At 54.4% G+C, this 226,995-nt stretch carries 223 protein-coding genes (1 of these 223 cut by a window edge); 109 read left to right on the forward strand and 114 right to left on the reverse strand.

The annotated features are described in order from the left end of the window. Positions 1-34: 34 nt before the first annotated feature. Positions 35-343: a hypothetical protein gene (locus O5O45_RS00345; RefSeq protein WP_305903324.1), complete on the reverse strand. Its 309-nt coding sequence runs from the start codon at positions 341-343 to the stop codon at positions 35-37. Between the two features lie 243 nt (positions 344-586). Here O5O45_RS00345 and O5O45_RS00350 point away from each other — a divergent pair, with 243 nt between their 5' ends. Then, positions 587-886, forward strand: a complete 300-nt coding sequence (locus O5O45_RS00350) for a tyrosine-type recombinase/integrase (protein WP_305903325.1) — start codon at positions 587-589, stop codon at positions 884-886. A gap of 395 nt (positions 887-1,281) precedes the next feature. Here O5O45_RS00350 and O5O45_RS00355 read toward each other — a convergent pair whose 3' ends face one another. The 26 genes from O5O45_RS00355 to O5O45_RS00475 form a co-directional block, all read right to left on the reverse strand. Then, on the reverse strand, positions 1,282-1,623 hold the full coding sequence (locus O5O45_RS00355) for a DUF5615 family PIN-like protein (RefSeq protein WP_305903326.1): 342 nt from the start codon (positions 1,621-1,623) through the stop codon (positions 1,282-1,284). Then, positions 1,623-1,847 (reverse strand): DUF433 domain-containing protein, encoded by a 225-nt coding sequence (locus O5O45_RS00360; RefSeq protein WP_305903327.1) that lies wholly within the window; start codon positions 1,845-1,847, stop codon positions 1,623-1,625. The genes O5O45_RS00355 and O5O45_RS00360 overlap by 1 nt, the downstream gene beginning before the upstream one ends. 299 nt (positions 1,848-2,146) lie before the next feature. After that, positions 2,147-3,238: a hypothetical protein gene (locus O5O45_RS00365; RefSeq protein ID WP_305903328.1), complete on the reverse strand. Its 1,092-nt coding sequence runs from the start codon at positions 3,236-3,238 to the stop codon at positions 2,147-2,149. Next, positions 3,214-3,927: a hypothetical protein gene (locus O5O45_RS00370; RefSeq protein WP_305903329.1), complete on the reverse strand. Its 714-nt coding sequence runs from the start codon at positions 3,925-3,927 to the stop codon at positions 3,214-3,216. Before O5O45_RS00370 ends, O5O45_RS00365 begins: the two co-directional genes overlap by 25 nt. Then, positions 3,924-4,445 (reverse strand): baseplate complex protein, encoded by a 522-nt coding sequence (locus tag O5O45_RS00375; RefSeq protein WP_305903330.1) that lies wholly within the window; start codon positions 4,443-4,445, stop codon positions 3,924-3,926. Before O5O45_RS00375 ends, O5O45_RS00370 begins: the two co-directional genes overlap by 4 nt. After that, entirely contained in the window at positions 4,442-5,344 is a 903-nt protein-coding gene (locus tag O5O45_RS00380) for a hypothetical protein (RefSeq protein ID WP_305903331.1), read from the reverse strand. The genes O5O45_RS00375 and O5O45_RS00380 overlap by 4 nt, the downstream gene beginning before the upstream one ends. After that, positions 5,344-5,685, reverse strand: a complete 342-nt coding sequence (locus tag O5O45_RS00385) for a phage tail assembly chaperone (protein ID WP_305903332.1) — start codon at positions 5,683-5,685, stop codon at positions 5,344-5,346. Before O5O45_RS00385 ends, O5O45_RS00380 begins: the two co-directional genes overlap by 1 nt. 16 nt (positions 5,686-5,701) lie before the next feature. Further along, positions 5,702-7,516: a phage tail protein gene (locus O5O45_RS00390; RefSeq protein WP_305903333.1), complete on the reverse strand. Its 1,815-nt coding sequence runs from the start codon at positions 7,514-7,516 to the stop codon at positions 5,702-5,704. A gap of 13 nt (positions 7,517-7,529) precedes the next feature. Then, positions 7,530-8,126, reverse strand: a complete 597-nt coding sequence (locus O5O45_RS00395; RefSeq protein ID WP_305903334.1) for a phage tail protein — start codon at positions 8,124-8,126, stop codon at positions 7,530-7,532. Next, positions 8,123-9,292, reverse strand: coding sequence for a baseplate J/gp47 family protein (locus tag O5O45_RS00400; protein WP_305903335.1), 1,170 nt, complete (start codon positions 9,290-9,292; stop codon positions 8,123-8,125). The genes O5O45_RS00395 and O5O45_RS00400 overlap by 4 nt, the downstream gene beginning before the upstream one ends. Beyond that, positions 9,289-9,606, reverse strand: coding sequence for a DUF2590 family protein (locus O5O45_RS00405; RefSeq protein ID WP_305903336.1), 318 nt, complete (start codon positions 9,604-9,606; stop codon positions 9,289-9,291). Before O5O45_RS00405 ends, O5O45_RS00400 begins: the two co-directional genes overlap by 4 nt. 3 nt (positions 9,607-9,609) lie before the next feature. After that, a complete protein-coding gene (locus O5O45_RS00410) occupies positions 9,610-11,634 on the reverse strand; it encodes a phage tail tape measure protein (protein WP_305903337.1) in 2,025 nt (674 codons plus the stop codon). A 7-nt stretch (positions 11,635-11,641) separates the two neighbouring features. Then, entirely contained in the window at positions 11,642-11,761 is a 120-nt protein-coding gene (locus O5O45_RS31895; RefSeq protein WP_371747913.1) for a DUF6890 family protein, read from the reverse strand. A 56-nt stretch (positions 11,762-11,817) separates the two neighbouring features. Next, positions 11,818-12,096 carry a putative phage tail assembly chaperone gene (locus tag O5O45_RS00415; RefSeq protein WP_305903338.1) on the reverse strand — a complete coding sequence of 93 codons (279 nt, stop codon included), beginning with the start codon at positions 12,094-12,096 and terminating at the stop codon, positions 11,818-11,820. After that, complete coding sequence (locus O5O45_RS00420) at positions 12,086-12,292, reverse strand: phage holin (protein WP_305903339.1); 207 nt, start codon at positions 12,290-12,292, stop codon at positions 12,086-12,088. The genes O5O45_RS00415 and O5O45_RS00420 overlap by 11 nt, the downstream gene beginning before the upstream one ends. Position 12,293: 1 nt before the next feature. Then, complete coding sequence (locus O5O45_RS00425; RefSeq protein ID WP_305903340.1) at positions 12,294-12,773, reverse strand: hypothetical protein; 480 nt, start codon at positions 12,771-12,773, stop codon at positions 12,294-12,296. Then, positions 12,770-13,363: a hypothetical protein gene (locus O5O45_RS00430; protein ID WP_305903341.1), complete on the reverse strand. Its 594-nt coding sequence runs from the start codon at positions 13,361-13,363 to the stop codon at positions 12,770-12,772. The genes O5O45_RS00425 and O5O45_RS00430 overlap by 4 nt, the downstream gene beginning before the upstream one ends. Continuing rightward, positions 13,360-13,596 (reverse strand): TraR/DksA C4-type zinc finger protein, encoded by a 237-nt coding sequence (locus O5O45_RS00435; protein ID WP_305903342.1) that lies wholly within the window; start codon positions 13,594-13,596, stop codon positions 13,360-13,362. The genes O5O45_RS00430 and O5O45_RS00435 overlap by 4 nt, the downstream gene beginning before the upstream one ends. Positions 13,597-13,599: 3 nt before the next feature. After that, positions 13,600-14,055 carry a DUF2597 family protein gene (locus O5O45_RS00440; protein WP_305903343.1) on the reverse strand — a complete coding sequence of 152 codons (456 nt, stop codon included), beginning with the start codon at positions 14,053-14,055 and terminating at the stop codon, positions 13,600-13,602. An 18-nt stretch (positions 14,056-14,073) separates the two neighbouring features. Then, positions 14,074-15,177, reverse strand: a complete 1,104-nt coding sequence (locus tag O5O45_RS00445; protein WP_305903344.1) for a DUF2586 domain-containing protein — start codon at positions 15,175-15,177, stop codon at positions 14,074-14,076. A gap of 2 nt (positions 15,178-15,179) precedes the next feature. After that, positions 15,180-15,833: a phage virion morphogenesis protein gene (locus O5O45_RS00450; protein WP_305903345.1), complete on the reverse strand. Its 654-nt coding sequence runs from the start codon at positions 15,831-15,833 to the stop codon at positions 15,180-15,182. Next, positions 15,817-16,305, reverse strand: coding sequence for a phage tail protein (locus O5O45_RS00455; protein WP_305903346.1), 489 nt, complete (start codon positions 16,303-16,305; stop codon positions 15,817-15,819). The genes O5O45_RS00450 and O5O45_RS00455 overlap by 17 nt, the downstream gene beginning before the upstream one ends. Continuing rightward, entirely contained in the window at positions 16,305-16,769 is a 465-nt protein-coding gene (locus O5O45_RS00460) for a head completion/stabilization protein (protein WP_305903347.1), read from the reverse strand. Before O5O45_RS00460 ends, O5O45_RS00455 begins: the two co-directional genes overlap by 1 nt. Positions 16,770-16,868: 99 nt before the next feature. Continuing rightward, on the reverse strand, positions 16,869-17,570 hold the full coding sequence (locus O5O45_RS00465) for a phage terminase small subunit (protein ID WP_305903348.1): 702 nt from the start codon (positions 17,568-17,570) through the stop codon (positions 16,869-16,871). Positions 17,571-17,574: 4 nt separating this feature from the next. Continuing rightward, entirely contained in the window at positions 17,575-18,612 is a 1,038-nt protein-coding gene (locus O5O45_RS00470) for a phage major capsid protein, P2 family (RefSeq protein WP_305903349.1), read from the reverse strand. Positions 18,613-18,637: 25 nt separating this feature from the next. Further along, positions 18,638-19,453, reverse strand: a complete 816-nt coding sequence (locus O5O45_RS00475; protein WP_305903350.1) for a GPO family capsid scaffolding protein — start codon at positions 19,451-19,453, stop codon at positions 18,638-18,640. A 159-nt stretch (positions 19,454-19,612) separates the two neighbouring features. On the opposite strand from O5O45_RS00475, the gene O5O45_RS00480 reads away from it, so the two are divergent. Together O5O45_RS00480 and O5O45_RS00485 are read left to right on the forward strand one after the other, a co-directional pair. Then, complete coding sequence (locus tag O5O45_RS00480; protein WP_305903351.1) at positions 19,613-21,361, forward strand: terminase large subunit domain-containing protein; 1,749 nt, start codon at positions 19,613-19,615, stop codon at positions 21,359-21,361. Between the two features lie 14 nt (positions 21,362-21,375). After that, entirely contained in the window at positions 21,376-22,359 is a 984-nt protein-coding gene (locus O5O45_RS00485; RefSeq protein ID WP_305903352.1) for a phage portal protein, read from the forward strand. Between the two features lie 128 nt (positions 22,360-22,487). Here O5O45_RS00485 and O5O45_RS00490 read toward each other — a convergent pair whose 3' ends face one another. Then, positions 22,488-22,802 (reverse strand): hypothetical protein, encoded by a 315-nt coding sequence (locus tag O5O45_RS00490; RefSeq protein WP_305903353.1) that lies wholly within the window; start codon positions 22,800-22,802, stop codon positions 22,488-22,490. Positions 22,803-23,130: 328 nt separating this feature from the next. Between O5O45_RS00490 and O5O45_RS00495 the strand changes: the two genes are divergently transcribed. Beyond that, positions 23,131-23,385 (forward strand): Ogr/Delta-like zinc finger protein, encoded by a 255-nt coding sequence (locus tag O5O45_RS00495; protein ID WP_305903354.1) that lies wholly within the window; start codon positions 23,131-23,133, stop codon positions 23,383-23,385. A gap of 2 nt (positions 23,386-23,387) precedes the next feature. Here the strand turns inward: O5O45_RS00495 and O5O45_RS00500 are convergent, their stop codons facing one another. From O5O45_RS00500 to O5O45_RS00535, 8 genes are all read right to left on the reverse strand, one after another. Next, positions 23,388-23,594, reverse strand: a complete 207-nt coding sequence (locus O5O45_RS00500) for a hypothetical protein (RefSeq protein WP_305903355.1) — start codon at positions 23,592-23,594, stop codon at positions 23,388-23,390. 413 nt (positions 23,595-24,007) lie between these two features. After that, positions 24,008-24,802 carry a hypothetical protein gene (locus O5O45_RS00505; RefSeq protein ID WP_305903356.1) on the reverse strand — a complete coding sequence of 265 codons (795 nt, stop codon included), beginning with the start codon at positions 24,800-24,802 and terminating at the stop codon, positions 24,008-24,010. Further along, a complete protein-coding gene (locus O5O45_RS00510; protein WP_305903357.1) occupies positions 24,796-26,169 on the reverse strand; it encodes a hypothetical protein in 1,374 nt (457 codons plus the stop codon). Before O5O45_RS00510 ends, O5O45_RS00505 begins: the two co-directional genes overlap by 7 nt. Positions 26,170-26,346: 177 nt before the next feature. Next, complete coding sequence (locus tag O5O45_RS00515) at positions 26,347-26,955, reverse strand: 3'-5' exonuclease (RefSeq protein ID WP_305903358.1); 609 nt, start codon at positions 26,953-26,955, stop codon at positions 26,347-26,349. Positions 26,956-27,049: 94 nt separating this feature from the next. Next, on the reverse strand, positions 27,050-27,220 hold the full coding sequence (locus O5O45_RS00520) for a hypothetical protein (RefSeq protein ID WP_305903359.1): 171 nt from the start codon (positions 27,218-27,220) through the stop codon (positions 27,050-27,052). A 168-nt stretch (positions 27,221-27,388) separates the two neighbouring features. Continuing rightward, positions 27,389-27,943, reverse strand: a complete 555-nt coding sequence (locus tag O5O45_RS00525; RefSeq protein WP_305903360.1) for a hypothetical protein — start codon at positions 27,941-27,943, stop codon at positions 27,389-27,391. Between the two features lie 457 nt (positions 27,944-28,400). Beyond that, the gene (locus tag O5O45_RS00530; RefSeq protein WP_305903361.1) at positions 28,401-31,055 is read right to left on the reverse strand and encodes a toprim domain-containing protein; all 2,655 of its coding nucleotides are present in this window, start codon (positions 31,053-31,055) and stop codon (positions 28,401-28,403) included. 14 nt (positions 31,056-31,069) lie between these two features. After that, positions 31,070-31,267, reverse strand: a complete 198-nt coding sequence (locus tag O5O45_RS00535; RefSeq protein ID WP_305903362.1) for a DNA-binding protein — start codon at positions 31,265-31,267, stop codon at positions 31,070-31,072. Between the two features lie 273 nt (positions 31,268-31,540). Between O5O45_RS00535 and O5O45_RS00540 the strand changes: the two genes are divergently transcribed. From O5O45_RS00540 to O5O45_RS00555, 4 genes are all read left to right on the forward strand, one after another. Beyond that, a complete protein-coding gene (locus tag O5O45_RS00540) occupies positions 31,541-31,858 on the forward strand; it encodes a helix-turn-helix domain-containing protein (RefSeq protein ID WP_305903363.1) in 318 nt (105 codons plus the stop codon). Further along, complete coding sequence (locus tag O5O45_RS00545) at positions 31,858-32,868, forward strand: phage integrase (protein ID WP_305903364.1); 1,011 nt, start codon at positions 31,858-31,860, stop codon at positions 32,866-32,868. Before O5O45_RS00540 ends, O5O45_RS00545 begins: the two co-directional genes overlap by 1 nt. An 869-nt stretch (positions 32,869-33,737) precedes the next feature. Then, positions 33,738-35,372, forward strand: coding sequence for an RNA repair transcriptional activator RtcR (gene rtcR, locus O5O45_RS00550; protein ID WP_305903365.1), 1,635 nt, complete (start codon positions 33,738-33,740; stop codon positions 35,370-35,372). A 143-nt stretch (positions 35,373-35,515) separates the two neighbouring features. Next, positions 35,516-37,996, forward strand: a complete 2,481-nt coding sequence (locus tag O5O45_RS00555) for an acylase (protein WP_305903366.1) — start codon at positions 35,516-35,518, stop codon at positions 37,994-37,996. Positions 37,997-38,008: 12 nt separating this feature from the next. Here the strand turns inward: O5O45_RS00555 and O5O45_RS00560 are convergent, their stop codons facing one another. Genes O5O45_RS00560 through O5O45_RS00570 form a run of 3 tightly spaced genes read right to left on the reverse strand, consistent with a single transcriptional unit; the run spans position 38,009 to position 46,861 of the window. Then, the gene (locus tag O5O45_RS00560) at positions 38,009-40,273 is read right to left on the reverse strand and encodes an AAA family ATPase (protein WP_305903367.1); all 2,265 of its coding nucleotides are present in this window, start codon (positions 40,271-40,273) and stop codon (positions 38,009-38,011) included. A gap of 4 nt (positions 40,274-40,277) precedes the next feature. After that, complete coding sequence (locus O5O45_RS00565) at positions 40,278-43,559, reverse strand: AAA family ATPase (RefSeq protein WP_305903368.1); 3,282 nt, start codon at positions 43,557-43,559, stop codon at positions 40,278-40,280. Continuing rightward, entirely contained in the window at positions 43,556-46,861 is a 3,306-nt protein-coding gene (locus O5O45_RS00570; protein WP_305903369.1) for an AAA family ATPase, read from the reverse strand. Before O5O45_RS00570 ends, O5O45_RS00565 begins: the two co-directional genes overlap by 4 nt. A gap of 355 nt (positions 46,862-47,216) precedes the next feature. On the opposite strand from O5O45_RS00570, the gene O5O45_RS00575 reads away from it, so the two are divergent. From O5O45_RS00575 to arcC, 9 genes are all read left to right on the forward strand, one after another. Beyond that, complete coding sequence (locus O5O45_RS00575) at positions 47,217-47,711, forward strand: hypothetical protein (RefSeq protein WP_305903370.1); 495 nt, start codon at positions 47,217-47,219, stop codon at positions 47,709-47,711. Positions 47,712-47,729: 18 nt separating this feature from the next. Further along, positions 47,730-48,221, forward strand: coding sequence for a hypothetical protein (locus tag O5O45_RS00580; protein WP_305903371.1), 492 nt, complete (start codon positions 47,730-47,732; stop codon positions 48,219-48,221). Positions 48,222-48,242: 21 nt separating this feature from the next. Beyond that, positions 48,243-48,590, forward strand: a complete 348-nt coding sequence (locus O5O45_RS00585; RefSeq protein WP_305903372.1) for a hypothetical protein — start codon at positions 48,243-48,245, stop codon at positions 48,588-48,590. Beyond that, positions 48,577-48,747, forward strand: coding sequence for a hypothetical protein (locus tag O5O45_RS00590; RefSeq protein WP_305903373.1), 171 nt, complete (start codon positions 48,577-48,579; stop codon positions 48,745-48,747). Before O5O45_RS00585 ends, O5O45_RS00590 begins: the two co-directional genes overlap by 14 nt. A 220-nt stretch (positions 48,748-48,967) precedes the next feature. Next, positions 48,968-49,165 (forward strand): CsbD family protein, encoded by a 198-nt coding sequence (locus O5O45_RS00595; RefSeq protein WP_305903374.1) that lies wholly within the window; start codon positions 48,968-48,970, stop codon positions 49,163-49,165. A 249-nt stretch (positions 49,166-49,414) separates the two neighbouring features. Continuing rightward, positions 49,415-50,851, forward strand: a complete 1,437-nt coding sequence (gene arcD / locus O5O45_RS00600; protein ID WP_305903375.1) for an arginine-ornithine antiporter — start codon at positions 49,415-49,417, stop codon at positions 50,849-50,851. A gap of 60 nt (positions 50,852-50,911) precedes the next feature. Then, positions 50,912-52,162, forward strand: a complete 1,251-nt coding sequence (gene arcA / locus O5O45_RS00605; protein ID WP_305903376.1) for an arginine deiminase — start codon at positions 50,912-50,914, stop codon at positions 52,160-52,162. 33 nt (positions 52,163-52,195) lie between these two features. Beyond that, a complete protein-coding gene (locus tag O5O45_RS00610; protein ID WP_305903377.1) occupies positions 52,196-53,203 on the forward strand; it encodes an ornithine carbamoyltransferase in 1,008 nt (335 codons plus the stop codon). A 15-nt stretch (positions 53,204-53,218) separates the two neighbouring features. Further along, positions 53,219-54,154 (forward strand): carbamate kinase, encoded by a 936-nt coding sequence (gene arcC / locus O5O45_RS00615; protein ID WP_305903378.1) that lies wholly within the window; start codon positions 53,219-53,221, stop codon positions 54,152-54,154. Positions 54,155-54,182: 28 nt separating this feature from the next. Here arcC and O5O45_RS00620 read toward each other — a convergent pair whose 3' ends face one another. Beyond that, a complete protein-coding gene (locus O5O45_RS00620; RefSeq protein WP_305903379.1) occupies positions 54,183-54,938 on the reverse strand; it encodes a substrate-binding periplasmic protein in 756 nt (251 codons plus the stop codon). 359 nt (positions 54,939-55,297) lie between these two features. On the opposite strand from O5O45_RS00620, the gene O5O45_RS00625 reads away from it, so the two are divergent. The 9 genes from O5O45_RS00625 to O5O45_RS00665 all read left to right on the forward strand — a co-directional run bounded on the left by O5O45_RS00625 (position 55,298) and on the right by O5O45_RS00665 (position 64,522). Next, a complete protein-coding gene (locus O5O45_RS00625) occupies positions 55,298-55,867 on the forward strand; it encodes a DUF4875 domain-containing protein (RefSeq protein ID WP_305903380.1) in 570 nt (189 codons plus the stop codon). Positions 55,868-55,935: 68 nt separating this feature from the next. Next, positions 55,936-56,433 (forward strand): hypothetical protein, encoded by a 498-nt coding sequence (locus tag O5O45_RS00630; RefSeq protein ID WP_305903381.1) that lies wholly within the window; start codon positions 55,936-55,938, stop codon positions 56,431-56,433. Positions 56,434-56,538: 105 nt separating this feature from the next. Then, positions 56,539-56,847: a putative quinol monooxygenase gene (locus tag O5O45_RS00635; RefSeq protein WP_305903382.1), complete on the forward strand. Its 309-nt coding sequence runs from the start codon at positions 56,539-56,541 to the stop codon at positions 56,845-56,847. A 46-nt stretch (positions 56,848-56,893) separates the two neighbouring features. Further along, the gene (locus O5O45_RS00640; protein WP_305903383.1) at positions 56,894-57,265 is read left to right on the forward strand and encodes a DUF6559 family protein; all 372 of its coding nucleotides are present in this window, start codon (positions 56,894-56,896) and stop codon (positions 57,263-57,265) included. 468 nt (positions 57,266-57,733) lie between these two features. Further along, positions 57,734-58,462 carry a TetR/AcrR family transcriptional regulator gene (locus O5O45_RS00645; RefSeq protein ID WP_305903384.1) on the forward strand — a complete coding sequence of 243 codons (729 nt, stop codon included), beginning with the start codon at positions 57,734-57,736 and terminating at the stop codon, positions 58,460-58,462. A 2-nt stretch (positions 58,463-58,464) separates the two neighbouring features. Further along, positions 58,465-59,856 (forward strand): efflux RND transporter periplasmic adaptor subunit, encoded by a 1,392-nt coding sequence (locus tag O5O45_RS00650; RefSeq protein ID WP_305903385.1) that lies wholly within the window; start codon positions 58,465-58,467, stop codon positions 59,854-59,856. Beyond that, positions 59,853-62,996 carry an efflux RND transporter permease subunit gene (locus O5O45_RS00655; protein WP_305903386.1) on the forward strand — a complete coding sequence of 1,048 codons (3,144 nt, stop codon included), beginning with the start codon at positions 59,853-59,855 and terminating at the stop codon, positions 62,994-62,996. The genes O5O45_RS00650 and O5O45_RS00655 overlap by 4 nt, the downstream gene beginning before the upstream one ends. Before the next feature lie 13 nt (positions 62,997-63,009). After that, a complete protein-coding gene (locus O5O45_RS00660; RefSeq protein WP_305903387.1) occupies positions 63,010-63,489 on the forward strand; it encodes a nuclear transport factor 2 family protein in 480 nt (159 codons plus the stop codon). Between the two features lie 283 nt (positions 63,490-63,772). Then, positions 63,773-64,522 carry a M35 family metallo-endopeptidase gene (locus O5O45_RS00665; protein WP_305903388.1) on the forward strand — a complete coding sequence of 250 codons (750 nt, stop codon included), beginning with the start codon at positions 63,773-63,775 and terminating at the stop codon, positions 64,520-64,522. Between the two features lie 231 nt (positions 64,523-64,753). Here O5O45_RS00665 and O5O45_RS00670 read toward each other — a convergent pair whose 3' ends face one another. From O5O45_RS00670 to O5O45_RS00680, 3 genes are read right to left on the reverse strand one after another with little or no spacing between them, the layout of a single operon-like run. After that, a complete protein-coding gene (locus O5O45_RS00670; RefSeq protein WP_305903389.1) occupies positions 64,754-65,191 on the reverse strand; it encodes a GFA family protein in 438 nt (145 codons plus the stop codon). A 59-nt stretch (positions 65,192-65,250) separates the two neighbouring features. Then, complete coding sequence (locus tag O5O45_RS00675; protein WP_305903390.1) at positions 65,251-65,670, reverse strand: hypothetical protein; 420 nt, start codon at positions 65,668-65,670, stop codon at positions 65,251-65,253. 2 nt (positions 65,671-65,672) lie between these two features. Next, positions 65,673-65,897, reverse strand: coding sequence for an SMI1/KNR4 family protein (locus O5O45_RS00680; protein ID WP_305903391.1), 225 nt, complete (start codon positions 65,895-65,897; stop codon positions 65,673-65,675). Positions 65,898-66,226: 329 nt separating this feature from the next. Here O5O45_RS00680 and O5O45_RS00685 point away from each other — a divergent pair, with 329 nt between their 5' ends. After that, the gene (locus O5O45_RS00685; RefSeq protein WP_305903392.1) at positions 66,227-66,862 is read left to right on the forward strand and encodes a LysE family translocator; all 636 of its coding nucleotides are present in this window, start codon (positions 66,227-66,229) and stop codon (positions 66,860-66,862) included. A 15-nt stretch (positions 66,863-66,877) separates the two neighbouring features. Here the strand turns inward: O5O45_RS00685 and O5O45_RS00690 are convergent, their stop codons facing one another. Genes O5O45_RS00690 through O5O45_RS00710 form a run of 5 tightly spaced genes read right to left on the reverse strand, consistent with a single transcriptional unit; the run spans position 66,878 to position 70,908 of the window. Continuing rightward, the gene (locus tag O5O45_RS00690; RefSeq protein WP_305903393.1) at positions 66,878-67,330 is read right to left on the reverse strand and encodes a GNAT family N-acetyltransferase; all 453 of its coding nucleotides are present in this window, start codon (positions 67,328-67,330) and stop codon (positions 66,878-66,880) included. Between the two features lie 4 nt (positions 67,331-67,334). Then, the gene (locus O5O45_RS00695; RefSeq protein ID WP_305903394.1) at positions 67,335-69,014 is read right to left on the reverse strand and encodes a hypothetical protein; all 1,680 of its coding nucleotides are present in this window, start codon (positions 69,012-69,014) and stop codon (positions 67,335-67,337) included. 29 nt (positions 69,015-69,043) lie between these two features. Continuing rightward, entirely contained in the window at positions 69,044-70,168 is a 1,125-nt protein-coding gene (locus tag O5O45_RS00700; RefSeq protein WP_305903395.1) for a hypothetical protein, read from the reverse strand. Beyond that, positions 70,168-70,431 (reverse strand): hypothetical protein, encoded by a 264-nt coding sequence (locus O5O45_RS00705; protein WP_305903396.1) that lies wholly within the window; start codon positions 70,429-70,431, stop codon positions 70,168-70,170. The genes O5O45_RS00700 and O5O45_RS00705 overlap by 1 nt, the downstream gene beginning before the upstream one ends. 9 nt (positions 70,432-70,440) lie before the next feature. Then, on the reverse strand, positions 70,441-70,908 hold the full coding sequence (locus O5O45_RS00710; RefSeq protein WP_305903397.1) for a hypothetical protein: 468 nt from the start codon (positions 70,906-70,908) through the stop codon (positions 70,441-70,443). Positions 70,909-71,140: 232 nt separating this feature from the next. Here O5O45_RS00710 and O5O45_RS00715 point away from each other — a divergent pair, with 232 nt between their 5' ends. Continuing rightward, positions 71,141-71,905: a substrate-binding periplasmic protein gene (locus O5O45_RS00715; protein ID WP_305903398.1), complete on the forward strand. Its 765-nt coding sequence runs from the start codon at positions 71,141-71,143 to the stop codon at positions 71,903-71,905. Positions 71,906-71,941: 36 nt separating this feature from the next. On the opposite strand, the gene O5O45_RS00720 is transcribed toward O5O45_RS00715, so the two are convergent. From O5O45_RS00720 to O5O45_RS00755, 8 genes are all read right to left on the reverse strand, one after another. Beyond that, positions 71,942-72,712, reverse strand: coding sequence for a heme ABC transporter ATP-binding protein (locus O5O45_RS00720; RefSeq protein ID WP_305903399.1), 771 nt, complete (start codon positions 72,710-72,712; stop codon positions 71,942-71,944). A gap of 88 nt (positions 72,713-72,800) precedes the next feature. After that, positions 72,801-73,820: a FecCD family ABC transporter permease gene (locus O5O45_RS00725; RefSeq protein ID WP_305903400.1), complete on the reverse strand. Its 1,020-nt coding sequence runs from the start codon at positions 73,818-73,820 to the stop codon at positions 72,801-72,803. Positions 73,821-73,826: 6 nt separating this feature from the next. Further along, positions 73,827-74,714, reverse strand: a complete 888-nt coding sequence (locus O5O45_RS00730) for a heme/hemin ABC transporter substrate-binding protein (RefSeq protein WP_305903401.1) — start codon at positions 74,712-74,714, stop codon at positions 73,827-73,829. Beyond that, positions 74,711-75,790, reverse strand: coding sequence for a hemin-degrading factor (locus tag O5O45_RS00735; protein WP_305903402.1), 1,080 nt, complete (start codon positions 75,788-75,790; stop codon positions 74,711-74,713). The genes O5O45_RS00730 and O5O45_RS00735 overlap by 4 nt, the downstream gene beginning before the upstream one ends. A gap of 46 nt (positions 75,791-75,836) precedes the next feature. Beyond that, positions 75,837-77,054, reverse strand: coding sequence for an HmuY family protein (locus tag O5O45_RS00740; protein WP_305903403.1), 1,218 nt, complete (start codon positions 77,052-77,054; stop codon positions 75,837-75,839). A gap of 89 nt (positions 77,055-77,143) precedes the next feature. Then, on the reverse strand, positions 77,144-79,150 hold the full coding sequence (locus tag O5O45_RS00745) for a TonB-dependent receptor plug domain-containing protein (RefSeq protein WP_305903404.1): 2,007 nt from the start codon (positions 79,148-79,150) through the stop codon (positions 77,144-77,146). Positions 79,151-79,318: 168 nt separating this feature from the next. Beyond that, positions 79,319-80,206: an ATP-binding response regulator gene (locus O5O45_RS00750; RefSeq protein ID WP_305903405.1), complete on the reverse strand. Its 888-nt coding sequence runs from the start codon at positions 80,204-80,206 to the stop codon at positions 79,319-79,321. Between the two features lie 23 nt (positions 80,207-80,229). Beyond that, the gene (locus O5O45_RS00755) at positions 80,230-82,779 is read right to left on the reverse strand and encodes an ATP-binding protein (protein ID WP_305903406.1); all 2,550 of its coding nucleotides are present in this window, start codon (positions 82,777-82,779) and stop codon (positions 80,230-80,232) included. A 423-nt stretch (positions 82,780-83,202) separates the two neighbouring features. On the opposite strand from O5O45_RS00755, the gene O5O45_RS00760 reads away from it, so the two are divergent. From O5O45_RS00760 to O5O45_RS00785, 6 genes are all read left to right on the forward strand, one after another. Further along, entirely contained in the window at positions 83,203-85,815 is a 2,613-nt protein-coding gene (locus O5O45_RS00760; RefSeq protein ID WP_305903407.1) for a glycosyl hydrolase family 18 protein, read from the forward strand. 74 nt (positions 85,816-85,889) lie between these two features. Continuing rightward, positions 85,890-86,471 carry a demethoxyubiquinone hydroxylase family protein gene (locus O5O45_RS00765; RefSeq protein ID WP_305903408.1) on the forward strand — a complete coding sequence of 194 codons (582 nt, stop codon included), beginning with the start codon at positions 85,890-85,892 and terminating at the stop codon, positions 86,469-86,471. Positions 86,472-86,528: 57 nt separating this feature from the next. Beyond that, complete coding sequence (locus O5O45_RS00770) at positions 86,529-86,987, forward strand: hypothetical protein (RefSeq protein ID WP_305903409.1); 459 nt, start codon at positions 86,529-86,531, stop codon at positions 86,985-86,987. A 53-nt stretch (positions 86,988-87,040) separates the two neighbouring features. After that, complete coding sequence (locus O5O45_RS00775; RefSeq protein ID WP_305903410.1) at positions 87,041-87,304, forward strand: hypothetical protein; 264 nt, start codon at positions 87,041-87,043, stop codon at positions 87,302-87,304. Between the two features lie 43 nt (positions 87,305-87,347). Next, positions 87,348-88,487, forward strand: coding sequence for an ISAs1 family transposase (locus O5O45_RS00780; RefSeq protein WP_305902572.1), 1,140 nt, complete (start codon positions 87,348-87,350; stop codon positions 88,485-88,487). A gap of 105 nt (positions 88,488-88,592) precedes the next feature. Then, positions 88,593-89,801, forward strand: a complete 1,209-nt coding sequence (locus O5O45_RS00785; RefSeq protein ID WP_305900391.1) for an IS256 family transposase — start codon at positions 88,593-88,595, stop codon at positions 89,799-89,801. Between the two features lie 56 nt (positions 89,802-89,857). On the opposite strand, the gene O5O45_RS00790 is transcribed toward O5O45_RS00785, so the two are convergent. The 5 genes from O5O45_RS00790 to O5O45_RS00810 all read right to left on the reverse strand — a co-directional run bounded on the left by O5O45_RS00790 (position 89,858) and on the right by O5O45_RS00810 (position 93,557). Then, positions 89,858-90,283, reverse strand: coding sequence for an SMI1/KNR4 family protein (locus O5O45_RS00790; RefSeq protein WP_305903411.1), 426 nt, complete (start codon positions 90,281-90,283; stop codon positions 89,858-89,860). Continuing rightward, complete coding sequence (locus tag O5O45_RS00795) at positions 90,280-90,885, reverse strand: hypothetical protein (RefSeq protein WP_305903412.1); 606 nt, start codon at positions 90,883-90,885, stop codon at positions 90,280-90,282. The genes O5O45_RS00790 and O5O45_RS00795 overlap by 4 nt, the downstream gene beginning before the upstream one ends. 14 nt (positions 90,886-90,899) lie before the next feature. Then, positions 90,900-92,072, reverse strand: coding sequence for a hypothetical protein (locus tag O5O45_RS00800; protein ID WP_305903413.1), 1,173 nt, complete (start codon positions 92,070-92,072; stop codon positions 90,900-90,902). Then, positions 92,069-93,031, reverse strand: a complete 963-nt coding sequence (locus tag O5O45_RS00805; protein ID WP_305903414.1) for a DUF4123 domain-containing protein — start codon at positions 93,029-93,031, stop codon at positions 92,069-92,071. Before O5O45_RS00805 ends, O5O45_RS00800 begins: the two co-directional genes overlap by 4 nt. A 202-nt stretch (positions 93,032-93,233) precedes the next feature. Further along, on the reverse strand, positions 93,234-93,557 hold the full coding sequence (locus O5O45_RS00810) for a hypothetical protein (protein WP_305903415.1): 324 nt from the start codon (positions 93,555-93,557) through the stop codon (positions 93,234-93,236). Between the two features lie 237 nt (positions 93,558-93,794). Between O5O45_RS00810 and O5O45_RS00815 the strand changes: the two genes are divergently transcribed. Then, positions 93,795-94,376 carry a PhnA domain-containing protein gene (locus tag O5O45_RS00815; protein WP_305903416.1) on the forward strand — a complete coding sequence of 194 codons (582 nt, stop codon included), beginning with the start codon at positions 93,795-93,797 and terminating at the stop codon, positions 94,374-94,376. 87 nt (positions 94,377-94,463) lie between these two features. Here O5O45_RS00815 and pspC read toward each other — a convergent pair whose 3' ends face one another. Genes pspC through pspA form a run of 3 tightly spaced genes read right to left on the reverse strand, consistent with a single transcriptional unit; the run spans position 94,464 to position 95,804 of the window. Beyond that, positions 94,464-94,853, reverse strand: a complete 390-nt coding sequence (gene pspC / locus O5O45_RS00820) for an envelope stress response membrane protein PspC (RefSeq protein ID WP_305903417.1) — start codon at positions 94,851-94,853, stop codon at positions 94,464-94,466. 10 nt (positions 94,854-94,863) lie between these two features. Continuing rightward, a complete protein-coding gene (pspB, locus tag O5O45_RS00825) occupies positions 94,864-95,127 on the reverse strand; it encodes an envelope stress response membrane protein PspB (RefSeq protein WP_011399173.1) in 264 nt (87 codons plus the stop codon). Beyond that, entirely contained in the window at positions 95,127-95,804 is a 678-nt protein-coding gene (gene pspA, locus O5O45_RS00830) for a phage shock protein PspA (RefSeq protein WP_305903418.1), read from the reverse strand. The genes pspB and pspA overlap by 1 nt, the downstream gene beginning before the upstream one ends. A gap of 226 nt (positions 95,805-96,030) precedes the next feature. On the opposite strand from pspA, the gene pspF reads away from it, so the two are divergent. Next, the gene (gene pspF, locus O5O45_RS00835) at positions 96,031-97,083 is read left to right on the forward strand and encodes a phage shock protein operon transcriptional activator (RefSeq protein ID WP_305903419.1); all 1,053 of its coding nucleotides are present in this window, start codon (positions 96,031-96,033) and stop codon (positions 97,081-97,083) included. Here the strand turns inward: pspF and O5O45_RS00840 are convergent. From O5O45_RS00840 to O5O45_RS00860, 5 genes are all read right to left on the reverse strand, one after another. After that, positions 97,047-97,835: a substrate-binding periplasmic protein gene (locus O5O45_RS00840; protein ID WP_305903420.1), complete on the reverse strand. Its 789-nt coding sequence runs from the start codon at positions 97,833-97,835 to the stop codon at positions 97,047-97,049. The genes pspF and O5O45_RS00840 overlap by 37 nt on opposite strands. A gap of 93 nt (positions 97,836-97,928) precedes the next feature. Then, entirely contained in the window at positions 97,929-98,423 is a 495-nt protein-coding gene (locus tag O5O45_RS00845) for a DUF2165 family protein (RefSeq protein ID WP_305903421.1), read from the reverse strand. Positions 98,424-98,529: 106 nt separating this feature from the next. Next, entirely contained in the window at positions 98,530-99,240 is a 711-nt protein-coding gene (locus O5O45_RS00850) for a DNA alkylation repair protein (RefSeq protein ID WP_305903422.1), read from the reverse strand. 15 nt (positions 99,241-99,255) lie between these two features. Then, positions 99,256-99,738, reverse strand: a complete 483-nt coding sequence (locus O5O45_RS00855; RefSeq protein ID WP_305903423.1) for a GNAT family N-acetyltransferase — start codon at positions 99,736-99,738, stop codon at positions 99,256-99,258. A 47-nt stretch (positions 99,739-99,785) separates the two neighbouring features. Further along, the gene (locus O5O45_RS00860; protein WP_279507260.1) at positions 99,786-100,097 is read right to left on the reverse strand and encodes a cupin domain-containing protein; all 312 of its coding nucleotides are present in this window, start codon (positions 100,095-100,097) and stop codon (positions 99,786-99,788) included. 176 nt (positions 100,098-100,273) lie between these two features. Here O5O45_RS00860 and O5O45_RS00865 point away from each other — a divergent pair, with 176 nt between their 5' ends. Next, on the forward strand, positions 100,274-100,828 hold the full coding sequence (locus tag O5O45_RS00865) for a GNAT family N-acetyltransferase (RefSeq protein ID WP_305903424.1): 555 nt from the start codon (positions 100,274-100,276) through the stop codon (positions 100,826-100,828). On the opposite strand, the gene O5O45_RS00870 is transcribed toward O5O45_RS00865, so the two are convergent. Beyond that, the gene (locus O5O45_RS00870; RefSeq protein WP_305903425.1) at positions 100,752-101,399 is read right to left on the reverse strand and encodes a TetR/AcrR family transcriptional regulator; all 648 of its coding nucleotides are present in this window, start codon (positions 101,397-101,399) and stop codon (positions 100,752-100,754) included. The genes O5O45_RS00865 and O5O45_RS00870 overlap by 77 nt on opposite strands. Before the next feature lie 219 nt (positions 101,400-101,618). On the opposite strand from O5O45_RS00870, the gene O5O45_RS00875 reads away from it, so the two are divergent. After that, positions 101,619-102,737, forward strand: coding sequence for an HlyD family secretion protein (locus tag O5O45_RS00875; protein WP_305903426.1), 1,119 nt, complete (start codon positions 101,619-101,621; stop codon positions 102,735-102,737). Between the two features lie 66 nt (positions 102,738-102,803). Continuing rightward, on the forward strand, positions 102,804-104,327 hold the full coding sequence (locus O5O45_RS00880) for a DHA2 family efflux MFS transporter permease subunit (protein ID WP_305903427.1): 1,524 nt from the start codon (positions 102,804-102,806) through the stop codon (positions 104,325-104,327). Positions 104,328-104,347: 20 nt separating this feature from the next. Here O5O45_RS00880 and O5O45_RS00885 read toward each other — a convergent pair whose 3' ends face one another. Further along, entirely contained in the window at positions 104,348-104,656 is a 309-nt protein-coding gene (locus O5O45_RS00885) for an ArsR/SmtB family transcription factor (RefSeq protein ID WP_305903428.1), read from the reverse strand. Positions 104,657-104,788: 132 nt separating this feature from the next. On the opposite strand from O5O45_RS00885, the gene O5O45_RS00890 reads away from it, so the two are divergent. The 6 genes from O5O45_RS00890 to O5O45_RS00915 all read left to right on the forward strand — a co-directional run bounded on the left by O5O45_RS00890 (position 104,789) and on the right by O5O45_RS00915 (position 113,210). Continuing rightward, positions 104,789-104,992, forward strand: a complete 204-nt coding sequence (locus tag O5O45_RS00890) for a YgaP family membrane protein (protein ID WP_216735141.1) — start codon at positions 104,789-104,791, stop codon at positions 104,990-104,992. Between the two features lie 9 nt (positions 104,993-105,001). Further along, positions 105,002-107,635: an MMPL family transporter gene (locus O5O45_RS00895; RefSeq protein ID WP_305903429.1), complete on the forward strand. Its 2,634-nt coding sequence runs from the start codon at positions 105,002-105,004 to the stop codon at positions 107,633-107,635. Beyond that, complete coding sequence (locus O5O45_RS00900; RefSeq protein WP_305903430.1) at positions 107,632-108,444, forward strand: outer membrane lipoprotein-sorting protein; 813 nt, start codon at positions 107,632-107,634, stop codon at positions 108,442-108,444. The genes O5O45_RS00895 and O5O45_RS00900 overlap by 4 nt, the downstream gene beginning before the upstream one ends. 18 nt (positions 108,445-108,462) lie before the next feature. Then, positions 108,463-109,902: a DUF1302 family protein gene (locus O5O45_RS00905; RefSeq protein WP_305903431.1), complete on the forward strand. Its 1,440-nt coding sequence runs from the start codon at positions 108,463-108,465 to the stop codon at positions 109,900-109,902. Positions 109,903-110,207: 305 nt separating this feature from the next. Next, positions 110,208-112,529: a glycoside hydrolase gene (locus O5O45_RS00910; protein WP_305903432.1), complete on the forward strand. Its 2,322-nt coding sequence runs from the start codon at positions 110,208-110,210 to the stop codon at positions 112,527-112,529. 15 nt (positions 112,530-112,544) lie between these two features. Next, complete coding sequence (locus tag O5O45_RS00915; RefSeq protein WP_305903433.1) at positions 112,545-113,210, forward strand: SIMPL domain-containing protein; 666 nt, start codon at positions 112,545-112,547, stop codon at positions 113,208-113,210. Positions 113,211-113,222: 12 nt separating this feature from the next. Here O5O45_RS00915 and O5O45_RS00920 read toward each other — a convergent pair whose 3' ends face one another. Then, the gene (locus O5O45_RS00920) at positions 113,223-114,023 is read right to left on the reverse strand and encodes a substrate-binding periplasmic protein (RefSeq protein WP_305903434.1); all 801 of its coding nucleotides are present in this window, start codon (positions 114,021-114,023) and stop codon (positions 113,223-113,225) included. A gap of 211 nt (positions 114,024-114,234) precedes the next feature. On the opposite strand from O5O45_RS00920, the gene O5O45_RS00925 reads away from it, so the two are divergent. The 11 genes from O5O45_RS00925 to O5O45_RS00975 all read left to right on the forward strand — a co-directional run bounded on the left by O5O45_RS00925 (position 114,235) and on the right by O5O45_RS00975 (position 125,606). Further along, positions 114,235-114,762, forward strand: coding sequence for a dihydrofolate reductase family protein (locus O5O45_RS00925; RefSeq protein WP_305903435.1), 528 nt, complete (start codon positions 114,235-114,237; stop codon positions 114,760-114,762). Positions 114,763-114,900: 138 nt separating this feature from the next. Then, positions 114,901-115,473: a hypothetical protein gene (locus O5O45_RS00930; protein WP_305903436.1), complete on the forward strand. Its 573-nt coding sequence runs from the start codon at positions 114,901-114,903 to the stop codon at positions 115,471-115,473. Between the two features lie 50 nt (positions 115,474-115,523). Beyond that, complete coding sequence (locus tag O5O45_RS00935; protein WP_305903437.1) at positions 115,524-116,345, forward strand: ABC transporter permease; 822 nt, start codon at positions 115,524-115,526, stop codon at positions 116,343-116,345. A gap of 106 nt (positions 116,346-116,451) precedes the next feature. Further along, on the forward strand, positions 116,452-117,336 hold the full coding sequence (locus tag O5O45_RS00940) for an ABC transporter ATP-binding protein (RefSeq protein WP_305903438.1): 885 nt from the start codon (positions 116,452-116,454) through the stop codon (positions 117,334-117,336). A gap of 17 nt (positions 117,337-117,353) precedes the next feature. After that, positions 117,354-119,072: an ABC transporter substrate-binding protein gene (locus tag O5O45_RS00945; RefSeq protein WP_305903439.1), complete on the forward strand. Its 1,719-nt coding sequence runs from the start codon at positions 117,354-117,356 to the stop codon at positions 119,070-119,072. Positions 119,073-119,080: 8 nt separating this feature from the next. Continuing rightward, on the forward strand, positions 119,081-119,869 hold the full coding sequence (locus O5O45_RS00950) for a vWA domain-containing protein (protein ID WP_305903440.1): 789 nt from the start codon (positions 119,081-119,083) through the stop codon (positions 119,867-119,869). Positions 119,870-119,905: 36 nt separating this feature from the next. Continuing rightward, complete coding sequence (locus O5O45_RS00955; protein ID WP_305903441.1) at positions 119,906-121,447, forward strand: phosphate ABC transporter substrate-binding/OmpA family protein; 1,542 nt, start codon at positions 119,906-119,908, stop codon at positions 121,445-121,447. A gap of 2 nt (positions 121,448-121,449) precedes the next feature. Next, complete coding sequence (locus O5O45_RS00960; RefSeq protein ID WP_305903442.1) at positions 121,450-122,256, forward strand: hypothetical protein; 807 nt, start codon at positions 121,450-121,452, stop codon at positions 122,254-122,256. Positions 122,257-122,269: 13 nt separating this feature from the next. Further along, positions 122,270-123,454 (forward strand): toxic anion resistance protein, encoded by a 1,185-nt coding sequence (locus O5O45_RS00965; protein WP_305903443.1) that lies wholly within the window; start codon positions 122,270-122,272, stop codon positions 123,452-123,454. Between the two features lie 54 nt (positions 123,455-123,508). Then, positions 123,509-124,543 carry a putative urea ABC transporter substrate-binding protein gene (locus tag O5O45_RS00970; protein WP_305903444.1) on the forward strand — a complete coding sequence of 345 codons (1,035 nt, stop codon included), beginning with the start codon at positions 123,509-123,511 and terminating at the stop codon, positions 124,541-124,543. A gap of 274 nt (positions 124,544-124,817) precedes the next feature. After that, the gene (locus O5O45_RS00975) at positions 124,818-125,606 is read left to right on the forward strand and encodes an acyl-CoA thioesterase (RefSeq protein WP_305903445.1); all 789 of its coding nucleotides are present in this window, start codon (positions 124,818-124,820) and stop codon (positions 125,604-125,606) included. Positions 125,607-125,635: 29 nt separating this feature from the next. Here O5O45_RS00975 and O5O45_RS00980 read toward each other — a convergent pair whose 3' ends face one another. Next, positions 125,636-126,727, reverse strand: a complete 1,092-nt coding sequence (locus O5O45_RS00980) for a PA0069 family radical SAM protein (protein WP_305903446.1) — start codon at positions 126,725-126,727, stop codon at positions 125,636-125,638. A 174-nt stretch (positions 126,728-126,901) separates the two neighbouring features. Here O5O45_RS00980 and O5O45_RS00985 point away from each other — a divergent pair, with 174 nt between their 5' ends. Both O5O45_RS00985 and O5O45_RS00990 read left to right on the forward strand, forming a co-directional pair. After that, positions 126,902-127,921, forward strand: coding sequence for a phospholipase A (locus tag O5O45_RS00985; RefSeq protein WP_305903447.1), 1,020 nt, complete (start codon positions 126,902-126,904; stop codon positions 127,919-127,921). Between the two features lie 162 nt (positions 127,922-128,083). Then, positions 128,084-128,842 carry a transglycosylase SLT domain-containing protein gene (locus tag O5O45_RS00990; RefSeq protein ID WP_305903448.1) on the forward strand — a complete coding sequence of 253 codons (759 nt, stop codon included), beginning with the start codon at positions 128,084-128,086 and terminating at the stop codon, positions 128,840-128,842. A gap of 110 nt (positions 128,843-128,952) precedes the next feature. On the opposite strand, the gene O5O45_RS00995 is transcribed toward O5O45_RS00990, so the two are convergent. Further along, the gene (locus O5O45_RS00995) at positions 128,953-129,216 is read right to left on the reverse strand and encodes a hypothetical protein (RefSeq protein WP_305903449.1); all 264 of its coding nucleotides are present in this window, start codon (positions 129,214-129,216) and stop codon (positions 128,953-128,955) included. Positions 129,217-129,391: 175 nt separating this feature from the next. Here O5O45_RS00995 and parC point away from each other — a divergent pair, with 175 nt between their 5' ends. After that, on the forward strand, positions 129,392-131,671 hold the full coding sequence (gene parC / locus O5O45_RS01000; protein WP_305903450.1) for a DNA topoisomerase IV subunit A: 2,280 nt from the start codon (positions 129,392-129,394) through the stop codon (positions 131,669-131,671). An 82-nt stretch (positions 131,672-131,753) separates the two neighbouring features. After that, positions 131,754-132,983 (forward strand): phosphoserine phosphatase SerB, encoded by a 1,230-nt coding sequence (gene serB, locus O5O45_RS01005; RefSeq protein ID WP_305903451.1) that lies wholly within the window; start codon positions 131,754-131,756, stop codon positions 132,981-132,983. A gap of 126 nt (positions 132,984-133,109) precedes the next feature. Here the strand turns inward: serB and O5O45_RS01010 are convergent, their stop codons facing one another. The 3 genes from O5O45_RS01010 to epmB all read right to left on the reverse strand — a co-directional run bounded on the left by O5O45_RS01010 (position 133,110) and on the right by epmB (position 138,491). After that, complete coding sequence (locus O5O45_RS01010) at positions 133,110-135,206, reverse strand: EAL domain-containing response regulator (protein WP_305903452.1); 2,097 nt, start codon at positions 135,204-135,206, stop codon at positions 133,110-133,112. 167 nt (positions 135,207-135,373) lie between these two features. Further along, positions 135,374-137,176 carry a GTPase gene (locus O5O45_RS01015; RefSeq protein WP_305903453.1) on the reverse strand — a complete coding sequence of 601 codons (1,803 nt, stop codon included), beginning with the start codon at positions 137,174-137,176 and terminating at the stop codon, positions 135,374-135,376. 268 nt (positions 137,177-137,444) lie between these two features. Further along, positions 137,445-138,491 (reverse strand): EF-P beta-lysylation protein EpmB, encoded by a 1,047-nt coding sequence (gene epmB, locus O5O45_RS01020; protein WP_305903454.1) that lies wholly within the window; start codon positions 138,489-138,491, stop codon positions 137,445-137,447. 84 nt (positions 138,492-138,575) lie between these two features. Between epmB and efp the strand changes: the two genes are divergently transcribed. Next, on the forward strand, positions 138,576-139,148 hold the full coding sequence (efp, locus tag O5O45_RS01025; protein WP_011399132.1) for an elongation factor P: 573 nt from the start codon (positions 138,576-138,578) through the stop codon (positions 139,146-139,148). A 106-nt stretch (positions 139,149-139,254) separates the two neighbouring features. Further along, positions 139,255-140,211 (forward strand): EF-P lysine aminoacylase EpmA, encoded by a 957-nt coding sequence (epmA, locus tag O5O45_RS01030; protein ID WP_305903455.1) that lies wholly within the window; start codon positions 139,255-139,257, stop codon positions 140,209-140,211. Between the two features lie 48 nt (positions 140,212-140,259). Here the strand turns inward: epmA and asd are convergent, their stop codons facing one another. The 3 genes from asd to O5O45_RS01045 form a co-directional block, all read right to left on the reverse strand. Next, on the reverse strand, positions 140,260-141,150 hold the full coding sequence (gene asd / locus O5O45_RS01035; RefSeq protein WP_305903456.1) for an archaetidylserine decarboxylase: 891 nt from the start codon (positions 141,148-141,150) through the stop codon (positions 140,260-140,262). 39 nt (positions 141,151-141,189) lie between these two features. Then, a complete protein-coding gene (locus O5O45_RS01040) occupies positions 141,190-142,014 on the reverse strand; it encodes a sulfurtransferase (protein ID WP_305903457.1) in 825 nt (274 codons plus the stop codon). 124 nt (positions 142,015-142,138) lie between these two features. Next, entirely contained in the window at positions 142,139-143,869 is a 1,731-nt protein-coding gene (locus O5O45_RS01045) for an HDOD domain-containing protein (RefSeq protein ID WP_305903458.1), read from the reverse strand. 95 nt (positions 143,870-143,964) lie between these two features. On the opposite strand from O5O45_RS01045, the gene motA reads away from it, so the two are divergent. After that, positions 143,965-144,816, forward strand: coding sequence for a flagellar motor stator protein MotA (gene motA / locus O5O45_RS01050; protein ID WP_305903459.1), 852 nt, complete (start codon positions 143,965-143,967; stop codon positions 144,814-144,816). A 53-nt stretch (positions 144,817-144,869) separates the two neighbouring features. After that, positions 144,870-145,856: a flagellar motor protein MotB gene (gene motB, locus O5O45_RS01055; protein WP_305903460.1), complete on the forward strand. Its 987-nt coding sequence runs from the start codon at positions 144,870-144,872 to the stop codon at positions 145,854-145,856. A 6-nt stretch (positions 145,857-145,862) separates the two neighbouring features. On the opposite strand, the gene rsgA is transcribed toward motB, so the two are convergent. Continuing rightward, complete coding sequence (gene rsgA, locus O5O45_RS01060; RefSeq protein ID WP_305903461.1) at positions 145,863-146,909, reverse strand: small ribosomal subunit biogenesis GTPase RsgA; 1,047 nt, start codon at positions 146,907-146,909, stop codon at positions 145,863-145,865. 178 nt (positions 146,910-147,087) lie between these two features. Between rsgA and orn the strand changes: the two genes are divergently transcribed. Continuing rightward, positions 147,088-147,636 carry an oligoribonuclease gene (gene orn / locus O5O45_RS01065; protein ID WP_305903462.1) on the forward strand — a complete coding sequence of 183 codons (549 nt, stop codon included), beginning with the start codon at positions 147,088-147,090 and terminating at the stop codon, positions 147,634-147,636. Here orn and queG read toward each other — a convergent pair. Then, positions 147,625-148,749: a tRNA epoxyqueuosine(34) reductase QueG gene (gene queG, locus O5O45_RS01070; RefSeq protein WP_305903463.1), complete on the reverse strand. Its 1,125-nt coding sequence runs from the start codon at positions 148,747-148,749 to the stop codon at positions 147,625-147,627. The two genes, orn and queG, sit on opposite strands and share 12 nt — an antisense overlap. Before the next feature lie 156 nt (positions 148,750-148,905). On the opposite strand from queG, the gene O5O45_RS01075 reads away from it, so the two are divergent. The 12 genes from O5O45_RS01075 to O5O45_RS01130 all read left to right on the forward strand — a co-directional run bounded on the left by O5O45_RS01075 (position 148,906) and on the right by O5O45_RS01130 (position 162,055). Continuing rightward, positions 148,906-150,396: an NAD(P)H-hydrate dehydratase gene (locus tag O5O45_RS01075; protein WP_305903464.1), complete on the forward strand. Its 1,491-nt coding sequence runs from the start codon at positions 148,906-148,908 to the stop codon at positions 150,394-150,396. 5 nt (positions 150,397-150,401) lie between these two features. Then, positions 150,402-150,884 carry a tRNA (adenosine(37)-N6)-threonylcarbamoyltransferase complex ATPase subunit type 1 TsaE gene (gene tsaE / locus O5O45_RS01080; protein ID WP_305906177.1) on the forward strand — a complete coding sequence of 161 codons (483 nt, stop codon included), beginning with the start codon at positions 150,402-150,404 and terminating at the stop codon, positions 150,882-150,884. A gap of 29 nt (positions 150,885-150,913) precedes the next feature. Continuing rightward, a complete protein-coding gene (locus O5O45_RS01085; RefSeq protein WP_305903465.1) occupies positions 150,914-152,236 on the forward strand; it encodes an N-acetylmuramoyl-L-alanine amidase in 1,323 nt (440 codons plus the stop codon). 152 nt (positions 152,237-152,388) lie between these two features. Next, positions 152,389-154,233, forward strand: a complete 1,845-nt coding sequence (gene mutL, locus O5O45_RS01090; protein ID WP_305903466.1) for a DNA mismatch repair endonuclease MutL — start codon at positions 152,389-152,391, stop codon at positions 154,231-154,233. Beyond that, positions 154,233-155,231 (forward strand): tRNA (adenosine(37)-N6)-dimethylallyltransferase MiaA, encoded by a 999-nt coding sequence (gene miaA, locus O5O45_RS01095; RefSeq protein ID WP_305903467.1) that lies wholly within the window; start codon positions 154,233-154,235, stop codon positions 155,229-155,231. Before mutL ends, miaA begins: the two co-directional genes overlap by 1 nt. Before the next feature lie 134 nt (positions 155,232-155,365). Then, entirely contained in the window at positions 155,366-155,617 is a 252-nt protein-coding gene (hfq, locus tag O5O45_RS01100; RefSeq protein ID WP_305903468.1) for an RNA chaperone Hfq, read from the forward strand. 17 nt (positions 155,618-155,634) lie between these two features. Continuing rightward, positions 155,635-156,927: a ribosome rescue GTPase HflX gene (hflX, locus tag O5O45_RS01105; protein ID WP_305903469.1), complete on the forward strand. Its 1,293-nt coding sequence runs from the start codon at positions 155,635-155,637 to the stop codon at positions 156,925-156,927. A 146-nt stretch (positions 156,928-157,073) separates the two neighbouring features. Further along, entirely contained in the window at positions 157,074-158,240 is a 1,167-nt protein-coding gene (gene hflK, locus O5O45_RS01110; protein WP_305903470.1) for an FtsH protease activity modulator HflK, read from the forward strand. Continuing rightward, positions 158,240-159,124, forward strand: a complete 885-nt coding sequence (gene hflC, locus O5O45_RS01115) for a protease modulator HflC (RefSeq protein ID WP_305903471.1) — start codon at positions 158,240-158,242, stop codon at positions 159,122-159,124. The genes hflK and hflC overlap by 1 nt, the downstream gene beginning before the upstream one ends. 162 nt (positions 159,125-159,286) lie before the next feature. Continuing rightward, positions 159,287-159,475: a DUF2065 domain-containing protein gene (locus O5O45_RS01120; RefSeq protein ID WP_305903472.1), complete on the forward strand. Its 189-nt coding sequence runs from the start codon at positions 159,287-159,289 to the stop codon at positions 159,473-159,475. Between the two features lie 44 nt (positions 159,476-159,519). Then, complete coding sequence (locus O5O45_RS01125) at positions 159,520-160,743, forward strand: ATP phosphoribosyltransferase regulatory subunit (protein WP_305903473.1); 1,224 nt, start codon at positions 159,520-159,522, stop codon at positions 160,741-160,743. A gap of 13 nt (positions 160,744-160,756) precedes the next feature. Then, positions 160,757-162,055: an adenylosuccinate synthase gene (locus O5O45_RS01130; protein WP_305903474.1), complete on the forward strand. Its 1,299-nt coding sequence runs from the start codon at positions 160,757-160,759 to the stop codon at positions 162,053-162,055. A gap of 74 nt (positions 162,056-162,129) precedes the next feature. Here O5O45_RS01130 and O5O45_RS01135 read toward each other — a convergent pair whose 3' ends face one another. Next, a complete protein-coding gene (locus O5O45_RS01135; protein ID WP_305903475.1) occupies positions 162,130-162,585 on the reverse strand; it encodes a hypothetical protein in 456 nt (151 codons plus the stop codon). Positions 162,586-162,789: 204 nt separating this feature from the next. Here O5O45_RS01135 and O5O45_RS01140 point away from each other — a divergent pair, with 204 nt between their 5' ends. Then, positions 162,790-164,001, forward strand: coding sequence for a saccharopine dehydrogenase family protein (locus O5O45_RS01140; protein ID WP_305903476.1), 1,212 nt, complete (start codon positions 162,790-162,792; stop codon positions 163,999-164,001). Here the strand turns inward: O5O45_RS01140 and O5O45_RS01145 are convergent. Continuing rightward, on the reverse strand, positions 163,970-164,917 hold the full coding sequence (locus O5O45_RS01145; protein WP_305903477.1) for a DMT family transporter: 948 nt from the start codon (positions 164,915-164,917) through the stop codon (positions 163,970-163,972). The two genes, O5O45_RS01140 and O5O45_RS01145, sit on opposite strands and share 32 nt — an antisense overlap. 154 nt (positions 164,918-165,071) lie before the next feature. On the opposite strand from O5O45_RS01145, the gene O5O45_RS01150 reads away from it, so the two are divergent. Further along, the gene (locus O5O45_RS01150) at positions 165,072-166,184 is read left to right on the forward strand and encodes an NAD(P)/FAD-dependent oxidoreductase (RefSeq protein WP_305903478.1); all 1,113 of its coding nucleotides are present in this window, start codon (positions 165,072-165,074) and stop codon (positions 166,182-166,184) included. 4 nt (positions 166,185-166,188) lie between these two features. Here the strand turns inward: O5O45_RS01150 and O5O45_RS01155 are convergent, their stop codons facing one another. Further along, positions 166,189-166,923: a ComF family protein gene (locus tag O5O45_RS01155; protein WP_305903479.1), complete on the reverse strand. Its 735-nt coding sequence runs from the start codon at positions 166,921-166,923 to the stop codon at positions 166,189-166,191. 91 nt (positions 166,924-167,014) lie between these two features. Between O5O45_RS01155 and bioB the strand changes: the two genes are divergently transcribed. The 9 genes from bioB to O5O45_RS01200 all read left to right on the forward strand — a co-directional run bounded on the left by bioB (position 167,015) and on the right by O5O45_RS01200 (position 177,069). Then, on the forward strand, positions 167,015-168,091 hold the full coding sequence (gene bioB, locus O5O45_RS01160; protein ID WP_305903480.1) for a biotin synthase BioB: 1,077 nt from the start codon (positions 167,015-167,017) through the stop codon (positions 168,089-168,091). 5 nt (positions 168,092-168,096) lie between these two features. Next, the gene (gene bioF / locus O5O45_RS01165; protein WP_305903481.1) at positions 168,097-169,287 is read left to right on the forward strand and encodes an 8-amino-7-oxononanoate synthase; all 1,191 of its coding nucleotides are present in this window, start codon (positions 168,097-168,099) and stop codon (positions 169,285-169,287) included. Next, positions 169,280-169,987 carry an alpha/beta fold hydrolase gene (locus tag O5O45_RS01170; RefSeq protein ID WP_305903482.1) on the forward strand — a complete coding sequence of 236 codons (708 nt, stop codon included), beginning with the start codon at positions 169,280-169,282 and terminating at the stop codon, positions 169,985-169,987. Before bioF ends, O5O45_RS01170 begins: the two co-directional genes overlap by 8 nt. A gap of 88 nt (positions 169,988-170,075) precedes the next feature. Next, on the forward strand, positions 170,076-170,846 hold the full coding sequence (gene bioC, locus O5O45_RS01175) for a malonyl-ACP O-methyltransferase BioC (RefSeq protein ID WP_305903483.1): 771 nt from the start codon (positions 170,076-170,078) through the stop codon (positions 170,844-170,846). 3 nt (positions 170,847-170,849) lie between these two features. Continuing rightward, a complete protein-coding gene (bioD, locus tag O5O45_RS01180) occupies positions 170,850-171,536 on the forward strand; it encodes a dethiobiotin synthase (protein WP_305903484.1) in 687 nt (228 codons plus the stop codon). A 128-nt stretch (positions 171,537-171,664) separates the two neighbouring features. Next, on the forward strand, positions 171,665-171,913 hold the full coding sequence (locus O5O45_RS01185) for a flagellar biosynthesis protein FlgE (RefSeq protein WP_305903485.1): 249 nt from the start codon (positions 171,665-171,667) through the stop codon (positions 171,911-171,913). A 46-nt stretch (positions 171,914-171,959) separates the two neighbouring features. Next, on the forward strand, positions 171,960-172,940 hold the full coding sequence (locus O5O45_RS01190; protein WP_305903486.1) for a putative metalloprotease CJM1_0395 family protein: 981 nt from the start codon (positions 171,960-171,962) through the stop codon (positions 172,938-172,940). 377 nt (positions 172,941-173,317) lie between these two features. Next, complete coding sequence (locus O5O45_RS01195; RefSeq protein WP_305903487.1) at positions 173,318-175,117, forward strand: acyl-CoA dehydrogenase C-terminal domain-containing protein; 1,800 nt, start codon at positions 173,318-173,320, stop codon at positions 175,115-175,117. 161 nt (positions 175,118-175,278) lie between these two features. Beyond that, positions 175,279-177,069 (forward strand): acyl-CoA dehydrogenase C-terminal domain-containing protein, encoded by a 1,791-nt coding sequence (locus O5O45_RS01200; RefSeq protein WP_305903488.1) that lies wholly within the window; start codon positions 175,279-175,281, stop codon positions 177,067-177,069. A 142-nt stretch (positions 177,070-177,211) separates the two neighbouring features. Here the strand turns inward: O5O45_RS01200 and O5O45_RS01205 are convergent, their stop codons facing one another. From O5O45_RS01205 to leuS, 5 genes are all read right to left on the reverse strand, one after another. Continuing rightward, positions 177,212-177,859, reverse strand: a complete 648-nt coding sequence (locus O5O45_RS01205; protein WP_305903489.1) for an endonuclease — start codon at positions 177,857-177,859, stop codon at positions 177,212-177,214. Positions 177,860-178,042: 183 nt separating this feature from the next. Further along, on the reverse strand, positions 178,043-178,309 hold the full coding sequence (locus O5O45_RS01210) for a hypothetical protein (RefSeq protein WP_305903490.1): 267 nt from the start codon (positions 178,307-178,309) through the stop codon (positions 178,043-178,045). A 106-nt stretch (positions 178,310-178,415) separates the two neighbouring features. Then, on the reverse strand, positions 178,416-179,432 hold the full coding sequence (holA, locus tag O5O45_RS01215; RefSeq protein ID WP_305903491.1) for a DNA polymerase III subunit delta: 1,017 nt from the start codon (positions 179,430-179,432) through the stop codon (positions 178,416-178,418). A gap of 9 nt (positions 179,433-179,441) precedes the next feature. Beyond that, positions 179,442-179,963, reverse strand: a complete 522-nt coding sequence (locus O5O45_RS01220; RefSeq protein ID WP_305903492.1) for an LPS-assembly lipoprotein LptE — start codon at positions 179,961-179,963, stop codon at positions 179,442-179,444. Between the two features lie 4 nt (positions 179,964-179,967). Next, the gene (gene leuS / locus O5O45_RS01225) at positions 179,968-182,553 is read right to left on the reverse strand and encodes a leucine--tRNA ligase (RefSeq protein WP_305903493.1); all 2,586 of its coding nucleotides are present in this window, start codon (positions 182,551-182,553) and stop codon (positions 179,968-179,970) included. A 250-nt stretch (positions 182,554-182,803) separates the two neighbouring features. On the opposite strand from leuS, the gene O5O45_RS01230 reads away from it, so the two are divergent. After that, positions 182,804-183,376 carry a zinc ribbon-containing protein gene (locus O5O45_RS01230; RefSeq protein WP_305903494.1) on the forward strand — a complete coding sequence of 191 codons (573 nt, stop codon included), beginning with the start codon at positions 182,804-182,806 and terminating at the stop codon, positions 183,374-183,376. On the opposite strand, the gene lnt is transcribed toward O5O45_RS01230, so the two are convergent. The 5 genes from lnt to miaB are packed head-to-tail and all read right to left on the reverse strand — an operon-like array spanning position 183,373 to position 188,635. Next, positions 183,373-184,863 (reverse strand): apolipoprotein N-acyltransferase, encoded by a 1,491-nt coding sequence (lnt, locus tag O5O45_RS01235; protein WP_305903495.1) that lies wholly within the window; start codon positions 184,861-184,863, stop codon positions 183,373-183,375. The two genes, O5O45_RS01230 and lnt, sit on opposite strands and share 4 nt — an antisense overlap. A gap of 47 nt (positions 184,864-184,910) precedes the next feature. Then, a complete protein-coding gene (locus tag O5O45_RS01240; RefSeq protein ID WP_216735079.1) occupies positions 184,911-185,753 on the reverse strand; it encodes an HlyC/CorC family transporter in 843 nt (280 codons plus the stop codon). A 10-nt stretch (positions 185,754-185,763) separates the two neighbouring features. Then, the gene (gene ybeY, locus O5O45_RS01245; protein WP_305903496.1) at positions 185,764-186,234 is read right to left on the reverse strand and encodes an rRNA maturation RNase YbeY; all 471 of its coding nucleotides are present in this window, start codon (positions 186,232-186,234) and stop codon (positions 185,764-185,766) included. A gap of 55 nt (positions 186,235-186,289) precedes the next feature. Next, entirely contained in the window at positions 186,290-187,258 is a 969-nt protein-coding gene (locus O5O45_RS01250) for a PhoH family protein (RefSeq protein WP_305903497.1), read from the reverse strand. A 36-nt stretch (positions 187,259-187,294) separates the two neighbouring features. Further along, positions 187,295-188,635 carry a tRNA (N6-isopentenyl adenosine(37)-C2)-methylthiotransferase MiaB gene (miaB, locus tag O5O45_RS01255; protein ID WP_305903498.1) on the reverse strand — a complete coding sequence of 447 codons (1,341 nt, stop codon included), beginning with the start codon at positions 188,633-188,635 and terminating at the stop codon, positions 187,295-187,297. A gap of 222 nt (positions 188,636-188,857) precedes the next feature. Here miaB and O5O45_RS01260 point away from each other — a divergent pair, with 222 nt between their 5' ends. Continuing rightward, positions 188,858-189,193 carry a DUF1820 family protein gene (locus O5O45_RS01260; RefSeq protein WP_305903499.1) on the forward strand — a complete coding sequence of 112 codons (336 nt, stop codon included), beginning with the start codon at positions 188,858-188,860 and terminating at the stop codon, positions 189,191-189,193. Between the two features lie 64 nt (positions 189,194-189,257). Here O5O45_RS01260 and O5O45_RS01265 read toward each other — a convergent pair whose 3' ends face one another. Then, on the reverse strand, positions 189,258-190,292 hold the full coding sequence (locus tag O5O45_RS01265) for a nucleoid-associated protein (protein WP_305903500.1): 1,035 nt from the start codon (positions 190,290-190,292) through the stop codon (positions 189,258-189,260). Positions 190,293-190,495: 203 nt separating this feature from the next. Between O5O45_RS01265 and O5O45_RS01270 the strand changes: the two genes are divergently transcribed. Further along, on the forward strand, positions 190,496-191,620 hold the full coding sequence (locus tag O5O45_RS01270; protein WP_305903501.1) for a pyridoxal-phosphate-dependent aminotransferase family protein: 1,125 nt from the start codon (positions 190,496-190,498) through the stop codon (positions 191,618-191,620). A 70-nt stretch (positions 191,621-191,690) separates the two neighbouring features. On the opposite strand, the gene cysN is transcribed toward O5O45_RS01270, so the two are convergent. The 3 genes from cysN to O5O45_RS01285 form a co-directional block, all read right to left on the reverse strand. After that, the gene (cysN, locus tag O5O45_RS01275; protein ID WP_305903502.1) at positions 191,691-193,346 is read right to left on the reverse strand and encodes a sulfate adenylyltransferase subunit CysN; all 1,656 of its coding nucleotides are present in this window, start codon (positions 193,344-193,346) and stop codon (positions 191,691-191,693) included. Positions 193,347-193,411: 65 nt separating this feature from the next. Next, positions 193,412-194,320, reverse strand: coding sequence for a sulfate adenylyltransferase subunit CysD (cysD, locus tag O5O45_RS01280; RefSeq protein WP_305906178.1), 909 nt, complete (start codon positions 194,318-194,320; stop codon positions 193,412-193,414). A 305-nt stretch (positions 194,321-194,625) separates the two neighbouring features. Next, a complete protein-coding gene (locus O5O45_RS01285) occupies positions 194,626-195,006 on the reverse strand; it encodes a PilZ domain-containing protein (protein WP_305903503.1) in 381 nt (126 codons plus the stop codon). 261 nt (positions 195,007-195,267) lie between these two features. On the opposite strand from O5O45_RS01285, the gene rimO reads away from it, so the two are divergent. Continuing rightward, a complete protein-coding gene (rimO, locus tag O5O45_RS01290) occupies positions 195,268-196,587 on the forward strand; it encodes a 30S ribosomal protein S12 methylthiotransferase RimO (protein WP_305903504.1) in 1,320 nt (439 codons plus the stop codon). Between the two features lie 55 nt (positions 196,588-196,642). Here rimO and gatB read toward each other — a convergent pair whose 3' ends face one another. The 3 genes from gatB to gatC all read right to left on the reverse strand — a co-directional run bounded on the left by gatB (position 196,643) and on the right by gatC (position 199,952). Continuing rightward, the gene (gatB, locus tag O5O45_RS01295; protein ID WP_305903505.1) at positions 196,643-198,085 is read right to left on the reverse strand and encodes an Asp-tRNA(Asn)/Glu-tRNA(Gln) amidotransferase subunit GatB; all 1,443 of its coding nucleotides are present in this window, start codon (positions 198,083-198,085) and stop codon (positions 196,643-196,645) included. A 52-nt stretch (positions 198,086-198,137) separates the two neighbouring features. After that, positions 198,138-199,592, reverse strand: coding sequence for an Asp-tRNA(Asn)/Glu-tRNA(Gln) amidotransferase subunit GatA (gene gatA, locus O5O45_RS01300; protein WP_305903506.1), 1,455 nt, complete (start codon positions 199,590-199,592; stop codon positions 198,138-198,140). 72 nt (positions 199,593-199,664) lie between these two features. After that, entirely contained in the window at positions 199,665-199,952 is a 288-nt protein-coding gene (gene gatC, locus O5O45_RS01305; RefSeq protein WP_305903507.1) for an Asp-tRNA(Asn)/Glu-tRNA(Gln) amidotransferase subunit GatC, read from the reverse strand. Between the two features lie 330 nt (positions 199,953-200,282). Between gatC and O5O45_RS01310 the strand changes: the two genes are divergently transcribed. The 7 genes from O5O45_RS01310 to O5O45_RS01340 all read left to right on the forward strand — a co-directional run bounded on the left by O5O45_RS01310 (position 200,283) and on the right by O5O45_RS01340 (position 209,684). Further along, positions 200,283-201,320, forward strand: a complete 1,038-nt coding sequence (locus O5O45_RS01310) for a rod shape-determining protein (protein WP_011399070.1) — start codon at positions 200,283-200,285, stop codon at positions 201,318-201,320. Positions 201,321-201,430: 110 nt separating this feature from the next. Further along, positions 201,431-202,297 (forward strand): rod shape-determining protein MreC, encoded by an 867-nt coding sequence (mreC, locus tag O5O45_RS01315; protein ID WP_305906179.1) that lies wholly within the window; start codon positions 201,431-201,433, stop codon positions 202,295-202,297. Positions 202,298-202,302: 5 nt separating this feature from the next. Beyond that, positions 202,303-202,776 carry a rod shape-determining protein MreD gene (gene mreD / locus O5O45_RS01320; protein WP_216735065.1) on the forward strand — a complete coding sequence of 158 codons (474 nt, stop codon included), beginning with the start codon at positions 202,303-202,305 and terminating at the stop codon, positions 202,774-202,776. Beyond that, entirely contained in the window at positions 202,769-203,374 is a 606-nt protein-coding gene (locus tag O5O45_RS01325) for a Maf family protein (RefSeq protein WP_305903508.1), read from the forward strand. The genes mreD and O5O45_RS01325 overlap by 8 nt, the downstream gene beginning before the upstream one ends. Positions 203,375-203,378: 4 nt before the next feature. Beyond that, the gene (gene rng, locus O5O45_RS01330; RefSeq protein WP_305903509.1) at positions 203,379-204,863 is read left to right on the forward strand and encodes a ribonuclease G; all 1,485 of its coding nucleotides are present in this window, start codon (positions 203,379-203,381) and stop codon (positions 204,861-204,863) included. A 112-nt stretch (positions 204,864-204,975) separates the two neighbouring features. After that, a complete protein-coding gene (locus O5O45_RS01335) occupies positions 204,976-208,851 on the forward strand; it encodes a YhdP family protein (RefSeq protein WP_305903510.1) in 3,876 nt (1,291 codons plus the stop codon). Beyond that, a complete protein-coding gene (locus O5O45_RS01340) occupies positions 208,851-209,684 on the forward strand; it encodes a carbon-nitrogen hydrolase family protein (protein WP_305903511.1) in 834 nt (277 codons plus the stop codon). Before O5O45_RS01335 ends, O5O45_RS01340 begins: the two co-directional genes overlap by 1 nt. A 14-nt stretch (positions 209,685-209,698) precedes the next feature. On the opposite strand, the gene yjgA is transcribed toward O5O45_RS01340, so the two are convergent. The 12 genes from yjgA to O5O45_RS01400 all read right to left on the reverse strand — a co-directional run bounded on the left by yjgA (position 209,699) and on the right by O5O45_RS01400 (position 219,016). After that, the gene (yjgA, locus tag O5O45_RS01345) at positions 209,699-210,235 is read right to left on the reverse strand and encodes a ribosome biogenesis factor YjgA (RefSeq protein ID WP_305903512.1); all 537 of its coding nucleotides are present in this window, start codon (positions 210,233-210,235) and stop codon (positions 209,699-209,701) included. A gap of 90 nt (positions 210,236-210,325) precedes the next feature. Next, on the reverse strand, positions 210,326-211,687 hold the full coding sequence (mgtE, locus tag O5O45_RS01350) for a magnesium transporter (protein ID WP_305903513.1): 1,362 nt from the start codon (positions 211,685-211,687) through the stop codon (positions 210,326-210,328). A gap of 237 nt (positions 211,688-211,924) precedes the next feature. Next, positions 211,925-212,194 (reverse strand): HPr family phosphocarrier protein, encoded by a 270-nt coding sequence (locus O5O45_RS01355; protein WP_011399061.1) that lies wholly within the window; start codon positions 212,192-212,194, stop codon positions 211,925-211,927. 94 nt (positions 212,195-212,288) lie between these two features. After that, positions 212,289-213,149: an RNase adapter RapZ gene (gene rapZ / locus O5O45_RS01360; protein ID WP_127968982.1), complete on the reverse strand. Its 861-nt coding sequence runs from the start codon at positions 213,147-213,149 to the stop codon at positions 212,289-212,291. Positions 213,150-213,175: 26 nt separating this feature from the next. Then, entirely contained in the window at positions 213,176-213,640 is a 465-nt protein-coding gene (ptsN, locus tag O5O45_RS01365) for a PTS IIA-like nitrogen regulatory protein PtsN (protein ID WP_305903514.1), read from the reverse strand. 6 nt (positions 213,641-213,646) lie between these two features. Then, the gene (gene hpf, locus O5O45_RS01370) at positions 213,647-213,955 is read right to left on the reverse strand and encodes a ribosome hibernation-promoting factor, HPF/YfiA family (protein WP_011399058.1); all 309 of its coding nucleotides are present in this window, start codon (positions 213,953-213,955) and stop codon (positions 213,647-213,649) included. Between the two features lie 115 nt (positions 213,956-214,070). Next, complete coding sequence (locus tag O5O45_RS01375; protein WP_305903515.1) at positions 214,071-215,567, reverse strand: RNA polymerase factor sigma-54; 1,497 nt, start codon at positions 215,565-215,567, stop codon at positions 214,071-214,073. A 122-nt stretch (positions 215,568-215,689) separates the two neighbouring features. Beyond that, complete coding sequence (lptB, locus tag O5O45_RS01380) at positions 215,690-216,415, reverse strand: LPS export ABC transporter ATP-binding protein (protein WP_305903516.1); 726 nt, start codon at positions 216,413-216,415, stop codon at positions 215,690-215,692. Beyond that, entirely contained in the window at positions 216,412-216,936 is a 525-nt protein-coding gene (gene lptA / locus O5O45_RS01385) for a lipopolysaccharide transport periplasmic protein LptA (protein WP_305903517.1), read from the reverse strand. Before lptA ends, lptB begins: the two co-directional genes overlap by 4 nt. Then, positions 216,920-217,498, reverse strand: coding sequence for an LPS export ABC transporter periplasmic protein LptC (gene lptC / locus O5O45_RS01390; protein WP_305903518.1), 579 nt, complete (start codon positions 217,496-217,498; stop codon positions 216,920-216,922). The genes lptA and lptC overlap by 17 nt, the downstream gene beginning before the upstream one ends. 4 nt (positions 217,499-217,502) lie before the next feature. Beyond that, complete coding sequence (locus O5O45_RS01395) at positions 217,503-218,039, reverse strand: KdsC family phosphatase (RefSeq protein WP_305903519.1); 537 nt, start codon at positions 218,037-218,039, stop codon at positions 217,503-217,505. Next, complete coding sequence (locus O5O45_RS01400; RefSeq protein WP_305903520.1) at positions 218,039-219,016, reverse strand: KpsF/GutQ family sugar-phosphate isomerase; 978 nt, start codon at positions 219,014-219,016, stop codon at positions 218,039-218,041. The genes O5O45_RS01395 and O5O45_RS01400 overlap by 1 nt, the downstream gene beginning before the upstream one ends. 284 nt (positions 219,017-219,300) lie before the next feature. On the opposite strand from O5O45_RS01400, the gene O5O45_RS01405 reads away from it, so the two are divergent. From O5O45_RS01405 to hisC, 10 genes are all read left to right on the forward strand, one after another. Beyond that, entirely contained in the window at positions 219,301-220,140 is an 840-nt protein-coding gene (locus O5O45_RS01405; RefSeq protein ID WP_305903521.1) for an ATP-binding cassette domain-containing protein, read from the forward strand. After that, positions 220,112-220,891 (forward strand): lipid asymmetry maintenance ABC transporter permease subunit MlaE, encoded by a 780-nt coding sequence (gene mlaE / locus O5O45_RS01410; RefSeq protein WP_371747933.1) that lies wholly within the window; start codon positions 220,112-220,114, stop codon positions 220,889-220,891. The genes O5O45_RS01405 and mlaE overlap by 29 nt, the downstream gene beginning before the upstream one ends. A gap of 1 nt (position 220,892) precedes the next feature. Beyond that, positions 220,893-221,342: an outer membrane lipid asymmetry maintenance protein MlaD gene (gene mlaD, locus O5O45_RS01415; RefSeq protein ID WP_305903523.1), complete on the forward strand. Its 450-nt coding sequence runs from the start codon at positions 220,893-220,895 to the stop codon at positions 221,340-221,342. 81 nt (positions 221,343-221,423) lie between these two features. Beyond that, entirely contained in the window at positions 221,424-222,077 is a 654-nt protein-coding gene (locus O5O45_RS01420) for an MlaC/ttg2D family ABC transporter substrate-binding protein (RefSeq protein ID WP_305903524.1), read from the forward strand. Next, complete coding sequence (locus O5O45_RS01425; protein WP_305903525.1) at positions 222,077-222,409, forward strand: STAS domain-containing protein; 333 nt, start codon at positions 222,077-222,079, stop codon at positions 222,407-222,409. Before O5O45_RS01420 ends, O5O45_RS01425 begins: the two co-directional genes overlap by 1 nt. 135 nt (positions 222,410-222,544) lie before the next feature. Beyond that, on the forward strand, positions 222,545-222,787 hold the full coding sequence (locus O5O45_RS01430) for a BolA family protein (RefSeq protein ID WP_305903526.1): 243 nt from the start codon (positions 222,545-222,547) through the stop codon (positions 222,785-222,787). A 26-nt stretch (positions 222,788-222,813) separates the two neighbouring features. Further along, complete coding sequence (gene murA / locus O5O45_RS01435) at positions 222,814-224,076, forward strand: UDP-N-acetylglucosamine 1-carboxyvinyltransferase (protein ID WP_305903527.1); 1,263 nt, start codon at positions 222,814-222,816, stop codon at positions 224,074-224,076. A gap of 29 nt (positions 224,077-224,105) precedes the next feature. Further along, positions 224,106-224,741 carry an ATP phosphoribosyltransferase gene (hisG, locus tag O5O45_RS01440; protein WP_305903528.1) on the forward strand — a complete coding sequence of 212 codons (636 nt, stop codon included), beginning with the start codon at positions 224,106-224,108 and terminating at the stop codon, positions 224,739-224,741. Between the two features lie 76 nt (positions 224,742-224,817). Next, the gene (hisD, locus tag O5O45_RS01445) at positions 224,818-226,113 is read left to right on the forward strand and encodes a histidinol dehydrogenase (protein WP_305903529.1); all 1,296 of its coding nucleotides are present in this window, start codon (positions 224,818-224,820) and stop codon (positions 226,111-226,113) included. A gap of 4 nt (positions 226,114-226,117) precedes the next feature. After that, positions 226,118-226,995, forward strand: the 5' portion of a protein-coding gene (hisC, locus tag O5O45_RS01450; RefSeq protein WP_305903530.1) for a histidinol-phosphate transaminase. 214 nt of this gene lie beyond the right edge of the window; only the first 878 of its 1,092 coding nucleotides appear in the window; it begins with the start codon at positions 226,118-226,120; the stop codon falls past the right edge of the window.

Below are 226,995 nucleotides of genomic sequence, written 5' to 3' on the forward strand. Positions count from 1 at the left end.
GTTTGTTGTGGCCGGAATGTATTTGAGCAACTTGTTAGGTGTTTGCATTATCACGTAACCAACTTTTAGCTAGTGCAAAGGCTCGATGACGATTCTTTTGCGAATTACATTTATTAGAGCTAAATAATTCTAATGCCAGCACTATCTCTGAATCTAGTTGCACTCCCTTTTCTATCCAGTCTAAAGCTTGCGGTGCCCAGCCGTCAGTAGGCCAAGTAAGAGCTGCAAGTATTACTTCTTTATAGGAGTAACTAGATAAATCCATATCTTCCATTGGATTAATTAGCTGTGAAACAAATATACTTGGGTTCATTTGTACGCCTAACATTTGTATATCGCGCATGCGCGTTTTTCAATTTCAAGACTTCGAAGATACCCCCTCCAGCTCACTGATTCCAGTGTAAAAACCCGAAAAGTAAACCTATCTCATTTTAGAGAAACCGTGCGTGCGCATATACACTTTCTTGGGGGGCTCGTTATCACAACAAGCCAGATTCCAAGTTATTGAATCGAAACATTTTTCAGAACTATATCATCGAAAAACCGAGCCATCCGGTACAGCAAAGCGTGCGACTTTCTTGACTCCTTGCCAATATGCTGTATTTTTATACAGCATAAAGATCACAGGGAGAGTGAGTATATGGACAGTCCTTTTTTAGAATCCGTTCGCAGAGAAATCTGTCTTCGGGGATACAGTATCCGGACCGAGAAGACCTATTTTCGCCATTCTTTCGCGACTCATCTTCTGGCAGCGGGAACTGACATTAGGACGGTTCAAGAATTACTGGGACACAATGATGTCAGTACAACTCAAATCTACACACACGTCTTGGGAAATCACTACGCGGGAACGGAGAGTCCCCTGGACCGAATCAATACAGGTTAAGCTAGATTAGCAACTACGACTTGATTCCAAATCATTCAATAATTGAAATCGCGATCTTTCCAGAACCAGTTTCCAGTGAGGCTGAGAGCCTAACCCCAACTTCACAAACTCGGCATTTACTCAAACCGCGCAGGCGTGGGGAGGAGTGAATTTTTCTATGAAGAAAGAGGGCCTGCTCCGTGTTCGTATGTCCAGATACAAACAAGCGGGTCACACGAACAAACGTCGGCACATTTACACTAAGGGGTAGGCTTGGTCTCAATAAAAGTGGGATACGTGGATAGAGTAAGTACAAATCCATCCATGGACTCTATCTGCACGTAGTGAAAAGCTATATCGGTGGCTATGACAACCTCCGCGCATGTGGGGAGCCGGTCAAAGTAGGGGGGCTGTTTCTAAAAGCCCTTTAGCATTAACAGCCCATCATTGGAACTACTAATAAAGTGCAGTATCTTGTTCTTGTTATTTATGATCATCTGCTCGACATTACTTAATCTACTATTCCCTATCTCTAAGCGGATGACCTTGGGGGGAGGACCAAAGCGCTTCCAGTAGTCCACAAAGTCTTTATCCTTTGTGACGAGAACGAGGTTGTTCGTTTTTGCATACTCCCAGACGACAGGGTCTTGCGTGCCTTCCCCTAAACTCGGAGCCTTAGCGACTGCAATTGTTCCCGGAAAATCACCAGCCAGCCGAGCGGCAAGCTTGTAAGACAAGTTCTCATCGATTAACAACACTATGCAGCGCTCCCTCTTGCAATATGGTGTGCCGCATACATAAGCGCCGCTCTGATCTTGGCTTCGTTAAGGGAAGGAAAATCAGAAATAATTTCAGAATGACTCATGCCGCAAGCAAGCATTTCCAGAATTGCTTCGACCGTTATCCGTGTCCCTTTAATACAAGGCTTGCCAACCATCACGTCAGGCTTTGTTTCAATGTAGTGCAAGTAATCTTTGGACATATGCCCTCCTGTTTGTTACTGACCCATAATAAGTTTGTGGGAAACTGGTGTCTATTATCTAGTTTAGTGGTTACGAAGCGGTTTAATCCTCCTAGCCTAGCGGAACTGAGGGGTTTCTACATCGTTAAGTGTCCGGCGCCCCTCTTGCTCCTTCCCAAACGCTAGCCCTATAGCAGACTGCTTTAGGCCGTGAGTCGCGCCTGGATCTGTCTTGCTGCAAGCTGAAGAAGTAAAAATTCGAATGGTTTAATTATTAACACTATATAAGGGGCCAACTAGGCCCCTTTGTAGTATCACGTTTACGGCATAAGCCCGCTAATCTGACCTTTCAATGCGCCCGCGCGGCTCGCCTGGCTGCTATGGCTCCCACTGCTTGATGGCGTCCCGCTTCCTCCGCCTCCGTGGGTATGGCTCGCCGTCGTGGCCGCCAACTCCTGAACCACCCCGATTAGGTCCGCAATCACTTGCAACACGTCCACACCCCCGCCGCCCATGGCGATGGCTGGCGCTTGGATGGTCACGGCGGCGCGGGCCTTTAGTTGGATAACTTGCGCTTGAATCTGTCTGGCCGCACTGGCGATGTCGGTATGGCTTCCCTGAACGTTTATGGTTTTGTTGGCGCTGGTTTGCGTGTCGTTGCCGCTGATCGTTGCTGAACGCGAGCCGCCCACGGTAGCTTGGTCGTCGCCTTGGATCGACGCGTGTCGGCTTCGTGCAACCGCCTGGTTAAGGTTGGCGGCAGTGGTCAGGTTCAGGTTATCCGCCGCCGACAGGTTGGCGTGGCCGCCGCTCAGCAGTTTTAACGCGCCCAGAGCTTCCACGGTCTTCACGCCGCCGATGTGCTCCGCGCTGTGTTCGCTGACTTCGGTCAGGCTGTCCTGGTAACGCTCCTGGTTGTCCAGGGCGTCCACGCGCCGGCGGGCGCTTGTGTCGGTTATGTCTCCATGGGTTTCCCGCAGCCAGTCGCCTTTGGCGTTCACGCGCTGGCGCACCGCTTCGGATTGTTGCCACACCAAGTCACCGGGCTGGATACTAGGCGCACCTATGCCCTGTCCCAATACCGTGCGGATGAAGGGCTGATCCGGCAAGCCGTAGGCGAACGCCACCTCTACGATGGTCCCAGGCTCCGGGAATCCATATTGCCCGCGCTCAATACCGCCATAAGACGCCGGCAACGGCACGCAACGATAAAGGGGAAGTTCTGGGTCTTCCTCGCCCTGGGGCGTCAATACGCGCATGTCTACGGCGTAGCGGGGCCGGAAGCGGTCGCAGAGTTCCGGCTTTTGTAATGGGTCGCTGATCGCCACCACCTTGGCCAAGCGCGGCAAGTGCAAATTCCCACTCAGCTCCGGGAACAGTCGTAACACTATCTTTTTAATCTCTTCGTCCACGGCGCAGCGCTCCAAGTCAGATTCATATGGTTGTCGGCCAGGCATACCTGGGTGACGTAATGGGTTTGGTTCAGCCAGACGCCCGGGCGCAGCTTGGGCGTCGCCGGCAGGCGGGCGCGGTTGGTCAAGCCGAAGCCGTTTAATAAATTCGTCGGGATCTCCACGGGCCGCGCCGCCCAGTAACTATGCGCCCACCCGCCCACGTAGACCGCGCCGTCGCCTTGCTGTTGCCAGATCATCTGCGGGATGGCGTACACCTCCGCCAAGGCGTCCATGCAGTGGTAACCGCCGCCCCAGGAGTAAAACGCCGGCGCCTTGGTGGTCGCGTAGGGTTCCGGGGGCATCACGAAAATTAGCCCGGTGTCCTGGCTGATCGCCGCCAGGGTTTCATTTAGCGTGACGTGGCGCAGATTGAGCGGTAAGCGTCGGTTCAAGGTAGCGGTCAGCTCCCGACAGAAAACCCGCTGTTGTTGGTTATCCAAGGGCGTGCAGCTTTCCACGTAACCGATAAAAAAGCGCTGTAAGGCGTTGGGGTCATAGCCCAGGGCGAACTGGACTACACCTGACAAGGGCGCGCTCGCCTGCACGGTAAACACGGCCCGCCCAGGACTGAACAACGCCAGGCGAACGTCTTCAGACACCAATTTAAGCGGGATACCGCCAACGCTCAGGGATTTATGCAGCTTCATGCCAGCGCCTTGTCCACCTTGCTCAGAAAGGTTTCAAAGCCGGTCAGGGTTTCACCTTCGGCGGGCGTCTCCTCCTGGGCGGTGATGGTTTCCCCGGGGGCCTGTTGCGCCTCCGTCTGGCTCAGGTCGCGCCGCTGTTCGGTCTTCTCCGCCACGCTCAGATATTCCGCCAGCGTGAAACTGACGCGCCAGGCCTGGCTGGGGGACAGATCCTTGCACACAAACGCCCCCGTGAATTGCACCTGGCGCACGTTCATCGCGCGCGCCGTATCTTCCACAATGTCGTAAACGCGCAGCTTGCCGGCGCCGTCCTCCGCTTCCGCCACTTTCACCAAGTCGGTTAAGTCGCCGGAGTGCTTCTTCAGGATCAGCAGGGACACGGTCAGCGTTTTCGGCTTGATGCCCTTGTTGGCGCGATCCGTGCCGCTGGTCTGGCCGCCCAGGTCCTCCGTCTCGATGCGCAGATTCCCCGTCACCGTTAATTCGGTCCCGGGGACGGTAAAGTCGTTCAGTCTCATAATCCGAAAGTCTCTTTTAAAAAGGTGAGCTGACCCGTTCCGGCGACGAACAACGCCCCCGCCGTCAGCACGTATTCATGCCCCGGCGCGCCGGGCGCTTGTAGTTGCGCCGCCACTGCCGACGCATCGCCCTGGGCGTAAAGCGCATACCCCGCCTGACCAGTCAGCTGGCCTTTTAACTGGTCGTAGTGGCTTTGCAGTTCTTTTAAGCGTTGGCGCTTACGCGCGATTACGGCTTGTAACTCCGCTATCGGGCTTGGTGTTTCCGACGCGTAACCCTGCGCCGTCGCCAGCTGTGCCCCGACCGCGCGCCCGTGCTGCGCCAGGTGGTGAACTTGGATACCATCGCGCGCCGTCCAGGGTGGCGTCAGGGGCGCATCCGGCAGGATGAATTTTTCCTGCTCCAGGGTGGCCAGCTGCGCCGCCCGCCGCTGCGCCAGTTGCAGTTCCGGCGTGGGGAATACCGCATTGAAGGCCGCCAAGCGTTCGGCGAAGCCCGCCAGATCCCGCGCCACGATCAACACGGCCACCGCGTCCAGCAGGCCACGGGGTCGGCCTGCGTCCTGGGCGTCAGTCAGTTTCGCCGCCAGGCGCGCCGCCGCATTGGGCGCGGACAGGTAACGATAAAGCCCGCTGCCATCGCCCACGCCTTCCTGAAACGGATGCACGCATAGGGTCTGGCCTTCATAGCGCATAAGCGCCAGGTAAGCGTCCCGCGCTGCCGCCGCTTCGCTCGCCTGCGCCGCCAAAGGGTTGCACGCATAGGATAAAGACACGCCTTGCACCCGGGCGCTAGCCTGGGCCAGGGACGCGTCCGCGCCAGCCAGGATCGGCGCCGCCAGGGCGACGGCTTGCGCCTCGATGTTTGACGCGTTGAACGCGGTCAGTCGCCAACGCATCAGGAACGATCCGGCGCACTGGGCCGCATGCACTGCGGAAAGTCCGTCTGCTGGGGATAATCGCGCAGGGCGCAGCGATACGCCCGCCAGCGCTGCGCCTGGCCGTCGCTGTCGCGGTCCTCCACTTTGAATAATTCAATGTCCGCCCGTTTCAGTTCGGCGTCGCGCCAGGCGCGTTCCGCGCTCATTTTGGCGGCCAGCGCCGCCGCGTCATGATCGAAGGGAATCAGCGTCGCCTCGCCCGCGTCCACCTCGGCCAGGATCTGGCGGCGATGGCGGCGCGGATAGGTGGTGGCCTGACATATAAACTCGCCAAACTGGTTTTCTATATAGCGTTTCATCTTCGTGACTGACTCCTTAAAAGCGGGCGTCCAAAATGGCTCGGCCATGTCTGATCGCAGTGTGTCCGCTGCCGTTAGGCTGCATCGTGATATAACAATTTTTATCGGAGATCCCTTCCGCCTGCGCCCAGTCGCCGCCGTCGTAAGACAGGTCCAACAAACTGACCGCCGGCGACACGCGCATGGTGGGATACCATAGGCTACCCACCGTGAAGCGCTCCTTGTCGGTGGTCCATCCTTGCAAGTAGGGAATCGTCAGCGCGCGGTAATAGCGTTGGCATTGCGCCAGGGCTTCATGCAATGAAATCGGTTCGAAGTCGGTGGAGCGGTGGCCTTGCTCCAATTGCAACGCATGCAGGCGCAGCTGGTGATTGATTGCGGCGCTGAAGCCGTAATCCGACGCGTCCTCAAAATGCACTGAGACAATCAGCCCCGCGCCGGTCCTTTCCGGGTCCAGATGCCAGTCGCCGAATTCAAAGGCGATTTCCGCCTCCTGGTAAGGAAACGACGCGTCGCCGGCCACCTCCACCGCCTTCCAGCCCAGCAAAATACTGGTGTCGTGGTTGTGCGCCGCCAGGGCCAGCTTGCCCCGGTAATTGGCGCTGAAGCGGATTTTAAACACCAGGCTCACTTTGTCGGCCTTGTTAAGGTAGGTCAGCGGCTGCAAGGTCGTGGCCTCGATGAACTGGGCCACGCTCACCAGCGCCCGCGATGACGCCGTGGCGGTGCAGGTCAGCGCCAGGCCGATTTTGTCGTCAAGCAGATGGGCGTTGAACTGGCCGTTGAATTCACTCAGCCGGTGCAGCTTCCAGCCGTCCGCCAGGTAGGTTCCCTGGGTTGGGGCCAGCACCTGGGGGCCGGTTTGCCACACGGCGCAAAAGGGGTTGATCAACAGGTTCTTGCGCCCGGATTTGAGGTCGCTGTATTGCGTCTGGCGCAGGTATTGCGGGTGCGGGTCAGGCGTCGCCTGGTGCGCCTCCAGCGCCGCCTGAATCGCCGCCGCCGACGTGGTGCGGCGATCCGTCACGGCGCCGTCCTGGGCAATGTCCGCCAGCTTCGCCACGTAATGGCGCACGCCGTGGGCGTCGGGGCCGCCTTCGACCTGATCCGCGACGATCACCTGAAAGCGCGGCTCGACGCCGCTCACGTCGCCCACCAGGGCGGCGTCCACCCATACGCTGGCGGGGGAATGCGGGACCGTGATAAACAGCGGTTCCGTCTGCTCGATGCGCACGCCGCCCACATAGCCGACGCCAGGCTGTAATTCGAAACGAGAGCCTGATTTCACCAGCTTGAAGCCGTTCTGTATAAACGCCGCCGGGCCGTAGAGATCCTGATTGCTCAGGCGCTCGCGTTCGTCGATGCCCAGCAGGCGGGCGGTGAAATCAATTTGCCAGGTGTCGGCGCTCACTGTTATGTCCGTCAGCGACTGCGCGCCGTTGAACTCCAGCATAAAGTTGCGGGTGATATTGTTGCCGGTGACGCTGCCCTGGGTTTTTCGCTTCTGTTGCAGCGGCACATGGGCGATGGCCACCACCGCGTTATCGTCAGTAGTGGACACCAGGCCGATCCAGTTAAACGCAAAGTCGCCCTGGGTGCTGTCCAGGCTCAGCGAATACACCACCAGGTTAGGGTTGACGTAACCCACTTGGGTGACGCCGCCAGAAAACACCTGGCGGCTGTCTTCCGGCAAGCCTTCGTGTCGGTCGATGGGCGCGGCGGGGTCCAGCCCCGGCACATTCGCCAAGACAAAGGCGTCGATGGTCAGCGGCGCGCCCGCCGCTTGTTTCTGGGCGATCAGCCGTTCCCCGGCGAGGGTGATCACAGGCATGGTAAAAACTCCTTTAAAGTCGTGCGACGAACAGTTGTGAATCGTGGTGAGGCTCCGCCAGACGTAAGGTCAGGCGCAGGCTGTTAGGCAAGGTCGCCGTCAGGGTGTGCTGGTCCCAGTCGAACGTCCCGACGGACACGGCGAGGGTGACCGGGGTAATCAGTTCAAATTCGTAACGGCGACAGGTGCGCCCGTACATTTGCAGGATGATCCGCAATAGCTCCGGGTTGGCGCTCAGCTGACCGTCGGACAGGCGCAGGGTGATGACGTCCCAGTCCCGCCCCGGGGCGCGTTCCTCGATCTCCACATAGCCCACCCCCAGCCGTTGCAGAATACGTTTGAAGCCGGCGACGCTGCCGGCGTCCACCGCGTTGGCGTAGGCGTACTTCACCCGCAGCCGATAGAGGCTTTCCGGTTCGCCGGTAAAGCGCGCGATATTGCGCTGCCAGGCGAGCAGATCCAGCACGCCCAGGGCGCAGGTTTCCGCGTCGGTCTGACGCAGCGGCCAGCGCAGCCAGTGTTCCACCCGCTCCCAGTAACGGCGGGCGGCGCGGGCCAGCTTGGCCAGCTGCTCCCCGCCCAGCCAAAACGGCAATTTAATCTCGATCATGGCAGGGTCACCGTCAGCGACTTCAACCGGGGAATGTCCATCTGGCTGGTGATATCGCTCGTTTTAAAATCAATGGACGCCAGCGCCGGAAACGCCGTGTGTAGCTCCTGCGCCAGGCGGCTGAAGGAAAACCGGCTAAACGGAAAGGTCCGCGTCGGCTGGTAGTCCTGATTCTCCCGAAACGCGGCCCGGATAAACTGCGTCACCGCCAGCCTTAACTGCTCCCGCGCGGCGGCGTCCAGATGACTGACCGCCCACAGATCCGCGCTGACGTCGTGCAGGGTTTCCGGCATGGCGAACACTTGCAGATCATCGCCGTGGCCGTGGTTGCCCTCGTCAGAGATCCGCGCCTGGATGCGCGCCAAAAAGGCCGCGTCGGGCGTGCCGGTTTCAAACAAGATAAAGGCGTTGGCCGTGCCGGGACCGCGCGGCGCTTCATGCTCAAAAAACACGTTGTCCACGCTGACGCCGTCGAAACTGGCGATGATCGCCGTATACACCGCGTCGGTGTGCCATTGGTTCACCGCGCTGAACTGGTTGCGCACCCGCAGGCGCAAGGCGTCGTCGGTCTCGCGATCCGCGCCTGGATGCAACAGCCAGTTGTCCAGATTGGTGACCATCACCCCGGGGATGGGGTTCGGCGTCACCGCGTAATAGCCCGCCGCCAGGTTGTAACCGCTGCCCGTGTCCGCCGCTTCCACTTCCACCAGCAAGTGGGCTTCGCCGTCTTTAAAGCGTTGCGCTCGGGTGGTCTGTAGACGATAGATGCGCCCGTTAATGCTCGCGCTTTGAATCCAGGTTCCCGCCGCGATTTCCAACTCGCCCGACAAATCGCCCCGAGTGAACTGCACGCGCCCGCGCGCCTTGGCCGCCTGCTTGCGCTCCACCGCCACGCCCCAGGCCAGCAGATCCAGGGCGGAGCCGCTGGCGGTCTTCACGAACATTTGCGGCAGCACACCAGTAATCAGCAGATCCACCAGCCATAGCACGGGCTTGGTCACCAGCGCCGACACGATGCGCCACCAGGGCGAATACTCGCTGTTGTTGTTGAACGCCACGCCTTGGGCGGCGACTTCGTTTTCCCAGACGGTTCTTAGTTCCGCCTCGGTGGTCGGAATGCCCGCCTCTTTGACCAGGCGCGCAAAGTCCGCGTGGTGATCGTTCATAGATAAAACTCGATGTGTCCGTATTTCAGGGTTTTGGCGGTGATATAAACCGTTTCCAGATCCGTGCGCGTAACCTTGGCCGTGCCAGGCGTAATGCGGGCGTCGTTCTCCACCCGGGTTTCGATGCGGCTCAGGTTCAACGCCACTTTTTCCGGGTTGCGCTCGCCGATCAGCTCCACCAGCAGACCGCTGTCGCGGATCATGTGTTTGATATCCTGGGCGATGGACGCGCGCCCGCTGATTTCCTGCGGCACGCCGATGGCGTCCAGGCTGATATCGTTGTTAACGATAAAAAGATCGATAAAGTCCGCCATGCATTACCCCGCCGCCATGCTCAGTTCGTCCGCCAGCATGAAGCCGTTTACCGGCCCGTTGGCGTTCACCTCCAGTTTCTCCACCGTGACGCCCCGGTTATTAGTCGTATTCGCATTGCTGACTTGCTGCAGAAAGCCACCCGGCGGCGTTTGGTTCACTCGGCCTTCGTCCAGGGCCGGCGCAAAGCGTTGGATGTTTTCGCGCTCCTGGCGCACTTTTTCCGATAGCTGGATCTCGCCGCCGTCGCCGAGGTCGATCCCGGGAATGGCGTTGATCTTGTCTATCAGCCAATCCACCCCGGCGCCGATCACCGCGAACGGGTCCAGCTGCGCCAGCCAGTCGGTAAACTGCGCCCACCAATCCGGGATCTTTCCAAAGGAATCAATCACCCATCCCGCCAGATCCGCCGCCGCCAACAGGGGGGCGAATACCGCGCTTAAAAAGGCGTTGTCCTCGATGATCCCGCGTAAGCCGGTCCACTTTTCCACGATCCAGCCCAGGGCGGCGGAGACCGCCGCGCTGACTTCGTCCCAATAGATCACCAGGGCGGCCAGGGCCGCGATCAGCGCCACCACGCCCAACACGATCCAGGTAATGGGGTTGGCCAGCAGTGCGGTGGAAAACGCCCAGGTCGCCGCCGCGCCAGTCAGTAATGCCGCCCGCATGGCGCTAAAGGCGCCCGCCGCCAGATAGGTTCCTATCTGCAACAGGAACACCGCCGCACGTCCGGCGCTGACCGCCAGCGACCAGGCGCGCATCGCCCCAGCTCCCAGCAAAAGCACCGCATGCCAGCCCGCCAGGACCAGCTGGGCGACGCCGGCGACCAGGGCGAAGGCGGAGGCCGCCGCCACTAAACCGATCACGGTTAAGGTGGCGATCGCCACCAAACGGGTCAGGTTCGGAAACAAGCGGGTCCAGCGCGTCAGGGTGTCCGCGCCGGCGGTCAACCGATCTAACAGCGGTTGCAGCAAAGGCAGGAACGCGCGCCCCAGGCTGACCTTGACTGCATTCACGCCCGCCGCCCAACGCTGCCAGGGATCTATCATGGCCTCGGCCATGGTCCGCGCTTTGTCCATACCGGTCTGCGCGCCCAGCTGGTCAATGGCGCCGGCCAGACCTTGGGTGTTCTGCATCAGCAGCTTGACCAGGCCCACCGCTTCCGTGGAGCCAAAGGCCGTTTTAAGCAGATCCGCTTTGGCCACCGTGTCGATGTCGCCGAACTTGCCTTGAATACGGGTCAGGATCTCCACCATGGGCAACAGGCGGCCTTGGCTGTCGGTGAACGCCAGGCCCAGGGCTTTCTGGGCGTTGCCGACGCCGGCTAGAAACGCCTTGTATTTGGTGCCGGCCTCGGTCCCGCTCATGGTCGCTTGCAGCGAGCCTAAAACCGCCATTTGTTCCGCCATGGTCACGCCCTGGCTTTGCGCTTCCGCGCCCAGATTGCCAAAAGCCGCCGCCATCTCCGCGCCGGTGGTTTTAAACATCTGCACCGCGCTGGCGGTCTGGCCGGCCAGACGTTGCACCCATTGCGCCTTGCCCATCTGTTCCGCCGTGCGCTGAAACACCCCGTACATGGTGCCCATGTAGTTGGTGATCGTGGCGCTGTCGGATTTGGTGGCCTTGGCCAGTACGCCGCCGGCTTCGGTGAAGGCCGCAAGCTCGCGACCGCTTAGCCCCGCAATCGCGCTTTGAATGTCGTAACTGGAGCGCACAAAATCGTCGGCGGCTTCGCCGTAACGGATGGAAAAGCGCAAGGCGGTTTCCTCCAGGGTGCGCAAGGCGTCATTGGCCACGCCCAGGCTTTTGACTTCCCCCAAGGCGCGATCCATCTCGATGGCCGGCCCCAGCATGCTTTCCAGGGCGACGCCCGCGCCCAGTAACCCGGTTGCACCGGCGGCCATCTGCACAAAGCCCCGGGTCGCGTGCTGGGTCAGCTTATCCAGGCTGTGCTGGATCTTGCCGGCGACGCCGCTCGCTTTATCAATCAGCGACACGCTGAACATCAGCTTTTCGAGTTTGTTGCTCATTGAGTCGTTACCCTTTTAAGGCTTTGGCGATGCCGTTCGCCACGGCGATTTCGTGTTTACTCCAGTAATCGCGCTCTAAAAATAACGCGAGTCCCAGGGCGTCTTCGTTGGGCTCCTGCGCGGACAACCACTTGGCGGCGTAGGCGCGTAACTGGTCATAGCCGTTGGCGGCGATCTGGTCCGCTATGCGCTGCGCTTTTTTGCCACGATGCCCAGGTCCGGGGTGTACTCCTCCAGCACCGCGCCGGCCAGCTGCACCTCCGCGCCGGGCGTGTCGCGGATCAGTTTCACCAGGGCGTCGCGCTGCTCCTGGGCCACGGTCCCGACCAGAAAGTTATGGCTGGGGGCGATCTTGTTGTTAGGCGTCACCGCGTTGACGTACTTGTTGTACGCCTCGCGCGTCACCTGAAAGCTAAAGTCCTGGTCCAGCACGGTGAGGTCGATCATCTGTTTAGTGGTCATGGTTTTCCCCTTGGTTTTCTAATGCCCGTTTGCGGGCGAGTTCTAAATGCTTTTGCTTGTAACACCAGTTCATCACGAAGGTGGCCACGCCAATCAGCAGGCCGCCGAGCGCCACCCATTGATTGAACGTCAGGCCGGCCACGGTGGTGATCGCCGAGGCCGCATAGTTGGTTACGACGGCTGACTTTTCCGGCACCTTAACCACCTCGCTTAGCCTTAACCGCTTTGACGATCAGAGGGGTGACGTTCTTCACCGCCCGCTCGCCAAATAAAAAGCCCAGCACCAGCACGTTGATGGTGATCAGCGCGGTTTGTTGTTGTTCGTTCAGGGTCCAGGCGCTGAACCACATCCAATCCAGATACAGGGTGACGAAGCCCCAGACCGGGCGCTGACAGCCCCGCAAAAACAGCATGAGCGGCCCCAGGATGGGCAGGCGCAGCAAGTCTTTGGCGCTGCCTTCCAGTTCTTTGATGCGCTCGGTTAACTGCTTTTCCGCCGCCTGGCGCGCGTGCTCCGCCTGACGCTTTTTCTCCAGTTCCAGGTTTTGCAGCGCCAGCTGCACATTAGCGCGCTGCGCCTCGCTCATGTCTGGTGGGAAGTAGTCTTTGACCACCTGGTAAGCCGACTCCGCCAGGCCGCCGGTCATCACGTCCACGACTTTGCTTAACAGGCTCATCGGCTCACCTCGGTTTCGTCCAACAGGGTGTATGTGAAACGATTGCCGTATAGCCCCGCCGCCTTGCGACATAAGGCCATCAGCACATCAAAGTCGGCGCTGTCCGCGATCACCTGACAGCCCGCTGACCAGCGATCTACGCGAAGGCTTTGGCCCGTTTCGGTGGCGCGGTGGCAATTAATACCGAAGTGACCTGTCTCGGTGGCTCCCTGGGCGTCTAGCTGGGCGTTGCGGTCCTTGTCCCGAAACACGGTAATCAGCCCGCGCTGCACCAAGGCTTCATATTTCCCTTGGTGTTTGCCAAGTTCCCACACGCCGGGATACTGGCCAGGCTTCACAATCGCCGCGCCGGCTGGGTTGGCTAAATGCTCCCGCCAATAAACGCCCGGGTCCGTGGTCGCCGGGAAACTAAAGCAGTGGGTTTGCCCTTGGATCTGGAACGCCACACACAGCAGATCGTTAAAGGTGTTGGCGTGGCGATCCTGGGAACGGACGCCCACCAGATTTAGGTTGTAGTCGCCGCTTTCAAAAAACCGATAACCCTGATTGCGCACCGCCGCGCGCAGTTGTTCGTAGTTGATAGCCATCATCCGCGCCCCCTTTGGCGTCGTTGCCGTTGCGCATGTTGGTAGTAGTCTTCGCATTCCACGCAGCGGGTGACGCCGCCGAGCTGCTGACGTAGCGGCGGGATGGCGTCCTCGCAGTCGAGGCATTTAGCGCGGCTGGGTTGGCCCAGGGTGGAGCCGGCCAGCTGCCGGGCTAATGCCGAGGCGTTGAGCTTTTCTTGCAGTTCGGCGGCCTGGTCTAAGATGTCTCGCGCCATGGCTTACACCAGCTTTTCCGTTTCCGACGCGTCCACGTAGGGCACGCCGTTAATGCGCACAAAGTCGGGGTCCGTCACGTCATAGGCCAGTTTGTGGGTCAGCTGCTCGCCGCCGCTGGCTTTGGCGTTCAAGAGATCCGAAATTCTTAACTTGCAGCCGAACGCCTCGATGCGCAGTTCGCCGCCGCTGGTCGCGCCGTTAAACACCTGGTCGAACGGCTCCAGGGCGCGAAAGCTGCCGGTGGCCTTGGCCGCGTCTAAAATGGTTTGCAGGTTGGTGGTGTCCACCGTGATATCGCCGGACGCGCTGACTTCGCCGTCTACGTATCCGTTAGGAATGCCGCGCGTTTTGGTCACCGCCGTGGCGTCCTCAATGCTCAGGGTGACTTCCTCCACATGCACCAGCATGTCGCCGATCATCACGTCTATGTCTTTGCCGGAGAGGCGCTTTTGACTCATGGTTATTGCTCCGTGTCCTTAGTGGGACAGATCTAAAATGATGTTGGCGGTAATGTCCTTCGGGCAGTTGTACGGCTGTACTTTCAGGTACACCTCCACCCGGGTTTTTGTCGGCCACACGATTTCGATGCTGTCGTCCTTGGGGCTTTTGATCTCCCCCGGAAAATGTTCGCCCGCAAAAACGACGCTTTTGCTCATCTCGCGCAGCGGGCGCATGAAATAGGTTTTGTTGGCGGCGATGCTGACCGGGGTGGAATTCAGCGAGCGGTTCGCCACCCGCGCAATGGCCAGAATGCGAATGGCGCGCGCGGCCTTATCCACGACACGCAGGTTTTCAATCACCTGGTAATCGCCCGCCGGCACGTCCAACAAATTGCAGTCGCCCCAGTACGTCCCCGGGTAATCCGGGTATCGCTGCACGCAGGACAGGCGGTTGGCGTCCAGGGTCGCCAGAGTGGCGTCCGGCAGCTCCACGCCGTCGCGATCCACAGGGGCGTCCCCCAGGCCCAACACGGACCCGGTCGCCACGCGCATCGGGCTATCGGCGATACTCACCGCCCGATTACACAAGCGCCCCACCAGCACGCCTAAGTCGTTGCCGTGTAATTGTGGTATGACCGCCACGCGAGGACAGGCCGCGCCGTGGGTGATCGCCACCTGGGCCGTCTCGTAATCGCTCCAGCTTTGCGTCTCCGCATCAATCCCAGCGCTGGCCGTCAGCACGATGACGCGCCGGCCTATCGTGGTGCGGATCAATTCCGCCTTGGTCTGCATCGCCTCGATGGCGGCGGCGTCCGCCGCCGGCGAACACAGCGCCACCAGTTCCGGCGACACGGTCAACATGGCTTGATCCAGGGCGGTTTCCCAGGGATCGCCGCTGTTGATCGGCGCGGCGTAGGCCTGCCAGTTTTCGCCGCCATTGGCCTTGGCCGCCGCGACATTGGTTTTTAGGGCGCTGTCGTCCGCGCCCAGGATCTCGTCCAGGTTGCTTTGGGTGTTGATGGACAGCACCCGTCCCAGGTTCTTGGCGCCTACGCCGATAAACAGCGCCTTGCGCTCCACCTCGGGGAAGTTTCCCTGCGAGAGGTTCAAGTTATTGATGGTGACCTTGCCTTGCGCCATGGTTAACCCTTTGTTGCCTGCTTGAATATCTGTTCAAAAATGCGATCAATGAACGCGTCAATATCGTGCTGCGTCGCCCCTAAAAAGCTGCGCGCCGGTAAGGGAATCAACCAGCGCCCCTGGCGCGGCTTGTCGGTCAGCGCGCGCAGCACGGCGCCGGCCTGGCCGAACGTCAGGTTTTGCGTGACCCACTTCAGCGTGGGGCGTTTGCGTCCGCGTCCCTGGCCGCGCGGAATCGTGAATCCGGCTTCGCGCAACTGCCTGGCCTGGCCCCGGGTCGCCGGGGCGGCGTAGTCGGGTTGGCCGTGGCGCTGTTGCATGCGGGCGCGGGTCATCACTTCCGTGACGCCTTCCTGCTGCGCTCGCGCGATACGACCGACCAGGGCGTTTTTAAACGTGATCGTCACCCGATCCGAGCCGGCGAACACCGCCAGGCGTTTGCTTAAGCCGCGCAGCATTTTTTTATTGCCCTGTTTACGCGCTTCCCAGGGCTGACCGTCCAGACCGGTCTGGCTGCGCAGGCGCTTGCGTGACTGACTGCGCACCTGGCGCCCGATCTGTCCCAATATCCGCTTGCGCTTGGCCGCCGGCAGTTTCAAAAGCTCCAGCTGGCGCTTTAATTTCAGGTGGCCGCCGACCTCAATTTTTACGGACATAAGGCGCATCCGTGGGTTGGGCCTGGTCGTCGCCGACGCCGACCGCGTCGGGCTCGTACACCGGGACGCTTTCCACCCGCCAGCGTGCGCCGCCAAACTGGATCGCGCCGGCGGCGTCCGCGACCAGGTCGAGGTTCTCGTAAAAGCCGATGCGAATTTCTATGTCGGCGGTATCGTCGCCGTTCACGTCCACATCAATATCGGGATGGCCCAGGCCGTCACGGTCCCGCTCGGGGTCGTGGTCCATGAGCCAGGTCACCACATGGGCGATCAGCAGTTGCGGCGGGCCGCTGTAACGCTCCACCACCAGCACGGCGTCATACTTCAGACGACACACCCGCACCCCAGCGCCCAGGCGTTTGTCCGCCGCTTCCAAAGTTCCGTTTTCCATCCAGCTGTCCCACTGCTCCGCCGGCGCCAGATCCTGGGCCAGCAGAAAGCAGGTCAGCTCGCGCAGCTTCGCCAACGCCATTACAGCAGCTCCGCCGTAATGCCCGTGGCCGCGCCCAACAACCGACGCAGGGCGCGCACGCTGTCGCTTAGCAAATGCTGCTCGGTCTCGTCCGACTCTTTGGCCAGGTTCTCCGCCTGGGCTCGTCGGTTCATGGTGGCGAAGGCGTTGAGCAGCGACGCTTTGGCGCGGCAGGACACCGCGCGCAGGTAATACAGGACCAGCACGTTTTGCCCGTCCAGCTGCTCGGCGCCGACCGCGTCCAAGGTTTTAAAACCGCCGCCCAGCCATTCCGCTTTACGCATCGCCAGGCTGAAATTGATATCCAGCATGGCCTGGCGCACATGGGCCGCGACCATGTCCCCGTGATACTCCGCCGGGATGCGGTAGACCCGTTGGAATTCCGCCAGAGACAGGTCCGGGAAAAAGCCGTCATTGGTCAGCGTCGCCTCTATAACGGCGTTGCTTTTACCGCTGAAACTCATGGTCGCAGCCTCCAAATAAGAAGGCGGCGCGCACTGGGTTCAGCTGACGCGGCGCGAGGCCGGCAGCGCCCCCAGGCGCCCGCCTGGGTGGGTAGTCGGTTAGGCCAGTCCGAGTTTGGCCTGTAGTTTGGCGATGCGGGTTTTGCAGCCCGCCGCCGGGTTGGCCGCCTGCGCCTGTTCGAAGTACGCCAGCGCCGCGTTCAGGTCGCCGTTTTGCTCCGCGTTCAGCCCGCATTGGCGGTACAGCTTGCCGGCGACAATATCGTTTGCCGTGGGCCAAGCCTGGGCCGTGAGTTTTTCCGCCGCGTCGTCCAGGTAAGGGCTGGCGCTGTCGCCGGCCTTGAACTGACGTTCCGCCCAGTCGTGGACCTCTTCCAGCACGTAAGTGGGCAGATCCCGTTTAAAGTGGCCGGGCATGCATTGCTGTTGCTCGATGGCGAGCCCCGCCCAGGCCATGGCGTTTTCGATCTCGCCCACGTCGAACAACCAGATGACGCAGAACACCAGCACCTCATTGGGGTAGCGCTGGCCGCTGTCGCGGTACGCCTGCAAAAAGTCCATGAACTGAGGCAGCACGCGCGCCTTTAACGCGACCTTGTCGGGGATGCTGTCCAGCTCGGCCAGTTGGTCCCGGCATTGCGTCAGCGCCGCCAGGGCCACCGGGTAATCGCCCCGCACTCGGGGCGACAGGGCGCTATTCATTACTGGCGAATTGCGCGCCATTTCCGCCGCTGTTAGGGCGTCGTTGGCGGCCTGTTTAGCAAGACGGCGCTGTTTGTGTTGAACGGTCAGCAGCGGCATGGCGTTATGCCCAAGCGCCGGAACCGTCGGGCAACTTCACGTTGGCGTACTCAAAGCCGGCGGCCTTGGTCTCGTCCTCGATCACATAGCCTTCGTTCAGACTGTTGAAATCTTCCACGCGGTTGCGTTTGGGGTTGTCGATCACCTGGCGGCGTAAACTGTCGGCCTGGTAGTAAAGGCTCAGGTTATCCAGGCTGGTGATCAGCAGGCCCCGGGCCGGGAAAAAGGGCGCGGTGATCGCCGGCAAACCGCCATAGGTGCGGATAATGGCCTGGTTCTCCAGGCGCTCCTTTTCTGTCGGCTTGTGACCTTGCGCCGCGTACATCTGCGCCTTGTCTTCCGCCAGCAGATCGCGCCCCATGATTACCACTAGGTCGCCGCCGTCGCGATGTAACTCGTCCACCATCTGTAAGCAGGCATGCACAGCCGCGTCCAGGTTGGCGAAATCGCCGCCCTCGCCAATACGGATCTGGCCGGCAGTCGCGCCTTCGACGAACCACTGCGAGCCGGATTTAAATTCCCGTAGTTGCTGCAACCAGCCCTTATTCACGTCCTCGCCGTTGGGGTGGTCGCCAGGCTTGGTCGCAGGTAGGGCGCAACTGGTGCCCAGCCAGCCCACGCGGAGCTTTGACAGGCTGATCGCCTTGCGCACCCACCCGCCATAACGGGCTTGGAAGTCGGGAAACTTGGCCCAGGAATCAATGGTTTTGTATTTGATGTGGGTGTCATATTCGACTGGGTGCAGCTCATAACCTTTACTGCCCAAGGCCAGCACGTCGCTGGTCTGGCGGTCGGCGCTGTCGGTGTCGGTGCGCTTGGGCACAAAGCCCGTCACGCTGCCGATGACTTTTTCCCCTTTCAGTTCATCCACCGCCACCACATTGATCAGCTGCAAAAACTCCGAGCTTTCGGTGATTTTGTCCTGCAACTCCTGGGCGATAGTGGGCTCAACATTGAACTGCTCCGCGACGGAGCCCACGCCGTAGGTGGCCGCCATGGCGGCGCACATATCGTTGAATAGTTGTTTCGTTTTAAAGTTCATTCGGTCCGCTCGTTGGTGGTTGGAGTTACAGCACGCGTGGCGCCGCGTCGCCGACGCCTTCCGGGGTCAGGGTGCCGGGCGCTTCTTCCAGGGCCGCGCTGAACGCCTCCTTTAAGTGGTCGTGCGCGGTCTTCAGGTCGGCGAACTCGGCTTTGATCTCCGCCAGGGCTTGCGCCAAATCTGGGGTTTCCGGTTCTTTTGTTGCGTCCTCGTGTTTGGCGTTCAGCTTGTCCGCGAGGCTGGCGAAGCCGTTCGCCAGGGCGCGGTTAAGCTGGTTGAATTGGTCTTCCGTCATGGCGTGCTCTTGCTCGTTGGGTTCGTGGCTGGGTTCCGTGCGCGCAAACTTGCCCATGAGCCGGGAAAACAGGCTGGTCGGGTTATCCACGCGCAGCGGCGCTAGTTCAATCGGGGCGGTAAACAGGTTGTCCGGGTGTTGCGCCCGGGCGTTAAAGCGCAGCTCCGACGTGCCCAGGCTGGCGGGTGAATCTGTCACCGCCAGGCCTGCTAAGTAGGCTTTGCCGGTTCCCGCGAAATTCGGCTGGATCTCGATAGAGGTAAACAGCTTTTGCCCGCTGGTGTTCATCAAAATCAGCTGGTCCGAGGGGGCGATTCTGGCGAACAGACACTCCCGGCCTTTGTCGTCCTGTTCGTGCTTCACCGCCACCACCTGGCCGAGATTGCCAAAAATGCGGATGTGCTCGTACCAGATGTTGGCCGTGTATTCGGCGGGGTCGTACTGCGTGGCCATGTCGATGATGTCCTGGGCGGCGATGTTGCGCCCGTCAATCGTGGGTCCGCTGGTGGCCACTTTGACAAAATCGGTATGCAGGGTGCGGGGCATGTTTTCGGGTCCGTCAGTCGTTGCGATGACGCCAAGATAGGCATTCCGACCGAGCCCGGCAAAGGCTTTGAATACGCGTTGTTCCTTGTCGTTTTTGGTAGGAATAACAAGGAGTTAAACAAGGATTAACGCCACGAAAAAGCCCTTAAACTGGGCCGCATGTCATCACGTTATCCCCCTGAAATTATCGAAGCGGCGAAGGGCCTTTTTCTTCGCCATATCACGCCGGCGGAAATCCAGCAGCAGCTGGGGATTAATAACGTCCGCGTTATTTACCAATGGATTGAGCGGCACAACTGGAAAGACATGCTGCAGCACGAAACCGTCGAGCAGGCCACCGCCAGGCGGTTAATTCATTTAGTGGAAAAAACCAATAAGGTGGCGGGCGATTACCAGGAAATGGACCGGCTTAGCAATCTGCTGGATAAGCTGGCCGGCATTGATCTGAAGAAAGCCAAAACCGCGCGTGAGAAAGCGCAGGCAGGGGAGGGCGGTAGAGTCTCTGGCGAGCGCCAAAAGAAAAAGCGCGGCGTGAAAAACGACGTCAGCGCCATCACCCCGGAGCGTCTGGAGACGATCCGCAAAGAACTGTTTTACGACTACCAGCACCGCTGGCACGACAACAAAAGCCAGCGCACGCGCTTTATTCTGAAGTCGCGCCAGATCGGCGCCACCTATTACTTTGCCTGGGAAGCCTTCCAGGACGCCATCACCTCCGGCGATAACCAGATCTTTTTATCCGCCAGCCGCTCCCAGGCGGACATTTTTAAAGCCTACATCCTCAAGTTTGCGCGGGAGTATTTCGATACGGAATTGAAAGGCGTGGACGTGATCCCGCTTAGCAACGGCGCGGAGTTGCGTTTTGTGTCCACCAATGGCCGCACCGCCCAGGGTTACCACGGCCATTTATACATTGATGAAGTGTTCTGGATTCCCGACTTTGACCGGCTCAACAAGCTGGCCAGCGGCATGGCGGCGCATAAGAAATGGCGCAAAACCTACTTCTCCACGCCGTCGGTGAAAAGCCATGGCGCGTACACCTTGTGGAGTGGTGAGCGTTACAACGAGAGCCGCCGGCATAAGGTCGAGTTTGATCTATCGCGGGCGGCGCTTCGGGAGGGCCAGCTGGGGCCGGATAAGGTCTGGCGCAACGTGGTGACCGTTGAGGATGCGGCGGACCAAGGCTGCGACCTGTTCGACATAGAGGAGCTGAAGCAGGAATACACCGAGGCGGAATTCAACAACCTGTTTATGTGCGCCTTTATGGAAGCGGGCTTGTCGGTGTTTAAGCTGGACGACTTACTAAGCTGCGCTGTGTGCAGCGGCGACGTCTGGCCCGACTTCAAGCCCAGGCAGCCGCGCCCGTTTGCAAACTATCCCGTGTGGTTGGGCTACGATCCGGCGCGCACGGGGGACCGCTCCACCGTGGTGGTGGTCGCGCCGCCGATGCATCCGGCCGGCAAGTTCCGCGTGCTGGAAAAGATTCAGTTAAAAGGCGCGTTCAGTTACCAGGCGAACCGCATCAAGGATCTATTGGGACGTTACAACGTGCAGTTTGTGGGCATCGACTGCACCGGCCCCGGCCTGGGCGTGTTTGAGCAGGTGAAAGCCTTCTACCCCAGGGCCACGCCGATTCACTACAGCCTGAACGCCAAAACCGCCCTGGTGTTGAAAGCCATGGACGTGATCGAAAACGCCCGCATTGAGTGGGACGCGGAGCACACGGACATTCCCCAGGCGTTCCTCCAGGTGAAACAGACCACCACCGGCAACGACCTGGTCACCTATGTGGCCGACCGCAGCAGCAAAACCGGCCACGCGGACGTGGCCTGGTCAATTATGCATGCCCTTAGCAATGAACCTTTGGACCGTAAGCAGCGCCGTGGCTCCATCGCCATGGCGGTATAAGAGAGCATTAGAAAATGAGCAAACCGACTTCACCAACCGCGTTTAGTTTTGGGGCGCCCGAGGCTGTTTTAGACACGACGCTGACCTCTTACCTGGGCGTGTTCTTAAATCCCCATGGCGACTATTACGCGCCGCCGGTCAGTCTCACCGGGCTGGCCAAGCTGCTACGCGCTAACGCCCATCACGGGACCATTCCCTACTTTAAGCGCAATATGCTGCGTAAGTTTTACGTGCCGTCGCCCGTGCTCAGCGCCACGGATCTGGAGAACGCCGGCTTCGATTACCTGGTGTTTGGCATGTGCTACTTTCAGAAAGTCTTTAACCGCTTGGGGCAGATCGTCCGCCTGAAACACATCCCCGCGCTGAACATGCGCCGGATGAAAGCGCCGGATCAGTTCTGTTTGCTGCAACCTAACCAGGTGGACCCGTTAGCGTTTCGTCCGGGTGAAATCATTCAGTTAAAAGAGTACGACGTGAATCAGCAAATCTATGGCGTTCCCCAGTACCTGGGTGGCCTGCAATCCGTCTTACTGAATGAAAGCGCCACCCTGTTTAGGCGCAAGTACTACAACAACGGCGCGCACATGGGCTTCATCCTCTACACCGCCGACGCCCAGCTGGACCCGGAAGACGAGCAATCCCTGAAAGAGCAAATCCGCGCCAGCAAGGGCGTGGGTAATTTTAGAAGCCTGTACCTCAACATACCCGGCGGCAAGCCTGACTCTGTGAAAATCATGCCCGTGGGAGATATCGCCACCAAGGACGAATTTGAGCGGGTGAAGAATCTAAGCCGCAACGATGTATTAAGCATGTGGCGCATTCAGCCCGCGCTGGCGGGCATCATGCCGGAAAATACGGGGGGATTTGGGGACATAGAAAAGATCAGCCGCGTGTATTACGAAAATGAAGTCATTCCTATGCAGAATGTATTCTTAAAGCTAAACGAAACCCTCCCCCTAAAAAAGGGACTCTATTTTTGCGATCCAAGTTGTTTATAAGCGTCACTTGAGTCTGGTTAACGGTGCATGCATCAGTTTGCACAAATAGATATTAGGACACCGTAAAGGCGTCCTAATTTATTAATCACACTTGTGTAACTAATTTGGGGCTACTAGCGAATAGTGAGCTATATTTCATCGCGCTTTTTACCAACTACAATCGCACCTCTAGTTATTGAAAAAGGCGTCCGTTCTTCCCTTGAACTTGTTCCGTGAATTGGCCGCACTTCTTCCTCTCCCATCGTGACGGGAATCACATTCACTACATCATATCCTTTTGAGTCGAATTCATTATATTTCTGGGCTAGCAGCTCAGCATAGTTATTGTAATCGACGGATTTAGCTTCATAGAACCTTTTAAGCTTTTGCTTAAAAAGTCCAACATCCTTTAATTCTGAATCTAACGAAGCGCGAAACCAACTGGCAATATATTTGTCAGACATGGACATCCCTTAAAAAATATGGTCTTAGTTGCTCTATACCATAACTACGAAACTCTAACTACACTCAGAGTCTTTACGGTACATGTAGGTAGCGAAAAAATAATAAAATAAAAAATATAAAAAAACCACATGGTTAGAGTTCCGAATACTCGGCACATTCTGTGATATCGGAAATCCTTCATGCTGGCTTTATGCTTAAAGTAAATTTAAATATTGATCGAAATAGAGGAGAGGGCTGCCCTTATGGCTGGTGTTTTTTGCACCTCTAGGGGGTATTTTTTGATTGATGTGCTAAAATGTTCCCTCATTGATCAGAGGGAACAAGCCAATGCAAATCAACTGTCCTGAATGTGGAAACAAAGCAATAATTACAAGCCGTCAGGTGCTGGACCCTAAACTGGCTAATCTATATTGCGTCTGTAAATATGCCGAATGCGGCCATTCATTTGTAATGAATCTGGCATTTAGTCACACGCTTAGCCCTTCTTCATTTCAGGCTAAGCGAATGATGGTTGAGATGCTAAGAGGAATGGACAAGGCCGAACAGTTAGAACTGCTGGCCCAGGCGCGAAGCAACGCATAGTATTATTCTGATTCTGTTTTCATGGTTTCTTCTACCACCTCTAATCTCTCCCTAATATGCTCGACCACCAAGTTATAACCAAGCTGGCTTTCCTGAGATAGCTGTAAGTTTGGTCTATCAACCATAGCAAACTGCAAAAACTCCAATAGTTGCTGGCTCTCCGCCAAGCTCTCCAAGGCGTCACTTGAGTTCTTTTTCCTGTACGCCAACTTAACTTACTCCTATTAATCCCTATGTCCGGCGTTACATCAGAAGCTAACGCTGCGCCGTGAGCACAGATTTTTTATCAAAAATAGATCAAAAGAACACACAACTGATATGTAGACAAAACACGTTATCTATAAATATAAGGCACGGTTACTTTTTAGCCGCCAATATGGACTATAAGCCCAAAATGAAGCGGGACAAATTTGTCCCTTAAAACGACAAATAATGACGCAAAATGTGTAACGTTTTTTTACGATTTTTAGTTTTTTTGTGATGCGTGTCACGCTTTTTGGCGGGGCTTATAGACATGAATAGCAAATTTCCGAATTGGATTCGGAGGCTATGGTTTTGATTATATAGCAATATGTTATGAGAAAAACTGAGCCCTGGGCGGGGGAGCCCAGGGGCTTGGAGATTATTCCGAAGGGTTAGCTTGTTTTATCTGCTTTGCTTCTTCAAGCCGCTTTTGATACTCAGGAGAGAGCTTAACGTTTACAAACGACATGAACTCGTCTATCGACTCCCTGGCGATCTCAGCAATATTATGAGAAGGATCATTATATTCTCTGTTTAATGCGCTGGCTTTAAACATTAAAACAATTTCGTGATCGTCAGATATAGGGAGATGGTATTCGATTTCATCAGGACGCTGAGGAAGGCTTGCAACTATCTGATACCAGGCAAGCTGATTGATGTTTACTATCTTTACATCTTCATCAGACGTGGGGTACGTCCAAAAGTGAACCTTAGGATCAATTGGAACTGCATAGTCTTCCCTGTGTGCCCACAAATAAGTGTTAGCCTCTCCCCACATTACCTTGCTGTGATCCAGCAGCCATTTTTTCATATCGGATGATAGAAATAGGCTGTCAATATCACGGTTTTGCGGATGACGTCTTCGCAACTTTATATATAAGGTTAAGCTGCCTATTGCTCCCTCGCCGAAGGGCTTATCCCAATATTTCCACCCCCTTCGAAGTAAAATGATAGACATTCCTTTCTTGTCGCTCCAAACCTCAAATTCACTATCTTTATAAATATCCACCTTGAAAGGCGTTCTAAGAACGCTTGTCGTTTTTTCATTAGGCGGACATTTAAACTCTAAGATCGTTCCGGATAAGTCAAAACGAATGATGGGGGCTGATTTGAAATCAGGCCGTAGCGGGTTTGCTATGGATGCACGAAAGCGCTTAATCCAACGCATTACCATTTCGGCCTCATCTCACGCATTAACGCCATGAAGGATTCTTTATATCCTCCTGACTGTTTAATAACTTGAGTATTAAAATCCACATTGCTCTTTGTCGGGTGATAATGGGGATTAAGCACTGTACTTTTTGAGCTATTGGCAATGATGTTTCTTATTTTGGAGGCGCCAAACAAAGCTCCGATAGCGGTAAGGGTAACGGCGGCAGCGCCGCCAAATGTTGAGATTATTGGAGCGCCCATTGCAATTGAGCCTATCTTGAAGCCCGTCCCAAAGGCGGAAGCAGTAAGTCCAAAGCCCCACGCGCCGTCTATTCGCGCCTGAACACGAATTTTCTCCGCGACTTCTGCGGGAGTCCCTCCCCACTGCTCTAAAATGCCCGCTGTCTTAAACTGCTCAAGCATTTTAGACCTTACACAAGTCCAGTCGTCCGTTTGCGTCTTGGTGATGTCTTTCGCTAAAGACATTCCCCGTCTCTGCATTTCCAGCAGCAATGGATTAGCGGCCATTCCAGGTGCACCTAAAAAAACGGTGTGTTTGTCTAATTGTAAATTAGGCGGCAGTTGTCGCAAGGCGGCCAGCATCAACTCCGAGCCGTTCCCGGTAATGGTCCAGTTAATCTCGCGTCCGATCTTTTGCGCCTTGTAAATTCCTTGTGCGAGCTTAGTGGCGGTAAAGTTGGCGGATGTTTGCTTCTGCTCGGGAGTGGTCCATTCCGTGCCGCCCCGGTACAAGGGAGGCGGGTTATAAGCAATAGTGTAGCCATCGCTTTTAAGGGTATCCGTGGAACCGGAATAGGCATCTTCAATGATGGAAGGCATTATCTCCGTAGCCGCCTCCTCCAAATCGTCACAATTCCCATTGATAGCTGCATATTTGTTAAGTAAGTGGTTTGACGTGGACGAAGCCACTTCCCAGTGATCTCTCCTATACTGCACACGGTAAAACCCTGGTTGATGTCCTTTCGCGTGCTCCACTAACTCAACGTCAGTTATGTACACCCCTGGAGAGAGGCCGCCCACACTGTCTTGACGGATTACATAGCTAATGCGCAGATTTTCCACCAAATCCACATGCTCAAAGGCGTTGCGCTTGTTGGAATAGGATTGAAAACCGCCTGCGCATGATCTAAGACGAGACAGGCGAGACAAGACAAGCTCTTCCTTACCTCCCACTGTTAGCAGGTAGGCAAAGCGGCGACCGATTTCCCCGCCGGGAACATAAATTCTTCTCCCCGACTCATTCCCTACGCCATCAAACATGAGTAGGTAGCCAGAGGCCGCATTTCCATATGATCGTTTAAAGCCGTGGTTTACCAGGCTCGGTTGGCTCAAGCTTGTGCGGGTAAGTTCGGCGGCAGGCGCATTCATACGGGGCAAATCTCCTTATTTAAGGTATCTCAGAAAGGTAAAGCTGGCTGTATGGTAGCCAAGTCCAGACAAACGCTGAATCAGCCTAATGGCATAAATTTCTCTGGTCAATTCTACTGAGCGGAACGACGGGAAAGGGCCAGCCAGTGGATGCTTTCCACTGGCTGGCGAAGGGGACTAACCAGCGGTAGGCGACAGATCCGCCATCATTAGATCAGCGATAAGGAGTTTGGAGAAGGCCGTTCTAATTACCTCCACCGTGGTGAAGCAGTCCGCCACGGCTCGGTGGGCTCCATTCACTGTTATGCCCATTTGCGCGGCGGCCTTGGCCAAGCTCTGCCTTCTGTAGCCGCCTCGTTTGGCGTCCACCTCTCCCCAGTATCTTGCGTAAGCCATCATGGCGCAGCGCCAGTCCGCTTCGATCATTGGCAGTCCATATGCGCTACAGGTCTGCATTAACAGACGGTTGTCGAAGTTCGCGTTGTAAGCCACCACGGTTTTACCGCTGATTACCCGCTTTAGCGAGTGGTAAACATCTGGAAAGTTCGGCTTGTCCGCCAGTTTTTCGTTGGTGACGCCGTGAATCTCGGAGGCGTCCGCCGGCACTGGATTAAGTGGGCGCACCAACTGGTCAAACAATACATTCCCGCGCATGTCCATGACGCTGACCTCTATCACTTCCGCCTGGTCGTCCAGTCCCGTGGTTTCCGTATCCAGCACCACCACGTCCAGGTTGTATATCCATTCTTTAAAAAGCTTCAACAGTTCTAATTGATTACGATTCATTTCTACTCTATCCATTAAACGGAGAGCCCACAAAATCCGGCTCTCCGCTTTGCCTCCATTTTAACACCTGATATCGCCGTATTATTGGCGTTCTCTATTTTTTGCTATCACTCTTATTAACCGGCTGATTGTCGGCTTTCTCTTTTTCAATCTGCTTTCGTGGTTCGTTCCTATCTTTTAACCAGCGGCGACCCTTGCCGCCTTTCACTTGATGCTTCAGCCAGGCGATGACGTGGCCGTTGTGTTTGGGGGGTTTGCGTTCCATTACCGGCGCTTTCCTCTGCACGTTTCACCACGTAGAATCACACTCGGGCTAACGCATGAGCGCGTAGCGGAGCCGACTCGTCGGCCTGGTGCGGATTGTCAGGATTAATGCTTGTGCGGCTGGTAGCGTCCCGGTCAAGTTCGGCTACCAGTGCTCTCTTAATATTGCTCATATCAGCAACCCTTCTATAACTGACTCGTAATAGCTATCCAGCACGCCCCCGGCCAGATCGCTTTGACTACACACGCCATGGCTGGCGACAAGTAGCGTTCCCCACACAGGCTTTAACAGGCTGGCCATGGTCGCCAGTAGGATCTGGTCGCGCCGCTTGGCGTTGAGCAATGCCGCATTTAGCGCCGCCGGGGATCTCAGACCGATTTGCTCCAGACGCCTAACGCCCTTGTAGCCTGCTTTCATGGCTTGGATAGCGAAGGCATGCTCTCCCAGCAGTTCGACGGCTTGGCTCCAGTAGAAGAATAAAGCCGGAGTCGCCTGGGGAAGTTCATGCGGCGCCCTGTAGTGACGCCTGCCCAGCGTTTCGAGCACGGCGAGCCGGCCTTTTGTTTTCGCTTCATGTACCCAACAGCGCAGCGCCTGCCGCGAATTAAGGGTTTTCGACATGCCCGGCGCAATCGCCAGGCCGTTGCAGATCCCCGCCGCCCAGGTTTCCATCGGGCATAAGGGGGCCTCTAAAGTGGGCGCAATCGCCCCTTTATTCATCATGGTGTTAACTCCTTTACATTGATTCCGGGTCAGCCCCGGGCCTGAATCTCCCCCCGATAATTGGGTGGGGGGTGTCGGGATTTGGTAATTTTGGTAAGACGATCCCGAAAACAGCACTTATCTTTATGTTTTTAAATGATTTTTTAGTCACTCCTAAAAAGTAAGAAAAAGGTAATATCAAGGTAAGACAAAAAGTAAGACCCTTGATTTATAACGCTTTTTCCATTTTTAAAAAGGTAATGGGGAAGTAATTTTTTAGGGTTTCAAAAGGTAAGAAACTTACCTCAAAATTACCTAAATATTACCTTTTTAGTAAGTTTGTAAGACATTGATTTAAAATAGAAAAACCTCACTTTTTAAACCCGTCTTACCAAAATTACCAAATCCCGACACCCCCCTGAAAAAACGGGCTTCCTCTGCCTAACGCGCACATAGGCGCACGTATTTACACGTTTGCTTAGCGCTTAAATATCCAGCAATGAATCGTTTTATTGAGACTCCTGGAATAAACCTTCCCTGTTTCAATGAACTTGTAGCGCTGGCTGTTGGGCAGCAGTTTCTTTAGGGCCTTGAGGTCCAGTGACTTCTGGCCGTGAGTGCGACACACCTCGTCAAAATGGTTCAGGTTAACGGCGATGTTTCCCGTCCCGACGGCGTGGTTTAGAACTTCCACCAGGGCGCTGGATGCAAACGCGTTAGGGTCCGGCTGCGCGTTCAGATACTCGAAAGACTCCCAGAACTCCGCCACCGCCGGATGGTCGTCCGCCAGGCGCTCCTGGCGACTGAGAGCCCGTCCATACAGATAATCGCTCAAACCACTGAAAGCGCTTTCATTAAGGGTTGGGAAGATATGCCGCAACGCTTTTGCAGCCGCCATTAACTGGGCGTGGTTTTTCACCAAGCGCTGCAGGCTGGTTTTAATTTCCCCGCGGCTGGTGAAGACTTCCTCATAGTGATTAAACTCGTTGAAGAACGTGTTTAGGATCTGCGTTTCATTCTCCAGCGCCTTAGGCAGAAAGCCCGCCACCTGATCGACGCTTTGCCGTTCGAACCACTGCGCCAGCTTTCGCGTGTCTAGCGTGTGGTGTTCCGTCGTACAGTGACAATGCGTGATCCGTTGCAGCAGGGGCGGCGATCCGTCCACCTCGGCATTTTGCGCAAGCACCAGGCCGCCTAAAAAGAGCGGCTCTTCCGTGTCGTTGCCACGCTTGGCGACGCCCAACGTTCCGACCGCGCGCCCGTTAAAGAAGGGCTTAAACTCGTCGAAATCAAACTGCTTCTTTTTCACGTCCGACTCGTCGCCCCGGTCGGACTCGATCAACACCAGCGGCATGTTAGAGCTTTGCGTGAATGCGCGCCGACGTCCGGCGGCTGTCGCCTTCATGGCGTCGAATCCTTCGTAGTCGTCGCGGCCCAAGAGTTTCCAAAGAAACTCGATCAGCGTGGATTTACCAGCGCCCGGATCGCCCGTCAGTTCAAGAAAGGGGAAGCTCTTATGCTTCGCCCGGATCTGCTGAACGAACAACGAGCCCAGCCAGAAGGCCAGCGCCGTTAATCCCTGCCAGGAAAAGGTGGTTATAAAGTTGTCGATCCATTCCGGGTTAAACTCTCCAGGCTGCACCCGAAAGCCCTTGAAGCTGGTTTTGATGCCGCCCCGCTCCAGTTCAAAATACCCCTCCGCATTCAGTTCCAGTTGTTTACCTTTGCTGAATGCAAAGGTCTGGTAGACGTAGGCCTGGCTGTCGGCGTGGTAACCCACATAAGGAATGGATTGAATCTCTTTGACCTTACGGTTTAACCACTGCTCATGCAGCATGGCCATGTCTTTGGAGCTACCGGAAAACGCGCCATAGCCTTTGGTGATCATCGCCTTATGAAAGCTTGATGGCGTGTCGATGTTGCTCCCGTCAAATGGGATTAACGCATCCGCGTTATTGCTGCTGTACTGCACCCGGAACACATAAAACTTTTCGTCCAGGATCTCGTCGCGCTCTGCATAAAGCAGTTCCGGCACAAAGTTACTGATTGGGAAGGCTGTGCAGTGCTGGCTAAACGAATCGTAGCCTTTACCTAGCGTCAATGCTGCACCGTCCAGAGCTTCGGACAGCTTATGTAAGTCCACAGAAACCGAATACAGCCGGTTCTCAAAGTCGATAACGAAGTAAGAATGACGCTTCCATAAATAGTACGCGTACGCCTTCCACATCACGCTTTGCGCGGTGAACATTTTCCCCCGGTATTGCGCTTCCTGCAGGAACGTATCGTTGATCCTATCCAGGCGGTAAAGGTCGTCCCAGTCCTTGCTGGTTCCGGTTAGAGATATCTCAACTTTTTCACCCGCCATCTGGAGCTTGGTGTAATGGGACTTCATGCTCTTGCGGCCCGCTGCGTCATCATCCAACGCCAACACCCAAGTGATTTTTTTCCCTAGATAGGGTTTTATCGCCTCGCTTGGGTAATAGCCGGCGGCCAGGATCGCCACCGCCTTACGTTCGGAAAAGTGCAGCGCCAGGGCGTGAAAGATCCCCTCTACGATATAAACCCGATCACCTTGTTTAAGCTCCTGGGTCGGCGGCATCCACCACTTGCCCTTAACCGGATCAACCAACACCCATCGCCCATTGACGTTATGGCGTTTGCCGCTGAAGTTAATGCGCTGGCCGTCGTCCTTCTGTTTGTCGATCAACCGTTCCCAATAAAGGGTCCGGTCGCTGTTCAGATAGAAACGTACCGTATTACACCACTCCTGAGACTTGGGCAGCTTGTAATTGCCTTGCTCATACCAGCCCACCATTTCACTAAGAGGGAAACGGCGATTGTGCGCCAGGTAGGCGTCCGCCGTGGCGTTTGGGTTCGCCTCCGTAGTAGGAAAGCGTTCGGAGTAGTTATTGAAAAGTTCCGGGTATATCTCCCGGGTTGTCTCGCTATAGCCGCAATGCTTTAAGCGGTTACAGCTGACGCGCCAGGGCTCTTTCATGCTGACGAAAAGCTCTTTCTTTCCGCAGTTTGGGCACTTGCCCTGCTGTAGGTATTCCCCTACGCGTTTGAAAGCGAACTGGCCATCGCTGGCCAGCGCCTCCGCTATTTCGTTTCTGTTATCAAAAGTTTGCATTGATCGCCCCAAACTCACTTACTCTTTTCACTTTCTTCTAGACAGTCCTTCGTTAACCTAGCAACGTTAATCAGCACCAACCTACCGATATATTTAACCGGCAAATAGCCGCGTGCTATTTGTCCTCTAATTTGTTCCTCCCGAAGTCCAGAGCATGCCGCAAAAGCTTTTTTAGTCATGATTGGAGAGGGGAAAGAAAGGTTATTTTTCATACTTCATACATCCTTTGTGGTTTACAGATTGTCAGTGTGTGCTTGTGTGTGACTAATTATTCTCACCCTTACACATTGCTGTCAACAGTTTTTGCACACTCGGGGGTGCAGAAAATGATCCTTAATGGTACACATTCGGATCCGTTTCGGCACATTCCGACACATTCCGGCACATTTGATCAGTTTTTTTCACCTCCAACCTTGCAATTTTTGCCCCCGTAGGTGTAAAAATGTGCCCGTGTGTGTACAGGTTGTCGATTTGAGGAACAAGAAATGAAGCTAAAGGCAGGTGAACGGCTAAAGGGGTTGCGTGAATTCGCGGGGCTTACTCGGCAGGATTTTTCAAACGTAACTAATATTGAGCTTCCCAGGCTGACCAATATAGAAAAACTCAGGGTGAAAGTTTCAGAGGATGAGTTTGCAAAGGTTGGTTTGCTATTTCCTGAGGTAGTGCAATGGTTGGTTTTTGAGGGGGATATATCACTCGAAGCATTGAGAGCAAGTGAGCAGAAGTATTGCCGGCTAATAGCTGCAAAATTTGAAGCAGGACAAACCCCGGAGGGGTACGGCTTAGAGGAAAAAATTAAGTAATGGCGATAAAAAAAGTTGCTACAGGATGGCAGGTCGATTTAAGGCCAGAAGGGCGTGAAGGGAAAAGAGTAAGAAAAACATTTCCCAAGTTAGTACAGGCTAAAAATTGGGAAACGGATCAAAAGGCAAAAGCTCTTACAGGTGAGTGGGCTGCACCACAGAAGGATAAGAGACGCCTTACTGAGTTAGTGAACACGTGGCATGAACTCCACGGTTATACACTGAAGGACTCTGAGAACCTTCTCAGGGTTTTAACTGCAACTTGTAAAAGGCTTGGCGACCCAGTAGCAACAAGCCTCACAAGTGAGGACTGGCTGATTTATAGAAAAAAACGATTAAAGCAGAAGGTGCATAATAGGGATAAATTTGTCGAGCCAAAGACAATCAATCACGAGCAAATCTATCTTTCTGCCGTTTTCAATAAGCTGATAAGACTTAAAAACTGGAGGCATGAGAACCCCCTTAAAGGCGTATCAAAATTACCAATAGATGAGCCTGACTTATCTTATCTGGAAAAAGACCAAATTAAGGTATTACTGGCTGCGCTGGAAAGTTCTATAAACCCTAACGTTTTGACTATTACGAAAATATGTCTTTCTACTGGGGCTAGGTGGGGAGAGGCTGAAAAGCTTCACGCTGAACATGTCAGGCATGGAAAGTTGCACTTTGTTGGTACTAAAAACAGCAAAGCCAGGGCTGTCCCAGTTTCAGAGGAGCTTATCAAAGAAATACTAACGGGAAGACCTAGCTCTGGCCGACTTTTTAAGGAGACATCATATCGAGCATTTGAAAACGGGATAAAGCGGGCGAAGTTAGTTCTTCCTGGAGGGCAAAAGACGCACATTTTGCGTCACACTTTTGCGTCCCACTATATGATCAACGATGGCAATATTCTCAAGCTCAAATACATTCTTGGTCATGGCTCTTTGGCAATGACTATACGTTATGCCAAGCTTGCCCCTAATCACCTAGCTGAAGCCCTAACCAAGAACCCCCTAGCCACCCTATAAGTGTCCACAAAGTGTCCACAAAGTGTCCACACAAAGGTGCATGTCTGAGTAAGAACGTGCATCCGTGTCTATAAAAATCAATAAGTTATGCTGGTATGTGCTTGTATGTGAAGCTTCGGAGCGAATTAGCAACTCGCTGCCTTACCATTCGGCCAGCCTACCTTTGTTCTTTCATGCAATCGCTGTTTGCTCATTAGTCTCGATTGCAGGCGTTTAATACAAAGAACGCAGTACAAAAATGGTGGAGTCTGATGTGCTTTCGCTCCAAGTAACCGTTCTTTGTTATGTGCTCTCTTTCGTCACGCGACGTTTTTACCGCGCTGCTCGAAAAAAACACATAAAAAAACCCGGTGAGCTTTCGCCCGCCGGGTTCTCGTTCCTTGTGAGGGGAGAGTGTCCGGAGGGCGTTTGCTTCCCTCCGGACGTGATTACGTCATCGAAGGGTGTGGTTCGCCTTTGATTCGCCGAGGTCGTTTGATTTGCTCCAGTCGCTGGAATAACCGCAATAGCAATCGTTATGGCGCAGGCAGGCCGCTAAGCCGCTACTTATTGGCTGGCTCAGTATCTGTCCTGGCTGTTGATTGAAGTGCTTAATCATGAAAAACATGTCGGTATCCGTAATGGAGTCGTTAAATTTAAGTTGCCCGTATATTAGCACTAGTCGTGCCAACTTTTTATTTGCTGCGAGAAAAATCTGAGATCGCCATATTTACCGGGGCCTGAGACGCGTGTGCGGAAAATCTGTAGTAATGGCGATAAGCCGCTTTAAGAAAAGAGGGTTTTCTTATTTTTGAATCAAATATTCGAAAAAAAGAAGTTTTCATCTAAAATTCTCACAATTAAGTCTGTGGCGGAGTGGGTAGAGCGGAGTGGCGATCAAGAAACGTAAATATAAAGTGGTATTTGGCTTTTTAGGCTCCACTATGGACGCCGTGTCCCGTCGCAGGGGGAAGTATGAAAAGCGTTGGCAACGTTGGCGGCCCACTGTGTCCATTGCGCAACATCCAGAAGCGTTTCCTGTCGATCGGTTAGTGTTGCTATATAACCCCCAGGATCGCGAGCTGGCGGACGAAGTCGTTGGCGATATTGGCGACGTGGCGCCCAAACTACAGGTGGATCTGCAGCAATTGGATTTCGATGCGCCCTGGGACCTGCATCAGGTGTTTCCCAAACTGTATCAGTTTATTGACGGCTACCCCTTTGATACGGAGAAGGAGGAGTACTTCTTTCATATCACCACCGGTTCCCATATTCAGCAGATATCCATCTTTTTATCCGTGGGCGCCCGCTATTTTCCCGGCAAGTTGCTACAAACCGCGCCAAGCCGGGATCACGAAGGCGGCAGCAAGGTGGAAGTGATTGATCTGGATAATGCGCCGCGCTCGGTGGCGGAAATCTTCAGTCAGGCGCGCAAACGCGACACCGATTATTTGAAGTCCGGTATCGATACCCGTAATGCGGATTTCAACCAGTTGATAAGGCAGATTGAGACCGTAGCGATTCGCACCCGTGCGCCGATTTTGATTACAGGGCCGACCGGCGCCGGTAAGTCCAGATTGGGCTCTCGGATCTATGAACTTAAGCGCAAGCGCCAGGATGTGAAAGGCGCCTTTGTTGAAGTGAACTGCGCCACGTTGCGCGGCGATAACGCCATGTCCGCGTTGTTTGGGCACCGTAAGGGCGCTTTCACCGGCGCGGTCGAGAAGCGGGACGGTTTGTTGAAGGAAGCCGATGGCGGCGTGCTGTTTCTTGATGAGATTGGTGAGCTGCCTCTGGATGAGCAAGCGATGTTATTGCGCGCTATAGAGGATAAGCGCTTTTTCCCGCTGGGAGCGGATAAAGAAGAAAACAGCGACTTTCAACTCATCGCCGGCACTAACAGAGACTTGCGTCAGGATGTCATCGACGGGCGCTTCCGGGAAGACTTGTTCTCACGCATCAACCTGTGGACATACCGATTGCCGGGGCTGGCGGAACGACATGAAGATATCGAGCCTAATCTGGACTACGAGCTGCAACGCTTTGAGCGTGAAAACGGGATTCGCGTGCGCTTCAGTCAGGAAGGCCGCAAACGCTATCTCAAGTTCGCTTGTTCTCCCAGCGCATTGTGGAAAGGCAACTTTCGCGACCTCAACGCCAGCGTCACCCGCATGGCGACATTGGCGGAGGCCGGAGAGATTGATGTGGCCTTGGTGGAGGCGGAGATGGAGCGTTTAGGGTATCTCTGGGGAATGGAGCTGCGCTCCGCAAGTCAGCAATTAGAGACCAACCTGTTGGATAATCTGCTGTCGCCGGAGCAACTGGAAGAAATGGATCATTTGGATCAGGTGCAACTGGAAGCCGTGGTGCGCGCCTGTCGGGACAGTAGCTCGGCTGCGGAGGCCGGCCGTCGCCTGTTTGCGGCCTCGCGTCTGAAGAAACGGCGTTTGAATGACAGTCAGCGCGTTGCGGCGATACTGGACAAATATGGCCTGCATTTCGACCAGATAAAAAACGCTTGGTAGCGCGTGTACATTTAACGGCGGCGGGAGTATAACTGGCTAGTCCGGCCTGAGCGTGTAAGGAGTTGCGAGGGGAGGCTGAACATCGCCAAGGGGAGAGCCAGTGAGCTGTCCAGGGGGCGCTATAACAAGAAAAGGAGTTTTCTATGTTGCATTTGGGAAAATGGCCACGGGGTTATCGCGGCGTCGTACTGATGCTGGCCTTGGGATTGACGGGTTGCTTCGAGCAACCGGTCGCCTTTGACGACGATGGGGTGCTGGAGGCGCGCATCCGGCGCACGGAGTTTGGCGCGCCGCACATTGAAGCGGATAACCTGCAAAGTCTCGCATTCGGTTCGGGATACGCCTTCGCCGAGGATAATATCTGCATCCTGGCGGATCAGATCATCAAATATAACAGTCAGCGCTCCCGTTATTTTGGGCCGGATCAGACTCCCGGATCCGGCGACTCGCAAAACCTTATCAACGATTTCGGCTATCTGGCTCTGGAGCTGCGTAAGCAGGCGGAAGAGGGGTTGGACGCCATGAGCGACGCCAGTCGGGCGTTGCTATCAGGCTACGCCAGCGGCTACAACAAGTATCTGATGGATGTGGGTAGTGATCATATCGACCCCACTTGCGCCGGCCAGCCCTGGGTGCGTCCCATCTCTGATGTGGACCTGCTGACCTATTCACTTGGCCTGGGCTTGATACCGGGCTCCTCCGGTTTCCTGACGCAGATCTATGTCGCCGCGCCGCCGGGAGACAGCTATTTACCGCAGATGGCGGACAGTGGGCTGCCACCGCCCTGGACCTCCAATTCTCCTGCTCCTGTTGAACTCGCTGCTCTGCCAAACAAATCGACGTTGGGATTAGGCTCCAACGGCTGGGCTTTGGGTAAGCGTAAAACCGCTAACGGCAAGGGCATGTTGCTGGCCAACCCGCACTTTCCCTTCACGGGCAATCTGCGATTCTGGCAGCAACATCTGACGATACCGGGGGCCATGAACGTGATGGGCGCATCGGTGGCGGGCGTGCCCGGCGTGGTGAATATCGGCTTCAATGAGCATGTCGCCTGGACGCACACCTATTCCACTGCGGAACACTTTGTTGTTTACGAGTTGCAGCTGGACCCGGAAGATTCAACGGGTATGACTTATTTTGTGGATGGCGAGCGGCGCCGTATTCAGAAGCGGAGTTATGTCATTGATGTAAAGGTGGCGCCGGATACCGTGTTTGCGCTGAGCAAAGATCTGTATGTCAGCGACTACGGCCCCATGGTCGTGCATCCTGAAGTGCTGCCTTGGGGCGAGACGTCGGAGGGCGGTTTTGTGGGCTATAGCCTCAAGGACGCCAATCGGGAAAATTTCGATCTGATCGATACCTGGCTGGGCTTGAACCTGTCCCGCGATATGGCGGATGTCCGCAAGGTTTTCAAACAGTTTGATGGCGTCATCTTCAATAACACGTTGGTGGTGAATGAAGAAGGCGATGCATTTTATATCGATGACTCAACGGTCCCTGCATTGAGCCCCGAAGCCGAGAAGGCGCTGACCACCGATACCAAGTGGAGAAAGCTACGGGAGCAGCTTGAGTTCACCGTCTTGCCCGGCGACGCTTCTGTCTACGATTTCAAGGGGGCGTCTCCTTTTTCCAAAGCGCCGAAACTCATGCGCTTCGACTTTGTGCAAAACTCCAACGACAGTTATTGGCTGACTAACCCCGCCAGTCCGATACGGGGTGTTTCTACCCTGTACGGGCCAGTGGATAACGAGCAGTCATGGCGCTCACGCATGGGGCAGCGACTGCTGACGGACGCCGCCGGTTGGGATGGACGCTTCACCCTGCCTGAACTAAAAGAGGCGCTGTTGAACAATCGCTCTTATTTAGGGGAGGAGATCCTGGAAGATCTGTTGGCCGCCTGCAGGGCGCGCGGCGATGAGCCGGTAATCGTCAACGGCGAACCTGTGGACCTCACTGAAGGCTGTTACGCATTGAGTTTGTGGGACGGCGTGATGAATGCGGATAGTCGGGGCGGGGTGTTGTTTCGGGAGTTCGCCTGGCAGTTTGATCAAGACCCGCAATGGCGTAAGCCATTTTCTCCTCAGGACCCTCTCCATACGCCTAACACACTTGACCCGAACGACAAGGTGCTGGAGCAATTGGCCACGGCGATATGGTATGTGCGAGCAGCGGGGCTGTCTCTGGAGACGACCTTGGGGGAAGCGCAGTTTGTTGAAATGAGCGCGCTCGACGGCTCTCCGAGCGGCGTACGCTTCCCGTGGAGCGGCGCCGCCCATATCGAAGGCGGCTTCAATGTGTTCAACCCCTGGATTAAGCCGGATGGAACCCTGCTGCCCCGGCATACTTATCCTTTCCTCCCCGGGTCAAACATCAGCGCGGAGGCGATAGGTTATCACCTGGCTCATGGATCGAGCTGGATAATGGCGGTGAGTTTCACCGTTAATGGGCCGGTCGCGGAAGGCTTGCTGACATACTCCCAGTCCGCTAACCCGGAGTCGCCCTACTATCTGGATCAGACGGAGCTGTATTCGCAGCAGCCGCGATTGCGTCCATTGCGCTTTCGCGAGCAGGATATCGCAGCCCATACGCAATCGGAGCTGCACATCAGGCTGGATACCAATTAGAGCGTAGAGCGGCTATCCGGCGCTTATGACCACCGCGCCGTCGACGGCGTCCAGATGGATGCGCGACGGCGTATGTTCCCGCGTCACCAGAAAGGACGCCAGTTCCGCCACAACCCGTTGCTCGATGGCGCGTTGAATCGGCCGCGCGCCGTAAAGTTCGCTGAACCCCGCCTGCGCGATATGCGCCACCAGGTCGTCACTGAAGCTCAGGTTGAGCTTTTGCTCTCTGATGCGTTCGCGCTGGTTCAGCAATTCCAGTTCGCGCCGCGCAATGCTGAGAATGCTGTCGCGATCAAGCGGGTTGAAGCAAAGAATGGCGTCGATGCGATTGATGAATTCGGGACGGAAAAAGTCGCGGATGCCGCTCAACGAAACCTGCCCGCGTTTTTCCGCCGCTGAGAAGCCCATGCCGCCGCCAGCGTTTACGCCCAGGTTGGTAGTCATAATGATGATGGTGTTGCGGAAGTCGGTGGTGCGTCCGAAGCGATCCGTCAACAGGCCTTCGTCCAGCGTTGAGAGCAAGGCGTCAAAGACGCTGTCGTCGGCTTTTTCAATCTCATCCAGCAACACCACAGAAAACGGATTGGCGCGCACGTGCTGCACCAACGGGCTGGGTTTGCCTTCGCCGCCAATCAGGCGCTCAATGTGTCCGGGATGCTGAAATTCGCTCATATCGAGCCGGAACAGGGGGTTTTTGCTTTGGCCCGCGCTGAAGAAATAATCCGCCAGCGCTTTGGTGGCGGCGGTCTTGCCCACCCCGGTGGGACCGGCGAACAGCAGCGTCGCTATCGGTTTTTGCGGATCATTGAGACCGGCTTTGAAAATCTGAATGACCCGACACAGCTGTTCGAGAATGCTGTCCTGACCGATGATGCGGGTTTTGAAATAATCCAGCAGCGCCTCCTGAGATAGCGCCTGTTCGTCCCGCAGGAACAGTTCCGGCAACCCGGTGTAGGCGACAAAGTCGGCGATGACCTGATCGCGGGTGATGGTCGCCTGCTTTTTCTCAAAGGCGTTTTTGACGCAGTGATGATAAAAGCGCACCAGATTTCCCGGCGCTCGCTCGTATTTGATATAGCGTCTGACCAATTGCGAGACGGTCTCCAGCGCATCGTCGCGAGTGTCGATGGCGAAGTTGGTGGCGGCGTAATTGGCGTAAGCCTGCACCACCCGTTGCGCGGAGCGGCCGGACAGTTCCGTGACGTTGATCTGTTCGAATAAATGCAGGAACCCCGGCAGCTTATTGCGCGCCGCTTCCAGCTCTTGCGGGCGCATCTCGCCAATAATGCGGATCTGACCTTTAGCGAGATAGGAGCGCAGATAGGCCGCCATGGAGTCTTCCTGGCCTTCGCCGCCAATAGACAGCAGGCTGATGAAATCGTTTAGCCAGAGCACGCCGTTGATTTGCGCCAGAGACTCCACTACTTCATCGCACACTTCCTGCCACTCTCCCAGATACTTGGCTTTGGCGATGATGCGCTGCGGCGTGGAGCGCCAGAAGGTGAGGGGCGATTCACCTGATTTGCTGAGGCGCGCGGTCACCCGCACAGCTTCCTGCCAGAGCACGCTCTTGCCGACGCCTTGTTCGCCGATCAGCAGGCAACTGCTGCGGCCTTCCAGCAATTCCTCCGCCAGCCGCTGAATCATTTCGCCTCGCTCCCAGGCGACTTCCGGGAGGCGGCTGACCTGGCGTTTGACGCGCTTCGGCAATGGCGCCTGATCCGACACCGTCAGCATGTACTCCATCGCGGCGCTGTTGTGCTGTTGTTGAGAAGGACGTACCTTGCCGCGGTCGAAACTGACCACTTCCAGCCAGGGTTCGGAAGGCATGATGTAGCGGTAGGCTTCTTCCGGCGTGACATTATTCAACACTTGCAGGGAGAAATGCTCGATCAGCGTCTTCAACTGCACTTCGTCATAGTAGTAAAACGAGCGTTGTAGAAACGGCAGAAAGCACTCGCCGAAGCCCTTGTCAGGGTCACGACTATGCACCGCTGCAATGCGGAAAGCGCTGGGCGCCGACAGCGGATACACGCCCTGGTCCGAACGATAGGACAGCAGCGCGTTAATCGTATGGAAGCTGATTTGCGGACTGCTGATCTCTGGGCTGTACAGACATTCTCCCTGCTTGATCGCCTTCGCCAGACATTCCGATGCGGCGCTGCGGATCCTGGAGGGATGCGACTCCATCACCACCAATTCCGTCCCCAGAATCACGCCAATCACATCGCCGCTTTCCAGGGTCCAGCAGGCTACGGGAAATTCTTCAATCGCCATAGTGTCAGTCTCCTTTGCAGGCGGGGCTTATCAATAGGCGCCAATCGGCGAGCATGGGGGAGCCGTTTAACATCAGCCCGGTGCGCAGATCAGTGACCCCGAACTCCCGTTGCGTGGCGGTGGGTGTGGTGTAAAGACGTTGGATATCCAGGTCGCCCTGATGGTCCTGCTCCAGGCGGCGCTGACAGCCTTCCTCCGCAGATAATCCCGGGTAAAACGCCACGGTCACGGGCACTTGCAGGTTGGATTCTTCGATAAAGAGGTGCACTCCCTGTTCATAGCTGAAATAACGTTGCAGCCCGGGACCACGCAGCGCCAGCGCCACGCAATCGTCGCTGATGCGGCTGCCCTGCACCTCGCCCAGGCGCCCCAGCATTTGCTCATAGGCGTTGGTCAGGAAGCGCACGCCCATTTGACCTTTATCCGCCACCAGGGAGCGGATCACCAGACAACCCTGATCCAGCCCCCGGTTCAGATAAGAATGCGTGATAAACAGCACGAAGCTGAAATCGACGCCGAGCTGGAGGTTGTCGCTCATGTTGTAATCGACGAAATCCTCCGCTTTCTGGTAAAGGCCGTTGAGGTAGTCACGCAGGTCGTTCTGCGCCGCCAGCGCTGAAAAATCCAGACGTATGGAGCGCCAGCCATCGCGCGGTCGCGCTGAGGTGCGAAAAGGCATATTGGCCTGCAGACGTTGGGTTCTGCTGCGCTCTTCGCTTTCCCAGGTATAGGTTTGCAGGGGCTCCAGCAATTCGCGCAGGGCGTCGCTAAGATGCCAGCGCCAGTAATCTTCGTAGTTTTCGCCGGGATGCAACAGACTTTGCGGTTGGTGCAAACGTTCGTCCAACGCCTGTAGCGCGGCGACCATTCTTTGATAGTCCGGCAAGGCGTAATCCTGTTCCGGACGCAGCAGCGCACCTGCTATGACGGATTGGTGGCGAAAGCGGGTGATGCGGCTGTCAACGCCATGAGGGCCGTCGAACAGGGTCAGCATGATCGGGTCCAGACTGTCCAGCTCAGCCAGTCGCTGCGCGGTCAGATGGGTGATGACCCGCTCCAGATTGCGTTTCAGCGCGCGTGCGCCCAGCAAGGGATCGAAGCTGGCGTCCGCCAGCCGGTTAAGACAGGCCGGGTCTATGTTCAATATTGTGCTGCGACGGATAAAGCCATCCCGTTCCAGCAGGCGTTGCATGTGCAGTTGCGCCAGGCGTTGCATGTCGCTGTGCTGTAGCGGATTGAACACGACGATGTCGTTGATGCGATTGATCATTTCCGGGCGGAAGAATTGCTCCACGCTCTTGCGGTAAGTCGCTGCGTTGTCGTCGTTGTGATGGCTGAAGCCAAACCGCGACGCCGCCTCTTTGGCGCCGATATTGGAGGTCATGATCACGACGGTCTGGGTGAAATCGGTGGTCTTGCCCATGGCGTCAGTCAGACGGCCGTCGTCCAATAATTGCAGCAGCAAATCATGGACCTTGGGATGCGCTTTTTCGATTTCATCCAGCAACAGAACGCAGGCTTTCTGATAGCGCACTCGCTCCGTCAGTAAACCGCCTTGCCCCATGCCGTCGCCAATCAGGCGGTGTACGGCGCCGGCGTCGACGAACTCATTAAGATCAATGCGCACCAGACAGTCGCTGTTATTGAATAATCGTTGTGTGAGCAGCTTCGCCGCTTCGGTTTTACCCACGCCGGTGGGACCGATGAACAGAAGGGTATTGAGCGGTTTGCCCAAGGGCGCCAGTTGCGCCTTGATGGTCATCACGGTGTCCGTCAGCACGTCCTGCGCCTGCGGTTGACCCACCAGTCGCTGTTCGAAGAAACGGCGTACTTCGTTTTCCTGTAGCGTGGCGTTTTTGTCGATCAACGCTCTACGGAAATGGAAGTTGGTTTGGAACGCCTGATACACCGCTTGCTCGTCGGCGCGTCTGCCTTGATGCTTCACGGCGATATCGCGCAGGACGGCCAGCACCGAGCCGGGCAGGGCGCTGTCGCCGCGAAAGCCCGGCTCTAAGCCCAGCAGAGTAAGCAGCGCCTGGGAGGCGATCTCACAATTGTATTCGCGCTCCCATTGCGCGCGTCGGCGCACGTAAATTTGCGACAGCTTCTCCGCTGGCAGCGGCTCCAGGCGCAATACCTGAAACAGGTCGGCGAAGCCGCGGTCCAATTGCTGAATGCGTTGCCATTCATAAGGCGTCGCCTCCAACACCAAGCCGATTTCCCGGCGCTCCAGATACGGCTTCAGCACATGACTGAGGGTGAGGCTGGTTTGTGCGCTCTTGCCAATGCGAAATAGCGCCACGGGATTGTCGATGTAGAGCACGTCCGGGCTGCGGATGCCGTAGGTCTCCTGCAGGCGCTTTTTAACCCAACTGAGAATTGCTTCAAAGCGCCGCTCCCATTCGCCCACCACGCTCATGCCAGCGATCACCCGTAATGGATCAAGCAGCCAGAGTTTTTGCAGTCGCTCCGGCGCTTTAACGTCGCTGTTCGCCATGTACTGGGTCAGCGTGTGCTGGATCAGGTTGCTTTTGCCGACGCCGGGCGCGCCGACGATGACTACCGGTTGCGGTTTGCCGGAGAACAGGGCGCGCTCCAGCCAGACAGCTTCACTATCACGGTGCAGCGAGGCTTCCAGATCATCTGGATAAAATTGGGCGAGATCTTCCGCTGTCTTTTTCAGTTCGTAGGGGCCGCTGAACTCGCGGCTGGCGGAGAAAAAGGAAAATAGCGACGCTGTGCTTTGTGCGAAGGGGAAATCGCTCTGTTCGACATTCACGGAGACGCCGATGGTGGTGGCGGAATCACCGGCCTGAGAATATAGACGCTTGATGTCAAAGGATTCATCCGCTTTGCGCTGACTGCGGATATAAGCGCCAATTCTCCCCGCCAGAAATTCAATCAGTTGCGTGCGTGTCTCCACATCGTCAGGGATGAGCAGCGTCTGGTAATTCAGCTTGGGAAGACAGAGATAGCGATGCTCGCGAACCTGATATTGCGCCACCGCAAACAAGCCGTCCACCAAGTGCATTCCGGACTTGAAAGTCAGGTGGATCAACTCGAACCGATAGTCCGGCTGGAAACACAACCAGAGCAAATGCTCCACGCTGTCCCGGTCCAGGCGACGATCGTCGAAGGTCTTTTTCAGCGAGGATTGATAGCTGCGCAGGGCGTCGCCATAGCGGCGTCGACTGACAATAAAGCCATCCGTCAGCAGTGGCGTCAGGGTGAACTCGCCGTTGCGGCTTTCCACCAGCGTGGGAAATTCGAGTCGCAGTAAAGTCACTCCTGCAGCCCTCCTGCGGCGTCGTCATAGGCGGATTTAGCGCCGCGTTTTTTATCTTCCGGTTTCTTTTCCTGGCGGATGACGAGTCGGGCCAGCAGCTTATCCTGCAGGGAGCGGGCGGCTTTGTGTTTGACCCGCTCTGAGTGCCCGGAAAGATCCTGATAGGTCTGCGGATCGCCGAAGCGTTCGTCCTGATATTCTTCTTCGCGGACTTTGCGATGGGCTTTCATGTCTTTGTAAAACTTCATGCGGTGAATGCCGGTGGGAACCTTGTATTCGTCCAGCCTGGCGTCATTGAAATCGATGTACATCGGCGCGTTTTTGTCTTCTTCCGTGGCCCAGTCCACTTTGCCGTGGTCATGACGCCAGAAATGTTGCGCGCAGGCGCCGGATAAGGCCCAGCCCACGCCAATCAGAGGCAGTTCTTCCTGAGTGAGCATCTCTCTGCTGACTATATAGGGCGGCAGCGTCACCATCTCGACAAACTCGCCATGGGCGACAGCCTCCGTTCTCGGATTGGCGTCCAAATCGGGGTCTAAATAGATCCACACCCGGGTGTAGTCATGGTCTAATTTTTCGAACCAGCGTTCGTACCACAGGGACAGACGGTCGAGTTGAGGCTGGCCGCCGTATACGAACAACAGGTGTCGGTTGTAGTGCGGGTTGAGCGTGCTCTCGATTTCGATCAGGAAGTCGTCAAAGCGTGCCTGCAGTTCTCGCAACGCCTCTTCATAGTCTTCCGCGCGCATGGCGCTGTGTTGATCCAGTAATTGGCTGAGGCACTCATTTTCCAGCGCGTAGGCGTCTTCTATTCGTTGCGTAAGCGCCTCACGTAGATTGAACAACTCGCCATAGCGCCGGGTTTGCTCCGGGTCCTCCCAAAACGAATTACGCTTGCGGCGTTTGCGTGCGTCCATCTGGTCAAGCTCGCTGAGGCAGGAGATCCAGGTGGGGCTTTCCTGTAGCGCCTGTAAATCGCGGCGGTGAGCGGCGACCTTCTCGGTCAGCTCCATGAAGTAGCCTCTGGCGCGTTTCTCCTGATGAGTGACGCGGGCGTCGAAGCTCAGTGCGTCTGCGCTGACGGTGGCGGTGATCTCCAGAGGATCTTCGTGGGGGCGGGCGCTGAGCGCCGGCGCCAGATGGGCGGTGACGTGCTTGCGCAACAGCCGCTGCACGGAGCGGGCGCCGTAGCGCGGGTCTGAGGGCAGGTTGTTCAGATAGCTCCAGACGGGGTCCTCGAAGTTTAAACTGACCTGACGGTTGCTTAGCCCGGCGGCGCCCTGTAAGCGACGCATTTCTTTTTGCAGCACGATCATTTGTTCTTCTTGCGTGAGAGCGAAGAAGGGCGCGACCTGATCAATGCGGTTGAACAGTTCCGGGCGGAAGTATTTCGCCGCCGTCTGCTCGAAATGGCGTTGGGCGGCGACGTCGGTTTTATCCTCCGTACTGAAGCCGACGCTGTTTTGCATGAACTGCTGAGCCCCCAGGTTGGAGGTCATGATGATCAGCGCACTGCAAAAATTGGCGGACTCGCCGTGGTCATCAGTAAGCCGTCCTTCCCCCAGCACCTGCAGCAACAGGTCGTAAAACGCCGGATCGGCCTTCTCGATTTCATCGAACAGCAATACGGAGAAAGGCTGTTGACGCACCTTGGTCACCAGACTGGCTTCGCCGGTGGCGGTCAGTCGGGTGACGGAATAGGGATCGCTGTATTCGCTCATATCGAAGCGCAATAAGCGCTTCTCATCTCCGAACATAAATTGCGCCAGGGTTTTCGCCATTTCCGTTTTGCCGACGCCGGTAGGGCCTACAAACAACAGCGAGGCTATGGGTTTGCCGCGAGGCGCGAGACCGGCTTTGACGGTAATGATGGCGCGCACCAGGGCTTCCACCGCCTGGGTCTGACCGACAATGCGGCGACGAAAATGTTCGCGGGCTTTATCCGCGTCCAGACGCGCCTGATGATCCACCAGAAAACGCGGCATGCCGCTTTCTTCGCAAAAGGCGGCGATGGCTTCATTTTCAGTGATGGTGCCGCTGTCTTTGTGAGCCGCCAGAATCATATTCTCAAAGAAGCGGATGATCTTGCCTGGATAACCGGAATAGGGCGCGTAGCGGCGTTGCAGCAGGATGATGCGTTCAATCGCGTTGGGGGCGATGCGAATGTTGAAAAGGTCCGCCTGGGCTTGAATCGCCTGCCGCGCGATCTGGTTTTCCTCCTCCTCGCTGCGTTCGGTGAAACGCACGATATGAAAGAGCTGACTATAGCCGGGAGCGCGCAAATCAATGGCGGCCAACTGCTCTTCCGTCACTTCCGCGATGAGAGTGATTTCATTGCGGGTTAGCGGATCGCGCAGGGCTTCGGCGATGCTGACGCTGTTGCCCTGATACTGGCCGACTTCGAACAGTTCGCTGAGGTTGCCCAGGTAAATAAGTTCGCCGTTAGCGCGGGCTTCGCGCACCCACAAACCCAGTGCGTGACGCCAGCCGCCCTGCTGCGTCAGAGCTTGCAGCATTTGCGCCGCAGTAGTGCGCCAAGGAATCTTGTTGGCGTTGACGCCGGTGAAATGACGCTTCACAAATTCGTTGATGAGCGCGGTCTTGCCGCAGCCGCTGGGCCCAACCACCAGCACACTTTGGCGGAACTCGCCAAGCAGGTTGCGATTTAACGTGTCTACATAAGCGTCCAGACCAAACACGCTGGCGCGGCTGCGATGCATGCGACGCGCGGTTTTCGCGATCATCGGCTCGTCCTGCTGGCGACGCAGGTCCGCCAGCTCGGCTGGGGTGTAGAACTCCAGCATCACCTCCTCACGCACGACTTTGGGGGGCGTATACCACTGGCAGGCGATGAGCGAGCGTGCGCTGCCGAAGCGCTTATTACGCAGCATTTCCAGCTGAATGCATTCGCTGACCCGCTGCATGATCTGTTCTTCATCCCAGCAGAGACAAGCGACGGCCAGAGCTGGAACTACTCCGAGAATTTCCCCTTGGCGCAAGCGCCAGATAACGGCTTCGAACGTAATCTCATGTCCTGCATAGCCGCCTTCTCTGGAAGCCGGGACCTTCACTTTCACCTCACGCACTTCCGTCTCGCCTTCCGGCAGATAGTGCAGCAGCTCGACATATTCACCCTGTTTCAGCAGTTGACGCTGCGCGCGCTTTTGAAACTGGCGTGCCACATGGGCGCTGGGAGCGTTCAGCCATGCAATTTCGGTCATATTGCCTGGAAGGGTGAGTGTGACGCCGCTCTCGTGGGTGAGGATGGTGTTATAGAAGGGGAAACTGAATTGTTTACTCATGGCTGAAACATCTGCGCAATGGAAAAGACGTGCCTGTCCGGACGATGCGAACGGAAAAGAGGGTATTCTTACGAATATGGCCTGGGAAAACAATTGAGAGTAAACGTTATGTTCTCAGCAAGCGCCAAACGCGGGGTTAATTGCCCGAGATCAAAACTAAATATGACGAAGAGCGCATTTTCGCAAAATCCCATGAAAACGGGATGAACGACAGGATGAGTCAGGTTATGTTGATAGAGCGTTGCGTCTGTCCAGAGGTAAAAACAGGCGACAACAGAAAGTGGCTTTCCGGAGACTGGGCGAGAGCATGTAAGCGTCGGTCTCAAGGAGGAATGGAAAGCTGCTGGCAAGCTGAATGACTCTACTGCAAATGCTTGTTGAGGTTCCTGTGAACGTAGAAAAATTAAAAGAACAAGTTTGTAAAGCCAGAATCGTATTCGAAGCCCATGGTCGGGAAATCAGCGACATCTATCTGGGCCGATTTCCCTACTGCGCCTGTCGCGCGGCGAGCGACATTCTCGGTACTTGGTTGACGGCGCATGGCTATGACAATGTAACCTTCGTCAGCGGTCTGCGCGGTGAAGAGCCGCACGCCTGGTTGGAAATGGGGGCGTTGATCGTCGATATCACCGGGGACCAGTTTATTGATGGGCCAGGTCGTATATATATCGGCGCGGATAAGCGCTTTCACGACCAATTTGGCCTGCAGGCAACCAGCGAATGCTGCCTGAGCGGCCTATTCGAAGCGCCTTACAGATCCTTCGCCGCCTATATGGAGTCGGCGTCGGAATTTACCCCGCCACCTCCTCCGATGTATGCTCCGCACGCGATGCAAAGCATGGAGTTATAGTTGCCACCGGAGTTAAGTTTGTCTCCCCAAATTATCGCCAGAGCGCGCCAACTAAGCGCCTGGTTTCATGTCCTTTTGTGCGGTTTGTGCCTGTCTCCACCCTGGTTCGCGCTGGCGGTTGCTATGGGCCTGGGAGATCAGCGGCTGTGGGCTGTCTCTCTGGAAGCCGCGCCCTATGGTCTGACAGCGATGGCGTTCGCCTATCTGTACGGAAAAAAGTTTGGGGACTGGTATTTACCTGTCGATGGTGAAAAACCAACATTTGAGATTGTTTGCGCTTCCTGCGTGGTGTCTTTTTTTGCGGCTATCAGCACAGGAGCATGTATTGGTCTGATCTCATCGGTATGGGAAGGGATGGATGGACTTTCTATCGGGCTATTCGCTGGATTGGCCGGATACCTTTACGCGCTGCCGCTGATATTGATTTTAGGTGGACTGGGAGGCTTGGCGCTGACCCGGCGTCTTAACAAATTGGCGGCGGACTTAAATCAGGCGGTTAAGCCCGCTTAAATCTCTGCTTAAGGAGTATGCGTGTCTCCCCAAATTATCGCCAGAGCGCGTCAGCTTAGCGCTTGGTTTCATGCCTTTTTATGCGGTTTGTTTCTTATACCGTTTTTTGCATATGGCCTTTTTACATCTAGCGAAGATATTTTACCGGCGTCCAAGATGCTCCTGATTGATTGGGGGCCAATTATTCTGGGGAGTATGGCGCTTGCCTATGTTCATGGGAAAGTGTTGGGACACTGGTATCTACCGCTCGAAAAAAAAACGGTCTACATTCGTGAAACTACTCACTTCCTGCGTCGTTTCTTTTTTGACGGCGGTCAGTTTCAGTCTGTTGGCTGGGGTGGCGGGAGTGATCGCTTTGAAAAGTGTTGAATCAGGTTTGGGAATCGCTCTCCTAGGTATGGTTGGCGGGTCGCTCATTGTTGTAAAACTGCTTCCATTGATTGCGCCGCTTGGTGGACTGGGCGGCTGGCTAGTGATGAAGCATTGCGCCAAATTGATCGAACAGGAAAGCAACGAGGTTTCCTGATCCTGTCTCTCTGAACTTCCGGCGTATTTTTTACAACGGCTTTGTAGAAAGCGCCTTTCCAGCGCCGTGTATTTGCGGCTTTTCTTTGTTCGTTTTTTGTTTTTTATATTTAAATCAATGGTTTGTTATGGGTTGGCGCGCTTTCTGCTGTAGTAGGGATGAGAGCTTTGTAGAGATATATGCAAAGCGACTTTTCGAGAACCAGCTAAGGAGAAAGACTATGAATTGGGACCAAATTGAAGGCAAATGGGATCAGTTTAAAGGTAAAGCCCAGCAGAAGTGGGGCAAGTTGACGGATGACGATCTCGACGTTATTCAAGGTCGTCGCACCGAACTTGCAGGCCGTATTCAAGAGCGTTATGGCATGGCGAAAGATCAAGCTGAACGTGAAGTCGACGACTTCGCCAAGAAGTTATAACCGGCGTCCCCCAGCCCCCCGATTGTGGCCGCGCAGCTGCGCGGCTCCCCCCAGACATGTTTGCCTGTCACCTTTGGTGATGGGCTTTTTTGTATAAAAAACACCCCACTCACCTGATTTTATAGAGTTTTTGTATCGGGTTTCCGAAATCCGTATGATCTGCCTCAATTTGCCGGCGGGTCACGCTGGCTTGTGTCTATTGGTGTCGCCACACTTGGCGAAGTTAATGCCCGTGAGGGGGAGGGGTTAATGACTGTGTCGGATAAGCAGCCGCAACGGCTGAGGCTGGGCGCGTTGATTGCGTTGGTCGTGGGTTCGATGATCGGCGGGGGGATTTTCTCGCTGCCGCAGAACATCGCAACGAGCGCCGGGGCTGGAGCAGTGCTGTTGGGTTGGTTGGTGACCGGCGTCGGTATGCTGGCGTTGGCGTTTGTGTTTCAAACGCTGTCGCGACGCAAACCGGAACTGGACGCGGGAGTATACGCCTACGCAAAGGCGGGCTTCGGCGCTTATATGGGATTCAACTCCGCCTGGGGATATTGGATTTGCGCCTGGATTGGCAACGTCAGTTATTTCGTGTTGCTGTTCAGCTCTCTGGGTTTTTTCTTTCCCGCTTTCGGCGAGGGTAATACGCCCACCGCAGTGATCTGTGCGTCCGTATTGCTCTGGCTGGTGCACGCCATGGTGCTCTCCGGCGTGCGCCAGGCCGCTTTTATCAACATTATCACCACTGTCGCCAAAATTGTGCCCTTGATTATGTTCGTCGTCCTGGCGCTGGTCGGGTTCAAGGCGGATCTGTTCACCATCGACATTTGGGGCGGCGAGGAGCCAGCGTTGGGGTCCGTACTGGACCAGGTGCGCAACATGATGCTGGTGACGGTATGGGTGTTTATTGGCATTGAAGGCGCCAGCGTTTACTCGTCCCGCGCGCAGAATCGCGCAGATGTCGGCAAGGCGACGGTGCTTGGCTTTGTTGGCGTGCTCGCTCTGCTGGTGATGGTCAACGTGTTGTCCATGGGAGTGCTCAGCCGTGCCGAGTTGGCGGGCCTGAAAAACCCCTCCATGGCGGGCGTGCTGGAAGTGGTCGTCGGCGCCTGGGGGGCCAAGCTGATCAACGTGGGGCTGATCATTTCATTATGCGGGGCTCTGTTGAGTTGGACGATGTTGAGCGCAGAGATTCTCTGCGTCGCGGCGAAAGACGGCGCCATGCCGAAGGCGTTGGCGCGCACTAATTCTCGCGGTTCGCCACGGGGCGCGCTGTGGCTCAGCAACAGTCTGATCCAGTTGTTCCTCATCATCACCCTGTTTTCCTCTGGCACCTACCTGGACCTGTTGTACCTGGGCTCCTCCATGATTCTGCTGCCTTATTTCTGGACGGCGTTTTATGCCTTGATGCTGTGTCTGCGGGGAGAAACCTATGGCGACAATGATCGCGTGCGCGGAAAAGACTTCGCCATCGCGCTGGTCGCAGTCCTGTACAGCCTGTGGCTGGTGTACGCAGGCGGCGTGAAATACCTGTTGCTCAGTTCCATTCTCTATGCGCCGGGCGCGGTGGTTTTCGCCATGGCGAGAAAAGAGCAGGGCGAACGCGTATTTACTCCCCTTGAAACCGGGGTGTTAGTTGTCTTAACTATGGCGGCTCTGGCGGGAATAGCCGGGCTGTATATGGGGTATCTGTCGCTGTAGCGGCGTGATCAATAGAGTTCGCCTTTACAAATCAATGGGTAAGCAAAGGAAGGATAGACGATGACTGCTGCAACGCGCCTGGGCGTTTTTTCGGAAGTGGGCAAGTTACGCAAAGTGATGGTATGTCGTCCAGGGTTGGCGCATCTGCGCCTTACACCGGGTAATTGCGAAGAACTGCTATTCGATGATGTGATCTGGGTGCAGCAGGCGAAGCGTGATCATTATGACTTCGTCAGCAAGATGCAGGACCGTGACGTGGATGTTGTGGACATGCATGATCTGCTGGCGCAGACCATGGCGCTGCCGGAAGCCCGCCAGTGGCTGTTGGAACGCAAAATCACCGACGAACACGTGGGGGTAGGGCTGGCGGACGACGTGCGCGCCTGGATGGGCGAACTGCCTGCCACGACTCTGGCGGAGCTGTTGCTGGGGGGCGTGGTCGGCGGCGATCTGCCGGAAGACTTCGATAGCCGGGAAATGGCCCTGTTCCGTGAGTTTATGGGACGTTCCGGGTTTGTCATTCCTCCGTTGCCCAATTCGATATTCACTCGCGACACCAGTTGCTGGATCTATGGCGGCGTGACGCTGAATCCCATGTTCTGGCCTGCGCGCAGACAGGAGACTCTGCTGGCGGCGTCCATTTACAAGTTCCATCCGGATTTCGCAGGGGCGGACTTTAACGTGTGGTGGGGCGACCCGGAAAAAGATCACGGCGCCGCCACGCTGGAAGGCGGAGACGTCATGCCGGTCGGCGATGGCGTTGTGTTGATCGGCATGGGCGAGCGCACTTCCCGGCAGGCGATTGCATTGGTGGCGCAGTCATTGTTCCGTCATGGTGCCGCGGAGAGAGTCATTGTCGCCAGCTTGCCGAAACTGCGCTCCGCCATGCACCTGGACACGGTTTTCACGTTTTGCGATCGCGATTTGGTGACGGTGTTTCCTGAGGTCGTGAACCGAATCGAAACCTTCTCAATTCGCCCCGGAGACCATGGCGCAGATGGACGTCTCGATATTCGTCCGGAAAAAGCGCCCTTTGTAGATGTCGTTGGAGAAGCCCTCGGCTTGCCCAAGCTGCGTACGGTGCAGACTGGCGGCGACAGTTATGAACAAGAGCGGGAGCAGTGGGATGACGGCAATAACGTCGTGGCGCTGGAGCCCGGCGTGGTCATCGCCTACGACTGCAACACTTACACCAATACCCTGCTGCGTAAAGCCGGCGTGGAAGTCATCACCATTACCGCCGGCGAACTGGGGCGTGGCAGAGGCGGCGGCCATTGCATGACTTGTCCCATTATCCGCGACCCGGTTTAGGCGTTAACTTTTTAGGTAACAAGGAGATTTCTTATGGCGCGTAACCTTCATAACCGCAGTCTTCTCAGTATGTTGGATTTCACTCCCCAACAACTGCGATTTCTGCTGGATCTGGCCAGGGACCTGAAGCGGGCCAAGTACACCGGCACCGAACGTCAGCATCTCAAAGGCAAAAATATTGCGCTGATTTTCGAGAAGACCTCCACGCGCACCCGCTGCGCATTCGAAGTGGCGGCCTACGACCAAGGCGCGCATGTGACCTATATCGACCCGACCGGATCGCAGATCGGGCACAAGGAAACCATGAAAGACACGGCGCGAGTGTTGGGGCGTATGTATGACGCCATCGAATACCGCGGCTTCCATCAGCATATTGTGGAAGAACTGTCGCAATACGCCGGCGTGCCGGTTTATAACGGCTTGACCGACGAATACCATCCCACGCAGATGCTGGCGGACGTCATGACAATGCGCGAATTCAGCGATAAGCCGCTGCATGACATTTCATACGCGTATGTCGGCGACGCCCGCAACAACATGGGCAATTCCCTGCTGATTATCGGCTGTCAGCTCGGCATGGATGTGCGCCTCGGCGCTCCCCGAGAGCTATGGCCCAAGGACGAGCTGGTCGAGCAATGTCGGGAGATCGCCGCTCGCACTGGCGCCCGTATAACATTGACGGATAAACCGCGGGAAGCCGTACGTGGTGTGGACTTCATTCACACTGACGTATGGGTGTCCATGGGTGAGGCGCCGGAGCGCTGGGGCGAGCGCATCAATATGCTGCTGCCGTTCCAGGTGAATGCCGCGCTGTTGGCGGCGGCCAATAATCCCCGGGTGAAGTTCATGCACTGCCTTCCCGCCATCCATAACGCGGAAACCAAGATCGGCGCGCAGATATTCGAGCAGTATGGTCTGCACAATGGCGTGGAAGTGACGGACGATGTGTTCGAGTCTGAGGCGTCTATCGTGTTCGATCAGGCGGAAAACCGGATGCACACCATCAAGGCGGTGCTGGTCTCCACTCTGGCGGATATCTGATCGGGAGACGCGGCGATGAGGATAGTAGTGGCTTTGGGCGGCAACGCCCTGTTGCGCCGGGGGGAGCCCCTGACGGTGGATAATCAGCGTCTTAATGTGCGCCTGGCGGCGGAGCGTCTGGCCGCCGTGGCGCCAGGCAATGAAATGGTGATTGCTCACGGCAACGGTCCACAGGTGGGATTGCTGGCGTTGCAGGCGGCGGCCTATGCGTCGGTGTCGCCGTATCCGCTCGATGTGTTGGGGGCGGAAACCGAGGGTATGATCGGGTACATGATTGAACAGGAGCTGGGCAATCTGCTACCTGCGGAGGCGCCGCTGGCTACCGTGCTCACCCAAGTGGAAGTGGACCCGAACGACCCGGCTTTCCAGCATCCCACCAAACCTATCGGGCCCGTCTATGAAGAGGCGGAAGCCGAGGCGTTGGCCTCTGAGAAAGGATGGCGCATCGCCCGCGACGGCGACAAGTTCCGCCGCGTCGTTCCCAGTCCGCAGCCGCGCCGCATCTTTGAGATCCGGCCCATTCAGTGGCTGCTGGAGAAAAATACGGTAGTGATCTGCGCAGGTGGCGGCGGTATTCCTACGCTGTATAACCGCGACGGCAAGTTGCAGGGAGTCGAGGCCGTGATCGACAAAGACCTGTGTTCCTCTTTGCTGGCGCAGCAACTGGATGCGGACCTTTTGATTATCGCCACGGATGTGGACGCGGTGTATCAGGATTGGGGAACGCCTGACTCCCGCCCGGTTGCGAAGGCGCATCCAGACGCTTTACAGCCGGAGACCTTTCCCGCCGGCTCCATGGGACCGAAAGTACAGGCCGCCTGCGAGTTCGCTCGTAATACCGGTAAGCCTGCGGTGATTGGTTCGTTGCGAGATATCGAAGCTATGATTGCAGGAGAGGCGGGGACCCGCATCAGTACGCAGTTCGCGCCTGGGTCGCTGGAAGTAGTTTAGAGTTTGCCTGATTTCGTGCGGGCTGCGCTCAGTAGTCCGCCCAGTTCTCGACGATTTTCGAATACACGCCTTCCGCAATCATATTCGCCAGCGCCTGATCGAAGCGTTTGCGCAGATTGGCGCGTTGGGACTTCTTGGAGAAGGCGATATAACTTGGCGTTTCTTCCACATTCGGCTGCAGACGTTTGATCTGCGGCAGAGAATGCACTTTCAGGCCTTGCAGACGCCGGTACTCCAACAGAACGCCGCGTTGGTCGCCCACGATGATATCTAGGTTGTCATTGATCAGGCGTAAAAACAGATCATTCAGACTCACCGCGGTGACGAACTCTGTGTTCAGTTCGGTGCTGCGAAAGGCGTCGAATTTTTCGCCGTAGCTGAAATCCTGCAGACCGCCAAAGCGAAACTGGGCCAGTTGCTGCAGGTCGCCGTCGAACTGGATGGAGCTGCTCTCAGGTACGAACAGGGAGACGTTCTCCATCATCAACACCAGCGATGAATAATCCGCATAGGTTTCCCGCACCGGCGTTTTCAGTAACTCAAACACGCCATCCACCTCGCCATTCTCCAGATAGCGCAACGCCCGGCTCCAGGGCAGCTCGATCAACTTCACCGGTTCATCCATACGCCTGAAGGCCTCTTCCACCAGCGCCACGGTGATGCCACGGGGGGCGTTATTCTCGTTGTAGTGATAGGGGACCAAGCGCGTAAAAGCCAGCAGCGTTTCAGCCCAAAGGGCGTGAGGGAAGATCAATATCAATAAAAAAACACACAAACGGAGCATCTAAAGCCTCCGGGGTTGTCTGACGCTGGACGATCACCTGAGTCCGTCTGGCGCCGCCGACTCCGGCGGTGGCCTGTCACACTCCGTTGGCCTGAACCCGCCGCAGCGGGGCCATCGAGTAAGTATAGCTTAGCTTTGGACTGGGTTAGAGTTGTCGGGTTTCATTAGGAGGCTTATAGGAGTCTGGATGTATCTATGCTTTGAAGCTGGAGTGATCTGACGCTAATTAGGATTTGTACGGGCTAAAGAAGCGGCCTTGGCGGCTCTATTTATCTTTCAATGGGCAAGATGAATGCATTCGGTCTGATACATGATATAAGCTGGCGGCCTGTCATTGATCTTTTGCCCGTGGAACAACAATGAAGAGAGCAATTGTCTTTACGTTAACCGCCTTTCTAACCACCGTTACATATGCCGCGCAGCCATCAATTGGTTTTTCGAAGGCTGCTACTTATGATGTCGTTAGCCAAGAGAAAATCAGTGCAGGCGATTACGACTACATATTCTCCTGTGTGACGTCCAGAGCGGTAGGAAAAGAAGAGCGGGCGCATACGATGGTGAAGGCGATTATGGATATCCAGAGCGCCTCGCCGCCGGGTATCAAAATTGCGCTGCACTTAGCTCCAGATCGGAGCCTATGTCAGGAAGGTCGATTGATTGGCGTGTCCTATTACAGTCCTGACGGCTCTGGATGGAAGAGGGTTGGGCGCGGCTCCTGGACATGGAACATATCGACCACAGGCAAAAAAGTCACGGAGCAGGAAATCTCAGACACGGTTTTATACGAGAAAAGTAAGCCTGAATTTAAGAAGAAGTTTGGTGATTTATATTATTCAGAAAAGCTTGATGAATATGTTAAATCCCAACTTGGGCATGAGCCTAAGTACGTCACTACAGGACTTTGGGTGGACACTTACCACGTTGAGTGATGGAGCAGTTATAAGCCCGCCACTGATAAACACGCCGCTTCTATATTGCAAACTCGATTGGGATGAACATGAAACTTACGCTTGCCCTATGGCTTTTGTTACTCTCGCTTTTCTCCCACTCAACGGAGTTGAGAGTGCATGAGCTAAGAAACTATGGCGCTTTGCACTATCTGGAGTTCTATATGATGGAGGAAGGTGGCGTTCCAGTGAAGGCGGCGTTTAAGGCGTTGGAAACTCCCAAGTGCCCGTTCAATATGCGTTTGGTTGGAGGTATGTCGAAGGACACAATGAATGAACTTCGCGAGTTTTACCGACTGAACTATCCCGAAAAATTAAATACATACCTGAATTCGCCGAGGGACAAGTTAGGTTCAGCAATCGCGCCGTTAGCCGCGCTTATACCAGAGGCTTTGGCTTCTACCACTCTCATTAGGGAAGTCGGTGAGGAGTTAAAAGACCGCAAGTGCGCGCTTGGCGAAATCAGCTACGAAAAATTCGTCCCTAGCGTCGAAGAAGGCTTTTGGGTGTCGGATATTTATATAGAAGTGGTCAAATATGCAGAATGACAGCGGGCGAAGGTCCGCTCTTAATGCGGGATTAAAGCCCGACGTTGCAATCTTTAATGTAGGCATCCGCTGGCATTAAGTAATCATCACACCAGAGGTAATGGAATGACTTCATTTGCAATCATCATCAAGCACAAGACACAGCCAGGTAAACGGGACGAAGTGCGCAAGGTTTGGGAGAAACACATGGCCCCTGCGGTTTCCGCCAATCCTGGCCATACCGCTTACTTTTATTGTTTTGATAATGCCGAGCCGGATTCAATCTATGCCTTTCAGCAGTATGCGAGCCCGGAGGCGTCGCAGGCGTTTTTAGAAACGGACAGCTACGCCGCTTATCTGGAAGAGGTTGAGCCGCTGCTTTCAGGTCCGCCGCAAGTCACATCGTTGACTCCGGTATGGACAAAAGGCGCTTGAATTTAGGTCGAAGCGATGTGTTTTAACGGTTTCAGGGGAGTTTTAGATGTTCACTAGAAATTGGTGGCGACGACGGGCTGCGGTAAAGAGCTATATCAAAGTGTTGGGCCCGGCGTTAGCAAAGAAGAGTGGACGCAAGAGAGTTTACCCGGTGAAAAAAGTCAGGGCTTTGGTGAAGGAGCTTGGCTTATCCGAACAATACATCGCCTACGCCATCGCGCTTTACTGTAAAGAAGCGGACTTCGTCAGATACTCTAATAACCACCAGACCTCAGTCGACCAGGCCGTGAGTTATGAATCGGCGCGAAACTTCGGAATGACGATGGCGTTAAGCTCCATTTTTTGGAGCGGAGACTCTGGTCACGGCGCATCGGATGGCGGATTCGACAGTGGGGGCGGCGGCGATAGCGGTTTATAGTGGTTCAACGCGCCAGCGCCTTCTTCACACAGCCGCTCTCAAGTGCCTCCAAAGTAAAGTCGATAAAACTTTGATGGCGATGTAATCCGGCGTCAGCGCAACGCTGACTCCCTTTAAGGCCTGTTGACGCGCGCTTTCCAGCCCATTCACTCTGACGATAGAGCGGACATTGATTTCACGCTCATCTCCCTACGCATTCATCAGTCGCCAAAGGTCGCCAGAGCGATAAGCGATGACTGGCCGTTCGCTCAATCTCTGTAATTCCACTCCAGGCGGGTTTTGACGCAAATACTCTGGTGAGGCGGCCATGGCTGCGCGAATCCAGCCCAGGCGGCTGAATAAGGCATCCACCGTACCCAAACAGTATCGTTAACGAGAATCTCTTTCTCAAAATAATCGCTTCCTGAAATTGACTAATTAATTTATCATCCGATTAAATTAATCGATTGATAAATTAATTGGCTATTCATGCGCAAGAAAACTGAGGCTCAAGAGCCTGAAAACAAGCGCGGGCGACCACTGGACCCCGCATTACAACGGCAGCGCAAAGACGACCTGCTGGACGCCGCCTTTGAATTGCTGCGGGAGAAAAGCTATCGCAGCATCACTATTCGCGATATCGCTGAGAAAGCGGGCATGAAGTCCGCGATGATCAGCTACTACTTCGGTAGTAAAGAAGACCTCTTCATCGCCTTGATTGAACGCCTGGGCGAGCAACAATTTGGTCGTATTATTGAAGTTATCACCCAGCCTGATCCCATTCGCGGGTTTATTCGCGCCGCCATAACCAGAATAGTCGACTGTCCGCCTTTGATTACTTTCATCATTGATGAGGTGCTATCGGAGCGTGGCCGGCTGCAGGACCGATTTATTGATCTGATGCCCCGGCGCATGGCGATGTTTCTTCCTAAGCTAATGGAGGCAGAACAGAAAAAAGGCAATTTGCGCACGGATCTGGATCCCAAATGGGCGGCGTTTTCACTGGTGAATCTGATTATTACGCCTTTTATCGGCGGGCCCGTGCGCAGGCGGGCCTGGGATATGTCCGATGAGCTGGTGAGCAGCGATGAATGGATTGAGCATGTTTACCGCATGTTTATCTCCGGCTGTGGCGTGGCGCCTCAATCCCATTCACAAGCTCACCCGCACTCCCATTCACACCTCCATTCACAACCTGACAATACGAAAGAGGACTGACTATGAGCCTGGCCTGGATGAAACGCCGATGGGCGTTGCCCTTGGTGGTCGCGACCGGCGTCGCGGTGGCGATGGCGATTATCAAGAGCCGTCCAGCGATGGAGCATGCGGACAAGGCGCAGCTTCCCGCAGCGGTGAAGGTGGTGTCCGCCAAGCGTTACGAGGTCAGGCCGCGCATCACCGGGTTTGGCGAAGTAGAGCCGGATGTGGTGTTGGACAGTAAGGCGGAGGTGTCAGGCAAAGTGACCTATGTACATCCTCTGTTGAAGAAGGGGGCCGTATTGCCAGCGGGAACGCTGGCGGTCCGCATCGATGGCCGTGATTATCAGCTGGCCTTAAAGCAGGCGGAAGCGGATTTGGCGGTCAGCCGGGCAAACCTGGAGGAGATGCGGCTGACGGTAGAGGATACGGAGCAGGATTTAAAACTGGCGCAGGAAAAGCTGGCCATCGCCAGGAAGGAGCAAGAGCGTATCGGACGTCTGCTGCAGAAAGGCTCCGCCTCGCAATCCAACTACGACGCGCAGCAGTCCGTGGTGCTGCAGTTGAGGCAGGAAACCCAGAAACTGAGCAATCAGCTGCAAACCTTGCCGTATCAGTTACAGGTGCTGCAGGCCAAGCAGGATATCGCCGAAGCGGCGGTGGAGACGCAGAAGCGCAATCTGGAGCGCACTCACATCAGCCTGCCGTTCAACGCCCGCATTACCCGTCTGTCAGTGGAGGAGAATCAGTTCGTCGCTGTGGGCGCCTCGCTGTATGGCGCTCAGACCATTGATAAAGTCTTGGTTAACGCACAGTTTCCGCTCAGTCAGTTTCGCCTGTTGGCGGAAGGGTTCGCCAATCTGGAGGATCTGTTTCAGAAATTCCTGGAGCAGGACGCCGCCAGCAATATTTTCACTGAGCTGGATCTCGTCGCCAGCGTCGCCTTGGCGGAGGATGGCGGCACGCACTGGGACGCCAAAGTGGAGCGCATCAGTAACAATCTGGAGGCGGCTTCGCGCACGCTAGGCGTGATCGTCGGCGTTGATAATCCGTATCGCACTGTGCGCCCCGGCGTGCGACCGCCGCTGATAGAAGGGATGTACGCCAAGGTGGAACTGCAAGGCGCGCCGCAGTCGTTTTTAGTGTTGCCCCGGGACGCGTTACGGGAGCATGAGCTGTATGTGGTGGATAAAGAGAATCGCCTGCGTCGAATCAAACCTCATTACAAAACCCAGGGCGCCATGCTGCTAATCAGGCAGGATGACGATGCCGGAGATAACGCTATTCACGAGGGGGAGCGTGTCGTCACTACCGACCTGTTTCCCGCCGTGGCGGGCATGTTGGTGCGCCCGCAGGAAGATAAGGACGCCGAAGCGCTGATCGAGCAGTGGGCGCAAGGAAGGCAGACTTTATGATCCGCTTTTTCGCCACCCACCCCACGGCGGCGAATCTGCTGATGGGCTTCTTTATGTTCATTGGCGTGATGACGCTGCCGCAGATCAAGCGGGAAACCTTCCCGGAAGTGAAAAGCTATGAAGTTGAGGTGAAAGTCGCGTATCCCGGCGCCACGCCGACGGATATTGAGCTGTCCGTCTGCAAACCACTGGAGGAAGCGGTGGAAGGCGTCAGCTTCATGGAGGAAGTGCGCTGCGAAGCGCGTAACTCCCTGGGACTGATGACCTTGAGAATGCTTGAGGACGGCGAATTTGACGATTTCATCGATGACGTAAAAAGCGCCGTGGACGAGATCAGCTCCCTGCCGGATCAGTCGGAAGAACCTGTGGTTAAGGAGCTGGGCCGCACGCAAAACGTGGTGACTATCGCGCTGACCGCGGACCTGCCCCGCAGCGAGCTGAAAACCCTGGCGGAAGAGGTGAAACAGCGCATCCTGCGTAACCCGGATATCCCATTGGTGGAAGTGCAGGGCTTCTCTGATCGGCAATTTCAGATTCAGGCGCCCGAAAGCAACCTGCGCCAGTACGGTCTGAGTTTGCAGGACATTGCCAATCTGGTGGCGAAGCAGGATGTGGATCTCCCTGCGGGAGACGTAAAGACAGATGACCGTGATTATCAGATTCGCTTCAGCGACGAAAGGCGCACCGTCACGGACCTGGAGAATCTGGTGGTGTTGCGGGGCGGCAATGGGGCGGAGGTGCGCCTGGGCGACATCGCCAAAATTGTCGACGAGTTCGAGCTGGAGGAGAACAAATCCACCTTCGACGGTAAGCCGGCCGCTTTTTTGAAAATATCCAAAAACAGCCGTGATGACAGTCTGCGCATTCTGCAGGAAGTGGAGACGTTCATTGCGGAAGAGAGCCTGCGTTTGCCGCCGGAAGTGACCCTGAGTCTGACCCAGGATTACACCAGCGTCGTCAAAGACCGCATCAGCATGTTGAGCAGCAACGCCTGGCAGGGACTGGTGTTGGTGTTTGCGGTGATGTGGCTGTTTTTCGGGCCCCGTTATGCGTTCTGGGTGGTGATGGGGTTGCCGGTATCTTTCCTGGCCAGCGCTTTTGTGCTGGGACATATGGGCGTGAGCATCAACATGCTTTCCATGGTGGCGTTGCTGTTGGCGTTGGGGATTCTCATGGATGACGCCATCGTCATTAGCGAGAGCATCGGCACGGAGATGCGCAAGGGCAAACGACCGCTGCAGGCGGCGGTGGACGGAACGCTGATGGTGGCGAAAGGGGTATTTTCGTCATTTCTCACTACGCTGTGCATGTTCACTGGATTGTTGTTCCTGGAAGGCGATATTGGCCAGGTTCTGGTGGTCGTACCGATAGTGCTGATTTCGGTTGTCACTATTTCGTTGATTGAAGCGTTTTTCATTTTGCCCCATCACCTACAGCACTCTCTCGCCCATGCGGAGAAACAGCAAGACTCCCGATTCCGCGCAGGGTTTGAACAACGCTTTGAGAAGATCCGACAAGGGCTTGATCGGCGTGTGTCAGTGTTGATCAAACATCGCTACGGCTTTGTCGGCGCCGTTATCGCCACGTTCATTCTGTGCGTCAGTCTGCTAGCCTCGGGGGTTATCAAATTCTCTGCGTTTCCGGACCTGGAAGGGGACATCGTGCAGGCGCGCCTGATCATGCCTACCGGGACCTCGCTGGCGCGTACGGAGGCCATGGTGGCGCATTACTCTCAGGCGCTGGAGCAAACTGCTTCCGAATTCAACAAGGAGCAGGAGGAACCTGCGATAGGTTCCGTGACGGTGAACTATGGCCAGAATGCGGACGCTTTTGAAACCGGCCCTCACTTAGCCACCATCAGCGTCGACCTGCTCACCGCCGAGCGCCGCAATTTCAGTTTGCAGGCCTTTACGTCACGCTGGCGTGAACTGGCTGGGGGAACGCCGGACGTATGGTCGGTGCTGTTCAAGGAGCCGACGATCGGGCCGGGCGGACGCGCGATTGAAATACGCCTGCGTGGCGACGATCTGGAGTCATTATCGCTGGCGTCTCATGAATTACAGAATTGGCTGGCGGGCTATCCCGGGGTGATCAACCTGCTGGATGATCTGCGCCCAGGCAAGCCGGAGTTCACTTTGCATTTGAAGTCCGGCGCTTACGATCTGGGATTGGACGCGCAAACCATTGCGGCGCAATTGCGCGCTGCGTTTCAGGGCGTGACGGTATTGGAGTCGAGCGTCGGCCTGGAAACCTATGAGGTGGTGGTGCGCCTGGATGATGAGTCCCGCGACGAGTTGGCGGATTTTGACAACTTTCCGATTGTGCATCCGGTCAGCAAGGCGCTGATTCCGCTATCCAATGTGGCGGAGATTACTCCCAGTCGCAGCTACTCGCGCATCAATCGGGTGGATAACCAGCGCACGGTCACGGTATATGGCGATGTCGACATCAGCCTGAACAACACCAAGGCGGTGATCGGCGACCTGCAGAAGCACTTCTTGCCGCAACTGCAGCAACGCTATCCAGATATTCAGCTGAGCATTCAAGGCGAGGTCAAAGAGGGCGCGGCCACTCAGGGTTCGATGAAACTGGGTTTTCTGATGGGGCTGGCGGGAATATTTATCCTGCTGAGCTTCCAGTTCAAATCCTATGTGGAGCCGGTCATCGTCATGCTCAACATCCCGATGGCGTTTATCGGTGTGATTGTGGGGCATGTGGTGATGGGGATGGATATCACCATGCCGTCGCTGCTGGGCTTTGTGTCGCTGGCGGGCATTGTGGTGAACGACTCCATTTTGCTGGTGGAGTTCGTCAAGATGCGCGTACGGCAGGGCATGAATGTGCATGACGCCGCGGCGAAGGCGAGCCATGACCGCTTTCGCGCGGTATTGCTGACCTCCCTGACCACTATGGCGGGGATGACGCCGCTGCTGTTTGAAACCAGTCTGCAGGCGCAGATTCTGATTCCTTTGGCCACCAGTATTGTATTCGGTGTAGGCGCATCTACGCTTTTGGTATTGTTTGTCATCCCTTGTGTGTATACGATCCTTGAAGACTTCGGTCTGACCAGGGCGGTCGTCGGCGAACCCGAGGAGGAGTTTGCGCCGACGCAGAATCCGCCGCCGCTTACACAAGAATAAAAGGACAAAAGGTATGCACCCTAACGCCGAACTGGTGACCCGTTTTTATGAAGCCTTTAAGGATAAAGATTATCGAACCATGCAAGCCTGCTATCACGAGGACGCTGAGTTTCAGGATGAAGTGTTCACCCTCAAGGGTAAAGAAATCGGCGCCATGTGGCATATGCTGTGCGAACGCGGGGCGGATCTGTCGTTGCACTTTCATCATGTCGAAGCCGACGAGCAGCGAGGCTCCGCTCGCTGGCGCGCGGGTTATACTTTCTCCACGACCGGGCGTTACGTGCTGAACAAACTACGCGCCGAATTTGAGTTCAAGGATGGCAAGATATATCGCCACCGCGACCGCTTCGACTTTTGGCGCTGGTCCCGTCACGCACTGGGCGTCACCGGCTGGGCGCTGGGCTGGACGCACATGTTGCGGGATAAAGTGCAGGCCACGGCGGATACAAATCTGCGGCGTTTTATGGAGAAAAATCCTGAATATAAGGAATAAACAGGTAAGAATGCGCCGTCCATTCGAACGGCGCGATGTCTTTTTTTCTCTGTCGCGGTCGTTAATTTCGAACCGCTTCTCTTGATATCCCGCGCTAGAAGATAACCCAATCCCAATACTGCCTTTGATGTTTTCAAAATGACGCCATAGGTTAGCGGCTTGGTTGTCGTAGGAAAAAACGTCGTCGGACTAGGCACTATTGCTTACAAGGGAATTATTCTCTTAGATCGCTTCCCCGAGTGTGGAACATATAACAATATAGAACTACTCGGAGAGTTAAATCATGGCTTACACAGTAAGATTTGAATCCATGGGTGACGCTACCCCTTTTAATAACGGCGAACAGGCAAAAATAAACAATGCATTAGGAATGCTGGAAACAATATTAGCGGAGTCTATTACTCTTCCAAAATGCAGCTCGATCAATAGATGGTTTGGTACGGGAAATATCAAATCGGTTCTCGAAGGCTTGAATAATATGCATAAGTATTTAACAAGGAAGTGCTCTAGCCTGACCTTTGTGTCTGCGCCCAGACACCCCCAAGATTATATTGGCTGGGTCAGGCCGATGGTTAAAGTGGGATTGAACCCTTATGATTCCAGCTTTGACAATCAACTGGGAAAATCTTCCCATAGAAACAATGATAACTTCTTCCATCGCCTGAATAACAACGCGCCGCAAAGCAAGAAGTATACGGTCAAGGAAACGACTGGTACTTTCAGAGCCAACTGCGGATACGTCAACGTGCAAAGCGGGCTGCGAATCTACCTGACGCCGGGCTACCTGAGCGGTAACTTTGATGAAGATGATCGCAATGACGAACAATGGTTCAAATTCCGTTGCGTCGCCCACGAACTTAGCCACCGAATTCTGGATACCATAGATATCGCATATGGAGAATATGAGTGTATCAAGCTGGCAATAGGGTCTGACAAGCGGACGTCGCTCAATAATGCGGATAACTGGGGGTTATTCCTGGCGGATATATATAAGAGACGTAATTTTAGGGTTTTGCCTAAGTTAAATAGATAGGTGAATTTAGGGGGGTAAATAATATGCCTTTACTCCCCTTGAATATAATCTATTCGTTATCTGTGTCGTAATATAATTAATGTGGCTTCTATTTGTTTTTTTATGCTCTAAACAGAATGTTGATAGTTTGGGGGGTATTTTATTTGTCCAGGCAATGCATGCATTCTGCTTTCAGAAAAACCTGCTATTAAACTATCCGCTTTAGTATCTTTTTCCTATTCTATACCTGAACTAGCGAGCGTCTTTGGTTATTGTCCGAACAGCGCCTCGCCCGGGCTCATGCGCTTCATACCGGGGAAGCTGGGCGTCCAGGTCGTCCCAGTTGGCTTTTGATGTGACAAAGTTGTGGGAGAGGGGGCGTTCGGCGATGTCTGAATCCAGAATTCCCAGACGTAGTCTCACTCGCTCAGGCGCTGCATCATTTGAACTGAAGACTGGTGAGGCGCAGGTCCGGCAAAAGTGGCGTTTGCGTCCGGGCGCCATTTCGAAAAAGGCCAGATGCTCCGCACCTTCCTGAACTATCAAGTCCGCCGTATTCACAAACCCATTGGTGGCGTAAGCCGTGCCGCTGCTCTTCCTGCACTTGGAGCAATGGCAATGAATAATCGATTCAATCGGCCCCTGGATTTCAATTTTGACCTGACCGCAAAGACAGCTTCCTTTGTACATATTGTTTCCTGATTTTTTGGGCTATTAAGCGCTGATATTTGTTAGGGGCGATTAAGTGATCAGCATTCGGCTAATGACTGTTCCAGCCAACCTAAATACCAGTCTGTGAATGTAACAAAATTCCCTTCATCATCTTTTAGCGGGCGTATCCCTTGGTTATCGCACCTGAGATCTTCCCAAATAGTTCCCTTGAGTTCTCCGGTTATGATCATCCAGAAGCGAATAGCACACCCCTCATGGCAGATAGGGATTGCGCCATTCACTATTGCCTCCGCCCAATACTGCTCTTCGAGTTTCTGGTCCCAAGCTTCCCATAGCTCATCTTCCATTTCTTCAGTGTCCTCCTCCTCTGGGTTGGGTTCACCCTCCCAGAAAGAAGGCGGCAAATTCCACGCTTCACTATGAGGGAAAGGCTGACGAAGGTCCCCAATCAGTCCTCCAGCTTCCCAGTGGCAAAGGTCGAAGCCTTCATCCTGCATCTCTATTGGAAAGAGCCCATAAAAAGGCCTGCGCCGCCATTTCCAATAGTTGTGATGAAGCTTTTATAGTCGTCTGGAAAGGTAACCTGATACTTCCTCTCAATTGACTCAAAATCCGCTAGTGCTAGCGGCGGATTTAAGAGGTACTTGTGGGTGCTGCTTCCAAACACGCTGAGGCTGGCATCGCGCTCTTTTAACTTGTCTAGTTTTTTTAAGATGTCATGCATTGATAGGACTCATTAGATTTGTTTGGAGATGCCGTCTTGTATCGCATAGCAATGATTCACAGGTCGATTGCCTTTTGATCAGAACCGGAGCAGGTGTAGCAGTTGCTAACACGAGCGCTAGTTTAACCGCCAGACTACTGTCGGCCAAACCAGTGCAGCGAGTTTTCCTCTGAAAACGATAGTGTGAGCCCCACCTTTTTCAATTGCACAGGCTAAAAACTTAATTGGATGCAATTAATTGAATTAACTACTATCTTGATCGTCCGGTGGCGAGGGTTCGCTCTGTTTTGAGGCTGTGCGTCTATGTTGGCGCGGTAAAGGAGTGGTTGATGGCGTTGGATGTCTGGCTTATGTTTTCGCTGGCCTATTTGGTCACTACCTTATCACCCGGACCGAATGTTCTGCTGGTGGTTAAAAACAGTTTCCAGTATGGATGGAAGTCCGCATTTGTGACGGTGCTGGGAAATCTGTCCTGTCAGTTTGTGATCGTATGCCTTGTCGCTATTGGCGTGGGGGAGCTTCTTGAGCAGCTTCCGGTATGGTTCACCCTAATGAAAGTATTGGGGGGGACGTATCTTATCTATCTCGGTTGTAAAAGCTTGAAGGCTGGCGGCAAGTCAAACCTGCCTTTACCGGATAAGACGCAGCGGGTGGCGCAATTCACCTCACGCAAGCTCTATACCGAAGCTTTTCTTGTTTCCGCAAGCAATCCTAAAACATTGATATTCCTATCCGCCTTTCTACCTCAATTCATCAATACAGAGCAGTCGCATCTGGAGCAGTTTGGCGTTATGTATGTTTCAATATGCGTGATTGTCGCTTGTGTTCACCTGGGCTACGCCATGTTAATTAGCCGAGTCGGGCAACGTTTTCTCGCACAGGATATCGAGCGTAAGATATCAAAAGTCTCTGGCGGATTGTTTATAACCATGGGCGGCGGAGTGCTGCTGAGTCAGCGTGTGTAGCGGTCTAAGCGCGTCTCAACGCTGGCTAAATTCATAATAAATATCAAACTCGCCCTCATGGGTTTTGACGAAGCCGTGTTTCTGGTAAAAGTCGTTGGCCTTGCTGTCGCGAAGTGCGCAGAGTTTCACTGGCAGGCCTTTATTCGCGGCTTCCCGCTTCACTTCCGCAAGCACTTTTCCGCCAATCGACCGGTTTTGAAAATCGGGACGAATATAGAGATGGTCCAGGTATAGGTGGTCTTGCTTGTTGCGCAGGACGAAGAAACCCGCCAGCTCTCCGTTCTCCATGATCTTGAAAGTTTCCTCCGGGACGAACGTGTCCAGGAAACGGCTTCTCACTCTGTTTTCATCAAACCGACCTACGGCTTCCAAGCTGGGCTTCATGGCCTGCGTCCTGATTTCTGCGAGTGTGTGGCTGTCTTGTTTGGTCGCATTTTCGAAGCGAATCGTCTGTGCTGGCTGAGTCATGAGTTTATTGCTCCTTCAATTCCTGCTCCACCGGATACCGATTAAACACATTAAAGTGCCCATACAGGTATTTACTGGGAAAGTCGGGGGAGATGACGACACCCTTGGTCAGAACGCCTTGTTTGCCAAAGCGTTGAGTGTAAGGCTCCAGGTAGAACGCGACGGTCAGCGGCGTATGGGATAGTTGGCCCAGCGTGGCGCTGTAGGTGATGGTGTCCACTGTGACCTCCTTGTGCAGTTTGGCGTAGTCGCGAAGGTTCATCTCGCGCAGATCGAGCGTGATAACGGGGGGCGGCGCGTTTTTGTCTTTATTGAAAGGCTGGCGATACAGCGCATTGCGGTGTGCGGCCATATAGTCGCTCAGGACATCAAACAGATAGCGGCTGAACTTATCCCAAAACGGACTCACTTGATCAGGATTGGCGCCGACTAGCCAGTTTTGCTTTTCGGTATACAGACGTCTTTGCTTTTCGCGATCAATATTTTTATACAGCAGGGTCGCGAACAGCGTCTGGTTTTGCTTGGTCCAGTCTGATTCGAGGGGCGTCGGTAAAGGCTGTTGTTCGACCACATGGCGGTAGCGCTGATAGTTGCGCCAAGCCTCGTAGCGCGCCAACGCGCCGAACATGACGTCCGCTAGCGTGGTGATTTCGCTGGGGCGGAATGAGCCGTCCTTGATGGTTTTCAGTGACGTTTCCAGATAGGCCTGCATTTCTTTTTGTTCGCGTTCGTAGATGTCCGTTGCACTATCCAAAACCGGGGTGGGATATTCGTGTCGACCGGCGCTGAGCAGCTGAGCCCCGTTGGCGATTTCACTCATGTCATGCAGTTTATTGAAAAAGCCGACCAGCCATACGACACAGACCAGAATGCAGGCGCCGGCGGTGGCGAGGTGTTTGCCGGTGACGCCGGACTTATCTCTCCGATGGTCCGGCAGCAGCATCAGAATGGAGAGCCCCGCCAGGCTGAACAATCCCAACAGCCCCACCAGCATGCTGTAGCCTTTGCTTTCTGCATAAAGAATACAGCCGCGCAGCAAAACGAGATGGCCGATAAAGAAGGGGATATAGCCCAGATCAATGCCGGCGGAGTAGAGAAAGTTGATCTTCAGCAGGTAGCTGTCGGAGACAAACACAATGGTCAGGATCAGGCCGGCCCAGGACAGCCACTTCGCCGCTCGTTTTTGCTCCCGGTCAGCCTCTTCCAGTCGAAAGGGCTCCGCCTGCACAGGGATTGGTTGCGGCTGTGGGTTTTGCAGCCGTTCCTGCATCTGGCGATATTTTTCCAGAATGATGCCGCAATCGAGACACTGTGTGGCGTCGATATTCAGCGACTGACATTTCGGGCAACGGGGCCGGATGTCTGTTTTTGGCTGTGCTCCCTGCGTCTTTGGCGTTAGCGTAACTGGCGCCTTGTTGGAAGCATCCGTTGTGGCCGGGGAGGCGGCGGTGCGGTCCGCCTGTTCTCTCACTGCGCCGATGGCGCCGACGCGGGCGAATTGCTGCTGATAAGACTTGGCGGTGAATTCGTTTAGCCCTTCGCGACGAAATATGGCTTCGCCGCTGAACAACGACGCCAGCTCCGCGGGGTCGGTTTGGAACAGCTTCGCCAAGCCGGCCTGGGTTTTCCCTTGATCGGCGCCGGGGGAAAGTTGCCCTCTGAACTCGAAGGAATACTGCTTCATAACTGCTTCATAACTGCTTCATAACTGCTTCATACCAACGGACTCCTGAGTAAACAGGCGCAGAAGGCCAGCAGTCGCAGTTTTTCCTGTGCAGAGAGATTGGGCTTGCGAATTTGCGCTGCGGGTTCCGGCGTGGCGTACACCAACGCCGCCAGATTGCCTTCCTGGTCCAGCACCGCCATGGCGTTCTGCGGGTCCCAGGAAGGGGAGGTCGCAGACTTGCCGCGTCTGCGCTTGAGGAAATCCAGAACTTTTTTGGCATGCCCCAGGTATTCGGCGACGGGGCCCAAAGCAGTGTCTTCCACCAGCTTCTCCTGAATCTTGCCCAGAGCATCTTTGCTGCTTTCGTGGACGCGCACGGCCTGCCGCCATTCATAGACCAGGGCGCCTTCCGCATCGCTCAAGGTCGCGCTTTGCTGTTTGCGTTCGATGACGCCGAGGTCCTGTTGTTCCGCATCTATCAGCCGATGCTTTTTGACGCCGACCCAATAGACGGGAAGCTCCTGTTGGTAAATGCGGTGTGCGCCGCGGGCGTCAGTAATGGACTGCAGCATACGCGGCTGCAAGAGGCGGGGCAGACAGATGATAGCCAGCAACAGGAAAATAATGCTGAGGGCGCTGGCCAGGGCGCCCCATTGAAGATAGTGGGTCATCACCCGCAACAGGTGATTCTGCAGCGTTAAAGCCAGCCCGATTGAGGCCAGCACTAACGCCAGGGGACTCCAATACGCGTTGTGATTAACGATGCGGGCGACGGGCGTCCCGGACTCATTAGACACCGTGAGGGATTCGGAAAACTGAACCAGATGCGGCGTCAGCTTGCCAGCTTCGAACAGCAGTATTTGATCGTCCGGCTTGTCCAGGACTGGTTCCTGTGGGGCGGCTTGTAAACCTGCTTGCAGACAGGCGGGGTTCAGTTGCAGGGCCAGTTCTGTGCGTAAGCCAAGTTGATGTAATTTTTTCCGCCAGCCCTGGGCCTGTTCCCAGGTCAGGTTGCTCTTCAGTTTCACCGGCGCGTCGGCGAACACCCTGGCGATCATGACGTCGCTGAGACGTAATTGCGCTTTTAAATTCCGCTGAACCTGAGCAAGTTCCTGGCCGCTGGCGAGCTTGCCGCGAGTAACGATCTGATAGGTTTCCACGTCGCCCTGCATCACTCCGCCACACTGTGTTTAGCGTTAAAAAAAAGCAGGCCGACCGCCTGTAACAACAGGGCGGCCCCCAGCAGGCCGAGCGGCCATAGCGAGGGCGATTGATCCATCGACTCATAGGAGCCGCCGTATGCGGATAATGCGGCGGCGAACCAGAGACAGGCCGCCGCGGCCTTCACTTTGTTGCCGAGCCTGACCCGGCGCGACAGCGCGTTGAACCACGACGGATGTATGCTTTTCGCCAGCGACGGCTTACTACGACTCATGATGAATAATCAGCGGGAAGACAGGGCGTGAAACAGTTCCTTCAGCAGGTCTTTTTCTTCAGCGATGATGCGTTCGTTGAATTTGTAGGGGTAGCGATTGACGCTGGCGGCGGCGATGTCCAGGCAATAATTCATCATGGCCTGTTTGCTTTCCATTTGATCCTGGTATTTGGACTTGCTCTCCATACGATCCAGGCATAGTTCTCTGAGTTCGCGAAGCATCTCCGGATCGGGGCGGGTCTGCGTGAAGCGATCGAGAAACTCATTAATGTCATCTTCAGAAATGAATTCGATATCCGGCGACTCGCGACTGACCCGGCTTAGATGTTCGATGGTGTAGCGGTAGAGAATTTTTACCTCGGCGTCCTGACAACGACCGTCCGCCCAGATCATTTCAATCAGGGGGATCAGCTCAAGCAGGTAGATGTGAGACTCCTTTAAGCCGTGCTTTTGTAAAAAATTGTCAAAGCCTTCCACTACAATGTCCTATTTTTCCAGTCTTGATTAAGAGCGTTTTGCGCCGGAACTCATACAGATACGCGATATTATAGCGCTTATTCAGATTCTCGCCCGAATTTCACAGATTGTGAACTTGGCCATTGAAGCGCGCCTCATCACTGGCGGCTTTAACGTCTTCTGCTAGCCTTACCAGCGATAACCAATAATAGGTCGCGGGGTTTCTCCGTGGTTAAAAATGAAAGGTAAACAAATGAAAAAGACGTTATTCAACCGCCTGATGAATGTGCTTGTTTTATCCGCCGCCGTGGTCTTCTCAGGGACCAGCGCCGCAGAAAAAGTGACCCTCGCCAATGGTGAATGGGCGCCCTATCTGTCGGAAAACCTGAATGAGTATGGTGTGATTTCCGATGTGGTGAAAAAAGCCTTCGCCAATGAAAATATTGACGTGGAATATGTATTCCTGCCCTGGAAGCGGGGCTATGAAGACGCCAAGAACGGCAAGCTGAACGGCTCGCTGATTTGGAGTCGCACCGAGGATCGGGAGAAGGATTTCGACTACAGCGACACTGTCATTAATTTGAAGACGGTCGCTTTTTTCAAGAAAGGCAGCGGCTTTGACTGGAGTGACGCAGCGTCGCTGAAAGGTAAGAAGTTGGGCGGCGTCACCGGCTACAGCTATGGCTTCGATGATGAGGAAAAGTCCGGAATGGTCAGCATTGAGCGGGTGTCCAGCGCGGACGCCAACGTGAAAAAACTGCTGGCGGGGCGTTTGGACGCCTACATGGAAGACCTTGATGTGGGCAGCGAGCTGATGAACGGCATGGGGGTGATGGATCAGGTTGAAGTACATCCCAAGCCGATCAAGGAAAAGTCTTACCACTTGATTCTGAACAAGGTGCAGCCGGAAAACAAAAAACTGATGGAAGCCTTCAACCGCGGCTTGCAGAAGCTGAAAGACAGTGGCGAGTACGACAAGATGATTGAAGCCTCCCGTCGCGGCGAATATAAAAAGTAAATCCCATCTCGAACCGCCGCGTAAAGCGCGGCGGTTTCAATCGATCATCACCATCGGTCGTTGCGTCACCGGATGAGGCAGAATGCGGCTGTCCACCTGATACACCTCTCTGACGTTCGTCGTTGTGATCAATGTCTCCGGCGCGCCTTCCGCCACAATACGCCCCTGGTTCATCAACAGGATACGGTCCGCATATTGCGACGCCAGATGCAGATCGTGCAGCACGCAGAAAACGCCGACGCCTTTGGCCGCCAGTCTGCGCGCCAGTTTCAATAAGGCGCACTGGTGTTTCAGGTCTAAGGCTGAAGTGGGCTCATCCAGCATCAGGTATTGGGGACCAGCGCCGACTCCTGTCCATAGCTGAGTGAGGGCGCGGGCGATCTGCACGCGTTGGCGTTCGCCGCCGGAAAGTTCCTGGTAGTTGCGCTGCGCCAGATGGCCTGCGTCCACCTCTTCCAGCGCTTCCTGACTCAGACGAAACGGATCGCCCCCAGATACTGAGCGCTGCGCGCCCATCAGCACGACTTCCATGGCGCTGAAGGGAAAATCGAGATGCACGGACTGGGACAAGACTGCGCGCCGACGGCTTAACTGCGGCAGGCTGAACTGGCTGATGGGCTCATCGTCCAGCAATACGTGTCCGAGGGAGGGCGACAGTTCCCCCGCCAGGGTCTTCAGCAGCGTGGACTTGCCGGCTCCGTTTGGTCCCAGCGTCACCACCAGTTCCCCAGGACTGAGGCTGAAATTGATCTGCTCCAGCAAGGTTTTGTCATGACGTATCACGGACACGGCGAAGGCGTGAATCATAGCGGGCCTCTCCGTTCTTTATGGTTATCTTGAGGCTTTTTTCGGTTCTCTCGGGGGCATTTTCGGTTAACTTGAAGCGTGGAAGGCATCATGAGCGCACCCCGGATTTCCGGCTTAGCAACAACCACAGGAAGAACGGGCCGCCAATCAGACTGGTCAGTATGCCCACGGGCATTTCCGCCGGCGCGAACAGGGTGCGCGCCAGGGTGTCGGCGGAGATCGTCAGCGCGGCGCCCAGTACTGCGGAAGCGGGAATCAACACGCGATGGTCCGCTTTCCAGAGCAGGCGCACCAAATGCGGCGCCACCAGACCGACGAAGCCGACGATGCCGGACACCGCCACAGCGGCGCCCACGGCGATAGCGGAGAGCGTAATGACGCGGGTTTTCAGCTTCTCTGTGTCCGTGCCCAGATAGCGGGCTTCCTGCTCGCCCAGCAGCAGGCGGTTCAAGTCGCTGGACTGACGCATCAGCATGCCTATCACTGGCAGGGTGATGGTGAACGACACGCCCACCGATGGCCATAGCGCGCCGCCGAAGCTGCCCATTGTCCAGAAAGTCAGCGTGCGCAATTGCTCGTATGTACTGAGATAGGTCAGAAAGCCCACCGCCGCGCCGCACAGAGCGTTGACTGCGATGCCGGCCAGAATCAGGTGCGCCACGCTGGAGGCGGCGCCAAGCTGGCCGACCTTGAAGATCAGCCAGCAGGTGGCCGCGCCGCCAAGGAAGGCGGCGACGCTGAGTCCATACAGCCCCATCCAGCCGGTGCTGAAAGGGAACAACACAATTACCAGCGCCGCCGCCAGCGCGGAACCGCTGGAGATGCCGATCAGTCCCGGATCCGCCAGCGGGTTGCGAAACAATCCCTGTAAAGCCGCGCCGCTGACCGCCAGCGCGGCGCCCACTACGCCGGCCAAAAGTACTCGGGGCAGGCGGATATGCCAGAGAATCATCCAGTCCTGACTGCTCAAGTCAAAGTTCAGCACGGAGCGCCAGGTCAGAGAGTAGGCCCCCAGCATCACCGCGCCGAGAGTGGCGGCGGTCAGACTGGCGCCCAGCAATAGCCAGATGCGGGTGGATTTATGCGGCATGGCGGAGAGGGTCTGCACAGGCGTTTACTCCATCCAGGTTTGACGGAGCTGTCTGGCGGCGACCACCGTGCGGGGACCGAAACCTAGCAGCAACAGTCCATCCATGGCGGCGATTTTGTTGTTGCGTCCCGCCGGCGTAAGCTTGACGCCAGGTATGCTGCGCATGGCGTCGATGCCTCCGGCCTGCTCCATACCCAGGGTGGTGGTCAGGATCAGATCCGGTTGCGCCTGCGCCAGAGACTCTGGCGTCATGGGTTTGTAGCCTTCCACTCCCTGTAGCGCGTTCACCGCTCCGGACAAGCGGATGATACGGTCCGCCGCCGTGTTGGAGCCGGCCACCATGGGAGCGCCGCCGCCGTGCTGAAGGACGAAAATCACCCGTGCGCTGCGTTGGTTTTGCGCTTTCTCCTGCTCCAGTCGCTGCTGTTGCGCCTGCATGTCCGTCACCAGTTTATCCGCTTGCGTCTCGGCTCCAAGCAGATACCCGATCTGGCGAATATTGGCGTAAACCCCGTCCAGATCCTGCGCCGTCGGGACGGTAAACCAAGTGGCGCCGGCGCCTTTCAATTGTTGCAGAACGGAGGGCGGACCCGCATCCTCACTGGCCAGCACGGCATCCGGGCGCAACGCGAGAATACCTTCGGCGGAGAGGGAGCGTTCATATCCTATTTTCGGCATATTCTCCGCCTCGGGCGGGTAATAGCTGGTGATGTCGGAGCCGATCAGACGCTGTTCCTGTTCCAGTGCATAGATAATTTCCGTCACGGCGCCGCCAATGGAGAGGATACGCTGCATGCGTTCAGGAGACGGCGTTGGCGTCGCAGCCTGGGCCGCCACGCTGGCGATCCATAGCAGCGCAACGCCGGTCAGGCGCGCACTCCAGCCACGCACTGAGAAGCCGGCTACGCTCATGACAGATTCTCCACCGACGCCACCAGTTCACGCCACTCCGTCAGTTCCGGCTTGCCGGGCTTGCGGGCGCCGAACAGGGTGAGCACTAACTTGCGGTCGTGATTGAAGCACTCCAGCGAGGTCACCACGCCGTCGCTGGTGGGGCGGCGCACCGCCCAGCAGCTCGCCAGTTGCTCTGTATTTAGATGCAGGTTGAAGTCCGGGTCCAGCACGTTGAACCAGGGGCCGGTGCGTAACAGTTTGTTGACGGTTCCGGTATGGATCTGCACGACGCCATCGTTGCCGACAAAGGCCATGATCTCCAGCTGGCAGTTGGCGGCGAATCGCAACGCCTGCTCCATGGCGTCCGTCGGCAGACGATGAGCGTATTCCTGGCCCGCCAACTGCAACGCTTCCAGACGATCAATCCCCAGTTTGCTCAGCATGGCGTTGAAGTGGTGGACGTCTTTCAACTCCGACCAGGGCTGACGCACATCGTCTTCCGTCACCTTGCCGGCATTGGGATAAAGCGGCGGCGTCTTCGTTTCGGGTACGAAAAACAGCTCCGCATCGCTGGCGAGATGAGCGATTATCCACTGGTCCCAGGCCGCCATATCCGTGTGCTCGGTGGCGTAGATCTTGTGCGTCGCCGCTCCGGTGGCGTCGAAAAACTGAATGCTGCGGCGGACCTGTTCGCCCGCGCCTTCTGTTACCGCATAGGCGTGACGCCAGTGCTTGAAGAAGACACGCAGATCGATCTCGCCCAGACATAAGCCCATGACGCCGGCCGCATTGGCTTTGAAATCATGGTAGACGCCGTGACGTTCGTGCACGGCCTGGTCGTTGCGGGTCAGCGCCATCACCCGTCCTACAGACTCGATGGACGTCAGCATCTCCGCGAAGTCGCCGCCAAGGGGCTGGACGCGCTGTTCCATCTGCGTCAGCAACAGAGCCAGTTCGCTCACTCCCAATTGCTCCGCTGCATTGCGGATGCGCAGACGGGGTTGTTCCCGCCGCATTTGCGTCCAGGATTCTTTCAACCCTTCGGCAGGTTGTTTGATCGCCTCGTCTCTGTTGAGAACCGCTTGAGCCGTCATGTGTTCACCTCGTTAATCATGCAATGGTTCCTGTGGAGAGTGCGGATCAGTTGGCGGCCGGCATAAAACGGATGTTGGGGTGTCCGCTTGCGCCTGCGTCGGAGTAGTAATTGGTGATCTGCAGCTTGTACTTGGTGGCGTCATCGCCGCCGTTTTGGGTTTCGATCACGTAGACCCGATAGTTGGACCAGATTTTGTGCTGACCTTGCAGGTTATAGGCGTACCAGGGCGAGTCTTCGAAAATGCCTGCGGTGGCGTCGGCCAGGTAGTGCATGCTGATGTCCGCGCCGGTATCAGACTGCGTGCCGGAGACATAGTTGTTCAGGTCCGCCACAGGGAGCGGGCCGAATGCGCCGCCGGCGCCGCTGCCGGAGGGACCGCTGTTGGTCCAGAGCGTCCAGTTGAAGCCCTTGATTTCCAGTTTTAGATCCCAGGCCGCGTTGGCGCAGTCGACGGTTGCGTCTGCATCGAAATCAAAGCACTGGCTGCCGCCGCTGACGGGAACAGAGGCGGCGAAGGTGGCGTTGCTGGTGAAGCCGGCTGCGTCGGAAGGCTGTACGTCGAAGCTGAAGGTGACATCCAGGTTGGCGCCGGGGTTATAAGTCAGCGCAGTGGCGTGGAAACGGGCGTAGCTGGCGCCGGAATTGGAGCGCAGCAACCAGCCATTGGCGTCGTTCAGGGACACCGTGTGAGTGGAGATATCGTAGTTATACCAGCCCAGATCCATGACGTTGCCGGTTCTGTCTCCGGAAGCGGTGATGGCGCTCAGCACGCTGTCGCTGGTGAAGGTCAGGCCAGCTGTGTTCACCGCCGCCAGCAGATGTTCTTCTTCCGAGTCCGGCGTGGCGTTGAGAAATACGTTGGCGTTGGGATCGCCGCTGTCTGTGTAGAAATCCTGCTGCGCCGCCGCGAGCGCGCCGCGCACCTGTCCGGGGCCGGAAGCGCCGCCGTTGAGCACCACGCCGGTACGGCGGAAACCGATATGCCAGTCAGTGGAAGAGGCGGCTTCGGCTTCCGTCAACGACAGCGTTTGCCCCGTGGCGAGGTTGACGTAGGTGTAAGCGTCACGGCTGCTGGCGTCGACGATCAGAGACCTGTAGGCGCCGCCGGAGCCGTTATCAGGCGTGGAGCCGCTGTCGCCGTTAGTTGGCGTATTTTTATCGGGATCGCCGGAGCCTCCTCCGCTGGAGCAGGCGCTGAGTAATATCAGAGCAGCGGCGATGGCGCCGGATTTGACTGCAAGGGTGGGGGAGACTGGTTTCATAACGTTGCCTTTATGTGTTTTTTGGGTGTGTGAGTGGGTTATTGCCATAGTGCTGATTGATAGTGCTGAGTGATGTCCGGGCGCTGGCGTCAGCCTTTGATGCGCACGCCCAGGTAGAAAAATCGTCCTTCGTCCGGGCGGAAGTCGCTGGCGTCGCTGAAATCCCGCTGCGTATCCGTCAGATTGTCGATGCCGCCGAACAGGGTGACGCCCCGGGGCAGAGGCTGATTTACCTTGAAATCGAACGTGCTCCAGGACGGCGACTCCATGGAGCCGGCGATGTCGATGAATTCCCGGGATTGAAACACGCCGTCTAAAGACAGCTGCGTTCCCCAGGAGGCCAACGTGTAATCCGCGCCCAGCTTTACCTGATGGCGCGGCCGCTTCGGCAGCTCCAAGCCGGTGCGTTTGTCTTCGCTGTCCATCCAGGTGTAGCCGCCGTGAATTTTCCATTCTGATGACAGCGGGTAGGCGGCGCTGATTTCCGCGCCCCGGGTGCTGGCTTCAGCGATGTTGGTGTAGCGGTGTATGGAGACGCCGTCGCCCCGATCCGAAGTGGCTTCCGGGTCGAAAGCAGTTTCGATCAGGTCGGTAATGTCGTTGTAGAACAGATTGAGGTCCACGTAGGCGCCCTGATCGCCATAGGCGCCGACGCCTAACTGGTAACTGGTGGACTTTTCCGGCTGCAGGTCCGGATTGCCCAGCACCATGTATCCCAGGTGGCTGTGATCGAACACGTAATAACGCTCTTTCAGGTTGGGCACGCGATACCCACGGCCTACGCCGCCGCGCAGAAAAACAGTCATGCTGTCTTCGCGCATGAGTTCATAGCGGGCATTGATTTTGGGCGCGGCGTAAGAGCCGAAATCGCTGTCCCGCTGCAAGCGGATGCCGGGGGTGATTTCCAGACGGTCACTAACGAAATAGTCGTCCTGGAGATACATTTCAATGCTGTGGCGGTCCGTGCCGGCGGGCACTTCAATAGCGTCGTCATGACGCTGTTCAAGCGTCTCTTCGAATCCTTCCAGGCCAGCGGAAAGCAGATGGTCGTCATTCAAGGCGTAGGTCCAGTCTAGGGTCGCCCTGCGGGTCTCCATGCTGGCGCTGCGGCGGTCTTCCTTAACCGCGGTGGCGATGGCGTCCTGGTAGGTGACGTCGTCGAATTGTTCTTGCAACAGTCGGGCCTGAAAATCTCCCACGGTGGTGCGCCAGGCGGCGGAGGCGCCCAGTCGGGTGCGTTCGGCCTTTTCCTCTTTGACCTTACGGATTTCCTTACCGGCGGCGTCGGCGGAGATACGGTTGTTGAGGTCTTCGCGATAGTAGCCGCCCAGCAGTTCATAGGACTGATTCTGGTCGAGCTTCCAGCCCAGACGGGCCGACCAGTCGCCGCGTTCGCCCTCGGCGCCTTGCGTGGTCCAGTTCTCCGGGGTGGCGTCGAAGCCGTCGCTGTCGCGACAGTCTATGCTGAGCGCGCCATACCAGGCGCCGTCGCGGCCTGATAGTCGCGCCGAGGCGCGGCGCGCGCCAATGTCCGCCGTCTCTCCGCCGATGTTGTCTTTGCCGAAACTGGCGGCTTCCGCCAGCGCTTCGTAGTGCAGGCCCTGCTCGATATCCCGGGTGATGATGTTGATAACCCCGCCCATGGCGGCGCTGCCATAGAGCGCGGAAGTGGCCCCTTTGACAACCTCTATGCGCTCAATATTGAGACTGCCGATTTGGGTGACGTCGACGCTGGAGCCGGTGCTGGCGGCGACCGGTTCGCCGTCTATGAGCACTTTGACGCGGTTGCTGTCCAATCCCTGCAGCCAGACTTCGTAGCCGCTCTTGCCGTGGATTCTTTTCAGCAGCAGACCGGGGACGTCCTCAAGCGCTTCCTTGACGTCCCGCGCGTGTTTGCGCTCGATTTCCTCCCGCGTCACCACCTCGGTGCGCACAGGTGTCTCCATCAACAGCTTTTCGCTGCGAGTGCCGGTGACGACGACGGTGTCTAGCACCGTTTCCGGCGCTGACGGATTGCCCAGCGCCTGCTGCGACAGTGCGAGAGTGAGAGGAACCGTGAGTGTGACAAGTAGAAAAGGGTGAGATGTATGCGACACGAACAACCACTATCAACAGTTAAATGATAATGATTATCATTTAATAAAAAGTATTCTCTGTCAATAATGATTCTTATTTACGTTTGTGTGAATGGTATTATTCACGGAGACGCGGATGTTTTTTCTCTTATCAATCTCCTGAAGACTTTCGGGTCTGCATCGGCGTTTTTAAATGAGCACTTTGCAAATAACCCGGTTGCCGTCCCCCTCGTATGTCAGATCGTCAAAGCTGAGCAGATTGGCCATGGCGATGCCTCTGCCATGATTATCCGTGGCCCTTTCCACGCTGATCTGCAGATACTCGCGCCAGTTGAATCCCGGTCCTTGATCGGTGATGGCGACGGTGATGGCGTCGTCGTTTTTAGTGAACTCCACCAGTACGCGTTTGTGTTGGTTTTCCAGAAGCTTCTGGCGCCGCTGCACCTCATTCATCCATTCTCCGCGAAGGTTGAGGTCGGTTTTTTCGTCATAGGTGATGCCAAGGTTGCCGTGTTCCACGGCGTTCACCAGCAGCTCCGCCAAACCGGTGACGACTTTGGGTGGAAAGGGAAACAGATCCGCCAGCAGAATCGACGCCTGCTCGGCTTCCTCAACGGTGGCGAGACTCAATGTCAGTTGGCGCGCCATATGCCGCAGAGATTTGTTTTTTCCCAGCTCCATCATGAGCTTGCGGGACTCTTTTCCGAACTCCAGCGCGGCTTTGATGATGGAAATCAGCACTTCTTCTTCATAGGGCTTGGTGAGGTAGTAGTAGGCGCCGGCCTCAATGCCTTCGCGGATTTGTCCTGACTCCGCCGCCGCGGTTTGCATGATTACCGGAATATCTTTTCCTCTGGGGTGATCTTTGAGTTGCTGCAGAAAGGCGATGCCGTCCATCTTTGGCATCATGCGGTCGAGCAGGATCAGGTTCACGTTGAAAAGATGACGCTCCAGTGTCGACCAGCCTTCGGCGCCGTCTGCGGCGGTGATGAGTTCGTAGCCGGTGTCGGCCAGATAGGCGCGTATCAGGCGCAAATTGCGTTCATCGTCGTCTATCGCAAGTATTTGTTCATGCATGCTGAGCGCTCTTGTCCTTGCTTTCAGGTGGGCGAGGGCTCCGCTTCCGGAATCAGCGCAATGAAGTCGGCGCCGCCCTGTTCATGGTTGCGGGCGTATATGAGCCCGCGATGAGCTTTGATGATTTCGCGGCATATCGCCAGACCGAGTCCGGTTCCGCCTGCGCCGGTGTCTGTACTGCTGCTCTGGACGAATTTGTCGAAGATGCTTTCCAGCTCCGCATCGGGAATCCCGTCGCCCTGGTCGGAAACACTGAAGGCGAACACGGGCTCATCCGTATCCATTAAAGATAACTCTAGCAGCATTATGTTGTTTTGCGATTCATGGGGAAGGGGAGTTAGTCCTACAATTTTCCTTTGTAGTTCGCCTACATCCGCCAACTTCCAGCAGGGACGCTCCAATGACCCGGCCTCTTGCGCCAGCTTCGCCAACTTCTCCGCCTTGCGTGCGCTGAGTCCGCCAACCCGTCGCCAGTTGCAGGCGTAGGCGCTGGCCTGGGCTGAGTCCGGGGGCGGGCGAGCGCCTTCCAGATGGGTGGGAGCGATGACATCGCCTTCCTGAATTAAATAGATGGCGGAATGGCTTTCATCCCAGGGTAACTCTCTGTTCAACTTTCTCAGGGTGTCGGTCAGACAGTTCTCTTCCTGAAAGGGCCAGTAGGGGAACTCTGCGGCGCTGGATTCATTCTGGCAGGGGGCAGGGGAGGTGAACAGCTCTATGAGCTTGTCCGGCTGTTGTAAAAGCAGCGCGGCTTTCTCGTTTAATCGCTCCAGCGTCAATCCGTGCAGAGCAAGCAACTCATGCATATCCGGCGTGCGATGGGCGATGCGCAGGGTGATGCGGCCCTGTTGCGGTGAGAACTTGATCGCATTGCTGAGCAGGTTGCGCAATACCTGGGTCATTTTGGGGCCGTCGCACACGACAAGTGGGGAATCCAGCAAGTCTTCGGTATGAATCTGCAGCTCCTTTTTACCCCATAGCGGACGCAGTTCCTTCAAAAGCTTGTCCCGTATGGCGAGGATATCCACCAGGTTGAACGTGTAAGTCATGCGACCGGATTCCAGTTTGGCGAGATCCAGTAGATTATTCAGCAACTCCAACAGGCCCTCGGCGCTGGTTTTGACTTCGCTGAGATGCTCGTAAACCAGCTCATCTGTATTTTTCACCCGTTTAAGACACAGGCTGGTGAATCCAAGAATGGCGTGCACCGGAGTGCGCAACTCATGGGACATGTTGGCCAGGAACTGAGACTTTACCCGGCTGGCGCGCTCCGCTTTTTCCTTCGCGATGGTCAGTTCCCGGGTTTGTCGCTCCAGTTGCTGGGCATATTCCCGCAACTGCTCGTCCGCGCGCTGCTTTTCAGTGATGTCCTCCAGTATGCCAAGAAGCGTTTCCGGCTCGCCCTTGTCGTCGAAGATGGGCACTTTTGTGGTGTGCGCCAGCCAGGTGCCGCGGGAGGTTGTGATCGGCTCCACCTCTACATTCACCACTTCTCCGGACTGCATGACCTGTTGGTCGATACTGCGGAAAAAATCCACCTCCGCCTTGTTGGGAAATATGTCGTAGTCGGTCTTGCCGATAATATCGTCGCGGTTCGCTTCGAATAACTTTTCCGCCTGACTGTTCCATATCAAAAAGCGGTAGTTGTTTTTTACGTCCTTGGCGAATACCGCGACGGGGATGTGGTCGATAATGCTGGCCAGCATGTCCTTTTGCACGCGAGTTTGTCGCTCGGCCTCGCGTCGATTCTCCGCCTCGCTTTCCGCCACGTTTTTAGCGCCCGCCAACAATTGATTGGCCTGCTGCAGACGCTGCAAAAGGTTATGCAGGGTGCGTATGAACAGTCCCAGGTCATCGTCGCGATCCTTTTCCGGCAGATTGATGAATTGCGGTTGATCCTGCATGGCGCGCAGATGTCGGGTGATCCTTCTGAAAGGACGGATGATGGTGTGAGTTAACTGGAAGCCGGAGCCGAGACAGGTGATGAGTAATACAACGATGCTGATGACAGTGACGCCTTCGATAAAACGCAGTCTTTCCTCGATGCTTTGGGAGGAGCGATGCACGTACTGATCGGCAAGCTCTTGTTGCCGGTACAGCAGATTTATCGATTTATCACGTAAGGGCGATATTTTTTTGTGCAGGATTGTCATGGCGGCCGCTGGCGTCGCGGTCTCCATGGACTGAAACATCTGTTCGCCAAGCAGGGCGATTTCCCGTAAATGGCCCTTCAGCTCATCTTCAATGGCTGACGTGTTTTCCATAATGGCCCGGGAAGGAGAGCGGTTTATCAGTTCGGACAGGCTGCGATAGCTTTCCAAAAACTGCTTTTGCGCCGCACTGCGGGCGTCAGGGTCTGACTCTATGGGAATGCGCTCCAACATGGCGTAAATGCGCGCAAGCCCCAGCCCTACCTGATCAAGATGCTTGAACAGAAGCCTGTCCTGATCAATGATTTTTCTCGACATATCGCTGACGAAATGCAACTGCCAGTGCTGGAACAGCGTCGCCGCCAGCGCGACCATTGTGATCAGCAATAGTGCGGAAAGTATTCGGTTGGAAGTTTTGCGCATGCAGGCGTCGCCGGAATTCCTTTACGTTATGACTGTCTGCCAGAATCTAATTGTTATTAACATGGCAAAATCATCGCCATGTTAATAACCAGGCGCATGGATGCGCCTGCGCGGCGGTTGGCCGCGGAAGACAGGGCCTGACATGTGCAGGCCCTGTCGTAGCAGACAAATAGAAGGAGTCTATTTGTCTGCCTAATTAATAAATACGCAGAAAATATCAAACAAGTGTAGTTCATACCCAAAGGCTCTGCGGCGCGCCTCGCGGCTTGATAGGAGTAAACAGGCCATCACCCAAATAGCATAGAAAAAATCATATCTCCGGATGATACCAATTGGCTGTTTAATGTATGACCATTGGCGTACCAATAAGGCGAAAATAGACAATGGAAGGGTGATGCGATGAATCCATTTAAGAGAACAGGTATGCTCTCGCTGGCGCTGACGACCGGGTTGATGGCTGGTCAGGCGTTGGCGGAGTTTAAGGTGGTGGGATACTTTCCCACTTGGCAAGGGGATGTAAACAGCATTCCTTACGACAAAGTCACTCATATCAATTATTCCTTTGTGCTTCCTACCGCCAGTGGCGGATTACAACCACTGGAAGGCGGTTCACAACGTTTGAGCGCCCTGGTGCAGCGGGCGCACGCTGCAGGCGTGAAAGTGCAGATCGCCGTGGGCGGATGGAACGACGGCGACGACTCCGCCTTCGCCGCGCTGTCGGCGAACAACAGCGCCCGCGCTACCTTTATCCAGAATCTTATGAGCATGGTGGACCAATATGGCCTGGATGGTGTGGATCTGGACTGGGAATACCCCGAAGCGGGCGCAGAAGCGAATAATTTCAAAGTGCTGATGCGGGAGCTGGGCGAGGCGTTGCACGCGAAAGGCAAAATTCTGACCGCCGCCGTCACCGCCACGGACTTTCCCGGCAGCGTAGACGCTGACGTGATCAGCAGCGTCGATTTTCTGAATTTGATGGTGTACGACCTGGGCTATCCGCACTCCACTTATGAGCATGCCCAAAGTGCGTTGAGTCACTGGAAATTCAACGAAGGTCTGCCCCAGGAGAAAGCCGTTCTGGGCGTGCCTTTTTACTCTCACAAGGACTGGGTGGCCTATAAAGACGTTATCGCCCGCTACGGCGCTTCCGCGGCCCAGCGCGATGACGCCGGCGGCCTGGATTACAACGGCCAGCCTACGATTCGCGCCAAAGCGGAGCTGGCTCTGGCGGAGGCCGGGGGCGTGATGTTCTGGGAAATCTCCCAGGATACTCATGACGACACTTCCTTGATGAAAACCATATGGGATGTGGTAAGCGGTTCTACTGATCCGACCGATCCGACCGATCCGACCGATCCGACTGACCCGACCGATCCGACTGACCCGACTGACCCGACTGACCCGACTGACCCGACTGACCCGGGAGCCTGCGATGTGGCGGTTTGGACCGCCTCTGCGGTTTACACCCAGGGCATGAAGGTGAGTTATGAGGGCAAGATTTACGAGGCGAAATGGTGGACTCAAGGCGAGACGCCTTCTCAGTCCGGGCAATGGGGCGTCTGGAAGGAAGTTGGCGCTTGCGATGATGATGGCGGCGCGCCGACCGATCCCACTGATCCGACTGATCCTGGCGGTCCTACAGACCCAACTGATCCCACCGACCCAGGCGGACCTACGGATCCGACAGACCCTACTGATCCTGCCAGCTGCGCAGTATGGCGGGAGGGCGTGACCTATCAGGCAGGCGACGTGGTCTCCTACAGCGGATCCGTCTACACTGCGTTGGTGACTCACACCGCGCATGTGGGCGCTAATTGGAACCCGGCCTCCACACCGACCTTGTGGGAGCAAAAAGGCGAGTGCGATGACGGAGGAAACGATCCCGGAAACGGCGATGGAGATAATCCCGACGATGGCGACGGCGATACCCCTGGGGACGGAGATGGCGATAACCCGGGAGATGGCGATGGAGACAATCCTGACGACGGCGGCCCTGGTCCTGTCAGCGGGTTGCCCAAACATGCCTTGATCGGCTATCTGCATGCGAGCTTCGCCAATGGCTCAGGCTATGTGCGCATGGCGGACGTTTCCAATGACTGGGATGTGATTAACCTGTCATTCGCAGAACCGACGTCCCCAACCTCCGGAGAAGTGGAGTTCCATCTGTGTCCGGTATCCGAATGCGCCAATGTGGAATCCGAAGCGGAGTTTAAAGCCGCGATTCGCGCCAAGCAGGCCAAGGGCAAAAAAGTGCTGATATCCATCGGCGGCGCTAACGGGCAGGTGCAGTTGACCAGCTCGGAAGCGAAAGATGCCTTCGTGCGTTCCGTGTCGGCGATTATCGATAAGTATGGTCTGGACGGCCTGGACATCGACTTCGAAGGACACTCGTTGTATCTGGACTCCGGCGACAATGATTTCCGTAACCCGACCACGCCGGTTATCGTCAACTTGATCGCCGCCCTGAAAGAGCTTAAGGCCAAATATGGCGCAGGCTTCGTGCTGACCATGGCGCCGGAGACCTTCTTCGTGCAGAACGGCTACAGCTTCTACGGCAGCGGTAAGTGGGGCGGCGCCGATCCTCGGTGTGGCGCTTATCTGCCGGTGATCTATGCGATGCGTAACGATCTGACGTTGCTGCATGTGCAGGATTACAACTCAGGTCCTATCGTTGGACTGGACGACCAGTATCACACCATGGGCACGGCGGATTTCCACGTGGCGATGACGGATATGCTATTGGCGGGCTTTCCCGTGCAGAAAGATCCCAACATGATGTTTCCTGCGCTCAAGCAGAGCCAGATCGCGATTGGCCTGCCAGCCAGCGTTAACGCCGGTGGCGGTTTCACCTCCGTGCAAGACGTGCAAACCGCGCTGGACTGCCTGATGAAGAAAGAGAACTGCGGAACTTATCAGCCTAAAGGCGTTTATCCCAATATGCGGGGGCTGATGACCTGGTCTATCAACTGGGATAAGTTCAACAATTACGAGTTCTCCAAGAGCCATAAGGCGTACTTCGAACAATTTGGTCTGTAACCGTCTGTACTGTATATTCAGAAGGCGCCTGAACGGCGCCTTTGCTTGTTTAATATCCAGACTGCGGATATTGTGTGCGGCTCAGTAGTCGTAATCAGAAGACGCAGTCAATCATGGACCTCACCTCCGTCGCAGACGGGTCTAAAAATACGCCGGGTAAAATTCTTCAGGTCAATCACGCTGGCGAGTTTGGAGCCATTAATATCTATCGAGCGCAGATTGCTATCGCACGTCTTACTGGGGCGAAACATCTGGGGCTTCTGGAGGAATTTTTACTCCACGAAAAAGAGCATCACCGCATCTTTGGAGCAGAGCTCAAGCGCCGGGGCATTCGTCACTGTCCCAGCCTTTGGCTGTGTGGCGTAGGCGGTTTTGTGTTGGGACTAATCTCCGGCCTGTTGGGCAAAAATTCAGTGCTGGCCTGCACCGCTGCAGTGGAAACCGTTGTTCTGAAACACTTGCGCGAGCAACTGCAGGCGCTTCAAAAACTGGGCGACCAGGCCGCCTATGACGCCGTAGCCAAGATCGTTATAGACGAAGAAGAACACCAGCAAGCTGGAATGGAAGCTAATCAGGACTGCACCTTCTATCGACCTTACTACAACATTATCAGGCAATGCACGGAAGCCGTAATCTGGATGGGAATGCGTCTGTAAATAACCAATGCGCTTTACGTTGCCTGGTTTGAATTCGGCCCACCCTAATAGGACGTTATGAGCGAAAAATATACAAGAAGGCAAGTTGTATCCGCACTGAAAATACCCGTAATAGTATTTATCAGTGTGTTCTCCCTGATCCTGTTCTTCGGCTTCATCATTCCGCTTTTACTCAAGTTGAAGCTTTCGTCATTCTCCTGGCTAGTATCCTGGAGTTTTTGGAAAGTCATCTTAATCATTATCGGCGTCCTTGCCGCACTGTATCTAGTGGGAATATGCCTCAACAAAGCGGATCAGTTCCTGAAACAACGCTTGCCCTTTAAGGCCTACGCCGCCTATCTGGCGTTTGGGCGTCTTATGCTGACGCTGATGTACGTGTTTGTCGGCGCTATGCTGTATCGTGGATATACAAGTGGAAGTGTTGAAGTCTATGTGGGGATTTTGATGTTTGTCTGTTTTACTTTTATGAATGCCTTTCGGGAGGTGGTTGAGATGGGAGATAAAAGGCAGGAGTAAACCGACCGGTGCTTTAGTGTTTGGGTAGCCATCGGCTTGTTAGGGATTATGTTATGAGTTTTGACAGCATAGTAGTTGATAAAACAGGGGTCTTGAAAAGCTATTACTCTAACTTGAGTTTATTATCTCCGTTTGATATTTCCCGTATTGATTTCATTCAATCTGCGCCTTATTTGGAAATAACGGGAACTCTAGGAGTTCCTCCTAATGCTTACAATAAGAAATATGGCGCAGCCTGTAGCGAAACCACAATCACGCTATGTTTATGGGGTATAGGTCAGGCAAATCGCACTATGTGGTTGAATAGTAGGCAGTAAATTCATAGAGTACGCCTCTTTTTCTCCCCTAATAAGGACTGTTATGGGCTCTTCTTTAATTGACGGCGTTAAACACCATTTCTCCAGCCTTTCTGATCCTCGTCGAGAGACGCTCAATATGCGGCATAATTTCTATGATGTTCTCACCATCGCGCTCTGCGGGATCATCTGTGGGGCTGACGATTGGGTTACCATCACTCGGTTTGGCGACGCTAAAAAAGAGTGGTTTGAGTCTTTTCTGGAGCTGCCCAACGGCATTCCCTCCCACGACACCTTCAACAACATCTTTGCGAAGTTAGATCCCGAGGCGCTAGAGACAAGCTTTCTATCCTGGGCTTCGACGCTGGCGGAGCAGATTCCAGATGATCAGATCGCAATAGACGGCAAAACGTTACGGCGCTCATACGACCGATCCTCTTCCAAACCCGCCATTCATATGGTTAGCGCCTGGTCGACAGCGAACGAACTGGTGTTGGGACAGGTGAAAACTCAGGAGAAGTCCAATGAGATCACTGCTATTCCTAAACTGTTGAAGGCATTGTCATTAAAAGGAAGTCTCGTCACCTTGGACGCGATGGGATGCCAGCGGGAGATCGTGAAGCATATCCGTCACGCGGAAGCAGACTATTTAGTGGGTGTGAAGGAAAATCAGGCCTCATTACACGATGAGATTCACGACCGGTACGTGGACGCTGAGGCTAAAGGCTTCGGCGAGGATTTTGTCGACTTTGTATGCGAACCAGGGCGCGTTGAGGATGAGAAGCGGCGCTGCCGCGTTTCAACGAATCTGGAGGGTCTGGAAAAGCAACAAAGTCGCTGGCAAGACCTGAAGAGTTTCATCGTCGTAGAAACAGAGCGAATGGAGTCAGGACAAAGAACGCTGGAGCGCCGCTTGTATATTTCGAGTCGAGAAGGCGATGCGAGATATTTCCTGAATGCGACGCGAAAGCACTGGCACATAGAGAACAAACTGCATTGGGTGCTGGATGTAGCGTTTAAAGAGGATGACTCGCGGCATCGCATGGGACACAGCGCGGAGAATTTAGCGGTGTTGAGACATATGGCGTTGAATTTACTGAAGAATGAGAAGACGGACAAAGGAGGTATAAAAACTAAGAGGCTACGAGCAGGCTGGGATCATGGTTACTTAAAAAAAGTGCTATCGGGCCTGGCTACTTTGTAGCCACATAGTGCGATTTGCCTGGGGTATAGGTAAACGAGACTGTAATTTAATTTGTGTATCTGCCTATCACTAGTACCCTATAGCGGGGTTAAGGATAGGTAGACAATGAACCAGAAAGAATTAGAAGCATTTGCCCGTGAGGCAGCCAAATCTCTGAAAACAGAAAAGGATCTCAACGAGTTCCGTCAGATGCTCACCAAGGCGACCGTGGAAGCCGCGCTCAATGCAGAGCTGGATGTGCATCTGGGATACGAGAAACATCAATCTTCAAATTCAGACAATAGCCGTAACGGCTATTCCAGCAAGACCCTCCGTACCGAGGACGGTCAGTTTGAAGTTAATACTCCCAGAGATCGTCAGGGCAGCTTTGAGCCTCTACTGGTCAAGAAGCAGCAGACCCGCTTCACCACCATGGACGACAAGATTCTCAGCCTCTACGCCAAAGGCATGAGCACCCGAGAGATCGTGGCCACCTTTAAGGAAATGTATGGCGCGGATGTCTCTCCCACCTTAATCTCCAAAGTCACGGATGCCGTGATTGAGCGGGTGGTGGAATGGCAGTCTCGTCCTCTGGATGCGGTTTATCCCATCGTATACCTGGACTGTATTGTGGTGAAGATCCGCCAGGATAAGCAGGTGATCAACAAGGCGATCTATCTTGCCTTGGGAGTGAATCTGGAAGGTCACAAAGAACTGTTAGGGATGTGGATCTCTGAAACCGAAGGGGCGAAGTTCTGGCTTAATGTGCTGACCGAGTTACAGAACCGGGGCGTGAAGGACATTCTGATCGCCTGTGTGGATGGTCTGAAGGGTTTCCCCGAAGCGATCAATACCGTGTATCCCCAAACCCGGATACAGCTCTGTATCGTGCACATGGTGCGCAATGCGGTGAAGTATGTGCCATGGAAAGACTATAAGCCGGTCACAACAGATCTGAAGCGGATCTACCAATCGGCCACCGAAGAGGAAGCCCTCTCAGAGCTGGACAAATTTGCCGAACGATGGGATGAGAAATATCCCCAGATCAGCCGATCCTGGCGGCTTCACTGGGAGAATCTCAACACTCTGTTCCGCTACCCGGAAGACATTCGCAGGGCCATCTACACGACCAATGCCATTGAGTCCCTTAACAGCGTCATTAGGAAAGTGATCAAGAAACGGAAGCTGTTCCCCACGGATGATTCCGCGAGAAAGGTGGTGTATCTGGCGATCATGGATGCGTCGAAGAAATGGACGATGCCGATCAGGAATTGGAAGTCAGCGCTGAACCGATTTATGATCGAGTTCGAAGATCGCTTAACGGAGTATCTTTAATAACCAGGCAGATACACAGAATTATTTACAGGGTCTAGGTAAACTGGAGTTTGATATTAATCCGGCATCGATATAGGCATTCTATGCCGCATATTTGATGCTTGACCAGAACATCCTTCGTCTACTCTATATATAACAGGGTCTGGATTTCCGTTGCAGATAAAAAAGTCAAATATCAACTCATCAAAAGAAGAAAAAACAAATGACTTTTTAGGGATTCTTATTCCCAATTCCTCTTCTTCTATTAAGTTATCCAATGAGTCTCTTAGGTTCAGTATGTCGGGATAAGATAAAATTAGCATGGAGCCAAGCTTCTCCATATTCTTACCACAGCAAAGAAGGAAGTTTTTATAACTATCTGGAAGTTGGACGGAAAACGACTTTTCTAGGTTTATAATATCGCAGGGCGCTGCGCCAATTAGCTCATCTGCGGTAGCTAACTCATTTTCGATAATTGCTATTTTAAATTCGCCTGGGGTCATGTTGGCTTTATTAACCCCCTTTTATCAATTTGGCCCAAATATCCTGGCGCATCTATATCCATTATTTTTGCTTGTTCTTTTGTCAGTCTGATTAAGAAGTTGTTAAGTCGAGGCGCATTCATTGATGAAAGAGCATGGTTGTCTTTTATTTCGCCAGATGTTTTTGAAAAATAAATATCTACGTTTAGAGACACAAGTAAACGTAAGGGTGAGCTTCTATCTGTCTCATCTTCTAACTGAAACCAGAGCGTAACTCCTCCTTTTAACCAGTTTTCAATGCCATCATTGCCTATTAGGCTTAAATCCAAGTCTGCCTCTACCTCTAAAATGTCGTGGTAATTGAGCAGGAAGTTTTCCAGTGATTCCTCACTGGTATCAGGATTAAACTGCGCAGCATCCTCTCCTACAGAGCTTGTCGTAATCGACAGATTTCCCAGTTTGGCAAAGTTGCCAAGAGAACTGAGTATGCTTGAGACAGATGCTCTAAGGAGAGTTTGCTTATCTAAATCACTACTTATAAATTCAGGGTGCATTACCTCTAGATCCCAGCATGCTAGCCCTATTTTGTAACGCCAAGTATTTGTTGGTAATTTGAATTGCATAGAGACTCCTTAACTTATGGATATTTCCGTGTTACTGTTTTGTCAGATTGTCTAGTCCACTCGGCAATCAGATTATTATTACTATATACTGATACTCTGTGTAAGCTGGAAGCTCTGTTGGAGTTGAAGTTTCCCTTTACTTGCCTCTCAATATCTTCTAAGTCAACATCCTTGGCAGCCTCTCCTCTCAATTGTATTTCAACCGCCCCCGTTTCGTTTAATCCTGATGCTTTTATCTGCTTGTTTGCCTTACTTATTTGGTCCTTGATATATCTATCATTTAAAGCTTCATCACGGGTCTTGATTTCAGTGATTTCATTGTCAACTCTATAATCAGGGTTTTTAACTGGTGTTGTATTTATTACTTGATTCTGGGTTTCTTTTAAAACTACAACAGTTTTATTGCTGCTAATCCAACGCTCAATAGCTTCAAGCTCACCGGTTGCACCAGGGTCTTCATTACCAGCCTCTTGCAGCATTTTTTCAAGAGCTTTTTCGTCTCCTGAAATTAGTGGGTTTGACCGTACTAGGTTGGCTCTATCTGCAAAGCTTGCTTTAGATTGAATGCTTGTTCTGGGCTTATCTGTGAGTTTATGGTCTCCTTCAGTTGGGCGGCCCATAGCCTTCCATACCTCAAAACTATCTTCCCCGCCATTTGCTACCCACATTCGATAATTTACGTCATCCTGAGGGTCGACAGGGAAGATTTTTCCGTATTCATCCGCTATCCCAACGATCACTCCATCTTGCGACCATATTTCGCCATCTGGGTAGACTTTGTATTGAGTGGCGGTCCCATTGGCGTCAGTACCAATCAATGTAAAGTCGTCTTCATTATAGGCGTATGATATATCTCCTTCACTCCATTCCTGGGTGAAGACGGAATTGTCTGTAATCAAAACGCCTGCGACTACTCCTGCTGTCGTACTGACTACCCTACCAAAGGCGCTAGCGATCCCTCTGAGAGATGTTGCCCATCTTGGGTCGTTAGCTGGAATTTTGCCAAACCCCTCAAGCTGTGATGGTAATGGCGTGCGAGTTGGCGTCAGCTCCATCGGTGGGGGGGAGGAAATTTTGGGAATGGCAGTGGAGGCATTACTTAATTTGCACTGCTGTACTCCACTGTCAATCTCATTTGGACTTTGTCTCTCTTCTGCAATTATTGCTTCAAGGTCTTTGACGCTCATAATGACAGCGCCTCCTCTTGTAAGGGGAGACTGCGGCAAAAGCGATATAGCGCTTCAACTCGGGAACTCTTAGAGCCTAGCTCCCAATTGTCAATAAAGCGCTTTCTGATCCACGAATGTTTAGGGTTCGAGAGAAAGTTCCAGCCGAAAGTTATGCAAGCACTTATGTAGTAGTAGGCTTCATGGCGTGCTTTCAAGCCTAATATGTTCATCTGTTGTAAAGCCATTTCAATACGTTGTTGTAACGTATTCAGGTCATAAAATTGCAGGCGTTGGGGATAACAGTCTTTAAAGTCTGTTGCAAGTTTACATATGAACTTTCGTCGTGGAATTTCAGCTAGGCGCTCGTATTGGTATTGGCTAATTTTCAGATAGATATCGTTGTTGCTAGCGGAATGTGCTGATGAGAGAGTTATGTCTGTTTGTCCAACCGAAGCGCCATCAAGGCTTCGTCTTGTTTGACGTAGGTTTTTGAAGTTGCGCTGGTAGCACAATGAATAGGCATCGTCTCTATCTTCCAGCCAGAATGATCCGATATCCCCCATAATCCTTTCTAACTGCTCTTGATCGCAGATTGGCAAGAATTCACGGAGGATGTTAGGGGAGTAATAACGAAACAACCACTTTTCATTATTCGGCCCGAGCACTCGGTTGAGTTTTCTAAAGTGATGGGCTAAGGCTCGGATTGGTTTATAGCTAGCAATGAATATACCCCAGTTTCTTCCCCAGCCTTTATGGAAATACCATTGTGTGAATGTATTTTCGCCAAGTTCGATCAGGTGGGGTGATGCTGCACGTAATGTGCTTCCGACATCGCGAAAGAGACACAGACTATCGTTATCGCTACGTAGAATTGCTTGATAAATTGAGTCGTCTATAGCGCAGTCCGCCAGTGCATAATAGTGACGATACCCAGGGCAACTACGTTGCAACTGCTGAAAGCGAGGGATTTCTCTCATTAACTCTTCTCCGGCGTCTAATCCTAAGCTGAGGAGGAACTGGTACAACACCCCTTTTCGGCTGGTTTGCAAGGGGTTACAAACTGAAATAAAGCAACTGAAATTGTAAATCTGGTGGCAACGGGACTGAATCGGTTATAAGGGCTAAGTCATTTGAAGTAAGGGGCGGGTCGGCTAAGCGAATCTTTCAAGTGAGAAAACCTCAAGCATCAGGATCATAATAAAAATAAGGATCGCCGTTTTCGTCAACGATACACTCATATACTCCGCGTGAATAGCGCTCCAGGTGGAGGTCTTCTTCTTTTGCACTGGCTGCTTCCATGAAGGCGTCCCAGTGTTTTTTATGTTGGGCGTGGCAGGCGTCGAACTGGGCTTCCACGGCTGAGATACAGACGGGATCGTCTTCGCCGCAGGCTTCGATTAAGTACGATTTCTGCAGCTTTTCTCCAGCCAAACCGATCAGGCCGTCGCAGCCTGTCAACAAAAGGCTGGCGAGTAATATGGCGGTTTTGTGGTGTGAGCGCATGTCTTCTCCTCTGATCGCAGGCCAAGTCCTTGAATTAGCCTTGTTTGAAGCGGGCATTATAGGGATGCTTCAGATACAGGAAAGGGTTTTGACCGACTTTGGCTGCGTTTATTGATCTGGATTGCGTCTATCCTCATTAAATCGATGTCAAAATATGGCTCCAATCTGCTATCGTTGCGCCCCTTGACGGCGTTCGGCGCTGGTCCAGGATTTCAATTCAGATGTGAGTGATAAGGTATGAGTACAGAACAGACATTGTATGCGCGTAGCGAATCAAAATGTGAACTTTGCGGCGCGACGGATAATCTCGGGATCTATGAAGTGCCGCCTGCGTCCGATGGTTCCGCTGACCAATGCATTCTGGCTTGTGCAGTTTGCCAGGGACAAATAGACGAGCCGGAGACCCTGGATGTCAATCATTGGCGCTGTTTGAACGACAGCATGTGGAGTCAGGTTCCCGCTGTGCAGGTAATGGCCTGGCGCATGCTAAAGCGTCTGAGCGCGGAGCCGTGGGCCCAGGATTTGAGCGACATGCTGTATCTGGATGACGACACGCTGACGTGGGCGAAGGCCACAGGAGAGGGAGAAGCCAAGGAAGAGGCGGTGCGTCACCTGGACAGCAATGGCGCTGTGCTGGAAGCGGGAGATACGGTCACCTTGATCAAGGACCTGGACGTGAAAGGCGCCAATTTCACCGCCAAGCGCGGAACTGCCGTGCGTGGTATCTCACTGGTGGCGGACAATCCTGAGCATATCGAAGGTCGGGTCAACGGCCAGCAGATCGTGATTCTCACCAAATACGTCAAGAAATCCAAATAAGTCGACGCATATGAAAACGGGGCGCCAGCCGCGCCCCGTTGTTACTCTCTGGACTCTGCACGCCCTTCTTTTCTCTGCGCCGCCGCGCTAAAGATTCTTGAACTCTTTATTGACGTTAAAGCGACTGGACGTGACATAACGCTCCATGGACTGCAGGCGCATTTCCAGCGCCCGCATACGCTCTTTGAGTTGTCGGGCGCGATCCGAGGCGCTTTCACCGTAATCAAACAAAGGGCGGCCATGGCTCGGCGTATGGCTGTTACGCGGCCGTTTTGCCAGTAGGACTACCCCTGCGATGTAAAGCAGAACGCCGAGGCTGCCGCTAAAAATGAAGACCGACAGCATGATGATGCGCGCCAGCCATACCGGTTGTCCGTAACTCTCCGCCAGGCCGGCGCAGACGCCGGCGATCCAGCCAGCGTCAGGGTCGCGATACAGGTTGCGGTTGTAGCCGTTTTGCTTGTTGGCTTCGCTCATGGCGTACTCCTTAATGATGCTGCGGACGGTCGTGACGGTTGTCGTAAGTGCGCCAGCCGCCGTGATCCGCATCTAGTATCGTTTCCAGCGCGTTGATGCGCTGCTCCAGGCGCTCCGCCGTTCTTAGCGCGCTTTCCAGCAGATCGCGTTCATCCTCTGACAGACTGCGGCGGATCTTGCTCTTGGTGCGGTAATGCAGGATCAGCCAGATCGGGGCGACCAGACTGAGAAAGATCACCGTCGGCACGAAAAAGAAAACCATGATGGACGACATTAGCTTTTACTCCCGCTATCGGCGCTCATGCGTGCTTTCAAGTCCGCCAGCGCCTGTTCTACCTTATCATTGCGCTCCAGCTCGGAAAATTCATCCATCAGAGAGCCGGTGCGGCCGAGATCATAGGACTCCACTTGCGCTTCCAGGTCATCCATTTTGCGCTCGTAGGCTTCAAATTTGTTGAAAGCTTCCTCCAGTTTATCCCGATTGCTGGAGCGACGGATATCCATGCGGGAGCGGGCCGTCTGTTCGCGCACCACCAGAGATTTCTGTTTGGCTTTGGCGTCGTCCAGTTTCTGCTGCAGTTGGGCGATTTCCTCATGCAGCACTTCGAGTTGCTCCTCAATCGCTTTCAATTCTTTGCCGGCGATCTGCAGGTTTTCTTCAATGGCGCTTTTTTCCGCCAGGGCGGCGCGGGCGAGGTCCTCGCGGTTTTTGCTCAGAGCGAGGCGGGCTTTGCCTTCCCAGTTTTCCGATTCCTGACGCAGGTAATCCATGCGCCGTTCCAGTTCTTTACGGTCAGCGATGACTCGGGCTGAGGTGGTGCGCACTTCGATCAGCGTTTCCTCCATTTCCTGAATCATCATGCGAATCATCTTGGCGGGATCTTCCGCACGATCGAGCAGGGCGGTCAGGTTTGCATTAATGATGTCGCCGAAACGAGAGAAAATACCCATAAATCAATCTCCTTTGCTGTGTCGCCTGCGCACTCTCTACAAGCGCGTCATGGCTTTTGAAGTCGGTTGTAACGTTACTTAAGCTATAGCGAGTCTTGTGCCAGTTTTTATAACTGACTGAAAATAATGGGTATTTGTAATTTTTTTGCGATATTTCCGCATTCATGGATTGTCTTTTCTGGTTTTAAAAGCTTATTTTTAGCTAAATTGGCTAATAAGTGGTTTTATGGATGGTCGTCGACAAACGCTGATTGGCGGTTCGGAAGAGTTGCATCGCGTGCTGCAGCAGGTGTCTCAGGTGGCCCCGCTGAACCGGCCTGTATTGGTGATCGGTGAGCGAGGAACGGGGAAGGAGTTGATTGCGGAGCGCCTGCATTACCTCTCTTCCCGCTGGGAGCAGCCTTATCTGCAAGTGAATTGCGCCGCGATGAGCGAGACGCTGTTGGAGTCTGAATTGTTCGGCCATGACGCGGGCGCTTTTACGGGCGCAACGCGGGGCAGGGCGGGGCTGTTTGAAAGGGCGGATGGGGGCACGCTGTTTTTAGACGAGCTGGCGACCGCTTCCATGCAGGTGCAGGAAAAACTGCTGCGGGTGATTGAATACGGCCGCTTTGAGCGCGTCGGCGGCAACAAGACGCTGCATGTGGATGTCAGGGTAGTCGCGGCCACCAATGCGGACTTGCCCTCCATGGCGGCGGAGGGGCGCTTTCGCGGTGATTTATTGGATCGTCTCGCCTTTGATGTCATTAGTTTGCCGCCGCTCCGTTTTCGCAAAGACGATATACGTGAGCTGGCCGAGCACTTCGCGCTGAAAATGAGCATTGAGCTGGGGTATGACTGGTTCGCTGGTTTTGCGCCCGAAGCGATGGCTCAATTAATGAATTACCAGTGGCCGGGCAATGTGCGCGAGCTGAAAAATGTCGTCGAGCGCAGCGTCTATCGACATGGCGCCCAGGAACAAATGCTGAGGGAAGTGGTTATCGATCCCTTTGAGAGCCCTTGGCGACCATCAGCGACGGCGTCTGTCGAAGAGAAGCCACAGTTGGCTGAGTCAAGGGTCGTGCAGCCTGAGGAGGAAACAACAAGGGGGACTGATAATCGGGATTTGCGCAGTCGCATGGCGCATTTCGAGCAGCGCCTGATCGCAGAAGCGCTTGCCGCTAATCAGTTTCATCAGAAGCGGGCGGCGGAGGCGCTGGGACTGACCTACCATCAACTGCGCGCTGCGTTACGTAAGTATCCTCAGTTGCTGGGCGGCGATGACGCGTCAGAGCCGTGAACCGTGCTGAACAGCTTCGGGTCGTCGCCGAAATACTTCTTGCGCAGGCTGTCGAACCCCCCTGACGCTTTGAGCTGGTCAAGCGCATCGTTCCAATCCTGCACTTTGACGTTAGGAGAGTTCTTACTGGCGGCTATCCATAGGGGGAGTGTCTGCAGCGGTTGCCCGTATTGCAGGTTCTGCGAATACTCTCCTTGCTTCCAGCCCAATATGGCTTCGGGCTTAGCGGTGTAGATGGCCTTGACCTGATCATCGGCCAGGGCTTCGTACAACTGCTTGCCGGTAAGCGCGATATAAGGCACGTCCTGCGCTTTGAGCATTTCTTCCTGTGGCGTACCGATGATGACGCCGATCCCGCGCATTTCGCGGGCGGTGTGAAAGTCGTTGATGGGTGGACGGCCTTCCTTGGTGATGAACATCACGGGCACATCGAACACTTTGCAGATCCAGGTGTAGTTGGGTTCCCTTTCCTCAGTTCGGCTAAGTGGAAAGATGACTGCGTTGGGGGTTTTTATGGCCAAATACTGGGCCCGGTTCCATGGCAGAAAGTTGGCGCTGACCTTCAGCTTCATCACCTTGTTCATTTCTCCCACCACCTCCATCAGAAAACCGGGAGATTGCGCTGATTTACTGGTGTAGATGGGTTCATCCTCAAGGTAGAAGACGACTTCGTGATCCGCCGTTGCAGTAAAACTCAGTAGTAAAAGCAGGAGCAGCGTCAGAAATCGCGGGCGTTGCTTTGGTGGTGACATGCTGGGGACCCAAAAAAAAGTGTGTAGTCAGCGCTCGCCGAACCCTGCTCAAGGTATAGCAAAGAAAGGGGAGCGCTGCAAAATCCGTTGAGTTTAAGACTGCGTGCGTGTATCAGGCATATTGAGATAAATCATGGTGACGCCGAGAATAACCGTGAAGCGGAACGCGCCCTGTTGCCCATTCCAGGTCTTGGATTGCCACATCAAAAACCATTCCCCGCCAATAGCGATAAAGCCAGTGAACCAGAGGATCACGCCTAGAGTCAGGCCCAGAATGGCCAGCCCTTTGGCCTGATTGAATTGCTCGACGTCTCTGACGTTTTGCAGCAGACGATAGCCGCCCATCCAGCACAGAATCGCAACCAAAGACTCCGTTGCGATGATCAGGGCGTATGCGCTGTGGTGAATCACGGGAGACGTCAGCGCGCGCCACATGCCCTGATTGTCCGGGAAGGTGGTGTCCATGCTTAATACGTGGGAGACGAAGGCGAAGTTGGAGCCATAGTCCGTCAGATTGTTGAAAGCCACCAGGGTGGCGAATATAGCGGCGGCCCACACCAGGGCGATTTTGGAGTATCGTGTGTACATACTGTTCCTTAGTAGTTACTTCTGGTCGCAGCTTGCGGTTTCCGGGCATACCGCGCCGGACTTCGCTGAGCTGTCTGGTTTGCCCAATGGGCTTAACATCCGAGGGCTAGCGCACCCCCTGGAGATATTGCTTTCTTTCCTCCGTTGGGAATTTTTCGATGGCGTAGCGCAACATGGTGCGAGGCATCGAGCGGTAGTGTTGGAGTAAGAATCTTTCTTCCGATGCTTTATCTCTGTTTCCCACCTCCCGCAGCATCCAGCCGACGGCTTTTTGGATCAGGTCTTCGCTATCCTGTAGCAGGATGTCTGCGAGTTGCATAATGTCCGTGAAATCATGGCGGGTGATGTAGTGGTAAGTGGCCAGCACGGCGATGCGCCTTTCCCACAAATCTGAAGAGGCCGCCAGCTTGTAGAGCGGGCGGCGGTCCTTATCGGCAAGAAAAGGGCCGACGATAAAACGGGCGGAGCAATCCACTAAATCCCAGTTGTTGATGAACCGGGTATGGGCTAAATAGGCTTCGTATACCGCCAGTTTTTGCTCCGGTCCTCCTTTTTGGAACCGGGCTACCAGCAGGAGTAAGGCGAGCATGCGTTCTTCATGATAGGGCGACTGCAGTGATTGCAGTGTTTCCGGCAAACTGACGCCACGAAACTCCGACGCCAGCTTACGTAAGGTTGGCATTCTGATGCCCAGAAACTGGTCGCCAGCCCCATATTCTCCCGGCCCGGTTTTGAAAAAGCGCAGGGAGTGCGCGGCAATCGTCTCATCGCCAAGGCTTTGCAGGCGGGTGCGGATGGCGGCGGCGTCGAGTTGCATGGGCGTCGTCTCTGATTAACCTTTGGCGAAGTCCGTCAAAGCGTCGCCGGTCAGGCGATAGATCACCCACTCATCCATGGGCTTGGCGCCGATGGATTTGTAAAAGTTGATGGCGGGCTCATTCCAATCCAGCACGCTCCACTCAAAACGGCCGCATCCTTTGGCGACGGCGATTTTGGCGATGTGGCGGAGCAATGCTTTGCCTGCGCCGCAGCCGCGGCATTCGGGAGAAATGTAAAGATCCTCCAGGTAAATGCCGTGTTTGCCCAGCCAGGTGGAATAGTTAAAGAAATAAACCGCATACCCGACGGGCTCGCCGTCTACTGAGCAAATCAGGGCGTGGGTGGTGGAGTCGGGAGCGAACAGGGAGTGTTGAATCTCCTCTACATTGGTTTTGACTTCATGCTCCGCTTTTTCATAGATCGCCAGCTCTGTGATGAATTGCAGAATGAGCGCGGCGTCGTCCGCCGTGGCGGTCCTGATGGTGATGTCCGTCATGTATTCCTCTAGCAGTGTATGGTTTTATCCTTGGGATAGGGGGCGGCTTACACGGAGCCCTCTTTTTCTATAACCAGAATTCTGGCGGCTCCTATGGGATGGGCGACATGTTCGGTTCCAACTGCGGCGTAGAATATATCGCCGCATTGCAGCGTGGCGATTTTAACCTCTCCCTGGTCCTTGTAATGCATGTCCACTGTTCCGTCCAGTACGGCGAAAACTTCTTCGCCATCATTAACATGCCACTTATACGGCTGATCCGTCCAGTGCAGGCGGCAGGTGACGCCGCTCATGTTGGCGATATCGAGCGCGCCCCAGGCGCGGTCCGCAGTGAACTCTTTGCTACGGATGACTTTCATGGCGTATCGGGTCCTGTGTATGCTTGAGCGCGGACAGTATATGAGAGAAATAGGCCGAGTGAGAACCGGCCGTGCATTCTCGCCGGATAGCGCCGCTCCGAGGCGGCGGGTCAGGAAAGAGAAGCTGGAAAGAAAATCTGGAAAGAAAATCTGGAAAAAAATAGTAAGGACATTTCATGGATTGCAGATTACTGACTCGGGACGACCTGGACGCCTTATTTGAGTTCGAGCTGACTAACCGGGCCTGGTTTGAAGCCCATATTGAACCGCGCCCCGACGACTTCTACACCCGCAAGGGGGTGGCGGGACATATCGAAGATTACCTCCAAGCATGGGAGCAGGGGCGTCAGCTTCCATTGTTACTGTGGGGAGATGAGGCGTCAGGCTTTGCAAACCAGATTGTAGTGGGGCGCGCCAATCTGCGGGGAATTTGTCATGAGAGCGGCGAAGCCTGGATTGGTTACCGTGTGGCGCAGGACTATTGCGGACGTGGGCTGGCCACCGGTGCGGTAAAACATCTGATGGACGAAGCCTATGGCCGACTGGGATTGCGTCGTCTGCTCGCCGCCGTCTCTGTCGCCAACCCCTCTTCGAGCCGAGTACTGGAAAAATGCGGCTTCCGTCAGGCTGGCCTGATTCCTGAGGCGGCGACTCTCAAGAACCGGACGTTGGATTGTTTCGAGTATCAGCACTACCGTGACTGGCGGACATCCCAGCGACCCCTTGCATGAACTGTTTGACAACGCTGTCCAGGTGCGCGTTGATCTCTTCCTGCGGTAACGCGACGCCGAGCAGGGCGCGCCAGAACAAGTCCCCCCGCAGTAACGCCATGAAGTGACGGCCGGCGCGGACGGGATCTGTCTTGGGGATTTCCCCTTTCTGCATACGTTTTTCCAGAAAACCAGCAACAGCGCTTTCCCCGACCGCAGGGCCGGATCTGTAAAAGGCTTCCCCCAGCTCCGGGTCCGCTTGAATCTCCGCCAGTATCATGCGGATGGCCGCCAAGTTGTGCGGGCAAAGCAGGAAGGTGAGAAAACGCTCTGCAACAATGCGCAGGGCGGGCTCCAGACGGCGCTCATCCATCTGCAGGTCGCTCAACTCCTGAATGAATCTGGCGCTGGCGCTGGACACCACGGCCTGAAATAACACCGTTTTGCTCTTGAAGTGATTGTACAGCGTCGCCTTGGACACGCCGGCTTCTTTCGCCACCCGGTCCATGGAGGCGCGGGCGTATCCGCTTTGGTGAAAAACGTTCTTGGCGGCTTCAAGTATTTGTTCAGTGCGTTGTGGGTTAAGTGCCATGGTAGTCGTTAATTTTGCCTTTGTGCTTATCCGTCAAGTCAGAGTAGAATGCAAAAACTGAACTGTACGGTTCAGTTTTTTGAATTGCAATCGACATAATTTTAACCCGGTGGCGGCTGAAAATCAGAAGTTGGGGGTAAAGTCCGACTCTTTGCTCCGCATTTCCGTCCGCGGGCCCGTCTTTATCCTGAACCTGTTTAGCGAACGTGAGACTGCGCCATGTCAAAGAAAATGATCCGTTTGATGTTGTTTTTCAGCCTGGCTGGCGTTGCTGGTTGTGGCTATTACCTGTGGCATGCCGGCAAGGTTTCAACCGACGATGCGTTTGTCGAGCGGGATGTTATCTACCTGACGCCCCGGGTTTCCGGCATGTTGGTGGAGGTTTTGGTGAGCGATAACCAGAAGGTGGCGGCAGGGGACTTGCTCGCCCGTATTGATCCCAAACCTTACGAAGCTGAACTGCAAAGCGCATCCGCCCGCGTGGCCATGCAGCAGGCGGCGATGGTGAAGGCGCAGGCGGATCTGGACGCTTTTATGGCGCGACTGGATGCGCGTAAGCAGGATGCTTTGGCCCAAGTGGACGTCGCCAAAGCTGAGAAGCAGCATCATGAGAGCAACCTGGCGCGTCTGGATGCGCAAATTGCACAGGCGCAAAGAGATGTGGATCGCTATGAACGCCTGGCCGGGCGCAAGCAGGTCTCCGAGCAGGCGCTGGAAGATGCGAAAACCAATCTGGCCACGTTGCGCGCGGAACGGGAGACCGTAAAGGCCTCCATCGACGTCGCCTCCAGCAAGGTGGCGGCGGCTCACTCTCAACAGAAAACAGTCGCCTCCGACGAGCGCAATGTCGCGGTGCTGGAAGCGGCGATCGGGCAGAGTGAGGCGGCGCTCAAGCAGGCGCAAGCGGATGAAGAGCGCGCCCGTCTGGCTTTGCAATGGACGGAAATTCGCGCGTCTTCCAATGGCTGGATCAGTCGTGTGGATAAGCATCCTGGCAGTTTTGTCAGTCCGCAGACCAACTTTGCCATTGAAGTTACCGGCGACGCCTGGGTTAAAGCCAACTTCAAAGAGACTCAGATTGGCGATGTGAAAGTGGGCGATAAAGTCAGCGTTGAAGTCGACGCTTATCCTGGCGTCACCCTCAGCGCTCGCGTTGAGTCTTTCCAGCCCGGCACGGGTTCCCGTTTCAGTCTGCTGCCGCCTGAAAACGCCTCTGGCAACTATGTGAAAGTGGTGCAGCGCGTGCCGGTGAAAATCATTTTTGATGAAGTCCCCGACGGAGTGCAGTTGTGGCCGGGCATGTCGGTCATTCCCACTGTCTACGTCAGCGGCTCCTGATGCCGGCAAAGACAGGAGCTAGCGCCATGCGCCGCCAATCGGAAACGCCAAGCGTAAGGGGCATCCATGCAGAAAACCGTTAATCCCTGGCTGATTGCGCCCTTAGTGGCGCTCGCCGCATTTATGGAGGTCCTGGACATCTCCATCGCCAACGTCTCGCTGCAGCATATTGCCGGCAGCCTGGGGGCGGGACCGGAAGAGACGACCTGGATATTGACGTCCTACCTTGTCACCAACGCTATCGCGCTGCCCATCGCCGGTTGGCTGTCCGATTACTTTGGGCGTACGCGCTTCTTCATCGGCAGCATTATCGGCTTTACGCTGGCGTCTCTGGCCTGCGGCATGGCGCCAGGGCTGGAAATGCTGATTATCTTTCGCGCCGTGCAAGGTTTGACTGGCGGCGCTTTGCAGCCGGTATCCCAGGCTATATTGGCGGATAGTTTTCCCCTGGAAAAGCGCGGCATGGCGTTCGCCATGTACGGCATCGCCGTAGTGGCGGCGCCGGCCATTGGTCCCACGCTGGGCGGCTGGATTACGGAGGAGTTCAGTTGGCGCTGGATATTTTTAATCAACGTGCCCGTTGGCGTTGTGCTGGTCATGCTGGTTAAACGCTACCTGCCGAACGAGCCCGCCAATCATGACGGCTCCAAGGTGGATTATTTCGGCTTCGCCCTGATTGCCATCGGCCTGGGCTGTCTGCAATGGATGCTCGACACAGGGCAGCGCGAAGACTGGTTTGAGTCGCCGCAGATCGTCGCCTTGGCGGTCATTGTGGTAGTGGCCCTGTTGACCTATATCGTGCGCTCGTTCGATCAGAAGAACCCCATCGTCGACCTGACGTTGTATCGTTACCCCAACTTTGCGATGGCTAATGTCATCATGTTTATGATGGGCTTTGTGCTGTTCGGCTCCACCGCGTTGTTACCGCTGCTGATGCAGACGCTGATGGGGTATTCGGCCTTCGATGCAGGTCTGGTGCTGTCGCCGGGGGGATTCGCGATCATGTTTATGATGCCTATCGTCGGGCGTCTGGTGGGCGCAGTGGATTCACGTATTCTGCTGACGCTGGGACTGAGCGTGAGCAGTCTGGCGCTATGGAATCTGGGAGATCTGACGCTTTCAGTGGATCGGGATCAACTGGCGTTGGCTCGGGTGTGGCAGACACTGGGCCTGGCGTTCCTGTTTATACCCACGACGTCCAGCGCTTATGTCGGGCTGCCCACGTCGGCGAACAATCAGGCGGCGGCCATGCTGTCGTTCATGCGTAATCTGGGAGGCGGCGTCGGCATCGCCTTATTGATGACATTTCTGGATCGCGTCGCCACCGTAAACCGCGGCCATCTTGTGGCCAACACCAGCCCGGTTAGCGAAGTCTGGAATCAGCACTTCATGCAGTTACAGCAAATCTCCGGCGACGCCACTCGCGCGTTGATGATGGCTAATCAGCAGGTGGCCGAGCAGGCCCGTTTTATCGCATTCATGGACAGCTTCAAGATGCTGGCGATCCTGTTTGCGCTGCTGATTCCGCTGGTATGGAAGCTGAAGCCGTTGCCCCGCAGCGGCGTCGGCGCGCCTCAAGGCGCTCATTAGAACGTCTGCTGCAGGCGCCGCTATTTGGCGGCGCTGTCGCAGTACAGTTTTTTCAGCAGCGCAATCATCTGTTTGACTTCATTGCCCTTAAGGCGATAAGTCACGCTCTGCTGATACTTCTCCGTCTCCACCAAGTCCGCCTGGCGCAGCACGCTTAAATGCTGCGACATGGCGGACAGGCTCAGTTCCGCCGCTTCCGCCATTTCCGTTACCGTACGCTCGCCGTCGCACAGCAAGCAGAGGATGAATAATCGATTGCGATTGTCCATGGACTTGATTAACGACAAAGCCTTTTCAAAACCTTCGGGGTCAAATTCGGTATCCAGCATAATTTGAAGCCACACATCTAATGAATTGACTAATATTTTAGAATAATCTAAATTAGAAAAAAATCATTTAGATTTTTCTAAATAAATGATCCGCAGCTAAGCTTTCAGCTATCCGAACAGGAGTAGGTCGCTATGAACATTGATCGACTGGTCTTCGCATTCGCAGGTTTCATGGTTTCTCTCGGTTTGATTCTGGGTTACTGGGTGAGTCCCTATTGGTTCCTGCTTTCCGCCTTTGTCGGCCTGAATATGTTTCAGGCGGCGTTCACCGGCTTTTGTCCATTAGCCATGGTGTTGAAAAAACTGGGGTTCCATCCCGGAAGCGCCTTTCACTGAGGCCCTGCTATGCTGACTTTATCAGAACATGCCTCCCGACACCCCAAGTTTTGGTTCCGCTTGAGCGGGACTCTTTGTCTGCTGCTGATTCTTATGGCGGCGGCTCCGACATTGAGTCCCGCGACGTTTTCCTTCCTGAACCCGCTACACATTGATACTGATCCGGAAAACATGCTGCGGGAGGATGAGCCTGTCAGGGTGACTCACAACCATCTGAAACAGGAATTCAGCCTGTACGATGTTGTCGTGGTGGGGATGATCAACCGTGATCATCCTCAGGGTGTGTTCAATGCGCGCTCGCTGAAGAACGTTTATGACCTGGCCACTTTCGCGCAGGGGCTACGCTGGGAGGAGAACGGCCGCGAGCAAGGTGTGGTGGGCGTGGACCTGATTGCTCCGTCCACGGTGGACAATATTGAACAGGCCGGACTGGGAACGGTGCGTTTCGAATGGTTGATGCCGTCGCCCCCGGCTAATGACGCCGCCGCTTTGCAGGTCGCAGAAAAAGCCATGCGTATCCCCATGCTGCGCGACACACTGGTGTCATCGGACCAGAAAGCGCTGGCGCTGTACGTTCCCATCACCTCAAAGGACATCAGTTACCAGATCGCAGAGAAGCTGCGCGCCAAGGTCGCGGAGTTCGAGTCGGATGATGAGTACCACATTACCGGGCTGCCGGTGGCGCAGGATCAGTTTGGCGTGGAAATGTTCAAGCAGATGGCGATTTCCGCGCCCCTGGCGATGCTGCTGATTTTCCTGTTGATGTGGTGGTTTTTCCGCCATCTGCGTTTGGTGCTGGCGCCGCTGGCGGTGGCTATGATTTCCGTGATCCTGACCATGGGGCTGTTAGTGGTGACGGGCAACACCGTGCATATCATGAGTTCGATGATCCCCATTTTTGTCATGCCTATCGCGGTGCTGGACGCGGTGCATATCCTGTCGGACTTCTTTGACCGTTATCCCCACATTCGCGACCGCAACAAAACGATTCGTGAGGTGATGGAAGAGCTGTCGGCGCCGATGCTGTACACCTCGATCACCACCTGTGCGGGCTTCGCTTCATTGGCGTTCACGCCGATCCCACCCGTGCAGGTGTTTGGCGTGTTCGTTTCCATTGGCGTGGGACTGGCCTGGTTGTTGACGGTGACGCTGGTCCCAGCCTACATCATGTTGATGCCGGAAAACTCGTTGCAGGGATTTGGTATGAACACAGACAAAGAAGGCGAAGAGCATACAGCGCTGGCGCGGTTTCTTCATGCGCTGGGAGGCTTCACTTATCGCCGCGCCAAACTGGTGCTGGTGGCGACCCTGGTGGTAGCGGTTGGCGCGGGTTACGGCATTAGCAAAATCCAGATTAATGACAACCCGGTGAAATGGTTTGCGGAAAGTCATCCGATTCGGGTTGCGGATCAGGCGCTGAATGAGCGTTTTGCGGGAACTTATATGGCCTATCTGGCTCTGCAGCCGGCGGCGCCAGCCACTTTGGAGGACGCCCGCAGCCGGGTCGCCATTTTATTGGACGAGACGGATAAGGCCATTCAGGAGCCTGCTCGCGCCCTGATCGCCGGAGCGACTGCGCAAACCCGAGACGAATGGTTGCGTGAGGCGCAGAACGCTGTAGCGAACGCCCGGGAGCAGGCGGACACGGATGTATTATGGGACGCCTGGGATGCGTTGGGGCAGGGGCTGGATGCAGTGAGACAAAGCGCTGAAACCTTCAAACAGCCTGAGACCCTGGCTTATATCGAAACCCTGCAAAAGTACCTGCAGGAAACCGGTCTGGTGGGTAAGAGCAATGCGCTGCCGGACATCGTCAAAACGGTGCACAGAGAACTGATGCAGGGGGAAGCCGAAGCTTTTCGCATTCCCGCCAGCGCACCGGCGGTGGGGCAGACGCTGATCACCTATCAGAGCAGTCATCGTCCTCAGGACTTGTGGCGCTTCGTAACGCCGGACTATCGCAACACCAACCTGTGGATCCAGCTGAAAAGCGGGGACAACAAAGACATGGCGGCGGTGGTCGCCGCAGTTGACCGCTTTTTTGCGCAGCATCCGGCTCCGACGGCGCTCAAGCATGAATGGTTTGGGCTGACCTATATCAACGTGGTGTGGCAGGAAAAAATGGTGAGCGGGATGCTGGAGGCGTTTCTCGGCAGCTTTCTGATAGTGCTGGCGATGATGGCGTTTTTATTCCGTTCCTTGTGGTGGGGGCTGCTCAGCATGCTGCCGCTGACAGTCACGATTGGCGCGATTTACGGCGTGATCGGCTGGATTGGCAAAGACTACGATATGCCGGTGGCGGTGTTGTCTGCGCTGAGCCTTGGATTGGCGGTGGACTACGCTATCCACTTTCTGGCTCGCAGCCGCTTTCTGTATCGGCAGACCGGCTCCTGGCGTGGGACGGTGGATGCGGTGTTTGGCGAGCCGGCGCGGGCAATTACCCGCAACGTGATTGTCATCGGCGTGGGATTCCTGCCGTTGCTGGCGGCGCCACTGATTCCCTACCAGACTGTCGGGGTGTTTATTTCTTCCATTTTGCTGTTCGCCGGCGTGGCGACCTTGTTGATCCTGCCCGCGCTGCTGACGGCGTTTGATCGCTTTCTGTTTAAAAATCTGCAACCAACAGGGGAGGCTGAGGCATGAGTCTTTCATTCAAACGGTGGGCGGCGACCTGGGTATTCGCCATGGCGGGGATTTCGGCGACTCAGACGGGCGCCGTGGATCAGGCGAAGGTGGATGACATTGTACGCAAGGCCAGTCATGCGGCCTACTATCAGGGCGTGGACGGTAAGGCGAGGGTGGATATGCGCATCTTCGACGCCCAGAACCGGGAACGTTCGCGGGAGTTCACTATTCTGCGGAAAGACATTGACGACGCCGGCGACGGCGACCAGAAGTTTTATGTGTACTTTCACAGCCCGGCGGACGTGAGCAAAAGCGCTTTCCTGGTCTGGAAACATGTGAAGGGAGATGACGACCGCTGGCTCTATCTGCCAGCGCTGGATCTGGTGAAGCGCATTTCCGCCAGTGACGAACGCACCAGCTTCATGGGCTCCCATTTCTTCTATGAAGATGTGTCCGGGCGCACCCCGGATGAAGACGATCATGTGTTGCTCGAAGAGACGGATAACTACTACGTGCTGAAAAGCACCCCGAAGAATTCCGGCAATGTGGAGTTCGCCTACTACAAAAACTGGATTCACAAGACCACCTTTATTCCAGTGAAAACCGAATTTTACGATGCATCAGACCGGGCTTATCGCACCTATCAGGCGATGCGGGTGGAAATGGTGGATGGGTATCAGACGGTGACGGAATCCAAAATGAGCGACTCGCGCATTGGCGGCTACACTCAGATGCGCTACAGCAAAGTGGATTACGACGTGGATATTCCAGAAGATATTTTCAGCGAACGTTACTTGCGCAGCGCGCCGCGTCAATATCTGCGTTGAGTGAGGGCGGGAGCACTGATGAAAACACCGCTGCTAATTGTTTTTATCCTGCTTTTGAGCGCTCGCGCCTGGGCGGAAGAACCAGCATTGCCGGCTGGTCTGGGAAGAGATGAACCGCAACTGCCGGCAGGGTTGGGTGAGCCTTCTCCTTCTACTCCAACTGGTGGTGAACCTGATTTGCCTGTTGGTCTGGATTTGGCGGAGCCCGAGTCGAATGGTAGGGACCAAGGGACAGAGGCAGAGCTGACTGCGGTTCCATGGCAAATGTCCGGCTTTGCGGAAACCCGACTCGGCGCCCGGTTGCAGGATGATCCGACGCAAAAACGGGCGTCCATAGGCGAAGCGCGCGCCCAATGGCAGGCGGAGGCGTTTCTGGAGTCGGTCACGTTTAAGGGCGTGGCGGATTTCCTGTACGACCCGGTACTGGATCATCATCGTATCGATCTTGAGCGCGCCGAAGGCTGGTTGGACTTGCGCGAAGCCAACTTTTTGATGCGCCCGGCGGATGCGATGGATATCAAGCTGGGACGTCAGATTCTTACCTGGGGAACTGGCGATCTATTGTTCATCAACGACCTCTTTCCCAAGGACTGGAACGCGCTGATGATTGGCCGTGACGAGGAGTATCTGAAAGCGCCTTCGGACGCCGCCAAGATATCCCTCTTCAGTGATGTAGTAAATCTGGACTGGGTGTACACGCCGCAATTCGACGCGGATCGCTACATTGATGGCGAGCGGATTTCCTACTATAGCGCGAGCAGCGGAGAGATAGTGGGGCGCAATCAGCCCGTGCAGGTGGAAGGGCGTCAAAACGCCTTGCAGGATGATGAGCTGGCGCTACGGGCGTATCGCCTGTTTGGTCCCTACGAACTGGCCGCCTATTATTATCGCGGCTTTTGGAAGAGCCCGGCGGGCGTTAATCCTGACAGCGGCCTGTATACGTTTCCTGAGCTGCAAGTGTGGGGCGCGAGCGTGCGCGGCCCTGTCGCAGGCGGGGTAGCCAATGCGGAGCTGGGCTACTATGACAGTCTGGAGGATGATCGCGGCGACGATCCCTGGGTGCGCAACAGCGAGTGGCGCGCTTTATTGGGCTATGAGCGCGAGCTGCTGCCGGAATTGACTGGCGCGATGCAATTCTATGTAGAGTCCATACAGGATTATGACGCTTTCAGGGCCTCACAGCCGCCTGGTGCGTACTTGAAGGATAAGCGCCGGGAGGTGGTGACGCTGCGTCTGACCCAGCTTTTAATGAACCAGAATCTGACACTGTCATTGTTCAATTTCTGGAGCCCCAGCGAGGACGATGGCTACTTGCGTTTAAAAGCGAACTATAAGGTGGACGATCACTGGCGTGTTGAGAGCGGCGCCAATGTTTTCTATGGGGAAAAAGTGGAAACCTTCTTTGGTCAGCTCAAGGACAACAGCAATCTGTATGTGGCGCTGAGATACGGGTTTTAGTCGCTTTACTCCCATGAAGAAAATTTCATAACTTCGTCAGACCTACGCGGCCAAGGCTTCCAGGCCAATCGGCGGAAAGGATGTGACCTCGGCATGAAGAAACCGGGAAACTTTTATTTTATAGTGCATTGGACTTACACGTTTAAGTTCCCGGGGCATGGCGGTTTCTATTATCAATGACTTACCTATAGGTCCATAACTTACCCATAAGTCCGCGCCAGAATGCTCCCTGTTGTTCCCTGACGGGAACCAACGTGGTTTAAAGCGGTACCTCAATCCAACTTCTATTCAAGTTATACGTCATTATGAAACGAATTTCCGTATTGGCGGCGCTGTTATCCATGGCGTTGCAACCAACCTGGGCGGCGTCCGTGAATGTGCAGCTGGTGCAAGTCACCGTTGGCGACGACCTGTATCTGATCGATCCCGCCACGTTGGCGGTGACTGTGCAGGTGAATCAAACTCAATCTCCCGCCTCTGCGGCGGCGTTTGCTGCTGATGATGTCAAAAATGTGGTGTTTGTGGAGGGAGACCAGCGCCATTGGCGTATCGCCCTGGCAGACAACGCATTTGACGTCAAAGTCGCTGTTGATCATGGCGCTCTGACGTTCGCCATCAGCGCCGACAAGCCGAAGACGCAGATTGACTGGCCGATGTCGGTGGCGCGTCAGGTGTCCGCTTATGGCCTGCCATTGGGCGAAGGCTTTTATATCCCGGCCGATGATGCGGCATGGGCGGACTGGTTGCAGGAAAAGTACGATGAGTCGGCGTTGACCGAGCTGCTGTCCATGCCGTTTTGGACGGAAGTGCGCGCCGGCGGCAACGGGCAAGCGGGTTATTCGCTGACCTGGACGTTGGAGAATCCCTTCAATACCGCCATGACTTTCGATCGGGACGAGGGCGCTTTGCGTCTGGGCGTGAGCCACGAATTCTCGCCGTTGATGCCGGATCGGCCCTATGTGGTGCGGGTGCGAACAGGAGTGGCCACCCCTGTCGCCGGCGCCTTGGCTTATCGCGAGTTGCTGGAGCGTCAAGGATTGCTGACGCTGGACGATAAACTCGCGCAAAACCCCAATGTAGCCAAGCTGGCTGGCGCACCGCATATTTATCTGTGGAGCAGCGGCCTGATCAAGCCGGAGGACATTAAGAGCTGGCGTCCTTTCGTGCGCGAATTCGCCGCCAAGTATCAGACGCAAGGACATCTCGCGCAAAAACTCTGGGCGCAATGTGATAAAGAGGCGCGCAAGATGTTTACCCAGGCCTTCAAGGAAGCGAAGGGCGATGTGGGGTTTGTTTCGAACTACTCTCGCGACGCCATTGTCAGGGCGGTGAATGAGGCGTTGATCAAAGCAATCGATGCGCCGGCGCAGCATCCTTTGCCAGGCGGACATGACCCGGCGATGGAAGTGCTGCGGGGCGACGCCATGCGCACGGCGATGCAACAGGCGTTCGGCGCCATGATGACTCAGCTGGAATCCTGGGGCGGCGGTTTCTCCACCGACACCATCGCTGCGCTGCGCAAGGCCGGGCTGACCAGCGCCTGGTTAGGCGCCAACGATTGGCTGGATGCCTTGTGGCATCCGCAATCCGTGAATGAGGCGAAGGCGGCGGGCTATCTGGTAGGCGCTTACGACAGCTACGGCAGCATTCATGCGCCGGACGAACCGCGTACCTGGTTGACCGCCCAGGTTGGCCGTGAGAATTGGGAAAAGGCGCCATATCGACGGGAAGACGGCAGTATTGTCTCCGGGTTCTCCAGTGTGGGCGCCTACGCCAACCCCTTGGCGATTGAAGAGTATGCGGAGCAGCGCATGACCGCGGTGACGCGTGAGGCCAAGCTCAACAGCCTGTTCCTGGATGTGGACGCCACCGGCATGATCTACGAAGACTACACGGAGGGGCGTAAAACCAACGAAGCTCAGGATGTGGCGGCGCGTATGCAACGTTTGAATTTCCCGCGGGAAAAGCTGGCGCTGGTCACGGGTAGCGAAGGCGGCTCCGCCTTGTTTGCGAACGCCATTGAGTTCGCTCATGGTATGACCATCACGCCGTTCAGCTGGACAGATCCGGATACCGGCAAAAACCGCCAGTCCACCTATTACCGCGGAAATTACTGGCCGCCTGAGGCGCCCTCGCTGTTCTTTGCAACCAAGCCGATCAAGCCGGCGCTGCGCAATATTTACTACAACCCCGCCTATCGTTTGCCGCTGTATCAACTGGCGTTGCACGATAGCGTGGTGGCGACCCTGCACTGGGAATACTCCTCGCTGAAGTTTAAAGAAACCCGCGTGGACGTGGGGCTGCTGCAGTTGTTGTACATGATTCCGCCGATGTACCATCTGAACGCGGCGAATCTGAAGCGCGACCTGCCTGTGATCGCCGCCTACGATAAAGTGTTCCGTCCCTGGCATGAAAAGCTTTACAGCACACGCATGACAGGGTTTGAGTTCCTGTCGCAGGATCGTCTGTTGCAGTCCACTCGCTTTGCGGACGGTACGACGATTACCGCGAATTTTTCTTCTCAGGAGCGTAAAACGGGGCAATCCGCCTTACCGGCCCAGACGGTGGCGATTGTGGCGCCTGATGGCGTCCGCAGTCTGATTCCGTTGCGAGAGATGCTGCAATAACTGGAGAGCTAGAGCATGAGCGAAAAATATCCCGATAGAATCACCATGGAAACCGTGGAGAAGGTGAAAGTGTCTCCTGACGCGGCGACGCTGGCGCTCAAGGTGTCGGGGGAATCTTCGGTGTTCACCACCGAAGCGCTGAAGAAGCTGAAAGATGTCAAAGGCCTTATCGATGGCTTGAAGCGGCTGGGAGTGGATGAAAGTAAGTTATCCCTTGAAAATATCCGCGTGACCTCTAAATCCGGCATGTTCGCCGGGGCTTCATCGGTGACGTTCACGCTCAAGCTGCAATCATTGGCTATCGCTGATGTGCCGCAAACTTTGTCTTTGGCGGCGACCACGAAGAATATCTCACTGGAAGACATCCAGTGGGAATATTCCTATCTGGAGACCAGGAAGCTGGAGATCATGAAGTCCGCCGCCAGGGAAAACAAGCAGCAGGCGTTGGAACTGGCGGACGCCCTGGGCGTCCGCCTGATCGCCGTACACAGCCTCTACCCGAAATGGGACGAGCCTAACCGCCAGGCGATGGCGGGGCTGACGCGCAGCCGCAGCCTGATGAAAGCCAGAGGGCCGGGAGGAGGCGATGACAACGAAGGCTTTGAACTGGCGATCAATCACTCGGATTACCTGGAGGTCCTCATCAAAGCGGAGTATCGAGTCTCGGAATTCGCTGTTTAGTCTGCAGCGTCCTTAAGGTTGATAGCGAGCGATGATTTCCTGTAGTTCGCCGGACTCTTTCAGATCCTGCAGTACGGCGTCAATATCGGCCAGTAATTGCTTGCGCTGTGGCGTCACGGCGAAACGATACCACACGGTGCTGACGTCCTGCTCTGAGAGGACGAATTTATTACCCAGGCGTTTCTCCTTGATCAGCCAAAGACCAACCATTTCATTGATAACGGCCCCGTCGACCCGGTCCGGCGTTTTCAGGAGATGCGTCAGCATGATGCTCTCGCTGTAATCTTCCTGACGTTCAATCAAACCTTCTTCGAAGTAGGGGTCCAGTAGGGGATAGTGGTAGCCGAAACGCACCACCAGGGTCATGCCTATCAATTCCTCTACTTTCTTAAACTGCAAGTTGCGGTCACGCAGGGAAAAAATCACGTCGCGATGGGGAATCACCGGTTTCGACCATAGGAATTTCGCTGGCGCTTTCGTCCACTCCCGGGCCAGGGGAACGACTTCTACATCGCCGGCGGCGACCATACTGTCAACTCGCTTGCGAGGCAGGGCCATTAACTTGAGTTGGTAATTGCGCCGGCTCGCCACGGTGGCCAGCACCTCATACATAATGCCTTGCGGCTGATTGTGTTCGTCGTAGTAGGTGAATGGCGGAAACCCCCCGCCATCGCTCATATTGAACCTGATTAACCTGCTTTCCGGTGCGTTGGTCTCGGCGTCCTGCGCATGTACGGTCGGGAGCAAAAGCAACCATTGCGCGATGACGGCCAACAATACGGCGCGGCGCCACGGATGATTAAAAAAGTTCATTGTTCTATCATCGCCCCTTCGTCATGCGCTAAAAAACAGGCATTACTTGCCCAGAAAAACAGAGCGCTCATGGGAGCTTATTATTTCCGGACTTAAGCATGTGACGTTGTCTTGCATTTAATTCTAGCCGTATTCCCAGAGAGCGTGTAATCAGCGGGGTTTTATTTGGCGACAATCAATAACCATTGAAAACTGTTAAGGTCTTTCGTGTATGGAAATAGTGTATTACGTGGCCGCCAGTCTTGACGGCTATATCGCCGATCCTCAAGGAAAGGTGGACTGGCTGGCGTCAGTGGCGGATGAAAATGAAGACTATGGCTACGAGACGTTTTACAACAGCGTTGATGCGTTAGTCATGGGGAGCAAGACTTATCTTAAAGTTCTGGAGTTGGGCGCCTGGCCATACGAAGGGAAGCCAGTATGGGTTTTCTCGCGGCAGGAGGAATTGAAGCACGCCCCCGGAGTGGAGCGTTGCACTGGCGACCCGTCTACCTTGTTGGCGCATTTCCGCGCTTTGGACTACAAGCGAATCTGGCTGGTGGGCGGCGGCGAGCTGTTGGCCTCCTTCCAGGAAGAAGATCTGGTGGACGAGTATATTATTTCCTATGTACCTGTTTTACTGGGCCGGGGCATTCCGCTGTTTCCCCCCGTAGACGCCTGCGCGCGCCTGGACTTTCAGTTGGCGGAGACCTTCCCCAGCGGGCTGGTGCAGATGCGTTATAAGCGTATATGCGATTGAAATTTATAATTAAATGACGGAAAGTCACGAGAAACGGCGCTTTATGCCCGTGCGTCGTCTCATCTCCAGACGCCCGGCCTATACTGTGTAACTGACGTATGAACATTCGCTAGCTCGCTCAAACTCATGGAGACAACCATGGCATTACCCGAACGCGTGGCAAAATGGCACATCAAGCTGGACGATGACCAAATGACTGTAGCGGAAGCATTCGCCAGCATCCAGAGCATTGCTCTGAAACAGGAAGACATCCCGCTGATTATTCAGTTGGTGGAGAACCCCAAATTCGATATCCCCGGCGTTAACTTGTTCAACGGCGCCACCGGCCTGAAAGCGCATGATTATATCCACGTCCTGCTGGGTCGGGGCGTGTTACCGAAAGACGAGGCCTTCGTGCTTGGCTTCACTATGGGCAGCACCAACCGGGTGACGACGACGGAAGAACGCTTGTACAGCTTCTTCGCCAAGTATCTCTATCCCAAGGTGTATCAGATGAACGACGAAGACCTGCAGGTTTTTAAAGATGCTGTGCGACTGGGCTATGTATCTGACTGTACGCCACTGGACACGGTGGATTTCGAAGAGTATTCAAGTTACACCTTGAAGGACGCCCGCGAGGCGATTGGCCTGGAGGCAGACCTGCTGAAGGCGTACTACGCCATCGAGAAGAAGCGTTATCCCGACAGCCGGGAGTCGCAGCGGAACCTTTAAGCGGCGGACGCCGACAGCAACCATTCAATAATTATTAATAAGGGATTTAGATGAAAAGACCCGCCATGCTGGGCCTGTTCGCCCAGCCGCCGCAACTGTTGAACGTGGTTCTGGCGCTGGCGCCATTTGTGATATTGATCGCGACCTATCTTATTGCTTCCGATATCCGTCTGGCCGATAACCCCAGCGACAAACTGCTGCCCAGCCTGCAGCAGATGGGGGACGCCCTTCACCGACTCGCCTTTGAGCCGGACCGGCGCAGCGGCGACTATGTGTTCTGGGCGGACACGCTGGCCAGCTTGCAACGCCTGGCGATAGGACTGGCGCTTTCCACCCTGGTAGCGCTGATCATTGGTCTCAACATGGGGGCGTTCAACGGCCTCTATTCCCTGGGCAATCCCATTCTTACCTTCATTGCGATGATTCCTCCGCTGGCGTTGCTGCCGATATTGTTCATTTCCCTGGGCATTGGCGAGCTGGGTAAGGTCGCGCTTATTTTTATCGGGGTCTTTCCCATCATGACCCGGGACATGGCGCTGTCCGTGCGCAGCTTTCCTCGCGAACAGGTGGTGAAAGCCAAAACGCTCGGCGCTTCCGATCTGGCGGTGGTTTACAAAATATTGCTGCCGCAGATGATGCCGCGTCTGATTACGGCGTTACGTCTGAGCATTGGCTCCGCGTGGCTGTTTCTCATCGCCTCTGAAGCCATCGCGGCGACGGAAGGACTGGGATACCGCATCTTCCTGGTGCGGCGTTATTTGAGCATGGATGTGATCATTCCCTACGTCATGTGGATCACTTTGCTGGGCTTTATGATGGATTGGGCGCTGCGCTTGATTTTGAAGTGGCGCTACAAGTGGTACGAACAATAGCGGGAATCGAGCGGGACCCGCGTTTGCGGACTACCCTGATTGAATGCGGACATAGCGGAACGGACCGGCGCAGGCCGGCGACGCTTGAATCTTAGGATTGGAAACGATGCAGCCATTGCTTCACATAGAAGACGTATACAAGCAGTACGGTGAGAAACAAGTGCTCGACAATATTGACTTGTCGGTGCGCAAAGGCGAGTTCTGTACCGTGGTCGGGCCCAGCGGCTGTGGCAAGTCCACGCTGTTACGACTCATCCTCGGGCAGGAACAGCCGACTTCCGGCAAAGTGGAGATAGCGGGGGCTCCGGCGCTGTTGCCGGACCTTAGTCGCGGTATTGTGTATCAACGTTATTCCCTGTTTCCCAATCGCACTGTGCTGGAAAACGTCATGCTGGGCAAGACGTTGACGCAAGGACAATGGTGGAACCCCTGGTATCGCAACAAGGCCCACGAAGAAGAGGCCATGGCGATGCTGGCCCAGGTGCGTCTGGCGGATGCGGCGCGCAAGTATCCCCACGAATTGTCCGGCGGCATGCAACAGCGGGTGGCTATCGCCCAGGCGCTGATCATGAAACCGCCCATTCTGCTGATGGACGAACCCTTCGGGGCCCTGGATCCGGATACTCGCGCTGACTTGCAGGTGCATCTGCTGGAGTTGTGGGAAAAGGAGCAGCTGACGGTGTTCTTTGTGACTCACGATATGCATGAGGCCTGCCTGCTGGGCACGCGGCTGTTGGTGCTGTCCCAATACTATTCCGATGACCGGGGCGATCGTCATTTCGCCGGTCGGGGAGGCAAAATTGTCGCGGACCACCCGCTACCGAAGGTGGCCACCAGCCGTGAAGTCATGCACACGGACGCCTTTAAAGAATTAATAGAACAAGTGAAGCAGGAAGGATTTGATCCTGAATTTCTGCAACACGTCAAAGATTTCAACCTCAAACATCCGGACTCATTCCAAACCTTGCTGGATGCGGAATATCGACGGTAAGTTATAAGGAATCCATTATGGTAAAACGTTCTTTCATTTCGGTACTGGCGCTGTTGGCCGCCGCCTTCAGCGTGCTTTCCCACGCTAAGCCCACCTACGTTGACTACAAGCCGATCAGCGACGTGGTCAAGCTGAATGTGGGCGAAGTCAACACCCGCAGCCTCAGTGCGCCGGTCATCACCTGGGGCGGCGATATCGCCACGCTGCTGGCCAATGGCAATCAGACGCAAACGGCGAAAGGCTCCATCTTTGACAAGAAAGGCCTGCAGCTGAAACTGTACCGGGAAGACGCCTTCGTCAATCAGGTCAAAAGCTATGTGGCCGGAGAAACGCCGTTTTTGCGCGGCACGGTAGGCATGATCAGCGCGGCGGCGGAGCTGTTGAATAAAGACCCGCGCACGCAGCCGGTGGTGATTTATCAACTGACCTGGTCTTCTGGTGGCGACGCGTTGGTGGTGAAGTCCAATATCCGCAACGCCAAGGACTTGAAGGGTAAAACCATTGCGATTCAAGCGTATGGACCTCACGTGGATTACGCCGCTCGCATTCTCAAAGATGCGGGGTTGAGCTTCAAAGACGTCAACGTTCGCTGGTTGCCTGACCTGACTGGTACTAATAATGCGCCCATGGCGGCGTTTTATGAGCAGGACGTGGACGCGGCGTTTGTCATCATTCCTGACGCCTTGGCGCTGACGTCCGGCGGCAATGTCGGCTCCGGCTCTGAAGACTCGGTAAAAGGCGCGCGCATTCTGCTATCCACCCGTACTGCTGATAAGGTTATCGCCGATGTCTACGCAGTAAGAAAGGACTACTTCGACGCCCACCGCAGTGAAGTGGAAGCCTTTGTCGCCGGTCTGCTTGAAGGCGAAGAGGCGCTGGGCAAGCTGTTCCAGAACAAAACCAAAGACGTCAAACCTTACCGGGACATCCTGGCGGCGGCGGGCAAACTGCTGTTGGACAGCGAAGAAGCCACCGCGGATGTGGAAGGTTTGTTCGCGGATGCGACCTTCGTCGGCCTGCAGGGCAACAAGCAGTTCTTTACCGATAGCAACTATCCCCGTCGATTTGACGCCCTGAGCAGCGAAGTACAAACCGGTTTACAGCAGGCGGGCATACTGAGTAAGCCGGCGGCGCTGACGAAAGCGGCGTTCGACTACGGTTTCCTGGGCGCAGCGGTCAATGTCAAAGCGGAAGCGGCCAAACCGCGTTTCGACGAAGAGAAAGTGGCGCAACTGGTGAATCAGCGTCAGCAACAGCAGAGTCTGGCCGAGGGAGAGCTGTTCTCTTTCGAAGTTTTCTTCCAGCCTAATCAGAAATCTTTCTCTATCGACCTGTATCAGGACTCTTTTGATAAAGTGGTCGAGCTGGCCAGCACATACGGCGGCGCCATTATCACCGTGGAAGGCAACTCCGACCCAATGGAATACCTGCGCGCCAAGAAGAAAGGCGAGCAGGCGGTTGTGCTGGGACGCATCAAACAGTCCGCCCGCAACCTGAGTCTGGCCCGTGCGCAGGAAGTGCGCGACAACATCATTCAATATGCGGCGGGCAAGAACATCAGTCTGGACCCATCCCAGTTCGCGGTGGTGGGCAACGGCATCGCCAACCCGAAAACCGGTATTTGCGGCGCGGAGCCCTGTGCGCCGAAAAACCAGCAGGAATGGCGTTCGAACATGCGGGTGGAATTCCGCATCATCCAGGTTGAAGCTGAATCCGACGTGTTCATGCCGCTCTAAGGGGATATATGATGTTGAAGAAACTTTCAGTCTGTATCGCCCTGGCGGCGCTGGCGGGGTGCGATAGCTCCTCCTCGCCGGCCTCGTCCTCCGCCCCGGCGGCGACCTCCGAGACGAAACCGGCGCCGGCGGCTAAACCTACCGAACTTTACTCCATGCGTCCGGCGGATAACCGTTGGCCGGCGAGGCAGGGACAGAGCGAATTGAGCGACAACCTGCTGGCGAAGAACTACTACATTGTGTTCGACGGCTCAGGCAGCATGGACAATACCGATTGCGGCGACGGCAAGCGCAAGCTGGATGTGGCTAAAACCGCCGTGAAAAAGTTCGTCGAACAGTTGCCGGCTGACGCCAATGTGGGGGTGTATGCTTTCGATGGCCAGGGTGTTGGCGAGCGTACACATCTCTCCACACAGAATCGTCCAGTCGTGAAACAGATGATCGACCAATTGGTGGCCGGCGGCGGCACGCCTCTGTCCGCGGGCCTGGAAGACGGTGAAACCGCGCTGACCGCGCAGGCCGGCAAGCAGCTGGGGTATGGTGAATATCATCTGGTGATCATCACTGACGGACTGGCCAGTCGCGGTTATGAAACCGATGGGGCGGTGCAGTCCATTCTGCAGAATACGCCGATCAATATTCATACTATTGGTTTCTGTATTGGCGACGATCACTCCTTACATCAGCCGGGGTTGACCTTTTACCGCTCTGCGAGCGACCCGGACAGCCTGATGGCGGGGCTGAATGAAGTATTGGCCGAAGCGCCGGACTTCACGCTTCTGGAATTTCAACAATAGAAGGCAAGGCGACCTCAGGCAGTAGAGATTGGATGCATGAAAGCGCACGTTAAGATTGTAATCTTCCTGCTGGTGGGCGGGCTGCTGGTGATGGCGGGAGTTAAGTTGTTCCTGCTGCAATCCCAGGAAGACCGCCAACTGCAGACCACAGACGCCAAGAACACCAAGGGAACTATTCGTCTGGCCAGGGACAGCTGGGTCGGCTATTTCCCCTTATGTTCGCCGGAAATGAATGCGCGCCTGCGCCGCCAGGGCTATCTGCTCGAATGTGTGGATGACCAGGCCGACTATCAGGACCGTTTCAAGCGTCTGAGCAAAGGCGAGTACACCTTTATCGTCGCCACGGTGGACAGTTATGTGCAGAACGGAGCGGCCGTGAACTATCCGGGCCCCATCATCTCTGTGATCGACGAAAGCAAAGGCGGCGACGCCATTGTGGCGCGTCAGTCCAAAGTGGCGGGCATTGAGGATTTGCGAAGCGCAAACGGCGTCAAAGTGGCGTTTACGCCCAACTCGCCCAGTGAACATCTGTTAAGGGCGATTCGCAGCCATTTTGACCTGACCGCATTGAATCAGTCGACCTCCTGGAAACTGCCGACCAATGGCTCCGGCGAGGCGCTGGAAGCGCTGCTCAAAGGACAGGCCGATGTGGCGGTGGTGTGGGAGCCGGAAGTGACCCGGGCCCTGTCCAATGACGGCATTGTGCGTCTGTTGGGAACCGAGGATACCCAGAAACTGATTGTGGACGTGCTGGTGGCTAACGCTACGGTGCTGCGCAAGGACCCTGAAATGGTGTCAGTGTTCCTGAAAGCCTATTACCAGACGCTGCAGCACTATCGTCGTAATCAGGATGAACTGGTGAAAGCGTTGCGCGACGAATACGGCCTCGACGCCAAGCAATCCAAAGAACTGCTGAGCGGCGTGGAATGGAAGAGCCTCACCGAAAATGCGGAAGACTGGTTTGGCGTTGGACGCCGCAACGCCGGTCGTGAGTATCTGGTGGACACCATCGAGTCGGCGGTGGGGATACTGCTCGACGACAAAGTGTTCAGCCGTAATCCCATACCGAACAACGACCCTTATCGACTGCTCACCAGCGCACCCATCAAAGAGCTTTATGACACCTTGGCTTCGGGTGAGTTCGCGGGTGAAAGCTCTGCGGAGAAAGCGCGTTTTCGCGCGCTTGCGGCGTCAGAGTGGGAGCGCTTGCGGGAGTTCGGAGCGCTGAAAGTGCGTCCGATCATCTTCGCCAGCGGAACCTCGGAGCTGACGCTGGAAGGCAAGCGCGAAGTGGACCTGTTGATGGAAAACCTGCAGCACTACCCGAATTTTCGCGTGGAGATCCGTGGACATACCGGCGTCAGGGGCGATGCGGAGGCGAACAAACAGCTCTCTCTGGACCGCGCCGAAGCCGTGTATCGCTATATCGAAGTCACCTATGAAATCGATCCGAACCGGTTCCGCTTTGTCGGTTATGGCGGTGAAAAACCACTGCCGCAGCTGCCGAACGAGTCGCTACGCGCCTACAACTACCGTCTGCCGCGGGTGGAAATCGTCTTGGTGAGTGGAGAAATCTAGGTATGACCTTTGACACCAAAGCGATCAAACCCGCCAAAATCAAAGCAGAGACGCTGAAAACCTCGCTGACCCAACCGGTGACGCTGTACCCCGCTTTGGTCGGCTTTCTGGGCGGCGCCGCGACCATGCTTTTCGGCATGGGCGGCGCGACGCTGGGAGCATTAGTGGGCGGCGCCGTATTGGCGCTGGGCGGCTGGTCCTGGGAGTATTTCGCCAGAGGCGGCGCCCACGCTAATCGCTACATTGAGCGATACCGCAAGGTGTTGGAAGCGCAGCGCAAACAGGCCATCGCTCACCTTGATACGGAGTTGTCTAAACTAAATGCGGACGACGCCATCCAGCAGCTGCAGTTATTTCAGAAGAAGTTTGAGATCTTCAATCAGGTGCTCAATCGCAAACTGCAGTCCACGGAACTGACCTATAACCGCTATCTGGCCATGGCGGAGCAGGTGTATCTGAACGGCCTGGATAACCTGGAAGGCGTCTCTCTGTCCCTGCAGTCAATCAGCGCGATTGACCGGGTGGCCATCGAAGGCAAGCTGCAGCGCCTGGATGGCGTCGTTTCGGCGGAAGCGGAAAGAACCCGCGAGCAGCTGCGCGGCCGTTTGCAGTTGTTCGATGAGCAAATGCAACGGGTGCGTTCTCTCTATGCGGAAAACGAGGAAGCGTTGACCAAACTGGATCAGGTCAGCGCCCGCCTCGCCAATACGGATTTCAGTAGCGGTCGCGCCGCCATGGATATGGAGCAAGCGATCAAGGAACTGACCACACTAATTGAAAACTCGCAGCAATATGCGCAAAAAAAGTGATGAGGAATAACCAGTGAGCAATTTAATCCTGACCGAGAAAGAGAAAATAGAGAAGCAGGTCATTGCGGAAACCTCCAAATCTGAAGAGGTTGATCCCAAGCTGCAAGCGCAGGCTGACGAGCTGGTGGAGAAATTGGTCGGCATCGATCTCCGCAATCTGGACCAGCGTGACGCCCAGGCCCGGGCCGTGGCCAATCTGGGAGAAACAGTGACGCGTAATATGGCGCAGCAAAGCGCGATGTTGAAACAGCCCATGGCCAATCTGCTGCGCGACGCTCAGGACGGCGGTCCGGTGGCGCAAGGCCTGCTGACCTTGCAGGAGCAGGTCACCGACATCAACCCGAATCGGGTTGACTTCAATATGGGCGGCTTTCGCCGACTCTTGTCGATGATCCCAGGCGTAGGCACGCCTCTGGCGCGCTGGTTCGCGCGTTATCAAAGTGTTGAAGGCGTCATTCAGGACATCGTGGCGACGCTGAAAGACGGCAAGTCGCAACTGGAGCGGGATAACGTCACCTTGCGCAACGATCAGAAGCGCATGCGCGAACTGACCTTCCTGCTGCAGGATTACATCAAGCTGGGGCAGTTGCTGGACAGACAGCTGACGTCTCAGGTGGAGCGTCAGGAAGATGAGGAGAAGCGTAAGTTTCTGGAAGAGGAAGTGCTGTTCCCGCTGCGTCAACGCATTATCGATCTGCAGCAAATGCTGGCGGTGAACCAGCAAGGCGTGTTGTCTACCGAAGTTATCATCCGCAACAACCAGGAGTTGGTGCGCGGCGTCGATCGCGCCTGTAACGTCACGGTTACTGCGTTGTCCACGGCTTCCACGCTGGCGCTGGCGTTGCAGGCGCAGAAGAAAGTGCTGAAAGGCGTGCAGGCGGTGACTCAAACTACCAACGACCTGATCGCGGAAACCGCCAGTACACTGCGCACTCAGGGGGTGGAGATTCAAAAGCAGGCTTCACAGGCGCAACTGGACATCAATACTTTGAAGAAAGCCTTTACCGATGTGCAGGCCGCTCTGGAAGAACTCAGCAGCTTCCGGCGCAACGCCTTGCCCAAGATGGCGCAGTCTATTGTGGATATGGATGAGCTGAGCGGCAAAATGGAGAAATCCATCCAGAAAATGGAAGGGGCGGAAGAAGCCCGCGTGTCTCTGGAAGACGCCATTGAAATCATTGATATCAATAAAGAATAACCGGCTGTCCGTTACTGATGACGGACGCAATACTTTGCAACAAGGAAAAAATTTATGGTACGACGCATAACCTCCATCATGATGTGCCTGGCGGTTTCCGCCTCTGCTTCTGCGGCGGATAAGTTCAAACTTGCCTGGTCCCATTACACGGGCTGGGAACCCTGGGGCTACGCAGCGGATCAAGGCATCGTCAAGAAGTGGGCGGACAAGTACGGCATTGAAATAGAAGTGCAGTTGATCAATGACTACGTAGAGTCCATCAACCTCTACACCGCCAGCGACTTTGACGCGGTCACCGCCACCAATATGGATGCGCTGACGATTCCTTCCGTCAGCGGCGTGGACACGCAAGCGATTATCGTGGGCGACTATTCCAACGGCAACGACGGCATTGTGGTGAAAGGCGCGCATAGCGTAGCGGAGTTGAAAGGGCGGGAAATCAATCTGGTGGAATTCTCCGTTTCCCACTACATGCTGGCGCGGGCGTTGGATAAAAACGGCATGTCTGAAAGAGACGTCACGGTCGTGAATACGTCCGATGCGGACATCGCCAGCGCCTTCATCTCCAACGCCAAAGGCGCGGTAGTGACCTGGAATCCGCCTCTGCAGCAGGCGCGCAATGCGAAAGGCGCGCAGATGATTTTTGACTCTTCCATGATTCCAGGCGAAATTCTGGATATCACATTTGTGAAGACAGACGCCGACGAGCGTTTCAAAAAAGCGCTTACTGGCGCCTGGTATGAAACCATGGCCATCATAAGCGGCGGCGCTGGCAGTAAGGAAGCCATCGAGCATATGGCGGAAGCCACTGGCGCGACGGTCCCCGAGTTTAAAGCGCAACTGCGCACCACCGCGATGTTCTACACGCCAGCCGAAGCCCGCGATTACACCAAGTCCGACGCGGTTGAGAAGACCATGGAATACGTGCGCCAGTTCAGCTTCGACAAAGGCTTGTTTGGCGCTACCGCGCAGTCGGCGGATTTTGTCGGCATCCAGTTCGATAACGGCAAAGTGCTGGGGGACGAGAAGAACGTCAAACTGCGCTTTACCAGTAAGTATATGGACATGGCCGCACAGGGCACTCTGTAGCAGGCTTTGTGTCATAGTGGACGGGGAAGGCGGTATCCCGTCCAAGCAGGCTTCGTCTTTAAGCTTTGAGTCGGTGGGATGAAATCGACTGGAAGGTGTTTGTCGGAGCCTTGCAATTTAAAGTTAATGTTGTAAACATCGTTCGGTCGCTGATGACGGCGACCGGCGAATAACGCCCGATCCTGTGTGCGCCTGATGGCGTGTAGCAGTATGACGTCAGGAGGCCAGGACATTTTTCGTCATGAAGCAATGTAAGCAATAAAGGTGAATTCCAATGCTTTTTTCCAAGCTCCTGGGAGAAGTTAGCGACTCAATATGCGATGTGGATATCGCCGAGGACTGGTCCCAAGGTCGCTCGACCTTTGGTGGGCTGGTGGCGGCGTTTATCTACGAAGCCATGCGCCAGTCGCTCTCCGAGGATCGCCCTCTGCGTGAATTTAATATCTCGTTCGCATCCCCTGTCGCCCCCACAAGACTGACCGTCGCCAGTGAGTTATTGCGCGAAGGCGGCTCAGTCAGCCAGGTGTTGGGGCGCGCTATTCAACAAGGGGAAGTGAAAGCCACTGCTTTCGCCAGTTTCGGTAAAGCGCGTGACACCATCATCAATGCCCCCGGCGAAGCGATGCCTGAAGCGAAAGCCCCTGATCAGTGTATTGAAATGCCATATATCAAAGGCGTCACGCCCGAGTTTACCCAGCATTTCAACTACTACTACGCCTATGGCAACCTGCCGTTCTCCGGCGTGCAGTCGAGAGAAATGGGCGGTTGGGTGCGCTTCCGCCAGCCAGAGCCTGCGATTACTCTGGGCCACATTCTTGGGCTGGTGGACGCCTGGCCGCCAGCGACTTTGCCTTGGGTGAAAACGCCGGTTCCCGCCAGCACGCTGACCTGGTCTATTCAGTTTCCGCATCCAACGCCAACCATACAGCCGGATGAGCTGTGTCTGTATAAGGCATACGTTGAGCACGCCTCGGAAGGGTATGCTTATACCCGCTCCAAGTTGTGGAACGCCAAAGGCGAGTTGGTGGCGCTCAGCCAGCAGACCGTAACGGTATTCGGCTAAGCCGTACAGAGCGAGCCGTGTGGCTCGCTCTACAAGGAAAACAGGTCAATTTGTTTGGATGTGCCTGGCGGCGTGAACAGATCCGTGCGCAGGGCGGAATCCCGCCTAAGATTAAGTCCATTGCGCTTGGCGGCGATACTAAAGCGTTGCTCGATCAGGCGGGCGAAGTGTCCCACTCCACTTTGGCGAGTGCGGAAATCAGACTGATACAGCTCACCATTCCTGCACTCCCTCAGTAAATTGAGCGCCTTCTCCTTGCGCAGCGGATAGTGCTGTTGCAACCAGCTCTCGTAAAGCTCTTTTAACTGATGGGGCAATCGCAACAGGATATAGCCCGCATTGAGCGCGCCGGCGTTGGCGCATTGGGTGACGATATCCTCAATCTCAGGGTCGTTGATGCCGGGAATCACCGGCGCCACCATGACGCCGACGGGTATACCTTCCCGGCGTAAGGTCTCAATCGCTTTGAGACGCGCTTTGGGACTCGCCGCGCGGGGCTCCAGGATATTCTTCAGCTTCACGTCCATGGTGGTGACGCTGATCATGACTTTGACCAGATTCTGAAACGCCAGCTCCCGTAGCAGGTCAATGTCACGCAGTATGAGGTTGCTCTTGGTGATCAGCGTAACCGGGTGTTTGGTATCCACCATGACATTGAGCAGACTGCGGGTGATCTTTAATTGTCGTTCGGAGGGCTGATATGGGTCAGTGTTGCCGCCGATAGCAATGGTTTCGCAGCGGTAGTTGCGCTGATCCAGAAAGACGCGCAGCTTTTCGGCGGCATTGGTTTTGCAGTAGATCTTGGTTTCAAAATCGAGGCCCAGCGACAGATCCAGGTATTCATGGCTGGGGCGGGCGTAGCAGTAGACGCATCCATGTTCGCATCCCTGATAGGGATTGATGGAGTAAGTGAAGGGAATATCGGGGGAATTATTCTTGCTGACAATGGACTGACAGCTTTGCTGAATATATTCCGTTTGCGGGTGCTTCTGATAAGCTTCGTCGTGGACTTCGCTCCACGCGGCGAGTTCCGCGGGGTCGCTCTCGCTGCGCTGCGGGTGAAAACGATTGTGTGGGTTGGCCCCAGTTCCACGCCCTTTGCTTGCTTCGCCGTATTGCATAACCTGTCTCCAAAATACTGTTTAAATGTACAGCATTTTGTTTGGGGACGGCAACAGGAATTTTCTGTGGTATGTCCGGATCGTAATTTCGGGCTCAAACATAAATGATTGTAAGCTTTCGCGTATGATGTTAAATACGCTTTTGCTTCAGTGGGTTAGGAATATGGTGATTTAATGCGTTGGGGATTGTGGCTTTTGTTACTCGGAGCGGCGACGGCTTTCGCCGAAGAAAATGATGCGCCTATATTGGCGTGTTATGAATTAGACGACGTACAGCAGCGTCTCACATGCTACGACGAGGTCGCCAAATCCCTGGGAGAGGTGGAGGAGCCGCAGACCAGCGCGTTACAAGAGCAAAAAGACGACCCCCTCGGCGATATCCGCGAACCCAGCGATATTGATAAGCGCCTGGAGTTTGAAACCTCCTTTTCTGACAACCGCTTTCTCATCATTCCTCACAAACCCAACTATCTGTTGTTGTATTCCTATGTGGACGACCCCAACGAAGTGCCCTATAGCCCGACCAGAGAGCCTATTGCGGACCTGGAAAGCCAAAAGCATTCGGAGACCAAGTTTCAGATCAGTTTCAAAGTGCAACTGGCGCGAAACTTTATCCCCGAGCCCATGAGCCTCTGGTTCGCCTATACCCAGGTTTCTTTCTGGCAGCTGTATAACCAATCCCTGTCCGCTCCTTTCAGGGAAACCAATTACGAGCCTGAACTAATCTTTTTATTTCGTAATAACCTGAGCCTGTTCGGTTACACATCCGAGCATTACGTGTTGGGATTGAGCCATCAGTCCAATGGGCGCACAGAGCCGGCGTCACGGAGTTGGAACCGCATCTACACGGCGTTCCTGTTCAACCAAGGGAGTATGACTTTCAGCGTCAAACCCTGGTGGCGCCTGCCGGAAAGCGGCGATGACGATGATAATCCGGATATTCATAACTTCATGGGATACGCCGAATTTGGGGCGACCTATAAGTACGACGAGAACGTGGCCAGTATGCGGCTGTTCAATAACTTCCGCAGGAATGACAACCATACCACGGTGCAATTGTCCTACAGCTTCCCGTTACAGGGACGTTTGAAAGGATACATTGAGTATTACGATGGCTATGGCGAGAGCCTGATTGACTATAACCATCGCACGCAAAGGATTGGCTTTGGGGTGTTGCTCACAGACTGGTATTAAATGCCAAGTGAGTCCGCCGGCCCGACGCCATCGCGCCGGCGAGGTTTTTAACTATTTTGCTTTTGCTTAATTTTCAATAACAAAATACCAACGCTGCTTAAACAGCTTAATTTCCCTCAAAAATTAGAATGGCTCCATATAGATGTGATGGAGAAAGTGGGAATGAAGCAGAAAGTCGTCGCCGCTCATCCTTTAATTGAACAATATATCACGCCACTGTTTATCGCATTTATCGCCGCCTGCATGCTCGGCCTGGTAGTCAGCGCCTGGCGCTTTGGGGGAATGCAGAGTCTGTTTAACGCTCAATCCGGTCACGGACGGTTACTGCCAGACGCTGACGCGTTGCACGCCGCCTACTATTCCAATGCTGATCCTATTCACGATGCAGATCGCTTTCCAGGTCATGTGCCTCAATACGCCTACGCCAAAGAAGTGCGCAGGGTGGCGGTAGAGCTGGATATGGAAGAACGTCTGCTGTATGCCGTCGCCAGAACGGAATCCAGTTTGCGGCCAGACGTGCGTAGCGACAAGGGCGCTATGGGGCTGATGCAAGTGGTGGCGGGAGCAGGAGGCCGTGAAGCCTACAAGCGTCTGTACAAAAAATCGCGAAACCCCACGGAAAAAGAGCTGGCTGACCCTTATACCAATCTCAAGCTGGGCGGCGCTTATCTGAAAATTCTGAGGTATCGCTATTTTGGTCAGGTTGAAGATCGGACGGTGCAGACCATGCTGGTTCTGGCGGCCTACAACTGGGGGCCAAGTAATGTACGTCGTAAAATCGTCGGAAAGTTTCCGGTGCAAACTCGGGAGCAAGTGTTAAAAGCCCTGCAGCAGGACGCGCCCACAGAAACCTACCAGTACGTCAGGAAAGTAATGCGTTATATGGATGAGTTCGCCAGACTTTCCGGTCGGCCCGCGTAGGCTTATTGTTTTTAGTCGCCTGCGGTGACTCGGGTTTCCAGCCTGTGGAAAGTGGCGTTAGGGATGAGCGTATAAGCTCTTATTATGAATGAGAGGGCGGATAAATCCGGCTATTGCTTTTTCTTGATGGTTCTTACTGCGGCGATAATGCTCGCCAAAACAATGCTGGCGCTTAAGTAGTAGGGCGCCGCCTGCCAATGTCCTGAAATGAGATAATCCATCGCCATCATCACCAGGAACGCGCTCATGCAAAATGGAAACAGGAACGGGGCCAGTTTGGCTCCGAGCACTGGAAATTTTGCTGGAAGCTGCGGAGCGGAAGGCTTGGCCGTAGCCAACTGCTCTTTCTGTTGCACGAAAATTTTGAATAACAAGTTAGCCTCCTTTGTTAAATGGAGTGAGGCGATCTTAGTGATTGCCGACCTTGCTCAAAATGCGTACAAGCCGCTACGTAGCAATGCGAATTTGACTTTATCTTGTGCCAGACCTTGCGTAGAGTACGGGTTTTGACAAACTCGAATGACGAGCTGAGCGAGCATTTAAGAATCTATGAGCATGATGTTTGAAGAGGGGATTGAGCGTCGTCCGCTAAAGGAATATACGGAAAAAGCCTACCTTGATTATTCCATGTACGTCATTCTGGATCGGGCGCTTCCCCATATCGGCGATGGCCTGAAGCCGGTGCAGCGGCGCATTGTTTACGCCATGTCCGAACTTGGCCTGAGCGCCGCCGCCAAGCACAAAAAGTCCGCCCGCACCGTCGGGGATGTGCTGGGTAAATTCCATCCTCACGGCGATTCCGCCTGTTATGAAGCCATGGTATTGATGGCGCAGCCTTTTTCCTATCGCTACCCGCTGGTCGACGGACAGGGTAACTGGGGTTCGGCAGACGATCCTAAATCGTTCGCCGCCATGCGTTACACGGAGGCTCGCCTGGCGAAATACGCGGAAGTGCTGCTGAGCGAAATTGGTCTGGGCACCGTGGATTGGGTTCCCAACTTTGACGGCAGTCTGGACGAACCGTCTTTATTGCCTGCACGCCTGCCAAATCTGCTATTAAACGGCACTACAGGCATCGCCGTGGGCATGGCGACGGACATTCCTCCCCATAACCTGCGGGAAGTGACGCAAGCCTGTATTCACATGCTGGATCACCCGAAAGCCACGGTGGAAGAGCTGTGTGAATATATAGAAGGACCGGACTTCCCGTCCGGCGGGGAAATCGTCACCTCTCGCAGCGATCTGCGTCAGATTTACGAGACGGGACGCGGCTCCGTCAAAATGCGTGCGAAATACACCAAAGAAGGGCAGGACATCGTCGTTACTGAGCTTCCGCACCAAGTGTCTGGCGCGCGCATCATGGAACAGATCGCCCAGCAAATGCAGGCCAAAAAGCTGCCTATGGTGGCGGATTTGCGGGATGAGTCCGATCATGAGAATCCGACCCGACTGGTTATTATTCCTCGCTCTAATCGCATCGACGCAGAGCCGTTGATGGCGCACTTGTTCGCCACCACGGATCTGGAAAAGAACTATCGGGTCAACCTCAACGTAGTGGGCCTGGACGGGCGTCCTGCGGTGAAAGACCTGCGCGTGCTGCTGCAGGAATGGCTGACGTTCCGGACCCAAACGGTCAGACGCAGGCTGGAGCATCGCTTACAGAAAGTGCTGGCGCGTCTGCATATTTTGGAAGGCTTGTTGGTCGCATTCCTGAATATTGATGAAGTCATCGCAATTATCCGCAGTGAAGACAAGCCAAAACCAGTCCTGATGGAGCGCTTTGGCTTGAGCGACGTGCAGGCCGAATACGTTCTGGACACCAAATTACGGCAACTGGCCCGCCTGGAAGAAGTGAAGATCAGGGCGGAGCAGGACGAGCTTGAAAAAGAGCGTAAGAAGCTCGAAGACATCCTGGGTTCTGAAGCCAAACTGCGCAAGCTGGTCAAGACTGAGCTGAAGCAGGATATGGAGACGTTTGGCGACGAGCGCCGCTCTCCCATTGTTGAACGTAAAGAAGCGCAGGCGTTCAGCGAAACCGATTTGATCGCCTCAGAACCGGTCACCGTAGTGTTGTCGGAGAAGGGCTGGGTGCGGGCCGCCAAAGGCCATGATATCGACGCCCAAGGCCTTAGTTACAAAGCCGGCGACAAGTTCCTCGCCGCCGCTAAAGGGCGTAGTCATCAGAATGCTATCTTCCTCGACGATACCGGACGTTCCTACTGCGTGGCGGCGCACTCGCTGCCATCCGCCAGAGGGCAGGGCGAGCCGCTTACCGGGCGAGTCAATCCGCCTTCCGGCGCGGGCTTTACCCATGTGTTGATGGGGCCGGACTCCATGAAGGTGGTGCTGGCGTCGGACGCGGGCTATGGCTTTGTGGCCAAGCTGGAAGACTTGCAATCGAAAAACCGTGCTGGCAAGGCATTGATCTCTTTGCCGAAAGGCGCGTGCGTATCGCCGCCGATTCTGTTGGAGCGGCAAAACAATCCTCACTTGGTGGCGATCAGCAATGAAGGGCGAATGCTGGTGTTTCCAGTGAGTGAACTTCCTGAGCTGGCCAAAGGCAAAGGCAACAAGATCATTGGCATCCCCAGCGCTCGTGCGCAAGCCCGTGAAGAGGTCATGAGCAATCTGGCGGTGGTGGGTGAAAAAGACACCTTGGTGCTGCACGCCGGCAAACGTTTCCTCAAGCTGACCTTCGACGACTTGAGCCATTATCTGGGCGAGCGCGGGCGCCGTGGGCATAAGTTACCCCGTGGCCTGCAACGCGTCGACCGAGTGGAAATCATCGTTGATGAAAGCGCCGAACCGGTATCCCCGGAAGGAGAGTGAATCACTTCTGCGCGCGCTCGTCCGGGCGCGCGATGACCGCAATTATTCATAGCTAAGCAGTTAGATTGAGGTGGAAGACGCCGTGAGCGAAATACTACTGATTAATGTCTCCGGATATGACAAACCGGGACTGACTTCCTCGATCACCCGGATCATGGCCGAGCACGGGCTGATTATTTTGGATATCGGCCAAGCCGTCATTCACGATTACCTGACCTGGGGCATATTGGTGCAGATTCCTGACAGCGAAGAATCCGCGAATGTGCTGAAGGAGCTGCTGTTTTGCATTCACGCCTTGAACTTGCAGGTGCAGTTCAAGCCGGTATCAGAGCAGGAGTATTCCGAGTGGGCGAAAGGCAAGGGCAAGGAGCGCTACATTGTCACGCTGTTGGCGCGTGAGATAACCGCAGAGCAGATCGCGCGAGTGTCCGGCATCACCGCGGAACATTATCTGAATATCGATAACATCAGCCGTTTGTCGAGCCGCCTGTCACTTTACGAAGACCGCACAAGCGCCCAGGCCTGCATAGAGTTCGCTGTGCGTGGGACGCCCCAGAATCTGGATGCGTTAAAGGCGGAGTTCCTGCATGTGTCGAACGACCTGAATCTGGACATCGCGTTTCAGAAAGACGATATCTACCGCCGCAACCGTCGTCTGGTGGTCTTTGATATGGACTCCACGCTGATCGAAGCGGAAGTCATTGATGAGCTGGCCAAAGAAGCGGGCGTTGGCGAACAGGTCGCCGAAATCACCGAAAGGGCCATGCGCGGCGAACTGGACTTCTCACAAAGCTTCCGCAAGCGGGTAGGGCTGCTGAAAGGCCTCTCTGAAAGCGTTCTGGAGAAAGTGCAGGCGCGACTGGTGATGACGGAAGGCGCGGAAAAGCTGATTTCCCATCTGCGTATGCTGGGATACAAGACAGCGATTCTCTCCGGCGGCTTCACTTATTTTGCGAAGGAACTCCAGGCCAAGTTGGGCATTGACTATGTCTACGCCAATGAGCTGGATATCAAAGACGGCGTAGTAACGGGTGATGTGACAGGCAGGATTGTCGATGGTGCGCGTAAAGCGGAGCTGTTGCGGGAAATTGCGGAAAAAGAAGGTTTGCGTCTGGAACAGGTGATTGCAGTGGGCGATGGCGCCAACGATCTGCCGATGCTGAGCGCCGCTGGACTGGGTATCGCCTTCCGCGCCAAACCTTTGGTGAAAGAATCCGCCAAGCATGCGATTTCCAATCTGGGGCTCGACAGCATTCTTTATTTGCTGGGGTTGCGGGAAAGCGACACCGCTTTGTTGGCGGGCGGCGAGTAAGCTGCTCTCCTGTCTGGTCCTGAATAGGCGCCAACTCTATTCAGGACGGGACATCCAAAACAAAAAAGGCGGGCCCCAGGCCCGCCGTGAACACAGCAAAAGGAACGAATGTCGACGCCTGCGAAGCTACTCGCCTTCGCTGAAGTCGTAATTCATTTCCGGTGAGGGCTCCTGCAGATAGTACCCCTGAATGTAGTTGACGCCCGCCTGCCACAGTGTGGACAGTACGGACGCGTTTTCCACGAAAGGCACTACAGTCAGTTTTTTCAACTCCTGCAACTGAGTGATCATTTCTTTCAGCTTCTCTTTGGAGCGCTCATCTTTTTGAATTTCTTCAGTGAATGAACCGTCCATCTTGATGTAATCGCATTCAACGTGCTTGATGGTGTTGAAAGGATTCAAGGCGCAACCGAAACGGCTGATCGAGACTTTTCCGCCCAGGCGCTTAATGCCCGCGGCGAACTCTTTGGCCTGTTTCAGGTATTCGATGGCGTTTTCTTCCGCAATCTGGAATATCAGTGCGCCGCCAGGCAACTTGGCTGCCTTCAACGCCAGGCCCAGCCACTGTACGAAGGTTTTATCCAGCACAGTGTAAGGGGTGATATTCAGGAATAGCTTGGTGTCGTGTCCTTTGGCGCGATGGGCGCTTAGGCTCTTGATGTTTTGCAGAATCACCCAGCGGTCGAGTTTGATTGCAAGCTCGGCGTTGCTGTCGATGGGGAGGAATTCGGACGGGCTGATTTCCTCGTCTTTATCGTTCAGCATGCGCAGGAAGGCTTCGTAATGCTCTTCGCCTTCGCCGCGTAAACCAATGATGGGCTGGAACAGCAGGCGGAAACGGCCGTTGTCCAGGCTACGCTGCAGTACGGCCACCATATCTTCATCCAAAGGCTGGGTGGCGTCGAAGTCGACAGCGTTATACAAGTAAACGCCGTTGCCTTTCTTCTTGCCTTCCTGGCTGTGAATGTGCGAACAGGCCCTGTGGGCGCGACTCATGAGATCTTCTGCTTTCGGGGCGTTCTCATTGATGCGGGCGATACCGATGCTGACGGTGATCTGCGCAGTGCGGTCGCCGACTTCAAACAGATGTTCTTCCGTTTGCTTGCGGATGTTCTCCGCCAGTTGCTCGGAGCCTTTGTCATCGACCTGGGTCGCCAATATAGCGAACGTGTCGTCGCCAAGACGGGCCAATGAGTAATTTTCCGGGCAAATAGACTTCAACATGTTGGCGAAGTCGCCGAGAATGCTGTCCGAGCCAGGGATGCCGTAATCGTTGCGGGCGGTGGAGAAATCGTCCAACTCCAGATACAGGAGGCTGCCCTGCAAGTCGTTGTTGAGCGCCTTGTCGATGGCGCCTTCCAGGTGCTCCATAAAGTGCACTTTGTTGTAGAGGCCGGTCAATAAGTCTTCACTGCTGAACTTGCGCAGTTTTTCTTCCAGCTCGGGATCGACTTCCGGGCGCACGATAATCTGTGTGCAGGCTTCGCCGTCATAGGTCGCCTGTGAACAGCTGAGCACCACTTCCACTTCGGAGTCGTCGCTCTTGCGAATAGTGCAGGTCAGCTCTTTATGTTGCTGATTTTGCTGGGCGTCATTAAACGCTTTAAGAAAATCCTTGAAGGGTTCCTGACTGACGCTGGACAGAACGTCCATGACGGGAATACACATCAATTCATCGATGTCTTCATAGCCGAACAAGTCCAAATAGGCTTTGTTGGCGAAAACGTGCATACCTTCGTTGATGTAGGCGATGGCGTCCATGGAGCTTTCGAGCAACAGGTTGCAGCGCTTTTCCGCTTCCCGCAGATGCACTTCAATGTTGCGACGACGTCGGCGTTCTTCCAGGTCGCTCAACTCGCGTTTGACGGAAAACACCATGCGCGGAAGCGCGTCTACAGGCAATACCTCGCGCGCTCCCAGCTTCAGTCCTTCCAGGGCTGCGTCCTCGTCGAAGGTCTGGGTCAGAAGGATAAATGGAAGGTCTTTTTCCAGTCTTTTGATTTGTTCGAGGCAGTGCTTATAGGTGACTTCCCCGTCGACTTCTTTGGCGATGAACAGATCCCACACCTGAGAGTTTAGCGACTCTTCCAAATCCTCCAGACTGGTGACTCGGTGAGCTCGCGTGGCTCTCCCTGCATTCCGAAGTAGGCTGACTACTTTTTCGGCATCATTTTGCGAGGCGTCCAGGATCAGCAAATGTACCGTTGGATTTTTTTTTTGCATGAACGTGAATTGATCAAACTCCAGTCAATTGGCGTAAACCTTGCCGCCGAACGCACCTAAAGAGCGCCCTACAGCCTAGATTTTACAAAGTTTTATATATGTAAGTTATTCTAGGTCGCTCTTTATTATGCGACAAGGAAATATGTTAAGTAATTTGGCGTTCGTTCCTATAGGGACGGCCACAGTGAATCAAAATCATCTTCGCTTGCGCCCGTTGTTTTTACTTCTTCCTGGGCCTGATTAAGCGATTGATTTAAAAACTTAATCTCAAACTGACTGAAACTGCCGGTAGCAGACACACGGCGACAAAGCTGTACTTTGGTTTCGCGTCCCTGTTTGTTGATGATGACTTTGTGACCCACCTGGAACGGCAGGCGTGGGGTGATGAGCGTCGCCGGCTGCCCGATGGAGGGAAGCTCCGGCAATAACAGTCCGCGTAAGAACTCGCTGCCTTCACCGGTTTTCTGCGTGAGTTGTACGCCGCAAGGCTTGGCGCTCGGCGCCAGCAGCTCCACGCCGAACTGGGTGCCATGCTGTTTGATTTGGCGGATCCAGCGGATGACGGAAATGCTCCAGGGGTGAGACTCATCTTCACGCACGCCGAGCAATTCGCCGGCCTGGACATTACCTGGCACGTCGCCCACCCATTGAATGCAATAGCCGCCTGGACTGGTATTCACCAGGGGCACGATATGCTGCATGTAGTTGGATTTGGTCTCCGTCTGCTTGATGCGGTTGATGCCGGGATAATTGATAGGCGACATTTCCGCAGCGCGGCCGCGATCGTCGCGGGTGGGGCCTGCGTCGAAAGAGGAGTTCCAGACATCGGTTTTGCGCGCGCGCTGCATGAAGTAGTTGACGTCATTGTCATCGTCGTTTTTCGACATCAGCAGGGTATTGAATTCGACGCCGTTGGCGCAGAAAAAGTGCGTAGCGGAAAGGCCGACGCTCAGGAATACGCGTCCGGTGCTGGACATGCGCTTAAAGGTGCGCTTCGTCAGAATGCCCAACGCCTGGCTCAGCGACGACAATACATTGTCGGTCATCCGCACCGGCATGTCCAAGACGCCTTCGGGCGCTTTCTTATGCGTATTCACATAAGCGATGTAGTCCGTCAGTCTGTCCACCAGACGGGCGGTGTCGAAACCGAAAGAGTCCAGGCTGGGCGCTGCGCTTTGCAGACTGCGATAGTGAGGCGCCGCATCTGCGCCGGGATTGACGATAAATAACGCGGTTGTTTCAGCGTCGTCCAGAACATCTGTGAATTGAGCCCAGGACTCGAAGGCCTCGAAGGCGGCGGCGATATCATTCTGGCGCATCTGATTGGGTTTGCAGCAGCCAAGCAACAGCACACGCTTATAGACATGCTCTAGTGTAGTTTCTTCAAATAACTTGGACTGTTCGTCACGTACTTTGGCGTTGGCGAATTTATAGTTGTGCGCAAACTTATAAAGCTGATGAATTTCCAGCCAAACATTGGTTGGGCTTTGGCAATACAGCTGGCTGGCGCGTAATACGCAACGGGAAAGGTCACTGATGGCGCGATGGCAGGCTGTCGCCAGAGACTTTTTGGCGCGGTCCGACATGGAGGCGCTGAGCTGGTCGTGAATCACCAGTTTATAGCCGTTAGCGAGGTGCAGTTGCAGGGCTTGGGCAAGGTTAGCGATTTTGCGCTGTTTTTCCGGCAGAACTATTGAATGGTTAAGAAAATGCTTCGATAACTCCGTGCAGACGTAATAGATAGGTCCACGGATGACTTCCATTAGTTGAAAGCGGTTAGCAGGTGCGGTAATCAGTTGGTTGAGTTCAATAATCGCATGGTATAGCCGTTTGGCGGTTTCACCAATGTTGGCGATGGGCAACTGGCTCACCCAATGTTCCAATTGCTTAACGTTAGGTTCGCAGAAGGACAGCGTGGTGAGCTTGAGCTCAGGAACAGTTATTTTCGGCGCAGTACTTTGACCGTCCATGCATGACAACCATTATAGTTTTCGTGGTGACCTGAACGCATGCCTGCCGATAACTCAATGAATCCAGCGGGATACGCGCGTTTTTTCAAAATAAATGAAAATTCTTGCTTTTAGAATAGCAAAGATTCTTCAAAGGGAGTGGAGGGGCCTCCAAAATCCCTGCTTTTGCAAACTTTTACGATTAACACGGGTGTAACACAAAGCGACAAAAAGTTACATAACCAGTCATCCCTGTCAAAATTTTTTTGCGCCGCGTCTTTGTCTTCGACTAGGCGAAGATGGGCGTTTTGGAGGGGGCTCCGGGGATTTCTCTGACCAGCCGTGGAACCAGATAACCGGGTAGCTGGGCTCTTAACGCCTGCATTAAAGAAGAAAGACGTTCGTCGCCACAGTCAAAATGAGCGGCGCCCTGAACCTTGTCGAGCTGATGCAGATAGTAGGGCGTGACGCCGCATTCAAATAATCTCTCGCTGAGAGCGGCGAGAGTGGGGGCGTCGTCATTAACGCCCTTAAGCAAAACGGTCTGGTTCAGCAACATATGAACAACCGGACGCAGTCGCGCCAAGGCTTCTTCCACGGAGTCATCCAGTTCCGCGCTGTGGTTGGCGTGGATGACCATGATTGTTTTGAATGGGCGGTCAGAGAACAGGTCCAATAGTCCCTGATCTATGCGATCAGGAAGCATGATTGGCAGACGGGTATGGAGTCTTACCTTGCTGATCTGCGGCAGCTCTGCGATGAGAGTAAGCAGTTCATCGAGAACCGGGTTATTCAACATGAGCGGATCACCGCCGCTGAGAATGATTTCACTGACGCTGTCGTCGCCCGGCAAGGTCGCCAGCGCTTCCTTCCATTGCGCGCGGCTTTGGCGGTGTTCGCTATAGGGAAAGTGGCGTCGGAAGCAGTAGCGGCAATGGATTGCGCAAGCGCTGGTGGTAATGAGCAAGGCGCGGCCGTGATACTTCTGCAAGATGCCTTTGGATGCGGTGTAATTCGCTTCGCTCAGTGGATCCGCGCTATAACCCGCCATTGCCTGCTGTTCCAGATGCAGAGGTAGTACTTGCAATAACAGGGGATCATTCGGGTCGCCTTTTTTCATGCGGCGCACATAGTCGCGAGTCGCCCGCACCGGAAACTGCGCATGCCCGGGAAGCGCGTTCTGCAATAGCGTTTCCGGCAACTCCAAAAGCGACAGCAGTTCCTGCGGCGACTTGATCATGTCGGCGATTTGCTGGCTCCAAGAGAGTGAGGGGGCGGATTGGGCGTCAAGTTTCGCGTCGCAGACTTCTACTGCAACCGGATTTCGGGCTATCATTTACAAATTTGCACCACAAGTCAGGTTCTGACCGAATTTTAACATGCGTCGCCGTCTGGCGATCATTCTGTTTCAAGAGGAAGTATGGCCAACTATTCTACCAACGAATTCAAATCAGGTCTCAAGATTATGCTGGACGGAGACCCTTGTTCCATTATTGAGAACGAGTTTGTCAAACCCGGAAAAGGACAGGCGTTCAACCGGGTCAAGTTCCGTAACCTGAAGTCTGGCCGCGTCGGCGAGCGCACATTCAAATCCGGTGATTCCGTGGAAGGCGCGGATGTCGTGGATCTGGATATGGAATACCTGTACACCGACGGTGAATTCTATCACTTCATGCTGACTGACGGCTCTTTCGAACAGCACGCGGCGGATGTTTCCGCTGTCGGCGACACCACCAAGTGGCTGAAAGAGCAGGACGTCTACACCGTGACTTTATACAACGGCGCGCCACTGTCTGTATCTCCACCCAACTTTGTCGAGCTGGAAATCGTTGAAACTGATCCCGGCGTGCGCGGCGACACCGCTCAAGGCGGCAGCAAGCCAGCCAAGTTGACTACTGGCGCGGTGGTGGCTGTGCCTCTGTTCATTAACCAAGGCGAAATGATCAAGGTCGACACTCGTTCCGGTGAATACGTGAGCCGCGTTAAGAGCTGATAACGTCGCATAGGCCTGTGAGGGCCGCGCGTTGACTCATGGAAAGGCGGATTCGTAGGAATCCGCCTTTTTTATTATTTCAGACTGATGTTTTTCTTATTCGACTATGCAACAGCCCGACTGGCGTCCAAGCGCCACAATCGAAACCCTTCGCAAAAGAGCTGATTTCATCAAGCGCATACGCGCTTTTTTCGATGGCCGGCAAGTCTTGGAAGTAGATACGCCTTTGCTGAGCAGCGTCACTGCGACAGACCTTAATCTGGACAGTTTTGATGTGATCAGCGCTGATCCCGAACCCCGATATCTACTGACTTCCCCAGAGCATGCTATGAAACGTTTGCTCGCCGCCGGCTCTGGTGCCATCTATCAGATTACCCGGGCGTTTCGGCGCGGTGAGTTTGGCGCTCGCCATAATCCGGAATTCGCGATGCTGGAGTGGTATCGCCCTGGTTTTTCTTTGCAGGACCTGCAACGGGAGGTGGAAGACCTTTTAGCCAGTCTGGGCTACGAAGAAAAAGCGGAATGCATGAGTTACCGGCAGGTGTTTCAGCGCTTTGTCGATCTGGACCCGTACAGGGCTGAAACCTCGGCGCTGCAGGAAGCTGCGGCGCAAGCCAGTGGTATGGCGGCGTCCGAGCTGAGTCGGGACGAGGCGTTGGATGTGCTGATGACTCACTGTGTCGAGCCCGCGTTGAAACCCCTGGGGGCGGTGTTTATCCGTGACTATCCGCCGAGTCAGGCGGCGCTGGCCAGAGTCGGTGCAGACGCCGACGGCGACGCGGTGGCTTTTCGCTTTGAGCTGTACATCAACGGCGTCGAAATCGCCAACGCCTATGACGAGCTGATAGACCCCGTTGAGCAAAGGCGGCGTTTTGAAGAAGACAATATCGCCAGGTCGGCGGCGAAGAAGCCGGTTATCCCTGTGGATGAGCGTTTACTTGAGGCGCTGGCTTATATGCCGGAATCGTCGGGTATAGCCTTAGGGGTGGACCGGCTTTTCATGGTGCTTGAAGGAAAAAGCCGGTTAGAGGACGTACTGGGTTTTCCTGCTGACAGAATCTAGGCGCAGCGTTGCGGCGACAGACCGGGGGGCCGGTCTGTCGCCGCCATCTTAATCCGCCTTTTGTTCGTCAGCGACTTTTCCTGTCTGCAGAATTTCGCCGAGATCTTCACCCAGGCGCACCGGCGTTTCCGCCTTGAAGCCTTCGCGCCAGCGCATGGAGCCTTTAGGGAAGGTCATCACAACGGTTGAGCCCAGGCAGAAGCGTCCCATTTCTTCGCCACGCTTGATCGTGACTTCGCCTGGTTTGTAGGTATAGCTGCGGACCGTTTTGCCCATTGGCGCTACGCGACCCGCCCAAACCGTTTCCACGCTGGCGACGATCATGGCGCCGACCAACGTCATGGACATCGGTCCCAGCGGCGTGTCAAAAATGCACACCACGCGTTCATTGCGCGCGAACAGCGCGGGTACGTTCTCAGTGGTCAGCGGGTTGACCGAGTAGAGTTTGCCGGGCACATAGATCATCTCCCGTAGCTCGCCGTCAATCGGCATGTGAATGCGGTGATAGTCTTTGGGAGATAGATAAATAGTTGCGAACTCGCCGTCAATAAATGGCTGCGCCCTTTGCAGGTCGCCCCCCAACAGCTCGACGAGGCTGAAGCTATGGCCTTTGGCCTGGAAAATTTTGCCGTAGTCGATGGAGCCAGCCTGCGATACCGAGCCATCCACCGGCATCACCAGTCGTGTGGCGTCAGGGTGGATAGGTCTTGCGCCATCTTTTAACGCCCGGGTAAAAAAGTCGTTGAAGCAGGCATAATCTTCCGCAGACGGAAGTAACGCTTCCTGCATGTTCACGTTATAACGCTTGATGAACCACTTGATGAAGGTGTTCTTTATAAACGGCGTCCTGGAATCCGCCAGCTTGCCAATGGCGCGCGATAGCGCGTGCTGTGGAGTCAGATGCTGGCTCAGAATAAAAAGACGGTCAAATAAGGACATGTTGTGTTCCGTGCGTAAAACCACCGCAAACGCGGCCTGTCAGGGCTGGTCGATCGGCGTATCGGGGTGGTTGCCCCACTCGCCCCAAGACCCAGCGTAGGCGCGCATATTAAAGCCCAATGCCTTCCCGAGCAAATAAGTCAGTCCAGAGCGGTGATGGGATTGGCAGTGAGTGACGATGCGTTTGTCTGCGTTAAGGCCGAGCGCTTCCAGTTCCTCTTTGATTACCGTCAGGTCGCGCAGACGCAAGCCCGCGGATGGGTCCATCGCCCGGGTCCACTCGTAATTGACCGCGCCGGGAATATGCCCATTGCGCATGGCGGTTTGGCGTACTCCCTGGTATTCCTGAGGCGATCGAGCGTCCCATATCGCCAGCGCGGGGTCGCCCAGTTCAGCCTGTAACTGGTCCAGGGTCGCCGTGGGTTCTGAGCGCAACTGAATATCGTAGTCGCTGGGAGTGACGGTCGGCTCCTCGCGAGTAAGTGGTCGGCCTTCGTCATGCCAGGCGACCAGGCCGCCGTTCAAGTAGCTGTAACGCTGAAATCCGATGCTATCAAGCAGCCAGATCATCCGGCCGGCCCAGCCGCCGCCTTCATCGTCATACACCACCACATGGTTGTCATGACGTAATCCAATATGTTGAACAATGGCTTGTAACTGAGACTCGTCCGGTAATAGGCCGGGCGCGGGCGGGCGGCCATATTGCGTCGCCCCCGGTGGAATATGAATCGCACCCGGCAGGTGCGCCGCCTGATAGTTTTCGGTGCGGCAAAGATCAACGAGAATCAGGCCAGGCGAGCCGAGCAGCGGCTCCAGTTGTTCTGGTTCAAGAATTAACGGCAGGGAGTCCAGGTTGTTCGCCATCAGGATGCTCTCTCTTGGTCGGGCGTTCGGATATAAAGAGGCGCCGCTGCGTGGCAGGTCGCGCGGCCGTTGAAAGCCTGGGATGTTAGCAAAAGCGGCTATGAGCGCATAGCGCTTTCAGAGGCTAGCTCTCCTGGTTCTTATTCTGCTGATTACGCACGGCGAAATGGTGCAGAACATGGGAGGCTGAGCTACAGACATGCTTGAAGCTTTCGTATTCATACTCGCTCAGAGGCAGGCTATCCAGGCCCGCGTCCGCATAAAACAACGCAACTGGACGGGTTTTCACAAACAAGGACATGAGGAAAAAGTCGTCCATTTTATTGAGCGCTTTAAAGCTCTCGGGAATCATGGCTTTCACCTTGGGGGAGCTGCCGGGCTTGACCCAAAGGCTGGACGGCTTCTCCATTAGTTTGCTGAACAGGCTGGCTTCAGTCAGGTCCAGATCGAGGCGAGGCAGGTCAGGGCGATTTTCCGCGCCTACGGCGTAATATCCCTTGAGGCGCGTACGCTTGGTGTTGATCAGCGCGATTACGCAGGTATGCAGGCCCACTCCGTATTTCACGCAGCGGGCGGCGTTGTTCATGAGAAATGCGATGTCTTTAAACTGATGCGGCGATTGCAGCATCATGTTGGTCAGTTCGGCGTAAAGGTCCCGATTCCCATGGCGCAACTTCCTGATGTCGGCTTGAGCGGTCTGGCGAGGGGGCTGAACGGTTTTTCCTCTGGGTTTGGCTTGCGCGTGTATAAAGGATTCTTCTGCATCGTCCTCTTCAACAAGCGGCGGAGACGGCGCGACGGTTTCCGGCTCTTTTCGCGGAGTGGGCTTGGGCTCCTGAACAGGCGAAGGGACGACAACAGGGGCTGCGTCTTCCTCCTGGCGAACGGGGAGTTTTGGATCCCACAGGAGCGACTCCGCCAGCCGGTTGCCTGATGCTAAGGGGTGCAGGCGCGCTGATTCGACGGCGATCAGATGCGTTTGCCGAATGACCTCGCTGTGAGAGCTGTTCAGATATACCGCCAACACTTTACAGAGGCGGTTGAAAGTGCTGCTGCGCCAGTCGAGCTGAGCATGAAAGGCGATAAGGTTGCTCAAGCCAACGATAAATTCCGGTTTGTTCACAAACAGGCGCAGGTCGCGATCCTCTGACAAATCCCCGGAGCCAGCGCTTTTATAGCGTCGGGAGATGCGTACAAGCTGCTTCATTAGAGGGAGGTCATGCAGATAGTGTTCATCTACGGCCGTTTGCGGCAACGCAAACGCCTCCTGGATTTTGCTCCAGACCTTAATAAAGGGGGCTCCAAACACCTTTTCTTCAACCGAGCGGCGATGTGTCGAAGAATGCTCGAGTCTTTGCGTCCAGGCTTGCATTTTCTTGGGGGTGAAGCGCCATAGATACCAATTCGGCGCGCCCCAGAACAGGCCGCCCCAGAAGTATTCTTCCTCTTTGCCTTTATGTTTGTGCGCAGCGATGTAGGAGGCGAGATGGCCGGCGAAAAAACTGGTGGCGATGGACTGATGATAGCGTCGCACCGACTCCTCTTTATCCGGCTCAGGCGGAGGCGTTTCCTTCAGCAGTTTTTCCAGAAACTCCACTCCCAGCAGGCTGATGGCGTGGGCCAGCGTCTTTACCAGGCTTTCATCGCTGCGAATCGCCACGTTGGCTTTACCGAGCACGGTCAGCGCCAGCACAGGATCATTTTTGATGAAGTCGCTCATTCCCTGATAGGACAAGGAAGATTTGCTGAGTAGTCCCAACAGAATTTTATTGGTGGCGGTAACGGGAGGCAGCGGTTTTTTAACCAACTGATCCACCCACGCCATGGATTGTTGGGGCGGTGCGGTATCCTGCATAAGTATTTGTGAAATCGCCGGTTTTGAACTTAACTATCAATATAAAAGTAGTTAATAGTGACTGCCTTGTCACTTCAGCAGAGAATGTTCCTGGTATGCTTTTAATTCTTGGAGTGATCGTCGTTCTGGCCAGCGTGTTGGGCGGATATGTGTTGTCGCACGGGGAACTGGCCGCCCTGTGGCAGCCTTTCGAGTTAATTATCATCTGCGGCGCGGCGTTTGGCGCCTTTCTTATTTCCAACCCCTTCAAAGTCATCAAACAGATCCTTCAATCCATTCCGAAAATGATCATGGGGTCGCCCTTCAATCGGGTAGTGTATATGGATCTGCTCAGTTTGATGTACGACCTGTTTGATAAAGCGCGGCGCTCCGGCGTTATGGCGATAGAAGCGGACGTGGACGATCCTCTCAACAGTGAAATTTTCAATCGTTATCCCGCCATTGTGCGCATGGATAAACTGCGTGATTTCATTACCGATTATCTGCGCATAGTGAGCACCGGCAATATGGCTCCCCATGAGTTAGAGGGCTTGATGGACATGGAGCTGGAAACCCGGATGCAGGAGCTGGAGAAGCCCGCCGATGCAGTTAATCGTGTGGCTGACGCCCTGCCAGGGTTCGGGATTGTCGCCGCCGTATTGGGGATCGTAATCACGATGAAATCTCTGGGAGGACCGCCTGATGAATTGGGTGTGCATGTCGCCGCCGCTCTGGTTGGGACCTTTCTGGGGATCTTGGCGGCCTATGGGTTTGTCGGCCCCGCCTCTCACGCGATGCATAACTTGGCGGCGCAGGAAATCAAAGCCTATGAGTGCGTCAAGGTCAGCATACTGGCGACCATGACCGGCCTGGCGCCGCAGTTGGCTATCGAATTTGGACGCAAGGCCCTGAACTCGGACGTACGTCCGAGTTTTCAGGAACTTAACGATTACGTCCGCTCCAAATAGGTGGCGGCGGTCATGTCTGAAGCGCACTGGGTGGAGTGTAAAGGAGGTGGGGCATGATGGAGGAACGCCCGCCGATTATCGTCCGTCGCGTCCGCAAAGGTCATCACGCCCACGGCGGCGCCTGGAAGGTGGCGTTCGCGGATTTCGCCACTGCCATGATGGCGTTTTTCCTGGTGTTATGGCTGAGCGAGGCCGCCACTGAAGATCAGAAAGAAGCGATCTCTGGTTATTTCACCGATCCTGTTGGTTTTGAACAAGGCGGCAGCCCTTATGTAATCGACCTCGAAGGCAGTGTCACGGTTACTGTGACTCAAGATACCGCCGGTAAGCCGCAGGATCAGCCAGATGTGCGCATGCGTGAGGACACTATTCAGGACCTCGCGGCGCAACTTGAACAGCAGAAGCTGACCCGGCTGATGCAGGAAATCATGACGCAGATAGAGAAAAACCCCAAATTGAATGCATTCAAGGATCAGCTATTGCTGGATATCACGGATGAAGGCTTGCGTATTCAGATAGTCGACAAACGGCAACGCCCGATGTTCGACAGCGGCCGCTCAGAACTCAGACCCTACTTCGAAGATATTTTGTTCGAACTGGCGAAAAGCATCGCTAAAGTCAGGAATAAGATCAGCGTTTCCGGCCATACCGATGCTCAGCCTTTTCTGGGCAGAGACAACTACAGTAATTGGGAGCTTTCGGCGGACCGAGCCAATGCCGCGCGCCGCGCCTTGGTGGAAGGAGGGCTGCCGGAGGGGCGCATGGCGCGGGTGGTCGGATTGGCGTCCTCTGTGCTGTTTGATGAAAAAGAGCCCTATAACCCGGTCAATCGCCGCATTTCTATTTTAGTCCTGAATAAAAAGACGCAAGAGGATATCGAAGACGCTGAACATGCTGACAGCGCCTATTCCACGCCAGATTTACTGGAAGAGCTGGATCGTACTCTGGACCGACAGGGCCGCAAACCAGAATTTGATCCAGACAAAGATCTGCCCGTAGACGATAAGCCCGCGCCGAACGCAGACGGATTGACCTGGTGATCAGCCTTACAAGTTCTCCTCGTGGATGTCCTGCTCCTGCAGTGACTCTCTGATGCGTAGAAAGCTCTCCATCCGGCTGGCGAGAATCTCGCCGCTTTCCTGCGCTGACTGCAGGGCGCAGCCGGGCTCCTGGATATGCCGGCAGTTACGGAAGCGGCAATGGCCCAGATGAGGACGAAATTCGACGAAGCCGTCCTCCAGGGTGCGCTCATCAATATGCCACAAGCCGAACTCCCGGATGCCAGGGGAGTCGATCAAATCGCCGCCGGACGGAAGGTGAAACAATTTGGCTGTAGTAGTGGTGTGCGTGCCTTTGCGAACATTTTCTGAGAGGTCGCCAACTTTAACGTCCTCGTCCGGCAGCAGCATTTTGATCAATGAGGATTTCCCAACCCCTGATTGCCCCACAAAGATGCTGGTCTTATGGGCAAGGTGTTGCTTGAGGTCATCCAGGCCGGATTGAGTGTTAGTGGATGCGTCGATCCATTCGTAGCCCAATTGCTGGTATTGATCCTTGAACTGTTGCAGTGTGTCGCGGTTGGCGTCGTTGATCAGATCCTGCTTATTAAGAATGATCAGCGGGGGAATGCCAACGGCTTCGGACGCCACCAGATAGCGATCAACCAGATTGTGATGAGGCTCAGGCTCCGCGGCTATGACGATTAGAATCTGATCAATGTTGGCGGCGATAGGCTTCAGCTGACCGAATTTGTCTGGGCGCTTTAAAGCCGACTCGCGGGGTTGTCTGGCGACAATGACGCCGGAATTGTCCGGGGCGGCCCGCCAGATCACTTGGTCGCCAGTGACCAGGGAGTCAATATTGGCGCGAACGTAACAGCGAAATATCTGACCTGCGTGAGGCGGCTCCAGCGCTTCGACCGCCAGTTGCTGGCCGTAATGGGCGATGATCAGCCCCTCTTGCTCCGCTGACAGTTCTCCTCCGCTCAGTTGACTTTCCAGTTGCGTTTCCTTGCGGGTTGCACGTTTGGTGCGCTCGTCCTGGATCTTCTGGATACGCCATTTTTGCTGTTTGCTGAGTTTTCGCTTCGCCATAATAGGGGGGCTTAACTATCCTATGAACTACACTAGTTTAATATACAGCCTGATGGCCTCGGGTATGCATGCTGCTGGCGACGTAAGGCTTACAAACGGTTATGGATGCCGCTACACTGCCTGATTTTTCTGATGTCGCCGTTTGACGCCGGTGCTACTGTAAAACGATGGAGAAGTTATGTCACGTCGCGATAACCTGATTTGGATCGACTTGGAGATGACCGGGCTGGATCCTGACTCGGACCGAATTATTGAAATGGCGGTGATCGTTACCACCAGCAACCTGGAATTGGTCGCCGAAGGACCGGTTATCGCAGTGCATCAGCCAGACAGCGTTATGGCGCTGATGGATGACTGGAATCGTAATACACATGGGACCAGTGGTCTGACGGACCGGGTCAAGGCCAGCACAATCGGAGAAGCTGAGGCGGAAAAACAGATGCTGGATTTTCTGGCGCAGCATGTGGATGCAGGTTGCTCTCCCATGTGCGGCAACTCCATTGGACAGGACCGCCGCTTTCTGGCCCGTTATATGAAGGACCTGGAGAAATTTTTCCATTACCGCAATCTGGATGTCAGTACGTTGAAAGAGCTGGCCCGTCGCTGGCGGCCGGAAGTGGCTGCGGGCATCAAGAAAAAAGGCTCGCATCAGGCGTTGGAGGACATCAGAGAGTCTGTAGAAGAATTGCGTTACTACCGCGAACACTTCCTGCGTTTAACGGACTGAATATTTTTCCGCTTCCTGCCGCTCCGTTGCATCCGCGAGCGGCTCGCCATGTCGCGCCAGCGCCCAGCGCACATGCTCCTGAACGATGGCGGAAGGGTGCGATAACTTATCCTTCAATGCGGCAATAATCTCTGGCGACGTCGGCGCATTGCCCAGCGCCACAGCGATATTGCGCAGCCAGCTTTCATGTCCTGTGCGACGTATCGCAGATCCTTCGGTGTTGCTGAGGAATTCTTCCTCTGTCCATGCAAATAACTCCAGTAATTCCGCGCTGTCGAGACGATGGCGGGGCGAGAAGTCCTTTTCGCCGGTAAGTCGGGAAAACTTGTTCCAGGGGCAAACCATTTGGCAATCGTCGCAGCCAAAGATGCGGTTGCCCATCATCGGGCGGAGTTCTTCGGGTATTTCGCCCTTAAGCTCTATCGTTAGATAGGAAATGCAGCGCCGTGCGTCCAGAACATTGGGCGCCACAAATGCTTTAGTGGGGCATAAATCCAGGCAGGCGCTGCAACTTCCACAATGGTTTTTGGGGTAGGGCGGGTCGACGGGCAGGGGCAGGTCAGTGAACAGCTCGCCAAGGAAGAAGTAAGATCCCGCTTTGGGGTTGATCAGCATGGTGTTTTTGCCGATCCAGCCCAGCCCAGCCTTTTGCGCCAACGCCCGTTCCAGCACCGGCGCGCTGTCGACGAAGACCCGATAGGCGGACTCCGCAATTTCTTCCTGGATGCGCTTGCCCAGCTGGGCGAGGCGTTTACGCATAAGTTTGTGATAGTCTCTGCCGACGGCGTAGCGGGAGACGTAGGCGGATTGGTCTTGCTCCAGGAGTGCTTGCGCTACCCCTTTGCTTTCCGGCCAATAGTCCATGCGCACACTGATGACGCGCAGTGTGCCGGGCAGCAGTTCCGCTGGACGACTGCGCTTGTCGCCATGGTCGGCCATATATCCCATGGAGCCATGATAGCCCTTGCTCAGCCAGTCTTTGAGCGCATCTTCGTGGCGGCCGAGATTCACATCAGTGACGCCGCACTGCTGAAATCCCAGCTCTTGCGCCCATCCTTTGATGTCGCCCGCCAACTGGTTAAGTTGAGATTGGCTGTAAGTATCGTTCGTCATAAGTTACCGCTTTAATCCAGGGGGCTATTGTGACACATCGGCGCATGGTTGTTTACGAAATGGTCTTTTTCGAGTATTTTGCTAAAATTTACATATGTATAGCGCTATTAATTGAAGTGGATTCTTGAAATGTCACCTGCGCGGGTTTCCCATCCTATGTCGAAGGGCCTATACACGGCGGCGCAAGTGCGTCAGCTCGACGCGTTGGCCATACAGTCCATGGCGGCTGAAAACGGCTATGAACTGATGCAACGGGCGGGGCGTTCGGCGTTTCGCGCGCTGATGCGTCGTTGGCCTGAGGCGGCGAGATTGACTCTTTTCTGCGGTGGCGGCAATAACGGCGGCGATGGCTATGTGGTGGCCGAACTGGCGCGCCGTCATCACTTACAGGTCGAAGTATTCGCGTTGAGCGATCCTCAGAAATTGCAAGGTGAGGCGTCCCAGGCCTATGCGAGTTGCCGCGCGGCCGGTGTTGACGTGGCTATGTGGTCCCCTGATTCTTCTATAAGTGGCGACCTCGTGGTCGACGCTATGCTGGGGACCGGACTATCCGGCGCGGTGCGCGCTGACTATGCAGCGGCGATTAACGCCATCAATGCGGCCGGCAAGCCGATCATCGCCTTGGATATTCCCTCCGGCTTGTGCGCGGACACCGGTATGCCTCTGGGGGCAACCGTGAACGCGGCGATGACGGTGACCTTTATCGGTACGAAGCGGGGGTTGCTGACAGGCGAGGCGCCTGACTATGCCGGCGAGCTTGTGTTTGACGACCTGGATGTTCCCGCTGACATTTACAGTAAGATCCCGGCGGCCTGCCGACGTTCTGATTTTTCACAGGCTGTCGACTTAATGCCTGTTAGAATGCCATCGTCGCACAAAGGTATGTTTGGCCGAGTTCTAGTGGTTGGCGGCGATACTGGTTTTGGCGGGGCGGCGATCATGGCGGCGGAAGCAGCTTATCGCGCTGGTTGTGGCCTGGTGTCCTGCGCCACCCGCGCCGCACATGTTGGCGCAGGGCTATCTCGACTACCCGAAGTCATGTTTCGGGAAATCAACAGTCGGGGAGAGCTGTTGGCCATGCTGGAGTTGGCGGATGTGGTCGCCCTGGGCCCTGGGTTAGGCAAAGAGCCTTGGGGACAAATGTGCCTGCAAACATGCCTCGACGCTGACAAACCTATGGTCGTCGACGCTGACGCCCTGAATATGATCGCCACTCGTAAGCATCGGCTCAATCCGCGCTCTTTAATGACGCCGCATCCAGGAGAGGCGGCGCGTTTGCTGGAGTGCTCGGTGGCGGAGGTGATGCGGGATCGCTTTGCGGCGGCGCGAGATTTGGCGAAGGCCTATAATTGTCATGTTTTATTGAAGGGCGTAGGGACAGTGCTGGCGGCGCCGGATCAAGACGAACTGGTGGTCGTACAGGCGGGCAACCCGGGAATGGCGTGCGGCGGTATGGGCGATGTGTTAACGGGCCTTGCGGCGGGATTATTGGCGCAGGGCATGACTCCATTGGCGGCGGCTGAACTGGCGGCGGCCTGGCATGGCGCGGCGGCGGACTCCGCGACGGAAAGTGTAGCGCAGGCCTCTCTAATGGCCGGCGACTTATTAAAGCAGTTAGGGGCGGTAATGCGTGAGGCGACGGTATGACGCAGATGCTTTCATCCAGGCAGGTAGTGGCTCCTGATGAAGAGGCGATGGCGGTATTGGGCGATGAGTTGTCGCAATGCTTTGCTGCGCCCGGCGTGGTCTATTTGCAAGGACAATTAGGCGCGGGCAAAACCACGCTGACGCGCGCCATGATGCGTGGCATGGGATATTCAGGTTTGGTTAAGAGTCCCACCTATACTCTGGTCGAACCTTATCAGTTGGAAGATAAGCTGGTTTTTCATTTTGACCTGTATCGATTAGCGGACCCGGAGGAGCTGGAGTTTCTCGGCATCCGCGACTATTTCCATGAAAATTCGATTTGTTTGGTGGAGTGGCCTGATAAAGGCGCTCCATTGTTGCCGGAGCCTGACCTGACGGTGGATATTCAAGTGTTGATGAAAGGCCGCAGAATCAAACTGCTGGCGCACACCACGCGAGGCTGTCAGTGGCTGGAGGCGTATGATGCAAAGCAGCAGTCCCGGGAGTAACGACTATACTGGGCAATGAGGTTTACAAGATGACAGTAGCGCTCAGACTGATATTACTCAGTGTGATACTGATTTCTTCCATTGCAGGAGCGGCCACGGTCAGTAATGTCCGTGTCTGGCCGGCGCCGGACCATACTCGTTTGGTTTTTGATATGAGTGGACCAGTGGATCACAAGGTGTTCGCTTTGTCGAAACCGGATCGACTGGTGATTGATATTTCGCAGGCTACTTTGGAGACTGACTTTTCTGCCGTCAGTTACGAAGGGACGCCAATTCAACGCATCCGTAGCGCCCGTCGCGGCGCCAAGGATTTGCGCGTCGTGCTGGACCTTAGGGAGGGCGTGAATCCGAAAAGTTTCGCGTTGCAGCCGAATGACCAATATGGACATCGTTTGGTTATCGATCTGTATGGATCGGGAGGCGCGCAGCAGGTCAAGAAGCAGGCTGATGATCATACGCAGAAGCGCGATATTGTGGTTGTGATCGACGCCGGCCATGGTGGTGAAGACCCGGGAGCCCTTGGTCCTAAAGGCGTTCGCGAGAAGGACGTGGTGCTCGCGATTTCACGTGAGTTGCAGGCGTTGTTGGATCAAGAGCGTGGCTTTTCCAGTCGTCTGACGCGTAAAGGCGATTACTTTGTGCCTTTGCGCAACCGTACTGCGCTGGCTCGTGAATATAACGCCGACTTGCTGGTTTCCGTGCATGCGGACGCCTTCAAGAGCCCGGATGCTAATGGCGCCTCCGTGTATGCGCTTTCCAAACGCGGCGCCACCAGTGAAACGGCGCGTTGGCTGGCGGAGAAGGAAAATACGTCTGACTTGATTGGCGGTGTTGGCGGGGTGAGCCTGGAGGATAAGGATCAGGTGCTGGCCGGCGTGTTGTTGGACCTGTCCATGACCGCCAGCCTGAAGGCCAGCCTTACTGTGGGCGACAGCGTGTTGAGGTCTGTAGGCGGCGTATCTCGTCTGCATAAGAAAAGAGTGGAGCAGGCGGGGTTCGTGGTGTTGAAGTCCCCGGATATTCCCTCCATCCTGGTGGAGACGGGGTTTATCTCCAACCCCTCCGAAGCTCAGCGACTGAAAACCAGTAAGTACCAAAAGAAAATTGCAGCGGCAATATATGGTGGGCTGCAAAAGTATTTTGTCGATGCGCCGCCGCCGGGTACCTTGCTGGCTTGGAAAAAGCAGTCAGGGCAAGGCAAGTTGGGGCAGACATATGTCATCGAGAAGGGCGATACGCTCAGCAGCATCGCCCAGAGAAACAACATCAGTCTTAACGATCTGATGAGTCATAACGGGCTGACTACCGAGTCTCTGCGGATTGGCCAGGTCCTGATAATTCCTACTACCTGATCACGCCTCGCTCCGATAAACCGGCGCCTTGTGCGCCGGTTCTGTTGTCTGCATACATCTGTTACCATCTGCGGCAATTGCGCGCCTTGACCGCGGCTCAGTCCGCTCAGAGTCAAGGCGACTTACTTTTTGATAATTTGTCGAAATACCCGATGTCGAAGATTCATTTACTTTCCCCCCGATTAGCCAACCAGATTGCTGCGGGTGAGGTCGTCGAGCGGCCCTCCTCTGTGGTGAAGGAGTTAGTGGAGAATGCGTTGGACGCTGGTGCGCGCAAAATTGAAATCAACATTGAGAATGGCGGCGTCAAACTGATTCGAATTCGCGATGATGGCGGCGGTATTCAGCGGGAAGACTTACCGCTGGCGCTGTCCCGCCACGCCACCAGCAAAATTGAAACGCTGGAAGACCTGGAAGCGGTAGCGACATTGGGATTTCGAGGGGAGGCGCTCGCCAGTATATGTTCCGTTTCCCGTCTCTCTCTGACGTCTCGTCCACAAAATCAGGGTGAAGCCTGGAAAGTGGAAGTGGAAGGGCGTGACATGAAGCCGGAAATATCCCCGGCGGCCCATACTCCCGGCACCACCGTGGAAGTCCGTGATCTGTTTTATAATACCCCGGCGCGTCGTAAGTTTATGCGTACGGAAAAAACAGAGTTTGGACATATTGAAGAAATTATCAAACGGCAGGCGTTGGGGCGACTGAGTGTCGCGTTTACCTTGCGGCATAACCAGAAGGTCGTGCATCAGTTACGCCCGGCCGGGTCGGAAGAAGATCACGTTCGTCGTATCGGACAGCTTTGCGGCTCAAATTTCATTGAGAGCGCCATTCCTATCAATGTTTCAGCATCGGGGCTGTCATTGAGCGGCTGGGTGGCCAAACCTACGTTCTCTCGCAGTCAGGCGGATTTGCAGTACTTCTTCGTCAACGGCCGGGTGATACGGGACAAGCTGGTGGCGCATGCAGTAAGGCAGGCCTATCAGGATGTGCTTTATCATGGTCGCCATCCCGCCTTCGTGCTCTATTTGGAGCTGGATCCCGCCACCGTCGACGTGAATGTGCATCCAACCAAGCACGAAGTGCGTTTCCGCGAAGGGCGTATGGTCCATGATTTCCTGTTTCGCAGTTTGCACAGGGCGCTGGCCGAAGTGAAGCCGCAGACTGCAGCGGCGGAGGCCATGCCTAATGTGGAAGCAGAACAGGTGCGTCCGGTAATGCAGTGGCCGACGCAGGATGTATTGCCTTTGAGGCAGCAGCCTGCTGCATCTGGTTTTGCGATGACGGGCGCACCGTCTGCAGGCGCTGTGAGAGAGCAAATCTCCGCTTACGGGCAATTGCATGATAATTCAGGGTTTGGCGATAGGCTAAGTTCTGCGTCGGCTGCAGCTGCGCCAGCCATGGATAACGTTGCAGAGGCCCCTCTGGGGTATGCGATTGCGCAGTTGCATGGCGTGTTCGTGCTGGCCCAGAACGCGCAAGGCATGGTTCTGGTCGATATGCATGCGGCGCATGAGCGCATTGTCTACGAGCGCATGAAGCGCTCATTGCACAATAGCGGCGTGACCACTCAGCCTATGCTGGTGCCGATGAATCTGGCTGTCAGCCGCCGGGAGTCTTTGGCTGTAGAAGAGAATGCAGAGACGTTGTGCCAGTTGGGGCTGGAGATCACAGTCGCCGGCGTAGAGTCTATAATTGTTCGGCAAGTCCCGGCGTTATTGCGGAATGCCAATGTTGAAGCTCTGGTGCGGGACGTTATTGCGGAGCTTGCGGAGCATGGGTCTACTCGCAAAGTAGAGGAAACCATGAATGAGCTACTGGGGACTATGGCCTGTCATGGTGCGGTCCGGGCCAACCGGCAGCTGACCATCGCCGAAATGAATGCGTTATTGAGGGATATGGAAGATACCGAGCGCAGCGGGCAATGTAACCACGGCCGACCGACATGGGTGCAGCTGACGATGTCTGAGCTGGATAAACTGTTTTTGCGGGGGCGATAGTGTCAGATAAAAAGGCGCTGCCGCCTGCCATATTGCTAATGGGGCCAACCGCATCCGGTAAAACGGACCTTGCAATGGCGCTGAGCGAGCGTCTCCCCTGTGACTTGATTAGCGTTGACTCTGTCATGGTGTATCGCGGCATGGATATCGGTTCCGCCAAACCAGATCCGGAAACGTTAGCGCGCTACCCTCATCATTTGATTGATATTCGCGATCCGGCTGAACCCTATTCCGCTGCAGAGTTTCGCACTGACGCGCTACGCCTCATGGAGCAAAGCGTTAACGCTGGGCGCATTCCTCTGCTGGTAGGCGGCACTATTATGTACTATAAAGCTTTGTGCCAAGGGTTAGGCGATATGCCCAGCGCGGACGAGAATGTGCGTGAACAGATACTGGCTGAAGCGGAGCAGGTTGGCTGGCCGGCGCTGCATGAGCAGCTGCGCCAATTCGATCCAGTGGCGGCGGCTAAAATCCACCCGAATAACCGTCAGCGCATTCAGCGCGCTTTGGAAGTGTATCGGCTGACAGGGAAGCCGCTCTCGCATTATTGGGCGGCGGATGGAGTGAATCCGGAAAATGAGCTCAATTGGGACAGTGTGAATGGCGCAGCTTTGCCTTACAATGCGCTAAACTTAGCTCTGGCTCCCGTTAAGCGAGAAGATTTACACGGCCGTATCGCCAAGCGCTTTCAGATCATGCTGGAGCAAGGCTTGTTAGATGAAGTCGAGCAGTTGCGTCAGCGTGGCGACCTGAATGTGGGGCTGCCCTCTATCAGGGCGGTAGGGTATCGTCAGGTGTGGTCTTATCTCGAAGGTGAGTTTGGTCGGGAAGAAATGGTGGAAAAAGCGACCGCAGCCACTCGTCAGTTGGCGAAAAGACAAATGACTTGGTTGCGCTCCTGGCCCGAGATAAATTGGTTGTCTGCAGATGATACACAATTAGTCGAAGTCGCTATGCGACTGATTTCACAACGGTTACAATCGTGTAATCCACTATAGGTCAGATCGGAGGTTAGCGCTATACTATTACTCAATGCTGTCCAAAGTGCTGGCAAACCGTCCCTGGTGATAATGCATACACGAGTTAGTAATTTAATCACCGATAATTAGAACTAATAAGTAGGAGAATTCCAATGTCAAAAGGGCAGTCTTTACAAGACCCTTATTTAAATGCGCTACGGAAGGAACGCATCCCGGTATCCATATTCCTGGTAAACGGCATCAAACTGCAGGGACAAATTGAATCGTTCGATCAGTTTGTAATTCTGTTGAAAAACACCGTCAGCCAAATGGTTTACAAGCACGCTATCTCCACCGTCGTCCCTGCCCGGAACGTACGTATCGCCGCACCAGGCGAAGGAGAGAACGAAGCATCTAACGCTTAATGCGGAGCAGCGCCTGATTGTTTGAGCGTCCTAAAGCGGGTGAGCGAGCTGTACTTGTTCACCTGGATATGCTGGAAGAAAAAGATCGAGAAGACCCTCGCGAGCTTACGGAATTAGCTTTATCAGCCGGCGCAGATCCTGTTGCGTTGGTCACCGGAACCCGTAATCAGCCCAGTCCGCGGTACTTTGTCGGCAGCGGTAAGCTGGAGGAAATCAGGGCGGCGGTAATTGAGCACGAGGCGGAAGTCGTACTGTTCAATCATTCTCTTACTCCTAGTCAGGAACGAAACCTGGAAAAAGATCTGCAGGTGCGGGTTCTGGATAGGACTGGTCTGATTCTGGACATCTTCGCCCAGCGAGCGCGAACTCATGAAGGTAAGCTTCAGGTGGAGCTGGCTCAGCTTGAGCACTTGTCTACGAGGCTGGTGCGGGGCTGGACCCACCTTGAGCGTCAGAAAGGCGGAATTGGTCTGCGTGGGCCGGGTGAGACCCAGCTCGAAACTGACAGACGACTCATCCGCGGTCGCATCAAATCTATACACAAGCGTCTGGAAAAAGTTCGCAAACAACGTGAACAGGGCCGGCGCGCACGTCGCCGGGCGGAAGTGCCGACCATTTCTCTTGTTGGCTACACTAACGCTGGCAAATCTACTCTCTTTAATCGCATATCTTTGTCCGATGTTTATGCCGCCGATCAGTTGTTCGCGACGTTGGATCCGACGTTGCGGCGCGTTAATCTGGAGAACTACGGGCCTGTGGTATTGGCTGACACGGTAGGATTTATCCGACATCTTCCTCACAAGCTTGTCGACGCGTTTCGTGCGACATTGGAGGAGACCTGCAATGCTTCGTTATTGCTCCACGTCGTGGATGCGAGCGACCCGAAGCGCAGGGAAAACATCGAGCAAGTTGAGGATGTTTTGAAGGAAATCGGCGCTGACGATATTCCTTCCCTCTTTGTTTTCAATAAAGTGGATCGTCTGGAGGCTGCCGAGCCTCGCCTGGAAATGAATGAAAATGGCGAGCCAGTTCGTGTTTGGGTTTCGGCTGTCACCGGAGAAGGTCTTGAGCTGCTGGAGCAGGCGACCGGAAAGCTGTTGGGCGCTGATATGGTCGATGAGACGCTTTGCATACCGCCCGCGCTGGGGCGCTTGCGCGCCAAGCTTTATGAAAGAGAGGCTGTGTTGTCAGAAGAGGTGAGGGAGGATGGTTCCTTTTCTGTGCATATAAAGATGCCGAAGACCGACTGGCTGCAAATAGCGCATAAGGAAGGCGTGAAACTTGAACAGCTTACCGGACATGTCTGCTAAGCTCAGAGGTTGTGCATATCGACGATCTGGGCGCGCTGCATTGTATGTTGGCGTTATCTTAATTACATTTCAGAACCTTGCCGATCGAGACATAGATAAATAGTATTACGCGCAAGCTTTAAATCTTCACAACGAAGGGGAATAAAATGGCTTGGAATGAACCAGGCGGAAATAATAATCAGGACCCATGGGGCTCAGGCCGTCGCGGCAACAAGAATGACGGACCGCCAGATCTGGATGAAGTCATTCGCAAAGGTCTGGAGAAAGTCGGCGGATTGTTTGGCGGCAAGCCTTCCCGGGGGGGCTCTTCCGGCGGTGGTGGCGTCTCTGGCGGCGTGGCGGCGATTATTATCGTTGTATTGGTGCTGCTCGCTGTCTCCAACTCTGTGTTCCGTGTAGACGAAAAAGAAAACGCGATTGTGCTGCGCTTTGGTAAGTATTTGGATACGCGTCAGCCTGGTCTGCAATTTAAAATCCCTCTGATTGACCAAGTCTTTATTGAAGAAGTTACTTCGGTTCGCAATCAGAAGAAAAAAGGCCACATGCTGACGGAAGATGAAAATATCGTTGATATTGATCTGACCGTTCAATACGTTATTGGCGATCTGCGCAAATATACCCTGGTAATGCGCGACCCCGTCACCACCTTGGACTTTGCGATAGACAGCGCTTTGCGCCATGAGGTCGGCTCTGAATCTATGGATAAAGTTCTGACGGAAGGGCGTGCGATTCTGGCTATTAATGTGCAGGATCGTTTACAGCGTTATCTTGACTTCTACGGCTCTGGCATTGAAGTGAAGAAAGTGAACATCAATGCTGCACAGCCTCCTGCGGCGGTTAAGTCTGCATTTGAGGAGGTTCAGCGTGCTAAAGAGGACGAGCAAAAGGTCATCAACCGAGCGCAAGCTTATAAGAATCAGGTCGTGCCTGAAGCTAGAGGTAAGGCGCAGCGGGTTATCGAAGAAGCCAAAGCTTATCGGGATCAGGTGATCGCGCAGGCTGAAGGTGAAACCCAGCGTTTCTTGAAAGTGCTTGAGATCTACGAGAGTGCGCCAGGGGTAACCCGCGAGCGTTTGTATATCGATACGATGGAGAAAGTTTTGTCTGGCAGCAGCAAGGTGTTGGTGGATCAAGGGCAAGGAAACAACATCATGTACCTTCCATTGGATAAGATGCTGAATCGCGCAGATGCGGCTCCGGCAGCGGGCGCTATCATACCGCGTAATGTCGATACGGGCTCCAGCGGCACTTCCCGCGCAGTGGAGGATTTCCGTTCCCGTAACGAAGTTCTGAGCAGAAGCAGGGGCCAATAATGACTACAAGATTTGCAATTTCTCTCGGCGCTATCTTGCTGGCCATCATTGTCGTCATGCAAGGCGTATACATTGTTCCAGAGACTCATAGAGCCGTATTGCTGCGATTTGGCGGTATGGTCGAATCCGATATCGGAGCTGGGCTTCACTTCAAGATCCCCTTTGTGGATGTGGCCCGGAAGTTTGATATCCGGGTACTGGTAATGGATTTGCCAACCAAGAGTTACCTTACTGGTGAGCAAAAGCCGCTGGACGTCGACTCATACGCGACATGGCGCATAGTGAATGTGGGGCAGTTCTATCGCTCCACCGCCGGCGATGAAAATAATGCGGTGCGTCTGCTTGAGTCGCGAATAGATAACGGTCTGCGTGATCAGTTTGGCCGTCGCACCATGCATGAAGTGGTTGCTGGCGAACGGGAAGAGCTGATGGAAGAGCTGACCAAGAGTCTGGACCAAATTGCCCGTACAGAATTTGGTATTGAAATCAATGATATCCGTGTTCGTGCGATTGAATTGCCAACTCGCGTTAGCGACTCTGTGTACGAAAGGATGGAGTCTGAGCGTCTAAAAATTGCTCAGCAGCATCGTTCACAAGGTGAAGAGCAAGCCGAAGCCGTGCGCGCGGCGGCGGACGCCGAAAGAACGGTTATTGATGCGAATGCCTACAAAGAAGCTGAGCAGATTCGAGGAGAAGGCGACTCCGTCGCATCCAGGATCTATGCTGACGCATTCAGCAAAAATCCGGAGTTTTACTCTTTCTACCGGAGTATGGGCGCTTATGAGCAAACCTTCTCCAGTAAGGGGGACTTGCTGATCCTGCAACCAGATAGCGAGTTTCTTCGATACCTGAAACAACCACGAAGCGCTTCCCAAGGGAATTAACCCAGCCTTAAAAAGCATTGGGAAGCCGCCGAAATAGTGGTAATATTCTGCAACCGGGAACTATCCCGGTTTTTTTGTGATTAAATACCGGCAACTGTATATATTTTGTGTGGCTTTGCTCTCAGTTTTGAACGGCGCAAAGCAAGGTAACGGGTGATCCCAATGTGGCGGGAACTGGGAATTGCGCTCTGTCTGATGTTGGTGTTGGAAGGCGTCCTTCCTTTTCTGTATCCGCGACGCTGGCGAAACATGGTGGTCCGGTTGGCGCAAGTTGATGATGGGACTATGCGGATGGCCGGTCTTGTATGCATGCTTGTTGGGACTGCCCTGTTATACCTGATCAAGCAGTGACCTTCCGTTCACACAAAACGTTGCGCACCAAAAAGGTGAAATGAATGTTTGGCGATACGCAGTCAATGTCCGAATCTGATTTATGGCTTCTCCCTGATGGCGTGGAAGAATTGTTGCCGCCAGAGGCCAAACGCATTGAGGAATTAAGACGACAGTTGCTGGACCTCTATCACTCCTGGGGTTACGAAATGATCGTGCCGCCCCTGTTGGAATTCCTGGACTCTCTGCTTATTGGCGTTGGGCGCGATCTGGAGTTGGAGATGTTCAAAGTGACGGACCAGCTTACCGGACGACTGATGGGAATTAGAGCGGATATGACGCCCCAGGTGGCTCGTATAGACTCACGCCGTTCCCATGATGTCGCCAGTCGATTCTGTTACATCGGCAGTGTTTTGCGCACAAAATCTCCCAGTATGTTTTCCTCACGCACTCCAATTCAGACTGGGTGTGAGCTTTATGGTGTAGTGGGCTCAGCCGCCGATATTGAGATTATTTCTCTGATGCTGGAAACGCTGAATCTGGCTAAGATCAGTCCGCTGCACATGGATATCGCTCATGTTGGCGTCTATCAGGCAATACTGGCGGAAGCGAAACTGTCCAAGATTCAGTCTGAGGCGCTGTTTGAGGCTTTGCGCAGAAAAGCGATTCCAGAGGTTGACGAGATAGCTGCGACTATTCCAGACAAAGCAATTCGTCAAAAAGTCATGGCGCTGCCGAGACTGGCCGGCGGCAAAGAGAAAATGAAAGAAGCGCGCAAAATTTTTGCGGGTAATCCAGATATTGAGTACGCGCTGGACGAAATGAGCCAAGTCGCCGCAGTTATTGGCGAGCGCTACCCGGAAGTGGAGATTTACTTCGATTTCTGTGAAATGCGTGGCTACAAGTATTACACCGGTCTGGTGTTCGCTGCATATACCGAAGGCCTGGGACAGGCTGTGGCGAAGGGCGGGCGTTATGATGAAGTAGGGCGCGATTTCGGACGGGGGCGCCCTGCGATGGGCTTCAGCGTGGATTTGAAAGCTTTATACCGCATGGGCAAGCGCGAATGGGCGCAGCCGGCGGGCGCTATTTTGGCTCCAAACGGTCAGGAAGCAGAGTTATGGGAGCTGATCAGGCAGTTGCGGCGGAGTGACAGAGTTATACAACTGATGCCTGGTGAGGAAGCCGGCCACTGGGCCTCCCACTGTGATCGCCAAATCGTACGGGACGAGTCGGGGCAATGGATCGTAACGCCCTTAACCGAATTCAATCCTAATCAAGTTAAATAGAGATTTAATCATCATGGGCAAAAATGTGGTCATTCTCGGCACTCAATGGGGTGACGAGGGCAAAGGTAAGATTGTGGATCTGCTGACGGAAGAAGTTGCTGCGGTGGCTCGTTTCCAAGGCGGACACAACGCCGGGCACACTTTGGTGATAGACGGACAGAAAACCGTTCTACACCTGATTCCTTCAGGGATTTTGCGCAACAATGTCGCCTGCCTAATTGGTAATGGCGTAGTGTTGGCGCCGGATGCATTGCTGTCGGAGATCAAGACCCTGGAAGACAAAGGCGTGCCAGTGCGTCAGCGTCTATTCCTGAGCCCTGCATGTCCTCTGATTCTGCCTTACCACAAGGCTTTGGATCTGGCGCGGGAAGAGCGTCTGGGTTCGGCGAAAATTGGTACGACTGGTCGAGGCATTGGTCCCGCCTATGAAGACAAAGTAGCGCGTCGCGGCGTACGCCTTGGCGATTTGGCGAAGCCTGAGCGCTTTGCTGAGAAGTTGAAGGAGATCATGCAGTATCAGAACTTTGTTCTGGAGCACTACTATAAGGTCGCTCCGATTGATTATCAGAAGACGCTCGATGAAACTCTGAAAATGGCGGAAGAGTTGCTGCCGATGATGGCGGACGTCACTGACATGCTGCATGAGTTCAGAAAGCGTGGCGAGAATGTTCTTTTTGAAGGCGCTCAGGGTTCCTTGTTGGACATTGACCTGGGCACTTATCCCTTCGTTACTTCATCCAACACCACTGCGGGCGGCACTGCGACCGGTAGCGGTTTTGGTCCGATGTATCTGGACTATGTATTGGGCATCACCAAGGCTTATGCGACGCGCGTAGGCTCAGGTCCATTCCCAACAGAGTTATTTGATGACGTTGGCGCCTATTTGGCTAAGAAAGGCAACGAATTTGGCGCAACGACTGGTCGTCCTCGTCGCTGTGGTTGGTTTGATGCGGTTGCTCTGCGTCACGCCATCCAAATCAATAGCGTTTCTGGAATCTGCCTGACTAAGCTGGATGTCCTGGATGGCTTGGATGTTGTGAAAGTATGCGTTGGCTATCGCACTGCGGATGGCGTTGAAATTACGCGCCCACCAATCGACTGTGAAGCGTTTGGTGAGGTGGAGCCGGTTTACGAGGAGCTGCCAGGCTGGAAAGAGAGTACTTTTGGCGTCAAGCGCGTAGAAGATCTTCCTAAGAACGCGCAAGATTATATCGTCTTCCTGGAGAAGCAGATTGAAGCGCCAATTGATGTTATTTCCACTGGTCCGGATCGTAACGAGACGATCACATTGAGACACCCATTCTCAGCATAAGTTGAAGGGGCGCTTAGCCCCTTTCAGCGAGCTATAAAAAAACGCCCCGTTTGGGGCGTTTTTCGTATGTGGGCCTAGTTGGCGTTGGCGTCAGCCATGGGGGAGACGGCGTCCGGGCCTTTCATTTCAAAAGGTATGCCCTGAACTCTAAGCCAGTTTTCATCAAGCTCCCAGCGAACAAAGTCGAAAGCTTCATTCTTCAACACGAGATCCTGAGCGTAAGTCTGCATTCTGGCGAAATCTTTTTCTGCCTGTAGCAAGGAGCGTGAGTTGTCCCTTTCATCCCTTAGCTCTGGAAACACAATGCGCAACGCTTTTGATAGCGTTTTCTGGTTGGAATGCAGGGTGCCCATGACGGCGATGCGGCCGTCCTTCTCTATGACCCTGAAATGATAGGGGTACTTTGAAAGTACGGGGTCTTCTTTGAGCTCGTCGTTTATGAAAACTATCTCCAGGCTGCCGTATAAAATCCATAATACAAACAGCGCCGATACCAGCATCACTATGGCAAATTGTTTTTTATCCGACATGTCGGTAATTCTATTCCAAGTTTCATTAGCGTTAAGCCCCCGGATTGTCTGTTGTTTTACCTTGGGCGGGGGGTATTATAACCGGATTATTAATGTATGTATTTGCATTCGGATGAGAATTGAAGGATTCTCGCGTCCTAGGTTAAACGGCCTATTAACGCGTGGCGCTGGGCATACTGTCAAGTCGGTACAAGGATATTCCACATGGCGAACAAGAAAATCTATGATCTGGTTCTATTTGGGGCGACGGGATACACAGGGGAGCTGACCGCCGAGTACCTGGCTAGGGCGATGATGCGGGAGGACTTCGTATGGGCGATTGCCGGGCGGAATCCAGAGAAGCTGGAGCGATTAAAAAAACGTCTATGCTCTATTAATCCGGATGTGCGTAGTCGTTTGCATGTGATTCAGGCGGATATCGAAGATCAGGCCAGCCTGGATGCGATGGCCAAAGACGCAAAAGCGGTGATCAATACAGTTGGTCCCTATATCAAATTTGGAGAGCCGGTGATCAAAGCGTGCGTGACGCAGGGCGCAGACTACGCAGACCTTACAGGGGAGCCTGAATTCGTAGACGCGATGATCAGTCAATACGATGAGGTCGCCAAGCGCAATAAAGTCAGAATAGTAAACTGTTGCGGCTTTGACAGTATTCCTCATGATCTGGGGGCTTATTATACGGTGACTGAGTTGACCCAGGGCTTGCCTGCAGACGCCTTGGCCGCCAACCCCGTTAAGCTGGAAGGATTTGTGCGCGCTGGGGGCGCTTTTTCCGGTGGAACCTGGCATTCCGCTGTGCACGCATTTTCGAGAGCCCGACAGGCGCGGTCAGATAAGCGCAACAAGCCGCGCATGTCTGAATCTACCCGTAAAGTCGGGAGTGTGGACTTCAATTTGCGTTTTCGTAAGGAAATCAACGCTTGGGCGTGTCCTTTTCCTACGATTGATCCTCAAGTGGTGAAACGCAGCGCCAGGGCGCTTGAGCAATATGGCCAAGAGTTTAAATATGGCCATTATGTTCAGGTGAAGAAGCTGCCCCGGGTTATTGCAGGCGCTGCGCTTGTCGGCGGCGTATTTGCGTTGGCTCAGCTCAAACCTACGCGTAATTGGCTTTTAAGCCTCAAGCCAGCGGGGCAGGGGCCTACACCTGAGCAGCGCAGCCGGGGCTGGTTTAAGGTGGTGTTTATTGGTTCCTGCGACGGTCGTCGTATAAAGACGCAGGTAAGCGGCGGCGACCCAGGTTATGGCGAAACCTCAAAAATGCTGGCGGAAAGCGGCTTGTGTCTGGCGCTGGATCGACGCAAATTACCGAAATCATACGGCGTGATCACCCCAGTCATGGCGATGGGGCGTCCATTGATGGATCGATTGCAGCAAAGAGGCGTCAAGTTCGAGGTTTTGGAATCGGCGGTTTGACGCTTTTGCCCATATCCTGAGAGAGCCACAGCCCGGCTAGAATCGCTCCACCGCCTATAAGATGGTAGCTCTCAGGATGCTCGCCGAGAAAAGGGATGGATAGCAGGGCGGTAAGCAGCGGCGTCAAATAGGCGAATAAAGCGGCGGTGCTGGGAGATGTCTTGGTGACGCCGTAGTTCCACAACAGGTATGCGCAGAGTGATGGGAATATCGCAACGTAGGCGATAACCGCCGCCAAGTCATAGGTCCACTCGAACCCGCCTTTAATATGGTGTTCCAGAGCATAAAAGGGCAGGATCATCGGTAGCCCTAGTCCCAGCAAAATCGCGAACAAGTCAAAGCCAGGGATGGGGATGGCCCATTTTCTCAACAAAACGGAGTACAGTGACCAAATAACCATCGCCGCCGCCATGATGCTGTCGCCGGCATTCATTTGCAAAGAGAGCAACGTGCTTGGTTCACCGTGTAGTATCACATATAGCGCGCCGAGGAAGGCGAGCGACACGCCGAGTCCGCTTTTAAGATTCAGACGCTGGCCAAGCAGGGGCATTGCTAAAACCAGGGTGGCTACCGGCAACAGCGAGTTCACTAATGTGATATTGAGTGCAGAGGTGAATTGCGCGGAGGTATACAGCAGTGAGTTGTAGGTCGCCACGCCGAGAAAAGCGAGCACGCTTATTTTGAGCCAGTGCTGCTTTATGAGGTCTTTATGACGCAGGAACGCCCGCAAAATAAACGGCGAGATAAGGAGCGCGCAAACCAGCCAGCGATGGAAAGACAGCGCCAGCGGAGGAATGCTGTCATTGAAGCCGCGCGCCACCAGTGCGTTACCCGCCCAAAATAATGATGTTCCCGCCAGTCCTAAGTAAGGCGCTATTCGAAAGAAGAGTGAATCAGAGGCATTGACGTCGCTCACTGCGCGGGTCCTTTTGTGTTGCTGGCAAGGCGGGAGAACGCCTGGTCCTGCCATGAGGGCTTTCGGGGCTTTCAATTCTAGGATAAATTCTATCTGTTCGGCCAATTTTTCCGTTTATATCAATCATTAAGCAGGTGAGAGCGACGAAACTGTTATGGAGCTTTTTGAAACATCCATTGTAGTGATTGGCGCAGGTGTTGTGGGGCTAAGCATCGCCAAGGCGTTGGCTGAAGGCGGGCAGGATGTGCTGCTGTTGGAGCGAGAGGGTCTTATTGGCTCTGGGATATCATCTCGCAACAGTGAAGTGATTCATGCTGGCATCTACTATCCGCAGGGCAGCCTGAAAGCCGAGACCTGTGTAAGGGGTAAGGCGCTATTGTACGAGTACTGCGCTTCTCGAGGGATTCCTCATAAGCGTTGCGGGAAGCTCATTGTTGCAACCCATCCTGATCAGATGGATGCCTTGCAGCAGATATATGAGGCGGCCGCCGCCAATGGCGTGACGGACTTACAGTGGTTGACTCAGGCCCAAGTTCAGGCGATGGAGCCTGAGTTAAAGTCTGTTGGCGCGCTGTACTCTCCTTCTACCGGCATTATCGACAGCCATCAGTATATGTTGTCCTTACAGGGTGATTTTGAACGTGCGGGCGGAATGACGGCGCTTAATTCGCCATTGCTGGGTGGGCGTATTGATGCAGAGTCAGTTACCTTGAGCGTTGGCGGCGCGGCGCCCTGTCAGGTGCGTGCGGAAGTGGTTGTGAATTGCGCGGGGTTGGATGCGATGGGAGTACTTGCTAACGTGGAGTGCTATCCATCTGTTGGAATTCCTCCGATCTATTTCGCCAAAGGAAGTTACTTTTCGCTATCGGGACGCAGCCCTTTTCAGCGCTTGATATACCCTGTGCCGGAGGACGGCGGACTGGGAGTGCACTTGACCCTGGACATGGGGGGGCAGGCGCGATTCGGTCCAGATGTCGAGTGGATAGATCGGCCGGAGTTCAGTGTAGACCCGCAACGGATGGCTAAGTTCGCCCAGGCTATACGCAATTACTGGCCTGCGTTGCCAGAGGGGATGCTGCAGCCGGCGTATGCAGGCGTCCGACCCAAGTTGTCGCCGCAAGGCGCGCGCGCAGAGGACTTTATCATCGATACGCCTGAACAGAACGGCGTTGCAGGCTGGTATAACCTGTTCGGTATTGAGTCGCCTGGGCTGACGGCCTCACTTGCCCTCGCGGAGAAGGTAGCGAAGCGGATATTAAATCATTAATAGTTCAGTCCATTGAGCGTCTTGCAATACTGAAAACATAAACCTCAAGCGCTCCCGCCATTTTCAGCGTGCGCGCCAGCTCATCCGCCGTGCTGCCTGTAGTGACGACATCGTCAATAATAATCAACGGCTGCTGAGGGAGGTCGGATGACGCCGCAAAGCTATTCTTCACATTGCTGCGTCTGTTTTTTCGATTTAGTCCGGTTTGAGGCGGAGACGCCTTTATCCGCCGGCACAGTTTGCTGCTGAACTTTGTATTGGCATAGCGGGCCAGACTTCGCGCCAGCAGCTCCGCCTGGTTGAACCCACGTTTACGTTGCTTGCTGTTATGCATTGGAACTGGTATTAGCACGGGGGGTGAAATATGCGCGTAGGCCTGTTGAAACGCAGGGAGAGCTGCCTGCGCGAGCGCCCTGGCCCAATATCGTTTATCTCCATACTTCAACTGTCCAATGACTTGATTCAATGGGAAGGTGTAGTCAAAAGCGCTGGTGCTGGCGTCAAAGTGTGGAGGTTGACGCAGACAGCGTCCACAAGGGATGGCGTCAGGAGCTATCCGACTGATGCCGCAACGGGGGCAGGGGTGTTTGGGGGCCGCCAGGTCTGCAGCGCAGGCGGTGCAAATATGAGTGCCACACCCCGATTCGAGGCAAAGCAGGCAATGCTTTAGTTGTAAGCTGTTAACCTTTTCTCTGAGAAAGGTTGACAGCTTTTTGGCCCGGCTTATTATGTCTTCCATGAATTTCTCTCGTTTTTGGGTCCACTTTCCTGTGTCGAGGCGGATTATATCTCAGGCCCCGGCTAGTTTTGTATAACAGCAAGAGTTTGATATGACAGCAACTACGCAATCACCTATCCGCCATGACTGGTCTCTGGAAGAAGTTGAGGCTCTCTTCGCCCTGCCTTTCAATGACTTATTGTTCCAGGCGCAAGTCATGCACAGGCAGAATTTCGATCCGAATGAAGTGCAGGTCAGCACTCTGCTTTCCATCAAGACCGGCGCCTGCCCTGAAGACTGTAAATACTGCCCTCAGAGCGGCCACTACAATACTGGCCTTGACAAAGAGAAGCTGCTGGAAGTGGAAAAGGTGGTGAACGAGGCCAAGGCAGCCAAAGAGAAGGGCTCCAGCCGTTTTTGTATGGGGGCGGCTTGGAGAAACCCCCGCGCCAAAGATATGCCTTACGTCCTTGAGATGGTCAAACAGGTTAAATCTCTGGGAATGGAAACCTGCATGACCCTGGGCATGCTGACGGCGGACCAGGCGCTTGAGCTTGCTGGAGCAGGCTTGGATTACTACAACCATAACCTGGATACTTCTGAGAATTACTACGGTGAGATTATCACCACACGGACATACTCCGACCGTCTGGAAACGCTGCAAAACGTTAGAGACGCCGGTATGAAAGTCTGTTGCGGCGGCATCATGGGCATGGGGGAAAGCGCCCGCGACCGCGCTGCTTTGTTCACCCAGCTGGCGAATTTGCCCAGCCATCCTGAGAGTGTGCCGATCAATATGCTGGTCAAAGTGAAAGGCACGCCTCTGGAAGTGCAGGAAGATATAGATCCGTTTGATTTCATTCGCACCATCGCCGTTGCGCGAATCCTTATGCCCAAGTCTCACGTGCGTTTGTCCGCAGGGCGTGAAGATATGAATGAGCAGATGCAGGCAATGTGTTTCCTGGCGGGCGCCAATTCCATTTTCTATGGCGAGAAACTGCTGACCACGCCCAACCCTGAAGCGGATAAGGATATGATGCTGTTCAAGAAACTGGGCATTCGTCCGGAACAGCGCGAACAAGCGCATTCGGAGGATCAGCAGGAAGCATATCTGCATGACGTTATTCAGGCGCACGATCAGCAACAACGCATGGAAAGCATGTTTTACGACGCGACAAAAACTGCTTAAACGTCATGTCTAAATGGGGGCATCTTGCGCAGACGCTGGCGGCGCGAATACAGCAGGACCTTTATCGCAGCCGCTTGACAATAGACAGCCCGCAAGCGCCTCGGGTCATGATTGAGGGGCGAGAGTACCTCGCCTTCTGCAGCAATGATTATTTAGGGCTGGCCAACGATCCACGCGTCATCGCCGCCGCACAGCAGGCTCTGAAGGAGTTTGGCCTTGGCGGCGGCGCATCCCATCTCGTTATAGGTCATCATCGCGCTCATCATGAGCTGGAGCTGGATCTGGCCGAATTCACTGGGCGCGACCGCGCCTTGCTGTTTTCAACCGGTTATATGGCTAACCTTGGCGTGGCGTCTGCACTGTTGGGCAGGGGCGACTACGTCATTGAGGACAAACTCAACCATGCATCGCTATTGGATGCGGGGATTTTATCCGGCGCAAAGCTGTTGCGCTATCGCCATACGGACTCTGAGCATCTGGCGTCGCGGTTGGATGAGGCGCGCGACAGTCGGGCCTTGGTGATCACGGACGGCGTATTCAGCATGGACGGCGATATTGCTCCGTTAGACGATATAGCCCAGATATGCCATAGCAAAGACGCCATGCTGATGGTGGATGACGCTCACGGCTTTGGCGTTCTGGGCGCCAACGGCGGAGGCTGTGCTGAGCATTTTGGGTTGAACCAGAGCGATGTACCAATACTGATGGGAACTCTCGGCAAGTCCTATGGCGCTGCCGGGGCCTTTGTCACTGGCTCGGAAGAACTGATTGAAACATTGGTGCAATTCGCCAGAACCTATATTTACACCACTTCCATGCCCCCGGCGATCGCTGCTGCGGCGCGTGTCAGCTTGTGTATCAGTCGGGAAGAATCATGGCGTCGCGAGCGATTGAATGAATTGGTGGCGCGCTTCCGTAAAGAAGCAGCGGGAATGGGTTATCAGCTGGCGGCCTCTTCCACTCCGATACAACCCATTTTCATTGGCGATGCGGCTACAGCGATGGAGCTGAGCCAGGCGTTACGCAAAGAAGGTATTTTGATAACGGCAATTCGCCCTCCAACGGTTCCAGCAAATACCTCGCGACTGCGCGTGACGTTCAGCGCCGCTCATACGGATGACGATCTGAACCAACTATTGGAAGTCCTCTATAAGTATCGTGGCGCCGCGAATATCGCTGGAGCAGTGAATGTCTGACAGACGCTTTGATTCAGTTCATCTGATTGGCGGCTGGGCGCAGCCGCAGTCGGCGCTTGAGCCACTGACGCAGGCATTTAGCGACGCTTCAGCGGTTACGACCTGGACGTTGTGTGATTCCTATGCCGCGCTTGCTCCCCAGCTATCCGCCCAGTGGAATGAACGAACCCTGATCGTGGGCTGGTCGTTAGGCGGTTCTTTGGCGATTCGCAGATTGGCTGCGGAGAACCTGAAGGTGGCGGGTTTGGCGTTGGTGGCTTGTAATCCATTTTTCCCCGGAGACAGTCATTGGCCAGGGGTCGGCCTGGAATTACTCGACAGCTTCGCCGAAGACTTGAGGGTGGATCGTGGGCGATTACTGAGGCGCTTTAATCTGTTGCAGACCCAGGGAGCAGCGGCGGCGCGGGCGCAAGCTCGACAGACTTTAGGCTTCGCCTCTGATATTGAGTCCTGGTCAGATCGGCAGTTAAGCGCTTCTTTGGAGTGGTTGCGGAGCTGGGACTTGCGTGATGAACTGGCGCGTCTTGATGTTCCGGTCTCCCACTTTCTAGGGGAGGCGGATGCGATTGCGCCGGTCGCTCTGGCGCAAAGTCTTCAGCAAAACTACCCCGCCCACCGAGTGAAAATAATCGGTGGCATGAGCCATTTCCCTGATGCAGAGGCAAGCCGCTTCATTGCGGAATGTCTGCAGTCAGGATGAAAAAGCGTGGACCAACTCGATGAATCATGCAGTAACGTTTAAATCCATAGTGTCGACTTCCTCTCTTGCAGATTTGGAGCGTGGCGTCATGGATAAATCCAAAGTGGCTGAGTCGTTTAGCGCCGCGGCTGCGACCTATGACCATCTGGCCGGCATGCAGAAAGAGGTGGGCGAAAGCCTGGTGTCGCTCAGTCGAGAAAGTTCTCCGCAGGATATTATCGATGTGGGGTGTGGTACGGGATGGCTAACTCACCGCCTGAAAAACAGCTTTCCGGAAGCAAGATTGTGCGCCTATGACTTATCCCCAGGGATGATTGAGTACGCCCGCGCGCATCACGATGGCGTGGCGGCGCTCTGGGCTGTCGCTGATATGGAGTCGCTGCCTGTGGCGGACGCTAGTCAGGACCTTGTGTTCAGCAATATGGCGATGCAGTGGTTGGATGACCCTAGTGTCTGGTTTGCCGAGGTGAGCAGGGTGTTGCGGCCTGGGGGTCGACTGATTTGCTCAACATTGCTGACGCAGACCTTGTTTGAGCTGGAGCAGGCATGGACTGGAGTGGACGGAGATCGGCACGTCAATCGTTTTCTGAGCGTGGAACAGGTTGCTGAGGCGGCGGTTTCCTGTGGCTTACAGGGAGAATGTAGAGAGTCCCTGCATGTGCGTTTTCATGACTCCGCACTCGGTGTTATGAAAGAGCTTAAAGGTATTGGCGCCCACAATATTCAATCGGAGCGCCCGCAAGGCCTGACTGGCAAGCGACGGCTGCGACAGGTGCTTGAAAACTATGAAAAATGCAGACAGGAACAAGGGGTGCCCGCCACCTATCATGTTGGGGTCTGCGTATATAGCAGGATCTAATTCATGGCGAAGACTTTTTTTGTAACAGGGACGGATACAGAGGTTGGAAAGACCTTTGTATCCGCTGCGTTACTGCATGCGGCCGGGGCCCAGGGTAAGCGTACGCTGGGTTTGAAGCCGGTTGCATCCGGTTGCGAGCAGACCCCTGATGGACTGCGGAATGAAGATGCATTGGCGTTGCTGCGGTACGCTACGGTGAAGCTTCCGTATGCGCAAGTAAATCCCATTGCCCTGGAGCCTGCGATAGCTCCTCATATAGCGGCGCGGCAGGCAGGACGCACATTGTCCGCACCTCGATTGGCAGGGCTGTGTCGCGGCGCGTTGATGACGCCTCACGACTTCTCTTTGGTTGAAGGTGCGGGCGGTTGGTTGACGCCGTTGAATCCGCGTGAATATTTAAGTGACCTCGCCGCGATGTTGGATATTCCTGTTATTCTCGTGGTGGGTATGCGTTTAGGGTGCATCAATCACGCTTTGCTGACCGCGGAAGCGCTGCGTGGCGGACGCTTGAAGTTGGCGGGATGGGTGGCGAATCAGGTGTCAGAAGAGGCCATGCCTCAGCTGGCGGATAATCTTGAAACATTGAGCGCTAGAATTTCAGCGCCCTGCCTGGGCGTCGTTCCGAGGGCGGAGACGCCGGACAGTCCCAATGTTCAGGCTTCCCTGCGGTTGGCGCCATTGTTTGATTGATGAATTGGCATACTTGCTGTCATGGCTTGATGGCAGCTTTGTGAAGAAACTTTACAGCTGGTTGAAAATTGAACGGATTGATGGGTACAATCAAAGTTGAGTCAGTCTGATCGTCGAGTGGTAATGCGATGATTTCAAGCGTTTTGCAAAGCGGTGTGCAAGGTGTAAAGCAAAATCTCCAGGGGATGGAAAAAGCGGCGAATGAAATCGCCAAAGTGGAACAACCCGTCGAGGAGCCCAGCGAGCTGCGCACAGTTAACGATGTCGTAGAGTCCATTGTGGACCTTAAGCTGTACGAAAATGGCGTTAAAGCTTCGGCGAAAGTCATTAAAACCGCCGACGAAACCCTGGGAACGCTACTGGATATCAAAGCCTAAGTAGCTGCGGTCGCGCAGTGCCTAGCGAGGTGAACGGGAGCATAAGGTGCAGATAGCCGGAGCGGGACAACCCGCCATCAGTTCTGTTACCCCATACTCGCCTCCCACGAAGGTGAGCAGTTCTGCTGTCGCCATTTCCGATCTGGAGTCCACTCTGCCGCCGGTGCAGCCATTGGAGCCTGGCGCGTCCTCTTCTCCCTCCAATTCTTTCCCTACAGTTATCTATAATCGCTTCGCGCAGACCTCAAGTGTTACGCCGCAGGTGGCTCAGCCTACAACAACAGGGGCGGATGGGGTGTCGGTTACTGGTCAAGACACTCCTGTCGTGGAGGCGGTGCCTGTAACGCCAAATGGCGATGGTGGTGAAGCGGTTGAAGGTGTAATTGAAGGGGCGACTAGAGCTATCCAGGCAGGAGAGGGTGCAGAAGGAGCGCCTGCTGCGCCAAGCCAGTCGGAGCGATCCAGGTCGTCGGCTCCTGATGAGTCTGCTGGCGGACTTAGCGAAAGTGAGTTAGCTACAATCTCCCAGTTGTCGCAACGGGATCTTGAAGTGCGGCAGCATGAGCAGGCGCACGTGGCTGTTGGCGGCCTCTACGCAGGGGCTCCACAATACGCCTATTCTCGTGGACCTGATGGGCGTTCATATGCCGTTGGCGGCGAGGTGCCGATTGACGTATCGTCAGTGCCCGGTAATCCCGAGGCGACGATAAGGAAGATGGAACAGGTCCGAAGAGCGGCGTTAGCGCCGGCGGAGCCCTCTTCTCAGGACCGCTCCGTTGCTGCGCGTGCGACTCAGGCCATATTGCAGGCGCGTTCCGAGCTTGTGCAGCAACAGGCGGATGGGCGCGCGGAGTTGCGGGCTGAGCAACAACAGGAACGTGAACAGCGGCAGCAAGAGGAGGAGAGTCGCGGTTCTTCCAGTGAGCGTGAAAGCGAAGCCATTCGCACCTATCTTGATTTGATCCGCATTGGGCAAGCTTTCGAGCAGGGACTGCAGCCCAGTATTCAATTGGACGAAGTGATCTAGACCTTCTTTACTGATTCTTAACCTTGTCGAGCATGTGTTTGCGCCGCTTAGGCAAAGGCCATCACTTACAAAATTTTACCCGTTGATCATTTCCGGCGCTGTGTTTCTTGTCGTTTCTTTCTTTGTGTAACTATTTGTTTTTAAAGGGCTTAAAAAATGATGGTAAGTATTGTTGCGTACCCGTTAATGAACGGCTATTAAAAATTGGAACTTTAACTCTAATCGATCTTGACAATCACCGTAAGCAAACGTATGTTTCAAACACTTGTTTGATATATCGGTGAGTATTATGGCTCACTGTGAAAAAAATCCAGAACATGGAATAAAAAGGTAGCGGCCTCGTGTTGCTGCGCCGAGTAGAGATTGAGGTAAACGTTATGCCGGATTATAAAGCTCCTTTACGCGATATCAGGTTTGTGATGGATGAACTGCTGAATGTGCAGTCTCATTACAGGGAATTACCGAGTGCGGAAATGACGACCCCAGACATGGTGGACGCAATCATCCAGGAAGGAGCCAAGTTCTGTGAGCAGGTGCTGTCCCCCCTTAATCGGGTGGGTGACGAGGAAGGGTGCACCTGGAGCGAAGACGGCGTAACCACACCTACCGGTTTCAAGGAAGCCTACCAGCAATACGTAGAAGGCGGCTGGCCTTCAATGACTGCGCCGGAAGATTTCGGCGGTCAAGGCCTGCCAGAGTCTCTCGGTCTGGTTATGAGTGAAATGGTAGGCTCATCCAACTGGGCTTGGGGTATGTATCCCGGTTTGAGCCATGGCGCTGTTAACACTGTCATCCTGCACGGCTCCGAAGAGCAGAAAGCGGTGTATCTGCCTAAACTGGTCAGCGGCGAATGGACTGGCACCATGTGTCTGACCGAGCCGCATTGTGGATCTGACCTGGGTATCCTGCGCTCAAAAGCTGAGCCGAATGCTGATGGCAGCTATAGCATCACTGGAACCAAGATTTTTATTTCCGCTGGCGAACATGATATGGCGGAAAATATCGTTCACATCTGTTTGGCGCGTTTGCCAGACGCACCGCAAGGCACCAAGGGCATTTCCCTGTTCATCGTTCCTAAGTTCCTGGTTAATGAAGACGGCAGCCTGGGTGAGCGTAACAGTGTTACTTGCGGTTCTATCGAACATAAAATGGGAATTCATGGCAACTCTACGTGCGTCATGAACTTCGATGGAGCCAAAGGTTATCTGATCGGGCCAGAGAACAAAGGTTTGGCGTGCATGTTCACGTTCATGAACTTTGCTCGTCTGGGAACCGCTATCCAAGGCTTGAGCGCGTCTGAACTGTCCTTCCAGGGCGCTTTGACCTACGCAAAAGACCGTTTGGCGATGCGTTCCTTGTCTGGCGTGAAGAATCCGAACGGTCCTGCCGACCCTATCATCGTACATCCTGACGTACGTCGTATGCTGTTGACGCAAAAGGCGTTTACTGAAGGCTCGCGCGCTCTGATTTATTACACTGCAGTGCAAGGCGACTTTGTTCACCATGGCGCGACTGAAGAAGTGCGCAATGAAGCGGACGAAATGATGGGCTTCCTGACTCCTATCGCCAAAGCGTTCCTGACCGAAATCGGTTATGAATCCGCTAACCTGGGTATGCAGGTTTATGGCGGTCACGGCTTTATCTCCGAGTGGGGAATGGAGCAGATCGTGCGCGACACGCGTATCGCATTGATGTACGAGGGCACCACTGGCATTCAGGCGCTTGACCTGCTGGGCCGCAAAATTCTGATGACTCAGGGTGAATCTCTGAAGCGCTTCACCAAGCTGGTTCACGTGTTCTGCAAAGAGCAGGGGGAAAACGCGGATATGAACGAGTTTGTTGAGCCGTTGGCCAAGCTGAACAAAGAGTGGGGCGATCTCACCATGAAGATTGGTATGGCGGCGATGAAGAACCGCGATGAAGTGGGTGGCGCCTCTGTTGACTACTTGATGTACTCCGGCTATGCCGTGCTGGCGTATTTCTGGGCGCGCATGGCGCTGGTGGCGCAACAGAAGCTGGCGGAAGGAACCACGGAAACTGGTTTCTACACGGCGAAACTGCAAACTGCGCGTTTCTACTTCAAGCGCATCCTGCCTCGCACTCTGTCTCACGCACAGTCCGCACTCAACGGCGCTGCCTGCATGATGGATATGGAAGTGGAAAACTTTGCGTTCTGATTCCGTATAGGGACAAAATAAGCCCGCTGTTGCGGGCTTTTTTACATACTGGTGCGAACCGGTATGTAGCCGGATTCGTAATAGCCAGATAATAGCGCGACAATAAGCACAAACAGAAAGACATTCATTCAGACAAAGCGATTTAGCTCGAGGGAGTAACCATGGCTGATTATTCTGCGCCGCTTCGTGACATGCAGTTTCTACTCAAAGAAGTGTTTGAAGCCGATAAACTTTGGCTCAGTTTGCCGGGCGCGCGCGACACTGTTGACCCGGATACTGCGGACGCCATATTGGAGGAGGCCGCTAAAATAGCGTCTTCTTTGCTGGCGCCTCTCAATCGGAGCGGAGATGAAGAAGGTTGCCAATGGAATGAGGGAGTAGTTACCACGCCAAAAGGCTTCCAGGAGGCTTACCGCACGTTTATTGAAGGCGGTTGGTGTGGGTTGGGCGGTAACCCTGACTTCGGTGGTATGGGTATGCCGAAGATGCTGGGCGCCCAAGTTGAAGAGATGGTGCAGTCCGCAAATATTTCTTTTGGCCTGTATCCTATGCTGACGGCGGGCGCTTGTTTGGCGATTGATGCTCACGCAAGCGAAGAGCTCAAGCAAACTTATCTGCCTAACTTGTATTCCGGCGTATGGGCCGGCTCTATGTGTTTGACCGAGCCGCACTCCGGCACGGACCTTGGCATTATCAGAACCAAGGCTGAACCCAATGGCGACGGCTCTTACGCCATCTCCGGCACCAAGATTTTCATTACTGGCGGCGAGCATGATCTGAGTGAAAACATCATTCACTTGGTTTTGGCGAAATTGCCTGATGCTCCAGCAGGTTCAAGAGGCATTTCTCTGTTCCTGGTGCCTAAGTTCAAGGTGACGGAAGACGGTGGCGTGGGCGAGCGTAATGCGGTGTCTTGCGGCTCAATCGAGCACAAGATGGGTATCAAGGCTTCGGCTACCTGCGTCATGAACTTTGACGGCGCGCAGGGTTGGTTGGTCGGCGAGCCGAATAAAGGTTTGGCTTGTATGTTCACCATGATGAACTACGAGCGCCTTGGTGTTGGCGTGCAAGGTTTGGCGGCGGCTGAACGTTCATATCAAAATGCGGTTGAGTATGCGAAAGACCGTATTCAGGGGCGCTCCGCCACAGGCGTGGTCGCCAAGGACAAAGCCGCTGATCCTATTATTGTGCATCCAGATGTGCGTCGGATGTTAATGACCATGCGCGCTCTGATTGAAGGCAGCCGGGCGTTCTCCACCTATGTGGCGAAGTATCTGGATATCTCCAAATACTCTGACGACGCCGCTGCGAAGCAGCACGCTGAAGCGATGGTTGCTCTGTTGACGCCGGTCGCCAAGGCGTTTTTGACGGATCGCGGCCTGGATAGCACCGTGCTTGGTCAGCAGGTGTTTGGCGGCCATGGCTATATTCGCGAATGGGGGCAGGAGCAGTTGGTGCGCGATGTGCGCATTGCGCAGATATACGAAGGCACTAACGGTATTCAGGCGCTTGACCTTATGGGGCGTAAAGTGGCCATGAACGGCGGTAAATTCGTTGAGTTATATGCTGGCGAAGTGGCCGACTTTATTGAAGCCAATCGCGATCACAGCGAACTGCAGGAGTTCGTAGAGCCGCTGGCGGCTGTCTTTGAGCGCTTATCAGATGTGACGGAGTATGTGCTGGAGACGGTTGAGCACGATCCTAACGCTGTAGGCGCAGCCAGTGTCGAATACCTGGACCTTTTCGGATATGTTGCATTTGCTCACGTTTGGGCAATGATGGCGAAAGTGGCGATTGAGAAGCAAGCTGGCGATAGCTCTGGTTTCTATGACGCCAAGCTGAAAACCGCTCGCTTTTACTTCCGTCGACTCCTGCCGCGTACAGTTTCTCTGGCGGAGTCCATCAAGTCCGGTAGCGGCGATATGATGGCGCTGGATGTAGAGCAGTTCTAAGCCGCTCTGAGGAATAACCTGTCTAGTCCTGAAATAGGCGTCAACTCTATTCAGGATGGGTCAACCTTAAAAGAAAAAGCCCGCAATGCGGGCTTTTTTGTGGTCGTCTGATTTCAAACATGCGTTCTGCTGTAGAGAAAAGTCAGCGGTTCAGCATGACTTGGTCGGCGGACTCGGGATGTGTGATAAAGGGGTTGCTGTTGCCTTGCAGTTCGCGAATCTGCATATCTCGTGCTATCTCCTCGGGAGTGGGAGGGTCGGCGCGGGACCAGCGTTTCAGTTGGTCCAGATTGCCGTATAAAGGCAGATTGTAGGTGGTGTGCATATAAAGAAGGCTTCGGGCGATGTCGCCTTTTATATCGTCAGGAGGGTCAATAATGCCGAATACCTGACGAATGCCGCACTCATTGGCTTTGACTTCATTGCCTAACTCTTCGAATTTGGCTGCGCGGCGCTCCAGTTCAAAGCGTGCGTCTTCTGGATAGATGTTATGCAGATCAGAGGCCATACGGCGATATTCCTCGTTGTTCTCTCTGCATTGTCGAGGTGTGCCGCACTCCAGGTTGTCTCTGATCCAAAGTGTCGAGTAGATGTAGCTTTCGGTGACCAGGATGCTTTTTTTGGTAAATTCTTTTTTACAAAAGAAAGTCTTGCCGCCATCTGCGTACAGTTTGCCCCAGAATTCTTCCTTGAGTGTCTGTTTGGGGTCATTGAATTTGGTTTGGGCATGGGTGACGTTAAGCAAGCCCGCCATGAAAACACCAAGTAGGACGGTGACTGTGTTCCTCATTTGCGGATCCGTAATCTGATTGTTTTTATTCGGTGATACGCAGGGCCGCTGACATGGTCAGGGCTAAGCGGACCCATTTACACCTATATTACAAATTGTCAGCAAAGTACAGTGTAAACAGGGCCGCTTCTGATGATAGGAAGTCGGTGGTGACTGAGTGGAGGGCGTTAACCCTGAACTAGGTTACTTGAGACGATCTTTTATTCGTTTGTAGCCACTACGTAACTCTTCGCCCATTTTTTTTGCGGTTTCACTGACTTCCTTGCCGGTTTGGCCCGCTTCCTGGCCCGCCTGCTGTAGTTTGCCGACAAACTTATCCCACTCTTTTTCAAGATCCTCCCACTCGTCCCGGACTTCCGCCTTGGCTAGATTCAGCTGTAGCCGTAACTCGTCCCTTTCCTGTTTGAGTGAGTCTTTTAGTCTTTTGATCTCGTCTTGCAGTGTGCTCATGCTTCATCTCTCCCGATGATTTAAGTTCCATTAATCATAGACAGCAATGGCGTTAAATGGTTGATCTGCATCAACCTGTGGTGGCTTTTCAGTGATGGGTATTCGGTCAGGACGCAGATAATCCTGCGCCCGCCAGCTCCAATGCAGCGTAAGTCAGGGTAGACCAAACAGGCGTGCTATCCAAGCCCTTTATGGATCTATCAGCGGTCTGGCAGGCCTGGTGAATATTTCGAAGTCGGGCGGCGTTAAAGCGAGGGATGAAGCGTTTGTACAGGACCCAGCGATTCTTGAAAACCCTTTCTTTCTGTAACGCCTGCTCCAGGCCCTGGGAGGTTTGCGAGTGCTTGTAGAGTTTGGCGATCAGGCGCACTTCACGGGCTAATGACCAAAGCACTATGGTGGGTTCGAAGGACTCCGCTTGCAGCGTTTGCAGGACTTTCAGCGCCTGCTTCGGGTTTCGCTCCAGACAGGCGTCCACCAGATTAAATACGGTGAACTTGTTGCTGTTGGATATTCCGCGCAGGACTTGCTCTTCGTCCAGATTGGCGTCGTCGGACAATAGACGCAGTTTCTCCATCTCCTGCCGGGCCGCCAGTAAATTGCCCTCAACATGGTCGCATAATGCCTTTACAGCGCCGGATGTAGGAGTGAATCCTAATTTGTGCAGGCGCTGATTTATCCAGTTGGGTAATTGATCATGGCTGATCGGCCATACCTGGACGTGAAGGCTGTGTGTTTCAATTGACTTGAACCATTTTGTATTAAGGGTAGAGGACTCAATGCGATCGCTGATGATCAGCATCAGGCAGTCTTCGGGTGGGTTTTCGCTAAAGGCGGCGAGACGCTTTTTTCCACCATCGTTTGGCAAGCTATCCAGATGAATTTCCAGCAGCTTTTTTTCGCCGAAGAGGGAGAAAGACTGGGTGTGCTCATCAAGAGCGCTCCAGTCAAAGTTCTTGGGCGTGTGAAAGACGATACGCTCGCTAAACCCTTGCTTACGGCTGTAGGCGCGAATCTCGTCACAGGCTTCCTGGCGCAACAGCGGTTCATCTCCGCTCACCACAAAAACGGCGGGGGGATGTTTGTTCAGGTTGCTTTGCAGCTGCTCCGGTTTAATGCGCATGAGAAAGGCTCAGTTCGCCGCCGGTGTTGAAGCTCGCTCGCTATATACCGCCAGACGATTGAGTATTTCTGTGGCGAGAAGCTTGTCCAGATCGTCGCGGATGCTGTTCTCTTCCTTTTCTTTGCCAAGCACGCTGAGCTTGTCATATTGGTAAGACTGGAACTGCTGTAGCGACGTTGGCTGAATCAACGGCTCGCCCTGTGCGTCGTTCAGGCTGAAAGTGACTTTGCGGGAAAGCTCATACTCTGCGGCATTGGCGCTGCTGTCCAGACTCACGGCGCGGCGGCTGTTTTCAACGCCCCCTATCGCCAGGGTGGGAGCGTCCGTCCCTCCATCGCTGACTTGGACGGAGGCTTGCAACAAGCGATCGCGAACTTGTCCGCAGAGCACTCTGGCGTCGCCCTCCGGGCAGCTCAAGTTGAGCGCCTGGAGGGAAGGGGGGAGTTCCATCTGGCCGCGCAGGTGAAAGCCGCAGCCGCTGATGAGGAGGCTGGCCGCCCCCGCCAGGAGTAGTCTTATACCGGTTCGCATCGCTTTACTTCACCACGATGTTGACCAGTTTCCCTGGTACAACAATGACTTTAACAACGGTCTTGTCTTCCATGAAGCGCTGAACGTTTTCATCATCGAACGCCAGTTTCTCAAGCTCATCTTTACTGGCGCTTGCCGCCGCCTGAATACGTGCGCGCAATTTTCCGTTCACCTGAACGACCAGCTCGATGCTGTCTTTCTCCAGCGCTTTTTCATCCAGTTTCGGCCAGGGAGCGTTCATGACGATGTCCTCATGTCCCAGCTCGCGCCACAATCCGTGGCTGATGTGGGGGACAATCGGAGCCAGTACTAATACCGCCGTCTCCAGCGCTTCCTGCACAACCGCCAAGCCTTGGGGAGAGTCGTCTTCGAAGCGACTTAATTCGTTCAATAACTCCATTACCATAGCGATGCCGGTGTTAATCGCCATGCGCTGATTAAACTCATCCGTCATCTTCTTGATGGTTTCATGAGTCTTCCGGCGTAGTGTGCGCTGGGTGTCGTTCAACTCAGCCACATTCAGGGGCGCGATCCCTTTCTTCTCAACGTGAGTGTGGACCAGTTTCCACAGACGGCGCAGGAATCGATGCTGTCCTTCAACGCCGGATTCTGACCACTCCAGAGATTGCTCCGGCGGCGCTGCGAACATCGTGAACAAGCGAACAGTGTCGGCGCCGTACTTATCAATCAACTCTTGCGGGTCAACACCGTTGTTCTTGGACTTGGACATTTTTTCCTTCGGTCCAATGATGACAGGCTGGCCATCTTCGATCAGGAAAGCCTTTGCCTGATTACTCTGCGTGTCGATCTCAACGCGGACATCCTTAGGGTTAAAATAGGTTTTCTTACCGGACGGGTCTTCGCGATAGAAGGTTTCCGCGATCACCATGCCTTGACACAGCAACTTCTTGAACGGTTCGTCGCTGTCCACCAAACCTTCGTCACGCAACAATTTGTGGAAGAAGCGTGAGTACAGCAAGTGCAGAATGGCGTGCTCGATCCCGCCTACGTAGTAGTCTACAGGCAGCCAGTAGTTGGCGGCCGCAGGATCCAACATGGCGGACTCCAGGTTGGGGCAGCAGAAGCGCGCGTAATACCAGGAAGACTCCATAAAGGTGTCGAAGGTGTCGGTTTCCTGGGTGGCGGGCTGGCCGTTGTAACTGCGTTTGCTCCAGTTGGGATCGGCTTTAATGGGGGATTTGACGCCATCCATTTCCACGTCTTCCGGCAGCCTTACGGGAAGGTCTTCCAGAGGTACGGGAACTTCTGTTCCATCTTCCAATGTCATCATGGGGATGGGGGCGCCCCAGTAACGCTGACGGGATACGCCCCAATCCCGCAGACGATAGTTGATTTTTTTCTCGCCGATTCCCATGGCGGTCAACTTTGCAGCAACCGCATCGAAAGCTTCCTGAGAGGTCATGCCGGTAAACTCACCGGAGTTGACCAGGATGCCCTTTTCAGTAATGGCTTTTTCCTGAATATCCATCTCGTCGGCGTCGATGACGGAAATAACCTGCTTGATGGGCAAGCCATATTTCAGCGCAAACTCGTGGTCGCGTTCATCGTGACCAGGAACTGACATGACTGCGCCTGAACCGTAGTCCATCAAAACAAAGTTAGCGACCCAAATGGGCGCAGGTTCGTTTGTAAGCGGGTGAATAACGAAAAAGCCAGTGTCCATGCCGCGCTTTTCCATCGTGGCCATGTCCGCTTCCGCGACTTTGGTGTTTTTGCACTCGTCCAGGAACTTCGCCAGCTCAGGATTATTGGCGGCGGCTTCCAGCGCTAACGGGTGTTGTGGTGCGATAGCGACGTAAGTCACGCCCATAATGGTGTCAGGGCGTGTGGTGTATACCAGCAGGTCGCCATCGTGGTCTTTCAGCTTGAAGTGGAACTCAACCCCTTCAGACTTGTTGATCCAGTTGCGCTGCATGGTTTTGACCTGTTCGGGCCAATTCTCCAGCTTGTCCAGATCATTGAGCAGTTGTTCGGCGTAATCCGTGATCTTAATGAACCATTGCGGGATTTCGCGACGCTCTACAACGGCCCCGGAGCGCCAGCCCCTGCCGTCGATAACCTGCTCATTGGCTAATACTGTTTCGTCCACCGGATCCCAGTTGACCGTGGACATTTTTTTGTAGACCAGCCCTTTTTCGTAAAGGCGGGTGAAGAACCATTGCTCCCATTTGTAATATTCAGGGCGGCAAGTGGCCAACTCGCGATTCCAGTCATAACCGAAGCCCAACAGCTTCAACTGGTTTTTCATGTAGGCGATGTTTTCGTAAGTCCACTTGGCCGGCGCGACGTTGTTTTTCAACGCGGCGTTTTCCGCCGGCAGACCGAATGCGTCCCAGCCCATGGGCTGGAGAACGTTCTTACCCTGCATCCGCTGGTAGCGGGAGATGACGTCGCCGATGGTGTAGTTACGGACATGTCCCATGTGGAGCTTGCCGCTGGGGTAGGGGAACATGGATAGGCAGTAGAACTTCTCTTTGCCTGGCTCCTCGTCCACTTTGAATGCATCGGTTTCTTCCCAGAACTTTTGCGCTTCCTGCTCAACTTTTTTCGGGTGGTACAGTTCTTCCATCGGTCGTCTTTTTTCGCCTGATCGCTTTAATTAAGGTTTATCGCCCCGGATCAAAAACGTCGGCTTGCAAGCGTGACATAATCCTTACTGATGGACTCTGCGTTGGCAAGGCGCTGGGGCGTGTAAACACAATGGGTTAATGGCGGACTTTCCGCCATGAAAGCCGTTTATTCTAACCTAATAGTGTTGACTACAGATAGGGTTGGAGTAGGGTTGAAAACAAGATCTCGCATATCCGGGAGGTTAAGGTATGAAGCAGGAGGATAAAGCGCCTGAACATGTCGTGCAGGCGTACAACAATATTCTGCAGCGCGTTGAGAAATCTCTCGCTGATGTTGAAGTGAAGACATGGGAGGCCGTTAAGCAGGAGATTGATCAGGCTGTTGAGTTTGAGCAGGGGCTGGCGAAACTGACCAAGGAGGAATGGAACCTCCTGGAAGCCTACGTCAAACGCGACATGAAAGAGCTTTACCACTTTGTTGCAGAAACTGGTAAAGGGTTGCGTGAGTGGTTGCGGTTTGACCTTGACCTGATTGAGCAACGCATCGGCGGCGCACTCTTATCTATCGCAGATAAAACCCTGGTGGATTTGGAAAAGCTGGACTATCAACTGCACCATGATCCGGGAACTTATGTTGCAGGAGAGGTCGCTTGCCCTGGCGTACTAAAATGCGACCAGTGCGGCAAGATGGTTTGTTTGGTGGAAACCTCGCATATCGACAGCTGTCACCGGTGTCAGGGTATTTATTTTCAGCGCCTTACTTCCCGATGGCCATACGAGCCGGAGCTTGAGGGAGAGGGGGATGAGGAAGGCAGGGGCTAGCCTGCCTGCTCCATCGCGACGGCGGGCGCCTCGTTCTGCTCGCGCCGTCCCCACATCAAAGCGCCGGCCAGTATGAGGGCTGCGATGATCAGGATTGGCCAGGATCCCAGACGGGAGAACGGCGTGGCCCCGTGACGCAGCTCCACCGTTCCGCTCAAAGTGGTCGCCTGGAACTGCGGCGCCCGGGAGGCGAGGCGGCCGTGTGGATCGATAATGGCGGTAATGCCGTTGTTGGTGGAGCGCAGCATGAACTTGTCATTCTCCAGTGCTCTCATCTGTGCGATCTGGAGATGCTGATGCGGTCCGATGGATGCGCCGAACCAGCTATCATTGCTAACGGTCACCAACAGCTCAGGTTGTTGCGCCAGCTCTGCGACAAAGTCTGGGTACACGACCTCATAGCAGATGAAAGGCATCAGGGTTGCGTCCCGGAAACGGATCGGGGCCTGTGTTGGTGAACCTTTTTGCATGCTGGACATGGGCAAATTGAAGAAGTCGATGAGCCCGCGAAGCCATGACTCCAAGGGGACGTATTCGCCAAAGGGCACCAGTTTTTGCTTGTTGTATGAGCCTTCGCCCTGGCCGAGTGCAATAAAGCTGTTGTAAACATTTATCCTGGCGTTTTCGCCTCTGTCCGCGCTAAGAATGCCCATCATCAAGGCGGCGCTGTTTTCCTTGGCTTGCTTGTCCAGTTGTTTAAGTAGCGGTCCCGCCTGGCTGCTGAAATAAGGGAGTGCGGTTTCTGGCCAAATAATCAGGTCGCTGTCCCAGAGTGGTTCGGTGAGAGCCAGATAAGTCTCTGTAATCACATCACGATTCTCGCGAAGCCATTTAACTTCCTGCGCAATGTTCGCCTGTACCATGCTGACCTGAATGGGTTCACCTCGTGGAGTCGTCCATTCAATTTGCTGTAATAAGGCCCCGCCACCCCAGGCTCCGACGATTAACGTTGCGGCGTAGGCGAGGGTGGTCAAAGATTTACGGTTACGATAGCTGAGGTTTAAGGCGTGGCAGGTCAACCACAACAAAAAGGCCACGCCATAGACGCCCAGTATTGGCGCCCAGCCAGCCAGTGGCGTTTCGATAAAGGCGACGCCCAGAAACAACCAGGGGAAGCCTGTGAGTAGCCAGGACCTGACCCATTCGAACAAAACCCACATGGCGATAAAAATAAGTCCTTCCAGACCTGGCGATAGACGCCTTCGAGTCAGGCGGGCGGTTATCGCAAATTGTAGCAGGGGAAATAAGGCGATGCCGGCGACAAAGGCGGCGGTCAGGATAAAGGCGAGCACTGAGCTGGCGTTGCCGTGTTCATGGATGCTGACGTAAACCCAGGAAGCGCCGGAGCCAAACAGCCCGAGACCAAACGCCCAGCCTTGCGCCAGAGCCTGCTTGACCTTGCCGAACTGAAATACGCTCAGCAGGATCAAGGCAGCGGGAAAGGCGCAGAACCATAGGTTGTAGGGGGCGAAACAAAGAGTAAACAATCCCCCTGCAGCAGCCGGAGCAACCCAGTTTCTTAGTAAAGCGGACCTCATGCCGTACGGCTGACCTGAATCAGACGAATCTGGCGGCTGTCCGCATTGAGTATCTTAATGTCGAAGCCATTGAAGGAGACTGTTTCACCCCGTTTGGGCAGGCGTCCAAACTGCTTGATGACCAGTCCGCCGATCGTGTCGAACTCTTCTTCGTCCAGGTTGGTGGTGAAGTATTCATTAAACTCTTCCACTGGCGTCAGCGCTTTGACGACATATTGGTTGTGGCCGGTGCACTTGATGAGGCTTTCTTCGTCGAAGTCATGTTCATCTTCAATTTCGCCTACTATCTGTTCAAGCACGTCCTCAATGGTCACCAGGCCGGCTACGCCACCGTATTCGTCCACCACAATCGCCATGTGATTGCGGTTTTCCTTGAATTCTTTCAGCAACTGATTCAGGCGCTTACTCTCTGGAATAAACCAGACTGGGCGCAGAATGTCCTGAACCTTGCTTTTGTTTAATTCGTTTTTCAGCGCCAGTCCAAGCAAGTCCTTGGCCAGTAGAATGCCTACTACTTCGTCTTTGGATTCACCGATGACAGGGTAGCGGGAATGAGCGGACTCAAGCAGCTCATCCATGTATTCCTGGGGGCTTTGGGAAGCCTTGACGACGCTCATTTGAGCGCGAGGAATCATGATTTCCCTGACCTGCATGTCGGTGACCTGCATGGCGCCCTCGATCAGGCTTAGGGAGTCGGGGTCTATAATGTTGCGGTTTTCCGCTTCCCGCATAATCTGCAGGAGTTCTTCCTTGTTTTGCGGTTCATCGGAAAAGGCCTGGGTTATACGGTCAAGCCATGAGCGAGAGATTTGCTGGCTACCCGAATGATCGTCACTCATTGATGTTGTGTTACCCTTCAGCTAACGAACTGTTGGTGGCGTAGGGAGGGGGAAAGCCCAGACTGGTCACCAGTTCTGTTTCGAGACTTTCCATAACCTCTGCTTCTTCGTCAATTATATGGTCGTACCCCTGTAAATGCAGCATCCCATGAATGACCATATGAGCCCAGTGCGCAGCGGCGGTTTTTTGTTGTTCAACGGCTTCGCTGAACACCACCGGGGCGCAAATAACCAAGTCGCCCAACAAGGGCAAAGTTAATCCAGGCGGGTTTTCAAAAGGGAAGGACAGGACGTTGGTCGGCTTGTCTTTGCCGCGATACTGCGCGTTCAGCTCCTGGCTTTCCTCCGCGTCAACAATGCGGATGGTCACCTCATGGTCGCCCGCTTCGCGCAGGGCTGCTTGCGCCCACAGAATCAGCTGTTCTTCACTTGGAAGGTCAGCCTCTTCCGAGGCTATCTGGATATCGACGTCGAGACTCATAAACTGCTTTATTTAAATGCGTTTGCTTCGTTTATATGGGCTTCGGCGACGATTTTCAAATGGAATTTTTGTTAAATGCTTCGTACGCATCAACAATTCTTTGTACAAGCGGGTGGCGCACTACGTCTTTACTCAGAAAATTGGTGACGCTGACGCCTTTAACGTCCTCTAGCACCCTCAATGCTTGAACCAAGCCGGAGGGGACGCCTTTCGGAAGGTCGACCTGGGTGGGATCCCCGGTAACTACTGCGGTTGAGCCGAATCCAATCCGGGTCAGGAACATCTTCATCTGCTCTGGCGTGGTGTTCTGGCTTTCATCCAGGATGATGAAGGCGTTGTTCAACGTGCGGCCGCGCATAAAGGCCAGCGGCGCAATTTCGATCAGCCCTTTCTCCAGCAGCCGATTGACCTGCTCGAAACCGAACATCTCGTATAACGCGTCGTACAGAGGGCGTAGATAAGGGTCGACTTTCTGAGCCAGGTCGCCGGGCAGGAATCCGAGCTTTTCCCCCGCTTCAACCGCAGGGCGCACCAGCAGAATGCGCTTCACCTGGTCATCGGCCAGCGCTTGCGCTGCGCAAGCGACCGCCAGGTAAGTCTTGCCTGTGCCTGCAGGGCCGACGCCAAAGTTGATGTCGTGCTGCAGGACGGACTTTACATAGTGGATCTGGTTTTGACCGCGTGGCCGGATATGTAGCTTGGGCGTACGGATAACAACACCGCCGGAAGAGCCGCTTGCGTCATCCTCTTCTTCGGCCCCGGATTCGCGAATAAACAGATGTACTGTGTCGGGCTCGATGGATGTGGACGCTTCGGTTTCCCTGTAAATGTGACGGATGATTTCCGCCGCTGCCTGGGCGTTCTTTTCTTCCCCAAACAGAGTGAAGGCATGTCCGCGGTAGGCGACGCGCACCTTCAGGCGGCGTTCGATTAAGCGCAGGTTCTCATCAAACTGCCCACATAGCGCTTGCAGTCTGATGGGGTCAGCAGGTTCCAGCTTAAAGCTGATGGCTGGTTCGTTCAAAATATATCGCCTGATAGTGTGATACGGGCCTGTGGCTTAATAGTCCAGGCCATCAACGCGTTCGCCGCGCAGTGAATTGGGCAGGGCCGCAGTGATGGTTACATCGACAAAGCGTCCAATAATGTCATGACTGTCGCTACGGAAGTTCACCACGCGGTTGTTTTCGGTGCGCCCCTGTAGTTCGCCGGGGTCTTTCTTGGATACGCCAGTCACCAAAATACGCTGGGTGGAGCCGACCATTTTGCGGCTGATGTCCTGTGCGAATTGCAAGATGCGCTGCTGCAGGATCGCCAGGCGCTGCTTCTTGGCCTCTTCGGAGACATTGTCCTCCAGGTTCGCGGCGGGAGTACCCGGGCGAGCGCTGTAGACGAAACTGAATGAGTGGTCAAAGCCTATCTCATTGATCAGATTCATGGTCTCCTCGAAATCCGCATCTGTTTCCCCAGGGAAGCCAACAATGAAGTCAGAGGACAGGCTGATGTCGGGACGAATCTCACGCAAGCGACGCAGCTTGTCTGTGTACTCGGCGACCGTATGGCCGCGCTTCATCAGGTTCAGTATGCGGTCTGAGCCGCTTTGCACGGGTAAGTGCAGGTGGCTAACCAGTTTGGGAACGCTGGCGTAGACTTCAATAAGCGAGTCGGAAAACTCGACCGGGTGTGAAGTGGTGTAGCGGATGCGGTCAATGCCGTCGATGGAGGCTACATAAGTGATCAGTTCCGCCAAATCCATGTAATCGCCATCGTGAGTCAGTCCACGGTAAGCGTTGACGTTCTGCCCGAGCAAATTGACTTCACGCACGCCTTGTCCGGCCAAGTGCGCGATTTCTGCAATCACGTCGTCCACAGGGCGGCTGACTTCTTCGCCGCGGGTGTAAGGCACCACGCAGAATGTGCAGTACTTGCTGCAGCCTTCCATAATGGATACGAATGCGCTGGCGCCCTCGCTGCTGGGCATGGGCAGGCGGTCGAATTTTTCAATTTCTGGGAATGTGACGTCCACCATGGGGATCTTTTGATGGGCGACGGAGTTGACCATTTCCGGCAGGCGGTGCAGGGTTTGAGGGCCAAACACCATATCCACGTAAGGCGCGCGGTCTCGAATAGCGTCGCCTTCCTGGCTGGCGACGCAGCCGCCGACGCCGATCAGCAGATTAGGATTCTTTTCTTTCAGCGATTTCCAGCGACCTAACTGATGAAACACTTTCTCCTGGGCTTTTTCCCGGATAGAGCAGGTGTTCAGCAGTAAAATGTCCGCCTCATCGGGGTTGTCGGTGAGTTCAACGCTATGACTCTCACCTAATAAGTCAGCCATGCGCGAGGAGTCATACTCGTTCATCTGACAGCCATAGGTTTTAATAAAGAGTTTTTGCGCCATTCAAAACCACCCGAAGAATCTGCGAACTTAAAAATTGGGACCGCGTATTATACGTTTTAGGCGGGCGGTAGTGTAGGGGGACGTTCAAAAAGTTAGCAATATGGGCTCCAGAGCGCATTGGCGGCTGTGATATGATTGCGCCGGGTTTCAGCATTTCCCTTTGTTCTTAAGGCTTTTAAGGCCGAAGCGGATAGTTGAGCGATTGAATTTACAGGTGTGTTTATGTCGAATAAGACGAGTAAAAAAGTTTTTCGGGTCGTTTACTTTAATCAGGATGAGGTATTCGAGCTGTATGCGAGTAAAGTCTATTCCAGTGAACTGTATGGGTTTATAGAGGTGGAAAACTGGTTGTTCGGTGAGCGCTCCCAGCTATTGGTCGATCCTGCGGAAGAGAAACTCAAAGGGGAGTTTGCGGGAGTAAGCCGTTCTTTCATTCCTATGACGTCCATTATCCGCATCGATGAAGTAGAACAGCAGGGAGCTGCTAAAATCTCCTCGGGCAAATCTGGTGGAACGGTGGCCAGCTTTCCACGTCCTCCGGTAAAGACCGACCGCTAATTTGGTTGACGGCGCAGAGCTTCTGTCGCCGTCATTACTCCTCTCGCAGGCGTATTCTCGCCGCTTATTCGGCGCTTTCTTCCTGTTCCCGCTCGTCCTGTGGGCTGAGATAGCGTTTTAGTTGCGCTTTCAAAGACTTGGGAATCTCCATAATGATGAGGGCGTCTTTTTCACTGTCGTAAATGATGCTTTCATTTATAGCTTCGGAAGAGAATGACAGGCTCATGCCTGAGCCGCGGCCTGCAAAGCGGACGAGTTGTTTCAATTTACGACTGTCCGGGCGCAGCGCTGCAGGGGCCTCTGGTATGGCTTCGCGCATGAAGTGGGCGAATTTATCGGGGTTTTGTTCGTCGATGGCGATGGATAGCTCTTCAATTTGAACGGCTTCTCCCAGCTTCTCTTGGTCTGAGCAAAACTCAACTGCCTTTTTCTTCAGTTTGGCGGCGCTCTTCGGGTCCAGCGATTCCGCAAAGCGCTCTAAGCCGCTTAATACCACTTCTGTTTCTTTCGCCGTGTCTACATGGGTGGCGAAACCAAAACTATGGCAGCCTGCTTCGCCGATTTTGCGCAGGTTGCGTTGTAGATAGACACTGGCGCAGTCCTGCTGATTGCTGGCGAAAAGTGGATCCAGTTCGATACGCAGGGCGAATGTGATGGCTTGTGGGTCCAGGTGCTCAATAGGTTCGATTTGCAGCTCGTTGGTAACTACATTGGTGACGCTGCTCTCCAGAATGAAAATGTAGAGTGTGCGGGCGTCGCCCTGCTGGTCGTGAATCCAGAGCAAATAGCTCTGCGTGGTGAGAGGAATGACATCCAGCTTTTCTTTGAATTCAGCCAAGCCTTTTTCGGTTAACTGCTGGAAGGACATTTTTCCTTCATACCAATCCTTTAACCAGGGCCCGAAACTCTGTCCTTCCGCATGCAGGTTAATGCGGCCGAAGGCCTTGCCTGTTTTGGCTGCGAACAATCGGCGCAAAGTGTGAAAAACGGCCTCATTGTCCGCGCCAGTCTTAGGCAGTTGCTGCGGAATTCTGGTTTGGCTGGCGTCGTCTTCGGAGAATTTTTCCAGTACCTGTATGCTGAGTTCGCTGATCGCCATAGTTGGTAAGCCTTAATCGAGCATGAGTGTGCGAGGGAGACGCTGGGTGACGTTGCGTCGTATTTAAAGGCGGATTGTAATCGCCCCGGTAGAGAGTGCAAGGTTGCTGTGCAGGCATTCTGAGTTTTGCTCAGCGCCCGTGAGATATGTTGCGTTGTCTTGTAGACTTCCTTTATCCATAACAATGATTCAAGGAACCAAGCATGAGTACAGGCTTTACCATTCCCAACCGATTGCTGCTGGGGCCCGGGCCTTCGAACACTCCCGCCAGCGTGCTTGCGGCGATGTCGCAACCTACCATTGGGCATCTGGATCCGTTCTTTATCAATATGATGGATCAGATCAAACAGATGCTTCAGGCCACGTTCAGAACACAGAACAGATTGACGATGCCTGTTTCTGCGCCGGGCTCCGCCGGCATGGAAACCTGCTTGGTCAATTTGCTGGAACCGGGGGATAAGGCGATTGTTGCGACTAACGGCGTGTTCGGCAAACGAATGGTCGAAAACGTTGTAAGAGCGGGCGGCGTGCCAATTGTCGTCGAGTTCGAATGGGGGCTCCCGGTTGATCCTCAGCGGATTGAGGAGGTTTTGAATGAGCATCCCGACGCACGACTATTGGCGTTTGTACATGCAGAAACTTCCACTGGCGCTCGCTCCGACGCTAAAACCCTTTGCCGTCTGGCGCATGAGCGAGGGATTCTGTCTGTCGTCGACATGGTCACTTCGTGGTGCGGTATAGAAGTGGATATCGACGATTGGAAAGCTGATGCGGTATACAGCGGCACGCAAAAGTGTCTTTCTGCGGTGCCGGGGATTGCGCCGGTGTCATTCAGCGAGACGGCGGCGGAGCGCATCCGCTCACGGGTCAAGCCTGTGCAAAGCTGGTTTCTGGATATGAGTCTGGTGATGGCTTATTGGGCGGAAGGCGGGCAGCGGGCGTACCATCATACTGCGCCAGTCAACACTCTATACGCTATTCATGAAGCGTTACGCTTAGTCCTGGATGAGGGGTTGGAGAATCGCTGGGCGAGACATAAAGCTGCGCATGAAGCTTTGGTCGAAGGCGTGGAGTCTCTGGGGCTGTCCTTTTTGGTGGAGGAGCCTTATCGCCTGCCGATGCTGAACGCAATTAGAGTGCCTGACGGTGTCGATGAAGCTGCAGTGCGAAGTAAGCTGCTGACGGATTACAACATGGAAATCGGCGCTGGCCTTGGGCCGTTGCAAGGGAAAATATGGCGTATTGGATTGATGGGCAATAATGCGACAGTGGAATGTGCGAACCGCGCGGTTAGCGCCCTGGGTGAATGCTTGCGGGCATTGGAATAACGGGGCGCGGGTAATAAAAAGGCCCCAAGGCGAAAATCACCTTGGGGCCTTTGGTTTGACTGGGAAAGCCTTACACGAAGTAGTGCTTTTCCATCAGATTACCGATAACGCGGTTAACCTGTGTTGAAAGCTCTTTCTCGTCATCCGCGCTTATGGTGGCGGCGACTTCACCTTCATACGACTCAACGCCTTGGGTGGCGATGACCAGCAAGCCGGCTTTTAGCAGAGCGGTTAATGTGGCTTCAGCCAGAGTTTCCTCAACGACCACCACAGACTTGCCGCGCTCAAACAGGTTGCGCTCCAGAGCGTACGCCAGTTTGTCCTTCAGCTCGCCTTCGACTTTAACCAGTCCAGGCTTGTGACCGTTACGGGCTTCACGTTCGGCGTCAGTAATGGGGGCGAAAGCAGCGATGTCTGCATCGTCTACAGCGCTTTCTATCATGCCTGCGCCGATAGTGACGTTAGTCAGACGGTCAATGATGATAAACGCGCCAGTAGTGCGGTTGCGTGAATAGGGGTCAAACACCAGAGGCTGGTTGAGCGTGACTTCACAAGAGCCGATTTCATTCAGCTGCAATGTATCGGTTTCGCTCTTCTCCAGCGTATTAACGTCGATCTGGTGATGAATGCGGCTAATGGAGCCTGTCGCCAGATGCGTTGCTTGTTTGATGTAGTATTGACGACCTGGCAGCAAGGGCGTTTCGCTCATCCAGACAATGTGCGCGCGCATCCGGTTCGATACACAGGGGACATTGTCCGGGCGCACCAGTACGTCGCTGCGGCTGATGTCGATCTCATCCGCCAGTGTCAGAGTGACGGCTTGGTCTGCGAAGGCTTCTTCCTGCTCTCCTTCAAAGGTGACGATGGATTTGACCGTGCTGGTTTTGCGGGAAGGCAGCGCCATGATGGGATCGCCCTTGCGGATAATCCCTGAGGACACTGTGCCGCTGTAACCGCGGAAGTCCAGGTTCGGACGATTGACGTATTGCACAGGCATGCGGAAATCAGACAGGTTCTTGTCGCGGGAGATTTCCACTGTCTCCAGGATTTCCATCAGCGGCTTGTCTGTGTACCAGGGCATCGCCGGTGAGTTGGAGACCACGTTGTCGCCATCCAGCGCTGAAATCGGCACGAAATTCAGGTCGTGCAGAGTCAGGCCTTTAGCGAAACTCAGATACTCCTGTTTAATCTCTTCGTAACGCTCTTCGCTGAAGTCCACCAGGTCCATTTTGTTCACCGCCACCAAAATGTGCTGGATGCCCAGCAGTGAAGCGATGAAGGTGTGGCGCTTGGTCTGCTTCAGAACGCCGTGACGGGCGTCGATCAGAATAATGGCCAGTTGCGCAGTGGAGGCTCCAGTGGCCATATTGCGCGTGTATTGTTCATGGCCGGGAGTGTCGGCGATGATGAACTTTCTCTTGGCGGTGGAAAAGTAGCGATAGGCGACGTCAATCGTAATACCTTGCTCACGCTCCGCCTGAAGTCCGTCCACCAGCAGAGACAAGTCGAGCTTTTCGCCCGCATTGCCGGATTTGGCGCTGTCTTTTTTTATGGCTTCAAGCTGATCTTCGTAGATCATCTTGGAGTCGTGCAGCAATCGACCGATCAGAGTGCTTTTGCCGTCGTCAACGCTGCCGCAGGTTAAAAGACGAAGCAGCTCTTTGTGTTCGTGCTGCTTCAGATATTCAAGAATGTCTTCGCTAATTAGGTTTGATTGATGTGACATGGACCGTACTCAATTGAATTCTGCTAAATGAATGCTTCCCTGAGGGCGCTTCTTCGCTCAATGGATCAGAAGTAGCCTTCGCGTTTCTTTTGCTCCATCGAGCCAGCTTGGTCGTGGTCAATAACGCGACCTTGACGCTCAGAGCTGGTGGTTAGCAGCATTTCCTGAATAATTTCCGGCAACGTCGTCGCCGTAGATTCGATCGCTCCAGTCAGCGGGTAGCAGCCCAGAGTACGGAAGCGCACGTCTTTCATCATCGGGGTTTCGCCCGGTTTTAAAGGCATGCGATCGTCGTCCACCATAATCATCGTACCGTCGCGCTCGACAACTGGACGCTTGGCGGAGAAGTAAAGAGGGACGAGCTCAATGTTCTCCAGATAGATGTATTGCCAAATATCCAGCTCGGTCCAGTTGGACAGCGGGAATACTCGGATGCTTTCGCCTTTGTTGATCTTTCCGTTGTAAATATTCCACAACTCTGGACGCTGATTTTTGGGATCCCAGCGATGGTTGGAGTCACGGAAAGAGTATACGCGCTCTTTGGCGCGGGATTTCTCCTCATCGCGACGGGCGCCGCCAAAGGCTGCATCGAACTTGTATTTATTGAGAGCCTGTTTCAAAGACTCGGTCTTCATGACGTCAGTATGCTTGGCGCTGCCATGGCTGAAAGGGCCAATGCCCTGACGTACGCCTTCTTCGTTTATATGGACGATCAAATCCAGGCCAAATTTCGCCGCCTGTTGATCCCGGAAAGTGATCATATCCTTGAACTTCCAGGTCGTGTCCACGTGCATCAAAGGAAAGGGTGGTTTGCCGGGAAAGAAGGCCTTGCGCGCCAGATGCAGCATCACCGAAGAGTCTTTTCCGATGGAGTAGAGCATGACGGGGCGCTCAAATTCAGCGGCGACTTCTCTGATTATATGGATACTTTCAGCTTCCAGCTGTTTTAGATGGGTGAGGTTGTAATCAGTCATTTTTTTCAACTGCACTCCTTAGTAAGGGGTCTCCGGTAAGGCTGATGTCCGAGGATTATTGGGTTAAAAAGCTACATCTACTATACCAAACACTTGGTGATTATAAGAAGAATGGCTTTTAGAAGAGTTTATTCTGACGATATAGTTTTCTATGGCCTTTTAGTAGCTTCTGAATTTACGCAGGTAAGCGGCGCTGCACATAGCGGGCTGTTTCTGACGAATTTTCCGGGGTTCCATCCTGTTTGGACCGTGGGGTCCGAACAGAAAACTTGAGATGAAAACCTGGAAAATCCAGCGACGGATTTCTAACGCAGTTTATTCTCGGCGATATACTGCTCAAGCTGGTGGGTTTGTTGTGGCGTCAATTCTTTAAATTGTAAGCCTACGTGGAAGGCGTTGCGAGCCAGTCGGCGCGTGTAAATGACCAGCATCTCGGTTTCGACCTCGGCTATATCTTTCTTGCCCAGAGGCAGAGTGAAGCGAATGTTGATGCAGACTGGCCGCAATGGCGCGAAATTTAAGGCGTTTGGCGTCAACGTCTCCAGGATGCAGCGGTCACACTCAAGCATGAGGCCTGTTCTGGATATGTTATGGATGGCTGCGTCGCATTCCCGTTGGTCGCGTGTGGTGATATGAGCGACGAAATCCGTTGGAATGCGCAGATGATGCCTCAGATTTCTTTGCATGACGGTTGGACTGCTTTGAATCATAGTCGGTTAAGTAATGATACTAACATTCAACATGGAAGGCTAAGTGTACCAAATTGAATTTGATTTAAAATTAATCTTTTTGGCATAGAGAGCACGATTTTTTTGTAACAATGTGGCTATTTTGTTACGGAGTGTAATCTTTGTTGCTGGTTGAAGTTTGAGCGATATTTGATCTATTTTCTCGGGCTGAGCTTAGGTAGAATGGCGGCCTTTTTTTGAATAGACAGGTGATGGTAGATGTCCTCTTCTAGCGGCAAAGTTGGTTTCGTCAGCCTTGGCTGCCCAAAAAACACTGTAGACTCGGAACGCATTCTGACGCAACTGCGTACGGAGGGGTACGAGATATCGGCCAGCTATGAGGATGCGGACGTCGTTTTGGTGAATACCTGCGGCTTTATCGATAGTGCGGTGCAGGAGTCTTTGGATGCGATTGGCGAGGCGTTGCGCGAGAACGGCAAAGTCATCGTGACCGGATGTCTTGGCGCCAAAGAGGATGTAATCCGCGAAGTGCACCCAAAGGTGCTGGCGGTAAGTGGCCCGCACGCTTATTCGGAAGTGATGAACCAAGTGCATCAAGTGTCTCCGAAGCCTGAATACAACCCTTTCCTCAACCTTGTCCCCGATACTGGGGTTAAGCTCACCCCCAAGCATTATGCCTATCTGAAAATATCTGAAGGCTGTAACCACCGTTGTACGTTTTGCATAATTCCGTCCTTCCGCGGTGATTTGGTGAGCCGTCCTATCGGTGATGTGCTGGGCGAGGCGCAACGTCTAGTGAAAAACGGCGTCAAAGAGTTGTTGGTGATCTCTCAGGACACCAGTGCTTATGGGGTGGACACCAAATACCGTACCGGCTTCTGGGAAGGGCGTCCGGTTAAGACGCGTATGAAAGAACTTTGCGAAGAGCTCGGGCGTATGGGCGTTTGGGTGCGACTGCACTACGTTTATCCTTACCCTCATGTCGATGACGTTATTCCGATGATGGCGGAAGGTAAAATTCTTCCTTATCTGGATATTCCTTTTCAGCACGCTTCTCCAGCTGTGTTGAAAAATATGCGCCGTCCAGCCCATGCAGAAAAAGTGCTGCACAGAATTGGCAAATGGCGTGAGCAGTGTCCGGATATTACTCTGCGCTCTACCTTTATTGTTGGTTTTCCAGGGGAAACCGAAGAAGATTTCCAAACATTGCTCGATTTCCTCGAAGAAGCACAACTGGACCGCGTGGGGTGCTTCAAATACTCTCCTGTTGAGGGCGCGACGGCTAACGAGTTGCCTAACCCTGTTGATGAAGCAGTCAAACAGGAGCGTTGGGAGCGCTTTATGGAAGTGCAGCAACGTATCAGCGCCGGTCGTCTGCAGGCAAAAGTCGGCAAGCGCATGGATGTGATCGTGGACGAGGTTGTGGAAGAAGGCGCGGTGTGTCGCTCCAAGGCGGACGCGCCGGAAATCGACGGCCAGGTATTTTTAGACAATCAAACTCATTTGAAGCCGGGAGATCTGGTTACGGTGGAGATTGAGGAGGCGGATGAATATGATCTGTGGGGGCGTCCGGTATAAAGGGCGTCTGCAGTCAGGATGAAAAAGAGCCCGTTTAGGGCTCTTTTTTTTAGGCTTAGCTCAGCTTTTGGGCGAGTATCTCGTTCACCTGCTGTGGGTTGGCTTTGCCTTTGGAGGCTTTCATTGTCTGGCCGACAAAAAATCCAATCATTTTTCCGCGCTTGGCTTCATCCGCCGCTTTGTACTGTTCAACCTGAGTTGGGTTATTCGCCAGTACTTCGTCAACAATAGCTTCGATGGCTCCTGTATCAGAGACTTGCTTCAAGCCCTGCTTCTCAATAATCTCATCCGCCTCTCCTTCGCCGTTCCACATGGCCTCAAGCACATCCTTGGCGGCCTTGCCGTTGATGGTGTTGTCTTTCAGGCGCAGCAACAGCTTGCCAAGCCCTTCTGCGTTGATGGGGGATTGAGATATGTCCAGAGAGTGCTGGTTCAGGCGTTTGGCCAGCTCTCCCATTACCCAGTTGGCCGTCAGTTTGGCGTCGCCGACGATTTTGGTGGCGGTCTCAAAGTAGTCCGCTTGCGCGCGCGAGCTGACCAGTACGCCTGCATCGTAGTCAGATAAGCCATACTCAGAGCAGAAACGGACCAGCTTTTGTTCCGGCAGTTCTGGGAGCGTATTGCGGATCGCTTCAATATAGGCGTCGTCAATTTCAATGGGTAGTAGATCCGGGTCAGGGAAATAACGGTAATCGTTGGCGAACTCTTTGCTGCGCATGGAGCGGGTGCTGTCTTTGTCCGCATCGTACAGGCGTGTTTCCTGTTCGATCTGGCCGCCATCTTCTATCAGGTCGATTTGTCTTTCAATTTCACCTTGAATGGCCTTTTCGACAAAACGGAAGGAGTTGACGTTTTTGATCTCGGTGCGGACGCCGAACTCTTTCTGCCCTTTCGGGCGAACGGAAACGTTGCAGTCGCAGCGCATGGAGCCTTGGGACATGTCGCCATCGGAGATGCCCAGATAGGTAACGATGGAGTGCAGCTTCCTCAGGTACGCGACCGCCTCCTTGGCGCTGCGCAGTTCCGGCTCGGACACTATTTCCAATAGGGGCGTTCCGGCGCGGTTTAAGTCGATGCCGGTCATGCCATGAAAATCTTCGTGCAGACTTTTGCCGGCGTCCTCTTCCAGGTGGGCGCGAGTGACGTTAATCGTCTTCGTTTCGCCGTTTTCAAGCTGGATGTCCAGTTTACCCTGCTTGACAGTAGGGTGATCCAGCTGGCTGATTTGGTAGCCTTTAGGTAAATCGGGGTAGAAATAGTTTTTACGATCGAAGACCGAGCGCTTGTTGATTTCGGCGCCGATGGCCAGGCCGAACATCACCGCCATGCGCACGGCTTCTTCATTCATGACTGGCAGCATGCCAGGCATGGCCAAGTCTACAGCGCAAGCCTGAGTGTTTGGCTCGGCGCCAAAGGCGGTGGCTGCGCCGGAGAATATTTTGGATTTGGTGGCGAGCTGAACATGAACTTCCAGCCCGATAACCGCTTCCCATTCCATGATATGACCTCTTCGCTAATGGTTGCGTAATCTTTATGTAGTGCGGGTGGGCTTACTCGCCCAAGGCCGGACTGCGTTTATGCCAGTCGGTGTTCAACTGATATTGGTGTCCCAGGTTCAATAATCGGGCTTCAGTAAAATAGTTGCCGATCAACTGCATCCCAACGGGCAGGCCGCCCTTGAAGCCGCAAGGCAGGCCAAGCGCAGGCAGGCCGGCCAAGCTGGCGGGAATTGTGAAGATGTCTTCAAGATACATCTGTACTGGGTCGGATGTTTTCTCGCCCAGTTTGAAGGCGACATCGGGCGTGGTTGGGCATAACAACGCGTCGACTTCATTCAGCGCGGATACAAAATCGTTTTTGATCAGGCGGCGGATTTTTTGCGCCTGTCGGTAGTAAGCGTCGTAGTAACCTGCGGACAGCGCGTAGGTTCCGATTAGGATGCGGCGTTTTACTTCATCCCCGAAACCTTCTGAACGGGAGCGTTGATAAAGGTCCTCAAGGTCTTTGGGATTCTCGCAGCGATGACCATAACGAACGCCGTCGAAGCGTGACAGGTTGGTTGAGCACTCTGCGGGTGCGATAACGTAGTAAGCGGGTACGGACAGCTCTGTGTGGGGCAGGGAGACCTCTTTAAAGGAAGCGCCCAGCGACTCATACACTTTTATTGCTTCCTGCAATGCTTTTTCAAGCTCTGCGTTGAGCTGGCTGCTGAAGTATTCTTTTGGCAAGCCGATAGTTATCCCTGTCAGCGGTTGCGTCAGCGAAGCGGTGTAGTCCTCGGTGGGGTTCAGGGCGCTGGTGGAGTCCATGGGGTCGTGTCCGGCCATGACGTTCATTAGCAGCGCCGCATCTTCCGCCGTGCGGGCGAAAGGACCGCCCTGATCCAAACTTGATGCGAAAGCCACCATGCCAAGGCGAGATACGCGTCCGTAAGTTGGTTTGAGTCCGGTCAGGCCGCAAAATGCGGCAGGCTGACGAATCGATCCGCCTGTGTCCGTACCGGTCGCCGCTGCGCAAAGTCCGGCCGCAACCGCTGCGGCGGAGCCGCCTGAAGAGCCGCCGGGCGCTCGCTCGGTGTCCCAAGGGTTACGCACCGGGCCAAAGTAGCTGTTCTCATTGGATGAGCCCATGGCGAACTCGTCCATGTTGGTTTTGCCTAATGTGACGGCGCCAGCCTCCATGAATTTGCGGGTGACGGTGGACTCGTAAGGCGGAACGAAGTTTTCCAGCATTCTGGATCCGCATGTCGTCGTCACGCCCTCTGTGCAGAAGACGTCTTTATGCGCGAGAGGTACGCCATTCAGAATGGAGGCTTGTCCTGCATTAAGACGGGCGTCAGCTTGTTCCGCCTGTGAGAGCGCCAGATCTTCAGTGATGGTGATGAAGCAATTCAATTCTGGATTGAGACGCTTGATTCTGGCCAGATAATCCTGGGTGATTTCACGGGAAGAAAACTGTTTTTCCCGGAGTCCGCTTATGATCTCGCTAATAGTATGTGGCAACATGCGTATCTCTTACTTTTCTATAGCCGGCAAGGCGTTCGCAATAGGTTCTGTTGGAGGGGCGTTCCAGTCGCGTCAATCGATGACTTTGGGAACCAGATACAAACCATTTTCAGTGGCTGGCGCGATAGCCTGAAATTTTTCACGCTGATTGCTTTCCGTGATTGCGTCTTTACGCAGCCGCTGAGTCATTTCCAGCGGATTGGACAGAGGCTCTACAGCGCTGGTGTCCACTTTCTGCATTTGTTCAACGAAGTCCAGAATCTGTCCCAGATCGCGGGTCAGTTTCGCCACTTGATCGCCGGGCGTTTCCAATCTCGCTAGCTTGGCGATGGTCTCCAACTGTTCCGACTGGATAGTCACATTATTCTCCTGCTGGGCGTTGCGGTTGGCTTGATTCGGATCTGATCCGATAATTCGATGTTGAATCCGGGCTGGCGAACGCCATTGCCGCGCTCTTGATCGCACCGGAAACTAAAGAGGGCTATTATAAGAGGGTTTGCGTACAGTCTGTAAATGAATTGGCGATTTTTCCCTGTAAAACGCCCCAAAACAGGCCTTTGTGATGACAATTTTTTAATGGCTTGCGGCTAGGCGCTGGCGGGGCTAAATGATTCTTGCCCTGACCCCTCGCCACTGTTAAAGTTGCCGCAGCATGCCTAACCCCAAAAAGAATACGGATTCAAACGTTCAATGTTTAAACGATTACGTGGTTTGTTTTCCAGCGATCTATCGATCGATCTGGGGACCGCCAACACACTGATTTATGTTCGTGGAAGAGGAATTGTGCTCAATGAGCCCTCTGTGGTCGCAATTCGTAACCAGGGCGCACAGAAAAGCGTTGCGGCGGTAGGCGCCGAAGCGAAGAGGATGCTGGGACGGACGCCGGGCAACATTACCGCGATCCGACCATTGAAAGACGGCGTCATCGCCGATTTTCACGTTACTGAAAAGATGCTCCAGCACTTTATCCACAAAGTGCATGAAAACAGTTTCATCACCCCCAGTCCTCGCGTACTGGTTTGTATCCCCAGTCGTTCCACCCAGGTTGAGCGTAAAGCGATTCGTGAGTCCGCTCTTGGCGCGGGCGCCAGAGAAGTATTTTTGATCGAAGAGCCCATGGCGGCGGCCATTGGCGCCGGTCTGCCCGTTGAAGAGGCGAACGGTTCCATGGTGGTGGATATCGGCGGCGGAACGACGGAGATCGCCATTATCTCCCTGAACGGTATTGTGTACGCCGATTCGGTTAGAGTGGGTGGAGACAAGTTTGACGAGGCGATTACCGCTTATGTGCGTCGCAATTACGGCAGTTTGATTGGTGACGCCACTGCAGAGCGAATCAAACAGGAAATCGGCTGTGCATACGAAGGACTAGAGCTGCGTGAAATCGATGTGCGCGGCCGCAACCTTGCAGAGGGGGTTCCCCGTAGTTTTACCTTGAATAGCGAAGAAATCCTCGAAGCGCTGCAGGAAGCTCTGGCGACCATCGTGCAGGCGGTTAAGAGCGCATTGGAGCAGTCGCCGCCTGAATTGGCGTCCGATATCGCTGAGCGAGGCATCGTATTGACTGGCGGCGGCGCACTATTGCGCGGTCTGGACAGTTTGCTGACAGAAGAAACCGGCTTGCCGGTAATCGTTGCTGACGATCCGCTTACCTGTGTCGCAAGGGGCGGCGGTCGTGCGCTGGAAGTTATCGACAAGCGCGGCAGTGGTCTATTCTTTATGGAATAACAACTCTTTAACGGAGTTGACCACTTGTTTTCGCCATGTTTTATGGTAGCTTTCTGTGTTTGTAGATAAATTCCTTTCCGGACTGTTGGGGAGATTGCGACATTAAAAATATCTTCGTTGAAGGCCCATTTTTAGGCGCACGAATGATATTGGTGGCTGTGCTCTCCATCGCCATCGGATTTGCGGATTATCACCTCAATCTCTTATCTTCGTTACGCGAAACGCTGGCGACTCTCGTCGCCCCTGTGCAATGGGTTGTCAGCGCCCCTTCCGACGTGGTCGACTGGACTGAAGACGCGGTTAAATCGCGCCGCGATTTGCAGCAGGAAAATGACGCGCTGCGCAACAGGCTTTTGATTCTTGAGGCGAAGTCGCAGCGTCTGGCGTCTTTGACCGCGGAAGTTAATCGTCTGCGTGAGCTGCTGAATGCCTCGTCCGTGGTGGATGATTCTGTGCTGGTGTCCGAGATCATCGGCATCAATCCTGATCCATATATGCATGAGGTGGTCGTCAACAAAGGTTCTGACGATGGCGTCTATGTCGGGCAACCTATGCTCGATTCGCAGGGATTGATGGGGCAGGTGACGCAAGTGTCGCCGTTGACCTCTCGTGTTCTACTGATTTCCGATAGCAACCATGCCGTGCCGATTCAGGTTAATCGCAACGGTGTGCGCGGCATTCTCGTCGGCTCCGGCGTGTTGGACCGGTTGCAACTGATTAATGTTCCTGATACGGCGGATATCGTTGTTGGCGACTTGTTGGTCAGTTCCGGCTTGGGCGGTAAATTCCCGGCGGGTTATCCGGTTGCGAAAGTGACTGCAGTGGTGCATGACCCGGGCGAGCCTTTTGCGCGAATCGAAGCGCACCCCTTGTCCGAATTAAACCGCAGCAGACACGTTTTATTAGTGTTCAAAAAGAAGTCGTCGGAGGTGGGAGACAGGGTCTCCGACGAACCTTCGCCTGAAGAAACTCAGTAGGCCTTATGCCCAGAGATGAGTTTCGCCCTGTCTTGTTCGTTTTCACGCTGTTCCTGGCGTTTTGCGTCAGCCTGATTCCTCTGGGTGGATACGCTGCTTATTTCAGGCCTGAGTCCATATGCATGGTGATGTTTTACTGGACGTTGAAGCACCCCGGCGCCTGCGGCATCCTGGTCGGATGGTGTGTTGGGCTATTGTGGGATGTGTTGATGGGAAGCACATTGGGCGTGCATGCCCTGGCGCTGGCGCTGCAGGCTTATCTGGTGCTGAAGATGTTGCAACGGCTGCAAATGTTTCCTCTGATTCAGCAGTCTTTTGTAGTATTCATCATCGTCGGCATCGTGTTGATGTTGTTTCGTTGGATTAACGGCATGCTTGCCCAGCCTGCAACGGATATGGCTTATTTATTGGGCGCCCTGAGCTCGGCGCTTTTGTGGCCGTTGTTTTCGCTACTGATGGAAAAACTGGAAAATGTTTGACGGTAACCCTGGCGGGCGGCGTCTTGTGCTGGCGTCGGGATCTCCTCGACGGCGCGAAATGATCGCGGGTCTGGGGTGTGAGTTTTCTATCGCCAGCGCGGATATTGATGAAAGCGTTCTGCCTTCGGAAGCGGCGGCGGATTATGTGGAACGCCTCGCCAGAGAGAAAGCAAAAACGATATTTGCAGCGCATAGGGATCAACAGGATATAGTGGTGTTGGGCGCTGACACTACGGTTGTGGCGGGAGGCGATATTCTCGGCAAGCCGGTTGATTTTGAAGACGCCAAAGCCATGCTGCGCAGGCTATCAGGAACATGGCATGAGGTGTTGACTTCCGTGGCCTTAGTGGCGGCGGAAGATTGCAAGGTGACGACGACTTTGAGTCGGGTGCGATTTCGGGAGTTGTCCGAGCGGGAAATTCAGCGCTATTGGGATTCCGGTGAGCCAGCAGATAAAGCGGGCGCATACGGCATTCAGGGGTTGGCCGGGAGTTTCGTGGAGCGCGTGGAAGGCAGCTATTCATCCATTGTTGGGTTGCCTCTTTGCGAGACCGTCGTGCTGTTAAAGGAATTCGGAATTAAGATCTGGTCGGACTAACTGCATGAGTGAAGAAATCTTAATCAACGTGACTCCGGTGGAAACTCGCGTCGCTGTCGTCGAGAACGGCATGCTGCAGGAAGTTTATATCGAAAGAAGTCAGCGGCGTGGCATTGTCGGTAATATCTACAAAGGCAAAGTCATCCGAGTATTGCCAGGTATGGAAGCGGCGTTTATTGATATCGGATTGGAGCGCGCGGCTTTCATTCATGCTTCGGACGTAACCACTGTGAACCCTGGCGAGGACCGCAATGGCGGCAATAAGCATCCTGATATCAGCTCTTTGCTGCGGGAAGGTCAGTCTCTGGTCGTGCAGGTCACCAAAGATCCAATTGGCGCCAAGGGCGCGCGTCTCACCACGCAACTGTCTATTCCATCCCGTTATTTGGTTTATATGCCTGATAACAATCACATTGGAATATCCCAACGTATAGAAGACGACGCCGAGCGTGACCGCCTCAAGGAACTCATTCAGCTTTGCGTGACCACAGAAGACGCCAATTCCGCGGATGGCGCCGGTTTTATCATCCGCACGGCCGCCGAGGGCGTCGGCTCGGAAGAGTTGAAGTCTGATATCCTGTTCCTGCAAAAGCTCTGGTTGTCTTTACGGGAGAAGATCAAATCTTCGCCGGCGCCAGGGCCGATATATGAAGACCTGCCGCTTTACATCCGTACTCTGCGCGACCTTGTTCGCCCCTATACCGAAAAAATACGCATCGACTCCAGAGAAAGCTTCCATAAGGCGTTGAAGTTCGTGGATGAATTTGTCTCTGAGATTCGCAATAAGCTGGAATACTATCCTGGCGAGCGTCCGATTTTTGATTTGTACAGCGTTGAAGATGAGCTGAAGAAGGCGCTGAGTCGCAAGGTGCAATTAAAGTCCGGCGGCTACCTGATTATCGACCAGACTGAAGCGATGACGACCATAGACGTCAATACGGGCGCGTTTGTCGGCCATCGCAACCTCGAAGAGACCATCTTCAAAACCAATCTGGAGGCGGCGCGCGCCATTGCGCGACAATTGCGGCTACGAAACCTGGGCGGCATCATCATCATCGACTTCATTGATATGGAGGACGAGGAGCACAAACGCCAGGTGTTGCGTATGCTGGAGAAAATGCTGGAGCGTGATCACGCCAAAACCAAAATCAGCTGCGTGAGTGAGTTAGGGTTGGTGGAAATGACTCGCAAGCGCACCACTGAAAGCCTGGGCCAGATGCTGTGTGAGCCCTGTCCCGCCTGCGATGGTCGCGGTACGGTCAAGACAGCGCAAACGGTGTGTTATGAAATCTTTCGTGAGATTTTGCGTATTAATCGCACCTATGACGCGCAGGGATATCTGGTGTTGGCGGCGCAAGCTGTGGTGGATTTGTTGCTGGATGAGCAATCCGACAGTGTCGCTGATCTGGAAACCTTTATCGGCAAGCGTATCCGCTTTCAGGTGGAGGTGATGTACACCCAGGAGCAGTTTGATGTTGTTCTGCAATAGATTGCAGCGCACACTTTCCGTAGATATTACCAGCCGGCGGCGACTCTGAGTTTTTGTCGTCGGCGCAGGTTAATCAAGCATAGACGTATACCGCCGGCGGCCCGATTCAGTCATGACCATTAAATCCGTGTTAATCAAGATTACGCAATGGATATGGTATGTGGCTATCGCATTGCTGGTCCTGGTCGCCACTTACCTTTCTTTAGGGCGTAACTTCTTCGACGCCGTGTCTGTGTTCAAGGAAGACCTTGAATTACGTCTGTCTGCATCCCTTGGCGCGACGGTCAGAATGGAGGCGTTGGAAGGAAGCTGGGATGGCTTCGATCCCGTCATCACCCTCAAAAACGTCACTCTAACTGATCCCAATAAAGTCGACAGCGCAATGACGCTGGACTCCCTCGTTGTACAGCCGGACATGGTCAAGTCGCTGTTTTCGATGAAACTGGCTTTGAGTCGAGTAGAAATCGGGGATGTCTCCGTTAACCTGGAGCAAAGCTTGAGCGGCGGCTGGCGACTCCCGGGGTTGGAGCAGAAAGCTAATGGCGGAGGGGCTCTGGACTGGCGGCGTCTGGCGGATTACATGGCTTCGCCAGTGCTGGAGTTTCGAGAAATCCGTTTGCACTGGCGTTATCGCGACAGTCAGGTGGCGGGTTGGCTGATTCCTGTGTTGACGATTCAAGTGGATGAGAGTGACGTGGCTGCTTCGGGCCGAATTCTGCGAGCGGGAGACTATGCAGACCTGGGGCTATTTTCTGTCTATGCGCATGACTTGCTGAGCTCGGGGAAGCTGAATGGCGAAGCCTACCTGAGCTGGCGAAGGGGGGAGGCGTTGGACCCTCTGTTAAGCCTTATTTCCGAGCATGGCTTACAGGCTACGGATATCGAAGCGTCAGGGGCTCTTTGGCTGACGCTGGAAGACAATCGCCTCATCGATATGACTGGGGATCTGGATATCCCCCGATTAGCTTGGGCGGATGAGCAAACCACCCTGGCGCCTCTGCAGAATATCAGGGCGCGATTCAACGCCGCGCTGACTGAACAAGGCGGCTGGAAGGTCACCGCCTATGATCTTGGGCTGGATTGGGCGGGTGACAGCTGGCGCGGTGCGCGCGCTTTGGTGGATGTTGGCGCGGAGGGTACGGTCCGGATGGCCATGGATAATTTGAATCTGGGTCTTTTAAGTCGCTTGAGCGTCGCCGCCGGCATCTTGCCTGATGATGCATCGCGGCGTCTCGCGAGTTACCAGCCGGAAGGCGCGCTGCGCAACATAGGTTTTAATCTTGACGCGAACAGGCAGTTTGAGGTGCTCGCGCAACTTGATCAGGTCAGGGTTGCGCCACATGGCGGGGCGCCTGGCGGCGCGGGTATCGATGGCTTTCTGCAGGTGCGTAATCATGGCGGCAAGGTCATCTTCAAAGGATCGGCGATGCAGTTGAGCTTTCCGGAGTTGTATCATGCGGGATGGACGTTCAGCGCCGGCGAGGGGCGTGTTGAATGGCGTGGTAACGATGATTATGTGTATGTTTTCGGAAACGGGCTGCGGCTGAAAGAGATAAATGGGCTGCAAGCGGAGCTGAGCGGCGCTTTTAGCATATTGTTGCCTCATGACAAGACTCGTGAGCTTAACCTGGAGCTGGCGATAGGAGTGGAGAATGCGGATGCTCGAGTGGCCTCTCTGCTTGTGCCGGGCCATATTATTCCGCAGGAACTCAATCGTTGGTTAAATCAGGCGGTTAGAGGCGGGCAGGTGACTACCGGCGGCTACTTCTATTCCGGTGTGGTCGGGCCTTTGGCGACCGCTGCCAATCACCGCTCGCAGATGTTTTTCAATCTGAAAGACGGGCGTTTGCATTACGCAGAGGGTTGGCCTGAATTGGAACATTTTGATGCGCGTCTCGCGATCATCGGAGGCGAGTTGAGCGCTATTGTCGGCGAGGGGAGTATCGCCGGTACCCAGGTTCGCTCAGTGAAGGTGAAGCGCGACGGCGGAGGGGGCGCGGACTCGCTGCTCCATATCAGCGCGAATATTCGGCCACAGCAAAGCGATTGGGATTATTGGTTGAAAAAGTCGCCCATCGCCAATGTGACTGCGCCGGTTGTGGAAGACTGGTCTGTCAGCGGCGCCAGCTCTGGCGTGCTGGACTTGACGTTAGACACGGTCGGGGTTGGCGCGCCTCGCATAGATCTCAAGTTGAAAGCGGCTGGATTGAATTTGCAGTCTGAGCGTAATGATCTGGCGTTAACGGATTTACGGGGCAGTCTTTCCTTCAGCACTGTCGATGGCATTCGGGCGACGGGCATGCAAGGGGCGATATTTGGACAGCCCGCGAACCTGGACGTGACGACCTCAAACTGGTCGGAACAACGCAAGACACTGGCGTTAAAGCTGGCGAGCAAAATAGAGACGCCTACGCTGCTGGATTGGCTTAAGATCGAGCGGAAAGTCCCTTTGTCTGGCCAGCTACCTTATCGTCTTGCTTTGGATCTTGATCACACTGACAAAAGTCGCATCCGGCTGCGGTTGGACAGCGAGCTGTTGGGCGCTGGCATTCGGGCTCCCGCTCCTTTCGAAAAGGCGATACAGGATAGTCTTCCCCTGTCAGTTGTGCGCGACTGGGAGACGCAGGGAGGTCGTGAAAACTGGTCTGTCTCAGTGAAAGATCTGCTGAAAGCGCGTTTTGAAGTCAGTGACGGAAAGGTCAACCGGGGCGCGCTGGCGTTTGTCACGGGGGATAGCGCTCCCGAAGGCATGGAGCTGCCTGCCCGAGGCGTCAATGTGTCTGGACAGCTATCACGATTGTCAGTGTCAGAGTGGCGCGCTTATCTGCCAGAATTCCTCGGCGCTGACATGGGGGATACGCCGGCAAGTGCGCCAGATTGGCTAAATCGCGTGTCGATGCAGGTTGGGAAGCTGGAGGTCGCCGGCGAGTGGTTCAGTCAGGTGGATGTGCGACTGCAACGGGGCTCCGGAGGGCTCGATATTTCACTGGATGATGGCGAGAGACTGACGGGGACTTTGTCTATCCACGATGACGCCCGCAAGCCGCCCTTCGCAAAGTTTCGGCGCCTGTATATCTCTGATAGCGCCGCCACAGTGGTGGAGAAGCGTATGACGCCTGCGGACGTGCCTTTGGCGCAGGTAGATATCGAAGACCTGCGCTTGGGAGGCAAACAGCTTGGAAGCTGGGCCTGGGTGACGCAGCCCAGGGAAGATGGCGTCGTCTTCAGCAATATGTTTGGGCGTCTCGCCGACGCAACAGTGACGGCAAGATTAAGCTGGCTGATGGATCCACAGACCGGCCACCAGACGTCAATTCTCACTGGGGACATGAAAGGCGTCAACTTTGATCGTTTTTATGAAAACCTTGCGGAGGAGGCCCCTTTGACCGCGGAAGATTACAGCTTCAATACAGGCATAGTCTGGCAAGGCGGTCCTACTGAGTTTCAGTGGAAAGACGTTACGGGACAAATCAGTTTCAAGATGAGCAGTGGCGTATTCCGTGAGGCGTCCAACTCGGCCAATATCTTCCGGGTGTTTGGCATTTTGAATACGGACTCAATTACCCGGCGCTTGCGTTTGGATTTTTCTGATCTGTACCGTAAAGGCCTGGCTTATGACCAGATTGAGGGTGAGGCGCGCATTGAAGAAGGGGTGATGAACTTTGAAAGTCCTCTCGCGATCCAGACCCTTTCCAGCGGATTTAAGATAACCGGCAAGACCAGTCTGGTGGATGACACTCTGGATATGCAGATGGTGGTCGTGCTGCCGGTAACGAAAAACCTGCCGCTGGCGGCGGTTTTGGTGGGGGCTCCCCAAGTGGGAGGCGCCTTGTTCCTGATCGATAAGCTACTGGGGGATCCGCTCAGCCGGATGACCAGCGCCACATATAAAATCAAAGGTACATTGGATAACCCTGAAGTCAGCCTGCAGCAAATTTTTGATAACACCAGCGGCGGTTCGGCTTCTCAGAGAAGGAGAGCGGATTGATGAGCAAGTTCACACTGGCGATAGTGCAGTTGGTCAGCACCAGTGATATAGAGCAGAATCTGGCCCGAGTGGAGCGCTGGGTGGCGGAGGCGGCAAGTGGCGGCGCGCAGTTGGTGCTGCTGCCGGAGAACTTTGCATTATTCGAAAGCAAGCGATCTTTGGATATTGGCGCTGCGGAGGCGGACTCCGAGGGCCCTATACGACGATTTATCGCCGGGCTGGCGAAACGTTTTGGGGTTTGGATTATTGCGGGTTCGTTGCCCTGTGCGCAACGTCCTGACGGCGCTTCCATTAATGGTCGCGTGCGCTCTGCCTGCTGGGTGTTCGACGATAGTGGGGACACGGTTGCCCGTTACGATAAAATCCATTTATTTGATGTTGATGTAAAGGACGCTTATGGGGCCTATCGAGAGTCCGCCATATTTGAGCCGGGCGAGCAGGTGGTGGTGATCGATACGCCATGGATCAGAATCGGCCTATCGATTTGCTATGACTTGCGTTTCCCCGAATTGTTTCGGGCGATGGCGGAACAGGGGGCGGAGTTGGTGACGGTTCCTTCCGCATTCACCTATGTGACAGGCGAGGCGCACTGGGAGACTTTACTGCGGGCGAGGGCGATAGAAAATCAGGTGTTTATCGCCGCGGCCAATCAGGGGGGGCGTCATTCAGAGTCTCGACGCACCTACGGGCATTCCATGGTTATCGATCCCTGGGGCAAAGTTGTGGCGGGACTGGAAGAAGGAGAGGGGGTTATTCTCTCCACTCTGGATAAGGCGGAGCTGCAGGAAGTCCGGACCAGAATGCCCGTACTCGCTCATCGCAAACTCAAGTAGCGTTCTTTAATCAATCAGGCGTCGTCAACGACTTCCTTCAAGTAGCGATACAGCTTTTTGGCGGCGCCGCGATTCTTGTTTTCCGTCATGTCTTTTTGCGCAGCGCGAATCAGTTGACGCAGGTGTTGCGCCTCTGTGTTCGGGTACTGATTCATAAATTCAGTCACTGCCTGATCTCCTTCTGAAATCAGCGACTCCCGCCAGCGCTCCAGGCGATGATGCTCAGCCGCCTTTTGTACGGAGCCCAGGTCGAACTTGTCGAGAAATGAGCGAACCTCCTCCTCGTCTACATCCCGCATTAGTTTACCGATAAATTGCAACTGGCGGCGTTTGGCTTCATGGCTGCCGATTTTATTATAGGTGTGTATCGCTTCATGCAAGCGATCAGTTAGCGGAAGCTGGGTGAGTTGGTCTGCTTTGAGTTCCGTCAGCCTCTTCCCTAGCTGCTGCAGCGCCTCCATGGCCCGTTTACGGCTGGATTTACTGGGAGGCAGATCCTCTTCGTCGTAGTAATCGTCTTCGAAATCGTCGTCGTGATGTGAATGGTTCATTGAAATGCTCGAATCAATTCTCGGAAACTAAAATGGTAACACAGCGCTCAAGTAAGATAAGGATAGACAGGCATTCGCCCTTGCGCCTGGTCAGGCGTAGGCGATTGTGGCGAGTCCCAGAAATGACATGAACCCGACCACGTCCGTGACTGTGGTTAGGATGACGCCTCCAGCCAGAGCAGGGTCTATTTTCAGGGTTTTTAGTATCAATGGTAAAGCGGTACCGGCGATGGCGGCCACGGTCAGGTTGATCAGCATCGCTGAAGCGATCAGGACGCCAATGGTGACGTCGTTGAACCAGACCATGGCGGCGGTCGCCACCACGAAAGCCCAGAGCAAGCCGTTAAAGGCTCCCACCAGAAACTCCCGGTTCATCAGCCAGCGAATGTTACTCGAGCTGACTTTGCCCGTGGCCATCCCTCTGATTACCAATGTGAGCGCCTGGCTGCCTGCGATGCCGCCCATGCTTGCGACAATGGGCATTAATACGGCCAGAGCGACTACTTTTGCAATGGTTGCTTCAAAAATACCAATGACTGCCGAGGCGAGAAAGGCGGTGATCAAGTTTATCCCCAGCCAGACTGCGCGGCTTTTAGCGGTCTTCATGATGGGGGCGAACATATCTTCTTCTTCGTCCAGACCCGCCATACTTAAGATTTCGTGGTCGGCGTTTTCGCGGATAACGTCAACCACGTCATCGATGGTGATGCGGCCTACGAGTTTGCCTTTGTCATTGACGACAGGGGCTGAAACCAGGTCGTGGCGTTCGAACAGGGTGGCGACCTCTTTATCGGAAACAATCGCAGGAATCGGCTCGACATCCGTGCGCATGATCTCTCGCACGGTGGAGCTAAGGCTGGACACCAAAAGTGTGGTGACAGGGAGTACACCAATAAAGTCATCTTTTCGGTTCACCACCAGCAAGCTATCGGTCATGTTGGGCAGACTTTTGTGGCTGCGCAGATAGCGAAGCACAACGTCGACGGTAATGTCCGGACGCACGGTGATCATGTCCGTGTTCATCAGGCCGCCGGCGGAGTCTTCTGGATAGGCCAGTACTTCTTCCAGGCGCTGGCGATCCTGAGCGTCCATGGTCTCCAGGACTTCCTGGATGACGGCTTCCGGCAATTGCTGTAACAAGTCGGCGAGGTCGTCGACTTCGAAGTCTTCGGCGATCTCAATAACGTCCTGAGCATTCATTTCGCTGAGGAAGTCGGAACGAATTTCATCGCTCAGATATTGAAGAACTTCGCCATCCAGTTCGTCATCGACTAACTGCCAGAGTAACTTCCGCTCATTGGGCGGAGACGATTCCAGTAAGTGGGCGATGTCGCTGGGGGATAGGCCGCCGTTCAGAATGCGCGCGACCTGCTGCAAAGACCCGCTTTCCAGCGCTTCCGCAATGGAGCGCATACGGACCTTGGCAGTGCTTTTTTCGGTCGCTTGAGGCATAGACTTACATCCGCGTTTAGGGCGGCCCGCAACGGGCAGCGAGGAAATTGCCGGATTAAATACAGAGACGGGCTCTGCGCCGTTGTGGCGCCAGTATAAGCGAGCCCACTATAAAGTGTAAGTTAAGACGAAAAATAGTCTAAGGAAAATCAGGGAATTGTCTTACTTTATTCAAGCGGTTTGTATTGTCTGGTATGTTTGGAAGGGATGGGGCGAAGCGCCCCGAAAGCATTAGGGTTATTCACCCTCTCCGAAATAGTCCTCGATCAGAGCCTTGATGGCGTGAAAGGCTTCCTCTTCGTCCGGGCCTTCTATTTTCAAAGTGAGAAGCGTTCCCTTGCTGGCGGCGAGCATCATGACCGCCATTATGCTTTTTCCGTCAACTTCCTGGCCTTCTTTGGCTACTCTGATCTTACTGGCGAATCGGCCGCTGGTGGACACGAATTTGGCCGCCGCTCGGGCGTGCAGGCCAAGCTTATTAATAATAGTGACTTGTTCCTGGATCATGGGGCGCGATGAATATAAAAGATTGAAATTTCCTGAATGTTGGATTCAGGCCGGTTTAATTGTTAAGCGACAGTGGCTTCTTATTGTTAAAACCTTATTGCGCCAGCTCTTTGTGGCGCACTTGGACATTATCATATTTTTTCTTGAAATGCTCTCCCAGGCACTCGCAGATATAGACGGAGCGGTGTTGCCCGCCAGTACAGCCGATGCTGATCGTCATATAGGTGCGGTTGCTGTTCTGGAAGTGCGGAATCCAGGTCTCAAGAAAGCTGATGATGTGCTGCAGCATCTGTTCCGGTTCCGGATGCTGCTTAAGGAATTCAATGATTTCCTGATCAGTGCCTTTATAGCCGCGCAGTGCGGTGTCCCAGTAGGGGTTGGGGAGGCAGCGTACGTCAAACACCATGTCGGAATCCGACGGCACGCCATGCTTGAAGCCGAAAGACTGAAAGAGCAGAGCCAGCTCTTGGGTTTTGTGTCCGATAACCCTGATCTTTACCTGATCTCGTAACTGGTAAATGGAGAGGTCGCTGGTGTCTATGTAGAGGTTCGCCAGGGTGGCGATTGGCTCCAATAACTGCTTCTCTTTGGCGATGGCTTCTTTCAGCGATGTGCTTTTACTGCTGAGCGGGTGCTTGCGACGCGTTGCATGAAATCGTTTGATCAAGGTGGCGTCATTAGCGTCAAGATAGATGATTTCCACATCGATATTATGCGCTTGCAGAGTGGCGTAAATGGACGGGAAGTCCGATAAGTCCCTATAAAGATTACGGGCGTCTATGCTGACGGCGAGCTGCTGGTTTTGGGTTTTCCCCTGATCCAGCACCTCTTGGGTGAGAGGCGAGAGGAGACCGATAGGCAGGTTATCGATGCAGTAATAACCCATATCCTCCAAGACATGGAGCGCCGTACTTTTTCCGGAGCCTGAACGACCGCTTACGATAATCAGCTTCATGTCTTCCTCTTTCCATCGAAGCTGGATTATTTCTCCAGCACCCTCCTGAACAGGGTTTCGTCGTTGTCACAGTCGCGCAGGTGTTCGCAGAAGCGACGGTCATTGAATTTCTGGGCCAGTTGGCTCAGTAGGTCCAAGTGTTCGCTGGTGGCCTCCTGAGGCACGATCAGAACGAACAGCAGGTCTACGGGTTCGTTGTCTATGGCGTCAAAAGGGATCTTGTCCTTGAGTGTAATCAAGGCCCCTATGATGCGGTCGCAGTTTTCCAGGCGGCAGTGGGGTATTGCGATGCCCTGGCCGATACCAGTGCTGCCGAGTCTTTCACGGCAGATCAGGTTGGTAAAAATGGCGTTCTCGTCCAAAAATGGAAAATGTTGCGCAATCAGATTGGCGATATATTCGAGAACGCGCTTCTTACTCGAGCCCGACACCCCACAGCGTGTGAGGGCGGGCGAGATAATTGACTCAATAGTTAGTGTGGTTTGGGCCATGTTCTGTTATCTGGCGGATGCGCCGTGCATCCGATCAACGTGCTTCTCTTTGTGTTTGAGGATCTGGCGATCTAATTTGTCCACCAGTGCGTCAATTGACGCGTACATATCTTCGTGTTCAGCATTGGCATGCAGGTCAGCGCCGCTTATGTGCATGGTTGCTTCTGCAATCTGACGCTGTTTTTGAATGGAGAGCGTAACTTGGACATTACTGATACTGTCGAAGTGTCGTTCGAGCTTGTCGAACTTGTTGTTAACGTAATCTTTCAGTGCTTCAGTTAACTCGACTTGATGTCCGGTGATGTTCATTTGCATACTTTGCTCCTAATGCCAATATACGGTGCATTATGAATTTTGCACTTCCATGAAAAATACTAGCACATCCAGTTTGTGACTATTTGATTTAAGTCTTATACCTGTATTCCTCCTTTTAAATTAATCGCTTACGTTCATTGGAAGGCGGAATGGAAAGCGCCTCCCGGTACTTTGCGATCGTGCGACGGGCGACGTTGATGCCCTGTTCGCCAAGCAGCGCAGCAATTTTGCTGTCGCTCAATGGTTTCTTCGGTGATTCCGCCGCAACTAACTTCTTGATAATAGCTCTAATAGCGGTCGAAGAACACTCGCCACCCGTGTCTGTGCTGACATGGCTGGAGAAAAAGTACTTCAGCTCAAATACGCCGCGAGGAGTGTGCATATATTTCTGGGTGGTCACCCGGGAAATGGTTGACTCATGCATCTCCACCGCCTCCGCAATATCGTGCAGCACCAGCGGCTTCATCGCCTCTTCGCCGTACTCTAGGAATCCTTGCTGATGTTCGACGATTTGTGAAGCGACTTTCAACAGAGTTTCATTACGGCTTTGCAAGCTTTTGATAAACCAGCGCGCTTCCTGTAACTGATCGCGCAAGTAAGTGTTGTCTGAGCTGTTGTCCGCGCGTCTCACCAAGCCCGCATAGCCAGGGTTGATGCGGATCTTGGGGGCGATTTCCGGATTCAGCTCCACCAGCCACCGGCCATTGTTTTTTTTGACGATAACGTCAGGAACCACATATTCGGTATTGCTTTCCTGAATGCCTTCGCCCGGTCTTGGGTTCAAACTTTGAATCAGCTTTAGTACTTCCCGCAGATCGTCTTCTTTCAGGCGGCTGCGACGCATTAGTTGGGCGTAGTCGCGGTTGCCAAGCAGATTGATGTAGTGGCTGACCACCAGCTTGGCTTGACCTAGCCAAGGGGTGTCTTTCGGCAGTTGATTCAGCTGGCTCAGCAGGCAATCCTGCAGGTTGCAGGTGGCGACACCGGGAGGATCGAATTGCTGGATACGTTTTAAAACTGCGCATACTTCGTCCAGCTCAATTTCTTCTTCCCCCTCAGTTTGCAGACCGCTATGAATTTCATCGGGAGTGAGGGAGAGATAACCATCAGGACTGACTGCATCAATAATCGCTACGGCGATCATGCGGTCAATGTCGGACATGGGGGTAAGGTTGAGTTGCCAGAGAAGGTGGTCTTGCAGGGTTTCGCCTTTGCTGTTGCGGGACTCGAAGTCGTATTCGTCATCCTCGCCGCCGCTGTAGTTGCTTGATCCGCTTTGGAAGACATCATCCCAGGCGGTATCGACGGGCAAATCGTTCGGAATGGAGTCGGACCAGTTGTCCTCTTCAGCGAACCCCCCTTCATCCATGCCCGACTCCTGCGTTCGTTCCTTGCTGGAGTTGTTGGCGAGCATGTCGCTGATCGTATCGTTCTGAACGTGGTTGGGTGATTCGTCCTCTTCAGACACTTCCAGCATGGGGTTGGACTCAAGCGCTTGTTGAATCTCCTGCTGTAAATCCAGTGTTGAAAGCTGCAAAAGTTTTATTGCTTGTTGCAGTTGCGGGGTCATGGTCAGCTGTTGACCCAGCTTTAACTGCAATGAAGTTTTCATAACCATCTGATGCTTACCACCGATTCAGGCACAGATCTTGTGAGTTTTTCATAGTTATTAGGTGCTTTAATCCTAAGCTCTTGAGCCTTGAGGTCCATCTGGGATGGAGACCGCCGGTTAAACTAAAGTTTGAACTGGTCACCCAGATAGACCTCTCTAACCTTTGGGTTGGCAAGGATATCACTTGGGGCGCCGCTTGCGATAATAAATCCTTCACTGACAATATAGGCGCGTTCACAAATATCCAAGGTCTCGCGCACATTATGATCTGTAATTAAAACGCCGATGCCGCGCTTTTTGAGATGCTCAATAATCTGCTTGATATCGTTGACGGAAATAGGGTCCACCCCGGCGAATGGTTCATCCAGCAGGACAAATTTTGGCTCTGTGGCCAGCGCGCGAGCGATTTCCACGCGTCGACGTTCGCCCCCTGAGAGGCTCATGCCAAGGCTTTTGCGAATATGGGTGATGTGAAACTCCTGTAGCAGTTCTTCCATTTTTAGTTTGCGCTCCTTGCGGCTGAGATCTGCTCTGGTCTCAAGGATGGCGTAGATATTGTCCTCCACTGACAGCTTTCTGAAGACCGATGCTTCCTGTGGCAGATAGCCGATGCCCTTGCGCGCTCTCCCGTGCATAGGCAGGCCAGTGATTTCCGCTTCGTCAATGAATACGCTGCCTTTGTCGCTGGGGATCAGTCCTACCACCATGTAAAAGCAGGTGGTTTTTCCTGCGCCGTTAGGTCCGAGGAGGCCAACGATTTCGCCGCTGCGAATTTCAACGGACACATCTTTTACAACAGGCCGTTTTTTGTAGGCCTTGGCCAGATTTCTGGCAGTGAGGGTGCTCATTGTTTATTAGATTTGGGCGGATGATAGATGATTTCAACCTGCTCGGTTTGATTGCCCGATGAGGCTCCCTTTGCCGTGACTAAACGCTTGTCTGTGAAATAAATGATTTCTTCGCCTTCCACTGAGCTGTTGTCCTGAAGAATGCGCGCATGGTTACGCATAACGACTTTACTCTGGCTGCGGTCATAGTCCATGTTTTCTGCGTAAGCGTGGGTTTCAGTTTGTTTTTCTTCGTCAAACTGCACCAAATGAGCAGGCTTGCCGGTTGCTTGGAAGCGACTGATGCCATTGTCATCGGTGTATAAAATGACTTTGTCCGCCTCAATGCTGGATTTGCCTTGGGTAATGACGACATTGCCAATATAGGTGTCGATGCCTTTCTGGCCGTCTCTCTCCCAGCGACCGGCTTTGATGCGCACTGGTTCATCGCTGCCGTTAAGAAGGTCCAAAGCATGGCTTAACGGGGCGAAAATAAAGCCCAGCAACAGCGCCACGGTGAATAGTTTACTTGGGTTGTGCATAAACGCCGGTTACCTGAGAAAGTAATACAATAAGCTTTTTATCAATGTCCGCCTCCATTCCGACAGCGGTTAACTGATTGATATTTGAAGTTATCTTAACGGGTTGATCGGTGCTGATAAAGCGTGACTTGTTGTTGTAGTCAAGCGCTTGCGTTTGCATGAGAATCGGCGCGCCGTCGTTGGATGCGCCATTTACCTCTACATCTCCACGCAGTTTCAAGGTGTCCTGCTTGATAAGCAGTTCGCCCTCCAAAGACTCTACATGCCAGCTTTTCTCCCCTTGCTGGAAGATTTCCAGGTTGGGGCGCGTCAGTACGCCAGTGTCCGTATCGGGGTAGTGCTTCGCCAGTTGGCTTTGCAGGCGGCTGGTGAGTGCGCCTTCTTTGTTGTAGGTGGTGTAAACCGCGTTGATGACAAATGCGTCAGGCTCGTCTTTCAGGAGTGACTCTTCCTCGAAGAACGGGGCGCTTGCTTCGTCCTGATAGGCGACTAGATAAAAAACCAGAAACGCCGCCAAAGCCGCGTAGAGCCACTTGCTGTATTGTCTGAACAGTTCTGTCATGAAGTTATAAATAGGCTTCCAAGGAGGTGTGGAGCAGGCCTTTGGCCGCAAGAATCATATCGCTTACTTCCCTGACTGCGCCTTTGCCGCCTTGGGCGGAGGTGCAGTAGGCGGCATGTTGGCGAACAAACCAGTGACCGTTCGGCACAGTAACGCCAAATCCGCAGCTGCGAATCGCCGCAAGATCAGGCAGGTCGTCGCCAATATAGGCGCATTCATTCAGCTCCAAACCAAGCTTGTCACGAATTTCATTGAGCCCGACAAGTTTGTCTTCGCGGCCTTGCAGTAACTCTAAAATGCCCAGGTCGCTGGCTCTTTTGGCGACCATGGCTGACTTGCGGCCGGTGATGATGGCGACGGTTACTCCAGCTTTTTGCAATAGTTTGACGCCAAGTCCGTCGAGTATGGAGAACGGTTTGAATTGCTCGCCAGATTCGCCGAAGTAGAGAGTCCCATCCGTCAGAACGCCGTCTACGTCCAGGGCCAAGAGTTTAATCGGCTGTAAAGCCAGGATCTGTTGTTCGGTCAACGACGGCGACATCAAATGACTCCTGCGCGTAGCATATCTTGGGTGTTGAAGGCGCCGATGACTTTATTGTCAGCGTCGACGACAGGCAGGGCGTTGATCTTTTTCTCTTGCATCAACCCCAGGGCTTCTGCGGCGAGCATGTCTTTGGTGACAGATCGGCAGTTTGAGGTCATGACTGTATCAATGGCGCTGCTGCGTATATCAATGTTTTTGTCTAAAGTGCGACGTAAATCTCCGTCAGTAAACACGCCTAGCAGCTTGTCATTCTCATCGACAATACAGGTCATTCCCAGACCTTTCTGTGACATCTGCAGTAACGAATCACTTAGTGAGGCGCCTGATTTGACAACAGGAACAAATTCGCCCGTATGCATGATGTCGGATACCTTTAGAAGTAGTCTGCGTCCCAAAGCTCCGCCAGGGTGCGAGAATGCAAAATCTTCCGCTGTAAAGCCGCGTGCTTCCAGCAGCGCTATCGCCAGGGCGTCTCCCAATACGAGACATACAGTGGTGCTGGAAGTGGGAGCGAGGTTAAGGGGGCAGGCTTCTGTGACGACACTGGCGTCGATGTTGGCTTCTGCGATTTGAGAAAGTGTGGAGTTTGGGTTGCCGGTCATACTGACCAACGGCACGCCCATGCGTTTAAGTAGCGGTAGTATGGTGACGATTTCCGCGGTATTTCCCGAATTGGATATCGCCAGAACGACATCTTTGGGGGTTACCATTCCCAGGTCGCCATGGCTGGCTTCTCCTGGGTGAAGAAAAAAGGAAGGGGTGCCGGTTGAAGCAAGAGTGGCGGCAATTTTATTGCCTATATGGCCTGATTTTCCCATGCCTGTCACTACAACTCTCCCTTCGCACTCTAGCATCAGGTCGCACGCTTTGACAAAAGCCTCATCTATGCGGTTGGTTAGCGCTTGAATAGCTTCAAGCTCCATTTCAATTGTGCGTTTGGCGGCTTTTATATATTCGTGATCGTGGTGGCTCATTAATGCAGCGTTCCAGAGTCGGTTTGTTGGAGTGTCAGCTTGGCCGCAGACAGGTGTAAAGTTTTATCATGAGCGGCGAGGCTTGCGTATTATACGACGCTCGGGGGCTGCTGCAACTTACCGGGAAAGATGTGGGCAGTTAAAACATCTTCTGATATATTCCGCAGCTGTTTAGGCTATTTTTGGCAGAAACGCTAAAGCCGCCGTAAGGTTATGTTTTTAGGATGCTTAATGCTTCCAGGAAGGGGGCGTTTACGCGGACTGGGCGATTAAGGTGATTTTAGATGACGCGAAACCCCTCCAATTACGTGGAAGTCAGGGGGCTTACCTTCGCCAGAGGCGACAGGCTTATCTACGATAACGTAGACATCGATATACCCAAAGGCAAGGTCACCACCATCATGGGACCCAGCGGTACGGGCAAGACCACTCTACTTAAATTAATCGGCGGCCAATTGAAGCCCGACAAAGGCGACATTTGGGTGAACGGCTTTAATGTGCCGAAGCTGAAGCGCAAGGAGTTATACGAGTTGCGCGAGCGTATGGGGATGTTGTTCCAATCCGGCGCGCTCTTTTCTGATCTCAGTGTCTTTGAGAACGTCGCATTCCCTTTGAGGATTCACACCCAGCTACCGGAAGCAATGATTCGGGATTTGGTGCTGATGAAGCTCCACGCAGTGGGGTTGCGCGGCGCACGTGATCTGATGCCAAGCGAACTGTCCGGCGGCATGGCGCGTCGTGTGGCGTTGGCGCGGGCTATCTCTATGGACCCGGAAATGGTGATGTATGATGAGCCTTTCACAGGTCAGGATCCTATCGCTATGGGCGTTATCGTCCAGTTGATCCGCTTGCTTAATGATGCTTTGGGGCTGACCAGCGTGGTGGTGTCTCATGATATTCAGGAGTCATTGAGTATTACCGACCATCTGTGCATAGTCGCCGACGGTAAGGTGATGGGGCAGGGAAGTCCTCAGGAGTTGCGCTCCAGCGGGAATGCTTTTGTTAAGCAGTTCCTCAATGGATTGCCGGATGGGCCGGTGCCTTTCCATTTTCCCGCGACAGATTATGCGGAGGATTTATTACGGGGAGACCAGGATGCTGGATTTTCTGCAAAGGCTTGGTAGAAATGGCCTGCTTTCGCTCGGCGCCTTAGGTCGGGCGGGAATTTTTTTGGTGGGGTCGTTACTGGGCGCTCCACGCATGAAAGGTTTGCCGCTAGTACTCAAACAGCTTTACTCCGTCGGCGTCCTATCGCTGGTGATTATTGTCGTCAGTGGTCTGTTTATAGGCATGGTGCTTGGCCTACAAGGTTACAACATTCTAGTGGACTATGGTTCAGAGCAGGCTATTGGCCAGATGATCGCCTTGACGCTGGTGCGTGAATTGGGGCCGGTAGTGACGGCGTTATTATTCGCCGGACGCGCCGGTTCTGCGCTGACAGCTGAAATTGGGTTAATGAAGGCGACGGAGCAATTATCCAGTCTGGAGATGATGGGGGTCGACCCGTTGCGGCAGATTATTGCCCCGCGGCTTCTAGCTGGATTTATCGCTATGCCCTTGTTGGCCATGATATTTAGCGTTGTGGGCGTCTGGGGCGGTAAAATGGTGGGGGTGGAATGGCTCGGCGTTTATGAGGGGTCGTTCTGGAGCAATATGCAGGCGTCTGTGGACTTCTCCGATGACATTCTCAACGGGATTATCAAGAGCATTGTGTTCGGCGTCGTGTGTACCTGGATCGCCGTTTTTCAGGGATATGATTCGGTACCTACTTCTGAAGGCATCAGCTCTGCGACCACCAAAACAGTTGTTTACTCATCGTTAGCGGTGCTGGGACTGGATTTTATTTTGACCGCCGTAATGTTTGGAGATTTTTAATATGCGGATTCGTACGCTGGAGATATCTGTAGGGGCGTTCATCGTCGCCGGCATTGGGGCGTTGTTCTTATTGGCGCTTGAAGTGAGCGGGTTGTCGCTGAGTCCTACGCAGGATACCTACAAGTTATATGCGGAATTTACTGATGTGGGTGGGTTGAGGGTGCGGGGTAAAGTGTCCTTGTCCGGCGTCACTATCGGGCGCGTCAACAGTATTGCATTGGATCCCAAGTCGTCCAAGGCTGTTGTGGAAATGGATATTGATGCGGATGTGAACTATCTGAGTGCGGACAGTGTCGCAGTTATCAGTACCGCAGGCCTCTTGGGGGAAAAGTATATTAATGTCTCTATTGGTGGGGACGAGGAAGCCCTAAAGGACGGAGACTTCTTTTATAGTACGCAGGGCGCGCTAAATTTAGAGAAGCTGATAAGCGACTTTGCGACCAGCAAGTAGGTCGCTGTATCTCTGAATTCAAAATAAAGTCGTGAATTTTGGTTAGTGCTAGTCAGGCAAAGAAACAGTTAGGCAATTTACATGATGTTAACAGTGAAGAATATTGGGAGTGTGTTTGCAGTCATGGCGATGATGGCGTTTGCTGTTGTGGCGCAGGCCAACGCACAGCAAGACGTTTTTGGCGTGGTGCAGGACAGCACTAAAATGCTGGTTACCAAGCTGCAATCCGAAAAGCAGACTTATTACGAGAATCCACAAAAATTTTATGGCGTGATGCAAGATGCGCTTGAAAATCTGGTTGATTTTGACCGCATTGCCGCACGGGTAATGGGGCGATATCGCAGAGAAGCCAGTGATGAGCTGAAAGAAAAGTTTGTTGGAGTGTTCAAAAAGAGCTTGTTTGACGCATACGGCAAAGCGCTGGTGGAGAGTGGCGAGTTTAAAGTCAACGTATTGACTGCCACCATCAATCCAAGAGATGAGGGGCGTGCAAGTGTGGATTTGGAAGTGATCTCTGCATCTGGCAACAAGTATCCGGTTATCTATTCGATGTATAGAAATCGCGACAATAAATGGTTGCTGGAGAATGTCATCGTAAATGGCGTGAATATAGGCCTTGCATTCAAGGACCGCTTTGAGCAGCAAGTTAACGTGCATAATGGCGACATCACCAAAGTTGTAGATAGCTGGTCCAGTCGGATCGAAGAAGATGAACTGACTAGCGAGGCGAAGTAATGTCGGCAAGATTGACCTGCACCAGGGATGAGCAATCCAGAGAAACGGTGCTGAGCATTTCTGGAGCGGTTGATCTCTCCTGCGTGACTGACTTATTGGCTGAGGGCGAAAACTCTGTACGGACGACAGACGCCTCTTCGCCGCTGCGCATAGATGTGTCTCTCGTTGAGAATGCGCAAAGCGTATTGATATCGTTATTGCTGCGATTGGTTGCGGCGGCGGAGGCCAAAGAGCTAAACGTCAGTGTGTCAGGGCTGTCCGGCAAGATGTTTGATATTGCGCGTGTTAGCGGCGTTGAAACTGTTTTGCCGCTGGCGGACGCGCCAGACTGACTTGTAAATATCCCTCCAGTTAAGCAATTTGCGGCTGTCGCTGCAAATTGTTTCCAATCCATAACTTGGGCCCAGCCCCTGCTTGGGTTAAAATGCCTCGTTTAGTTCAGCCAACGAATAACGAGGAGTGGGCGCATGCAACCCGAAGCATTGCAAGAAATTTTGCAAGAAAAGCTGTCCGACTGTGAAGTCCGTGTAGAAGGTGATGGCTATCATTATCAGGTTGTTGCCGTCGGCGAACGTTTCGCCGGCCTTACTCCCGTCAAAAAACAGCAAGCGGTGTACAGCTGCATCCATGATCTGATCGCTGACGGCACCGTACACGCTGTTTCTATCAAAACATACACTCCCGATGAGTGGGCCGCCGCGAATAAATAATTCGTTTTCCAACCCAGGTAAGTTTAATGGACAAATTATTGATCGGCGGTAGCAAACCGCTTAATGGGGAGATTCGTATCTCCGGTGCGAAGAACTCCGCATTACCCATCCTTGCTGCGACGTTGCTGGCGGATGAGCCCGTCACTATCGGCAACCTGCCGCATCTTAACGACATCACCACCATGATTGAGCTGTTGGGCCGCATGGGCGTTGAGCTGATGATCGACGAAAAAATGTGTGTGGAAGTGCACGCCAATACTATCAAACATTTGACTGCGCCCTATGAGCTGGTAAAGACCATGCGGGCATCCATTCTGGTGCTGGGGCCAATGCTGGCTCACTTTGGCGAGGCGGAAGTTTCATTGCCGGGCGGTTGCGCTATCGGCAGCAGACCCGTTGATCTGCATATCCGCGGTTTGGAGGCCATGGGCGCCGATATTCTGGTCGAAGGCGGCTATATCAAAGCAAAAATCAATGGTCGCTTGAAAGGCGCGCATATATACATGGACACTGTGACGGTAACCGGTACAGAAAACCTCTTGATGGCGGCGACGCTGGCGGATGGTAAGACGGTAATTGAAAACGCCGCGCGTGAACCGGAAGTCATAGACTTGGCTGAGTGTTTGATTGCAATGGGCGCGGATATTCGTGGTCATGGCTCTTCTACGATTGAAATTAACGGCGTTGAACGACTACATGGCTGCCGCTACAACGTATTGCCGGATCGAGTGGAGACCGGGACTTATTTGGTCGCCGCCGCGGCGACTCGTGGTCGGGTCAGAGTAAAAGACACTCGCGAAGACATCTTGGAAGCGGTTCTGTTGAAGCTGGATGAAGCCGGCGCACATATCAGCACAGGTCCAGACTGGATAGAGCTGGATATGAAAGGAGCCCGGCCGAAAGCTGTCAACCTGCGCACGGCTCCTTACCCTGCTTTCCCAACTGATATGCAGGCGCAGTTCGTCGCCATGAATACCGTGGCGGAAGGTACGGGAGCTATCGTTGAAACCGTATTTGAAAACCGCTTCATGCACGTGCAGGAACTGCGCCGCATGGGGGCGAAGATTAAGCTGGAAGGCAATACTGCTATCGTGGAGGGAGTAGAGTCTTTGACCGGCGCTCCGGTAATGGCGACAGACTTGCGCGCTTCCGCCAGCTTGGTGATCGCTGGATTGGTGGCGGAAGGGGATACCCTTGTAGACCGCATTTACCATATTGACCGTGGTTATGAGTGTATTGAAGAAAAAATGCAGTTATTAGGCGCGAAGATTCGTCGGCTGCCGGGCTGAAGCAATTCACCAATATCCGGAATCCTGTAATGAGTGCGATCATCACCATTGCCCTGTCCAAGGGGCGTATCCTGGAAGATACCCTGCCGCTGTTGGCGGCGGCCGGTATTGAGCCAGAAGACGATATCAAGAAAAGCCGTAAACTGATCTTCACCACCAACCAGCCCCATGTGCGGCTGGTTGTGTTGCGCGCCACAGACGTCCCAACATACGTACAGCATGGTGTGGCGGATTTGGGGGTCGCAGGTAAGGATGTGCTGATGGAGCACGGCTATGATGGCCTTTATGAGCCGCTGGACCTCAAAATCGCCACCTGTCGTCTGATGACGGCGGCGATGAAAGGCGCGGCGCCTAAATCGGGGCGTATCAAAGTGGCGACCAAGTTCGTCAATATCGCCAAGCGTTACTACGCAGGCAAAGGCATCCAGGCTGACATCATTAAGTTGTATGGCGGTATGGAATTGGCGCCGCTGATGGGGCTGGCGGATGAAATTGTAGATATTGTCGATACGGGCAATACCCTTGTGGCCAACGGCTTAGAGCCGCGCGAGAAAATATGCGACATCAGCTCCAGGCTGATTGCCAACAGCGCCTCCATGAAAATGAAACACGCCAGTTTACAGCCAATACTCGACAAGCTGGCGCAGGCGGTGGGCGCAGAATGATTTTATGCGCCCTTGCTTGAGCAGAGGGTGTTGTGGGCGAATACTAATGAAGTAGCGAATGAGGCGAACTGCAGATATGCGTGAGTTAGATAGCAGTCAGGCGGATTTTAAGTCGCAACTGGAAGCTTTGCTGGCTTTTCAGGAAGACGACAGCGCGGAAGTGAACCGCGTTGTGGAGGGCGTGTTGAAAGATGTGCGCGCTCGCGGTGATGAAGCGGTGTTGGAATATACAAATCGCTTTGATCATATGAATGCAACGTCAATGAGCGCTCTGGAAATTCCGCATCATCGCATGCAACAGGCTCTCGCCTCTATTAGTCCTGAATTGAAAAGCGCGCTGGAAAGCGCCGCCGAGCGTATCCGTCGTTACCATGAGAGGCAGGTTCAACCCTCCTGGATCTATAAGGAGGAAGATGGAACCGTCTTGGGGCAGCAGGTTGTTCCCTTGGATCGCGTTGGCATTTATGTCCCGGGCGGCAAGGCCGCTTATCCCTCTTCAGTGCTTATGAACGCGATTCCCGCGAAAGTGGCGGGGGTCGGCTCCATTATCATGACTGTGCCGACGCCGCGTGGCGAAGTGAATGAGTTGGTGCTTGCCGCAGCGGCGGTGGCGGGCGTCGATCGGGTATTTACCGTCGGTGGCGCCCAAGCCGTGGCGGCCCTGGCTTATGGCACGGAAACAATTCCCAAGGTCGATAAAATTGTCGGTCCCGGCAATATTTACGTGGCGATGGCCAAGCGTATGGTGTTCGGAACTGTTGGCATCGACATGATTGCCGGCCCTTCGGAAATCTGCGTGGTCTGCGATGGCGGCACGGATCCGGATTGGATCGCTATGGACCTGTTCTCGCAGGCGGAGCACGATCAGGATGCGCAGGCGATCCTCATTTCTTCTGACGCGGCCTGCCTGTCTGCGGTGAAAGCCTCAATCGAGAAGCTGCTGCCGGGTATGGAACGTAAAGATATTATTTCCGTGTCTTTAAAAGAGCGAGGCGCTTTTATTAAGGTCGCAGATCTTAAAGACGCAGTTGAGGTGGTTAACCTTATCGCGCCTGAACACTTGGAGCTGTCGGTTGCTGATCCTGATGCGTTGTTACCTGATATCAGGCATGCCGGCGCCATATTTATGGGGCGTTATACGGCGGAAGCTTTGGGAGACTATTGCGCGGGACCGAACCATGTGTTGCCGACCTCTGGAACCGCACGCTTCTCGAGCCCTTTGGGGGTATATGATTTCCAGAAGCGTTCATCATTGATCAATTTTTCCAGTCGCGGAGCCTCTGACGCCGGGCGCATTGCTTCGGTGCTCGCGCGTGGCGAAGGGCTGACCGCCCATGCTCGATCCGCAGAGTATCGCATAGTAGAGGAATAGGTTTATGTCCGTTAAAGACAGAATTACCCGGTGGGTGCGCCCTGAAGTTCAGGCGCTTTCCGCCTATCACGTTGCGGATGCTACAGGCCTGATCAAATTGGATGCAATGGAAAATCCTTTCGACTTCCCCGCTGCATTAAAGGCTGAATTAGGCGCGGATTTGCGCGATGCGGCCATTAACCGCTATCCAGATCCTGATGCTGGCCCCATCAGGGCGGCGTTAAGGGGGCTCTATAGCTTGCCTGCTTCTGTGGATATGCTGTTTGGCAACGGCTCGGACGAAATCATCCAGATTCTCGCGATGGCGGTAGCCGGACCTGGACGGACAATACTCTCCGTTGAGCCCAGCTTTGTCATGTATAAGATGATTGCGACATTCATCGGCGCTGAATATGTGGGCGTTCCGTTGGATGATGACTTCCAGATAGACGCTCAGACGACGCTGGACGCGATCAAACGTCATCAGCCTGCACTGGTTTTCATTGCTCAACCTAATAATCCGACAGGCAACCTGTTTGATGATGAAACGCTGCGCCAGATTGTTGCCGCAAGCCCTGGGTTGGTGGTGATCGATGAGGCGTACACGGCTTTTACCGATGCAGACTATATGACCTGGATCAGCGAATACGACAATGTTGTGGTGATGCGTACGTTCTCGAAGGTTGGGTTGGCAGGGTTGCGTTTCGGTATGCTGTTTGGCGCGCAGGAATGGATTGAACAACTGAATAAAGTGCGCCTTCCATACAACATTAACTGTCTGACGCAAAACGCTGTGTTGACCGCTATCCGGCATTTTCCCGAGTTCGTGAAGCAAACAGAAGCGTTGCGGGAGCAGCGTAGCTGGTTAAGCGCCCATCTTGGCGATGTGGCAGGCGTGACAGT

The sequence above is a fragment of the Hahella sp. HNIBRBA332 genome (genome assembly GCF_030719035.1).
GTDB lineage: Bacteria > Pseudomonadota > Gammaproteobacteria > Pseudomonadales > Oleiphilaceae > Hahella.

Excerpts from the sequence above, each read along its gene's own strand:
- O5O45_RS00345 (WP_305903324.1), bottom strand. The coding sequence starts at position 343 with ATGCGCGATATACAAATGTTAGGCGTACAAATGAACCCAAGTATATTT.
- O5O45_RS00360 (WP_305903327.1), bottom strand. The coding sequence starts at position 1,847 with ATGTCCAAAGATTACTTGCACTACATTGAAACAAAGCCTGACGTGATG.
- O5O45_RS00370 (WP_305903329.1), bottom strand. The coding sequence starts at position 3,927 with ATGAAGCTGCATAAATCCCTGAGCGTTGGCGGTATCCCGCTTAAATTG.
- O5O45_RS00375 (WP_305903330.1), bottom strand. The coding sequence starts at position 4,445 with ATGAGACTGAACGACTTTACCGTCCCCGGGACCGAATTAACGGTGACG.
- O5O45_RS00380 (WP_305903331.1), bottom strand. The coding sequence starts at position 5,344 with ATGCGTTGGCGACTGACCGCGTTCAACGCGTCAAACATCGAGGCGCAA.
- O5O45_RS00385 (WP_305903332.1), bottom strand. The coding sequence starts at position 5,685 with ATGAAACGCTATATAGAAAACCAGTTTGGCGAGTTTATATGTCAGGCC.
- O5O45_RS00390 (WP_305903333.1), bottom strand. The coding sequence starts at position 7,516 with ATGCCTGTGATCACCCTCGCCGGGGAACGGCTGATCGCCCAGAAACAA.
- O5O45_RS00395 (WP_305903334.1), bottom strand. The coding sequence starts at position 8,126 with ATGATCGAGATTAAATTGCCGTTTTGGCTGGGCGGGGAGCAGCTGGCC.
- O5O45_RS00400 (WP_305903335.1), bottom strand. The coding sequence starts at position 9,292 with ATGAACGATCACCACGCGGACTTTGCGCGCCTGGTCAAAGAGGCGGGC.
- O5O45_RS00405 (WP_305903336.1), bottom strand. The coding sequence starts at position 9,606 with ATGGCGGACTTTATCGATCTTTTTATCGTTAACAACGATATCAGCCTG.
- O5O45_RS00410 (WP_305903337.1), bottom strand. The coding sequence starts at position 11,634 with ATGAGCAACAAACTCGAAAAGCTGATGTTCAGCGTGTCGCTGATTGAT.
- O5O45_RS00415 (WP_305903338.1), bottom strand. The coding sequence starts at position 12,096 with ATGACCACTAAACAGATGATCGACCTCACCGTGCTGGACCAGGACTTT.
- O5O45_RS00425 (WP_305903340.1), bottom strand. The coding sequence starts at position 12,773 with ATGAGCCTGTTAAGCAAAGTCGTGGACGTGATGACCGGCGGCCTGGCG.
- O5O45_RS00430 (WP_305903341.1), bottom strand. The coding sequence starts at position 13,363 with ATGATGGCTATCAACTACGAACAACTGCGCGCGGCGGTGCGCAATCAG.
- O5O45_RS00435 (WP_305903342.1), bottom strand. The coding sequence starts at position 13,596 with ATGGCGCGAGACATCTTAGACCAGGCCGCCGAACTGCAAGAAAAGCTC.
- O5O45_RS00440 (WP_305903343.1), bottom strand. The coding sequence starts at position 14,055 with ATGAGTCAAAAGCGCCTCTCCGGCAAAGACATAGACGTGATGATCGGC.
- O5O45_RS00445 (WP_305903344.1), bottom strand. The coding sequence starts at position 15,177 with ATGGCGCAAGGCAAGGTCACCATCAATAACTTGAACCTCTCGCAGGGA.
- O5O45_RS00450 (WP_305903345.1), bottom strand. The coding sequence starts at position 15,833 with ATGTCCGTAAAAATTGAGGTCGGCGGCCACCTGAAATTAAAGCGCCAG.
- O5O45_RS00455 (WP_305903346.1), bottom strand. The coding sequence starts at position 16,305 with ATGGCGTTGGCGAAGCTGCGCGAGCTGACCTGCTTTCTGCTGGCCCAG.
- O5O45_RS00460 (WP_305903347.1), bottom strand. The coding sequence starts at position 16,769 with ATGAGTTTCAGCGGTAAAAGCAACGCCGTTATAGAGGCGACGCTGACC.
- O5O45_RS00465 (WP_305903348.1), bottom strand. The coding sequence starts at position 17,570 with ATGCCGCTGCTGACCGTTCAACACAAACAGCGCCGTCTTGCTAAACAG.
- O5O45_RS00470 (WP_305903349.1), bottom strand. The coding sequence starts at position 18,612 with ATGAACTTTAAAACGAAACAACTATTCAACGATATGTGCGCCGCCATG.
- O5O45_RS00475 (WP_305903350.1), bottom strand. The coding sequence starts at position 19,453 with ATGCCCCGCACCCTGCATACCGATTTTGTCAAAGTGGCCACCAGCGGA.
- O5O45_RS00480 (WP_305903351.1), top strand. The coding sequence starts at position 19,613 with ATGTCATCACGTTATCCCCCTGAAATTATCGAAGCGGCGAAGGGCCTT.
- O5O45_RS00485 (WP_305903352.1), top strand. The coding sequence starts at position 21,376 with ATGAGCAAACCGACTTCACCAACCGCGTTTAGTTTTGGGGCGCCCGAG.
- O5O45_RS00490 (WP_305903353.1), bottom strand. The coding sequence starts at position 22,802 with ATGTCTGACAAATATATTGCCAGTTGGTTTCGCGCTTCGTTAGATTCA.
- O5O45_RS00495 (WP_305903354.1), top strand. The coding sequence starts at position 23,131 with ATGCAAATCAACTGTCCTGAATGTGGAAACAAAGCAATAATTACAAGC.
- O5O45_RS00505 (WP_305903356.1), bottom strand. The coding sequence starts at position 24,802 with ATGGTAATGCGTTGGATTAAGCGCTTTCGTGCATCCATAGCAAACCCG.
- O5O45_RS00510 (WP_305903357.1), bottom strand. The coding sequence starts at position 26,169 with ATGAATGCGCCTGCCGCCGAACTTACCCGCACAAGCTTGAGCCAACCG.
- O5O45_RS00515 (WP_305903358.1), bottom strand. The coding sequence starts at position 26,955 with ATGAATCGTAATCAATTAGAACTGTTGAAGCTTTTTAAAGAATGGATA.
- O5O45_RS00520 (WP_305903359.1), bottom strand. The coding sequence starts at position 27,220 with ATGGAACGCAAACCCCCCAAACACAACGGCCACGTCATCGCCTGGCTG.
- O5O45_RS00525 (WP_305903360.1), bottom strand. The coding sequence starts at position 27,943 with ATGATGAATAAAGGGGCGATTGCGCCCACTTTAGAGGCCCCCTTATGC.
- O5O45_RS00530 (WP_305903361.1), bottom strand. The coding sequence starts at position 31,055 with ATGCAAACTTTTGATAACAGAAACGAAATAGCGGAGGCGCTGGCCAGC.
- O5O45_RS00535 (WP_305903362.1), bottom strand. The coding sequence starts at position 31,267 with ATGAAAAATAACCTTTCTTTCCCCTCTCCAATCATGACTAAAAAAGCT.
- O5O45_RS00540 (WP_305903363.1), top strand. The coding sequence starts at position 31,541 with ATGAAGCTAAAGGCAGGTGAACGGCTAAAGGGGTTGCGTGAATTCGCG.
- O5O45_RS00545 (WP_305903364.1), top strand. The coding sequence starts at position 31,858 with ATGGCGATAAAAAAAGTTGCTACAGGATGGCAGGTCGATTTAAGGCCA.
- O5O45_RS00555 (WP_305903366.1), top strand. The coding sequence starts at position 35,516 with ATGTTGCATTTGGGAAAATGGCCACGGGGTTATCGCGGCGTCGTACTG.
- O5O45_RS00560 (WP_305903367.1), bottom strand. The coding sequence starts at position 40,273 with ATGGCGATTGAAGAATTTCCCGTAGCCTGCTGGACCCTGGAAAGCGGC.
- O5O45_RS00570 (WP_305903369.1), bottom strand. The coding sequence starts at position 46,861 with ATGAGTAAACAATTCAGTTTCCCCTTCTATAACACCATCCTCACCCAC.
- O5O45_RS00575 (WP_305903370.1), top strand. The coding sequence starts at position 47,217 with ATGACTCTACTGCAAATGCTTGTTGAGGTTCCTGTGAACGTAGAAAAA.
- O5O45_RS00595 (WP_305903374.1), top strand. The coding sequence starts at position 48,968 with ATGAATTGGGACCAAATTGAAGGCAAATGGGATCAGTTTAAAGGTAAA.
- arcD (WP_305903375.1), top strand. The coding sequence starts at position 49,415 with ATGACTGTGTCGGATAAGCAGCCGCAACGGCTGAGGCTGGGCGCGTTG.
- arcA (WP_305903376.1), top strand. The coding sequence starts at position 50,912 with ATGACTGCTGCAACGCGCCTGGGCGTTTTTTCGGAAGTGGGCAAGTTA.
- O5O45_RS00610 (WP_305903377.1), top strand. The coding sequence starts at position 52,196 with ATGGCGCGTAACCTTCATAACCGCAGTCTTCTCAGTATGTTGGATTTC.
- arcC (WP_305903378.1), top strand. The coding sequence starts at position 53,219 with ATGAGGATAGTAGTGGCTTTGGGCGGCAACGCCCTGTTGCGCCGGGGG.
- O5O45_RS00620 (WP_305903379.1), bottom strand. The coding sequence starts at position 54,938 with ATGCTCCGTTTGTGTGTTTTTTTATTGATATTGATCTTCCCTCACGCC.
- O5O45_RS00625 (WP_305903380.1), top strand. The coding sequence starts at position 55,298 with ATGAAGAGAGCAATTGTCTTTACGTTAACCGCCTTTCTAACCACCGTT.
- O5O45_RS00630 (WP_305903381.1), top strand. The coding sequence starts at position 55,936 with ATGAAACTTACGCTTGCCCTATGGCTTTTGTTACTCTCGCTTTTCTCC.
- O5O45_RS00635 (WP_305903382.1), top strand. The coding sequence starts at position 56,539 with ATGACTTCATTTGCAATCATCATCAAGCACAAGACACAGCCAGGTAAA.
- O5O45_RS00640 (WP_305903383.1), top strand. The coding sequence starts at position 56,894 with ATGTTCACTAGAAATTGGTGGCGACGACGGGCTGCGGTAAAGAGCTAT.
- O5O45_RS00645 (WP_305903384.1), top strand. The coding sequence starts at position 57,734 with ATGCGCAAGAAAACTGAGGCTCAAGAGCCTGAAAACAAGCGCGGGCGA.
- O5O45_RS00650 (WP_305903385.1), top strand. The coding sequence starts at position 58,465 with ATGAGCCTGGCCTGGATGAAACGCCGATGGGCGTTGCCCTTGGTGGTC.
- O5O45_RS00655 (WP_305903386.1), top strand. The coding sequence starts at position 59,853 with ATGATCCGCTTTTTCGCCACCCACCCCACGGCGGCGAATCTGCTGATG.
- O5O45_RS00660 (WP_305903387.1), top strand. The coding sequence starts at position 63,010 with ATGCACCCTAACGCCGAACTGGTGACCCGTTTTTATGAAGCCTTTAAG.
- O5O45_RS00665 (WP_305903388.1), top strand. The coding sequence starts at position 63,773 with ATGGCTTACACAGTAAGATTTGAATCCATGGGTGACGCTACCCCTTTT.
- O5O45_RS00670 (WP_305903389.1), bottom strand. The coding sequence starts at position 65,191 with ATGTACAAAGGAAGCTGTCTTTGCGGTCAGGTCAAAATTGAAATCCAG.
- O5O45_RS00675 (WP_305903390.1), bottom strand. The coding sequence starts at position 65,670 with ATGCAGGATGAAGGCTTCGACCTTTGCCACTGGGAAGCTGGAGGACTG.
- O5O45_RS00680 (WP_305903391.1), bottom strand. The coding sequence starts at position 65,897 with ATGCATGACATCTTAAAAAAACTAGACAAGTTAAAAGAGCGCGATGCC.
- O5O45_RS00685 (WP_305903392.1), top strand. The coding sequence starts at position 66,227 with ATGGCGTTGGATGTCTGGCTTATGTTTTCGCTGGCCTATTTGGTCACT.
- O5O45_RS00690 (WP_305903393.1), bottom strand. The coding sequence starts at position 67,330 with ATGACTCAGCCAGCACAGACGATTCGCTTCGAAAATGCGACCAAACAA.
- O5O45_RS00695 (WP_305903394.1), bottom strand. The coding sequence starts at position 69,014 with ATGAAGCAGTATTCCTTCGAGTTCAGAGGGCAACTTTCCCCCGGCGCC.
- O5O45_RS00700 (WP_305903395.1), bottom strand. The coding sequence starts at position 70,168 with ATGCAGGGCGACGTGGAAACCTATCAGATCGTTACTCGCGGCAAGCTC.
- O5O45_RS00705 (WP_305903396.1), bottom strand. The coding sequence starts at position 70,431 with ATGAGTCGTAGTAAGCCGTCGCTGGCGAAAAGCATACATCCGTCGTGG.
- O5O45_RS00715 (WP_305903398.1), top strand. The coding sequence starts at position 71,141 with ATGAAAAAGACGTTATTCAACCGCCTGATGAATGTGCTTGTTTTATCC.
- O5O45_RS00720 (WP_305903399.1), bottom strand. The coding sequence starts at position 72,712 with ATGATTCACGCCTTCGCCGTGTCCGTGATACGTCATGACAAAACCTTG.
- O5O45_RS00730 (WP_305903401.1), bottom strand. The coding sequence starts at position 74,714 with ATGAGCGTAGCCGGCTTCTCAGTGCGTGGCTGGAGTGCGCGCCTGACC.
- O5O45_RS00735 (WP_305903402.1), bottom strand. The coding sequence starts at position 75,790 with ATGACGGCTCAAGCGGTTCTCAACAGAGACGAGGCGATCAAACAACCT.
- O5O45_RS00740 (WP_305903403.1), bottom strand. The coding sequence starts at position 77,054 with ATGAAACCAGTCTCCCCCACCCTTGCAGTCAAATCCGGCGCCATCGCC.
- O5O45_RS00750 (WP_305903405.1), bottom strand. The coding sequence starts at position 80,206 with ATGCATGAACAAATACTTGCGATAGACGACGATGAACGCAATTTGCGC.
- O5O45_RS00755 (WP_305903406.1), bottom strand. The coding sequence starts at position 82,779 with ATGCGCAAAACTTCCAACCGAATACTTTCCGCACTATTGCTGATCACA.
- O5O45_RS00760 (WP_305903407.1), top strand. The coding sequence starts at position 83,203 with ATGCTCTCGCTGGCGCTGACGACCGGGTTGATGGCTGGTCAGGCGTTG.
- O5O45_RS00770 (WP_305903409.1), top strand. The coding sequence starts at position 86,529 with ATGAGCGAAAAATATACAAGAAGGCAAGTTGTATCCGCACTGAAAATA.
- O5O45_RS00775 (WP_305903410.1), top strand. The coding sequence starts at position 87,041 with ATGAGTTTTGACAGCATAGTAGTTGATAAAACAGGGGTCTTGAAAAGC.
- O5O45_RS00780 (WP_305902572.1), top strand. The coding sequence starts at position 87,348 with ATGGGCTCTTCTTTAATTGACGGCGTTAAACACCATTTCTCCAGCCTT.
- O5O45_RS00785 (WP_305900391.1), top strand. The coding sequence starts at position 88,593 with ATGAACCAGAAAGAATTAGAAGCATTTGCCCGTGAGGCAGCCAAATCT.
- O5O45_RS00790 (WP_305903411.1), bottom strand. The coding sequence starts at position 90,283 with ATGACCCCAGGCGAATTTAAAATAGCAATTATCGAAAATGAGTTAGCT.
- O5O45_RS00795 (WP_305903412.1), bottom strand. The coding sequence starts at position 90,885 with ATGCAATTCAAATTACCAACAAATACTTGGCGTTACAAAATAGGGCTA.
- O5O45_RS00800 (WP_305903413.1), bottom strand. The coding sequence starts at position 92,072 with ATGAGCGTCAAAGACCTTGAAGCAATAATTGCAGAAGAGAGACAAAGT.
- O5O45_RS00805 (WP_305903414.1), bottom strand. The coding sequence starts at position 93,031 with ATGAGAGAAATCCCTCGCTTTCAGCAGTTGCAACGTAGTTGCCCTGGG.
- O5O45_RS00810 (WP_305903415.1), bottom strand. The coding sequence starts at position 93,557 with ATGCGCTCACACCACAAAACCGCCATATTACTCGCCAGCCTTTTGTTG.
- O5O45_RS00815 (WP_305903416.1), top strand. The coding sequence starts at position 93,795 with ATGAGTACAGAACAGACATTGTATGCGCGTAGCGAATCAAAATGTGAA.
- pspC (WP_305903417.1), bottom strand. The coding sequence starts at position 94,853 with ATGAGCGAAGCCAACAAGCAAAACGGCTACAACCGCAACCTGTATCGC.
- pspB (WP_011399173.1), bottom strand. The coding sequence starts at position 95,127 with ATGTCGTCCATCATGGTTTTCTTTTTCGTGCCGACGGTGATCTTTCTC.
- pspA (WP_305903418.1), bottom strand. The coding sequence starts at position 95,804 with ATGGGTATTTTCTCTCGTTTCGGCGACATCATTAATGCAAACCTGACC.
- pspF (WP_305903419.1), top strand. The coding sequence starts at position 96,031 with ATGGATGGTCGTCGACAAACGCTGATTGGCGGTTCGGAAGAGTTGCAT.
- O5O45_RS00840 (WP_305903420.1), bottom strand. The coding sequence starts at position 97,835 with ATGTCACCACCAAAGCAACGCCCGCGATTTCTGACGCTGCTCCTGCTT.
- O5O45_RS00845 (WP_305903421.1), bottom strand. The coding sequence starts at position 98,423 with ATGTACACACGATACTCCAAAATCGCCCTGGTGTGGGCCGCCGCTATA.
- O5O45_RS00850 (WP_305903422.1), bottom strand. The coding sequence starts at position 99,240 with ATGCAACTCGACGCCGCCGCCATCCGCACCCGCCTGCAAAGCCTTGGC.
- O5O45_RS00855 (WP_305903423.1), bottom strand. The coding sequence starts at position 99,738 with ATGACGGACATCACCATCAGGACCGCCACGGCGGACGACGCCGCGCTC.
- O5O45_RS00860 (WP_279507260.1), bottom strand. The coding sequence starts at position 100,097 with ATGAAAGTCATCCGTAGCAAAGAGTTCACTGCGGACCGCGCCTGGGGC.
- O5O45_RS00865 (WP_305903424.1), top strand. The coding sequence starts at position 100,274 with ATGGATTGCAGATTACTGACTCGGGACGACCTGGACGCCTTATTTGAG.
- O5O45_RS00870 (WP_305903425.1), bottom strand. The coding sequence starts at position 101,399 with ATGGCACTTAACCCACAACGCACTGAACAAATACTTGAAGCCGCCAAG.
- O5O45_RS00875 (WP_305903426.1), top strand. The coding sequence starts at position 101,619 with ATGTCAAAGAAAATGATCCGTTTGATGTTGTTTTTCAGCCTGGCTGGC.
- O5O45_RS00880 (WP_305903427.1), top strand. The coding sequence starts at position 102,804 with ATGCAGAAAACCGTTAATCCCTGGCTGATTGCGCCCTTAGTGGCGCTC.
- O5O45_RS00885 (WP_305903428.1), bottom strand. The coding sequence starts at position 104,656 with ATGCTGGATACCGAATTTGACCCCGAAGGTTTTGAAAAGGCTTTGTCG.
- O5O45_RS00890 (WP_216735141.1), top strand. The coding sequence starts at position 104,789 with ATGAACATTGATCGACTGGTCTTCGCATTCGCAGGTTTCATGGTTTCT.
- O5O45_RS00895 (WP_305903429.1), top strand. The coding sequence starts at position 105,002 with ATGCTGACTTTATCAGAACATGCCTCCCGACACCCCAAGTTTTGGTTC.
- O5O45_RS00900 (WP_305903430.1), top strand. The coding sequence starts at position 107,632 with ATGAGTCTTTCATTCAAACGGTGGGCGGCGACCTGGGTATTCGCCATG.
- O5O45_RS00905 (WP_305903431.1), top strand. The coding sequence starts at position 108,463 with ATGAAAACACCGCTGCTAATTGTTTTTATCCTGCTTTTGAGCGCTCGC.
- O5O45_RS00910 (WP_305903432.1), top strand. The coding sequence starts at position 110,208 with ATGAAACGAATTTCCGTATTGGCGGCGCTGTTATCCATGGCGTTGCAA.
- O5O45_RS00915 (WP_305903433.1), top strand. The coding sequence starts at position 112,545 with ATGAGCGAAAAATATCCCGATAGAATCACCATGGAAACCGTGGAGAAG.
- O5O45_RS00920 (WP_305903434.1), bottom strand. The coding sequence starts at position 114,023 with ATGAACTTTTTTAATCATCCGTGGCGCCGCGCCGTATTGTTGGCCGTC.
- O5O45_RS00925 (WP_305903435.1), top strand. The coding sequence starts at position 114,235 with ATGGAAATAGTGTATTACGTGGCCGCCAGTCTTGACGGCTATATCGCC.
- O5O45_RS00930 (WP_305903436.1), top strand. The coding sequence starts at position 114,901 with ATGGCATTACCCGAACGCGTGGCAAAATGGCACATCAAGCTGGACGAT.
- O5O45_RS00935 (WP_305903437.1), top strand. The coding sequence starts at position 115,524 with ATGAAAAGACCCGCCATGCTGGGCCTGTTCGCCCAGCCGCCGCAACTG.
- O5O45_RS00940 (WP_305903438.1), top strand. The coding sequence starts at position 116,452 with ATGCAGCCATTGCTTCACATAGAAGACGTATACAAGCAGTACGGTGAG.
- O5O45_RS00945 (WP_305903439.1), top strand. The coding sequence starts at position 117,354 with ATGGTAAAACGTTCTTTCATTTCGGTACTGGCGCTGTTGGCCGCCGCC.
- O5O45_RS00950 (WP_305903440.1), top strand. The coding sequence starts at position 119,081 with ATGATGTTGAAGAAACTTTCAGTCTGTATCGCCCTGGCGGCGCTGGCG.
- O5O45_RS00955 (WP_305903441.1), top strand. The coding sequence starts at position 119,906 with ATGAAAGCGCACGTTAAGATTGTAATCTTCCTGCTGGTGGGCGGGCTG.
- O5O45_RS00960 (WP_305903442.1), top strand. The coding sequence starts at position 121,450 with ATGACCTTTGACACCAAAGCGATCAAACCCGCCAAAATCAAAGCAGAG.
- O5O45_RS00970 (WP_305903444.1), top strand. The coding sequence starts at position 123,509 with ATGGTACGACGCATAACCTCCATCATGATGTGCCTGGCGGTTTCCGCC.
- O5O45_RS00975 (WP_305903445.1), top strand. The coding sequence starts at position 124,818 with ATGCTTTTTTCCAAGCTCCTGGGAGAAGTTAGCGACTCAATATGCGAT.
- O5O45_RS00980 (WP_305903446.1), bottom strand. The coding sequence starts at position 126,727 with ATGCAATACGGCGAAGCAAGCAAAGGGCGTGGAACTGGGGCCAACCCA.
- O5O45_RS00985 (WP_305903447.1), top strand. The coding sequence starts at position 126,902 with ATGCGTTGGGGATTGTGGCTTTTGTTACTCGGAGCGGCGACGGCTTTC.
- O5O45_RS00990 (WP_305903448.1), top strand. The coding sequence starts at position 128,084 with ATGAAGCAGAAAGTCGTCGCCGCTCATCCTTTAATTGAACAATATATC.
- parC (WP_305903450.1), top strand. The coding sequence starts at position 129,392 with ATGAGCATGATGTTTGAAGAGGGGATTGAGCGTCGTCCGCTAAAGGAA.
- O5O45_RS01010 (WP_305903452.1), bottom strand. The coding sequence starts at position 135,206 with ATGCAAAAAAAAAATCCAACGGTACATTTGCTGATCCTGGACGCCTCG.
- O5O45_RS01015 (WP_305903453.1), bottom strand. The coding sequence starts at position 137,176 with ATGGACGGTCAAAGTACTGCGCCGAAAATAACTGTTCCTGAGCTCAAG.
- epmB (WP_305903454.1), bottom strand. The coding sequence starts at position 138,491 with ATGATAGCCCGAAATCCGGTTGCAGTAGAAGTCTGCGACGCGAAACTT.
- efp (WP_011399132.1), top strand. The coding sequence starts at position 138,576 with ATGGCCAACTATTCTACCAACGAATTCAAATCAGGTCTCAAGATTATG.
- epmA (WP_305903455.1), top strand. The coding sequence starts at position 139,255 with ATGCAACAGCCCGACTGGCGTCCAAGCGCCACAATCGAAACCCTTCGC.
- asd (WP_305903456.1), bottom strand. The coding sequence starts at position 141,150 with ATGTCCTTATTTGACCGTCTTTTTATTCTGAGCCAGCATCTGACTCCA.
- O5O45_RS01040 (WP_305903457.1), bottom strand. The coding sequence starts at position 142,014 with ATGGCGAACAACCTGGACTCCCTGCCGTTAATTCTTGAACCAGAACAA.
- O5O45_RS01045 (WP_305903458.1), bottom strand. The coding sequence starts at position 143,869 with ATGCAGGATACCGCACCGCCCCAACAATCCATGGCGTGGGTGGATCAG.
- motA (WP_305903459.1), top strand. The coding sequence starts at position 143,965 with ATGCTTTTAATTCTTGGAGTGATCGTCGTTCTGGCCAGCGTGTTGGGC.
- motB (WP_305903460.1), top strand. The coding sequence starts at position 144,870 with ATGATGGAGGAACGCCCGCCGATTATCGTCCGTCGCGTCCGCAAAGGT.
- rsgA (WP_305903461.1), bottom strand. The coding sequence starts at position 146,909 with ATGGCGAAGCGAAAACTCAGCAAACAGCAAAAATGGCGTATCCAGAAG.
- orn (WP_305903462.1), top strand. The coding sequence starts at position 147,088 with ATGTCACGTCGCGATAACCTGATTTGGATCGACTTGGAGATGACCGGG.
- queG (WP_305903463.1), bottom strand. The coding sequence starts at position 148,749 with ATGACGAACGATACTTACAGCCAATCTCAACTTAACCAGTTGGCGGGC.
- O5O45_RS01075 (WP_305903464.1), top strand. The coding sequence starts at position 148,906 with ATGTCGAAGGGCCTATACACGGCGGCGCAAGTGCGTCAGCTCGACGCG.
- tsaE (WP_305906177.1), top strand. The coding sequence starts at position 150,402 with ATGCTTTCATCCAGGCAGGTAGTGGCTCCTGATGAAGAGGCGATGGCG.
- O5O45_RS01085 (WP_305903465.1), top strand. The coding sequence starts at position 150,914 with ATGACAGTAGCGCTCAGACTGATATTACTCAGTGTGATACTGATTTCT.
- mutL (WP_305903466.1), top strand. The coding sequence starts at position 152,389 with ATGTCGAAGATTCATTTACTTTCCCCCCGATTAGCCAACCAGATTGCT.
- hfq (WP_305903468.1), top strand. The coding sequence starts at position 155,366 with ATGTCAAAAGGGCAGTCTTTACAAGACCCTTATTTAAATGCGCTACGG.
- hflK (WP_305903470.1), top strand. The coding sequence starts at position 157,074 with ATGGCTTGGAATGAACCAGGCGGAAATAATAATCAGGACCCATGGGGC.
- hflC (WP_305903471.1), top strand. The coding sequence starts at position 158,240 with ATGACTACAAGATTTGCAATTTCTCTCGGCGCTATCTTGCTGGCCATC.
- O5O45_RS01120 (WP_305903472.1), top strand. The coding sequence starts at position 159,287 with ATGTGGCGGGAACTGGGAATTGCGCTCTGTCTGATGTTGGTGTTGGAA.
- O5O45_RS01125 (WP_305903473.1), top strand. The coding sequence starts at position 159,520 with ATGTTTGGCGATACGCAGTCAATGTCCGAATCTGATTTATGGCTTCTC.
- O5O45_RS01130 (WP_305903474.1), top strand. The coding sequence starts at position 160,757 with ATGGGCAAAAATGTGGTCATTCTCGGCACTCAATGGGGTGACGAGGGC.
- O5O45_RS01135 (WP_305903475.1), bottom strand. The coding sequence starts at position 162,585 with ATGTCGGATAAAAAACAATTTGCCATAGTGATGCTGGTATCGGCGCTG.
- O5O45_RS01140 (WP_305903476.1), top strand. The coding sequence starts at position 162,790 with ATGGCGAACAAGAAAATCTATGATCTGGTTCTATTTGGGGCGACGGGA.
- O5O45_RS01150 (WP_305903478.1), top strand. The coding sequence starts at position 165,072 with ATGGAGCTTTTTGAAACATCCATTGTAGTGATTGGCGCAGGTGTTGTG.
- O5O45_RS01155 (WP_305903479.1), bottom strand. The coding sequence starts at position 166,923 with ATGGAAGACATAATAAGCCGGGCCAAAAAGCTGTCAACCTTTCTCAGA.
- bioB (WP_305903480.1), top strand. The coding sequence starts at position 167,015 with ATGACAGCAACTACGCAATCACCTATCCGCCATGACTGGTCTCTGGAA.
- bioF (WP_305903481.1), top strand. The coding sequence starts at position 168,097 with ATGTCTAAATGGGGGCATCTTGCGCAGACGCTGGCGGCGCGAATACAG.
- O5O45_RS01170 (WP_305903482.1), top strand. The coding sequence starts at position 169,280 with ATGTCTGACAGACGCTTTGATTCAGTTCATCTGATTGGCGGCTGGGCG.
- bioC (WP_305903483.1), top strand. The coding sequence starts at position 170,076 with ATGGATAAATCCAAAGTGGCTGAGTCGTTTAGCGCCGCGGCTGCGACC.
- bioD (WP_305903484.1), top strand. The coding sequence starts at position 170,850 with ATGGCGAAGACTTTTTTTGTAACAGGGACGGATACAGAGGTTGGAAAG.
- O5O45_RS01185 (WP_305903485.1), top strand. The coding sequence starts at position 171,665 with ATGATTTCAAGCGTTTTGCAAAGCGGTGTGCAAGGTGTAAAGCAAAAT.
- O5O45_RS01195 (WP_305903487.1), top strand. The coding sequence starts at position 173,318 with ATGCCGGATTATAAAGCTCCTTTACGCGATATCAGGTTTGTGATGGAT.
- O5O45_RS01200 (WP_305903488.1), top strand. The coding sequence starts at position 175,279 with ATGGCTGATTATTCTGCGCCGCTTCGTGACATGCAGTTTCTACTCAAA.
- O5O45_RS01205 (WP_305903489.1), bottom strand. The coding sequence starts at position 177,859 with ATGAGGAACACAGTCACCGTCCTACTTGGTGTTTTCATGGCGGGCTTG.
- O5O45_RS01210 (WP_305903490.1), bottom strand. The coding sequence starts at position 178,309 with ATGAGCACACTGCAAGACGAGATCAAAAGACTAAAAGACTCACTCAAA.
- holA (WP_305903491.1), bottom strand. The coding sequence starts at position 179,432 with ATGCGCATTAAACCGGAGCAGCTGCAAAGCAACCTGAACAAACATCCC.
- O5O45_RS01220 (WP_305903492.1), bottom strand. The coding sequence starts at position 179,963 with ATGCGAACCGGTATAAGACTACTCCTGGCGGGGGCGGCCAGCCTCCTC.
- leuS (WP_305903493.1), bottom strand. The coding sequence starts at position 182,553 with ATGGAAGAACTGTACCACCCGAAAAAAGTTGAGCAGGAAGCGCAAAAG.
- O5O45_RS01230 (WP_305903494.1), top strand. The coding sequence starts at position 182,804 with ATGAAGCAGGAGGATAAAGCGCCTGAACATGTCGTGCAGGCGTACAAC.
- O5O45_RS01240 (WP_216735079.1), bottom strand. The coding sequence starts at position 185,753 with ATGAGTGACGATCATTCGGGTAGCCAGCAAATCTCTCGCTCATGGCTT.
- ybeY (WP_305903496.1), bottom strand. The coding sequence starts at position 186,234 with ATGAGTCTCGACGTCGATATCCAGATAGCCTCGGAAGAGGCTGACCTT.
- miaB (WP_305903498.1), bottom strand. The coding sequence starts at position 188,635 with ATGGCGCAAAAACTCTTTATTAAAACCTATGGCTGTCAGATGAACGAG.
- O5O45_RS01260 (WP_305903499.1), top strand. The coding sequence starts at position 188,858 with ATGTCGAATAAGACGAGTAAAAAAGTTTTTCGGGTCGTTTACTTTAAT.
- O5O45_RS01265 (WP_305903500.1), bottom strand. The coding sequence starts at position 190,292 with ATGGCGATCAGCGAACTCAGCATACAGGTACTGGAAAAATTCTCCGAA.
- O5O45_RS01270 (WP_305903501.1), top strand. The coding sequence starts at position 190,496 with ATGAGTACAGGCTTTACCATTCCCAACCGATTGCTGCTGGGGCCCGGG.
- cysN (WP_305903502.1), bottom strand. The coding sequence starts at position 193,346 with ATGTCACATCAATCAAACCTAATTAGCGAAGACATTCTTGAATATCTG.
- cysD (WP_305906178.1), bottom strand. The coding sequence starts at position 194,320 with ATGACTGATTACAACCTCACCCATCTAAAACAGCTGGAAGCTGAAAGT.
- O5O45_RS01285 (WP_305903503.1), bottom strand. The coding sequence starts at position 195,006 with ATGCAAAGAAATCTGAGGCATCATCTGCGCATTCCAACGGATTTCGTC.
- rimO (WP_305903504.1), top strand. The coding sequence starts at position 195,268 with ATGTCCTCTTCTAGCGGCAAAGTTGGTTTCGTCAGCCTTGGCTGCCCA.
- gatB (WP_305903505.1), bottom strand. The coding sequence starts at position 198,085 with ATGGAATGGGAAGCGGTTATCGGGCTGGAAGTTCATGTTCAGCTCGCC.
- gatA (WP_305903506.1), bottom strand. The coding sequence starts at position 199,592 with ATGTTGCCACATACTATTAGCGAGATCATAAGCGGACTCCGGGAAAAA.
- O5O45_RS01310 (WP_011399070.1), top strand. The coding sequence starts at position 200,283 with ATGTTTAAACGATTACGTGGTTTGTTTTCCAGCGATCTATCGATCGAT.
- mreD (WP_216735065.1), top strand. The coding sequence starts at position 202,303 with ATGCCCAGAGATGAGTTTCGCCCTGTCTTGTTCGTTTTCACGCTGTTC.
- O5O45_RS01325 (WP_305903508.1), top strand. The coding sequence starts at position 202,769 with ATGTTTGACGGTAACCCTGGCGGGCGGCGTCTTGTGCTGGCGTCGGGA.
- rng (WP_305903509.1), top strand. The coding sequence starts at position 203,379 with ATGAGTGAAGAAATCTTAATCAACGTGACTCCGGTGGAAACTCGCGTC.
- O5O45_RS01335 (WP_305903510.1), top strand. The coding sequence starts at position 204,976 with ATGACCATTAAATCCGTGTTAATCAAGATTACGCAATGGATATGGTAT.
- O5O45_RS01340 (WP_305903511.1), top strand. The coding sequence starts at position 208,851 with ATGAGCAAGTTCACACTGGCGATAGTGCAGTTGGTCAGCACCAGTGAT.
- yjgA (WP_305903512.1), bottom strand. The coding sequence starts at position 210,235 with ATGAACCATTCACATCACGACGACGATTTCGAAGACGATTACTACGAC.
- mgtE (WP_305903513.1), bottom strand. The coding sequence starts at position 211,687 with ATGCCTCAAGCGACCGAAAAAAGCACTGCCAAGGTCCGTATGCGCTCC.
- O5O45_RS01355 (WP_011399061.1), bottom strand. The coding sequence starts at position 212,194 with ATGATCCAGGAACAAGTCACTATTATTAATAAGCTTGGCCTGCACGCC.
- rapZ (WP_127968982.1), bottom strand. The coding sequence starts at position 213,149 with ATGAAGCTGATTATCGTAAGCGGTCGTTCAGGCTCCGGAAAAAGTACG.
- ptsN (WP_305903514.1), bottom strand. The coding sequence starts at position 213,640 with ATGGCCCAAACCACACTAACTATTGAGTCAATTATCTCGCCCGCCCTC.
- hpf (WP_011399058.1), bottom strand. The coding sequence starts at position 213,955 with ATGCAAATGAACATCACCGGACATCAAGTCGAGTTAACTGAAGCACTG.
- O5O45_RS01375 (WP_305903515.1), bottom strand. The coding sequence starts at position 215,567 with ATGAAAACTTCATTGCAGTTAAAGCTGGGTCAACAGCTGACCATGACC.
- lptB (WP_305903516.1), bottom strand. The coding sequence starts at position 216,415 with ATGAGCACCCTCACTGCCAGAAATCTGGCCAAGGCCTACAAAAAACGG.
- lptA (WP_305903517.1), bottom strand. The coding sequence starts at position 216,936 with ATGCACAACCCAAGTAAACTATTCACCGTGGCGCTGTTGCTGGGCTTT.
- lptC (WP_305903518.1), bottom strand. The coding sequence starts at position 217,498 with ATGACAGAACTGTTCAGACAATACAGCAAGTGGCTCTACGCGGCTTTG.
- O5O45_RS01395 (WP_305903519.1), bottom strand. The coding sequence starts at position 218,039 with ATGTCGCCGTCGTTGACCGAACAACAGATCCTGGCTTTACAGCCGATT.
- O5O45_RS01400 (WP_305903520.1), bottom strand. The coding sequence starts at position 219,016 with ATGAGCCACCACGATCACGAATATATAAAAGCCGCCAAACGCACAATT.
- O5O45_RS01405 (WP_305903521.1), top strand. The coding sequence starts at position 219,301 with ATGACGCGAAACCCCTCCAATTACGTGGAAGTCAGGGGGCTTACCTTC.
- mlaE (WP_371747933.1), top strand. The coding sequence starts at position 220,112 with ATGCTGGATTTTCTGCAAAGGCTTGGTAGAAATGGCCTGCTTTCGCTC.
- mlaD (WP_305903523.1), top strand. The coding sequence starts at position 220,893 with ATGCGGATTCGTACGCTGGAGATATCTGTAGGGGCGTTCATCGTCGCC.
- O5O45_RS01420 (WP_305903524.1), top strand. The coding sequence starts at position 221,424 with ATGATGTTAACAGTGAAGAATATTGGGAGTGTGTTTGCAGTCATGGCG.
- O5O45_RS01425 (WP_305903525.1), top strand. The coding sequence starts at position 222,077 with ATGTCGGCAAGATTGACCTGCACCAGGGATGAGCAATCCAGAGAAACG.
- O5O45_RS01430 (WP_305903526.1), top strand. The coding sequence starts at position 222,545 with ATGCAACCCGAAGCATTGCAAGAAATTTTGCAAGAAAAGCTGTCCGAC.
- murA (WP_305903527.1), top strand. The coding sequence starts at position 222,814 with ATGGACAAATTATTGATCGGCGGTAGCAAACCGCTTAATGGGGAGATT.
- hisG (WP_305903528.1), top strand. The coding sequence starts at position 224,106 with ATGAGTGCGATCATCACCATTGCCCTGTCCAAGGGGCGTATCCTGGAA.
- hisD (WP_305903529.1), top strand. The coding sequence starts at position 224,818 with ATGCGTGAGTTAGATAGCAGTCAGGCGGATTTTAAGTCGCAACTGGAA.